General features: G+C 35.8%; 189 protein-coding genes, 3 tRNA genes, 13 pseudogenes and 1 riboswitch. Of the genes and pseudogenes, 89 read left to right on the top strand and 116 right to left on the bottom strand.

Annotation, left to right across the window (positions count from 1 at the left end):
* Window positions 1–79: 79 nt before the first annotated feature.
* The 4 genes from H5J24_RS05110 to H5J24_RS05095 are packed head-to-tail and all read left to right on the top strand — an operon-like array spanning window position 80 to window position 2,678.
* Window positions 80–706 (top strand): patatin-like phospholipase family protein, encoded by a 627-nt coding sequence (locus tag H5J24_RS05110; RefSeq protein WP_232816082.1) that lies wholly within the window; start codon window positions 80–82, stop codon window positions 704–706.
* Window positions 703–1,665, top strand: coding sequence for a patatin-like phospholipase family protein (locus tag H5J24_RS05105; RefSeq protein ID WP_232816081.1), 963 nt, complete (start codon window positions 703–705; stop codon window positions 1,663–1,665). The genes H5J24_RS05110 and H5J24_RS05105 overlap by 4 nt, the downstream gene beginning before the upstream one ends.
* Before the next feature lie 38 nt (window positions 1,666–1,703).
* The gene (locus tag H5J24_RS05100; RefSeq protein ID WP_068944110.1) at window positions 1,704–2,201 is read left to right on the top strand and encodes a DUF2199 domain-containing protein; all 498 of its coding nucleotides are present in this window, start codon (window positions 1,704–1,706) and stop codon (window positions 2,199–2,201) included.
* Between the two features lie 3 nt (window positions 2,202–2,204).
* The gene (locus H5J24_RS05095; RefSeq protein WP_068944111.1) at window positions 2,205–2,678 is read left to right on the top strand and encodes a PH domain-containing protein; all 474 of its coding nucleotides are present in this window, start codon (window positions 2,205–2,207) and stop codon (window positions 2,676–2,678) included.
* A gap of 69 nt (window positions 2,679–2,747) precedes the next feature.
* On the opposite strand, the gene H5J24_RS05090 is transcribed toward H5J24_RS05095, so the two are convergent.
* Window positions 2,748–3,323, bottom strand: a complete 576-nt coding sequence (locus tag H5J24_RS05090; RefSeq protein ID WP_068944112.1) for an NAD(P)H-dependent oxidoreductase — start codon at window positions 3,321–3,323, stop codon at window positions 2,748–2,750.
* Between the two features lie 91 nt (window positions 3,324–3,414).
* Here H5J24_RS05090 and H5J24_RS05085 point away from each other — a divergent pair, with 91 nt between their 5' ends.
* Together H5J24_RS05085 and H5J24_RS05080 are read left to right on the top strand one after the other, a co-directional pair.
* Window positions 3,415–3,792: a winged helix-turn-helix transcriptional regulator gene (locus H5J24_RS05085; RefSeq protein ID WP_068944113.1), complete on the top strand. Its 378-nt coding sequence runs from the start codon at window positions 3,415–3,417 to the stop codon at window positions 3,790–3,792.
* Between the two features lie 95 nt (window positions 3,793–3,887).
* A complete protein-coding gene (locus H5J24_RS05080) occupies window positions 3,888–4,397 on the top strand; it encodes a hypothetical protein (protein ID WP_068944114.1) in 510 nt (169 codons plus the stop codon).
* A gap of 59 nt (window positions 4,398–4,456) precedes the next feature.
* On the opposite strand, the gene H5J24_RS05075 is transcribed toward H5J24_RS05080, so the two are convergent.
* Window positions 4,457–5,017 carry a DNA-3-methyladenine glycosylase I gene (locus H5J24_RS05075; protein ID WP_068944115.1) on the bottom strand — a complete coding sequence of 187 codons (561 nt, stop codon included), beginning with the start codon at window positions 5,015–5,017 and terminating at the stop codon, window positions 4,457–4,459.
* 333 nt (window positions 5,018–5,350) lie between these two features.
* On the opposite strand from H5J24_RS05075, the gene H5J24_RS05070 reads away from it, so the two are divergent.
* The 4 genes from H5J24_RS05070 to H5J24_RS05055 all read left to right on the top strand — a co-directional run bounded on the left by H5J24_RS05070 (window position 5,351) and on the right by H5J24_RS05055 (window position 9,202).
* Entirely contained in the window at window positions 5,351–6,265 is a 915-nt protein-coding gene (locus tag H5J24_RS05070) for an alpha/beta hydrolase (protein WP_068944116.1), read from the top strand.
* 17 nt (window positions 6,266–6,282) lie between these two features.
* Window positions 6,283–6,660: a hypothetical protein gene (locus H5J24_RS05065; protein ID WP_068944117.1), complete on the top strand. Its 378-nt coding sequence runs from the start codon at window positions 6,283–6,285 to the stop codon at window positions 6,658–6,660.
* Window positions 6,661–6,710: 50 nt separating this feature from the next.
* Entirely contained in the window at window positions 6,711–7,724 is a 1,014-nt protein-coding gene (locus tag H5J24_RS05060; protein ID WP_068944118.1) for a TQO small subunit DoxD, read from the top strand.
* Window positions 7,725–7,981: 257 nt separating this feature from the next.
* Complete coding sequence (locus tag H5J24_RS05055; RefSeq protein WP_068939257.1) at window positions 7,982–9,202, top strand: IS4 family transposase; 1,221 nt, start codon at window positions 7,982–7,984, stop codon at window positions 9,200–9,202.
* Between the two features lie 279 nt (window positions 9,203–9,481).
* Here H5J24_RS05055 and H5J24_RS05050 read toward each other — a convergent pair whose 3' ends face one another.
* The 7 genes and pseudogenes from H5J24_RS05050 to H5J24_RS05030 all read right to left on the bottom strand — a co-directional run bounded on the left by H5J24_RS05050 (window position 9,482) and on the right by H5J24_RS05030 (window position 15,540).
* Entirely contained in the window at window positions 9,482–10,078 is a 597-nt protein-coding gene (locus H5J24_RS05050; RefSeq protein WP_068944119.1) for a hypothetical protein, read from the bottom strand.
* Window positions 10,079–10,763: 685 nt separating this feature from the next.
* A pseudogene (locus H5J24_RS05045) lies at window positions 10,764–12,340 on the bottom strand (DHA2 family efflux MFS transporter permease subunit).
* A gap of 143 nt (window positions 12,341–12,483) precedes the next feature.
* A complete protein-coding gene (locus tag H5J24_RS25860) occupies window positions 12,484–13,152 on the bottom strand; it encodes an HlyD family secretion protein (RefSeq protein WP_346729957.1) in 669 nt (222 codons plus the stop codon).
* Entirely contained in the window at window positions 13,110–13,586 is a 477-nt protein-coding gene (locus tag H5J24_RS25855; RefSeq protein WP_346729956.1) for an HlyD family secretion protein, read from the bottom strand. The genes H5J24_RS25860 and H5J24_RS25855 overlap by 43 nt, the downstream gene beginning before the upstream one ends.
* A 16-nt stretch (window positions 13,587–13,602) precedes the next feature.
* Window positions 13,603–13,767: a hypothetical protein gene (locus H5J24_RS26350; RefSeq protein WP_488153957.1), complete on the bottom strand. Its 165-nt coding sequence runs from the start codon at window positions 13,765–13,767 to the stop codon at window positions 13,603–13,605.
* Complete coding sequence (locus H5J24_RS05035; protein WP_488153955.1) at window positions 13,728–14,918, bottom strand: TolC family protein; 1,191 nt, start codon at window positions 14,916–14,918, stop codon at window positions 13,728–13,730. Before H5J24_RS05035 ends, H5J24_RS26350 begins: the two co-directional genes overlap by 40 nt.
* Entirely contained in the window at window positions 14,902–15,540 is a 639-nt protein-coding gene (locus tag H5J24_RS05030) for a TetR/AcrR family transcriptional regulator (protein WP_068944123.1), read from the bottom strand. The genes H5J24_RS05035 and H5J24_RS05030 overlap by 17 nt, the downstream gene beginning before the upstream one ends.
* A gap of 276 nt (window positions 15,541–15,816) precedes the next feature.
* Here H5J24_RS05030 and H5J24_RS05025 point away from each other — a divergent pair, with 276 nt between their 5' ends.
* On the top strand, window positions 15,817–16,761 hold the full coding sequence (locus tag H5J24_RS05025) for a hypothetical protein (protein ID WP_232816080.1): 945 nt from the start codon (window positions 15,817–15,819) through the stop codon (window positions 16,759–16,761).
* Window positions 16,762–17,083: 322 nt separating this feature from the next.
* On the opposite strand, the gene H5J24_RS05020 is transcribed toward H5J24_RS05025, so the two are convergent.
* Complete coding sequence (locus H5J24_RS05020; protein WP_068944126.1) at window positions 17,084–18,202, bottom strand: DNA polymerase III subunit; 1,119 nt, start codon at window positions 18,200–18,202, stop codon at window positions 17,084–17,086.
* 331 nt (window positions 18,203–18,533) lie between these two features.
* Here H5J24_RS05020 and bamG point away from each other — a divergent pair, with 331 nt between their 5' ends.
* The 6 genes and pseudogenes from bamG (at window position 18,534) to H5J24_RS04990 (ending at window position 23,547) form a co-directional block, all read left to right on the top strand.
* Window positions 18,534–19,817, top strand: a complete 1,284-nt coding sequence (bamG, locus tag H5J24_RS05015) for a BamG family beta-barrel-assembly machinery protein (protein ID WP_068944127.1) — start codon at window positions 18,534–18,536, stop codon at window positions 19,815–19,817.
* Between the two features lies 1 nt (window position 19,818).
* Entirely contained in the window at window positions 19,819–20,409 is a 591-nt protein-coding gene (gene lptC, locus H5J24_RS05010; protein ID WP_068944128.1) for an LPS export ABC transporter periplasmic protein LptC, read from the top strand.
* A gap of 11 nt (window positions 20,410–20,420) precedes the next feature.
* Window positions 20,421–21,463: pseudogene (locus H5J24_RS05005) on the top strand (anhydro-N-acetylmuramic acid kinase).
* Window positions 21,464–21,558: 95 nt separating this feature from the next.
* The gene (locus H5J24_RS05000; RefSeq protein ID WP_068944130.1) at window positions 21,559–22,425 is read left to right on the top strand and encodes an AraC family transcriptional regulator; all 867 of its coding nucleotides are present in this window, start codon (window positions 21,559–21,561) and stop codon (window positions 22,423–22,425) included.
* 70 nt (window positions 22,426–22,495) lie between these two features.
* Entirely contained in the window at window positions 22,496–23,140 is a 645-nt protein-coding gene (locus H5J24_RS04995) for a DUF1565 domain-containing protein (RefSeq protein ID WP_232816079.1), read from the top strand.
* A complete protein-coding gene (locus tag H5J24_RS04990) occupies window positions 23,137–23,547 on the top strand; it encodes a hypothetical protein (RefSeq protein WP_232816078.1) in 411 nt (136 codons plus the stop codon). Before H5J24_RS04995 ends, H5J24_RS04990 begins: the two co-directional genes overlap by 4 nt.
* A gap of 40 nt (window positions 23,548–23,587) precedes the next feature.
* Here H5J24_RS04990 and H5J24_RS04985 read toward each other — a convergent pair whose 3' ends face one another.
* Window positions 23,588–23,977, bottom strand: a complete 390-nt coding sequence (locus tag H5J24_RS04985; RefSeq protein WP_045499550.1) for a hypothetical protein — start codon at window positions 23,975–23,977, stop codon at window positions 23,588–23,590.
* A gap of 360 nt (window positions 23,978–24,337) precedes the next feature.
* On the opposite strand from H5J24_RS04985, the gene H5J24_RS04980 reads away from it, so the two are divergent.
* Complete coding sequence (locus H5J24_RS04980; protein ID WP_068944132.1) at window positions 24,338–24,949, top strand: NUDIX hydrolase; 612 nt, start codon at window positions 24,338–24,340, stop codon at window positions 24,947–24,949.
* On the opposite strand, the gene H5J24_RS04975 is transcribed toward H5J24_RS04980, so the two are convergent.
* Both H5J24_RS04975 and gldJ read right to left on the bottom strand, forming a co-directional pair.
* A complete protein-coding gene (locus tag H5J24_RS04975; RefSeq protein ID WP_068944133.1) occupies window positions 24,942–26,213 on the bottom strand; it encodes a UDP-N-acetylmuramoyl-tripeptide--D-alanyl-D-alanine ligase in 1,272 nt (423 codons plus the stop codon). The two genes, H5J24_RS04980 and H5J24_RS04975, sit on opposite strands and share 8 nt — an antisense overlap.
* 144 nt (window positions 26,214–26,357) lie before the next feature.
* A pseudogene (gene gldJ / locus H5J24_RS04970) lies at window positions 26,358–27,958 on the bottom strand (gliding motility lipoprotein GldJ).
* Between the two features lie 165 nt (window positions 27,959–28,123).
* On the opposite strand from gldJ, the gene porU reads away from it, so the two are divergent.
* The 4 genes from porU (at window position 28,124) to H5J24_RS04950 (ending at window position 36,155) form a co-directional block, all read left to right on the top strand.
* Window positions 28,124–32,020 carry a type IX secretion system sortase PorU gene (gene porU, locus H5J24_RS04965; RefSeq protein WP_068944135.1) on the top strand — a complete coding sequence of 1,299 codons (3,897 nt, stop codon included), beginning with the start codon at window positions 28,124–28,126 and terminating at the stop codon, window positions 32,018–32,020.
* A 60-nt stretch (window positions 32,021–32,080) separates the two neighbouring features.
* Entirely contained in the window at window positions 32,081–33,229 is a 1,149-nt protein-coding gene (gene porV / locus H5J24_RS04960) for a type IX secretion system outer membrane channel protein PorV (protein WP_068944136.1), read from the top strand.
* 68 nt (window positions 33,230–33,297) lie between these two features.
* On the top strand, window positions 33,298–33,714 hold the full coding sequence (locus H5J24_RS04955) for a hypothetical protein (RefSeq protein ID WP_068944137.1): 417 nt from the start codon (window positions 33,298–33,300) through the stop codon (window positions 33,712–33,714).
* A 206-nt stretch (window positions 33,715–33,920) separates the two neighbouring features.
* Window positions 33,921–36,155 carry an FUSC family protein gene (locus tag H5J24_RS04950; protein ID WP_232816077.1) on the top strand — a complete coding sequence of 745 codons (2,235 nt, stop codon included), beginning with the start codon at window positions 33,921–33,923 and terminating at the stop codon, window positions 36,153–36,155.
* On the opposite strand, the gene H5J24_RS04945 is transcribed toward H5J24_RS04950, so the two are convergent.
* Window positions 36,136–36,750 (bottom strand): 4'-phosphopantetheinyl transferase family protein, encoded by a 615-nt coding sequence (locus H5J24_RS04945; RefSeq protein ID WP_068944139.1) that lies wholly within the window; start codon window positions 36,748–36,750, stop codon window positions 36,136–36,138. The two genes, H5J24_RS04950 and H5J24_RS04945, sit on opposite strands and share 20 nt — an antisense overlap.
* A 178-nt stretch (window positions 36,751–36,928) precedes the next feature.
* Entirely contained in the window at window positions 36,929–37,447 is a 519-nt protein-coding gene (locus H5J24_RS04940) for a pyridoxamine 5'-phosphate oxidase family protein (RefSeq protein ID WP_068944140.1), read from the bottom strand.
* A 165-nt stretch (window positions 37,448–37,612) separates the two neighbouring features.
* Here H5J24_RS04940 and ahcY point away from each other — a divergent pair, with 165 nt between their 5' ends.
* From ahcY to yiaA, 3 genes are all read left to right on the top strand, one after another.
* The gene (gene ahcY / locus H5J24_RS04935; RefSeq protein ID WP_068944141.1) at window positions 37,613–38,926 is read left to right on the top strand and encodes an adenosylhomocysteinase; all 1,314 of its coding nucleotides are present in this window, start codon (window positions 37,613–37,615) and stop codon (window positions 38,924–38,926) included.
* 98 nt (window positions 38,927–39,024) lie between these two features.
* Window positions 39,025–39,858: a hypothetical protein gene (locus H5J24_RS04930; RefSeq protein WP_068944142.1), complete on the top strand. Its 834-nt coding sequence runs from the start codon at window positions 39,025–39,027 to the stop codon at window positions 39,856–39,858.
* A gap of 164 nt (window positions 39,859–40,022) precedes the next feature.
* Window positions 40,023–40,415, top strand: coding sequence for an inner membrane protein YiaA (gene yiaA, locus H5J24_RS04925; RefSeq protein WP_068944143.1), 393 nt, complete (start codon window positions 40,023–40,025; stop codon window positions 40,413–40,415).
* Between the two features lie 197 nt (window positions 40,416–40,612).
* Here the strand turns inward: yiaA and purE are convergent, their stop codons facing one another.
* A complete protein-coding gene (purE, locus tag H5J24_RS04920) occupies window positions 40,613–41,116 on the bottom strand; it encodes a 5-(carboxyamino)imidazole ribonucleotide mutase (RefSeq protein ID WP_068944144.1) in 504 nt (167 codons plus the stop codon).
* A 195-nt stretch (window positions 41,117–41,311) separates the two neighbouring features.
* Entirely contained in the window at window positions 41,312–41,443 is a 132-nt protein-coding gene (locus H5J24_RS25480; protein ID WP_262495893.1) for a hypothetical protein, read from the bottom strand.
* Window positions 41,444–41,483: 40 nt separating this feature from the next.
* On the opposite strand from H5J24_RS25480, the gene H5J24_RS04915 reads away from it, so the two are divergent.
* The 6 genes from H5J24_RS04915 (at window position 41,484) to H5J24_RS04890 (ending at window position 47,593) form a co-directional block, all read left to right on the top strand.
* Window positions 41,484–42,389, top strand: coding sequence for a DMT family transporter (locus tag H5J24_RS04915; RefSeq protein WP_068944145.1), 906 nt, complete (start codon window positions 41,484–41,486; stop codon window positions 42,387–42,389).
* Window positions 42,390–42,423: 34 nt separating this feature from the next.
* Complete coding sequence (locus H5J24_RS04910) at window positions 42,424–43,035, top strand: hypothetical protein (protein ID WP_068944146.1); 612 nt, start codon at window positions 42,424–42,426, stop codon at window positions 43,033–43,035.
* Window positions 43,036–43,154: 119 nt separating this feature from the next.
* Window positions 43,155–43,601 (top strand): hypothetical protein, encoded by a 447-nt coding sequence (locus H5J24_RS04905; RefSeq protein ID WP_232816076.1) that lies wholly within the window; start codon window positions 43,155–43,157, stop codon window positions 43,599–43,601.
* A gap of 122 nt (window positions 43,602–43,723) precedes the next feature.
* A complete protein-coding gene (locus H5J24_RS04900) occupies window positions 43,724–45,847 on the top strand; it encodes a cation:proton antiporter (protein ID WP_068944148.1) in 2,124 nt (707 codons plus the stop codon).
* A gap of 172 nt (window positions 45,848–46,019) precedes the next feature.
* Entirely contained in the window at window positions 46,020–46,685 is a 666-nt protein-coding gene (locus H5J24_RS04895) for an SH3 domain-containing protein (protein ID WP_068944149.1), read from the top strand.
* A gap of 95 nt (window positions 46,686–46,780) precedes the next feature.
* Window positions 46,781–47,593 carry a hypothetical protein gene (locus H5J24_RS04890; RefSeq protein ID WP_068944150.1) on the top strand — a complete coding sequence of 271 codons (813 nt, stop codon included), beginning with the start codon at window positions 46,781–46,783 and terminating at the stop codon, window positions 47,591–47,593.
* Window positions 47,594–47,652: 59 nt separating this feature from the next.
* Here H5J24_RS04890 and H5J24_RS04885 read toward each other — a convergent pair whose 3' ends face one another.
* Window positions 47,653–48,765: a 5-(carboxyamino)imidazole ribonucleotide synthase gene (locus H5J24_RS04885; protein ID WP_068944151.1), complete on the bottom strand. Its 1,113-nt coding sequence runs from the start codon at window positions 48,763–48,765 to the stop codon at window positions 47,653–47,655.
* Between the two features lie 24 nt (window positions 48,766–48,789).
* On the bottom strand, window positions 48,790–49,341 hold the full coding sequence (locus H5J24_RS04880; RefSeq protein ID WP_068945161.1) for a DUF1543 domain-containing protein: 552 nt from the start codon (window positions 49,339–49,341) through the stop codon (window positions 48,790–48,792).
* 97 nt (window positions 49,342–49,438) lie between these two features.
* On the opposite strand from H5J24_RS04880, the gene H5J24_RS04875 reads away from it, so the two are divergent.
* Both H5J24_RS04875 and H5J24_RS04870 read left to right on the top strand, forming a co-directional pair.
* Window positions 49,439–50,269, top strand: coding sequence for a sulfite exporter TauE/SafE family protein (locus H5J24_RS04875; protein ID WP_068944152.1), 831 nt, complete (start codon window positions 49,439–49,441; stop codon window positions 50,267–50,269).
* Entirely contained in the window at window positions 50,269–50,652 is a 384-nt protein-coding gene (locus tag H5J24_RS04870) for a DUF1634 domain-containing protein (protein WP_068944153.1), read from the top strand. The genes H5J24_RS04875 and H5J24_RS04870 overlap by 1 nt, the downstream gene beginning before the upstream one ends.
* On the opposite strand, the gene gloA2 is transcribed toward H5J24_RS04870, so the two are convergent.
* Complete coding sequence (gloA2, locus tag H5J24_RS04865) at window positions 50,653–51,030, bottom strand: SMU1112c/YaeR family gloxylase I-like metalloprotein (protein ID WP_068944154.1); 378 nt, start codon at window positions 51,028–51,030, stop codon at window positions 50,653–50,655.
* A gap of 25 nt (window positions 51,031–51,055) precedes the next feature.
* Window positions 51,056–51,496, bottom strand: a complete 441-nt coding sequence (locus H5J24_RS04860) for a nuclear transport factor 2 family protein (protein WP_068944155.1) — start codon at window positions 51,494–51,496, stop codon at window positions 51,056–51,058.
* Between the two features lie 173 nt (window positions 51,497–51,669).
* Here H5J24_RS04860 and H5J24_RS04855 point away from each other — a divergent pair, with 173 nt between their 5' ends.
* Window positions 51,670–52,695, top strand: coding sequence for an endonuclease/exonuclease/phosphatase family protein (locus H5J24_RS04855; RefSeq protein ID WP_228407655.1), 1,026 nt, complete (start codon window positions 51,670–51,672; stop codon window positions 52,693–52,695).
* A 46-nt stretch (window positions 52,696–52,741) separates the two neighbouring features.
* On the opposite strand, the gene H5J24_RS04850 is transcribed toward H5J24_RS04855, so the two are convergent.
* From H5J24_RS04850 to H5J24_RS04805, 9 genes and pseudogenes are all read right to left on the bottom strand, one after another.
* On the bottom strand, window positions 52,742–53,797 hold the full coding sequence (locus tag H5J24_RS04850) for a diphosphomevalonate decarboxylase (RefSeq protein WP_068944157.1): 1,056 nt from the start codon (window positions 53,795–53,797) through the stop codon (window positions 52,742–52,744).
* Between the two features lie 67 nt (window positions 53,798–53,864).
* Window positions 53,865–55,630, bottom strand: a pseudogene (locus tag H5J24_RS04845) (AMP-dependent synthetase/ligase).
* Window positions 55,627–56,640, bottom strand: a complete 1,014-nt coding sequence (locus H5J24_RS04840) for an NAD-dependent epimerase/dehydratase family protein (protein ID WP_068944159.1) — start codon at window positions 56,638–56,640, stop codon at window positions 55,627–55,629. The pseudogene H5J24_RS04845 and the gene H5J24_RS04840 overlap by 4 nt, the downstream one beginning before the upstream one ends.
* Before the next feature lie 330 nt (window positions 56,641–56,970).
* Window positions 56,971–57,974 (bottom strand): annotated as a pseudogene (locus H5J24_RS04835) (MvdD family ATP-grasp ribosomal peptide maturase).
* Window positions 57,967–58,923 carry an MvdC/MvdD family ATP grasp protein gene (locus H5J24_RS04825; RefSeq protein ID WP_068944161.1) on the bottom strand — a complete coding sequence of 319 codons (957 nt, stop codon included), beginning with the start codon at window positions 58,921–58,923 and terminating at the stop codon, window positions 57,967–57,969. The pseudogene H5J24_RS04835 and the gene H5J24_RS04825 overlap by 8 nt, the downstream one beginning before the upstream one ends.
* A gap of 89 nt (window positions 58,924–59,012) precedes the next feature.
* Window positions 59,013–59,231 carry a microviridin/marinostatin family tricyclic proteinase inhibitor gene (locus H5J24_RS04820; RefSeq protein WP_068944162.1) on the bottom strand — a complete coding sequence of 73 codons (219 nt, stop codon included), beginning with the start codon at window positions 59,229–59,231 and terminating at the stop codon, window positions 59,013–59,015.
* 114 nt (window positions 59,232–59,345) lie between these two features.
* Window positions 59,346–60,125, bottom strand: coding sequence for an alpha/beta fold hydrolase (locus tag H5J24_RS04815; RefSeq protein ID WP_068944163.1), 780 nt, complete (start codon window positions 60,123–60,125; stop codon window positions 59,346–59,348).
* 90 nt (window positions 60,126–60,215) lie between these two features.
* Entirely contained in the window at window positions 60,216–60,935 is a 720-nt protein-coding gene (locus H5J24_RS04810; protein ID WP_068944164.1) for a pyridoxine 5'-phosphate synthase, read from the bottom strand.
* A 145-nt stretch (window positions 60,936–61,080) separates the two neighbouring features.
* On the bottom strand, window positions 61,081–62,349 hold the full coding sequence (locus H5J24_RS04805; protein ID WP_068944165.1) for a mechanosensitive ion channel family protein: 1,269 nt from the start codon (window positions 62,347–62,349) through the stop codon (window positions 61,081–61,083).
* Between the two features lie 177 nt (window positions 62,350–62,526).
* Here H5J24_RS04805 and H5J24_RS04800 point away from each other — a divergent pair, with 177 nt between their 5' ends.
* Both H5J24_RS04800 and H5J24_RS04795 read left to right on the top strand, forming a co-directional pair.
* Complete coding sequence (locus H5J24_RS04800) at window positions 62,527–63,018, top strand: DUF456 domain-containing protein (RefSeq protein WP_068944166.1); 492 nt, start codon at window positions 62,527–62,529, stop codon at window positions 63,016–63,018.
* A gap of 19 nt (window positions 63,019–63,037) precedes the next feature.
* Window positions 63,038–63,559, top strand: a complete 522-nt coding sequence (locus tag H5J24_RS04795; RefSeq protein WP_068945162.1) for a hypothetical protein — start codon at window positions 63,038–63,040, stop codon at window positions 63,557–63,559.
* Here the strand turns inward: H5J24_RS04795 and H5J24_RS04790 are convergent.
* Together H5J24_RS04790 and H5J24_RS04785 are read right to left on the bottom strand one after the other, a co-directional pair.
* Complete coding sequence (locus H5J24_RS04790; protein ID WP_068944167.1) at window positions 63,525–64,166, bottom strand: uracil-DNA glycosylase; 642 nt, start codon at window positions 64,164–64,166, stop codon at window positions 63,525–63,527. The two genes, H5J24_RS04795 and H5J24_RS04790, sit on opposite strands and share 35 nt — an antisense overlap.
* Window positions 64,167–64,203: 37 nt before the next feature.
* Window positions 64,204–64,794 (bottom strand): GNAT family N-acetyltransferase, encoded by a 591-nt coding sequence (locus H5J24_RS04785; protein ID WP_232816073.1) that lies wholly within the window; start codon window positions 64,792–64,794, stop codon window positions 64,204–64,206.
* A 127-nt stretch (window positions 64,795–64,921) separates the two neighbouring features.
* Here H5J24_RS04785 and H5J24_RS04780 point away from each other — a divergent pair, with 127 nt between their 5' ends.
* From H5J24_RS04780 to H5J24_RS04760, 5 genes are all read left to right on the top strand, one after another.
* Window positions 64,922–67,069, top strand: coding sequence for an endonuclease MutS2 (locus H5J24_RS04780; protein ID WP_068944168.1), 2,148 nt, complete (start codon window positions 64,922–64,924; stop codon window positions 67,067–67,069).
* Between the two features lie 139 nt (window positions 67,070–67,208).
* Entirely contained in the window at window positions 67,209–67,871 is a 663-nt protein-coding gene (locus tag H5J24_RS04775; RefSeq protein WP_068944169.1) for a hypothetical protein, read from the top strand.
* A 32-nt stretch (window positions 67,872–67,903) separates the two neighbouring features.
* Window positions 67,904–68,788 carry a hypothetical protein gene (locus H5J24_RS04770; protein WP_141395716.1) on the top strand — a complete coding sequence of 295 codons (885 nt, stop codon included), beginning with the start codon at window positions 67,904–67,906 and terminating at the stop codon, window positions 68,786–68,788.
* 80 nt (window positions 68,789–68,868) lie between these two features.
* Window positions 68,869–69,633: a hypothetical protein gene (locus H5J24_RS04765; RefSeq protein ID WP_232816072.1), complete on the top strand. Its 765-nt coding sequence runs from the start codon at window positions 68,869–68,871 to the stop codon at window positions 69,631–69,633.
* A gap of 64 nt (window positions 69,634–69,697) precedes the next feature.
* Window positions 69,698–69,878, top strand: a riboswitch (cobalamin riboswitch).
* Between the two features lie 116 nt (window positions 69,879–69,994).
* Complete coding sequence (locus tag H5J24_RS04760) at window positions 69,995–70,378, top strand: acyl-CoA thioesterase (protein WP_047098292.1); 384 nt, start codon at window positions 69,995–69,997, stop codon at window positions 70,376–70,378.
* 173 nt (window positions 70,379–70,551) lie between these two features.
* On the opposite strand, the gene H5J24_RS04755 is transcribed toward H5J24_RS04760, so the two are convergent.
* Window positions 70,552–71,142 carry an HD domain-containing protein gene (locus H5J24_RS04755; RefSeq protein WP_068944172.1) on the bottom strand — a complete coding sequence of 197 codons (591 nt, stop codon included), beginning with the start codon at window positions 71,140–71,142 and terminating at the stop codon, window positions 70,552–70,554.
* 1 nt (window position 71,143) lies between these two features.
* Window positions 71,144–71,848, bottom strand: coding sequence for an XAC2610-related protein (locus H5J24_RS04750; RefSeq protein ID WP_068945164.1), 705 nt, complete (start codon window positions 71,846–71,848; stop codon window positions 71,144–71,146).
* Between the two features lie 441 nt (window positions 71,849–72,289).
* Between H5J24_RS04750 and H5J24_RS04745 the strand changes: the two genes are divergently transcribed.
* The 6 genes from H5J24_RS04745 (at window position 72,290) to H5J24_RS04720 (ending at window position 78,469) form a co-directional block, all read left to right on the top strand.
* On the top strand, window positions 72,290–72,619 hold the full coding sequence (locus H5J24_RS04745) for a PadR family transcriptional regulator (protein WP_068944173.1): 330 nt from the start codon (window positions 72,290–72,292) through the stop codon (window positions 72,617–72,619).
* A gap of 11 nt (window positions 72,620–72,630) precedes the next feature.
* A complete protein-coding gene (locus H5J24_RS04740; protein ID WP_068944174.1) occupies window positions 72,631–74,349 on the top strand; it encodes a PspC domain-containing protein in 1,719 nt (572 codons plus the stop codon).
* Window positions 74,350–74,663: 314 nt separating this feature from the next.
* Window positions 74,664–75,248 (top strand): 1-acyl-sn-glycerol-3-phosphate acyltransferase, encoded by a 585-nt coding sequence (locus tag H5J24_RS04735; protein WP_068944175.1) that lies wholly within the window; start codon window positions 74,664–74,666, stop codon window positions 75,246–75,248.
* Between the two features lie 49 nt (window positions 75,249–75,297).
* Window positions 75,298–75,726, top strand: coding sequence for a PaaI family thioesterase (locus tag H5J24_RS04730; protein ID WP_068944176.1), 429 nt, complete (start codon window positions 75,298–75,300; stop codon window positions 75,724–75,726).
* A 221-nt stretch (window positions 75,727–75,947) separates the two neighbouring features.
* Window positions 75,948–76,916 (top strand): chorismate-binding protein, encoded by a 969-nt coding sequence (locus H5J24_RS04725; RefSeq protein ID WP_068944177.1) that lies wholly within the window; start codon window positions 75,948–75,950, stop codon window positions 76,914–76,916.
* Window positions 76,917–77,248: 332 nt separating this feature from the next.
* A complete protein-coding gene (locus H5J24_RS04720; RefSeq protein ID WP_068939257.1) occupies window positions 77,249–78,469 on the top strand; it encodes an IS4 family transposase in 1,221 nt (406 codons plus the stop codon).
* A gap of 271 nt (window positions 78,470–78,740) precedes the next feature.
* Here H5J24_RS04720 and H5J24_RS04715 read toward each other — a convergent pair whose 3' ends face one another.
* From H5J24_RS04715 to H5J24_RS04660, 12 genes are all read right to left on the bottom strand, one after another.
* On the bottom strand, window positions 78,741–78,938 hold the full coding sequence (locus H5J24_RS04715) for a hypothetical protein (RefSeq protein WP_066694630.1): 198 nt from the start codon (window positions 78,936–78,938) through the stop codon (window positions 78,741–78,743).
* Window positions 78,939–78,943: 5 nt separating this feature from the next.
* Complete coding sequence (locus H5J24_RS04710; protein ID WP_068944178.1) at window positions 78,944–79,546, bottom strand: MarC family protein; 603 nt, start codon at window positions 79,544–79,546, stop codon at window positions 78,944–78,946.
* A 44-nt stretch (window positions 79,547–79,590) separates the two neighbouring features.
* Complete coding sequence (locus tag H5J24_RS04705) at window positions 79,591–79,926, bottom strand: hypothetical protein (protein WP_232816071.1); 336 nt, start codon at window positions 79,924–79,926, stop codon at window positions 79,591–79,593.
* A gap of 31 nt (window positions 79,927–79,957) precedes the next feature.
* Window positions 79,958–81,331, bottom strand: a complete 1,374-nt coding sequence (locus tag H5J24_RS04700; protein ID WP_232816070.1) for a BatD family protein — start codon at window positions 81,329–81,331, stop codon at window positions 79,958–79,960.
* On the bottom strand, window positions 81,331–82,077 hold the full coding sequence (locus tag H5J24_RS04695; protein WP_082811260.1) for a tetratricopeptide repeat protein: 747 nt from the start codon (window positions 82,075–82,077) through the stop codon (window positions 81,331–81,333). The genes H5J24_RS04700 and H5J24_RS04695 overlap by 1 nt, the downstream gene beginning before the upstream one ends.
* Window positions 82,078–82,176: 99 nt before the next feature.
* Window positions 82,177–83,184 carry a vWA domain-containing protein gene (locus H5J24_RS04690; RefSeq protein ID WP_068944180.1) on the bottom strand — a complete coding sequence of 336 codons (1,008 nt, stop codon included), beginning with the start codon at window positions 83,182–83,184 and terminating at the stop codon, window positions 82,177–82,179.
* Window positions 83,184–84,176, bottom strand: a complete 993-nt coding sequence (locus H5J24_RS04685) for a VWA domain-containing protein (RefSeq protein ID WP_068944181.1) — start codon at window positions 84,174–84,176, stop codon at window positions 83,184–83,186. The genes H5J24_RS04690 and H5J24_RS04685 overlap by 1 nt, the downstream gene beginning before the upstream one ends.
* Window positions 84,169–85,065 carry a BatD family protein gene (locus H5J24_RS04680; RefSeq protein ID WP_068945166.1) on the bottom strand — a complete coding sequence of 299 codons (897 nt, stop codon included), beginning with the start codon at window positions 85,063–85,065 and terminating at the stop codon, window positions 84,169–84,171. The genes H5J24_RS04685 and H5J24_RS04680 overlap by 8 nt, the downstream gene beginning before the upstream one ends.
* 57 nt (window positions 85,066–85,122) lie before the next feature.
* Window positions 85,123–85,986: a DUF58 domain-containing protein gene (locus H5J24_RS04675; protein ID WP_068944182.1), complete on the bottom strand. Its 864-nt coding sequence runs from the start codon at window positions 85,984–85,986 to the stop codon at window positions 85,123–85,125.
* A gap of 57 nt (window positions 85,987–86,043) precedes the next feature.
* Window positions 86,044–86,499 (bottom strand): GNAT family N-acetyltransferase, encoded by a 456-nt coding sequence (locus H5J24_RS04670; RefSeq protein ID WP_068944183.1) that lies wholly within the window; start codon window positions 86,497–86,499, stop codon window positions 86,044–86,046.
* Window positions 86,499–87,503: an AAA family ATPase gene (locus tag H5J24_RS04665; RefSeq protein ID WP_068945167.1), complete on the bottom strand. Its 1,005-nt coding sequence runs from the start codon at window positions 87,501–87,503 to the stop codon at window positions 86,499–86,501. Before H5J24_RS04665 ends, H5J24_RS04670 begins: the two co-directional genes overlap by 1 nt.
* A gap of 253 nt (window positions 87,504–87,756) precedes the next feature.
* On the bottom strand, window positions 87,757–89,058 hold the full coding sequence (locus tag H5J24_RS04660) for a hypothetical protein (RefSeq protein ID WP_068944184.1): 1,302 nt from the start codon (window positions 89,056–89,058) through the stop codon (window positions 87,757–87,759).
* A 239-nt stretch (window positions 89,059–89,297) separates the two neighbouring features.
* Here H5J24_RS04660 and H5J24_RS04655 point away from each other — a divergent pair, with 239 nt between their 5' ends.
* From H5J24_RS04655 to H5J24_RS04620, 7 genes are all read left to right on the top strand, one after another.
* Window positions 89,298–89,618: a hypothetical protein gene (locus tag H5J24_RS04655; protein ID WP_429832243.1), complete on the top strand. Its 321-nt coding sequence runs from the start codon at window positions 89,298–89,300 to the stop codon at window positions 89,616–89,618.
* Window positions 89,619–89,664: 46 nt separating this feature from the next.
* Complete coding sequence (locus H5J24_RS04650; protein ID WP_429832241.1) at window positions 89,665–90,636, top strand: peptide-N-glycosidase F-related protein; 972 nt, start codon at window positions 89,665–89,667, stop codon at window positions 90,634–90,636.
* 332 nt (window positions 90,637–90,968) lie between these two features.
* Window positions 90,969–91,439, top strand: a complete 471-nt coding sequence (locus tag H5J24_RS04645; RefSeq protein ID WP_066694648.1) for a DinB family protein — start codon at window positions 90,969–90,971, stop codon at window positions 91,437–91,439.
* Window positions 91,440–91,545: 106 nt separating this feature from the next.
* Window positions 91,546–92,289: a 23S rRNA (guanosine(2251)-2'-O)-methyltransferase RlmB gene (rlmB, locus tag H5J24_RS04640; RefSeq protein ID WP_066694653.1), complete on the top strand. Its 744-nt coding sequence runs from the start codon at window positions 91,546–91,548 to the stop codon at window positions 92,287–92,289.
* A 136-nt stretch (window positions 92,290–92,425) separates the two neighbouring features.
* Window positions 92,426–93,370 (top strand): DUF6263 family protein, encoded by a 945-nt coding sequence (locus H5J24_RS04635; protein WP_232816069.1) that lies wholly within the window; start codon window positions 92,426–92,428, stop codon window positions 93,368–93,370.
* Window positions 93,371–93,696: 326 nt separating this feature from the next.
* Window positions 93,697–96,237 carry a YfhO family protein gene (locus H5J24_RS04625; protein ID WP_068944188.1) on the top strand — a complete coding sequence of 847 codons (2,541 nt, stop codon included), beginning with the start codon at window positions 93,697–93,699 and terminating at the stop codon, window positions 96,235–96,237.
* Between the two features lie 75 nt (window positions 96,238–96,312).
* On the top strand, window positions 96,313–97,602 hold the full coding sequence (locus tag H5J24_RS04620) for a glycosyltransferase family 4 protein (protein ID WP_068944189.1): 1,290 nt from the start codon (window positions 96,313–96,315) through the stop codon (window positions 97,600–97,602).
* A gap of 102 nt (window positions 97,603–97,704) precedes the next feature.
* Here H5J24_RS04620 and H5J24_RS04615 read toward each other — a convergent pair whose 3' ends face one another.
* Window positions 97,705–98,349, bottom strand: a complete 645-nt coding sequence (locus H5J24_RS04615) for a hypothetical protein (RefSeq protein ID WP_068944190.1) — start codon at window positions 98,347–98,349, stop codon at window positions 97,705–97,707.
* A 223-nt stretch (window positions 98,350–98,572) separates the two neighbouring features.
* On the opposite strand from H5J24_RS04615, the gene H5J24_RS04610 reads away from it, so the two are divergent.
* Both H5J24_RS04610 and H5J24_RS04605 read left to right on the top strand, forming a co-directional pair.
* A complete protein-coding gene (locus H5J24_RS04610) occupies window positions 98,573–99,535 on the top strand; it encodes a YpdA family putative bacillithiol disulfide reductase (RefSeq protein ID WP_068944191.1) in 963 nt (320 codons plus the stop codon).
* Window positions 99,536–100,109: 574 nt separating this feature from the next.
* Window positions 100,110–102,902 carry a reprolysin-like metallopeptidase gene (locus H5J24_RS04605; RefSeq protein WP_232816068.1) on the top strand — a complete coding sequence of 931 codons (2,793 nt, stop codon included), beginning with the start codon at window positions 100,110–100,112 and terminating at the stop codon, window positions 102,900–102,902.
* A gap of 84 nt (window positions 102,903–102,986) precedes the next feature.
* Here the strand turns inward: H5J24_RS04605 and H5J24_RS04600 are convergent, their stop codons facing one another.
* Window positions 102,987–104,168: an MFS transporter gene (locus H5J24_RS04600; protein WP_068944193.1), complete on the bottom strand. Its 1,182-nt coding sequence runs from the start codon at window positions 104,166–104,168 to the stop codon at window positions 102,987–102,989.
* Window positions 104,169–104,474: 306 nt separating this feature from the next.
* Here H5J24_RS04600 and H5J24_RS04595 point away from each other — a divergent pair, with 306 nt between their 5' ends.
* The 3 genes from H5J24_RS04595 to H5J24_RS04585 all read left to right on the top strand — a co-directional run bounded on the left by H5J24_RS04595 (window position 104,475) and on the right by H5J24_RS04585 (window position 108,367).
* Window positions 104,475–105,323, top strand: a complete 849-nt coding sequence (locus H5J24_RS04595) for a helix-turn-helix domain-containing protein (RefSeq protein ID WP_232816067.1) — start codon at window positions 104,475–104,477, stop codon at window positions 105,321–105,323.
* A gap of 121 nt (window positions 105,324–105,444) precedes the next feature.
* Window positions 105,445–107,385 (top strand): oleate hydratase, encoded by a 1,941-nt coding sequence (locus H5J24_RS04590; protein WP_068945168.1) that lies wholly within the window; start codon window positions 105,445–105,447, stop codon window positions 107,383–107,385.
* Between the two features lie 85 nt (window positions 107,386–107,470).
* Window positions 107,471–108,367 (top strand): 3-hydroxyacyl-CoA dehydrogenase, encoded by an 897-nt coding sequence (locus H5J24_RS04585; protein ID WP_068944195.1) that lies wholly within the window; start codon window positions 107,471–107,473, stop codon window positions 108,365–108,367.
* Between the two features lie 83 nt (window positions 108,368–108,450).
* Here the strand turns inward: H5J24_RS04585 and H5J24_RS04580 are convergent, their stop codons facing one another.
* The gene (locus H5J24_RS04580; protein WP_068944196.1) at window positions 108,451–110,124 is read right to left on the bottom strand and encodes a glutamine--tRNA ligase/YqeY domain fusion protein; all 1,674 of its coding nucleotides are present in this window, start codon (window positions 110,122–110,124) and stop codon (window positions 108,451–108,453) included.
* Window positions 110,125–110,277: 153 nt separating this feature from the next.
* Between H5J24_RS04580 and H5J24_RS04575 the strand changes: the two genes are divergently transcribed.
* The 4 genes from H5J24_RS04575 (at window position 110,278) to H5J24_RS26130 (ending at window position 112,685) form a co-directional block, all read left to right on the top strand.
* Window positions 110,278–111,408: an alpha/beta hydrolase gene (locus H5J24_RS04575; protein ID WP_068944197.1), complete on the top strand. Its 1,131-nt coding sequence runs from the start codon at window positions 110,278–110,280 to the stop codon at window positions 111,406–111,408.
* 471 nt (window positions 111,409–111,879) lie between these two features.
* The gene (locus H5J24_RS04570) at window positions 111,880–112,047 is read left to right on the top strand and encodes a bacteriocin-like protein (protein WP_167387025.1); all 168 of its coding nucleotides are present in this window, start codon (window positions 111,880–111,882) and stop codon (window positions 112,045–112,047) included.
* A gap of 268 nt (window positions 112,048–112,315) precedes the next feature.
* Window positions 112,316–112,486, top strand: a complete 171-nt coding sequence (locus H5J24_RS04565) for a bacteriocin-like protein (protein WP_167387026.1) — start codon at window positions 112,316–112,318, stop codon at window positions 112,484–112,486.
* Between the two features lie 46 nt (window positions 112,487–112,532).
* Window positions 112,533–112,685 (top strand): bacteriocin-like protein, encoded by a 153-nt coding sequence (locus H5J24_RS26130; RefSeq protein ID WP_141395717.1) that lies wholly within the window; start codon window positions 112,533–112,535, stop codon window positions 112,683–112,685.
* Between the two features lie 7 nt (window positions 112,686–112,692).
* Here the strand turns inward: H5J24_RS26130 and H5J24_RS04560 are convergent, their stop codons facing one another.
* Together H5J24_RS04560 and fbp are read right to left on the bottom strand one after the other, a co-directional pair.
* Window positions 112,693–113,697 (bottom strand): o-succinylbenzoate synthase, encoded by a 1,005-nt coding sequence (locus H5J24_RS04560; protein WP_068944198.1) that lies wholly within the window; start codon window positions 113,695–113,697, stop codon window positions 112,693–112,695.
* Window positions 113,697–114,713: a class 1 fructose-bisphosphatase gene (gene fbp / locus H5J24_RS04555; protein WP_068944199.1), complete on the bottom strand. Its 1,017-nt coding sequence runs from the start codon at window positions 114,711–114,713 to the stop codon at window positions 113,697–113,699. Before fbp ends, H5J24_RS04560 begins: the two co-directional genes overlap by 1 nt.
* A gap of 550 nt (window positions 114,714–115,263) precedes the next feature.
* On the opposite strand from fbp, the gene H5J24_RS04550 reads away from it, so the two are divergent.
* From H5J24_RS04550 to H5J24_RS04540, 3 genes are all read left to right on the top strand, one after another.
* Window positions 115,264–116,502 carry an aspartate kinase gene (locus H5J24_RS04550; RefSeq protein ID WP_068944200.1) on the top strand — a complete coding sequence of 413 codons (1,239 nt, stop codon included), beginning with the start codon at window positions 115,264–115,266 and terminating at the stop codon, window positions 116,500–116,502.
* Window positions 116,503–116,524: 22 nt separating this feature from the next.
* Window positions 116,525–118,366: a bifunctional lysophospholipid acyltransferase family protein/GNAT family N-acetyltransferase gene (locus H5J24_RS04545; RefSeq protein WP_068944201.1), complete on the top strand. Its 1,842-nt coding sequence runs from the start codon at window positions 116,525–116,527 to the stop codon at window positions 118,364–118,366.
* Window positions 118,367–118,475: 109 nt separating this feature from the next.
* Window positions 118,476–118,548: transfer RNA gene (locus tag H5J24_RS04540), tRNA-Phe, on the top strand.
* 335 nt (window positions 118,549–118,883) lie between these two features.
* Here H5J24_RS04540 and H5J24_RS04535 read toward each other — a convergent pair.
* The gene (locus tag H5J24_RS04535) at window positions 118,884–119,315 is read right to left on the bottom strand and encodes a hypothetical protein (protein WP_068944202.1); all 432 of its coding nucleotides are present in this window, start codon (window positions 119,313–119,315) and stop codon (window positions 118,884–118,886) included.
* 220 nt (window positions 119,316–119,535) lie between these two features.
* Between H5J24_RS04535 and H5J24_RS04530 the strand changes: the two genes are divergently transcribed.
* The 3 genes from H5J24_RS04530 to H5J24_RS04520 all read left to right on the top strand — a co-directional run bounded on the left by H5J24_RS04530 (window position 119,536) and on the right by H5J24_RS04520 (window position 120,614).
* Window positions 119,536–119,608 (top strand) — tRNA-Phe (locus H5J24_RS04530).
* Window positions 119,609–119,852: 244 nt separating this feature from the next.
* Complete coding sequence (locus tag H5J24_RS04525; protein ID WP_141395718.1) at window positions 119,853–120,323, top strand: hypothetical protein; 471 nt, start codon at window positions 119,853–119,855, stop codon at window positions 120,321–120,323.
* A 218-nt stretch (window positions 120,324–120,541) separates the two neighbouring features.
* Window positions 120,542–120,614: transfer RNA gene (locus H5J24_RS04520), tRNA-Phe, on the top strand.
* A 132-nt stretch (window positions 120,615–120,746) separates the two neighbouring features.
* On the opposite strand, the gene H5J24_RS04515 is transcribed toward H5J24_RS04520, so the two are convergent.
* From H5J24_RS04515 to H5J24_RS04420, 20 genes and pseudogenes are all read right to left on the bottom strand, one after another.
* Entirely contained in the window at window positions 120,747–122,312 is a 1,566-nt protein-coding gene (locus H5J24_RS04515) for a hypothetical protein (protein ID WP_068944204.1), read from the bottom strand.
* Window positions 122,313–122,314: 2 nt separating this feature from the next.
* A complete protein-coding gene (locus H5J24_RS04510) occupies window positions 122,315–122,560 on the bottom strand; it encodes a hypothetical protein (protein ID WP_232816066.1) in 246 nt (81 codons plus the stop codon).
* Window positions 122,538–123,959: a hypothetical protein gene (locus H5J24_RS04505; protein WP_232816065.1), complete on the bottom strand. Its 1,422-nt coding sequence runs from the start codon at window positions 123,957–123,959 to the stop codon at window positions 122,538–122,540. Before H5J24_RS04505 ends, H5J24_RS04510 begins: the two co-directional genes overlap by 23 nt.
* 2 nt (window positions 123,960–123,961) lie before the next feature.
* Window positions 123,962–125,674 carry a hypothetical protein gene (locus tag H5J24_RS04500; protein ID WP_068944206.1) on the bottom strand — a complete coding sequence of 571 codons (1,713 nt, stop codon included), beginning with the start codon at window positions 125,672–125,674 and terminating at the stop codon, window positions 123,962–123,964.
* 2 nt (window positions 125,675–125,676) lie between these two features.
* Window positions 125,677–127,308, bottom strand: coding sequence for a hypothetical protein (locus H5J24_RS04495; RefSeq protein WP_068944207.1), 1,632 nt, complete (start codon window positions 127,306–127,308; stop codon window positions 125,677–125,679).
* An 86-nt stretch (window positions 127,309–127,394) separates the two neighbouring features.
* Entirely contained in the window at window positions 127,395–133,652 is a 6,258-nt protein-coding gene (locus H5J24_RS04490) for a hypothetical protein (RefSeq protein ID WP_068944208.1), read from the bottom strand.
* A gap of 11 nt (window positions 133,653–133,663) precedes the next feature.
* On the bottom strand, window positions 133,664–140,587 hold the full coding sequence (locus H5J24_RS04485; RefSeq protein ID WP_068944209.1) for a hypothetical protein: 6,924 nt from the start codon (window positions 140,585–140,587) through the stop codon (window positions 133,664–133,666).
* Between the two features lie 351 nt (window positions 140,588–140,938).
* Window positions 140,939–141,430, bottom strand: a complete 492-nt coding sequence (locus tag H5J24_RS04480) for a hypothetical protein (protein ID WP_068944210.1) — start codon at window positions 141,428–141,430, stop codon at window positions 140,939–140,941.
* Window positions 141,431–141,441: 11 nt separating this feature from the next.
* The gene (locus tag H5J24_RS04475; protein ID WP_068944211.1) at window positions 141,442–144,981 is read right to left on the bottom strand and encodes a hypothetical protein; all 3,540 of its coding nucleotides are present in this window, start codon (window positions 144,979–144,981) and stop codon (window positions 141,442–141,444) included.
* The gene (locus H5J24_RS04470; protein ID WP_232816064.1) at window positions 144,978–145,277 is read right to left on the bottom strand and encodes a hypothetical protein; all 300 of its coding nucleotides are present in this window, start codon (window positions 145,275–145,277) and stop codon (window positions 144,978–144,980) included. The genes H5J24_RS04475 and H5J24_RS04470 overlap by 4 nt, the downstream gene beginning before the upstream one ends.
* A 23-nt stretch (window positions 145,278–145,300) precedes the next feature.
* On the bottom strand, window positions 145,301–147,163 hold the full coding sequence (locus tag H5J24_RS04465; RefSeq protein WP_232816063.1) for a hypothetical protein: 1,863 nt from the start codon (window positions 147,161–147,163) through the stop codon (window positions 145,301–145,303).
* Window positions 147,164–147,492: 329 nt separating this feature from the next.
* Window positions 147,493–147,999, bottom strand: coding sequence for a M15 family metallopeptidase (locus tag H5J24_RS04460; RefSeq protein ID WP_068944213.1), 507 nt, complete (start codon window positions 147,997–147,999; stop codon window positions 147,493–147,495).
* 416 nt (window positions 148,000–148,415) lie between these two features.
* Window positions 148,416–149,876, bottom strand: coding sequence for a hypothetical protein (locus tag H5J24_RS04455; protein WP_068944214.1), 1,461 nt, complete (start codon window positions 149,874–149,876; stop codon window positions 148,416–148,418).
* A gap of 609 nt (window positions 149,877–150,485) precedes the next feature.
* The gene (locus tag H5J24_RS04450; RefSeq protein WP_068944215.1) at window positions 150,486–151,250 is read right to left on the bottom strand and encodes a LytR/AlgR family response regulator transcription factor; all 765 of its coding nucleotides are present in this window, start codon (window positions 151,248–151,250) and stop codon (window positions 150,486–150,488) included.
* Between the two features lie 73 nt (window positions 151,251–151,323).
* A complete protein-coding gene (locus tag H5J24_RS04445) occupies window positions 151,324–152,643 on the bottom strand; it encodes a RagB/SusD family nutrient uptake outer membrane protein (protein ID WP_068944216.1) in 1,320 nt (439 codons plus the stop codon).
* An 11-nt stretch (window positions 152,644–152,654) separates the two neighbouring features.
* Window positions 152,655–155,988, bottom strand: a pseudogene (locus H5J24_RS04440) (SusC/RagA family TonB-linked outer membrane protein).
* A 6-nt stretch (window positions 155,989–155,994) separates the two neighbouring features.
* Window positions 155,995–158,580 carry a zinc-dependent metalloprotease gene (locus H5J24_RS04435; protein WP_068944218.1) on the bottom strand — a complete coding sequence of 862 codons (2,586 nt, stop codon included), beginning with the start codon at window positions 158,578–158,580 and terminating at the stop codon, window positions 155,995–155,997.
* Window positions 158,581–158,693: 113 nt separating this feature from the next.
* Window positions 158,694–160,289: a histidine kinase gene (locus H5J24_RS04430; protein WP_068944219.1), complete on the bottom strand. Its 1,596-nt coding sequence runs from the start codon at window positions 160,287–160,289 to the stop codon at window positions 158,694–158,696.
* Window positions 160,290–160,546: 257 nt separating this feature from the next.
* A pseudogene (locus tag H5J24_RS04425) lies at window positions 160,547–161,114 on the bottom strand (cysteine hydrolase family protein).
* A 5-nt stretch (window positions 161,115–161,119) separates the two neighbouring features.
* Window positions 161,120–162,064: an alpha/beta hydrolase gene (locus H5J24_RS04420; RefSeq protein ID WP_068945169.1), complete on the bottom strand. Its 945-nt coding sequence runs from the start codon at window positions 162,062–162,064 to the stop codon at window positions 161,120–161,122.
* A 147-nt stretch (window positions 162,065–162,211) separates the two neighbouring features.
* Between H5J24_RS04420 and H5J24_RS04415 the strand changes: the two genes are divergently transcribed.
* The 3 genes from H5J24_RS04415 (at window position 162,212) to H5J24_RS04405 (ending at window position 164,540) form a co-directional block, all read left to right on the top strand.
* Window positions 162,212–162,577, top strand: coding sequence for a winged helix-turn-helix transcriptional regulator (locus H5J24_RS04415; RefSeq protein WP_068945170.1), 366 nt, complete (start codon window positions 162,212–162,214; stop codon window positions 162,575–162,577).
* Window positions 162,578–162,730: 153 nt separating this feature from the next.
* Window positions 162,731–163,906 carry a thioredoxin family protein gene (locus H5J24_RS04410; protein WP_068944221.1) on the top strand — a complete coding sequence of 392 codons (1,176 nt, stop codon included), beginning with the start codon at window positions 162,731–162,733 and terminating at the stop codon, window positions 163,904–163,906.
* 7 nt (window positions 163,907–163,913) lie between these two features.
* Window positions 163,914–164,540, top strand: coding sequence for a DUF3575 domain-containing protein (locus H5J24_RS04405; RefSeq protein WP_068944222.1), 627 nt, complete (start codon window positions 163,914–163,916; stop codon window positions 164,538–164,540).
* A 372-nt stretch (window positions 164,541–164,912) separates the two neighbouring features.
* Here H5J24_RS04405 and H5J24_RS04395 read toward each other — a convergent pair whose 3' ends face one another.
* Window positions 164,913–166,109, bottom strand: coding sequence for an exo-beta-N-acetylmuramidase NamZ family protein (locus H5J24_RS04395; RefSeq protein WP_068944224.1), 1,197 nt, complete (start codon window positions 166,107–166,109; stop codon window positions 164,913–164,915).
* A 4-nt stretch (window positions 166,110–166,113) separates the two neighbouring features.
* Here H5J24_RS04395 and H5J24_RS04390 point away from each other — a divergent pair, with 4 nt between their 5' ends.
* Both H5J24_RS04390 and H5J24_RS04385 read left to right on the top strand, forming a co-directional pair.
* Window positions 166,114–167,343 carry an ABC transporter permease gene (locus tag H5J24_RS04390; protein ID WP_068945171.1) on the top strand — a complete coding sequence of 410 codons (1,230 nt, stop codon included), beginning with the start codon at window positions 166,114–166,116 and terminating at the stop codon, window positions 167,341–167,343.
* Between the two features lie 108 nt (window positions 167,344–167,451).
* A complete protein-coding gene (locus H5J24_RS04385; RefSeq protein ID WP_068944225.1) occupies window positions 167,452–168,435 on the top strand; it encodes a PLP-dependent cysteine synthase family protein in 984 nt (327 codons plus the stop codon).
* A gap of 52 nt (window positions 168,436–168,487) precedes the next feature.
* Here H5J24_RS04385 and H5J24_RS04380 read toward each other — a convergent pair whose 3' ends face one another.
* From H5J24_RS04380 to H5J24_RS04370, 3 genes are read right to left on the bottom strand one after another with little or no spacing between them, the layout of a single operon-like run.
* Window positions 168,488–169,015 carry a hypothetical protein gene (locus H5J24_RS04380; RefSeq protein WP_068944226.1) on the bottom strand — a complete coding sequence of 176 codons (528 nt, stop codon included), beginning with the start codon at window positions 169,013–169,015 and terminating at the stop codon, window positions 168,488–168,490.
* 35 nt (window positions 169,016–169,050) lie between these two features.
* Window positions 169,051–169,353 carry a chaperone modulator CbpM gene (locus H5J24_RS04375; protein WP_068944227.1) on the bottom strand — a complete coding sequence of 101 codons (303 nt, stop codon included), beginning with the start codon at window positions 169,351–169,353 and terminating at the stop codon, window positions 169,051–169,053.
* 3 nt (window positions 169,354–169,356) lie between these two features.
* Window positions 169,357–170,268: a DnaJ C-terminal domain-containing protein gene (locus H5J24_RS04370; RefSeq protein ID WP_068944228.1), complete on the bottom strand. Its 912-nt coding sequence runs from the start codon at window positions 170,266–170,268 to the stop codon at window positions 169,357–169,359.
* Between the two features lie 93 nt (window positions 170,269–170,361).
* Between H5J24_RS04370 and H5J24_RS04365 the strand changes: the two genes are divergently transcribed.
* On the top strand, window positions 170,362–171,561 hold the full coding sequence (locus H5J24_RS04365; protein WP_068944229.1) for a dicarboxylate/amino acid:cation symporter: 1,200 nt from the start codon (window positions 170,362–170,364) through the stop codon (window positions 171,559–171,561).
* 425 nt (window positions 171,562–171,986) lie between these two features.
* On the opposite strand, the pseudogene H5J24_RS04360 reads toward H5J24_RS04365, so the two are convergent.
* From H5J24_RS04360 to H5J24_RS04350, 3 genes and pseudogenes are all read right to left on the bottom strand, one after another.
* A pseudogene (locus tag H5J24_RS04360) lies at window positions 171,987–172,369 on the bottom strand (DUF779 domain-containing protein).
* 73 nt (window positions 172,370–172,442) lie between these two features.
* Window positions 172,443–173,477, bottom strand: a complete 1,035-nt coding sequence (adhP, locus tag H5J24_RS04355) for an alcohol dehydrogenase AdhP (RefSeq protein WP_068944231.1) — start codon at window positions 173,475–173,477, stop codon at window positions 172,443–172,445.
* Window positions 173,478–173,720: 243 nt separating this feature from the next.
* Window positions 173,721–175,249: pseudogene (locus H5J24_RS04350) on the bottom strand (aldehyde dehydrogenase family protein).
* 180 nt (window positions 175,250–175,429) lie between these two features.
* Here H5J24_RS04350 and H5J24_RS04345 point away from each other — a divergent pair.
* Window positions 175,430–175,873, top strand: coding sequence for an AraC family transcriptional regulator N-terminal domain-containing protein (locus H5J24_RS04345; protein WP_232816062.1), 444 nt, complete (start codon window positions 175,430–175,432; stop codon window positions 175,871–175,873).
* Window positions 175,854–176,357, top strand: coding sequence for a helix-turn-helix transcriptional regulator (locus tag H5J24_RS04340; protein WP_232816061.1), 504 nt, complete (start codon window positions 175,854–175,856; stop codon window positions 176,355–176,357). Before H5J24_RS04345 ends, H5J24_RS04340 begins: the two co-directional genes overlap by 20 nt.
* A 118-nt stretch (window positions 176,358–176,475) precedes the next feature.
* Here H5J24_RS04340 and H5J24_RS04335 read toward each other — a convergent pair whose 3' ends face one another.
* The 15 genes and pseudogenes from H5J24_RS04335 to H5J24_RS04265 all read right to left on the bottom strand — a co-directional run bounded on the left by H5J24_RS04335 (window position 176,476) and on the right by H5J24_RS04265 (window position 199,310).
* Window positions 176,476–177,942, bottom strand: coding sequence for a RagB/SusD family nutrient uptake outer membrane protein (locus tag H5J24_RS04335; RefSeq protein ID WP_082811261.1), 1,467 nt, complete (start codon window positions 177,940–177,942; stop codon window positions 176,476–176,478).
* 14 nt (window positions 177,943–177,956) lie between these two features.
* A complete protein-coding gene (locus H5J24_RS04330) occupies window positions 177,957–180,758 on the bottom strand; it encodes a SusC/RagA family TonB-linked outer membrane protein (RefSeq protein WP_068944235.1) in 2,802 nt (933 codons plus the stop codon).
* Between the two features lie 561 nt (window positions 180,759–181,319).
* Entirely contained in the window at window positions 181,320–182,849 is a 1,530-nt protein-coding gene (locus H5J24_RS04325; RefSeq protein ID WP_228407658.1) for a RagB/SusD family nutrient uptake outer membrane protein, read from the bottom strand.
* Between the two features lie 69 nt (window positions 182,850–182,918).
* Window positions 182,919–185,654: a SusC/RagA family TonB-linked outer membrane protein gene (locus tag H5J24_RS04320; RefSeq protein WP_232816362.1), complete on the bottom strand. Its 2,736-nt coding sequence runs from the start codon at window positions 185,652–185,654 to the stop codon at window positions 182,919–182,921.
* A 565-nt stretch (window positions 185,655–186,219) separates the two neighbouring features.
* Window positions 186,220–187,547 (bottom strand): annotated as a pseudogene (locus H5J24_RS04315) (hydroxymethylglutaryl-CoA synthase family protein).
* A 224-nt stretch (window positions 187,548–187,771) separates the two neighbouring features.
* Window positions 187,772–190,282, bottom strand: a complete 2,511-nt coding sequence (locus H5J24_RS04310) for a M1 family metallopeptidase (protein ID WP_068944239.1) — start codon at window positions 190,280–190,282, stop codon at window positions 187,772–187,774.
* Window positions 190,283–190,305: 23 nt separating this feature from the next.
* Window positions 190,306–190,524: a hypothetical protein gene (locus H5J24_RS04305; protein WP_068944240.1), complete on the bottom strand. Its 219-nt coding sequence runs from the start codon at window positions 190,522–190,524 to the stop codon at window positions 190,306–190,308.
* 934 nt (window positions 190,525–191,458) lie between these two features.
* The gene (locus H5J24_RS04300) at window positions 191,459–192,862 is read right to left on the bottom strand and encodes a hypothetical protein (protein ID WP_232816060.1); all 1,404 of its coding nucleotides are present in this window, start codon (window positions 192,860–192,862) and stop codon (window positions 191,459–191,461) included.
* A gap of 132 nt (window positions 192,863–192,994) precedes the next feature.
* Window positions 192,995–193,788: pseudogene (locus tag H5J24_RS04295) on the bottom strand (thymidylate synthase).
* Between the two features lie 149 nt (window positions 193,789–193,937).
* On the bottom strand, window positions 193,938–194,588 hold the full coding sequence (locus tag H5J24_RS04290; RefSeq protein WP_068944244.1) for a hypothetical protein: 651 nt from the start codon (window positions 194,586–194,588) through the stop codon (window positions 193,938–193,940).
* A gap of 15 nt (window positions 194,589–194,603) precedes the next feature.
* Window positions 194,604–195,089 (bottom strand): hypothetical protein, encoded by a 486-nt coding sequence (locus tag H5J24_RS04285; protein WP_232816059.1) that lies wholly within the window; start codon window positions 195,087–195,089, stop codon window positions 194,604–194,606.
* A gap of 68 nt (window positions 195,090–195,157) precedes the next feature.
* Complete coding sequence (locus tag H5J24_RS04280) at window positions 195,158–196,507, bottom strand: alpha-amylase family glycosyl hydrolase (RefSeq protein WP_068944246.1); 1,350 nt, start codon at window positions 196,505–196,507, stop codon at window positions 195,158–195,160.
* 312 nt (window positions 196,508–196,819) lie between these two features.
* Window positions 196,820–197,417 (bottom strand): annotated as a pseudogene (locus H5J24_RS04275) (IS1096 element passenger TnpR family protein).
* A 135-nt stretch (window positions 197,418–197,552) separates the two neighbouring features.
* Window positions 197,553–198,584, bottom strand: a complete 1,032-nt coding sequence (locus tag H5J24_RS04270) for a sensor histidine kinase (RefSeq protein ID WP_068944248.1) — start codon at window positions 198,582–198,584, stop codon at window positions 197,553–197,555.
* Window positions 198,585–198,632: 48 nt separating this feature from the next.
* Complete coding sequence (locus H5J24_RS04265; protein ID WP_068944249.1) at window positions 198,633–199,310, bottom strand: response regulator transcription factor; 678 nt, start codon at window positions 199,308–199,310, stop codon at window positions 198,633–198,635.
* Window positions 199,311–199,509: 199 nt separating this feature from the next.
* Here H5J24_RS04265 and H5J24_RS04260 point away from each other — a divergent pair, with 199 nt between their 5' ends.
* Together H5J24_RS04260 and H5J24_RS04255 are read left to right on the top strand one after the other, a co-directional pair.
* The gene (locus H5J24_RS04260; RefSeq protein WP_068944250.1) at window positions 199,510–202,152 is read left to right on the top strand and encodes a TonB-dependent receptor plug domain-containing protein; all 2,643 of its coding nucleotides are present in this window, start codon (window positions 199,510–199,512) and stop codon (window positions 202,150–202,152) included.
* 45 nt (window positions 202,153–202,197) lie between these two features.
* Window positions 202,198–203,418, top strand: coding sequence for a hypothetical protein (locus tag H5J24_RS04255; protein ID WP_068944251.1), 1,221 nt, complete (start codon window positions 202,198–202,200; stop codon window positions 203,416–203,418).
* Between the two features lie 140 nt (window positions 203,419–203,558).
* On the opposite strand, the gene H5J24_RS04250 is transcribed toward H5J24_RS04255, so the two are convergent.
* The 4 genes from H5J24_RS04250 to H5J24_RS04235 all read right to left on the bottom strand — a co-directional run bounded on the left by H5J24_RS04250 (window position 203,559) and on the right by H5J24_RS04235 (window position 207,975).
* On the bottom strand, window positions 203,559–204,797 hold the full coding sequence (locus H5J24_RS04250; protein WP_068944252.1) for an amidohydrolase: 1,239 nt from the start codon (window positions 204,795–204,797) through the stop codon (window positions 203,559–203,561).
* An 81-nt stretch (window positions 204,798–204,878) separates the two neighbouring features.
* Window positions 204,879–205,724, bottom strand: coding sequence for a helix-turn-helix domain-containing protein (locus tag H5J24_RS04245; RefSeq protein WP_068945172.1), 846 nt, complete (start codon window positions 205,722–205,724; stop codon window positions 204,879–204,881).
* 227 nt (window positions 205,725–205,951) lie between these two features.
* Complete coding sequence (locus H5J24_RS04240) at window positions 205,952–206,623, bottom strand: ankyrin repeat domain-containing protein (RefSeq protein ID WP_068944253.1); 672 nt, start codon at window positions 206,621–206,623, stop codon at window positions 205,952–205,954.
* A gap of 17 nt (window positions 206,624–206,640) precedes the next feature.
* On the bottom strand, window positions 206,641–207,975 hold the full coding sequence (locus H5J24_RS04235) for an amidohydrolase (RefSeq protein ID WP_068944254.1): 1,335 nt from the start codon (window positions 207,973–207,975) through the stop codon (window positions 206,641–206,643).
* 403 nt (window positions 207,976–208,378) lie between these two features.
* On the opposite strand from H5J24_RS04235, the gene H5J24_RS04230 reads away from it, so the two are divergent.
* Together H5J24_RS04230 and H5J24_RS04225 are read left to right on the top strand one after the other, a co-directional pair.
* Complete coding sequence (locus H5J24_RS04230; RefSeq protein WP_232816058.1) at window positions 208,379–208,585, top strand: hypothetical protein; 207 nt, start codon at window positions 208,379–208,381, stop codon at window positions 208,583–208,585.
* 49 nt (window positions 208,586–208,634) lie between these two features.
* A complete protein-coding gene (locus H5J24_RS04225) occupies window positions 208,635–208,988 on the top strand; it encodes a hypothetical protein (protein ID WP_141395720.1) in 354 nt (117 codons plus the stop codon).
* A gap of 57 nt (window positions 208,989–209,045) precedes the next feature.
* Here H5J24_RS04225 and hemL read toward each other — a convergent pair whose 3' ends face one another.
* The 4 genes and pseudogenes from hemL to H5J24_RS26125 all read right to left on the bottom strand — a co-directional run bounded on the left by hemL (window position 209,046) and on the right by H5J24_RS26125 (window position 213,118).
* Window positions 209,046–210,335 (bottom strand): glutamate-1-semialdehyde 2,1-aminomutase, encoded by a 1,290-nt coding sequence (gene hemL, locus H5J24_RS04220; protein WP_068944257.1) that lies wholly within the window; start codon window positions 210,333–210,335, stop codon window positions 209,046–209,048.
* A 74-nt stretch (window positions 210,336–210,409) separates the two neighbouring features.
* Complete coding sequence (locus tag H5J24_RS04215) at window positions 210,410–211,468, bottom strand: glucosaminidase domain-containing protein (RefSeq protein WP_068944258.1); 1,059 nt, start codon at window positions 211,466–211,468, stop codon at window positions 210,410–210,412.
* A gap of 15 nt (window positions 211,469–211,483) precedes the next feature.
* A complete protein-coding gene (locus H5J24_RS04210) occupies window positions 211,484–212,392 on the bottom strand; it encodes a 1-aminocyclopropane-1-carboxylate deaminase/D-cysteine desulfhydrase (RefSeq protein ID WP_068944259.1) in 909 nt (302 codons plus the stop codon).
* A 400-nt stretch (window positions 212,393–212,792) separates the two neighbouring features.
* Window positions 212,793–213,118 (bottom strand): annotated as a pseudogene (locus tag H5J24_RS26125) (hypothetical protein).
* A 40-nt stretch (window positions 213,119–213,158) separates the two neighbouring features.
* Between H5J24_RS26125 and H5J24_RS04200 the strand changes: the two are divergent.
* The 3 genes from H5J24_RS04200 (at window position 213,159) to H5J24_RS04190 (ending at window position 215,986) form a co-directional block, all read left to right on the top strand.
* Window positions 213,159–213,341 (top strand): C1orf53 family protein, encoded by a 183-nt coding sequence (locus H5J24_RS04200; RefSeq protein WP_007842321.1) that lies wholly within the window; start codon window positions 213,159–213,161, stop codon window positions 213,339–213,341.
* A gap of 1 nt (window position 213,342) precedes the next feature.
* A complete protein-coding gene (locus H5J24_RS04195) occupies window positions 213,343–213,870 on the top strand; it encodes a DUF4136 domain-containing protein (RefSeq protein WP_068945173.1) in 528 nt (175 codons plus the stop codon).
* A gap of 313 nt (window positions 213,871–214,183) precedes the next feature.
* Window positions 214,184–215,986, top strand: coding sequence for an endonuclease (locus tag H5J24_RS04190; RefSeq protein WP_232816056.1), 1,803 nt, complete (start codon window positions 214,184–214,186; stop codon window positions 215,984–215,986).
* 187 nt (window positions 215,987–216,173) lie between these two features.
* Here the strand turns inward: H5J24_RS04190 and H5J24_RS04185 are convergent, their stop codons facing one another.
* From H5J24_RS04185 to namA, 7 genes are all read right to left on the bottom strand, one after another.
* Window positions 216,174–216,557, bottom strand: coding sequence for a hypothetical protein (locus tag H5J24_RS04185; protein ID WP_068944263.1), 384 nt, complete (start codon window positions 216,555–216,557; stop codon window positions 216,174–216,176).
* Window positions 216,541–217,101: a LemA family protein gene (locus tag H5J24_RS04180; protein WP_068944264.1), complete on the bottom strand. Its 561-nt coding sequence runs from the start codon at window positions 217,099–217,101 to the stop codon at window positions 216,541–216,543. The genes H5J24_RS04185 and H5J24_RS04180 overlap by 17 nt, the downstream gene beginning before the upstream one ends.
* Window positions 217,101–217,883 (bottom strand): hypothetical protein, encoded by a 783-nt coding sequence (locus tag H5J24_RS04175; protein ID WP_141395721.1) that lies wholly within the window; start codon window positions 217,881–217,883, stop codon window positions 217,101–217,103. The genes H5J24_RS04180 and H5J24_RS04175 overlap by 1 nt, the downstream gene beginning before the upstream one ends.
* A 91-nt stretch (window positions 217,884–217,974) precedes the next feature.
* A complete protein-coding gene (locus H5J24_RS04170) occupies window positions 217,975–218,628 on the bottom strand; it encodes a hypothetical protein (protein WP_068944266.1) in 654 nt (217 codons plus the stop codon).
* Between the two features lie 122 nt (window positions 218,629–218,750).
* Window positions 218,751–219,155, bottom strand: a complete 405-nt coding sequence (gene tssD, locus H5J24_RS04165; protein WP_068944267.1) for a type VI secretion system tube protein TssD — start codon at window positions 219,153–219,155, stop codon at window positions 218,751–218,753.
* Window positions 219,156–219,348: 193 nt separating this feature from the next.
* Entirely contained in the window at window positions 219,349–219,627 is a 279-nt protein-coding gene (locus tag H5J24_RS04160) for a DUF2752 domain-containing protein (RefSeq protein ID WP_068944268.1), read from the bottom strand.
* 21 nt (window positions 219,628–219,648) lie between these two features.
* Window positions 219,649–220,701, bottom strand: a complete 1,053-nt coding sequence (gene namA / locus H5J24_RS04155) for an NADPH dehydrogenase NamA (protein ID WP_068944269.1) — start codon at window positions 220,699–220,701, stop codon at window positions 219,649–219,651.
* 101 nt (window positions 220,702–220,802) lie between these two features.
* On the opposite strand from namA, the gene H5J24_RS04150 reads away from it, so the two are divergent.
* Window positions 220,803–221,285, top strand: coding sequence for a cytidine deaminase (locus H5J24_RS04150; RefSeq protein WP_068944270.1), 483 nt, complete (start codon window positions 220,803–220,805; stop codon window positions 221,283–221,285).
* Between the two features lie 588 nt (window positions 221,286–221,873).
* On the opposite strand, the gene H5J24_RS04145 is transcribed toward H5J24_RS04150, so the two are convergent.
* The 7 genes from H5J24_RS04145 to H5J24_RS04115 all read right to left on the bottom strand — a co-directional run bounded on the left by H5J24_RS04145 (window position 221,874) and on the right by H5J24_RS04115 (window position 226,020).
* On the bottom strand, window positions 221,874–222,182 hold the full coding sequence (locus H5J24_RS04145; protein WP_068944271.1) for a barstar family protein: 309 nt from the start codon (window positions 222,180–222,182) through the stop codon (window positions 221,874–221,876).
* The gene (locus H5J24_RS04140; protein ID WP_068944272.1) at window positions 222,179–222,799 is read right to left on the bottom strand and encodes a Zn-dependent protease; all 621 of its coding nucleotides are present in this window, start codon (window positions 222,797–222,799) and stop codon (window positions 222,179–222,181) included. Before H5J24_RS04140 ends, H5J24_RS04145 begins: the two co-directional genes overlap by 4 nt.
* Window positions 222,800–222,899: 100 nt before the next feature.
* A complete protein-coding gene (locus tag H5J24_RS04135; protein ID WP_228407659.1) occupies window positions 222,900–223,415 on the bottom strand; it encodes a ribonuclease domain-containing protein in 516 nt (171 codons plus the stop codon).
* A gap of 86 nt (window positions 223,416–223,501) precedes the next feature.
* Window positions 223,502–224,296: an NAD(+) synthase gene (gene nadE, locus H5J24_RS04130; RefSeq protein ID WP_068944273.1), complete on the bottom strand. Its 795-nt coding sequence runs from the start codon at window positions 224,294–224,296 to the stop codon at window positions 223,502–223,504.
* A 13-nt stretch (window positions 224,297–224,309) separates the two neighbouring features.
* On the bottom strand, window positions 224,310–224,843 hold the full coding sequence (locus H5J24_RS04125; RefSeq protein ID WP_228407660.1) for a GNAT family N-acetyltransferase: 534 nt from the start codon (window positions 224,841–224,843) through the stop codon (window positions 224,310–224,312).
* A gap of 6 nt (window positions 224,844–224,849) precedes the next feature.
* Complete coding sequence (locus H5J24_RS04120; RefSeq protein ID WP_068945175.1) at window positions 224,850–225,371, bottom strand: GNAT family N-acetyltransferase; 522 nt, start codon at window positions 225,369–225,371, stop codon at window positions 224,850–224,852.
* A 4-nt stretch (window positions 225,372–225,375) separates the two neighbouring features.
* Window positions 225,376–226,020 carry a leucine-rich repeat domain-containing protein gene (locus H5J24_RS04115; protein ID WP_068944275.1) on the bottom strand — a complete coding sequence of 215 codons (645 nt, stop codon included), beginning with the start codon at window positions 226,018–226,020 and terminating at the stop codon, window positions 225,376–225,378.
* Window positions 226,021–226,066: 46 nt separating this feature from the next.
* On the opposite strand from H5J24_RS04115, the gene gldB reads away from it, so the two are divergent.
* The 4 genes from gldB to gldC all read left to right on the top strand — a co-directional run bounded on the left by gldB (window position 226,067) and on the right by gldC (window position 230,595).
* Window positions 226,067–227,053, top strand: coding sequence for a gliding motility lipoprotein GldB (gldB, locus tag H5J24_RS04110; protein ID WP_185124663.1), 987 nt, complete (start codon window positions 226,067–226,069; stop codon window positions 227,051–227,053).
* 82 nt (window positions 227,054–227,135) lie between these two features.
* Window positions 227,136–228,038: an ABC transporter ATP-binding protein gene (locus H5J24_RS04105; protein WP_068944276.1), complete on the top strand. Its 903-nt coding sequence runs from the start codon at window positions 227,136–227,138 to the stop codon at window positions 228,036–228,038.
* A 7-nt stretch (window positions 228,039–228,045) separates the two neighbouring features.
* Entirely contained in the window at window positions 228,046–230,247 is a 2,202-nt protein-coding gene (locus H5J24_RS04100) for a thioredoxin-like domain-containing protein (protein ID WP_068945177.1), read from the top strand.
* Window positions 230,248–230,271: 24 nt separating this feature from the next.
* Window positions 230,272–230,595, top strand: coding sequence for a gliding motility protein GldC (gene gldC, locus H5J24_RS04095; protein ID WP_068944277.1), 324 nt, complete (start codon window positions 230,272–230,274; stop codon window positions 230,593–230,595).
* Window positions 230,596–230,686: the final 91 nt, after the last annotated feature.

Below are 230,686 nucleotides of genomic sequence, written 5' to 3'. Positions count from 1 at the left end.
TAAATAGTAATTTAGAGATTGCTTGCCTTACGGTTTGCAATAACCAAAACAAAATATTACAAACAGAAAATCAGAGACCATGAAAACTGAAGATCTTAATAAAATTCTACAGGATGACTCTCTTTCACAAGCTTCTAAGGATAAACTTATTGCTTTGCATGAGAATATTTCTGCCAAAGAATTTTCTGATCTTCTGGACGCGAAAGGCAATCAGTATATAGAATTTGTACAGGAAGGCGGTGGAGTTTGGGGAAGTGCGCTGGTAGGCTATCTTTATGGATTGGAGATTTTTGGAATTCGTTTTCTGAAAATTGCAGGAACCAGTGCCGGAGCTATTAACACTATGCTTATTGCGGCCTGTAAGACCAAGGAAGAACCTAAAAGCGAGCTTATTAAAGAGATTCTTTTCAGCTGGGATTTTGCTGATTTTATGGATGGAAAAACGTATGTAAAAACGACCCTCCATGCCATGCTGAACAATAAAAACTTCTTCAAGATCAATGCGGTTATTGGCGCTATTTTATTCATTATTCTTGTGAGTATTCCCTTTGCAGCTCCTTCCGGAAGTATCCTAAGTGCCAAACTGATGTTTTTAATTCCTTTGATTCCGGCAATCATTCTTTTTTCTGTATCAAAAAATTATACAACAACTTCAGAAAGGAAAATAGCGGACTTAATCCAGGGAATGTTTTCCAGAATACCATGAAAACGGCTTTGGATAATTTTGGGATTAAAACAGTAGCCAATCTTAATGAGAAGTTTATACAAAAGGAGTACGGCCTCAACCTCAACTACCGCTATGGAAACGGGCAGGAATATTATAATATCACTTTAGCCGGTATTGAAAAAATCAAGGATAAAAATCTGGAACATATTGATCATACAAGATATAAGATCTTCTACGATAGTGCTGTGAATAATGATTATTATAAAAACAATCCTTTTTACCTTCTTCGATCTGAATATGTAGTAATTACCACAGATATTAATGCCAAAATAAAGGTAGAATTGCCTACTATGGCCAATTTATACTGGTCTGAAGAGGAACTGAAACATATAAGTCCAGCAGAGTTTGTGAGAGCATCCATGTCTGTTCCTTTTTTCTTTGAGCCTTTTCAGAAAAGAATCAATAAGGATGATAGTTCTGTAAAATATGCCTGGAAATTCTGGATGAATACGAAACAGGAAGATATTAATCCTGTCGGAGTTTTTATTGATGGTGGGAGTATTTCCAATTTCCCTATTGATCTGTTTCATGCAGATGAAGTTTTTTATCCAAGGATGCCTCTTTTTGGAGTGCAGCTCACAAGTGATTCTGATCTTCTTTCTGAAAGAGGAAAAACGAGTGAGGAAATTCTCAAAACTCCTTTCAGCTATGCCGGAAATATCATCAGTACTTTACAGGGATTCAATGACAAAGTTTTTCTTACCAAACATAGTTTCTACCGCCTGTACAGCATACAAACCGTTAATTGTGGAACCAGCAGCTGGCTCAATTTCTTTATGAAAAAGGAAGAGAAAGAGGACCTTTTCAACAGAGGCTTTCAGGCAGCCCTTGATTTCCTGAACCAATTTGACTGGGAGAAATATAAGTATGAGCGCATGATGCTTAGCATCAAAGAGAAAAAAATACTTAAGGAAGAGGATACCCCTACGGTAGGATAAGGATTTTTAAGTATTTTAGCTGAAAAGCAAAATAAATCATGAAATACATCTGTGAATGCTGTGGTGAAGAAAAAGAAGACTGGCCTGCATTAGCTTATAATTCCCCTTATTTTTATTCCTGTTTACCTGATGAGGAACTGAAAAATGCTGAACTTACACCGGATCTTTGTGTAGTTAAAACTCCTGAGGACACCCATAGATTTATACGGACTGTTTTAGTACAAGAGGTTACTGATGACTGCAGAGATCTTGAATATGGAGTCTGGGTTTCTTTAAGTGAAAAGAACTTCAATGAATATGTAGAAAACTACGATAATAAAGAATTTAAAGCTGAATATTTCGGATGGCTTAATACCTATCTCCCAGATTATGATTTCCAAGAAAGTCTTCCTACCACGGTGGTGGTTGACAATTCTATTGGACGGCCATTTGTTTTTCCGCACCAAAGCTATGAGCATCCTTTTGTAGATGATTTTTATAATGGAATTACAAAAGAAGAGGCCGAAAAGAGAATTAACAGGGTTTTAAATAGATAATAAATGAACTGGGTTATCAGAAGTACAAAAAAAGTACAATTTCATACCAATCTTAAAGAAGTTTTAAAACCTATATGGGGTGATCTTATCCATTACCGCTGGATTCTGACTGATCTTGATTTTATATCTGATCAACCCCTTCCTATCAATTTTGATAGAGATTTTTTTGATCTGGATTATAAAGAATTTGAACAACTTTATCAAAGCAATACCCAGATCATTTGGGGGATAATATCAGCTATACCAAATCATGTTGAAACAGATACCTCCCTACTCTCTATATTATCTGCAGAAGATATGAATGTTTGGAAATCCAATCATTTTTCAATTCAGGAAGGTATTCTGGAAATTATTGCTTTTGATAGCGGATATACTCTTGTAAAATTTAAAGACAAGAAACTATCCGATACATTTAAAGAATATTTTCAGGAGCAAGCCATAGACCTGGATCGCTTTAATGCAAAATATATCAGTTAAATATAACCTTACTGTACAAAAACCTCGCCCCGTCTCTACTATTTACAGGAACAAATATATTGACAAATATTAAAGAGAGTCTTGGCAACTATCAAGGGCTAATTTAGCTTGACATGAAAGAGCTTCCAAAAAATCAAGATACATCGGAACACTTCTCTCAATCCATTCATCAGAAGGATTACGCTCTATACCGTAATAAACAAAAGGATCTTCATACTGTGCCTTAATATATTCAAAGGTTAGTTCATAAGGTCTAAGAAGTTCCTCCATCGTATATTTATATTTTCCTGAAGCAGAGTATACGTCTTCATCAATACCGGCAGTAACCGCTAACGCCATTTTTTTGCCAGCAAGTTTATATCCGCTGTTACTTCCATAAGCCCAACCATACAGGATAACCTCATCCAGCCATTGCTTCAAAAGTGGCGGACTGCTGAACCAGTAGAAAGGAAACTGGAATACAATATTATCATGAGACTCCATAAGCTCCTGCTCTTTTGCTACGTTAATTTTTCCGTCAGGATATGCTTTGTATAATTGATGTACTGTGTATTTTTCGGGATTTTTTTCCAATTCTTCAATCCATCTTTTATTAATGACAGATGTTTCAATTTCAGGATGTGTGACAATCACTAAAGTCTTCATTATGTTTAAATTTCTATAGCAAAGTTACAACTTGTTACCTACATTTTGTACATTAGCAACCCATTGTAGGGTACTATAAAAAATGTAAGTAATGACTAAAATAAAGGAAACCTCAACCAATTTTTCTAATAAAAAGGCTCTTGCAGATGAATGTCCTGAGATTTATGCCTCAAATATCGTTGGTGGGCAATGGGCATTGGCTATCTGCTGCTATCTCATTAATGGTAAGATGAGATTTGGTGAATTGAAGAAACGCCTTCAAAACATTACAGAACGTATGCTTACACTACAACTTCGAAGACTGGAGGAAGACAAGATTATTACCCGAACAATATATGCTGAAGTTCCGCCACGTGTAGAATATGAACTGACGGAAATCGGTTATAAACTGAAACCAATTATCCTGGAGTTTGAAAAATGGGGAATAGAGCACAGACAGTTAATCGAAAAATCCCCTGAAAACAAATAAATAAATTCAACAAGAATAATAATTAAAAAGTAAATTATACTTTATTTTATTATTTTATGTAAATTTAATAACCAATTCACACATAAAATAATATAATGAAAAATCTGGCATTCTTAATCACCCTCACAACAACATTTTTTTGTTATCACCCTGCCTATGCACAAAAGATTTCCGATGGCCAGACTTTAGAAGTTAACGGTATGGATGTTACCTTTAATATTCTCAACAAAGAAAGTGTTGAATCTGGTGGGAAACAATATGACCGTTATAAAGTTTCAGCATCAGTGAAAAATAAATCAGATAAAGCTTACAATATCAGACTGTCTGCTTTTCCCCAGATTGTAAGTAATATTGGTCTTGTAGAACTGGATTGTGTGAATGCAACCGGAGCCAGGCTTACTTCTAAAAAGATTGAACTGAAAATGAAGGCCCAGATGCTCAATGTAACCTATTCTGCTTATGACAAATCCGGAAAATTTACTACCAGTACGATTCCTGTAACCGGAAGTTATTATTTTGATCCGGGAGATACCATTAGTGACAATGCTATTTTTATTGTTCCCCAGGGTGAAAAGCCCGATGTTTCAGTAAGAAGTCTAAAATAAATGCTCATGCCGGCAAATCGATGCCGGCATGATCTATTTTTACCAAAGTTTCAATTGTTCTAGATTTTCTCCTCTTTGTTCCATAAAGGATTCTGATCCAACACTTTTGCATAAATGGGACAGGTTTCATGATGTGATCCTTTCAAATAACCTGTGCTCATCAAAAATTCATTCACGATCTCGCCTCCTGTAAATTTGAATGTTTTCTTAAATAATTTCATCCATTCGGGTAATGTTTTAGGATGATGATGTTCCAGCCATTTCTCAAATGAACCAAATTCTTTTTGCAGTTCCATAATCGTTTTGGCATTTTCAATGGCAGCATTTACTTTTAGTTTGTTTCTGATAATTCCGCTGTCGCTTAAAAGTCTCTCACGGTCTTCCTCTGTATAGGCTGCTATTTTTTTAATATTAAAATTATCATACGCCTTTCTGAAACTCTCTTCTTTCTTCAAAACTGTTTCCCAGCTTAAGCCTGCCTGATTAATTTCCAGAATAAGCCTTCCAAATAATTCATTATCATCATGAATAGGAAATCCATAATAATTATCATGGTAGTTTTTGTGCAGCTCCTTTCTGCTCTCAGGCTGCATTCCGTCTATAGCTAAGCAATAACTCATTGAAGTATCTGTTTTAGTTTAATGGCATAAAGATAAGACAAGGTTGTGACAACTGTTAGTCAGTAGTATTTTATTTTTAAGAAAAGGAAGATAGATGCTGGAAGATGGAAGTTTCTTGAGTGTGAAAGAACATCTCATATGTTTTTTATTAATAGATTATTTTTTCCAATGATTTTGAAAATATCAGTTGAAGAGTAGAAAATTCCCTTCCAGAGGTGAAGTGTCAAAAATTCTTTGAATTCTTGACGGGGTTGTTTACAATATTCCCGACCCATAACTTTTCATGCAACACCTCAGAAATATTAACTAGATTAGCAACCTCAAATATCAGCCATGAAATCACTATTTTCTCTTCTGTTTTCCTTATTTTTAATTTCTCTTCATGCTCAGAATATCTATTCAAAAGCCTATGGAAATCAAGAAAATCCTGCCGTTATTTTTATCCATGGCGGCCCCAGTGGAAATGCTACTTTATTTGAAGGAACTACAGCACAAAATATGGCTGATAAAGGCTTCTATGTAATTGTATACGACAGACGAGGCGAAGGACGCTCCAAAGATGAAAATGCCACCATGACCTTCAAAGAAAGTTTTGAAGATCTGAATCAGATTTATAAGACTTATCATCTCAAAAAAGCACATATTCTTGCCCATAGCTTTGGAGGAATCATCGGAACTTTATTTACCAATCAGTTTCCGGAAAAAGTAAAAACCCTTACCCTTGCAGGAGCCTTATTTACCCAACAGGAAACCTATAATCATATTTTAAATCAAGCTAAAGAGCATTTCAAAAATGAACCGGTTCTGCTACAGGAAATTTCTGAAATAGAAAATCTGGATAAGCATTCTGCAGCTTACCGAAAAAGATGCTACGAAATAGCCAGTAAACTCAATTTCTTCAATATGCCCAATCCTACCGTTGAAAGCAAAAGCTTAAGAGAAGAATATGAAGCCGGTGAATTTTATAAAAATAATATCAGAAACCATAACGCTCCTATTAAGTTCTACCAGAATGAACATTTGAATAACCTTGATAACACAGCGGTATTAAAAGAAATCAAAAGAAAAGGCATTCCTCTTTTTGCCGTTTATGGAAAGAATGATGGAATTTTCTCTGAAAAACAACTGAACAACCTTAAAAATATCGCGGGAAAAAATAATTTTAAGCTTATCGATAATTGTTCACACTATTTATTTGTAGATCAGCAGGATGAATTTTTAAAATTTATTAAGCTAACATTAAAATAAAGTGTAGTTTTGTAGGAATGTCAGAAACAAGAATCCATATGAAGACTTACAAAGCCATCATTACGATGCTTATACTAGTGTTTTCATTATCGCCATGTTCTGTTAAAAGAAATGTTCTTGATATTTTTGACATTCAATACATCAGCGGTTTAAATAAAGTAAAAATAACCTCCGGGCTTTCTCTAAACTGTGATTCTTCTACGATTTCCTCAAAGATATCTATTTCAAAAGCTAACGTAAAATCCAAATACCAAGGGTTTTTTGGGGATGCTAATGCTATTTTAAAAAAAGCAAAGGAAACCAAACTATTTTTTAATGAATATTCAGGGCATACTACAGGAAACAGCCCGCCGAAGTATATTCTATTTAAAAGACTGAAATTAAATCTGGTTTAAAACTTTTTAAGCTATTATACTCAGTTTTTTACAATACAATATGAACTTCAATGAAACATACTACAAACAGCCAGTCATACGACTTGGCCGGATTATATACTTTATCTCTCCGAATGGTTATCGGATGGACTTATTTTTCAGCCTTTTGGCGCAGACTTATCCTCGAAAACAAGCTTATTCCTGATGAAAAGGGATATATCGGGGAAAAATTCAATCATTTTCTCCCCAATGCTTTAGGCATTAAACCCATTATCGAATATCTTGTTACCCATCCGGATGCTTTACAGAGATCCATGATGATCTTTACAATTATCGAAGCCATCGTAGGATTATTTATTATTCTTGGCCTCTTTACCCGTTTGATGAGTATAGGAATTTTCAGTCTTGCTCTAGGAATTTTATTGGGTTCTGGCTGGCTGGGAACAACCTGCCTGGATGAATGGCAAATTGGGGTTTTAGGTATTGCAGGCGGCTTTGTCCTCTTCCTTACCGGAAGTGGTTCTTATTCTTTTGATAATTATTTTATAAAGAAAAACAAGCTTTTCACACAATCGAAATGGTTCCAATGGCTTGGTTCGGGAATACTTCCTATTACCCAACCTAAGGTATTTGTACTGATAGGTTCCCTGTTAATTTTTGGACTTACCCTTTTCACCAATCAATATTTTCATGGTGGTGTTTGGGGAACCTTGCATAATAAATCTGTAAAACCAAAGATTGAGATTTCCAATATTTCCCTTAATAATTCTGATTTAAAATTTGAAGTGTACAGAACGGAAGGCGCCGATGTATATGGTTCTTTCCTCATTGGCATTCATATTCTGGATAAAAACGGAAATATCCTAAAGGAAATCGATCATAAAGAGCTTTCAAAGTTTTCTAAAGACCATATTAAAAACCATTATGTGGCCAAAGTAAAACCCGGAAAACACAGCCTTATTATTCCATTGGGAGCAAAAGCAGATATTAATATAGGAACTGAGGATATTCTTCAAAAAGATGAAATTCATACCATAAAACTAATTGACATTAGCGGAGTTGAATGGATCGAAGACATTCAATAATCCCATGAGGTAGATTCTATTGGTGAGGATGGATTACAAGGTTTAGGCTGCATTGACCGGCCGTTCTGACCCTAGATATTTTTATAAATACACAGCCAAACGAATAAATTCTGATGCTGTTAAATTTTGGCTAAAGCCAGATGAATATTGATTTATAATGAGAGCGGGCTAAAGCCTAGTGATGGTCGGAAGATTTTTTCTTCCGATTTTCATTTTGGGTTACTTAAGTTTTATCTTTGATAAGTATACTTATTAATATGTCCATTTTTAGCGAGCACAAAATTTCAGTTTCCCAGTTGTTAAGCTTTATTCCTGAAGCCCTCTTATCTCATCTTTCAGCCAATACCAAAGTAGATCATTATTCTAAAGTACTTCAAGGCAGAAAGATGTTTTATCTTCTGTTATTTGCCATTACCAGCAATGAAAAATTAAGCCAGCGAACACTGGAAGACACATTTAAAGATCCTGTATTTAAGGCTTTATTCAATCTTGATGAAACTGAAACTGTAAGACGCAGTTCTATTTCTGAGAGGCTTTCAAAAATCGATTCAAGATACTTTAAAGAAATCTACGATTGTATCTATAATATGTTCTGTGATTCCTATAACCCGGCAGAAAGAGAAAAATATGATCTAATCAGAACAGATAGCACTGTTATTGGTGAAGCAGCTGGAAAATTAAAGGAAGGCATTGCTCAAAACGGAGGTAAGAAATTTATTAAGTATAGTGTCTTATTTGATGGGCTGCTTCCTTGCGGAGTTGAAATTTACAATACTCCTAAATACTGTGCAGAAGATAATGCTCTTTCTGAAGCTGTATTGCAACATGTGAAAAGAGAAAAAGAACATGCCAATATTTATATTATAGATAAAGGATTGGGTTCTGCCCAAAGAATGAAAGAATTTGATGATAAAGGGGTGTTTTTTGTTATAAGATCTAAAGAAAATAGAAAACATGAAGAAATAAAGTCTTTTATTGAAAAAGATCAGAATATCGACTTAGGAGAAATTGTACTCATAAAAGATAGTTTAGTAAAGTTATATTCGTCAAAACCTGTCCCAACTCAAAAAGGGAAAACTTATAATAAGGAGGAGCAAATTGAAACACATTTCAGATTGGTTGTAGTAAGCAGCAAACAGCAACCTGAAAAAGAATTTTGGTTTCTAACCAATGACTTTCAAATCTCTGCAAAAGATATTGCGGATTATTATCGGAAAAGATGGGACATTGAAGTGTTTTTTAGATTTCTAAAACAGGAACTTCATGCTAGTCATCTTCTTTCACTCAATAAAAATGGTATAGAAGTAATGATTTACATGACTCTTATTACAGCTATGCTCATTCTCATCTATAAAAAAGCAAATAATATAGGATATAAAACAGCCAAAAGAAGATTTGCTATGGAGATAAGGAACCTTGCCATATCTATATTAATAATAGGGGCAGGGGGAAATCCTGATAAAGTTTTTAAAACTTAAAATAAAATGGTCGGATATTCTTCCGACCACCACTAGGCTTTAGCCCGCTCCTATTGATGTTGATATCCGCATGGATATGCATTGAGACAATGTTGTTTAATGACAAGATCTTTTATCTTTTATCTTTTATCTTTTATCTTTTATCTTTTATCTTTTATCTTTTATCTTTTATCTTTTATCTTTTATCTTTTATCTTTTATCTTTTATCTTTTATCTTTTATCTTTTATCTTTTATCTTTTATCTTTTATCTTTTATCTTTTATCTTTTATCTTAAAAAACTATTTCTTCTCCACAATCACCTCATATACACATAAGCTGTCTGGAGCGAGCTTCAGAACTTTCATTTCAAGTAAAACATCCAGTCCCATGGTATCGCATACTCCCTGTATAAAAGGTTCTATAACCGGCCATTTCAGCAGTCCTGCGATTTGGAGACTTTGTGCGATCTTGTGGTAACGGTCTACTCCTTTAATCAGTAGTTCAACTCTGTGGTCATTTAATTCTTTGAAATCAAAATTATATTCGGGACTGGATGTAAAAACTGCTGCTATCAATACTTTTGCTACGGCCGGAATTCCTGGATGTAAATTAGGTTTGGATTCTAAGTTTCTTAAGGCCATTCGTGATCCAAGATCATACATAAAGGCGGTAGAAAGATCATTAACGGCTTCTTCACCATAAAGCTTACCGGTTTGTTTCAGTAATCCACCATAAAAGGCTCCTGTAATATCTGAAAGACGCTGGGTAAGTTCTGTAAAGGTTCCAGGAAAAAAATCTGAGATAATCTGATCTCGATCTAGTTCAGGCACATAAACATCATTTTTTCTGAAATCTGATAATGCCAGGAAAGTTTCCGGCAGTTGTATTGAATTCATAGGTAAATTTTATAATTGTTTGGTATATGGTTCAGTAAAGAGTTTTTCAAGGATGAAGTTTTAGCTGTTTAAATTCTCATCAAGATTATCTAGATGATCAACTTCATTCCTCTTATAATATTCATTCAGGTCTTTTGCAGAGGTCATTAAGAAATAGTATTGATTGATTTTTATTTTACAACAGACTATCAACATTAAATCAATAATGTTAAAAGCCAATGCTTGTTCTGCTTCTTCAAACTATTTTGGAAACAGAAAAACGATCTTTATTTTTATATAAAGAAATAAGTACCAATCAATAGGGTTGAAATAAATCAATACAATCTAGGAGCTATTCCTGGAATAAGAATGTTGCGTACAACTTCTATCTGAGCCTTTTGAAAAGGCATACTTAGGGTGAGGGAATTTATTCATATTTTTTCATTTTGTAGCGTAAAGTTAAAAAAAACAAACAAACTCTCCAATATGTGATATTATTTTTAATAAAAATAAACAATTTATTAATATGGCTTAGAATTACTTAATATTACAAAAAGAACCAGAAGTTGGAAGAAAGAGGCTATGGAAGCAGGAAAACGCTTCTTTGTGCTATTCAAATTGAGACCTAAAAATCAAAAATGATCAAACAAAACTTAACCTTATTCAACAAAAAAACCTCCGGAAATCCGAAGGTTTTAATTAAAATTTAGTGCATGGCTTCACTCAAATCTATTTTTTCTTTACTCTTTCTTTCTTTTATCAATAAGATAAACGGAATACATATTAAAAATATTACCCCGAGGTAAAGAAATACATCCATATAGGATAAAACAGTTGCCTGTTTGGTTACTGATAAGTCAAGCATTTTATAAGCAGCATTCATGGCGGCGTCAGGAGTCATCCCTTTTGCAATGAAACTGGCCTTCAATGCTGCCAGTCTTTGCTGGACATCAAAACTGTTTACATCTAAATGGGAAATCAGATTATTCCTGTAGCTCTGGCCTGCATTGGCAATAAATGTTGTAATGGCCGCAATTCCAAAAGATCCTCCCAACTGTCTCATCATCCCTGTAAAGGCAGCCCCCTGGCCAATTTCCTGGCCTTTCAGAGTACTTAATGACAAAGATGTAATTGGAATAAACAATAATCCTAATCCTGCTCCTCTTACAATCAGCATCCAGAAGAAGGCATCTTTACTGGTGTCTGGAGTCAGAATTTTATAGCCCCAGAAACTATAGACAAAGAAGATAAAGAGTCCTAATGAAACCAGGATCTGTTGTTTTGCTCCTTTTGCCAGTAACCTACCAATGATAGGCATCATAAATGCGGTTGTCAATGCAGCCGGAATCATCAATGCTCCTGACTGTAGTGCGGTCCAACCCAAAATACTCTGAGTATATAATGGAACAATGAATGTGGATCCATAAAGTCCAAATCCAAGCACAAATGACATCATTGTTCCGATTCTTAAATTACTATTTTTAAGTACCCTGAGCTCCACAATCGGGTACTTAAAGGTAAGTTCCCTCCAAAGGAATAATATAAATCCTAAAACAGCAGCAACAGTAAAGGCTACAATCATCCCGCTGGCAAACCAATCTTCTTCATGGCCTCTTTCCAGAATAAACTGCAATGAACCTACTGTAACGGCTAATAAAGCGATCCCCAGCCAGTCAACATCTGATACTTTACGTTTTTCAGCATATTTTGGACTTCTTACAAACTGAAGCGTCATCAGTGTTGCAGCAATTCCGATGGGAATATTGATATAAAAAATATACGGCCAGCTGTAATTGTCAACAATATATCCTCCCAATGGCGGACCTAAAGTAGGACCAATAATTACTCCTAACCCATAGATGGCCTGTGCCATACTTCTTTTTCAATCGGATAAGACTCCGTAATGATCGTCTGTGAAGTTACCAATAAGGCTCCTCCACCAATTCCCTGCATCAATCTGAAGAATACCAGCTCCCAGATATTGGTTGCATTTCCACATAAGAATGAAAATATGGTGAATATAATGATGGATGCTGCGAAGTAATTTCTACGCCCAAACTGCTGAGAAAGCCAACTGGTCATCGGTACGATAATTACGTTCCCGATCGCATAGGCCGTAATCACCCAGCCCACTTCTGAAAGCGTAGCTCCAAGATTCCCCTTCATTTCATTCAAGGCAACATTTACAATCGTGGAGTCTACAATTTCAAGAAGGGCACAAAGAATGGCTGTGATTGTAATAATCACTCTTCGGGCTCCATATTCTACTAATGAATCTTGCATAAGTTTTTTATGATGTAAAAAGTCAATGGTGAATTTCACTTCGCAAGTGAATAATGAATCGCAAAACAGTCTGTTTTAAATTGACCGCAAATCGAATTCAATATTTACCCTTGAAAACTATTGACATTTAACAATTTTAAGTGTTATTTCAATGAAACCTCAGCCTTCACATTCATTCCTGTTCTTAATCTTTTTGCAATATTCTTATCAAGATTTACAAAATCAATTTTTACAGGAAGTCTCTGAACTACTTTTACGAAGTTTCCACTCGCATTATCCGGAGGAAGAATAGAGAACGTAGCACCAGTAGCCGGAGAGAATGAACTTACAACTCCATCAAATTCCTTATCAGGGAAAGCATCAATTTCAATTTTCACTTTCTGACCTTCTACCATTTTATCTACCTGCGTTTCTTTAAAATTCGCCACTACCCATTTCTGGTCATTTTTAACCAAAGCAAATAGCTGAGATCCCGCCTGAAGATACTGGCCTGCCTGAGTAGATACTTTTCCCACATATCCGTCCTCCGGAGCAAGAATTACAGTGTACGATAAGTTTAATCTAGCATTTTCAACATCTACTTCTCTCTGTTTTGCTACTGAGTTCGCTACACTGATCTGCTGTGAACTGGCTGCAGTCTGTGATGAAGCGATAGTAGTCTGCTGAGCAATTTGGTTTCTTTGCTCTACCAGTACCTGAAGTTGCTTATCGGCAGATTGTTTTGCCGCTAAAGCCTGCTCATATTGCTGTTCTGTAATGGAGTGATCCTTTACAAGATTGGCGTATCTTTTAAATCCTGAGAAGTTTTCCAAACATTTACTTTGGCTGCTTCAATCTGTGCATTGGCTGTTGCTACAGCTGCTTCAGAACTGTTGATATTTTTAGAAGTAGCTGTTGTAGTAGCTTCTGCAGTAGAAATATTACTTTTTGCTGTTGTTAAAGCAGCTTGTGATTGTTCAAGAGCCATTTTCTGGTCTCTGTTGTCCAAAATCACAAGAGTGTCCCCTTTCTTTACAAATTGGTTATCTTTTACTTTTACCTCAGCTACATATCCTGAGATTTTAGAAATTACCGGTGCCATATTGGAAGCAATCTGAGCATCGTCAGTCTCTTCATGATACTGTCCGTAGCTGTATGCTCTGTAACCGTAGATTCCTCCACCGATTACTACGGCTGCTAAAATGATAGGAAAAACTAAACTTTTTTTTTTTTTAGGTTCAGCTGCCTGTGTATTATTATTTTCCATTTTGGTTTCGATCTGATTATTTAATTGTTAAAGTTCCTGTTGTTTGCAATAGTTTTCTGTAGGCTAAAGCGGCGTCTGCTTTTGCATTGATTACACCAACGTTAGCTGAAATCTGAGCAGCGTCTGCATCCAATAATTCTGTCATGGTTGCAAGGCCGTTGTCATATTTATTTTTAGTAATTCTGTAGTTTTCATTAGCCTGTTCAGCAGATTTTTCGAAAACAGAAATTCTTTTTTAGAAAAGTCTGTATTCTGATATTCTCTGTTCACATCAAGCTTAATGTTATCATTCAGCAATTCGTCAGTAGCCGCTAACTGCTTCTCTCTTGCCTGTGATTGTCTTAGTGATGAATTTTCTTTCCAGATATTGGATAAGTTGTAAGAAATCCCGATTCCAACATTCAATGCATTATAAACGGTAAGGAACTTAGGAATATCTGCGGCTACATAACCTCCAGTGAATGCTATCGAAGGAAGGTTTTCTGCCTTAGCGGCCTTTGTTCCCAGCTCTGCTGCTTTTCTCTGCTGAACCAAAGCCTGAAGATCCTTACGGTTTTCTCTGGCTTCGTTTATATAAAAATCAACCGGTTTCACCTCTGAACCTTCTTCAATATAGTTCTGATCCACCTCAAGCTCTGTATTATCAGGAAGTCCTAATAACAGATCCATATTGATGTTGGCAATATTGTAATTGTTTTTAGCTTCAAGCAGCTGAAGTTCAATATTAGAGGTCTGAAGATTGGCTTTTAACCTATCATTTCTGGCGATCAATCCGTTGTTTTCCATTTTAAGGAACGTCTCATCTCTCTTTTGGGAAGCAGCAAGGTTTTCTTCAAAAACTTTGATAGACTGATTGGCCTTAAATAAATTATTATAAGCCTGCGCTACATTATAAGCAATAGCAGTCTTGTCATTTTCCGTACTTAACTTTGACGCTTCAACCAGATATTTTGCAGACTGAATCCCATATTTAATTCGTCCACCACTATAAATCGGAACACTAAGATTAGCAGAACCGTATAATACCTGGTGAATTTCCGGGCCGCCTGCTCCACCTGCAGCACCTCCAAGTTTCATATCTACAGTCGGTTTCATCGGAAGATACATATAGCTTCCTGAAATCTTCAGTTCCGGAAGCTGTCTGTTTTTCGCTTCCAAAAGATCAGCGGTAGCCTCCTCGATCTTGGCTGCATCGATCTTGAGATTCTTGCTGTTCTGGATTCCCAGCTGCACAGCTTCGTCAAGAGAAAGGGTCTTTTTCTCCTGAGCATTTGCATTTGCTATTCCTACGAATAGTGATAATGCAATCACTGAGTTATTTATTCTCTTCATAACCTAAAAGGTCTTTTAGTAAATGTTTTATATGTTTGTTAAGTTCTGTATAGTATTTTTCATCAAAAACACTCTCGTCTTCTGTATTATTCAGGAATTCCTTATACATGGGCTTTGCATTGAGGGCATAGAATAAGGTTCCGCTTACTGTAGAATGGAGAAGGTAAATAGGAGGATTCTTTGTAAAAATTCCCTTTTTTAAACCTCGCTCCAGCAGCTGAGAATACATAGAAATAAATCCTATTTTCGTTTCTTTTAAAAACTCTAAGATCTGAGGATTTTCTGCATGTAATTGTTCTCTCTGCATAATCCTGTAAAAGCATTTTTGATTTTTGATTCTGTTAGAAAACTGATCTATTATTTTTACAATTTTCTCCCACTCATTAATATCAGTTCGTTCCAGAATTTCATTTGAAAAAAACTGTCCTTCCTTCATTCTATACTCTACCAATTTCTCATAAAGTTTTTCCTTAGAACCAAAATAATACGAGATCATAGAGATATTTACATTAGCCGCTTTTGCAATTTCCCGGGTTGAAGTTCCTTCGAATCCCTTCTCTGCAAAGAGCTTTTCTGCGGCGAATAATATATTTTCTTCTTTTGAAATCATGTTAGTATCCATTTTTCAGGGGGCAAATTTACACAAGTTTTTAAACAAATCAAACGATTGATTGATTTTTTAATATAGATTTAATTTATATTTACAAAAAACAAATTCTATGGGCTTATTCGATTTCCTATTTAAGATATTTAAGAGAGAGAAAAAAAACAGACAGATGAAGTCACTTTTAGAAATGATATTCAACAGGAAGTACCAGTTGCTCCAATCAATGAAGAGATACCAGCTCCAATAGAGGAAACCATTACTCCGTTAACGGAAGAGCCGAATACCACATCCATGGAAGATATCCTTGCTGTATCAGAAGAAACGACTGTAACATTCAATGAAGATGGAAGCCGCTTCGACCTTGAAATCATTGAAGCCTTCAAAAGATATCATTCTAACCCTACTCTTGATGTCAATCTACCGCTTGAAGATGACAGAGGTAATACTTACCTTGCACATGAAGCTTATGGAGCCCTTTTCAAAGAATGGAAAAATATTCAATCAAAATGGGACCGCATGTCTTTATTTTATAGTTTCTGGGATCAATCTCAATTTGAAAAGCTTGAAGACTGGCAAGTGATAGAACGATTTGTAAAAGATAGATATTCTAAAAAGGCGCTTCAGTATTTTGAAGAAAATATGTCTGATAAAAGAGAGTTTACCAAAGAAGAGCTTGTTTCGCTGTCAAAATTGTACCGTGTATTACTGAATAATCCTACAGCAAAGGAATATATTGAGACAGCCTATCACAATCATCCTGAAGATGATGCTGTAAAAGTAGAATATGCAACTGTTCTTCATATCATAGGAAATCATTCTGAAAAAGAGCTTTCACATCAGGTATTTCACGAGGTAATGGATAAAAAAATGCAGCTCAATGATACGGAATCTGTTTTTGATTGTTTCAAATTCTCAGAAGGCTATACAGACTCTTCTATTTTTGCAATGCTTTATCTGATCAATACTGAAGCTGATAATGACACATGGGATCATGTGGCCGAAGAATACTACTATTGTCCGGTTTTCAGATATGAACATGCCGTACAACTAGCCCAAACAGACAATTCTTTAAGAGCATTGGCAAAACTTACCTCTTTAAGCCAGGAATTTCCATGGTTCAGAACAGCTCTTGAAAGCACTATAGGCAATATTAAGTCTATGCGGAAACAACTCAATGACCCGGATTTTATGGAAAAAGAGCTCCAGGAATTCCAAGCATCATTAAAAAATGTATAGAGTAAGCAAAAAAATACTACATTTAGACCCTTAAAAATTTTAAAATCATGAAAAAAATCATCTCAATTCTTTCCATTGTTTTATTCACCTCCGGTTATGCCCAGGAAAAGCCTAAGCAAGGAGGCTGTTGTGCGGGAAAAGACAAAAAGAATGTTCTGTAAAAGATAAAAAAGCATGTTCAGATACTCATCACAAAGGATGTGATGCAAAAGCAAAAACTGCAGAGAACACTTCAAAAGACAAAAAGGCTGCAAAAGATAAAAAGACAGCTTAAATTACAATACGACTAAAAAAACTCCGGAAAATTTTCCGGAGTTTTATATTATGTACTTTTATGAATATATCTTGATAATTTTATTCCAAGATCCGTCCATACTATTTTAGGATTTCCGTTTCGGGTCAGATGCAGATCTGCCGTATTGATCTCTTCAAGGATATTTTCGATATTGGCGCCACTGATGAACTTTGAAAAGCCAGCCCAGTTGAAACCATTAGCGTCAATCTTTTTATACACCAGATTTTCTGATTGATAATTCTGAAGAAGTGCCAATCTGAAGATTTCAGAACAGTAGTTTAAAAAATTCTTCTGCTTCTCTCTGTTCCAGCCTGCAATTTCTCTTGCCCATAAAATAATACTTCTCAGATACTCAGGCTTCTTCTTTACCATAAACGCATCACGAACCCATTGCACAAAAAGTTTTTCAAACTCATTACTCTTATCCCCGAAATTCAGCAATTTTATTGCTTCATTAAGATTTCCTTGTGCTTCATGAACAATTTCTCTTACTTTTTCTTCGGTAACAGAGAAGTTTTTCTTCAAATACTCTTCAATATCCTCATCATGAATCCTGGGAATTTCTACCACCTGAGTACGGGAAAGTATAGTAGGAAGAATATCGTTGGTACTTTCTGCGGTAAGAAGGATAACCGTTTTGGCTGGTGGTTCTTCTAAAAACTTTAGAAACTTGTTGGAAGCAGCTATATTCATTTTGTCAGCTCTCCATACAATTAATATTTTGGTGCCGCCTTCAAAACTTTTTAATGAAAATTTCTGGTTCTGGTCATCAATTTCGTCTGCTGAAATAAAAAGCTGCTTATTTTCCGATTCTAAAAAAGCAGTCCAGTCATCATAACTTGCATAAGGAGAAGCCAGAATCATTTCCCGGAATTCTTCAAATTTATTTTTGCTTAAAGAGTTTTTGTTGTCTGTAAATACGGGAAAACTGAAATGCAGATCCAGGTGATTAAGATGTTCTACCTTTGAGGCTGCATGCTCATTTTCCTGATTTAAAATCTCCTTTGCATAGGCCAATACCATTGGTAAAGTACCATAACCTTCTTTTCCTACGAAAAGCTGGGCATGGCTTACTCTACTTTCGGCAATGCTTTCTCTAAGAAGTTTTTTCAGATTTTCCTGTCCGGCGATGTTCTCCCAATTCATGTTTCAAAGATAAAAAAACTGAAGAAGAATTCAGCGTTAAATTTATGGATGGTGAATTTTTACTTCGCAAAGCCAATAGTGATATATAAATAAACAAATTAACGAACAAAGTGGATTCACTATTCATCATTTACATGAATGCAAATTGTGAATTATCTCAATAATTTATATAAATTAATAAATAAAGTAAACTCGTGATTAACAATTGACAGCAATAATCTTTAAAGATTAAAAATTCCCCATTATACAGCCCTTAACAAACTTTAACCACATATAATTTTTACAATTCATTAATATTTAAGATATTTGCGCATTGTTTTAAAAATAAAGAATGAAAAAAATCTTTGTAGTATCATTCATATCAGTTGGATATTTTCTGAATGCACAGAGTCTTAGTAACTCTCCGTATGCAAAATATGGAATTGGGGATGTAAAATATGATAATACGATCGAAACGGCTTCCATGGGAGGTATCTCAACCGCTTTTATAAGTGATTTTACCAGTAATTTCAACTTTGCTAACCCAGCAAACAACGCTAATTTCGAACTTACAAGTATAAAACTGGAAGCTACCAACGAAAACAACTATTTCAAATCGAATTTTAACGATATGAAATCTACAAAGCATTCTACGTATCTTTCTAATATTTCACTCGCGTTTCCTATTTCCTCAAAGGTTAAAATGGGAATTACGTACCAGCCCTATAGCTCTAAAAGCTATGACATTCTTAGTCAGAATAAAACAAGTGATGGTACTATTATTGACCAAAACCAATTTAGAGGGAGTGGTACTTTAAATACAGCTGCTGTGGCTTTATCTTACAAGATCAATCAGGAATTCTCTGTAGGAGCCAGAGCTAATTTATATTTCGGGGACCTGTCTGATCTTACTGAATATAGTGCTGCAGGTTCAGAATACCTTGCGGGATATGAAACGAAAAATAGAATCAGAAATTTTAACTTTACTTTAGGTACAAGTTATCAGAAGCTGAATAGCCGTACTGATAAGAAATTAACGATCGGAGCTACGGCAACTTTCGGGAATATTGGTAATATGACGACTGAGTATACCAACAGTACTTACAGATATGCTGATGCAGCAGGTACAAAAACAGATATCAATCAGATAGATTATAAAGAAACCAAGTCTAAAAATCTTCTTCCATTACAGGCATCCGTAGGGGTTGGATATGGAAGTGAGAACCATTGGTTCCTTTCAGGACAGATTGATTACAAAAAAGGAGAAGATATTGCTTACTTTGGACAGTCTTTCAGCTTACAGGATACTTACAGAATTTCTGCCGGGGGATGGTATTTACCTAACTACAACAACTTCAGAAGCTACTTCTCAAGGGTAATCTACAGATACGGAGCCTTCTATGAAAGAGGAAACCTTAAACTGGAAGGTAACAGCATTAATAAATTCGGTATTTCTGCCGGGGTAATGCTTCCATTCAAAAACAGCAGTATAACAAGAATGAGTGGTTTGGAGATTGGTGTTGAGCTAGGTAAGAGAGGTACTCTTAAGAACAATCTTATCAACCAGAACTTTATCAACCTGAAAGTCGGCTTCAATTTTGCTGATAAATGGTTCAGAAAGTCTCTTTATAACTAGAATGAATTTTTCAAGAAAAATAGTATATAAAAATATAGCATACCTTTTTAGTTGTGCTATATTTTTTATATTCACATCCTGTGAAGAGGATCTTACCAAAAAAAATGGAAATAACAGCAAAAACTTTCCTTCACAGATCATTAATAACGCGAATATCGTCCAACGTGATTCCGGATTTGTAATCCTGAAAGCCAAAGCTCCTATTATTGAAAAATATGAACTGATCGACAGTTCTTATACGGTAGCCAGAAAGGGAATTGATATTCAGTTTTTCGATAAGAAAAAACCAAAGACACCAGGAACAATTAAAGCCCGATATGCCAAGTTTTATGATTACAAGAAATTTTACGAGGCGAAAGGTAATGTAAGAATTACGACCAATGAAGGGCAAAAATTTGCTATGCAAAGTGTCTATTGGGATCAGATAAAAAAAAGGATCTATACCAAAGATACAGTATATGTAACGATGGAAGACGGTTCAACATTGGTAGGTGCCAATGGAATGACGGCCAAAGATGACTTTTCGGAGTATACTTTCTATAACAATTCAGGAGACTTTAATTCTAAAAGGCTTTCTGAAAATAAAAAATAGCTTCTGTTACCATGAAAATGCGTGCCATTGGACTCATGTCCGGAACAAGTTTAGACGGATTGGATATCTGTTTTGCTGAATTTGAAAAAAAGGACACATGGCAATTTCAGATTCTGAAAGCAGAAACCCTGCCCTATTCCAGTGACTGGGAAAATAAACTCAGAAATTCTATTCACCTTTCTGCAGCAGACCTATTGGAACTGCACTCCCATTATGGATTCTATCTGGGGCAAAGAACTAAAGAATTTATTCAAAGACATCAACTTGAAAATATAGACCTGATTGCCTCTCACGGCCATACAGTTTTTCATCAGCCTCATAGAAAATTCACCCTTCAGATTGGAGATGGAAGAGCCATTAAGATGGAAACAGGAATACCGGTACTTTATGATTTCAGAAGCCAGGATGTTCTGATGGAAGGAAATGGAGCTCCATTGGTTCCCATAGGTGATGAGCTTCTTTTTCTAAATACAATGCCTGTCTTAATCTGGGTGGATTTTCAAATATTTCTCTAACATCAGAAGGTAAAAGGATTGCTTTTGATATTGCTCCTGTCAATATTGTATTGAACTATCTGGCTCAACAGATGAATGAAAACTATGATGAAAATGGCGATCTGGCAAGAAAAGGAGAAGTGAATGAAATATTACTGAACCAACTTAATTCTTTAGACTTTTATCAACAGGCTCACCCCAAGTCATTGGGGGTAGAATGGTGTCATCAATTTATATTTCCAAAGCTTAAAGATAAAGCACCTTTGGAAGCATTAGCAACCTTTACGGAACATATTGCCCAGCAAATTGCCCAGATCATCAATAAATATCAGATAAAGAATATACTGATCACCGGCGGAGGGGCTTATAACACTTTTTTAATAGAAAAAATAAAAGCAAAAACAGAATCCGATGTTGTTATCCCGGAAAAGCAAATCATCGAATATAAGGAAGCTTTAATCTTTGCTTTTATGGGGGTCTTGAAAATGAATAATGAGATCAACGTGTTGTCTTCCGCAACAGGGAGTCTAGCTGATCATTGTTCTGGAACTATTGCTTAACTTAATCGTTGATGACTCTTCAAATTGGATATCTTTGTCCTTATTAAGGTCAACTGAAAATTTGTATTTTTAACTCATTTCTAGAACGAGAAAAAATGCCATCAGCCACCAAAATAAAAACCTATCATTTTCTCCCATGTAAGTATGGGCTGGAGCTGTTATTGGATATTGGACGTATCGAAAAGCTGAATCATTATGTATTAGACGATACACTACACCAGCTTAGTTTTTACGAAATCATTTTTATTGAAGAAGGAACGGGCAGCTTTACATTGGACGAAAATAAAATGCCGGTAGCTCCACATACTATTATTTTTACAAGTCCCGGACAAGTACGCCGTTGGGAAATAGAAAAAAAAGTTAAGGGCTATACATTACTCTTTGAAAAAGATTTTCTTCATCTTTTTTTCTCAGATGAATTGTTCCTGTACCGTTTTCAATACTTTCATCAATATTCAAGCCCTACCCAAATGCAAATATCTGAGGCTTCATTTGGAAAATGTCTGGATCTTTTATATGGAATAGAACAGGAATTCGGACAGCTTCAGAATGACAGCAATCATTTGATCAGATCACTTCTCTATCAATTATTGGTTATTCTCAATCGATATTACGCAAGTGTTTATCATGTTCAGAGAGACACCTCTATTCATTCTGATTTTTACAGATTTAGATCTTTATTGGAAAAGAAATTAGGGGATGACCGAAGTGTTGAAACCTATTCAAAAATATTGAATATCAGTCCGGGATTCCTTAATAAAATCTGCAGACAGTTTAGTGGATTATCTGCCCAGCAAATGATTCATTACAAGTTAATCTCGGAAATAAAGAAACTGCTTTATCAAAATAAATCGGCTAAGGAGATTTCCTACGAACTAGGGTTTTCAGACCCATCTAATTTCAACCGCTTCTTTAAAAAATTTACCGGTATTACGCCTCAACAATACAGAAGAAATATATAAGAGATCATTTTAAAGAGAAAATGACCTTTTTATAATCTAAGAGTGTTCCTAATTTTACAAAAAAAGGAATATGATAAAATATACATTTAGTTTTCTGCTGTTTGTGATGGGCCTGTCCTTACAGGCAGAGCAATTATACGTTAATCCTCAAAATGGTAATGATGCGAATACAGGAACAAAGTCTCAACCACTAAAGACTATTCTGGAGGCTGCAAAACGCGTCAATGCAAACAAAGAACAGGAAGCCACCACAATTATTCTTTCAGAAGGAGTGCATCTTTTAACTCAAACTGTTGTATTTAGCAATGATAAGTACACTCTTAAAAACCGTCTTGTCATTCGAGCAGATGTTATGCCTGATGATGCAGACTGGACACCCCAAAAAATGCCTATTGTAGTAACAGCTACTCCACTTGAGTCAGGTATAGGTGGGCAGGAAGCAAGGGGTATACAACCAGAGGTCAGCCATGTGACTATTGAAGGGCTTCGTTTTACCGGCAGTCCTGATTACTCGTATATGGATGGCACCAACCTTCGCCGTTCTTATCCTATATGGCGGGACGGAAAAAATCTGGATGATCTGCTCATAACCCAATGCCTATTTGCCGGAAATGCAGATGTATTGCCGTTGCATGTAGGTGTTATCGCAAATGGCTATGGTCTGGTTATTGATCATTGTGTCTTCTTCAACTGTAAAATTCCTGTTGTTTTTTGAAAAACGATGGCAAAGCCGGCAGCCGTAGTGCGATGCGTTACTCATTGGTATATGGTGGTTATTTCTGCGGCGTTTGGACAACCCAAGGAACCAATGGAGATGAGTTTGACTTTCATCATAACATCATAGCCAGCACAAATACAATATGGATCAGAGAAAAAGGCAGTCAACGCAAATACAAAGCTTCTGATAGTATTTTTGCAGATTACACCAAGCTCGCCGGATATGGAAGTGGCCCATTAAGCGATAGTGATGCAACTTCAACAGATTTCCTGAACATGAAAAATGTACAGACAACCGGAAGTATAAAAATTGAAAAAGACCAGAGTAAACGTAATTACCTGCAATTGGCAGAAGGTTCGGCTGGCTCTAATTTAAAAGCCGGACTTTTTAAAAAGAATCAATAATAGTCATAAAAAAACCTTCATTTCTGAAGGTTTTTATGTATTATTTGTAGGCTTCGATCTTATCTGTCAATGTATTGATAAAGTTCTGTAATGGTTTTTCCACCATCATTTTGATGAAAGGATTAAATTTCCCTTCAAACAACATCTGAACTTCTGTCTGGTTCTCATTGATCGGATTTAAAGTAGCAGTTAAAGAAAAATCTAAACTTGAACTTGCAGATTTAAGTACTGCTTTCTGATCGTCTACCTCATCAATTTTAAGGGCAATTTCCGGCATTCCCTGTAAACCGAATTTAAAACCATTATCTCTGGTTTCAAATTTCTGAAGACCATCCGGCATGAAATCTTTGTAATTTTCAGGAGTTTTCAGTAGCTCAGATAACTCCTTAGATGATTTATTGACAATAATTTTTCGTCCTTCTAAATTCATTTTTTTATTTTGTATTTAAATTCTTATAAAGATAAGCTTCTTTATATTTACGATAACAACAAAATTATAAAAAAATCCACAAAGACGTTATCCGAAGCATACTTTTAAAAGCAGAAGACTGTATCAGAAAAGAAAAATTTCTCTTTAAATAAAACGAATAAAGAAAGAATCTTATTGTAAACTAAACCACACAATTGTTTGCATTTGGAAAAATAAAGCACATAGATTGGTTTATTTTCTTGCTATAATTTGATATATTTGCGTATAAATTATGGTAAAAAGCGTGGTAAAAACAACCTGTTTTACCATCTTTTAACATCACTACCCTCTAAGGATCAATACTAACTATAACTATCTGAGATGTATAAAGTTTTTGTGAACGAAAAAAAATTATTGATATCTAAGCATCCCGAAGAACTTGAAAAAAAGCTTGGGTATGAAAGCTTCACGACTTTAGAGATTGCATTGGATCTTTTAGAGAATACCTCTGTGACCGAGCTTAATGTTTATGGCGAGAATATTGATGAAATCTGGCAGGAATTCCAAAAACTATTCAGAATTATAGAAGCAGCCGGAGGACTTGTTATTAACCCTGAAGATGACATGCTTTTCATCAGAAGATTGGGTAAATGGGATCTTCCAAAAGGAAAAATGGAAAAAGGAGAATCCAGGGAAGAGTCTGCCGTAAGAGAAATTGAAGAAGAGACCGGTTTAAGAGATGTAGAACTCGTACAGTTTATCAATACTACGTATCACATCTATATTGAAAGAAACGGTGATAAAATCCTGAAATGCACTCATTGGTTTGAAATGAACTTCAATGGAGAAGATACTTCAAAGCCCCAGATAGAGGAAGGAATTACTGAAGTTGCCTGGAAAAACACCACTCAGATTGAAGATGAAGTTTTCCCAAGCACATTCCAGAATATTAAGCTTATTGTAAAAGAGTTCTGGGCTTCAAAGGCTAAATAAAATCAATTACCTTTTCCAGCGCTATCCCTCTTGATCCTTTCAACAGTATATTTTCTGACTGAATTTTATTCTGCTGTAAATATTCAATCAGTTCTGTAGTATTCTCAAAAGCAAGATCTGATGAATTCACCCCTTTGAAGTGCTTTCCAACAGTGATGGTAATATCAAACCCAAGTGTTTTAGCTAATTCTAAGATGTTTTGATGTTCTTTTTCGCTCTCAGTACCCAATTCTAACATATCACCAATGATAATAGCTTTACGGCCTTCAAACGTGATAAAGTTGTGTAATGAAGCCGTCATCGAACTTGGATTAGCATTGTAAGTATCCAATACTAAAGTTCTTTCTTCTTTTTTCACCACCTGCGAACGCATATTCGTTGGAGTATACTGCTCTACGGCATTCTTTATTTTGTCAAAGCTGATTCCAAAATGAAGACCAAGGCTTGCTGCAGCACAAAGGTTCGTAAAATTATACTCTCCTGTCAGCTTGGATACGGTTTTTTCTCCCTGATAAATCAATCCTACAAAATGATCTTCTGAAAAAGCTTCAAAATTGTAATCAGATTCCGCCTTTCCAAAAGTGATCTTAGGTGAATAATTTTCCGTTTTTTCTACCTGGATAGGATCATTTTCGTTAACGATAATGGTCTGATTGTTTTCTTTAAGGTAATCATACAATTCAGACTTTCCTTTAATCACTCCTTCAAAGCCTCCGAAACCTTCCAGGTGAGCTTTTCCAAAATTGGTAATATACCCGAAATCCGGCTGTGAAATGGTACAAAGGAATTCTATTTCTTTCTGATGATTGGCCCCCATCTCAATGACAGCCATTTCATGTTCAGGTTTGATGGAAAGAATCGTCAATGGAACTCCAATATGATTATTCAGATTTCCATACGTATACTGAACATTAAATTTCTCTGATAGTACAGCATGAATCAGCTCCTTTGTTGTTGTTTTCCCATTACTGCCTGTAAGTCCGATGAAAGGAATGGTAAGCTTGCTTCTATGATAGATAGCCAATTGCTGCAGGAATTCAAGTGTAGAGGGGACATAGAAAATATTCTTATCCCTATTTTCGAATTCAGGCTGTTCAACAATAACCGCCAAAGCTCCTCCATCTATGGCTTTTTCTGCCAAGGTTGCTGCATTAAAATTATCACCGGAAAAGGCAAAAAAGATATCATTTCTGGCTATTTTTCGGCTATCGATCGTTACTTTGTCGGCCTGTAAAAATAAAGGATAAAACTGTTCTATATTCATATGGAAATATATATTTTTTCAAATAGCAACCACTAACTCTGTATCATGATTTCAGTCATTTTTCGAGCAGGGGTTTCATCGTTCAAAAATAAAAAAACCTTCCGAAAATCCGGAAGGTTTTTTAAAAGTATTTTTTGATAAATATTATCTTCTAGTTCTGCTCTTATCATTAGTTCTGGCATCCTGTGCAACACGGAAACCAACCCAACCATAAGCTCTGCCTTGATTCTTATATCTTCTTTGTCCTGGATCCAGCCAATATGCTGTATCTTGCCAAGAACCTCCTTTTACTACTCTTACTTCGTTAGAGATCGCTGAAGTCCTGTCTTTAGAATCTTTCTGCATTTTCACTCTACCGCTTCCATCTACAACGAATCTCTGACGAGGAGCATTGTACATATCAAATCCTGAAGCAGAATCAGACTCACTTCTGTATTCTAAAGAAGATTGTCTGTCACCGTCTCTATAGTTTCTGTAATCAGCAATAGTTTCTCTCTCGAATTGTCCAGGAAGTCCTTTATATACTAATCTACCATCAGCTAAGGTATCATACTTGATAGTCCCTTCGTCGATCATTTTGTAAGTCCCGTCACCGTTTCTTACAATAGCCTGAGGCATATTTCCTCTGTAGTAGTTGAAATCGTTATAATCTTCATCAATGATAGGTCTGTAAACATCAGCAGTCCATTCTGCAACGTTTCCATACATACCATAGATACCAAGGTCGTTAGACGGATATTGTCTTACATCTGAAGTTTGTGCAGATCCATCGTTTTCCATCCAGCAATACCGGAGTAATCTCCTTTACCCATTTTAAAGTTTTCAAGGAACATTCCTCTGTCTTTTCCTTTAACTCCTCTTAATCTTTCGATTTCAGGTTTTTTGCCAAGGTATTGGTTGTACTCTCTGTTTTTAGCCATTCCTAAAGCTGCATATTCCCATTCAACTTCAGTAGGAAGTCTGAATTTCTGAACCATTGCACCATTAGGAGCTCTGTTGGCAGCCAGCAATCTCTGGTTGGTCGTTTTCATACCAGATTTCTGCTGCATTCTTTTTTCGTTGATATACCCTTGCATTTCAGGATCATTCGCTTTGAATTTATCCATGTTAAATGCCGTACCTCCCTGGTTATTGGATTCGTTGATATATAGATCTTTAGCAATAACACCTGCCTGCATCAAAGCTTTTTCATTTGCTCTGTCTGTCAGCCATTCACAGTATCTGTTTGCTTGTGTCCAGGAAACCCCTACTACCGGATAATAATCGAATTCCGGAGAACGCAGATAAGTTTCATTATAATCGTTTCTAGATAATTTGTTGTCCCATAATAAGGTATCCGGTAAAGCCCCGTTATAGATTTCCTTAAAGCTAGGATCACTTGGAGGGAATACATACTTCAACCATGTAAGGTATTCGCGGTATTCGTAGTTAGTAATTTCTGTTTCTCCGATAAAGAATGAACTCACCTGCATTCTGCGTGGTGTATTATTCCAATCATGCATAACATCATCTTTCACTAATCCCATTGTAAAAGTTCCACCTTCTACATATACCATTCCCGGCCAACCCTTCTGCTTCTGTTGCTTTCCTGCAAAAAACCAACCCTGTTTTTCGTTTGGTTTCCAACCCGTTTTACTGACAAATTTTTTGGTACCGCCACCTTTGCTGGTCCCTGATCCGCCACAGCTGGTTAATGCAAGTGTAGAACTTAATGCTATTAATGAAAACAACTTTAGTTTTTTCATAGTCGATATAAATATTTTCAAGAGTACAAAGAAAAAATAAATTATTCAATAAATCAAATAAAGATTTGATTTTTTTGAACAACGATAACAAATTAATTTTATTGTATTACAATTTAATTCTAAAATTTTCATTTATTTTGTAATTTAGCAATTTCAATAATAAACATGAAACGAAAAATCACGCTTTTATCTTTAATCGCTTTTGCATCAACACTTTACGCCCAAAGAAACACCATAGAATGGAATGGTTCCAAAATTCAGGATTTTGGTGATACAAAATTAAATCTTCCAAATTTTAAAAATGAAGGTTTTACTTTCAGCCAAAATAACGTTTTTATAGTAACAAAGCAAAAAATCGGAGAAAAGGAGCTAAAAATTTCGGACCTTGCCTGGGATGGAGTTTCTAACCAGGAATTATTTGAATTGGACAAAGGAGGACTTCCGGATCGTGATATTGCAGAAGTTACCTATTATACATTAGATGGGGAAAGATATGCCAGCATCAGTGTAGGTTTATTCAAAAAGACCAAAGGAGGTGTTCTCAGATTATCTTCATTTAATGTTTCTGAAGCTTCTACTCCCATTAACAGTTTTGGAGGTGTCAATAAAATAGGAACTACCGACAACCCTCTTGCCAGTGGAAACTTTTACAAAATAAAGGTTGATAAATCCGGAATATTTAAAATCACATCGCAGTTTTTAAGAGATAGCGGCATCAATCCTTCTTCTGTAAATCCAAAGAATTTGAGAGTTTATGGAAACGGAGGAATTATGCTTCCTGAGTTCAATCAGGATGCCCGATATAACTCTTTACAGGAAAATGCGATCCAGGTGGTGGGTGAAGATGATGGCGTATGGAACGATAATGACTACGCTTTATTCTATGCACAAGGCCCGAATGGATACAACCTTTATGATACCAATAATGGAAAAGGGTTTAAAAGAAGAGAGACAAGATCAGATACCAGCAATAACCTCAAAAATATATATGATGATTCCTCCTACTATTATATCAATTTTGATAAAGGGGCAGGAAAAAGAGTCGGTACAATAGATGGGGACCTACCCGCTCAGGTGATTACCCGGTATGACAGCTATCAGGTCATCAACAATGATCAGACAAATTTATTGAAAGTAGGAAGAATCTGGGTAGAAGAAGCTCCTTTCACCACTGAAAAGACCATTACTCTTACCACAAACTCTCCTATGCAGCCTACAGATGTTATCAAATACAGATCACAGGTAATAGGATACAGGTCTCAACAGAATTTTATGGATATTAACATCAATGGTATTAATCCTTTTAAGGAGAAGGTTCCAACTGATGACCCAACTTATTCGTATATTTTCTACCCCATGAGATATAACGGAACGATTACCAATCAGACCGGAAATCAGATCACATTGAAATACAATCCGGATATCTCTCCAAACCCTAACGGAGCTTTCTACTTTGACTATCTTGAAGTACAATACAAAGAGAATCTTGCATTCAATGGTTCTCAGATGAATTTCAGAGATTATTCTATTGTAAGCGGAAGCAATACAAATTATGGATTCAGTATTTCCAATACAGCCGGTCTGGAGCAGGTATGGGACGTTACAGATATTACGAATGCCAACAGAAGAGTAAATAAAGCAGGAGCCGGCTCTTTCAATTTCGCCTATACAGCTTCGGATCAGAACTTCAATAATGAATTTGTTGCTTTCCGTGCCGATGCGGCTTTCACTCCACAGTTTGTTGGAAGAATTGCCAACCAGAACCTTTCAGCAATCAGCAATATAGATTATCTGATTCTTACAGTACCTGAGTTGATGGGACAGGCACAAAGGCTGGCAAACTATCATCAGACAAAAAATAACTATAAGGTAGAAATCGTAGATGTTAATAAGGTCTATGAAGAATTTGGAAACGGAAGCAAAGATCTTACCGCTGTAAGAGATTTTGTAACAAAATTAAATACTCCGGAAGGAAGACTTAAATATGTATTTATTCTTGGTGATGCTTCTTATGATTATAAGAACAGAATTTCCAATAATAACAATATCGTATCTTCTTACCAAAGTGAGTTTTCTTCAGATTATGTACAGTCTTTCGTTACAGATGACTATATTGTAATGACCCAGCCACAAACAGCATCCAGTATAACATATAATCTGCCTAACCTTCCTGTGGGAAGAATTCCGGCGGCCAATAACACAGAGGCGGCCAATATGATAGATAAAACCTTAGCATATTATAATGGTCTTCCGGGACAATCCAGCCCTTTTGGAGAATGGAGAATGAGGCTTGACTTTGTGGTGGATGACAACGAGGAAGGCGGTGGACCTTTCCATAATGTGATGAACAATACATTGGCCAATATATTTGAACAGCCAGGTGTTCAGACTCTGAAAGAATACAATGTTAAAAAAACATATCAGGATGCCTTTACCATGCAAAGTACCGCAGGGGGCCCAAGATATCCGCAGGTAAACCAGTCGATCGCTAACAGCATAGGAAACAGCTTGTATCTTTTCTATTTTGGCCACGGAGGAATCAATGGATGGGCTCAGGAAAGAGTATTAACAAGTACTGAAATCCAAAATTCAAATAACTTCTCCAGTGTTTACAGCAGATTCCCGTTTGTGTCTACCATAACCTGTGAATTTACTTTATGGGATGAGCCGGCTACCAATTCTGCTGGAGAGCAGTTTATGAAACTTAAACAGGGAGGTCCTGCTACAATGATTACTTCCAGCCGTGCCATAGCCATTGATTATGGGCGAAGCTTTACAGATACTTTCACCAAAAATATTTTCAAATTAACAAACGATGATTTTAATACATTAGGCTACGCTCATTTAAACGCAAAAAAAGAAACAGGAGCTAACCCTAATCACCTTAGAGTAAATCTATTGGGTGATCCGGCTATGAAACTGAGCCGTCCTCAAAGATTATTGGCTATTGATAATATTGAAACACCTGTGCCAGGATTGATAAGAGGGCTTGATTTTGTTAAAATAAAAGGCCATATCAACAATCCAAACGGAACTGTGAATACAACTTTCAATGGAAGGGTTTCTATTAATATTTTTGATAAAAAACTGAATAAAAAGACTCTGAACAATAATAACTGGTCTTATCCTGTATTAAATTATACAGAGGAAGGAAGTCCTATTGTAAAAGCTTCCGGAACGGCAGTAAACGGGGTATTCACTGCAGAATTCTATGTTCCTAAAGATATCAACTATACTGTGGGTGAAGGAAGAATATTAGGCTACGCAGACAATAAAGTAACTGACGTATTCAATAACCAGGCTGTTCAGGTTGGAGATATCAATCCTAATGGAATTAATGATAACCAGCCGCCAAAAGTAAAATTATATATGAATAACACCAATTTTGCAGATGGTGGAATTACCAATCAGAATCCGATGCTTCTGGCTTGTCTTACTGATGATACGGGAATTAACGCTACAGGATCAGGGGTAGGCCATGATATTACGGTATATTTAGATGGTCAGGTTATCAATACGGTTATTCTGAATGATTTTTATGCTGCTGGGGAAGGAAACGGGTGTTTAAATCCAAGCCTTGCTGAATATCAAAAAGGAAATGTAAGCTATCCGTTCAGAAATCTTGCAGTGGGTCAACATCAATTAACATTTAAAGTTTGGGATATAAACAATAATTCGACAACTAGTACGTTAAATTTTGAGGTTAAAGATGAAGCTGACCAGCACCTGACGATCAATCGTCCGTTAAACTGGCCAAATCCATTCACCAATAAAACATATATTCAGTTTGAACACAATTGTGATGATATCCTGGATGTGAATGTACAGATTTATACCATCACTGGCAGATTGGTAAGAACTTTATCTCAGCCGGTAGTTGCAGAACCGTTCCTTCAGGGATATAGAACCCCTCGCCAGGCTATAGAATGGGACGGAAGAGATGATTTTGGGTCTACTGTTGCAAAAGGTACATATATTTTTAAGATATTTGCAAAAAGCCAAAACCAAGAAAAATGCAAAGGAAGTGCCACAGCTGTAGAAAAAATGGTACTTTTGAAATAATTTAAATAACACATAGACAATAAAATTTATAAAAAACTGATAATATATAAAAGACAACATATGAATTTAACTACTAAACTGCTTTTAGGACTTGGGTTAAGTGCTGGTTTTCTAGGCTATTCACAAATAAACCCAGTACTTACCGGAGCTCCCTTCCTAAGAATTGCACCAGATGCAAGAGCGGGAGGTATGGGAGATCAAGGGGTGGTAACCTCTCCTGATGCATTCTCACAATTTTGGAATGCAGCTAAATATCCTTTCAGCAGAACAAGTTCTTCCGTAGGTCTTACCTATACTCCCTATATGGGAAAACTTACCAATGATGTATTCTTATTATACGGAGCATTTCATAAATTCCTTGGACAGGATGAAAGATCTACCATCTCTGCGAGTATTTATTACTTCAATATGGGAGAAGTAGACCTTACTCAGTTAGTAGGTAATGATGTTACTTCAAATGGGGTATCAAAGCCTAACGAATTTTCCATTGACGTAGCTTATGGTTTGAAGCTTTCTGACTCCTACTCCATGGCTGTAACCGGTAGATTTATCCGTTCAGACTTAGCCGGAGGATTCAATACAGATAATACACTTAAAGCAGCAAACTCTTTTGCTGTAGATATTTCAGCATACTATACTTCTGAAAGATTTTCAAGTTTCGGAGGATATGACGGTAAATTCAATGCAGGTTTGGCCATACAAAACCTGGGTCCAAAACTGGATTATACCGGAAATGAAGAATCAAGATCTTATCTTCCAACGATGGCAAGATTAGGGATTGGGTATGATATGTATATGGATGACCTGAACAGAATCGGAATCTCCTTCGAAGGTTCAAAACTTTTGGTTCCGGGATCTGAATATGTGGGTGTAGATGCATACAGAAGACCTAAATATGAAATTCCAAATGTAGGACCAATAGCTGGTATCGGAAAGTCGTTCAAAAACCCAAACAGTATCATGTATAGTGGTGCCTTGGAATATTCTTATGACAATGCTTTTTCTGTAAGGGGGGGGTACTTCCATGAAAGTGAAGAGCAGGGAGCAAGACAATTTGCTACGGCAGGTATCGGATTAAAATACCGTTCATTCGGACTTGATCTTTCTTATCTGATCAATATGTCTAAAGTGAATACAGCATTGGATAACACTCTTCGTTTCGGTCTTACCTGGAACATTGGTGAAGAAACATCCAACAATGAACGATAATCAAAATCAACAATTATACAAAGCCTCATCTATTTTGCATGAGGCTTTTTTATTCACCATAGTACAATATGAAAAAATATATAATCTGTTTCACGATTCTCTTAGGCAGCTTTCAGCTTTATTTTTCTCAGACTATTTTAAAAGGCAAAAACTTCAAAGCCCTTATCGGAAATGTATGTGCCGAAACCGCTGAATATAATCTCTGTGCCAGCCATATGATTTATCTCGTTCTCAATTTTCGGGACAACGATGTTGTTTTCACAGAAAAAAACGTAAACAGCTGCAATGAAAATATCACATCCCGTATCCATGCAAAATGGAAACTAGATTCAGAGGGTAAGATCATTCTTTCCTATACTTCCAAAATTCCTGAAGGCAATTTTTTGGAAGGTTTCCGATTACAGTTAAACAACAATAAGCTTATAGGATACAAAAAGGACTGGCAGGAGAAAATGGTCGAATATGAATTTCAAAAGATCAAATAGTAAATTGCCTTTCTATGCTCTCATCGATTTATTTCCCTAAACAATTCATTCTTTATGAAGCTAAAATTCATTATTGATAATCCTGCCATTGACACTATTAAAAAAATATAACATTTAAGTTTACAAAAGTCTATCCTTTATGGCGATTTTTTTAAATTCAATAGCTATTTTTGTAGTATGAACTATTCGGCGGAGCTAAAAAATTTGTGACCAGTCAATATCTGTATTCTGCTATCAGAATTACATTAGCCACTGTTCTCCCTTGTCTAGTTCTTGCACACTTTGGAATTTTAAAAGAATACTTCCTCTTCCCTCTCGGAACCAGCTTTGTAGCTCTTACTGATCAGCCCGGACCTTTTATCAGAAGAAGAAATGCTCTGGCATTTGCCATTTGCTGTTTTGTTTTTGTAGCGTTAATAGCCAGTCTGGTGATGAATTTTAAGGTCCTTGTATTATTGGAGATTGTCGTCTTCGGAATGTTTTTCTCCTTAATTGGGGTCTATGGCCAGCGACTGGCTGCCGTGGGTTCATTATCACTCGTAGTACTCGCCATCTTTATTGACGGCCATCTTACAGGGGCTAATATTTTTAAAAGTTTGTTGATATTTGGCAGCGGCTGTATTTGGTTTTTACTGATATTCCTGGTGGTTACCACCATCCGCCCTTACAAACTGGCAAGCCAGATGATTGGGGAAAACTATCTCCAATTGGCTGAGTTTTTAAAGATCAAAGCCAATTATTATCAGAAGAATCCAGATTTTGACAAGCTTACCACTCAGGTTATTGCCAAACAGATTGAAATAAAAAATCTACAGGAAGATACCAGAGAAACTGTTTTTAAAACAAGAACCATCGTCAACGAATCTACGACTACCAGTCGATTATTGATGTTGATGTTCCTGAATTCCATGGACCTTCATGAGAAACTGATGACTTCTGAAAGCGATTATCAGAAACTTCAGCAAAGCTTTGAAGACAGTATGATCCTCGTAAACATTCACGATTATCTTAATCTGCTGGCAGAGGAGATCACCAATATCGGAATTGCCCTCCAAAGCGGAACACGGGCAAAACCGATGTTTAATCTAGAACTCGAATTAAAGAATCTCAACTATAATTATTTCGAACTCAGAAATAAACAGCTGTCTCCTGATAGTCTGGAAAACTTCATGGTTCTGCGTCAGATCCTGATGCGCATCAATGAAATTACCAAGGAGATCAATGAGATTTACAAAGTATTTTCACAAGATGTAAAACTGGCGAAAAGTTTATCTACAGGATTAGACTTAAGAAAGTTCATGCCTAATGAACCCAAACTGAACTCTAAGGTTTTAAGAAATAATTTTTCGCTGTCTTCTTCCCACTTCCGTCATGCAATAAGAATTACAACAGCATTATTGCTGGGATATCTCTTTTCCATGTTTGACTTTCTGGGATTGGGACATACATATTGGATATTAATTACCATTACAGCTATTTTAAAACCAGCCTACTCCATCACCAAGCAGCGAAACCTGCTGCGTCTCTACGGAACGGTGACCGGAGCCACAATTGCCTATATCATCCTGCATTTCATACACATCAATAGTGTTTTATTTGCCATTTTACTGATCAGTATGATTATGTGTTTCAGCTTTTTAAAAGGAAAGTATTTTTGGGCAGTTCTTTTCATGACGATCTATATTTTTCTGAGTTTTAATTTTTTAAATCCCGGAAAAGTAAATATCATTTTTAAAGACAGAGTTGTAGATACAGCCATTGCCGGAATTATAGCATTTGCGGTTTCCTATATTGTGTTACCTGTATGGGAACATACACAAAATCTGGATCTGATGAAAAAGTCTGCAGCAGACAATCTGATCTATTTCCAAAGTGTAATGTCTAAATTTTTACAAGGAGACTTCGATATTGAAGACTATAAAGTAAAACGAAAAAATGCCATTATTTCCTTAGCCAATCTTTCCGATAATTTCCAGCGAATGATATCGGACCCTAAAAATCAGCAGAAAAAACTGGAAGTCGTTCATCAGTTTGTAGCTACTTCACATCTTGTTACAGCCTATACAGCTTCTTTATCGCAATACTCTAAAAGCAATGAACAATATCCTGAAATAGATGCGGAAAGCTGGAGCAGAAAAATTGAAGCAGAAATGCAGCAAACCTCAACCCTGCTCAATGGAGATGATATCACTGAAGCTCTTAGAATGGAAAGCCGTCTGGAACCGGAAGATTCATCTATTGAAGATATGCTTTTGAAGAGAAAGACCGAAATTGAGGAAAATGAAATTATTGACCGAAGAGATCCTGATAAAATATCCCATTTAACGGAACTGAAAAACATCCATGATATCCTGGAACTGATCTACGATGTTGCCAAAGAACAACGAAAGGTCATTGAGAAATACAGAAGCGAAAAACACACTACTCCTCCACAATCGTAAAGCAGTAGTCATCAAAAAACTCCACTCTGGCCTTAAATTCATCTGAAAACTGTTCATCGTATACACGACAGCTGATTTTATGAAGATGTTTCAACTCAAAAGGTTTCACTTCATAATTTTTCTTCAAAGACCAGTATTTGGAATGATGAATCTTGTACATACTCTCCTTTACACTCCAGATAATGGTGTAAAAAGTATCAGCTTTATCATCAGGAATAAAACCTCGTTCGTTTTCATAGGTGAATTTATCAATCACCCTTAAAATCTTGGGATTGAATTTTTCAACATCTATTCCTATTTTATTGTTAGAAATAGCAATGGCTGCAAACGGGAAAGAATGGGTGATGGAGATTTCTGCATCCTTGGGAGAAAGAAAAGGTTCTCTCTCGTTGTATAGAATTTTAGAGTCAGGCTTTAACCCTTTCAGAAGCTTACGAACCATCAATACTTCTAATAGTTTTTTAGGATGGTAATCCTTTACTTTTTCAGCATTTTCCGGTTCAAGAAGTTCGTTGATATCAAGTTCTTCACTTTCATCATACTTCCAAACTAAAATTGTGGCATTATCATCTGAAAAATCTCTGTAAAGGGGCATTCTTTTTTATTGAACAAAAATAAGGAAAAAGTTGGAAGATGGGAGCTGGGAGATGGAAGTTTCTATTTATCAATAAAAGTAAATATAAACTTATTTAGAAAATCTATTCACAAGCAGATTTTCTAATTAGCTTACCCACTAGAACTTCCAGCATCCCTCTTCCAGCTTCCCTTCTTATTTATTTCGACTGATGATTCGCATCATTTCTATGCTCTATAATTTCCAGATTGGCATCTACAAAATAAGCGCTTCCAAATCCGTTTACATAAGAACCTTTTACCGGCTGTAAAGCAATTAAGATAAAATCTCCCATTTCAGAAATGACATCCACCACTTTTCCGTGAGTCTCTTTTAATTTTGTTACCGCATGAGTCCATGTTTCAGACTCTCTTTCAATCTGTGAAGTGGCTGCTTCTATTGTTAAACGCTCTCTGGCATAGATCTGTTTGGTAGCAGACTCATCTTCAATAAACATGATTGAAGTTTTTCTTCCTTCAGAAAGATTTTTAGTGTGCCTTGCCATAAAAGAAACCAGGATATAAAATGTATTACCAACCTGTACAAACGGTGCATAGCTGGAATTAGGATTTCCTTCTGCATCTACAGTAGCCAGGATTAGACTTTTTGATCTCTCAATTAACTCTTTTACCTTAGGAGTAACAGGCTTTGCTTTTTTCTCTGTATGAGTAGTATTCATAATATAGTATTTATCATCTAAAAGTAACTATTTATATTAAGACTAAATAATTTTAAGCTATGTTTAATCTCATGAAACTGAAATTGATCTGCCGTTTTTTTATCTTAATTATAAATTGTAATTTTGCCTTTCGTTATCAATTGAATTTAAATTTATTCATTACATATGAGTACAACAACACAATACGTTCCTTATAAAGTTAAGGATATCTCCCTTGCAGAATGGGGAAGAAAAGAAATTACCCTTGCAGAAGCAGAAATGCCAGGTTTGATGGCTATCCGTGAAGAGTACGGACCATCTCAACCGCTTAAAGGAGCAAGAATCGCTGGATGTCTTCACATGACGATCCAAACGGCTGTGCTTATCGAGACATTGGTAGCTTTAGGAGCTGAAGTTACCTGGTCATCTTGTAATATTTTCTCTACACAGGATCACGCTGCTGCAGCTATTGCGGCTGCAGGAATTCCGGTTTACGCCTGGAAAGGTTTAAATGAAGAAGAATTTGACTGGTGTATTGAGCAGACTTTATTCTTTGGAGAAGACAGAAAGCCATTGAACATGATCCTTGATGATGGTGGAGATTTAACAAACATGGTTTTTGATAAATACCCTGAATTCACAAAAGATATCAAAGGTCTTTCTGAAGAAACCACTACCGGAGTTCACAGGCTATATGAAAGAATGAAGAACGGAACTTTGGTAATGCCTGCTATCAACGTAAACGACTCTGTAACTAAATCTAAATTCGACAACAAATACGGATGTAAAGAATCTGCAGTAGATGCTGTAAGAAGAGCTACTGACGTCATGTTAGCTGGAAAAAGAGTCGTAGTTTGCGGATACGGAGACGTAGGTAAAGGTACTGCTGCTTCTTTCAGAGGAGCTGGTTCTATCGTTACTGTTACTGAAATTGACCCAATCTGTGCGCTTCAGGCTGCAATGGACGGTTATGAAGTAAAAAGATTGGATACTGTGGTAGATAACGCAGATATCATTATTACTACAACAGGTAACTTCAACATCGTAAGAGGAGAGCACTTCCTTAAGATGAAAGATAAAGCAATCGTTTGTAACATTGGTCACTTCGATAACGAAATCGATATGGCTTGGTTAAACCAAAACTACGGTCAGACTAAATCTGAAGTGAAGCCTCAGGTAGATATCTATACCATCGAAGGAAAAGAAGTAATCATCCTTGCAGAAGGAAGACTGGTAAACCTTGGATGTGCTACAGGTCACCCAAGTTTCGTAATGTCTAACTCTTTCTCTAACCAGACTTTGGCGCAGATCGAGCTATGGAACAATTCTACAGCCTACAAAAACGAAGTATATATGCTACCTAAGCACTTAGACGAAAAAGTAGCTGCTTTACACCTTAAGAAATTAAGCGTAGAGCTTGAGACACTTTCTCCTGAGCAAGCTGAGTATATCGGAGTAGATGTAAAAGGCCCATTCAAGCCAGAATACTACAGATATTAAGATCCTAAATATGATATTATCCCACTATTTTGAAATAGTGGGATTTTTTATTCCCTACCCTCAGAACATTTTCTATTTTTGAGTGCAAAAAATATACTATGAAAACTTACTTATTTCTAGGAGCCCTAAGCTCAGTCTTATTCTTTAGCAGCTGCAGCGGTAATGATGATAATGATACCCCAAATAATCCAGAAGCTAAAATATTCTTAAGTAAAGTCACAACTGTTAATTATACTAATCCTTCTAATATTAATACAAGTGTAGTAACATTTGATTATAACAGTAAAAAACAATTAATCAAAGTTTCATCACAAGGCAGATCAACAAGCTTTGAATATGATACTACCGGAAAACTTTCAAAAACAAATTACTATAATACAGATGGAACAAGTGCTTATTATACCACCTGCACTTATAATGAAAATCAGCTAACCACAATTAAATCAATCTATCCAGATTCTAATGGTAACACAACAAAATTGTACACCTATAACAATGATAAAATCACTGGTACTTCCCTTTGTTCTTCATTAAATTGCACCATTCCATCTACTTCATCATATACTTACAGCGGTGATAATGTTTCAACAGAAATCTCATTCAGTGATAATATAGGTGGTCCATTTACTTTTAAAAGAGAGTTTTCCTACGATAACAAGATCAATCCTTATTCTCTGACCAATACATACTTTAGAACTTATTTGGCTGGTACACAATTTTTAAGTCAAAATAATTATACGTCAGAAAAAATAAGCCGTAAGGATAGTGAAGGAAATTGGATTGAGATTCAAAATATAACCTATGAAATTCAATACAATAGCTCTCAATTACCTTCTAAGGTCATAGGAAAAGAGGCTAATGGTAAGACCTTGATAGAGTATAATTACGAATATATTACTTTACAAAAACAATATACAGCCTATCCAGGTTAGGAACATTTTGCTTTTTTAAAAGCAGATTACCAGCTTATACATAATAAGACGGAAGATGAAGATCATAGGTTTATCACTCCGTATTTTTCCCATATTTTCTACTGATGGCAACAATGTTAACAAAAAATGAATATATTTAGCTCTTTAAACAAAACATTAAATTCATGAAAAAACAAAGAGTATCAAATGCATTTGTCGCAGCCTCTTGGGTCGCATTGGGAGCAGGAATGATCGGCTATATCGTAGGTCTTGCAAGAGCAGAAATGCAGCTGAATGAAAAAGGTTACTATTTTACAATCTTATTATATGGTTTATTTGCCGTTGTATCTTTACAGAAAGCAGTTCGTGACAGATTAGAAAATATCCAGGTAACGGACATTTATTATGGCATCTGTTGGTTTGCTACCTTATCCTCTATCGTATTGCTGGCGATTGGACTTTGGAATGCCACCATACTCCCAAGTGAAAAAGGATTTTATGCCTTCGCTTTCCTTTTGGCGCTATTTGGTGCTATTGCCGTTCAGAAAAATACCCGAGACAATATGCTTCAGGAATAATATAGAAACTCTCCCACACAGGGAGAGTTATTTATTTCACACCAAATCAATATTCAAACCTTAACAGTTTTTGGGGATTATCGCTTCCCTGTTCATTCGAAGCCCAATACACCGCATTTAAAAATTCATTAAAAAATAAAAATAAGAAAGCCTCGCTTCCCTGCGAGGCTTTTATATATACTGAATTTAGACATAAGCTATTGATCAAAGTGATTAGGATGCTGTGCTTTGATATCTTCCACAGTCCCCAATACTTTATCTTTCAAAGAATCCTGATATTTTTGAAGTTTTGCAGCCACTTCCTCATTTCCGCTTCCAATAATTTTAGCGGCTAAAATCCCTGCATTCAATGCACCATTTAACGCTACGGTAGCCACCGGAATCCCACCAGGCATCTGAAGAATTGAAAGTACAGAATCCCATCCATCAATAGAATTGCTGGATAAAATAGGAACTCCAATTACCGGAAGTGTTGTACAGCTTGCCACCATTCCCGGAAGATGAGCCGCTCCTCCTGCTCCGGCAACAATTACTTTAAGACCTCTATCCTGAGCCGTCTTTGCATAATCAAACATTCTTTCTGGTGTTCTGTGAGCCGAAACTACAGTCAATTCATAAGGAATATCCAGGCTTTTAAGGAAATTTGCAGCCTGTTCCATGATCGGCAGATCACTCTGACTGCCCATAATAATACCTACCATCTTCAATTTTTATTAGATGTTCAAAGATAAAAAATAAAGCTGGAAATTAGGAGACTGGAAGCTGGAAGTTTATTGCCGAACAATCTAATATCATTCTTTTCATCCTGTAACTCCTACGAAAATCAGTAAAACTCCGCCCTTCCATCTACCCTATCATCTAAGCATCTCCAAAAACGGTATCCCTCTTTATCTATTTCATATCTCAATTTCTCTAAAACCTGCGATAACTTCCATCCTCCATCCTCCAGCTTCCAACTTCCAACTTCCAACTTCCATCCTTACATCTGTATCATCAAAAATCTTTTCAACTGTACCCATCTTCATCATTAAAAAACTGTTACATTTGCTTGTTACACTTCATTTTACTTTGAAAGATTATAAACTTATTTTCGCCGTTCTCACCGTTGCTTTTGTATGGGGAACTACATTTTTAGCCATACGTATGGCTGTGGAAACTATTCCGGCGTGGTTCGTAGCCGGAATCCGTCAGTTTCTGGCCTCAATCATTATGCTGATTCTCCTTCTTTCAAGAAAGGAATTCAAATGGATTGGCTGGAAAAGTTTAGGCTATCAGATTATTTTTGCCACCTTAATGCTGGTCATCGCTAACGGAATGACTACTGTTGCTGAAGAAACCGTATCAAGCAGCCTGGCCTCTCTTATCAGTGCCTGCTCCCCTATTCTGGTCTTCTTAGGAAGTGTAGCTGTTGGTTTACAAAAGTTCAGCATCCGTGCTTTTCTTGGTGTTTTGATGTGTTTCAGCGGCATTCTGTTTATTTTCTGGGATGGTCTGCAGGATCTGGCCAACCCCGATTACAGGATGGGTATGATCTTCCTTTTCTGTGCTATTTCAGGATGGGCCTCAGGAACGATTTTTACCAAGAAACTCAATATCCAAAGCGGAAATATCACTCTGAACCTGTTTTACCAGTTCCTGTTTGCAGGCATTGTTCAAATGATCCTTGCTTTTCTATTTTCGGAGAACTATAACTTCGGAAACTGGACCTTGAAAAGTATTTCAGCGATGTTATACCTTTCTATTTTTGGTTCTGTAGCTGCTTTTTTTGCATTCCATTATGCTTTAACTAAAATTTCTCCTGTACAGGTTTCCATATTGGCTTATATCAATACCATTATTGCCATATTCCTGGGCTGGCTGATTATGGATGAACAAATTTCAATGAAATTTATTCTTGCTGCTGCATTAATCATTTGTGGTGTATTCATCATTAATTATAAACCGGAAATGTTCAGAAGACAGAAAGCTGCATAAAAAAATATTTTTTAACCTTTAATTCTTAATATTAATGAATCCCATTTTAATTGAATGCAAAGGAATATCGACAGACATATTTTCGATTGGGCCATTTACATTACGTAAAGGTGAAACAATTGGTATTTACACTGGGAATGATGACACTCATTCCACAGAACAATACCTAACAGCAATTTTTACAAGGAAAGCTAAACATAGAGATACAATTGTTTATGATGATTTCACATTCGTTGATTATTTATGGGAACCTGAATGGAGAAGAATATTTTATCCAATAACTGTTGGTGAATATTTGAAGAAAAATGCTGATCTGAATAGCCCATTTTCTCAAAAGATTTATGAATATGAATGGATCAATAAGAAAATAAAAATTCACAACCTTCCAGGTAATCCGAGGAAGCTATTAAGCTTATATTCTGTACTTTCAAAAAAAGTAAATATTATTATAGATTTTGCCGGACAAGATACACAAGGAATCATATTTGCCTCTAAAATCATTCAGGAAGAAATAAATATAGGAAGATCAGCCATTCTTTTTGATGCTCATGGAAATCTCAAAAATAGATGTAATCACTATATAAAAATAAAATGGAAAGATAATAGAAAATACTACAAACCTGTTTATCACTTTCCTGAAGAATAATATACTGTGAACTTATTAAAAAAGCTACTTGTTTCAGACCAATCTTAAACAGTTAAACCTTAGGAGAAGTTTTTATATTCCTTCCATTTTCCCTATATTGTATACTCAACCTATACAACATGCTAAAAAACACATTTTTTGTACTTCTTGCGGCCTCTTTTATCCTGGTAAGCTGTGACTACAAGGAAAAGGAGAAGAACCTGACGGACAGAGAAAGACAATTATTGGAAAAAGAAAAAACATTCGCCAAAAAAGAATCTGAATACCAGTCTCTTTTAAAGATGAGGGACAGTATTTTTGCTAAAAAAGATTCTGTAGTCGTTGCTACATGGCCCGCAGAGATCTCCGGCCCATGGAACGGAAAAGTAATCTGTACAGAATCCAATTGCAGTGAGTATGCGGTAGGCGACCAACGTACGGATCTTTGGGAATTTGATAACGACTCTACCCAGCCTATCACCAAGATCATCAATAACAATAATCTGGTAAGACTGTATTCCGGTAAATTTGAAAATAATGAAATCAGGCTTTCCTTCAAAACAGATTCTACCGCTAAAAAAATGTAGAAATGAGCGTTCTGCTTAATGATATTTCTGACAACAAGATCAAAGGAACAAGAACCATTACCTCTGATGGCTGTACCGCTAAGTTTTCTGTTGAATTAGTACGTTCCACCAAATAAACACCTATGATTTTACTGAGTATACACAACCTGAGCCTTCCCATAGAGGATCCGGTACTGAAGTTCCTATTAGTACTGATTATCATCCTTGCGGCTCCCTTATTACTGAATAAAATTAAGGTTCCACACCTTCTGGGCCTTATCATTGCAGGAGCTATTATCGGCCCCAATGGATTTAATGTATTATCCAGAGACAGCAGTATTGTAGTGACCGGAACTACCGGACTTCTTTACATTATGTTTTTAGCTGGATTGGAAATCGATATGGGAGATTTCAAAAAAAACAAATGGAAAAGTCTGGGGTATGGAGGATATGCATTTATCTTTCCATTTATCTTAGGATATCTGGGCGCTTATTATCTTCTGGACTTTTCAATGCTAACCTCCGTTTTGTTTGCCAGCCTGTTTTCTTCGCAGACTCTTATTACTTATCCTCTTATCAGTAAACTGGGAATTGCAAAAAACCAGGCAGTTAATATTACTGTGGGAGGAACGATGATTACAGACATTGCTACATTATTGGTATTGGCCGTAGTGGTTGGAATGGTTCAGGGAGATGTCGGCACCTCATTTTGGGTTAAATTATCTGTTTCTTTCATTCTTTTTGCCTTGATTGTCTTGATTCTATTTCCCATCATAGGACGTTGGTTTTTCAAAAAGGTAGAGGATAAAATTTCACAATATATTTTTGTATTGGTGATGATCTATCTGGCAGCTATGCTTGCTGAACTTGCCGGTGTAGAAGCTATTATCGGGGCTTTCTTTGCCGGATTGGCATTAAACAGATTAATTCCTCACACTTCTTCTTTGATGAACAGGGTAGAATTTGTAGGAAATGCTATATTCATTCCTTTCTTTTTGATCAGCGTCGGAATGCTGATTGATTTTACTGTATTTTTCAAAAGTTTTGAAACGCTAAAAGTAGCAGCCATTATGTTGGTTGCATCCATCGGTGGTAAATATATCTCTGCAGTAATCACTCAAAAAACGTTTAAATTTACAAAGGAAGAGGGAAGACTTATCTTCGGGTTAAGTTCTGCTTCTGCCGCTGCAACGCTAGCCACAGTGATGGTAGGTTATAATATTATTCTTTCCGAAACTGAAACTGGAGAACCCATAAGATTATTGAATGAACATGTATTGAACGGAAGTATCTTATTGATTCTGATTTCGTGTACGATTTCATCATTTATTTCCATGTCCAGTGCTCAAAAAATTGCCGAGTCAGATAATGAAGACACTGTTTCCGGAGACAGCCATGAGGAGGAAAGTATCCTATTGGCTATCAATCATGAAGAAACTGTGGAGAGAATGGTTAATCTGGGAATTCTGATTAAAGCACATTCCAATACAGAAGATCTTTTTGCCCTAAATGTCATCAATGAAGATAAAAATGAATCTTCCGTGAAGAATGCTGAAAAACTGCTTCACCAGGCGGCTCATACAGCAGCAGCGGCTGATGTTAAATTACAGGCTCTTAAAAGATATGATAATGATGTTATCAATGGAATAAACAATGTTATCAAAGAACAAAAAATCACGGATCTGATTATCGGATTGGAAGATGAGAAAGGCTTTTCACCATCTTTTGTTTATAATCTTTATAATGGCTACCTTCAGAATGATGATGTGAACGTATTGGTATATCATGCTGCACAGCCTCTTTCAACCATTAAGAAATACGCTGTGATGATTCCTGAGAATGCCCATAAAGAAGCAGGATTCTTCCATGCACTCTTAAGGGTTTGGAATATCGCCAGAAATTCCGGAGCGACTGTTGTTTTTTATACCCCGGAGAACATTCTGGATATTCTTCAGAAGATCATTAAAAAAGCCAATATAGAAGCTGAATTCATCATTATGAATACATGGCAGGATGGTGAAAAAACTGCAGCTCAGCTAAAAGATGATGAAGCATTGATTATTTTTATGGCTAAACGTGGGATGCAGTCTTATATTCCTCGTATGAGGCTTATTCCGGAACTTCTAAACAGATATCTAAGTGATAATAATTACCTTTTGATCTTCCCATTCTCCGAATATGATAAAAACAGTCCTGAAATACGTTCTGTAGGCAATCATGGAGATTTTGTGGAAATCGGAAATGTGATTCAGAAAATATTTAAGTAAGGAAGTTTTGAAGCTGGAGGCTGGAAGTTATTGGGTAGGATAGATAATGAATCCATTTCGTTATCTTTTTTCTTAAGAAAATCGGAAGTAATTTTCCGACTGTAAATAGCTTCCAGCCTCCCTCTTCTAACTCCCAACCTTTTTACCTATTTTTACCCCAAATTAAAATTCATTGAAAACAAAGAAGATATTCCTTTTAACAGCCGCTTTAAGTGTACAATTATCATTTGCTCAGTTTGCAAAGATTGTAGATAAAGATGGTTATGTGAACATAAGGGAAAATGCAGATGCCAACAGTAAGATTGTTGGGAAGATCAATTCGGATGAGATTGTTTATATATTTGATCCTAATGATAAGAATTGGGCTAATGTAAGCAATGGTTATGTTCATAATTCAAGGCTGAAATATATAGAATCCTATCAAAAAGTTCCATCTATTGCACGTGATGCCGGCAAAGCTGTCTTTAAGTCAGGAAACATTAAAGTAAATATTACTTCCGGAAAGTTTAATTTTAAAGAAAATGAAAAAGATTTCACCTCAACACTATATGGTGATTTCTATAAAGAACAGCAGGTATGGGGACTAGACGGAACCATTCCTAAGACCCACTATCTTTCCATTACTGCACAAATTGGAGATAAAACCATTCAGATTCCTGCCAAGGAGTTTGAAAACCTGTTCCAGGTCAATAATAAATCTACGAACTGTTATTACGACCGCATCAATGATACTTTATACATTTCAATGCTGAATTCCGATGGGGCTGGTGCTTATGTTGCCCTTTTTACTATTGAAAAAGGAGAATATAAGGGAAGAACGCTGGAAATTCCTTTTTAATTTGATTTTAAGAAAAGAAAGCATATCTAATGAGGTACCTTCTAATAAGTGTTAGACTTTAGTTTCAATTTTGTATTTTGCCGCAAAAATAATTCATGAAACAAGTTATCAAATTTTTCTTCATCTTTATATCCACTATGGCCTTCGCACAGGATCTTAAGTATTCTGAAAAAGAGCTTCAACAGAAACTAGACTCCATCAAAACAGAGGCTGATTTACTTTTCGCCTATGAAAATGCTTCATGGCGTGCAGGTGATCTGGCTAACAGCAACTCTAAGCTTCGTGAAAATATGGGAAGCTACCTAACATACCAGACAAATGATATCATAAAAACAATTTTTCTTAGTAAAGATCAAAGTAAAATTATAGCTGAATATGATTTTAAAGATAATCAAAAATCACCTGTAAAAGAAAGCTTTAAACAAAGAGAACTTAACAATACAGAAAGTACTTTAAAAAACATTCATTCCATAGTAATTCCACAATTATCAGATCCGAAATATGAAGTAACATTACCACAGGGCTTTAGTCTGAATCTGATTCTTATTCCATTTAATGAAAATTACAAAATATACCTGATCTCCGGAACCTCTCAATCCGGTATCATTCCATTTGGAAATGATTATCTTTTTGTATCAGATAAAAAAGGAGATATTATTTCTAACCAAAAAATTCATTCAAGACTAGTTCCTGCTCATACAGAAACAGAAGATGGCAGTGTAGCCACAATGGTTACTCATAGTCATTTAAAAACTAATCCGTTTATTTCGGCTACCGATATTTGCACTTTCAAACTTTATGCTCCACTCACAAAACTGGAAGAATTTTCCGTTTATTCTCCAGCATTAGGAACATATATGAAGTACAATTACAAAAAGGATATTATCACGATAGTCAAGAAACCCTAATACAAACAAAAATAGCTGCAGATCATATCTACAGCTATTTTTATATTTTTTCGCTTCAATTATTCAGAAATCACTCTCACCATTCCCTTCACCATCACAAGCTTTTCCATAAGCTCTTCTCTGGAATCTGCAAGAACATTGATGTGCCCCATTTTTCTACCCGGTTTGGTTTCAGTTTTTCCATATAAATGAATATAAGTTTCAGGTAACTTCAAAACGTCTTCCATTCCTTCGTATACTACTTTTCCTGCGTAGCCTTCTGCTCCTACCAGATTCAGCATTCCGCTATACGTAATAGCATCCGTATCCGCTAGAGGAAGATTCTTTACCACACGGTACATCTGTTCAAACTGTGAATTGGTATTTCCTTCCTGGCTCTGGTGTCCTGAATTATGCAGTCTCGGAGCTGTTTCATTCACCCAAACCTTCCCTTCTTTATCAAGGAATAATTCAATGGCAAAAAGTCCCGGAGAATTTACTGCGTTTAAAAACTTCTGAGTAATAACATCAATCTGGTTCTGAACATCTTCAGTAAGCAAAACCGGACATACATTGAAGTCTAAAAGATTAAGTTTTGGATCAGCCACCATTTCCGTTACCGGGAAAGTATTGGTTTCTCCTCTTTCATTTCTGGCTACGATTACAGAAAGCTCTTTATCAATATCTACAAGGCTTTCAATCACTGAAGCTTCTTTCCATAGATGTTGATAATCATCTTCTGTTTTAATCACCTGTACCCCTTTTCCGTCATAACCGCCTGTATTCATTTTCTGAACAAAAGGTAGTGGCATCATGATCTTTTCATCACTGTTCCATACTACCTGAAATTCCGGGCTCGGGATATCGTGAACTTTATAAAATTCCTTCTGAAGGATCTTTTGCTGAATGGTCTTGATGATACTTGCATTAGGAACCACTTTGATTCCCTGCTTTTCAAGTTCAGCCAAAGCATCCGCATTGACGTGTTCTATTTCAATGGTTACTACATCCTTATCTTTTCCAAAGTTCAGAACAGTCTCATAATTATTGAAATTTCCCTGAGTAAAATATGAGATATTATGGCATGGTGCATCAGAAGCTGGATCCAGAGTATAAAATTCATCATCATACTTCAAAGCACTTTGTATCAACATTCTTCCCAGCTGTCCGCCTCCCAGAATTCCTATTTTCATTTTTTATTTTTATTAGATTTACGCTTATTGAATTTTATCAATTTTTAAATACCCCAGTCCCATTGGATTTTCCTGATTTTCAGCATCCGATTTTGTAAGAACAATAGAATATTTTTCTTTCATAGCTTCCGGAAGAATATCATTCACATTAAAAATATCATCAATATCCACTCCATGTTTATCATCAATATGGCTTACAGCTCCTTCAAATCCCATAGTTTTATAAAATTCTGTTGCTTTAGCTCTCTTCACGATCTCTCCCATCGATTGCCCTACCATCAGATGCTGCTCATGAAATTCTTCAAAAAAACCGGGCTTATATCCTCCTAAATTAAGGAAGAACAACTGATCTTCTGAGGTGTTTTCACCTTTTTCAACGATCTTCACTTCGTAACCATTAGCAAACCTTACTTCCTGATGACAATCTAAGTGGATCTTTCCTTCCGCTTCTTTCCAGAAGGCTTTCATATCCGGAACCAAGTCCTTCAGACTTTCAGCAATCCCAAAAAAAACGTCATGCTGCTCTATGTTTCTTCCTTTAGGGGTTGCACCAAGGATCACATAAAATAATTTCATTTCACTTTTCATGCATACAAAAATACGTTAAATTTATCTTTTTCAAATGTTTGGCAGACTACTACAATAATTTTATATTTGTAACATTAATTGTAGTATGTCAGAAATCATCATACTCTTCTTTGGCGCTATTTCTGCGGGCCTTTTAGGCTCACTTACAGGGCTTGGAGGAGGGGTTATTATTATTCCTTTATTAACGCTGGGATTCGGCGTTCCAATGCATTATGCAATCGGTGCTTCTCTTATTTCTGTGATCGGAACTTCTTCCGGTGCTGCGGTAGCTTTTGTAAAAGAAGGTTTTACCAATATGAGAATTGGGATGTTTCTCGAAATCGCCACCACTGCCGGAGCTATTGTAGGAGCTTTGGTTTCAGGAATGCTTAATCCGAATACCATAGGAATTATTTTCGCAAGTATTCTTCTTTTGACCGTTGTTTTAAATTTAAAAGGAAAACCTGACCATCAGGAGCCTTTAATCCATGGAAGCCTTGAAGAGAAGCTTAAGCTTTACGGAACTTTTCCGGATAAAGGAATACTGAAAAGCTATTCTGCAAGAAATACAGTGCCTGGATTTTTGATGATGATGTTCGCAGGAGCTATGTCCGGGTTATTAGGTATTGGATCTGGGGCATTGAAGGTATTGGCAATGGATAATATGATGAAGCTGCCATTCAAAGTTTCTACAACGACCAGTAATTTTATGATTGGGGTAACAGCTGTAGCCAGTGCATTGATCTACTTCCAAAGAGGGGAAATTATCCCTGTAATTGCAGCTCCCGTACTGATTGGAGTGGTAATAGGAAGTTTTATCGGTTCCAAAACCCTAATGGTTTCTAAAACGAAAAAATTAAAAGTATTTTTCGCCATTGTGATTACCATCCTTTCGGTGTATATGATGTATAACGGTATCAACAAAAGCTTCAGATAATGAAAAAGAATTTTACAGATGTAGATCTGAACCGCTCCGTAGGAAACCTCCTTAGACTGGGTGTAATTCTGTCTGTGGCTACTTCACTGATCGGCTTCATCAAACTGTTTACCGAAGGTTTTGAAATGCCTAAAAAATACACCAGTCTTGTCGTAGGGACTTCTTCTGAGAAGGTATGGAGCCACTTTTGGGAATCTTTATGCAAAGGAGAAGGAATGGCTATCATTCAATTGGGAATCCTTTTACTGATCTTTACTCCACTAATGAGAATTATCTTTGCTTTAATAGGCTATTTAAAAGAAAAAGATTATATCTATGTATTCATTTCTTCCGTTGTTTTAGCGATTATGGCGGTAAGCTTCTTTGCAGGTTATGCCCATTAATTACATTTCGTAAAACTCCAGAGGCAACTGGTCTGGGTCCTGGGTAAAGAAAAATTCTTTTCCTGTAAATTCATCGATTCGGATCTCTTCGCAATTAAGCCCCTTTCCCATCAGCTCGTTTCTTTTCTCGGTTACATTTTCTACAGAAAAGGCAAGATGCCTTAACCCACAAGCTTCAGGACGGGATGGTCTTACTGGAGGATCGGGAAAAGAGAATAGCTCGATCACATAATGCTCTCCAATGGCCAAATCCAGTTTATAAGACTGTCTTTCTTCACGATACACTTCACGAACAATCTGTAAGCCTAAAATCTCTGTATAAAACTTCTTTGATGCTTCGTAGTCTGAGCCAATGATGGCAATATGATGGATTTTCATTTTTTATTAAATAATTAGATCTTTATTATTTTATTTCCTTACAGTTTTCTTTTCTTCGGGTATCAATAATATACTGAATCTTCCATTCATTATTCTGTTTTACCAATTGAAAACTATTGGCTCCGCAATGGGATAGTCTTCCTTTCAGATAAAAGCTATAGGGAGTAAACACACTAGCCAGATTTCCATCTGTATGAATTGTTTCTACCAGAATTCTTTCATCCAGCTCATCCTTTGTAAACTTCGAAACAGAAGCAATAAAATCCTGTATATTATCACTTTTTACAGTTCCATCCTTTGTAATGGTCTGCAGAATTGCATTTTCAGCAAAAGCGGTTTTTACAAGCTCAGGATCAGCATTTTTCATGCCAAGAAACAGGTTGCGGATAGGTTTCTCAATTTCCCTATTCTGTTGTCCGAAACAGAAGCTGCTGAGTACCAAAAGAATTACTGTTATTTTATTCATAAGGAACAGGTTTAAATAACTAAAATAGGTAAAATAAAATTTAAATTGATAATGAGATTTTAAAATCCATTTTTTCTTAAATTGTAACAAAATTATTTCAGCCAAAGATTTTTTATATGTGGATTATTTATATGATTCTGACCATACTTTTATTGGTCTTAACTCTACTCCCCATGATTCAGCATTCTCACTGGATATTCCGGGTTCCCGAATTTGCCAAAATACAGGTCACTTACCTTATATTTTTTACTTTTCTATTAGGATTTATAATTGATTCTAAAGAATATTTATGGTATTACCAAGGGTTTCTGCTTGTTTTATTTGCTTATCACAGCCAAACCCTCATTAAATATACCCGCTTTTATCGTGTAAAAAAATATAAACGCCGTCATAAATCCTCCGAAAAACTCCATTTTGTTTCAGCCAATGTATATCAGTTCAATAAGGAATATGAAAGATTTTCTAACCTTATTGAAAAATATGAGCCTGATTTTTTCATGACTATGGAAAGCAATAGCGATTGGGAAAAAGCAATGAGAAGCCTGGAAAAAAAATATCCCTACCAGCACAAAGTAACTCTTGAAAACACTTATGGAATGCACTTCTATTCAAAGATTGAAATTAAGGAAGCCAAAACTCATTATTTTGTAGCAGATGATATTCCGAGTATAGAGATACATATGGAAGCAACTGACGGTTTTCCTTTTGTCTTCTTTGGCGTTCACCCACCGCCGCCAAGCCCAACAGAAGAGGAAACTTCCAAGGAAAGAGACGGGGATCTTCTAAGTACAGCCAAACGGGTAAAAGATATCAAAAAACCGGTTATTGTCGTTGGAGATTTCAATAATGTTGCATGGTCAAGGTCATCGGTGCTTTTCAGAAAAATAAGTCATCTGATTGATCCGAGAATAGGATATTCTTTTGTTTCCACGTTTCATGCCCGATACCGTCTTTTAAGATTCCCTATTGACCTCATGTTTCACAGTGAGGATATTTTCATCAAACAGTTGAAGACCTTGGAAAATTTCGGATCAGATCACTTGCCGGTATACTGTGAATTTTTCATAGACCATCACAATGATGAACAAGAGGAACTGGTAGAAACAGCCAATTCTGAAGAAAAAGCTGAAGCGGAAAAAATGATAAAGGAAGGAAAGCAGGAAGACGGCGACCGCGATGCTGTAGTTACTGAAGATTAATAAAATAGGTGAGCTAAAGCCCACCTATTGAATATTATTTTTGTTTTTAAAACTTCATTACATCCTTCACTACCCCATTCTTTTGAGTGTGCTGTAGTAATTCAGCTTCTATAAATGTTTTGATCTGCTCTTCTGAAGCATCAGCCGGGAATAAAAGGTGTACGTTGGCACCTGCATCCAAAGTAAAGAATAATGGCAGGCCAGTATCTCTTCTAAAATCCCAGATTTTATTGATTACTTCTAACGTTCCTGTTTTCATCAGGATAAAAGCCGGATCACTCATCATCATCATGGCGTGAAGAGTAAGGGCTTCATGTTCTACCAATTTGATAAAGCGTTCCATATCTCCGCTTTTCAGAATTTCCTTCATCGGAACGAAGTTTTCTCTTGCTTCCTGGAATCTTCTCTCTGCATATGGATTGGTATTCATCAGACCGTGCCCAACTGTTGAAGAAACGCTTTTCTGTCCTTCATGAATCAATAATACCCAATCATTGAAGCTCTTAAATACTTCATGAATTTCCGTTTCAGGATAAGGAACAGCAAATAGATCAGAGCTTCCTTCTACTTCTTCTGTTTCTCCCCAAACAATTAATCCGTTGTATAAACTTCTGCATGCACTACCGCTTCCTAATCTGGATAAAAATGATGCTTTTCTCAAAGATTCTTGTTCAGAGGTTTTCCCTGTAAATATTTCATCCAATGCCATCAGACATTTAGCAATAGCTCCGAATCCCGATGCAGAACTTGCAATCCCTGAACTGTGTGGAAATGTATTTTCTGTTCTGATAATGTATTTCCCCTTTAAAATCCAAGGTAAATACTGCTCAATATTTTTGAAGTATTTTTCAATTTTTTCAGCAAACTTCACTTCTTCATTTCCCGCCAAAAATGTTTGTACAGAGAAAGGTTCATCTGCTAAAAACTCCATAGTTGTATTAGTTTTACAATGATTTAATGTATAACTAATACTTGGATTGGCCGGAATCTGATTCTCATATTTTCCCCAATATTTAATCAGGGCAATATTAGAAGGGCAGCTCTCTGAAACGGTGTATGTATGAATGCTAAAATTTTCTTTTCCTATAAATTGTGTTGTCATAGTTTAATTTAAGTGATGGAACTTAAGTGTTTAAAACTTTTGCGTTTTTTTGTGACTTATAAATAGATTAATACATTTTCTCTATAATATCCGCATATTTTTTAAGAACCACATTTCTTTTTACTTTCAATGTTGGAGTAATTTCTCCTGTATTGATATCAAATTCTGCTGGCATCAGCGTGAATTTCTTCACCTTTTCATAATCAGCAAGATGAGTTTGCAGTTCTTTAATCTTCTCTTTATAAAGACTGATGATCTTATCATTTTTTACGGCTTCTTCCCAATTGGTGAAAGGGATATTATTTTTCTTAATATAATCCTGTAAAAACTCAAAATTCGGAACGATTAAAGCTGATACAAACTGTCTTCCTTCTGCTACCAGCATAATCTGCTGGATAAAATTATTATTGGTCAGAAGGTTTTCAATCTGCTGTGGAGCAATATATTTTCCGTTAGAAGTTTTCATCAGATCCTTGAGTCTGTCTGTAATAATCAGGTTACCTTTATCATCAATTTTACCTGCATCACCGGTTTTAAACCAACCGTCTTCTGTAAATACTTTTTCAGTTTCTTCGGGTCTGTTATAGTACCCTTTCATGATTCCGTTTCCTCTGGCCTGAATCTCATCACTTTCCCCGATACGGATTTCTACTCCCGGCAATGGTTTTCCACTCGTAGCATGTTCAAAATGAGTTAAAGGGAAAAGCGTTAAAGTAGCTGTAGTTTCTGTTAAACCATATCCCACAGTAACATGGATGCCCACTGATTCAAAGAATCGGGTTACTTCAGGTGATAATGAGGCTCCTCCACAAGGTAAGAACCACAATCTTCCCCCATTTTATTTTTGATCTTACTGAAGACCAGCATATCTGCCACGGATTCTTTTAATTTTAATCCAAAAGGAACCGGTCTTTCATTTCTTTTTAGTTCTGCAGTTTCCCATCCGGTTTTTAAAGCCCAGTCAAAGATCTTTTTCTTCAATGAAGAGCCTTCTTCTGCCTTTTCCAGCACACCGGCATATACTTTCTGGAAGAATCTCGGTACTGCACACATCGCAGTAGGTTTTACTTCTTCTAAAGCTTTGGCTACATTTTTCGGATCTTCAAGGAAATAGACTCTCGCGCCGCCATAAAGACATAACAAGCTCCAGCTTCTTTCAAACACATGGCTTAATGGTAAAAATGCCAGTGAAAGTTCTTCTTCAAAGTTTTTAAATTTAAAAAATTCAAAGTGAGAATCAAAAGCTTTGATAAAATTCCCATGGGTAAGCATCACACCTTTAGGGGTTCCTGTAGTTCCGGAAGTATAGATCAACGTTGCTGTATCTTCATTTTCCTTCTTACAAATCTCCAATTCTGAGGGAGCTTTTGCAATAAAATCTTCAAGATAAAAACTGTTGAATTCTTTCTTGATCCACACTGCTTTTTTAGAAATTATGATGGTTTCAAGATGGTTATCTTCATGATGTAAAATTTCCAGGCAGGCATCATATTGCATTTGATTTCCTACCAGGATCACCTTAGCTTCTGAATCTTTAATGATATATTCTGCCTGCTCCGCATTATTGGTAGAGTAAATAGGAACGGTAATTGCTCCAATGGCCATTGCAGCCAGGTCCATAATCATCCATTCAGATGAATTATCTGAATAAATAGCCACTTTATCGTTTTCCTGAACTCCTGCTTCTTTTAAAGCATTGGCCATTTTAAAAATAATTTCACTGAATTTTTTCCAGCTCAGCTCTTTCCAGGCTTCTTTCTTTTTAAAGCCGATTGCCGCTTTTATAGGATGTTTTTCTACATTTTTAAGGATTATTGCCTCTGCAAGATTCATTTCTTCAGCTTTTTGTCGTTAATATAATTGTTCAGGTGAAAGTCGATACTTTCTTGGATGGGAATAAACCGATAATTCAGCTTCTCCGTGACTTTGTGATTGGAAATGGTGTTGAATGAAGAGATCGCTTCAATATTGGATTCTGTAGCCATTTTCAGCTTGGGAATTAACCACCCGAAAAGGATATTAGCCCATTTCCCTATGTTCAATATTGATCTTGAAAGAATTCTGGCCTCTTTAAGCCCTAATCGGGTTCTGATCTGTTTGGCCAGATCGGCATATCTGTTATTTTCGGAAACGATGATAAAGCGTTCTCCAAAAATATTGTTTTCCATGAGCTCTATGGCAGTTTTAGCAACATCTCTTACATCTACATAAGCGGATCCGCCTGCAAAAGTAAAGCTATTATCTTCAAAAGTTGAAAAAAGCTCACCACTGCTTTGCGTCCAGTTGCCACTTCCCACGATCATTCCGGGGTTGATGATGACAACATTCATTCCCTCAGCAGAAGCTCTCCAGGCTTCCATTTCAGATAGATGTTTGGAAATAGCATAGGCTGAGTGCTCCAATTTCGGATTAAAGTCAGAACCTTCATCCAGCTCTCCCTTTTCATTATAATTATCTAAAACAGCTACAGAGCTTACATGCAGGAACTTTTTAACATCTGATCCTTCACAGGCATACAATAAGTTTTCAGTACCTTTAATATTAGTTTGGTACATCTCTTTTTCATCTTTGGGATGAAAACTTACTTTTGCAGCACAATGATACACCTCATCTACTCCATTTAATGCATCTTTCAAAGAATCAATATCATCAAAATCCACATTTACCCATTCGATCTTATTGAAAAAATCATCAGGATTCTCTGTATAAAAGCCGTATGAATGCCTTACTTCGTTTAAATTGCTGCCCGGTCTCTTGGAAGCACGTACATTTTTACCTCTTTTAAGAAGTTCCAGCACGATTATTCTTCCCAGAATCCCGGTTGCGCCCGTTACAAAAACCATTAATTATGTTACTTGATTGCTGACTAAAATATGACAATATTTTCTATCCGGCAATTCTTCAGATTCCTTCAAAAGTTACCCCAAAAACTGCTTTTGCAAATTTGCGATTTTTAAAGCAAAATTCAACTTTATTTAACCAATATTATCATTCTGAAAATCAGAAAATATGAATTTTAAATACAGAATAATTTTATTTTAACCACAAATCGAAGATTCCACAAAGTCAAAGGCACAAAAGTTTTTTGAACATTTAAGTTTTTTGACAGGGTGGTAAAAAAAGCCCTGAAAGCTAAAAAGCTTCCAGGACCACTATATAAAAAAAATAATCATTTATACCATTACAATATTATCTCTTCTCGGCACTTTGTCACAAAGCACATCCGCAATACTCTTAGAGATAAGATTTCCTTCCGTAAGATTATCCAGCCAGAAGAATTCTCCGGCAGCATTGATTTCTATAAAATAATATTCATCTTCAGGAGAAACGATAATATCTATAGCTCCATAATCAACGTTGTAAACATCAAGAAGCTCCAGAAGCTTTTCTTTAACATCTGCTGGTAATTCTGTCTGGCTCCATTTATCTAGCAGATTAACCCCGTCTTTCCTCCAATCTACTTTAGCATCTTCAAACTGTTGAGAATCCACTTCAAAAGCATAGATATCTCTTCCCACAATGGTTACCCGCAGCTCTTTTTTCTTTTGAATCATCTTCTGAAACTGCATTGGACAATACAGTAACGAATCAAGCTCTTCCAGTTTATCTTCACTCACCACATTGGTAAACACCACATTTTCTACTCCATCTTCATAGATCGCAAATCCTGTTTGCATCTTGGCAACCACGTCCTGATGTTTGAGAATAAATTGTTTTGCTTCTTCAGGATTATTAGTCAGACAGGTTTCCGGAATGGTAAGTCCGATTTTTTGTGCAATTTTCAATTGTTCTTCCTTACTATCCAACCTTCTATAAACACTTGGCTTTCCTAATGAGTAAACATCAATAGATTCAAAGAATCCAAATAAGGTATTACGAATTTCTCCCATAGCTGCACTATAGAACTTTGCCTCCATTTCGTCTTTTAATCCTTTACCGATATTATAAGCCCGGCGGTACCAGACTGCTGAAATATCATCCAATCGGTATTTTTTTCAGCTGTTTCAAGCACAGTCATCCATTCTCCATCCTGAAAAACAGTGGACAATTTATTTTGTAAAGGATATAGGTCAACATCAAAGCGAATGACTTCGCAATGGTTTTCTTCAATATATTTTGTTACCTTTTCAATGGAAAAATTATCGGCAGTATGTGTTATAATTAAAATTTTATTCATAGATATTAATTCTTTTGATAAGATGATCGGCAATTCTTTCTGCTATAGGAAATCCAAGCTCTTTTTGAAGCATTCCCCATTCTCCTTGTGGATTAACTTCAAGGAAATAATATTTCCCATCTTTCCCACGGATCATATCAATAGCGCCGGTATACAATCCCATTTCCTTCATCATAGAAGTAAGATTAGCTTTGATTTCATCAGGCAGCTCATAAGTTATCCAGAAATAATCTTTATGACCGACCCTCCAATCTGCATTTTCACTGTTGTTGATCTTTCCTGTAAAAAATTCCCCATCTACATACATGATTCTCAATTCATATTCTTTATTGATATAAGGCTGAAAAATCATGGGACAGTAGATAATATCTGAAAGATTCTCCAGTGTTTCCTGTTCAATAATCATCGTGGAGATTAGATTTTCACCACTCATTGTTTTCCGGGTTACCCCATGAAGTTTGGCAATCGCTTTTCCTGAACAATGCTGGTCAAAAAAAGCCTTTACTTTATCTTCATCATTGGAAAAAATAGTAGATGGAATGGTTAGATTATTTTTGCTGGCTATTTTGAGCTGAAGCATTTTATTCCCATCGATTTTCTTTTCATGCTCATAAGGATTGATCCACGGAAGATGTTCTAAGTGGGTAAACAGATTATAACGCAGACTTCCATATTCATTCAGAAAGATTTTCTCGTATTCCTGGTCCAATTCTTCAGGAACGCTGATCCGCCATGCTTTTCTATGCCATACTCCTGTAATTTCATTGGAATGGATGGAATTTCCTTCCTCATCCGTTATATCAAATGAGCTCTCACTGATACTGATCTTCTGAAAATGATTCAGTCGATCAGAATTCAATCTGAAATAGGGAATATTTTTAGAAGAAAGGTACTGAAAGAAATGGTCAATAGTATAAAAATCCTGCGAGTGAGTGATACAGAGAATCATTTGCCGATTTTATTAAAAAGGGAAACTTAAGATGTTAAGTTTCCCCCTTTGTTACAATTTTGTTAATATGTTACTATAAAATAATCATTTTATAATTCAGCTGAATCATCATCTCCATCAGAAGGATATTTCATAGTATGTTCCATATCGTTTAACTTAGAAGTTACATCATCGATAATCGGCTTTGTAATAACATCTCTCTCTGGAATTGTAATAATCGTTCCTCCTTTTACTGTTTCAGGATCTTTAAGTTGTTTTTCAAGAAATGATGCGAAAAACGGTTTCTTTTTTGAGTTTTTGTTTTCCATAAGTTAATATGTTTGTTTATTTGATAATCGAATGTACAAAAATTTCAACTTATGGAGAAATAAATTAATACTTTAAGATAATTTTAACATATTATCAGAATATAAAGTATATTATTAATTCAAATCGAGAAAATTCTTAACAACAATAGCAAAATCAACAGGATTTTCAGCCTGAACCCAGTGTCCTGCATTCTTAACCGTAACAATTTTAGCTTTTGGAAATTGCTGCTTGATCCCATATTCATCCTGTGGTAAAATATAGTTGGACTTCTCCCCTGCAATAAACAAAGTTTCACCTTCAAAAACCCCAAATTTCACAGCATTGGATACAAATTCATTATATTTCTCAGAAAGTGTTTTCAGGTTGAATCTCCAATTCAGTTTTTTATTATCGTCCCAGTACAGATTCTTGGTTAAAAACTGAATTGTTGATTTTTCCGGAATGTACTGGTTCAAAACAGCCTCCACATCGTTTCTTGAAGCTACCGTGTTGAAATCTACTGTTTCAAGAGCTTTGATAATTCCCTGGTGATGCGGTGGATATGCTTTTGGTGAAATATCTACTACAATTAGTTTTTCTACTTTTTCAGGATATTTCAGAGCGAACTGCATCACAGCTTTCCCTCCTAAGGAATGCCCTAAAACATGAGCTTTCTGAATGCCGTAATGCGCCATATAACGGGCAATATCATCCGCCAGATCATCATGTGACATATCATCGGAATGAAAACTTCTTCCATGGTTTCTAAGATCAATTAGGTGTACCGGAAGATATTCTCCAAGATCTTTCCCGAAGCTTCCCCAGTTATCAAGCATTCCAAACAATCCATGAAATACTAAAAGCGGCGCAGCAGTTAATTCTTCGCCAAATATTTTTGAGTTTAAGATTTCCATATTTTTAAAATAACAGATTTAGATACAGATTCTAAAAGACGCAGAATGCATGTTCATCATTAAGGTTTACATTCAACGTCTGCATCTATTTTACCATTTCGCCAATCTCTTCAAATAAGACTGAACCGTATTTTCCAAGCCCATATACAATGCTTCAGAAACCAAAGCATGCCCAATAGACACTTCTAATAGGTTCGGAATATTATCCGCGAAATATTTTAGATTTTCTAAGCTGAGATCATGGCCTGCATTGATCCCTAAACCAAATTCATTAGCTGCAACAGCAGTATCATAATAAGGTTTGATCGCCTGTTCTTTATTGGATATATAGTTTTTTGCATAAGCTTCCGTATACAATTCAATTCTATCTGCTCCGGTTTTCGCAGCGTATTCTACTAGCTCTGGCAAAGGATCAAGAAAGATAGAAGTACGGATGCCTGCATTTTTAAATGCTGCAATAATTTCCGTAAGATAATCCAGGTGTTTTTTAGTATCCCAGCCTGCATTAGAAGTAATGGCGTCATCTGCATCCGGAACCAAAGTTACCTGCTCTGGCTTCACATCCAACACCATGTCAATAAAAGACTGATGTGGATTTCCTTCAATATTAAACTCAGTCGTCACCAATGGCTTCAGATCATACACGTCTTTTCTTGTAATATGCCTTTCATCTGGTCTTGGGTGAATCGTAATTCCCTGACCGCCAAATTCCTGAATCTTTATAGCAGCTTCTGTCACACTTGGTGTATCACCTCCTCTTGCATTTCTTAATGTCGCAATCTTATTGATGTTTACGCTTAGTTTTGTCATTTTTTATTTAGATATTGGATAAGAGAAGTTAGAAGATGGAAGCAGGAAGCTGGGAATTCATCCGGACTTACTACTTCTTTTGGTACTCTAATTTTCCTATCATTTACAATTGAATTTATTTTTTGAGTAAGTATTACTTCCTCTTTTATACTTTAATACTTACCTGCATCACCTGAAGTTCAAACTCTTTGGATGCCACCAGTAAATGATCAAAGATATCAGCCTGGATCTGCTCAAAATGTTCCCATTTTGAATCATTCGCAAAGCAATATACCTCAAGAGGAAGTCCTTGCGGAGTAATTTCCAGCTGACGAACCATTCTTGTTGCATTTTTTTCGACATCAGGATCGTTCTCAATATATTTCTGTGCATAATACCTGAAAACCCCGATATTGGTAAGCTGCCTTCCATTAATAGTCTTATCATTATTGCTCAGGCTTTCTTTTTCTCTTCTGATTTCCCCACTTTTTTGTTCAAGATAGTCTGCAATAAGGTTAATTTCCTTTAAACGCTCAATATCCTCCTCCGTAAGAAACTTAAAAGAATTGATATTAAAGTAAATCGATTTTTTGATCCTCCTGTTATTGGATTCAGACATCACCTGCATATTCTTGATCTCCGTCGTCAGGAAATCATAAGTAGGAATTGTAGAAACTGTTTTATCAAAATTGGTAATTTTTGTCGTCAGAAGGCTTATTTCTGTAATATTTCCTTCTATGCTGTATTTGGGAATACTGATCCAGTCCCCTACTTTCATATTTTTAGACGTTGCCACATGAATGCCGGTCACAAATCCCAGAATGGTATCTCTGAAAACAAGTACCAAAACTGCCGTTATAGCTCCAAGACTTCCTACAATCGTAGTTCCTTTAATCCCGAAAATTACACAGAGACCTACAACAGTAAACACGAAGAGCCCAAGGATTTTCATCGTTTCCGAGATGGCATTCAGAGCCATAATTTTATAGAAATCCTGCTTGATAGAAAAGTAATTCCTTAATGCTGTTAATGATCTGTACAACATCCCTGCAAGAATCATTACTAATCCCAGATTCACACAACGTATGATGAAGATGGTGGTTTTAGGTAAAGCCCCTTCTGGAAATATAGATCCCTGTATCCCGCCAGCAATAGTAAGAGCTGCAAAATGAGCTACCGAATTCGTGATTTTAGATTGGTAAATAGATTTAAGGACAGGAAATTTTTCTTCGTTATGAAAGAGGCGAAAAACAGCATTGATTGAGAATTTCAAAACAAAATCGACAATCAAAAATACGGCACAAAGCAATGCCAGCTTTACAATGATATGAATAACCCAATCCAGCCCACTGGGTGAAACTTGGGTGATATAAATGTATAACCGTTCGCTTATTTCCTGCAAATAGTTCTTGGTTTCCTGTAGGTCATCTTTCATTACAGCAAATTTATAAAATTAAGGATGATGATGTTACTATTCCCAATCAATTTTCAGCCCAAAATATAAAGCGGGTTGTAAATTTCCATTAAACTATTCAAAAATCTTCTGTATTTTCATACTTAGGCCTGCTTGTTGAATGACTAAGGTTTCATATATTCGTTTATATTTTAAAGAATGGATACAACTGTCATTAATATTCTCTGTCTTATTTTATTGTTTGTCGGCATATTGGGAACATTTCTCCCTGTTTTACCAGGCCTGCTATTAAGTATTTGCGGTTTGTTGATTTACAAATTCGGGACAAATGCTGATCTTCCCATGATCTATATCTGGGCTTTTGGGATTCTCACAGCAGCTTCTGTAATTTTAAGCTATGTAATTCCCGCAAGAACCAACAGAAAATATGGCGGGACCCGCTGGGGAAGTATTGGTTCGGTAATAGGGACTATTGTGGGAATTTTTATTCCGATTCCATTAGGCTTCCTTATCGGTATGTTTGCAGGTGTATTTATCGGAGAGATGCTTCACGACAGCAAAGATATGAACAAAGCTTTACAATCCACTAAAGGTGCTTTAATTGGATTTATTTATGGTACAGGGTTCAGTTTCGTAGTGGGTGTGGCAATGTTTTTGGTAGTACTCCTTAATATGTTTGATATTATTTAACTCAAAAAAAGAAAAAATCATGCTTCATAAAGCCCTCTTATTTAGCCTGGGAATCTTCGCATTAACGGGATGCGAAGCCCAAAAGAAAACAAAAACAGAAACAAAAACTCCTGAAATGACAGCCCATACCCAATCGTCTGATGAACAAAAGAATGACCTCATCTATCTAAGCGAGGGGGAAAATAAGTTCCTTTTGGATTATAAAATGAACATCACATTCAAAGGAATTACCGAAGACAGCCGGTGTCCTGAAGGAGTAAACTGTATCTGGGCCGGAGCTGCTCTTGCTCAAATTGAAGTTATGGGAACCTCTACCCGTCCTGTACTCCTGAATCTTGCCAGCATGGATTTCCCAAACAAAAACTATCATCAATCTGCTGAATTTAACGGTTACACCATCACACTCCAACAAGTCACCCCATACCCTAAAGCAGGTGGGGCTGAAGAGTTAAAAGGAAAATATAAAATAGGAGTCAGTATTAAAAAGAACAAAGCATCTTCAGATACTACCAAGAAATCGCCTCCTTCCCTTTGGAAATAAGATACTCATTAATTTTTGAGAATGGTTTACTTCCAAAGAATCCTCTATAAACAGAGAATGGCGATGGGTGTGCCGATTTTAATATAAAATGCTTAGCCGGATCTATAAGTTCGGCTTTTTTTTGTGCAAATGCTCCCCACAATACGAAAACTACGTTTTCTTTTTTATCTGAAATTTCCTTGATGATATAGTTGGTAAATGTTTCCCAACCGAGATCTTTATGAGAATTGGGTGAATGGGCACGAACCGTTAATGTTGCATTCAATAAAAGCACCCCTTGTTTTCCCCAATCATCTAGCTCTTTAGAAGTTCTTATTACGCCAAGGTCATCTTTTAATTCAATAAAAATATTTTTAAGGGATGGTGGTGCTGTCACCTGCTCAGAAACAGAAAAACATAAACCATTTGCCTGGAAGTCATTATGATAAGGATCCTGACCGATAATCACTACCTTAACGTCTTCAAACGACGTAATTTCCAATGCTCTGAAGATTTGATTTTTAGGTGGAAAAACCTTAGTAGTTGCATATTCGTTCTTTACTTTTTCCCAAAGTGTTGTAAAGTATTCCGTACTTTTTATCGGGGCTAAAATTTCTGTCCAGGTCATATTGCAAAAGTAATTAATATTAAAATAAAAGTACAACTCATACTTTAAATATCTTCACTTTTCTTTTGATTAAAAATAATACAATAGTATAGAAAAAGTAATCATTAAAAATACATTTGCAGTTATCCTTTTTTAACCTAAAAATAATATTATCTGGATGATTTTCGTCTTTTTTATCTTCCTGAAGGATAAAATAGTGTTTTAGAAGAATTTGTTGAGAGTTTTCATTGAATCTGCTTGTGAGAGCTACAATCTCCAGCAATTGCAACTCATTAAATCCATACTCTAAAACAGTTTGAAGAGCTTCAGACATGAGTCCTTTTTTATGATATTCCGGCAGCAGCTCATACCCAACCTCCGCAATCTTCCTATCCTCAGAAAAATTCCATAGACATACTGTTCCGATAAGATTTGGAGTGTCTTTATATGCAATTCCCCAGAAAATGATCTCTTTATACTGAGTTTTTCTTTTAATATGCAGAATAAATTCCAAAGCATCATAATTGGTTTTGGGAGATTTCCTTTTCACATACTGATTGATCACCTCATTACTTCTGATTCGAAGAATATCTTCTATATGGGCTTCATTGATCTCTTTCAGGACCAGACGTTCTGTTTCCAGTTTCATATCTTTCATTAAAAATTACCCTCAAATCTTTGAAAAGAAATACAGAATAGGGAATAATTCTGCATTAATCTATTTTGTAAATCGCTCAAATATACGTAATAATCAAAATTCTCACTAAATTTGCATTGTGTATATAGATAAAGAAGATTTAGACGAATTAGAGTTTCCGCAATTGCTCGCGGAAATCTCCCCATTTGCGTATTCTCCCAAAACAAGAGAAAAAATTCTTCAACTTCGTCCGATGGAAATTGACGAGGCGGAACTTTCATTGAAAAAAACGTCAGAATATCTGTCGAGTTTTGAAAGTTCAAATGCGATTCCGTTTGATGAATATGAAGATATTGAAAGTGAGCTGAAACTGATGCTGATTGAGAATTACCGTCTGGAAAACAGTGCTTTCATCAAAATAAAAACCATCACGGAACAGATCGGAAGATTACAGAAGTTCTTCCCTACCATGCCGGAAACGTTTCCTACTTTATTGGAAGAGGTTTCGGTATTGGAATTCAGAAAAGAGATCATTGATAAGGTTGACAAGGTATTTAACCGTTTTGGTGAGGTAAAAAATGAGGCTTCTCCTGCTTTAAAAGGGATAAGAACAGAGATCCAGCATGCTAAAAAAGCCATTCAGGAAAACTTCAACCGTGCTCTGACAACTTATGGACAGAGTGACTTTTTGGATGATATACGGGAAACAATTATTGATGACCAAAGGGTTTTAGCGGTAAAATCAGGTTTTAAGAAAAGAGTTCCGGGAAGAACCCTGGGAATTTCAAAAACCGGTTCTATCACCTATATCCAGCCGGACAGTGTTGTAAAACATTATTTCAAACTTCGTGAAAGTGAAGAGGAAGAGAAAAAAGAGATTGATAAAGTCTTAAGACAGCTTACCACAGAACTTGCAGAATTCCAGCCTCAGCTTTGGAGGTATCAGATGTATATTTTTGATCTTGATCTGGTAAGGGCTAAAGCTAAGTTTGCAGAACTTATCAATGGTATTCTTCCTAAAATCAACCGCCATAAGACATTGAGGTTAAAAGATGCCTTTCATCCTTTATTATGGTTAAGAAATAAGGTTGAGAACAAAATCATTCACCCACAAACTCTGGCTTTAACGGAACATAACAGAATTATCTGTATTTCCGGGCCTAATGCTGGTGGAAAATCCATTACCCTGAAAACTGTCGGGTTGCTGCAACTGATGATTCAGAGTGGTATTTTGGTTCCTGTTCATCCAAAGTCTGAAATGTTTTTCTTTGAGAAGATCATGACTGATATTGGTGACAATCAATCCATTGAAAATCATCTATCCACGTATTCATCAAGGTTAAAGAAAATGTCCGGAATCATCCGTGAGGCTGATTCGGATACGCTTTTACTGATTGATGAGTTCGGAACGGGTTCTGATCCTGAATTAGGTGGTGCTTTGGCTGAAAGTTTCATGGAGTTTTTCTATGATAAGAAGAGTTTTGCGATCATTACAACGCATTACACCAATATCAAACTGGTTATAGAACAGCTTCCGAATGCTCAGAATGCTGCAATGCTTTTCAACGAAGAAACGCTGGAGCCCATGTACAAACTGGAAGTAGGACAAGCAGGAAGTTCATTTACTTTTGAAGTTGCTGAGAAGAATAAAATCCCAAGGTTTATCATTCATTCTGCCAAGAAAAAAGTGGAACATGATATTGTGAATCTTGATAAAACGATTGTAAAACTGCAGCAAGAAAAGTTTGAGGTTGAAAAACTGAAATCTGATCTTGCAGAAAGAAAAGAATCTGTAGAAGATAAACGTGATAATCTTCAGAAACTGAATGACCAGCTTCAGCAGAAACTTTTCAATTTCCAGAAACTTTATGAAGAGGAACATCGTAAACTTCAGTTTGGAAACAAGATTGAAACTTTCATCGACAGCTATACAAAAGGAAAGTCCAGAAAAGATGTAGTGAAGGATTTTGTAAAACTGCTCGAACAGGAAAAATTCAGAAAGATTGGTGCTGATAAAGATGAATCCAAGCGCCTTCAGGTGGTGAAGAGAAAGATCACCCAACAGCTTAAGAAAGAAGAGGTAATTGAAAAAATTGCAGAAACCAACGAAAAACTGGAGGAAAAACGCAAAAGTGACCGCGAAATATGGATGAAAATAGGCCAGCGTGTCCGAATTACAGGAAGTACAAGCGTAGGAACCATTGAGAAAATTTCCAGAAATAAAGTGATTGTCAATTATGGAACTTTCAAAACAACCATTGATGCAGATGAATTAGAGAGAATCTAATCAATTTGGAAATGGATTAAATTTGAGAATTTGAAAATTCACTGAATACAATAATGGAAGAGGGCGTCTGAAGATGCTCTCTTTTTCTTTTGCACATTATCATCATAATTTTTCCTACTTTTAACAGAAACAATAATTTATGAAACCATTAAAAGTATTATCAGACCTTATTCCGATACCTAGTTATACGGTAATTATTCTGTGTTTTTTCTTTCCTTTTTTTCTGATAAAATGTGGAGATACCACCTTAATGTCTATTAAAGGAACAGATCTGGTAACTGGAATTTCCCAGCAAACAATGAATGAACGGATGAAAGAAAACCTGAAGAAAAGCTCTCCGTTTGGCTCTGCTTTCGGAAATGATTCAGGTGATAAATCTTCAAATTCCGATTCTGAATACTCACCATTGAACGAATCCAACAATAAAAAAGAGAAAGAAAATATTCCGCCAAGCCCGATTATTATCATCGCTTTTCTGGCAGCTATTGTTGGGATTATCATTCAAGTCATAAAAAGTATTAAGAAGAAATACATGTATCACATTGCCATTTCTTTAGTAGGACTTATCTCTTTACTGGCTTTCTATTTAACCTTCCAATCAAAAATGGAAGGATTAGGAAACAATCAGGTTGGAATGGGATTAGGCGGCGGAGTGACCATCAGCTATGGTTTTGGAACAGCTTTTTATGTATGTGGAGCTTTATTTCTTGTTGTACTGTTATTCTTCGGGGTATTTTCTTATTACCTTAAAAATGATCCGAAAGCTATTTATAATTCATCTAATCAGAAGTCAGAATCTTAATACAAGATTTGTAGATGAAAAACTATTTTAATATGGACAAGATATATCGATCATTATTTTTAATTGGTATTTTCAGTATTTCACCTTTTATGAGTGCACAGCAGAAAATACCCAATCCGGCACAAAAATTCAGTACGTTAAAAATTGATGATATTTCAAAGGAAAACCTGATTGTACCTACTTATGAGACCCTGGTTTCCTATGCCAAAAAAAAGCAGCCAATCAATGGGATATTTTACACCGTAGGACATGATAAAGACAACAATAAACATATTGCTGAGCTGAGAGACAAAGCTGACAACCCTATTCCATTAACGACTTATGAATTCAAGGACGGAATAATCAGCCTTATTCTGACGGGTAAAAAAGATACACAGAAGTATACAAGAACAACTGAAAATGCAGGATATACCCAACAGTTTTCTAACTCATTTCAGACCCAAGTTAACTTCTACAAAAATGGTTCAATTCATACCATAAGACATTTTGGATACGGAGTAAAAGCTGCCGGTTATCCGCGAGGAATATGGTACGCTTATGCTGAAGACGGAACATTACTACAAAAAATAGACCATGACTCTCCTTTCAGGATGAATTTTTACGATGTTCTGGCTATAGCGGATTCATATGGATCTCCCTTTATAGGTATTTATAGAGCTTTTAATGACATTCATTCCTATTGGTATATTTTACTTTCTCCACATCCAGAAGACAGAACGACAAAAGAGAGAACCCTATTGGTAGACGATAAAACAGGGCAAATAATATACAGTATCGTCGATGGACAAAAAAAGTATTTGAAAACCAAAGCCTATGATAAACTAAATCTCAGTAAAGAATCTCTGGAATGGTTACAGGAGAATGACAAGTATTATATTCCTGATGATGAATTTTATAAATTATTCAGAGTATATTGATAATTTCAATAAATACATTTTTATTTTACCCATCCAAAAAGCATTAAATTTATATATTTGGGAATCTAAAATTTGTTAAGATGATTTCAGTAAACAAAGCATTGTACCTGTCTGCTTTCAGTATTTTTTCTTTAGCCTTCGTTAAAGGGCAAAACAAAGTTCCTTTTGGTGTTGTAAAAGCTGAAGAAGGATATGCCAATGTACGTGTACATAAAGACAACTACAGAAAAATTGTAGATAAGATCCGTATGCGTAAAGGGGATGTATTTGTTTATGTAAAACCTGCTCCGGGAGAAACGGAATGGATCTGGATCAAATATCCTGAAAAGCAGGATGATGACAAACCATTTGTACGATATGAAACTCTTGACAAAGAAGGAATGGTTAACAAAGAACGTATTGCCTTTGTGGATCAGCTTCCCGCTTATACTCCTTCTAAATCTAAAAACGGAAGATCATTGATCTTCACTGATAATTCTGATCCCAAAATTCCTACTGCACAAAGAAGTAAAGTGGTTATTGATGTTTACCCATCCAATGCCGGTTACCGTAAAAAGGAAAAAGATTCAGAAGGAAAGCTTCTTACAATTGATAAAGTTAAACCGTGGGGAATTGGCAACGACCTTCCTGAAGGAATGACTGAAATCAAATCTATCAGACTTCAGCAGCCCGGAAGAGGTTCTGTTTTTGTAAGAGAAGCCATCAAAAATATGTTCCAGCCCACTATGGACTTTAACAATATAGGAGTAACCTCCCTGGACAATGACAACATTTTCCTTTATATGATCAATGGTTCGGGGAATATAGATATACCACTTTATGGACGATCAAAAAGGGAAGAGTAATCAGTCAGATTATTTATCATAATCCGGAATAAATTCATTATTTTTGCACCGAAAAAGTTTAGGCTTATTCATCACAGAAACTGGTTCTGCATAACCGCAGATTAAAAGGGAACCGTGTGAAAATCACGGACTGTCGCGCAACTGTAAGTAACTGAAATCTTTATCAAAAGATCCACTGTGCGAGGCATGGGAAGGAGATAAATGATGTTACAAGTCAGGAGACCTGCCGCTTTCTTAAACAAGAAACTTTCGCGATTTGAAGTTTTATTGATCTGATGGATTGTTTCAGGGATTTCCAATGTTCCTGTCATTATTCTGTTGTTTTGATATTATTTCATTTCGCCTTATTTAATAATGAAATATGACTACAGAAGAAAGAATTGAAGCTGCCGAAACCAGAATCTTTAAAGCGGTTTTCCCTAACACAACCAATCATTACGATACTCTTTTCGGAGGTACTGCTATGCAGCTTATGGATGAAGTAGCCTTTATTGCTGCGACCCGTTTCGCAAGAAAAAGAGTGGTAACTGTAAGTAGTGACAAAATCGATTTTAAAAAACCAATTCCTGCCGGAACGATTGTAGAACTGATCGGAAAAGTTTCATACGTTGGAAAGACAAGTATGAAAGTAAGCGTTGAAATCTACACAGAGCAGATGTACTCTTATGAGAGAGAAAAAGCCATCGTAGGTGACTTTACTTTTGTTGCAATTGATGAATTCAAGAAACCAATCCAGATACTATAAATAAAAAAGTTTCGGGCGGCCAAAGGCCGCCCGAAACTCATTATAATATGTCTTGTTTGCTAAACTCTGGATAAAATATTCCTGTTTTCACTGATTTCAGAAAAGCTAAACAAACGGCTTCTATTGATTATAGGAGAAACAATAAAATCCAGTCATCAGCTTTTTATTTGAGATTATTTTAAAACTTTTTCAGTTTCCAGGCTTCTGCTCAACAGCAGTTCAAAAGCTTCTCCCATTTCATCTGATGCTCTCGTAATGACAGTTTCCAGCATATTCCTGATCTGCTTTTCAGTAACACCTGCTTCTGTCCAGCTTTTTCCTGAAGTATGAGAATTCAGAATAAAAGGCATAATTCTATCGATAGAACATGCAAAAATAGCATCCGGAGTCGCTTCTTCCTCAAATTCAAGCCATAGATTGAAGAATTCAGAACGTAGAGGTTCATCCAGAATTCCAAAGATTTTCTGGGCAGACACTTTTTCTCTTTCAAACTTTCCTATCATAGCGACTTCATCAAAAAGGAAAGTATCTCCTGCTTCAATTTCCACAAGGTCATGAATGGAAAGCATTCTTATGACTCTTAACAAATCTATATCTGCACGGTTTTTAGCATAAGGATAAAGGATTTGTGCCAAAATAATGATTTGCCAGGAGTGCTCTGCTGTGTTCTCTCTTCTTGAATCATCTGCATTATAATTTCTTCTCTGTACATTTTTCAGGGCATCTACAGCCAGGATAAAATCAATTTCTTTCTGAATTTTCATTTTACTTTTCTCTATTGTATTGATCTGATGGATATACCTTCGTTCTGGTAGTCCATTTATTATTTTTCTTTTCTTTTATAATGACTTTCACATAGCCTTCTTCACTGCTGTCTTCTTCCTTTTCAAGCACCTTATCAAGTCCCTTATTAGGAATTACTTCAAATTCTGTGGTGAAAAGTCGGCAGCAGCCATCCTTTCCAAAGGTAATAATGCGCTTGCGAACCGGATCTGTTTCAAAAAAATCAAAATTATCTGATCCTAGTTCTGTAAGCTCTTTACTTTTCACAAAAGCCATTCTGGTACTATTAAATACATACACATCATAAGATGCCGAACTGTAATTTCCCATATTTCCATTTCTTATGGCCAGATCTTCAGTTCCGTCAAAATTAAAATCACCAAAGATTAAAGGGCTTTGTTCCTTTGCTAAAGGGATCATTTTTCCACGCTGCAGTCTCTGCCCCTTTCCAAGATGTAAAACCAGATTATCTGATGTAAAGGTTTGTACTTTGCTGTTTTTATTATCAAATAATTCCACTGTTCCCTTCTCCATACACTGATCATCAAAACAATTGTTGATATGAATAATGGCATTATAGTTTTTTGAAGCATCTTTTACCTCAAACTGGTACTGCCCAAAACATAAAGGCCCTAATAATAGAAAAGCGGATATACTCCTGTAGTAATTCAAAATATTCATGTTCATAGTAATATTGGATTCAAATGTTTTATAAAAACTTCCAAACAAAAATACGAATCATAGTTTCGATTTCAAAACTCAAATGTATTTAAACTCATTTTGATGAGAGATAGATGGTAACATTAGCATTAAAACTTTTTACCGCAGATAAAAGTGAAGCCTTACATTTATCAAAACCAGGTTTTCATACCTTACATTTTCAAAATTCACTCAATTTTTAAGGTTTTTAGAAAGTTTTTCTCTTAAAGCATATTACTCAAAATTTTAAATTAAAATTTATTATACTGATTATCAATATATTAATAATTTTATTTTCAAAATTTCACTACTTTGTATTGCATAATACCATTTTATTTACATATCTTTGTAATGTAAAATTAGAATAGGCTCAACTAGCTAGGAGCACTTTTCTAAAAATATAACCTTAATTAACAAAAATTATCAAAGATGAATACTGAAAATACCAAAGCGCAAATGCGAAAAGGAATTCTGGAATTCTGTATTCTAAGTCTCATCAATAATCGCGAAATGTATGTTTCTGATCTCATTGATGAACTGAAAAAAGGAAAACTGGATGTAGTGGAAGGGACCCTCTACCCTCTTCTTACAAGACTTAAAAACGGAGAGTTTCTCTCTTACAGATGGGAAGAATCTACAGGCGGGCCACCCAGAAAATATTATCAGATCACAGAAAAAGGAAAACTTTTCCTGGATGAACTTTTAAATACGTGGAATGAGCTTACCGCTTCAGTAAACCAAATCACTCAACAACATTAAAAAACAAAGCTATGAACAAGACACTCTCAATAGGACTCGCAGGTTTTTCTTTTACCATAGAAGAACACGCATATATAAAGCTCAGCGACTACCTGAACGCTCTGAGAAGCTCACTGGATGCTTCGGAAGCAGATGAGGTAATGCATGACATAGAAATAAGAATGGTAGAGATCTTCAGAGATTCTCTGGGAAAACGTGAAGTAATCAACGATACCGATGTAGAAAAAGTAATTGCACAAATCGGAACCCCTGAGAAAATCGAAGAACAGGAAGAGGCTTATTTTTCTGAAAAAAATTCAACTAAAAATACAAACACGGGAACTCACTATACAGACAAAAAACAACTATTCCGTGATCCTGAAAAACAGAAAATTGCAGGTGTTTGTGCAGGTTTAGCTCACTACGTAGGAATGGACATTACCGCTATGAGAATCATTTGGGTAGTGGTATTCCTTGTAATGATTCCTGCTGCAGGAAGTGCTTTGGTAATCCTACTGTTGTATCTAATCTTATGGTTGGTACTTCCAAAAGCACAAAGTGCTTCAGATTTCCTGAAAATGCAGGGAAAGCCTATGAACTTCGACAATCTTAAGAATGAGTCTAATAAATTGGTACAATTTGCCAACGAATCTACTCAGAGGGTCGGAGAAATCTATAACGAAAACAAACCTTATATAGACAATGCAGGAAGCGGAATATGGAATGTATTCAAATATATCATCGGAGCATTCTCAGTATTGATTGCTGTAGGAAGTATTATCGGAGTATTTGTATTATTTGCACTTTTTGGAATGGATACAGACTTCCCAGGAGCTAATCAGATCAGATTCTATATGGATGACAATGGTCTGGATAAAGTACTGGCAGCGATCATGATCATAGGAAGCTTAATTCCAGCCATCCTTTTCAGCCTATTAAGTATTAAGATCTTCTCTCCAAAAACAAAACTGAGAAATCTTGGATGGGTAGTTGGTGGATTATTCCTTCTTCTGATCGGACTGGGAACTTACTTCGGAATCAGTATGGCTAAGAAAAACCTGATCTACAAAGGCAGCAAAGAAGATATTGAAAATGTAGCCATCAATACAACCTCAGATACTGTATATGTAGATGTAAAACAAGTAAGCATCCCACAAAACTATAAAGCTTACGATGATGATATTTATTCTGATAAAAGATCAGTGTATGAGGAAGATTATATCTCTGTAGAAGTGACAAGAAAACCGGAAGTAAAAACACCTTACTTAATCATTAAAAAAGAAGGAAATGGCTATAACTTCCCCATTCAGGTAACAGTACCGGTAGAGGTTGTAGACAATAAAGTAATACTTCCCAACTACATAAAATACCCGTATGAACACAGATTCAGAGATTACAGAGTAAATTATGAACTAGTAGTTCCTCAAAATGCAGTAGTAATCCCGTTGAAAAAAGACAGAATTGATTTTGACGGAGACCTGAACGGAGACGGTATGGATGATGATGACCAGGACAGAGATGAACATCACAACGGAATCAGAATCGAGAAAAATAAAATCACAGTAAACGGTTCCAGCATAGAATATAACTCTGATGATAAAGACAGTATTATCATTAACGGTAAAAAAGTTCCGAATAACCAGGCTAAGAAAGTTATTGATTCCGTAGCATCTGATATCAAAAAAATCAACAAAGATGTGGACATCAAAATAAAAGACGGAAAAAACGAAATATCCATACAAACTAAATAATTAACTACAGAGAGTGGTAGAAGGTGTGAATGGAAAGCAACCGTTTGAAATTCACACCATTCTTCTCTCAGAAAAGTGAAAAAAAACTATTATTTAGTTCTCTATTTGGAAAAATTGTTATAATTTCGTATAGTTAAAATTTAATAACCAACCAACACTAAAAAACACTCTTATTATGATACAATTTGCAATGGAATTCGTAATGAAAATCGTAGATTTAATCAACGGTTTGTTTTAAGAGCAATAATATTTCAATATATTTGTAAAAGTATAACCCAATTGGTTATACTTTTTTGTTTTTAATCCAAGAATCTATGAAAAAGCTGATAGGCAAACTGATGTTAAAATTACTAGGATGGAAAGTCGTTCTGCAGGGCGACGTTAATGTCCTGAACCGATGTATCCTGGTGGTGGCACCCCATACTCATAATATGGAATACATTTTAGGAAACTTTGCCTATTGGTCACTGAATAAACCTTTAAAAATCATCATTAAGGATGCTCATACCAAAGCCTGGTATGGAGGTGTTGTAAAAGGACTTGGAGGCATTGGTATTGACAGAAGCCAGAAAAATGACCTTGTCAATTTTGTAGCCAATCAGTTTGCTAAGGAAGATTTCAGCCTTGTTATTACCCCGGAAGGAACCAGAAGCTGGGTTCCGAAATGGAGAAAAGGCTTCTATCATATGGCAATGGCAGCAAAAGTTCCTATTGTACTTGCAGCCGGCGATTTCAAAAGAAACATTGTATACCTTGGCTACACAATTCCTTATGAGAGAATTGCCACAGTTCCGTTTTCTGAAATCATGCAGGAAATTCAGGATTATTATGTAAAAAACGATATTGTCCCTAAGGTTCCGGCTAACTGGAATCCAAATATTATGGGAACGGGAGAATAATAAACAACTTCCCATCATTATTTATCAATCATCTCTTATTTATTATACAATGAAAGGTCAGACAAAAGAAGAAATATTAGCATTCATCAATAATTGGGGCGGTGAAACCCTGGCAAAAGCAATGGAGATCAAATTCATTGATATCGATCTCGAAAATGAAACCCTTACTGCTACCATGCCCGTACTGCCAAGAACACATCAGCCCTTTGGGATTATGCACGGCGGAGCAAGCTGTGTATTGGCTGAAACATTGGGTTCAAGCCTGTCTAATATCTTTATTGACGGTGATAAATATTATGGTGTAGGAACCAACATTAATTCTAATCACTTAAGAAGTAAAAAGGATGGCATTGTAACCGCTACTGCACGCTTCATCAGGAAAGGAAAAACAATGCACGTTTCCGAAATTGAAATCAGGGATGAAAAAGGAACACTTATCAACCATACTACGATGACAAATAATATCATCAATAAGTAGGTTGAACAGACCTATAAATTAAAAGCTCAAAAAAATTGAGCTTTTTTTATATCCTTACGATGATAATTTTTTTTCTGCACTTTAAGAAGAATTTTGCTAAAAAACAGCGCCCATAATTTTGACATCTTTCAGACTAATAATACCTTTGCAGAAAGGAAAATCAATGTCGGAATTTCCTATATTATTTCCGGTGAGTGATTTTCAAAATCTGTTCATAACTCATGATTTATTTCAAACTTCCCTTCAACGAAGGATTATATACTGTAGAGGAAACAACTGATAAAAATGCGGTTAATTTTTATTCTTATGACAGCCTTAAGCATATCAGCTTTCATGGAAACATCATCAATATTGATTCTACAAAGTATAATGATATTTCAATCACCAACGAAACATTAACAGAAGACAAAACAGGTTTTACGGCAGAAACCAAAGAGGAATATTCCCATACTTTACAACAGGTTATTGAAGTGATTAAAGAGAATGATCTTCCTAAGCTTGTCTATTCAAGAAGAAAGATCTTTACAGACTTTAATATAATTGATTATAAGGCCAGTTTTGATAATCTCTGCACAACTTATCCCAATGCCTTCAGATATCTGTTTAATGATGGTAAAAACGCCTGGATGGGCGCTTTTTCAGAAGTATTAGGCAAGTTTAATAAAACCACCCACGAGTTTGAAACCATGGCATTAGCAGGAACTCTTCCTACTTCTGATGAATGGACGGAAAAAGAAATCGAGGAACAGAGGCCGGTCACCAGCTATATTCAGAATATTCTTAAAAACTATTCAGATAATATTCTGCAATCTGAAACCTATGATCATGTTTCCGGGAATATCAAACATCTTCGTACAGATTTTAAAACAACCATAAATCCTAATGAGCTTGACAGGCTGATTCAGGATCTCCACCCTACTCCTGCTGTTTGTGGTATTCCTAAAGATTTTTGCAATGAAAACATCAGGAAATATGAAAAGTTTCCACGTGAATTTTATGCCGGCTATATCAAAGTAGAAACAGAAGACAGCATTCTTTATTTTGTAAATCTTAGATGCGCAAGGCTTTATAAAGACTCTGTTCATGTTTTCGTAGGAGGTGGAATTACAGCTCAAAGTAACCCTGAAAAAGAATGGACGGAAACAGAGCTGAAGTCTGAAGCTATTTTGAAAAATTTGGTTGTTTCCTAGTAAATAGAAAGTATTCTATAATTTTTCCCACCACAGATTTACACGGATTCTCACAGATTTTTTTGTTTTTATATTTAGAATAGAGAGAAGGGTAAAGTAACTTAGATTCTTTCAGGATGACAATGTGCATGGTTATAAATCTGCATAATTATTGTGAAACTTATGAAACTTCTTTTGTTATTTGTGTTTTATATATTAGGTTTCGGCTAAAGCCAATGGAATTATTTCATTTATTAGGATGGGCTAAAGCCTAGTGATGGTCGGAAGATTTTTTCTTCCGATTTTCATTTTGGGTTACTTAAGTTTTATCTTTGATAAGTATACTTATTAATATGTCCATTTTTAGCGAGCACAAAATTTCAGTTTCCCAGTTGTTAAGCTTTATTCCTGAAGCCCTCTTATCTCATCTTTCAGCCAATACCAAAGTAGATCATTATTCTAAAGTACTTCAAGGCAGAAAGATGTTTTATCTTCTGTTATTTGCCATTACCAGCAATGAAAAATTAAGCCAGCGAACACTGGAAGACACATTTAAAGATCCTGTATTTAAGGCTTTATTCAATCTTGATGAAACTGAAACTGTAAGACGCAGTTCTATTTCTGAGAGGCTTTCAAAAATCGATTCAAGATACTTTAAAGAAATCTACGATTGTATCTATAATATGTTCTGTGATTCCTATAACCCGGCAGAAAGAGAAAAATATGATCTAATCAGAACAGATAGCACTGTTATTGGTGAAGCAGCTGGAAAATTAAAGGAAGGCATTGCTCAAAACGGAGGTAAGAAATTTATTAAGTATAGTGTCTTATTTGATGGGCTGCTTCCTTGCGGAGTTGAAATTTACAATACTCCTAAATACTGTGCAGAAGATAATGCTCTTTCTGAAGCTGTATTGCAACATGTGAAAAGAGAAAAAGAACATGCCAATATTTATATTATAGATAAAGGATTGGGTTCTGCCCAAAGAATGAAAGAATTTGATGATAAAGGGGTGTTTTTTGTTATAAGATCTAAAGAAAATAGAAAACATGAAGAAATAAAGTCTTTTATTGAAAAAGATCAGAATATCGACTTAGGAGAAATTGTACTCATAAAAGATAGTTTAGTAAAGTTATATTCGTCAAAACCTGTCCCAACTCAAAAAGGGAAAACTTATAATAAGGAGGAGCAAATTGAAACACATTTCAGATTGGTTGTAGTAAGCAGCAAACAGCAACCTGAAAAAGAATTTTGGTTTCTAACCAATGACTTTCAAATCTCTGCAAAAGATATTGCGGATTATTATCGGAAAAGATGGGACATTGAAGTGTTTTTTAGATTTCTAAAACAGGAACTTCATGCTAGTCATCTTCTTTCACTCAATAAAAATGGTATAGAAGTAATGATTTACATGACTCTTATTACAGCTATGCTCATTCTCATCTATAAAAAAGCAAATAATATAGGATATAAAACAGCCAAAAGAAGATTTGCTATGGAGATAAGGAACCTTGCCATATCTATATTAATAATAGGGGCAGGGGGAAATCCTGATAAAGTTTTTAAAACTTAAAATAAAATGGTCGGATATTCTTCCGACCACCACTAGGCTAAAGCCCACCCCTATTGATGTTGACATCCATATGGATAATTACTATAATTAATAGTTGTTTAACGACAAGATCTTTTATCTTTTATCTTTTATCTTTTATCTTTTATCTTTTATCTTTTATCTTTTATCTTTTATCTTTTATCTTTTATCTTTTATCTTTTATCTTTTATCTTTTATCCATAAAAAAACCTCCTTCAAAAAGAAAGAGGCTATATCTATATAAATATTTAATTTACTTCTTTACACCGATTCGGCTCCAGGTATCCATGACAAAAAGCAGGATAAGACCTATTGCAGCAGCAGATGCAGAAAATACAAACTTGATGTTGTCTTCATCAGCAATAAGATCATTCTGCCAGTTGATAGCATATAAATTAATAGCGATGAAAACGATGAACAGTACTAAAAATACTTTATAAAACTTCTTCATAATTTTTAAAAATTAACATAATTAAGCACCAATTGGGCAAAATTTGCAGTGAATAATTTAATTGAAATCGCTAAAAGAATAATACCGAAAACTTTCTGAAGAATCATCAAAGTAGCATCTCCTATTTTCTGCTCCAACCATTTCGCTGATTTCAGCACCAAATATACGAAAATTGTATTAAGAATGATCCCGCAGATAATATTAATATCATGAAATTCAGCTCTAAGGGATAGCGCCGTTGTTAAAGTTCCGGCACCTGCCACCAATGGAAATGCGATGGGTACGATAGAAGCAGCCTTTGCTTCGGTTGTTTTGTTGATCTCAATTCCTAAAATCATTTCCAGGGCTATGACAAAAATCACAAAAGCTCCTGCGATTGCAAATGAATTGACGTCTACCCCAATCAGTTTTAGAATTTTATTCCCTACAAACAGGAAAACAATCATAATTGCTCCGGCAGTAATCGCAGCTTTTCCAGCTTCGATCTTTCCGAACTTCTGCTGAAGGCTTACTATAATGGGAACTGAGCCGATAATATCGATAACGGCAAAAAGAACCATAAAGCTGGTAACGATCTCTTTAAAAGAGAAACCATCAAAAATTTCCATCTCTTTGTAATTAAAAATTTCGCAAAAATATGAAAATAAACTGACTATTTGCTAATTTGTGAATATAAATTAACAATTGTTTTCAAAAGTTCTTCTATACCATCATGAGATTTCACAGGAGAATATTTCTCCATCTGAATTTTCTGCTGCAGTCTTCCATATTGTTCGGCCACCGAAGAACCCTTGTGCTTTTCGAGAAATGTCTTAAACTCCCCAACAGAGCCTTGAAAATACTGGTTTCTTACTTCCTGATCCAGCTCTTCCAAAGTAACAAAAAACTTTTCATACTCGCCGTTATCTTTGAGGTTCTCAAGATAACCGAAATAATCGTTGATATCCGTTTTCATCAACTCTCTGATTTCCTTTTCCGTTTCTGCCACTGAACCCAAAGGTTTTTGAGATACGGTTTCCCTAACTAATGTACGTTTTTTTTTGCCAAGTTTTAAATAACAGATACACAACAAATAAGCCTAAAAGAATGACAATATTTGTTAAAAGAATACTCCAGTGGAATTTACTTTTCTCTTTTACTTTAAATGAAGTCGTTTTCAAAACGGGTGTGTCTACAGTCTCTAACAGATTATTGGTATATTCATTTACCTTTTCCACTGTAGAACGGGACTCCAGAACCTGATCATGCGAAAGTGCATTCACATCCAATACTTTTTGTCCCGCATCCACATATTCTTTGTTTTCAGGATCAAAGAAAGCAAATGGTTCCGTCTTAATAGAAATAGCTCCTGATTTATTAGGAATCACTACATAATTGGCCAGAATCTCTCCTTTCATTCCGGAAGTACCAGGAGAAACCTTTGAGGTCATTTTGGGAGCAAAAACTTCATAGTCCGGAGATGCTACAATTTTCGGAAGGATTAGATCAGGCAAATTCCCCTCTCCGCTTACCTTAACCACAACATTCAATGGTTTTTTGGCTTCAGGCTTCTCTTTAGTAATATTATAAACGCTTACATTAAAGCTTCCAACAGCATTTCTGAAGCCTTCAGGTGCTCCTTCCGGAAGCTTCCTTACATTGATTTTTACTTTATTGGAAACAATTTTATTTTTGTTTGAATAAGTGCTTACAGATGCTGAGACTCCAGGAACCTCAACATATCCGGCTTCATTCGGAAATACCATAAACATCGCCAATACCTGGGATGCCATATTCCCGTTATCGGACGGATCAATCTCTGATTTATTGAAATTAATAGGATGTACATTGATATTATCCTGCTGTGGAAGACGGATATTCTTTACTTTTCTAAGATTATCCATATTTCTGGAATATACTTTCAGAACGGCAATGGTAGGCTGGTCCTGATAGACATCCCTGTCTTCAATCTCCATATTCAGGTATACTTCATTGGAAGTATTGCTGGCTAAAGATCTTTTGTCAACAATATCACGAATGTTTACATCGAAAGGTTCGGTTTTATAAATCTTATTGTTTACAGTAACCAGTACTGACCCTATTTTAATTTTACCTTTTTTCTTAGGTTCAAGAGCGATTCTGGATACTTTTTGGGTAATCAATGTATTCGTGGCAGGATCAATCACCGTATTGGTTACGGATCCGCTTCCGATAATATTGAATTTTGAAAGGTCCGGAAGCTGAAAACCAGTTTGCTGAACAAGGTCGCTTCCATTCAATTCAAGGACAATGGTAAGGTTTACAATATCTTTTCCACCATACTCCGTTTTATCAGCATCAAGAGAAAGATTTACCTGTCCGTAAGTAATTACGGATGCTAAAGTAAGCAATATGTAAATCAATTTATCTTTCATCACCAATCTTTCTCGTTGCTTTGGGGCATCGAATAAGAATTTTTGTTTAAAATTCTTCTGGCGGTTTCTTTTTCTTTTTCGTTTATTTTATCTAAGAGCTGATTTTCAAGATTTTTTGGCATTCTGCCCTCATTATTCTGATTTTGCTGAGGATTGCCCTGGTCACTTTTACCTTCGTTTTGCTGGCCATTTCCCTGATCCTGCCTTTGGTCTTTTTTATCACCTTTTTGATCTTCACCTTTGTTCTGATCGTTACCGCTGCCGCCTCCTTTACCGGATTTATTCTGCTCGCTTTTATTTTGCTGCTTTTCTTTTTCCTTCAACTTGGCAATTTCATAATTCTTACGGGTAGCCTCGCTGTAAGGGTTTTGTTTAAGCGCTTTTTTATAATAATCTGCCGCTTTTTCCGGCTGATTCATCTGCATATAGGTATTTCCTAAATTATGAAGGGCAGCCGCTTTATCAGGAAGAGTCTGTGAAAGCTGTTCTGCTTTTTCAAACTCTGCTTTTGCTTCTTCATACTTTTTACTTTTATACAGAGCATTTCCCATATTGTAATGAGCTGTAAAATCTTTATCATTAGACTTCACGGCTTCCATGTATTTGGAAGAAGCTCCATCATAATCTTTACCGTCAAATTTCTGGTTACCTTCATGAACCAAAGTTTTATAGTTTTCCTGCCCAAACAAAAAGCCTGAGAACGAGAAAGCAACTATAAACGATAAAAATATGTTTTTAGTATTCATTACCTGCAAAATTATTCCTTTATATGTTAAGAAACAGAGTTTTATTTGTTAAAATTGGGTTAAAGTACCTATAGATTTTATTCTATAAATAAAGGTTAACTATAGGTTAAAATCATTTTTGGGATTAAAAATATAAATTAAAAAGAAAAACAGAATAGATACTGCTAAAAAATATTGATAATAATGGTTAGCATTCTGTGACTTTACCATTGTTTCTGATCCTGAAGACTTCCTATTAATGGCATCAATGATTCTGTCCGGAGCTTCATTGATATTATTTCCATCAATATACGTTCCTCCTGTAGAACCAGCCATTTTACTTAGGGCTTCCGTCTGCCTTTTGGAAATAACAGTATTTCCATTGACATCTGTTTTATAGCCCATCAGCTGTCCCTCATTATACACAGGAACCGGAGCTCCTTCATCTGTTCCTATTCCTACAGAGGTAATGGTTATCCCTTCTTTATTGGCAAGCCTTATCGCTGCATTATCATTCCCTTCATTATCCTCACCGTCACTCAGTAATATCACTTTTCGTGATCCTTTGCTTACATTTTTAAATTTCTCAGTGGCAGCCTCCACTCCTTTCAGAAAGTCTGTTCCCTGAATCTTCATAGAATTTGTTTCAATAGCTCCGATATAAGTTTCTGCAGAATTATAGTCGGTTGTTAAAGGCATGATAGAGATGGCCTGACCTGCAAAAATGACAATCCCGATTTTATCGTTCTTCATTTTCGACATGGTCTGCATCATCAGATTTTTGGCTTCAGTAAGACGGCTTGGCTCAATATCTTCAGCATTCATGGAGTTGGAAACATCCAGCATAAAGATCACATTATTCAATCTCTGATTGCTTTTCACCTCTTCAGAACCGTTCAAAAGATCGATGATTGAAAATATCAGAAATAATGTACCCAACAGATATAATGCAGGAAAAAATCGTGTAAATCCTGAATTTTTTTCAAATAAATTATCATGAAACTGGCTGGCCGCAAAGATTTCTCTCTTTCTCTTCCTCCATTTTAAAAAACGGATCAAAAAGGAAGCTAACAGAGGCAGCAGCAACAGTAAAAATAAATACCAGTAATTTCCTAAGGACCAACTCATCAGCTTAAAATTTTATAAAACACCCATCTCAATAATGCATCCAGTACCAGCATCGCTAGAGCTGCCCATAAAAATATCTTGAAATACTCTTCATAATTGTACAGCTTAGACACTTTTACATCAGATTTCTCAAGCTGGTTGATCTCATCATACACTTCTTCAAGGCTGCTGTTTGAAGTCGCTCTGAAGTATTTTCCTCCTGTAGTCTGAGCAATTTCTCTCAATGTATTTTCATCGATAGTCACCTCAGCTTCGGTAAAAATAAGATCTCCAAAGAAATCCACCGCTGTAGGCATCAGCGCATAACCGTTTGTTCCTATTCCGATGGTGTATACTTTTATATTATTATTTTTTGCCAGTTCTGCAGCAAGTTGTGGCGGGATCGCGTTTTCAATATTACTTACACCATCCGTCATCAGAATGATCACCTTACTTTTGGCCTTACTTTTAATTAAATGGTTCACTGCAACCGAAAGCCCCTCTCCTATGGCTGTTCCTGGTTCAAGACCATTAGAATTAAGGTTTTTGATCTCATCAATCACTACCTGATGATCTGAAGTTACAGGAACTTTGGTAAATGCTTCTGCCGCATAGGCAACTACTCCAATCCTGTCATTTGGACGCTTCTGAACAAATTTAACCGCAATATCCTTAAGGGCAGTAATACGGTCCGGATTTAAATCTTTTGCCAGCATACTGAGTGAGACGTCAATAGACAGCATGATATCTACTCCTTTGGTATCATCTCTATCCTGTGAAACCGTAAATGTTCTCGGTCTCGCCATGGCAATAATAAGTGCCGAAAGAATAATATATTTTGATATCTTCAGTAGAAAAAGAACTCCTTGTATACCTCCGCTAGTTCCCATGTTTTTTATGGTAGGAACTTTAATACCTTTTCTTTTCTTTTTACCCCAATCTTTTATCAAAAGAGGAATAAACAGCAGAAAAAGCAATAAAAACCATGGACTGTAAAACTCAAAATTAAACATCCTTTCTTAAGTTTTCGAATTCTAAATCTTTGGAAGACCTTTTCACAAAGTCTCTGATATCTGCAAAATCCTTTTCCATTGTAGCCTGATCCGGAAATGTTTTAGCAAATTTCACCAAATCTCCTCTCAGGAATACCTCTTCTACAATTTTTTCATTATCCTGAGAAATGGTATTATTCTTCTTCATAACATCAATAAGATCATCAGTCAAAAGAACATCTGCAGGAAGATGATATTGTTTGGTAATAAAATTTCTTGATATTTCGATCAGTTCTACATAGAATGAACGGAAATTACCGCCTTCAATATATTTTTTCTTTTTAAGAGAATCCAGCTCCTTCAATGTTTGGTTGGTAGCAACTACTGGAGAGCTTTTCACTTTTCTACCCCATTTTACAATCATAATAATGGCAATAATCAAAGCAATACCTGCCAATGCTGCCAGAATATAAAACTTGTAAAGCTCCCAATAATCCTTGGCTTCAAGTTTTACCTCTTTATTTTTCATAATGTCATTAATCTGGTCTGCTTTCTGAGCTGTATTAATGACTTCTATTTCGTAAGGAATGGTTTTAAGAATCTTATCTCCTACTTTAAACTCCAGTTCAGGAATGGTAAATTTTCCTTCTTCAAAAACAGCAAATTCTATTTTTCTTTCGTATGAATTGGCATTTTGCCCGATACTGTCCTTGGTTTCTTCAAAGTGAAAAGGCAGCAATTCATTTTTGGCTGCTGAGTTCACCTGCTCATCATGGAGATTATCAATCTTTATCACAAGATGATTGGTTTCTCCCAAAGCAATGGTTTTCTTCTCTACATTCGAAGATAGTATCTGTGAAAAGGCATTTGCACAGATTAGAAAAGATAGTATTAAAAGTATTTTTCTCAATGTTAAATAATAATAAAGGCTAAAGCCTGATGTTTTATTGACGGGCAAAACCCGATGTTATTTTTTCTGAAAATAATGATACAACAATTTTGAATAATCTGCGCCGGTATTTACATTCATAAAACTGGCCGAACTGTTGGCAAAATCTTCTTCCAATGCTCTTAATTTTTGCTTTTGCGCTTCTGCAAAAGAATATCTCCACCTTGCACTGGAAGTATTGGCCCATATTTCTTTCCCGGTTTCAGCATCATACAGTAATGTGTACCCTACATCAGGAATTTCATTATCTTTTTCATCATATATCCTCATTCCCAGTAACTGATGCTTCTTTGATGCCACTCTCAGCATTTTAGAATCATATTCGTCCTGAAAATCTGAGAACAGGAATACCAACGATTTTCTTTTAAAGATTCCCATCATATATTCCAGCGCTTTATCTATTTTAGATTCTGCCGGAACATAGTCTGCAGTAAGGATATTACTGATAATAGAAAGGATATGCTTTCTTCCTTTTTGCGGTGGAATTACTTTATATACTTTATCTGCAAAGAGGATCAATCCCACTTTATCATTATTTCCGGCTGCTGAAAACCCCAAACTGGCAGCAATTTCTGCAACATATTCTCTTTTCAGCTGGGCTTTTGTTCCATAATCCATAGAAGCAGAAATATCTACTACAAGCATCATGGTCAGCTCTCTTTCCTCTTCCATCACCTTTACAAAGGGTTCACGGAAACGAGCAGTCTTATTCCAGTCGATTCTTCTGATCTCGTCACCAAACTGATAGGGACGGACTTCTGAAAAAGTCATTCCCTGCCCTTTAAAGGCACTGTGATATTGCCCCATCAAAGCAGCCTCCGTCTTTTTTCGGGTACGGATTTCTATCTGCTTTACTTTTTTTACAATATCTTTTATCTGCATAGAGGGTTTTATGTTTAAGGTTTTGTAGAGTTCGGGCTAAATTGATTTTTCAAATTATTACTTAAACTCAATAGATACATTCAACCATTCGTCGTCAAACTTTGGACCGTATTTTTTATAAAAATTAATGGCAGGTTCATTCCAGTTTAATACCTGGAAAACCATTCCACTATATGCATTTGATTTTCCATATTCTACTGTAGCATCAAACAGAAGCTTTCCGATCTGTTTTCCTCTCATTTTTTCTGTTACTACCAAATCCTCAAGATAGAGTCGTCTGCCTTTCCATGTTGAATATCTATCATAATATAATGAGATCCCTACAATTTCGCCATTCAATTCTGCAACGAAAGCACCCCAAACCGGGGATTTACCAAAGCCATCTTCCGTAAACTCATCCAGAGTTACAGTAACTTCGTGTAATGCTTTTTCGTATTCAGCCAGTTCTTTAATTAATTCCAACATGGAAGCACAATCCTCCTGAACTGCTTTTCTAATAATAACATCACTCATTATGGTGCCTGGATTTTTGCTAAAATTCTATTAATAATCTCTTCTGTTGTGATTTCTTCTGCCTCTGCTTCAAAGGTTAATCCCATTCTGTGTCTCAATACATCTTTAGCCAATGCTTTTACATCTTCAGGAATTACAAAAGCTCTTCCTTTTAAGAAGGCATACGCTCTTGAAGCAATCGCAAGGTTAATGGAAGCTCTTGGAGAAGCTCCGAAACTGATATAGTTTTTAAGTTCGGAAAGTCCGTAGTTTTCCGGATAACGGGTTGCAAAAACCATATCCAGAATATATTTTTCTATTTTTTCATCCAAATAGATCTGATTGATGATTTCCTTTGCATCCACAATATCCTGAAGAGATATCACAGGATTTACAGTGGGCTGGTGAGAAGTGGAAACCATTCTCATTACTTGTCTTTCATCTTCAAAAGCTGGGTAATCGATAGTACACTTCAGCATAAAACGATCGCTTTGTGCTTCCGGTAATAGATAGGTTCCCTCCTGATCGATTGGGTTCTGAGTAGCCAGTACCAAAAATGGTTTTGGAAGCTTCATCGTTTCATCACCAATCGTCACCTGCTTTTCCTGCATTACCTCCAGCAATGCTGACTGTACTTTTGCAGGAGCACGGTTGATCTCATCGGCAAGAACAAAATTAGCGAATACCGGGCCTTTTTTTATAGAAAAATCATTGTCTTTGATATTATAAATCATAGTTCCCACAACATCTGCCGGAAGTAAATCCGGTGTAAACTGAATTCTGGAGAACTCACCATGAACGGCATCTGCCAGGGTTTTAATGGCTAAGGTTTTCGCAAGTCCCGGAACTCCTTCCAAAAGAACGTGTCCATTTCCTAAAAGCCCTACCAATAGACGGTCTACCATGTATTCCTGCCCAATAATCACCTTGTTGATTTCCTGTCTCAGAAGAGAAAATAAGTAGTTTTTTTCTTTTACTTTTTCCGTCAACTGACGGATATCCTCGGCTTGATATGTATCTGACATAGCTTGATTTAAAATAAGTGGTAAATTTCTGATAAATACTTGCATTAATCAACATAATGAATGCCATATTTGAGTTAAAGTTTGTTAAATATTCCGAGTTTAACAAGCCTTTAAGCTTTAAAACAGATAATGCTGTCATTATATTTCAAGCTTCTACATTATCATTCAACCCATTATAAAAAAATGTTGTGACCAATAATCATCACAACACTTTTTATTGATTTATATTTTTCTTAAAATGAAAACAGAGAAATTACAGCTTTGTAATGTTAATTGTAAATGCAGCTTCCGGCATATCTACTGAATCTTCGTAAGATCCTACATTAATGTAATATTCTGTTCCTGCAGTTGTTGTAATTGTCATTGTTTCAGCAGAACCTCCACCACCATTATCTTGTGTACCTACGCAAACCAAATTATCACAGGCTCCACTATACACCCCAATTTTAGGATCAAAAGAAGCTGCTCCAGGAGTAGCCTTGATGGTATATTGACTGCCATCTCCTGTAAATCTGAACCATAAACCATCGTTCATTCCATCATTAGCACATGCTAAAATAAATCCATTATTATTGGTGGAAGACATTCCATCAGCCTGTACAAAAGTATAAGGAAACGATGCTGCCTGCAAAGCTCCGGAACATGCATCATTTACAGGGATTGGAGGAATTGTTTTAAAGGTATAATCTGCACAACCGGCAGATTCTCCGTTAGCTGATACAGCAGTTACTTTAAAATAATAATTAGTATCACGGTTCAGAACAATAGATGGAGAAAGATTATAACTTGCCCCATTTACAGTTTGATGATTGATAACATCCGTTCCACCAGGGGTTGTCCCTAAAGATAATCGATAAGAAGCAGCTCCCATTACCGATTGCCAGGTAATAGTTGGTGACAAAATTACAAACTGAGCATTATTGGCAGGAGAAATCACAAGGGGACAACCTGGTGCAATATTAGCAGTCAAACCTAAAATAGTTACAGCAGATTTGTAATCTACTCTTATTCCACCTGGCGGGGATGCAGGATCTGCAACAGCCTTATCTCCTTTGTAAACAAGAGTGGAATTCTGTAAATAAGGATAAATGCGGAAAACCTCATCAAAATTATTAATGTCAATACTTGGCGAGTCTTCTTTTGCTGCAATCACCAGATTATCAATATTATTATATGCAAACGGAGTGGTAAAAATGACATCAACTTTATTACCATTCTTAGTAACAGAACCTGTAAATACCTGAGTCAATTGAGCCGCAGGAACCCAATCTGTATTGGATGCAAAGGATATTTTTGGAGTATGTCCAAGATAAACGGTCCAATTGGAAGAATCATTAATAACTGCAGAAGGATCAAGGTAAAAAGTAAGCCCTGTAATATTTCCGGCAGCATTGGCATTCACTTCCTGCTTTGGATAAATCTGCTGAACATAGGAATAAGAAAAAAAACTACTTATGGGTGCAGTTCCAACACCTGTACTTCCGATATTGATATTGATCTGAGCATTAATAGTAAGCACTGCAAACAACAGAGATAAAAGTAAAATTCTTTTCATTATTAATAATATTATCATTAAATACAATGCTAATTTAATAATAAAATATGGATTCTTGTAATAAAAAAAATTATTCAATTATTTCTCTTGATTAACAGGAAGACCATCAGTACTCATCGTACTATTCATTTGAAAAATTTAAACATTCAACAACAAAAACATTATTAGGTTAAAAACAAAACCAAATAACCTATATTTTTAATACATATTTTAATATATTTACACTAAATATCAACGATATGTATAAAAGACTATTTTTTGCAAGTCTATTTCTTACAGCTCTCTTTAAATCACAGACAACAAATGTGACGAATCTGATTTCTGATGCGGTATATTATGACGGCTATGCTAATCCGGTAGCCACTCCTGTTCCTCCCGGCTTAATCAGACTGGGAAATACAAGATATGCGAGAAAGCTTACAGACTCAGAAATGGATTCCTTTAAAGCAAAAATTGCGATGAGGGTAACCATAGGCGCTCTGTGTGATAATTACGATCGTCTTGGAGAAGTATTCCTTGCCCTTGTTCCTAAAAAATCAGGCAACCTATACTACGAATGACCCCAATGTTAAAAGAATTGAAGCGGCGCGATATATCACACCGTTCATGAATAAGAACCGATCACCCATCGAAGTTCCTTACACTTATGATATCAGTAATCTATACAGTGTATTTCATAATACCGAATTGCGAAATGCTTATGATATGTATATGGAGCTTGATGTTTTTGGAGTACCCTATGCTGCACAAACGCAGGTTGCAGGCTGTGCAGGTAGAATTGACGTATTTTCAGGAAACCTGACTTTCTTTTCAACAGATGTAGGAGCAACCCCTACAGATTACAATACCATCGTTCCTATACTAAGCTATAATAGGCTCAATAACTACAACAGTACTGACGTTACCGGAGAGACAGTAAGACTGGTTACTTTCAATCTTCCTACTGCTGTCACCAATGCTCGCTTTTTTTTAATCTCCACACCACATGGAGCTGGTACAGGTGGTGAAGAATATATTAGAAGACAAAACTACACCTATATAGATGATGTACAGGTATTAACCTATACTCCGGGTGGAATTTCCTGTGAACCTTTCAGAGTATATAATACACAGGGTAACGGAATTTATCAAAGTGCTCCCGCAACATTTGCTCAATGGACTTCATGGAACAATTGGTGCCCAGGTAATTCGGTTCCTATCAGAGGGTTTACTTTACCATCTATGACTGCTGGAAATCACACTTTAAAACATACAATCCCTACTGCAGTTTTTAACGGAAAGGATGGTGATGTATTTTTATCGGTTTATATGCAGGGTAAAAGCAATGCTTCTTTAAATGTAAAGGATGTAAAAACCATAGACGTGAATATTTATCCTAATCCCACCACTGACTTCGTCAATATAAAATCAAAAGAGGATGTTGCATCCATGACGCTTTTCAGTATAGATGGAAGAAAACTAGCTGAAGTTTACAGAGAGAACAAAATCAATCTTTCATCATACAGTGCAGGAGTTTATTTCTTAAATATTGTTTTGAAAGACGGAACTACTTTTAAGCATAAAATCATCAAAAAATAACCAAACTCCATAGGCTCAGGAAATCAAATATCTCTAAAAAACTTATAGAAAACACAAAATAATTCATAAAAAAATAGTTAATAAAATAATAAAAACCCTTCTTTGATAAAAATCATCGGAGGGTTTTTAGCTTCATAAAAATTAATAAATATCTAAAAAGGAGTCGTTAAATTTTCTAAAACCTATTATAATCCCATCAAATTTTTGTGTAAAAAGAAAATAATAAATAATCTATTTTATTAGCATTATGGAACTTTTACTTTAATCCTTTCCCCAAAAAATTGTCATTTCCAGTTTATTAAACTATTTTTGGTGATTAAAATTTCTGCAAAATGAATTATCATTTTCAAGCACACAGACAGGTAAGAAGAAACCTTTTAGATATCCTGCAGAACACCTCCCATGAGGACCTTCTGCTGATTCCTGACGGCTTCAATAATAATATTTACTGGAATATTGCCCACACGGTTGCCACTCAGCAGCTTTTACATTATTATTTAAGCGGCAATCCTTTCCGTATTGATAAATATTGGGTTGAAACTTATAAAAAAGGAACTTTACCCAACTTAAATGTTCAAAAATCCGAAGTGGAAGATCTGGAGTTTTTACTTACAGAAACCTCTAAGATTCTAATGAAGGATTATGACAGCGATTTCTTTTCAGATTACACGCCTTATACAACAAGTTTTGGAATGGATCTGAAGAGCATTCAGGATGCTATTATCTTTAACAACATGCATGAAAGCTTGCATTATGGGTATGTAATGGCGCAGAAAAGAGCAATTTTAGGAGAAAAATATTAAAAAGGAAGCTGGAAGAAAGGAAGCTGGAAGTTTGTAGTCCTCATAAAACACAACTCCTCTAATCCCGAAACCACATACCCTTAAACATAAAATTATAGACAAATCAATGAAAGACGATTTTATTTTCGGGCTGCGTCCCGTGATTGAAGCAATTGAAGCGGGAAAAACGATTGACAAGATCTTTGTGCAAAATGCACTTCAGGGTCCTATTTATGCTGAACTAAAAGCAATTTTAGCGAAAAATAAAATTCGTCCCAATTATGTTCCGGTTGAAAAACTGAACCGTTTTACAAGAAAAAATCACCAAGGTGTGGTTGCTTTTATTTCGGATGTTCCGTTTCATAAAGTGGAGGATCTTGTTCCACAATTATTTGAGGAAGGTAAAACTCCTTTCTTATTGATTCTGGACAGACTTACAGATGTGAGAAACTTTGGAGCTATCTGCAGAACTGCAGAATGCGTGGGTATAGATGCTGTAATTATTCCTGAAAAGGGAGCTGCTCCTATCAATTCTGACGCCATCAAAACGTCTGCAGGCGCTATTTATAATATTAAAATCTGTAAGGAAAATAATCTTGCTCATGCAGTAGATTTCCTTCAACAAAGCGGGATTACTGTATTTTCAGCTTCTGAGAAAGCACAAAAATTAATCTATGATGTAGACTTCACAGAACCATGCGCTATTGTTATGGGAAATGAGGAAACAGGTATTTCTAAAGAAGTATTGCATCATTCTGATGAAAAAATAAAACTTCCTATTGAAGGGAAAACCCAATCTCTGAATGTTTCTGTAGCCTGTGGAGCTATCCTGTATGAAGCAGTAAGACAGAAGAGTTTGAAAATAAATTAATTCGATAACACAACACTTAAAAAAATTAGAAAATGAAAAACATAGCAGCAATAGCGCTATTATCATCTATAGCTCTTGTTTCTTGTAAAAAGAAACGGCAAAAATCACGAAAGTAGATCCTAAGACAGGAAAAACAGTGACTGTAGAAGTTCCCGCAGATTCTGTAGCGAAAGTTGCAGAAAACCCTGCGATCAGAGACTCTGCCGGAATCGTTACTCAAACTTTCAAACTTGAAAAAGGTAAAACTTACCCTCTTACCACTTATCAGAGAGATGTAAAAACAATGACGGATCCTCAGGGAAAAACAATGACGGCAACCTCTGAATCTACAGATGAAATGAACTTCACCGTAAACGAAATCAAAGGAAATGTGTACGAAATGACACTTAACCTTGTTTCTAAAAGGAGTTCTCAATCTGCACAGGGAAAAACCGTTGTAGTAGACACTAAGCAGCCTCTTCCTAAAGAAGATGATCTTAAAATGATCTGGAATATCAACAAAGCGCTTACCAGCAACAAGCTTGATATGAAAATGGATACCAAAGGAAATGTGATTTCTATTACAGGATTTGATGCTGTTTATACCAAAGTTTCAACGGCTTTGGGAACACTCATTAAGGATGCTAATGAAAGAGCTAGTGTTGTTGCAAGTCTTAAGCAGTCTTTTAATGAGAAAGTATTGAAAGATCAGTTCAATAAAAACCTTTCTATCATTCCTAAAAAAGGGGTGAAGATAGGAGAAAAATGGACCACCTCTGAAAATGCAGATCCAAGCGGAGCCATCAAAGTAACTTCAAACTATGTTTTAAAAAGCTTAGGAAACGGAACTGCTGAAATTGCTGTAACCGGGGGAATTCCTAAGAAAACCGAAAAGAAAGCTCAAGGGCCTATCACCCACAGCATGAGCAGTGAACTTGCTCAAAACGGAACCATCAAGTTTGATGAAAATACAGGATGGATCACGAACCAAAACATCAATGTAAAAACTACGCAGATAGAAACCATTTCAGACGGAAAGCAATCTCAATCTATGAAGAGCGTTTCCAATTCTTCTGTAATGGTAAACCCGTCTGCAAAATAATTCAAGCTTAAAAGTGTAAGATTCAATGTTTGATTCTTACACTTTAAACCTTAAATCAATTTATTATGAAGTACATTCTTGAGTTAGTACTTTCCGCCATTATTATTTTCTTTGTCTGGAACATTCTAAAAGAATTTTCTTCAAGACATTTTACAGCTACAGGTTCAATAACCAACAGCATAATAATTCAAGAGAAGACATTCACAACTCAAATAAGAATAACAAAAAAGACCTTAAATGGGATGCAGAAACCGTAGACTATGAAGAGGTAAAAGAAAATAATGACAAAAGGTAAAAAATCCAAGAAATAAAAGATAATAACCAGCATGGCAAAAAATAAAAACTTAATTTATATTGCAGTTTCATTAGTAATATTTATAGTTTTAGCATTTTTATATTCCACTCCTGTATTTTCAGGAAAACAGCTTTTCCAGCATGATATTGTTCAATACAGAGGAGGAGCAAAGGAACTTTTAGACTATAGAGCTAACACAGGAAATGAAACGTATTGGAGTGACTCCATGTTTGGGGGAATGCCGACTTACCAGATGGGTAGCCAGTTTAAAGGCGATATCATCAAAAAAATCGACAGCAACCTTAATTTCCTGCCTAGACCGGTGAATTATCTCTTCCTGCTTTTTGCAGGTTTTTTCCTTTTGGGAACGGTAGTGGTCAGAAACTGGAAATACGCCTTACTGGGCGCCACTTTCTTTGGCCTTTCCACTTATTTCTATATTATTATTGCTGCAGGACACAATGGAAAAGTAAATACCATTGAATATTTTGCTCCTCTTTTAGCTGGTATTTTATTGGTTTATATCAGAAAACAATACATTTGGGGATTCATTGTCACTACCCTGTTTATGGGACTTCAGATTGCAGCGAATCACCCGCAGATGACCTACTATCTGTTTCTGGCTCTAGGATTTTTATTCGTTTCTGAACTCATCAGAGCCATCCAGAAAAAGACTCCAATGAAACATTTCCTGATTTCTTCAGGAATTATTGCGGCTTCTTGTATTATTGGTGTTGGAATGAATTCCCAAAGAATTATGGCCAATTCAGAGTATGTGAAGGAAACAGTTCGTGGAAAACAAATCTTAACCAATGATAGCCATACTTCAGGAAAATCCGGAATGGATAAGGAAAGTATGCTGATGTGGAGCTACGGACAGCTGGAAACTTTAAACCTTTTCATTCCAAGATTAATGGGGGGTGGAAGCCAGGAACCGGAAGCGAAGGAAATGATGAATAAGGTACAGGAACTTGTTCAGGAAAATGTAGGCTCACAAGCTGAAATGGACAGAATTTCAAAAGGATTCAGCGGAATGACTTATTGGGGAGACCAGCCCGGAACTTCTGGACCTGCTTATCAGGGAGCTATTGTATGTTTCCTTGCTGTATTAGGTTTCTTCTTTGCATCAAAAAAATACCGTTACTGGATCTTAGGAGCTTCTATTCTGACCATTTTATTGGCTTGGGGGAGCAACTTTATGCCATTATCTGATTTCTTTATCGATTATGTTCCATTTTATAATAAATTCAGAGCTCCTTCTTCTATCCTTGTTGTGGTAGAGTTACTATTCCCTCTAATCGCTATTATAGGATTATACAGATTCTTCACGGATGAAAAGCTGACCGAAGAATACAAACAAAAAATCCTGATCTATGTAAGTGGTGGAACATTAGGTTTGCTATTAATTCTTTTAGTCTTTGGTAAATCATTACTAGGTTTTTCTACAGCAGGTGAGAAGACTTACTTTCCTCCTTTCTTATTGGATTATTTAGTGGATGAAAGGTATAAGTTATTTAAGGTAGATGCTTTAAAAGCATTTCTTTATGTAGCCATTGCAGCAGTAGCCCTATTCTTGAGTTTAAAGAAAAAACTTAATCAGAACATTGCTTTAGTCATTATTGGTTTAGTAAGTTTATTCGATCTATGGACAGTCAACAAGCGTTATTTAAATGACGAAAACTATATAGACAAAATCTTTGCTGAGAATCCTTTCCAGACAGAAAGCTCAGATCTATTGGTAGAAAAAACACAGGGAAATCCAAACCTTGAGTCTATTTTATCTACTGTAAATATTAATAAAGCCTTAGAAACTATCGCAGATAAAGATAAGGCACACTATAGAATTTATAACCAAACCCTAGGGGTCACCAGTGAGACCAATACCTCTTACTTTAAAGCTTCTATTGGAGGGTATCACGCTGTAAAACTGAGAAGATATGATGATGTTTTGAATGCTTATATCAGCAACATCGACAGTGTGAGAACTCCTAAGATCCTTAACTTACTGAATGCAAAATATATGGTTTTCGGAGGTCCTGATCAACCTCAGGTTGTTCCTAACCCTAAAGCCAACGGAAATGCTTGGTTTGTAAGTGATCTTAAGTTTGTAGATACTCCTAATGAAGAAATTAAATATATTGGGGAGGTTGACAATAAGAAAACAGCAGTAATCGCCTCTTCTGACAAAGCTTATTTCAGCAATAAACCAGTTCAGGCAGATTCTACGGCATTTATCAATTTAACAACATACCAACCTAACGAGTTAGAATTTAAATCTCAGTCGAAGACTCCTCAATTGGCCGTTTTCTCTGAAATATATTATCCTCATGGATGGAAAATTCTTATTGATGAAAAAGAAGTTCCTTATATTAAAGCAGATTATTTACTTCGTGCCGTACACGTTCCTGCAGGAAATCACCATATCAGAATGGTATTTGAACCGGAAGTGATTGAAAAAGGAAAATGGATTTCTCTTTTAAGCTTCGGATTATTTATTGCATTGGCTGCCTTTGGAATTTTCTGGATGAATAAGAATAAGAAAAAAGAGGTTTTAGTTGAGCAAAAAGCCTAATTTAAACTTTGTACTGTGTCATTCTGAATGAAGCATAGCGCAATGAAGAATGACACAGATTGATTTAATCAAGAAATGGAACAAAAAAAAATATTGATAATCACCTATTACTGGCCTCCTGCGGGAGGCCCTGGTGTTCAAAGATGGCTGAAGTTTGCAAAATATCTTCCTGATTTTGGATGGAAACCCATTATCTACACTCCGGAAAATCCAAGCTATCCATTGATAGATGAGACTCTGATGAAGGATGTTCCTGAAAACATTGAAATTGTAAGAACAAAAATCTGGGAACCCTATCAGCTGGCTGAAAAGCTTAATAAAAGCAACAAAAAATTCAAAGCCGGTCAATTTGATGTAGGAAAAAATCAAAGCTGGAAATCCAAGCTTTCTATATGGGTAAGAGGAAATTTTTTCATTCCTGATGCCAGAGTTTTCTGGGTAAAGCCTTCTATTCAGTTTTTGGAAAAATATCTGAAAGAAAATAATATTGATACCATTGTAACTTCCGGACCACCCCATTCTCTTCATTTGATTGGATTGGGTTTAAAAGAAAAATTACCGAATTTAAAATGGATTGCAGATTTCCGTGACCCCTGGACAGAAATTTCTTATTATAAACACCTGAAACTTACCAAAAGTTCAGACAAAAAGCATCGCCAACTGGAAAGTGCTGTGTTTAAAAATGCGGATATTACCCTCGCAACAAGCTATACGGATGCTGAAAATTTCAAGAAAGCGGGAGCCAATGCGATTTGTATCACCAATGGTTTTGATGAAAGTGACTCAAGTGAAAGAAGAGAGCAAAAAGAGAATATTAAAACTTTCGTATTAAGTTATATAGGAGTGCTGGAACAGCTTAGAAATCCGGAGAATCTTTGGAAAGCATTGGATGAGCTGGTAAAGGAAAATACAGAATTTGCAAAGCATTTCTCTTTAAAATTTGTGGGCAGAATTGATGATAAAATTCTTCATTCTATAGAAAATTCAAGCCTGAAAAATCATATTTTAAATCTGGGTTATCTTTCACATGGTGAAGCTGTTAAAGAAATGCAGACTTCAGAAATACTGTTGATTACAAACTTCCCGAATGAGTCTTCAAGAGGAATTATCCCGGGAAAAATATTTGAATACCTGGCCTCAGGAAAACAAATCCTTTCATTTGGCCCAGATCAGGCTGATGTAGCAAGAATATTGGAAGAAACCTATTCCGGGAAACATTTCAGCTATAATGATTCTGAAACTGTAAAAAGATTCATCCTTGAAAAATTTGAGCTTTGGAAAGACGGAAACCTTTCTGAAAATACTCAAAAGATCGAACAATTTTCCAGAAAAAATCTCACCCAACAACTGGCTGAAATTTTATAAAGAAAGGAAGTTGGAAGCAGGGAGTTATGAAAATGATTGTTTTTTATCATTGAAAGTCCTTCCAGCTTCCCACCTCCAGCTTCCCACCTCCAGCTTCCCCCTCTAAATCGTCCATTGGTCGTTCACTACTGCGATCAAATAATATTTCCCCTGGAACTCTTCAAATACCAAACGAAGGGTTTTCCAATCCATTTCACCATTCTTTTCAGTTCCTTTGATGTAGTTTTCTGTAAAATCTTTCTTAGCGTAGATTTTCTCAAGATTATTCAGGGAGTTTCCCCCTCCTATAAATTTATTCAGCGAATATTGAGAAGTGGTAAAATCACCTGAAAACACCCATTTTCCAAGATAATCATTAATGGTTGCTTTATAAGGATCTCCGGAACCATCCTTGGCTCCCCAAGTAAATAGTGTTTTTGTAGGCTGGTATTTTTCAAACTCTTCTTTCGAGAAATGTTTATCCCCTTTCGGATCTACAAAAGCATACATGGAGAAACTGATTCCTTTTTCAGGATGAATTAATGAAGCAAATGTTTTATAATCTTTAGCTTTCAATGCTTGTAAAACCTCATCATTGGTCTTTTTAACATCATTTTCCTTCTTCATTTTTTCTTTAGCAATCGCAGCACTGTCTAATGGTTGTACGCGGGTAATGGTATCAATTTCACTGGGAACCGGCTTTCCAGCCTCTTTCTTACAGGCTACTACCAAACTCAGCATAAGTATGGCAACAAGTAGTTTTTTCATATCTTTTAGTTTTGTAATAAGTAGAAAAACACCAAAACTGATGCCAATACGGGGTTTAAGGTTTAAGGTTTAAGGTTTAAGGTTCCAAGTTACTATTCTTACAACAAACATCTCTCTGACATTTTTATTCTTTATTCTTTATTCTTTATTCTTGGCTCTTATTTATCAGCAATCTCATTGTTTCAATGAAGGCTTTCTCCCAATTAGATTGTACCTTTGGAATATGGAAATTTTGGATATTCTTATTATAGGAGCAGGCCCTATTGGCATCAACTGTGCTATTGAGGCCCAGAAAAACAACCTGAATTATTTAATCATAGAAAAAGGAACCATTGTCAACTCGCTGTACAATTACCCTTTATACATGCGGTTCTTTTCAACTGCTGAAAAACTGGAAATTGATGGAACTCCTTTTATCTCCACCGCTCCCAAACCAGGAAGACAGGATGCTTTGGAATATTACCAGGGCATTGCACGACAAAAAGAGCTGAATATTCGTCTCTATGAAAAAGTACTGAATGTATCCAAAATACTTGATGTATTTGATATTGAAACCACAAAAGGAAACTATAAGGCTAAAAATGTAGTGATTGCCACCGGGTTTTATGATCTCCCTAACCTGATGAATATTCCTGGAGAGGAACTTCCGAAGGTAAAACATTATTATACGGAACCTTATCCATATGCCAAACAGAAACTGGTAGTCGTAGGGTCCAGCAATTCAGCAGTAGATGCTGCTCTGGAAACCTATAGAAAAGGAGCAGAAGTGACTATGGTTATCCGCCATTCCGAGATTTCAAAAAGTGTAAAATATTGGGTAAGACCAGACATTGAAAACCGAATTGCGGAAGGAAGCATTAAGGCTTATTTTAATGCTGAAATGATGGAAGTAAAAGAAAATTCCGTAATTTTTAAGGATGAAAACAACCAGACTCATGAAATTAAAAATGATTTTGTATTGGCCATGACCGGCTATCTTCCGGATTTTCAATTTTTGAAAAATTCCGGAATTGACCTGAATGGAGATTGTATGAATCCGTTTTATAACCCTGAAACCATGGAAACGAATATCCCTAATCTATATCTTGCAGGAGTGGTCTGCGGCGGAAAGGATACCCATCTTTGGTTCATCGAAAATTCAAGGATTCATGCCGGGATGATTATCCACTCGATCCTGTCTAAATAACCTGAAGATCGATCGTAATTCTAGATGTAAAATCAATATTAACAAGTGGCTGAAAGATGGTGAGGTAAATGCAGAAACACGAACTATAACCATTTATTTTTTGGATTAGTTTCCTTCTTCCGGTCATGAGTTGCAAACATGGGCACGGATAAGTTAAATATCCTGATATTCGCGTTTTTACACCCATCTCTAGCAATGCAACCTGCAGTAATATGACTTATATTTTTTATAATGATCCGGCCTTAATTGGTAAACACAATGAAAACAATATAAGCTAAAACAACTTATATTTTAACGGTAAATTCCCCCTATTTACAATTCTTTACAAAATAAATGTAAAGCAGCTCAAAGATGGGCTGCTTTATAATTTCATATAATTATGGCTTTATTCAAAAAAATTTATTGTCCATAAAAATAAGCATTCTGTTTTTTAAACACAATATGCTTTTTCAACGAAAATAGAAACACAATAAAATGAAAACCAATAACTTAACATAAAATAATATATCTCTGAAATATGATATAAATTCATATTTTTAATGAAGTTATTATCTAGTTAATAGCAGAAAAAAACATGAAAGAAAAAATCTACCTACTTCTGGCTTTTATTGCTATAGGAGGCCAAAGCCTGTATGCGCAGAGCTTCTGGAAAAAGACAAAAATTAATGAGAGGAATGTAATTGAATCCAAAAGGAATATAGGAGCTGATTACTCCAACGCCTATATCCTGGATATCAATCAACTGAAATCAGCATTACAGGCAGCTCCTGTATCAAAAACAGGGGCTGCAACCCAATCTACTGTAACCATAGACTTTCCCGGATTAGATGGAAAGTTTGAAAAATACAGTGTCTTTGAAACATCAAACATGGCTCCGGAATTGGCAGCAAAATTCCCCGATATTAAATCCTACAGAGGAACATCTGTAAATGATCCTGGGAAAACCATCAGCTTTGGTCTTTCCCCAAAAGGAGTGAATATCATCATATTCAGCCCGGGCCAAAAACCAACGGTAATTGAACCAGCAACAAAAGATGCTTCCATATATCTGGTTAGCCCGGCAGTTCCGGAAATGCTTTCAAAAATCAATAATTTCGAATGTCAGATTCAGGAAAAAAATGCTGGCGCTGCAGCCAAAGTATTTCCTACTGATAATACCAATGACCAAAGATTCAGAACCTATAGACTGGCAGCATCTACTGATGGGGAATTTAGTGAATATCATGGTGGTACTCTTGCTAACTCAATAGCAGCTATCAATAACTTAATGAGTTATATTAATCCTGTTTATGAGAGAGGTCTTTCCATACATATGAATCTGGTGGCCAATAATGATCAACTTATTTTCCTGGATAAAACGACAGATCCATATTCAACATATGCAAGCTCTCAAACATTAGATCAGGAAATTAAAAATACCCTTAATAATACTATCGGCAGTGGTAATTATGATCTGGGAATGCTATTTTCCAACCAGAATACAGGCGGTGGAAAAGCTTCTGAAATAGGTTCCGTGTGTAATGGTGGATTCGCATATATTGGCGGATTTACTCCCGAAGGATTCATCTATGCAATTGCAGCAGCTCACGAAATGGGACATATGTTTGGTGCCAACCATACCTTTTCAAAACCTGAAAATGTAACCATAATACCGATGTTTTTGGGTCAACCTCAATCCGCTCAGGTAATTTTACCTGAAACAGGTGCTAATAGGGAGACAGGAAGCGGAGTAACTGTTATGGGATATCCTGGGGTAACAGGCGTGTATGATGTAGCGGATAAATTCAATGACCAGTTTCTGCATTATAGCATCAGCCAGATCAACAAATATGTCAAAACAACCAGTTGTGCTACTATAACAGAATTAGCCAATAATCCCCCAACAGTAAATGCAGGATCTGATTATACAATTCCCAAGGGAACAGCATTTAAGTTGACTGCTACTGGAACTGATCCTGATAATAATAGTCTAACCTACTCCTGGGAAGAGTCAGATATTGCTGCACCTAATCCAAATTTTGAAGTAGATTTCATTGAATTGCTTTTAAATCCGGCAGGTGTTGTACAAAATCAAATTGCTCCCAAAATGAAATTTACCTATCCTGATCGTAATTCTGCTCTAAATCCAAATTTTAGAGTATATTCTCCCACTTCAAGCCCTACAAGATACTTACCTCCACTCAACGAAGTTCTTGAAGGCAGCTTATACAGCACCTGGAATATGACCTCTGATGTGGCACGAAGTATGAAATTCATAAGTTTGGTAAGAGATAATGCTACTGGTGGCGGGCAGACAGCAACAGATGAAGCCATCGTAAATGTAGATGCAAGCACTGGTCCATTCAAAATTACATCCCTCTCACTAAACCAAAACTATTCGCCAGGATCCTCTCATCTTTTAAAATGGAATGTTGCCGGAACCAATGCTGCACCGATTAACACTCAGTCTGTAAATATTTTGATCTCAACAGATGGCGGAGTTACCTTCACACCGCTTGTTTCCAATACCTCTAATGATGGAGAGGAAATGATCACCATTCCTTCCACATCTTCACAGAAGGCATTTATCATTGTAGAATCTGTAGGAAATATTTATTATGCTGCAAGCCCGGCATTTGCTATTGGGTATAATATAACGATGAACTGTACCCAATATCCGGCTGACGGAACTTTTGCTTTCAGCCCTGGTTCACCGGCCAGTATAAATATTAATGTTTCCAACACAACTTTGATTGAAGACATCAATATCATCATGGATCTTACTTATACTGATATTAAAGAATCGGCATTAAAAATCAAAAGTCCGAGTGACCAAAACGAGCAAATATTCTGGTTAGGAAATTGTTCCGGAACCAATGTACTTAAAGCAACTTTTGACCAGGAAGGAGAATCTCCTGTGATGAACTGTAATAATCTGGGAGCCAATCCGCATATAGAGCCTATAAGACTGGATCTGAGCAAATATTATGGCCAAAGTCCAAACGGAAACTGGATTATCAAAGCACTGCATACTTCAGATGTACTGAACAATGTTACAGCAAACACTTCTTCAGGAACTGTAAAGACTGCCGCCATCGAACTTTGTACCAGACAACCAATCTCTACACTCGCAGTAAGTGATACAGCGATAGAAAAAGATGGATTCGAAATCTATCCGAACCCATCCAATGGAAAATTCAATGTGCTGATGAAGAAAAATACTACATCAGAGGTTCACATCTTTGATATTGCAGGAAGATTGGTACACAGTCAGAGCGGTATTACCAATGATACCCGAATAGACCTGACCAGCTTTGCCAAAGGAAACTACATTATGGTCTTCAATGCAGGTGGTAAAAAAGTGGCTAAAAAAGTTATTATCAAATAAAGATCAGATTTCTATTTTCAAGAAAACCCCAGCTGAAATGATTTCGGCTGGGGTTTGTATATTGTACAAGAAATGGTTATAGTTTTACACCAAATCTCCTTCTACTTTCTTTTTATCTTTAATCATCCACGGAATAACAAAGTAAAATGCAATCGCAATCCCTGTCGCCAATATACCTGTTCCAATCCATAAAATATTAAAACCTAACTTATCAGCAATCAATGTTCCTATATAAGGTGTAATAATAAACGCAATAGAAAACGACATCCCATTCAGTCCCATATAAGCCCCTTTGTTATTCTCTCCTGAACGAAGTGCAGTAATAGTAGACATAAATGGAAGGGTCCAGATCTCACCAATACAAAGCAATGTCATGGAAACTAATAAAGTAATCATACTGTAATCAAAAGCTAACATGGCATATGAAAATCCACATATAAATGTTCCGATTAACATCGTAAAGGCCAATGTAAAGTATTTCTCTGAAAGCTGTACAAAGCCCATTTCAAGAAGAACGATCAGAAAGCCACTGTATCCTAAAACATATCCTATATTCTGTTGACTCAAATGGGCCGTATCCTTATAGAAAATTGTCAGCGTACTGAATAATTGGAAGAAACAAATCGAAAACAACATACATAGAAAACAGAAAATTAAAAACTTAGTATCTTTATAAGGCGAGTTTTCTTTTTTGATAACAATTGCTTCTTTTACTTTTTTTGCTTCCTGCTTAGCTAATTTTGCACGGCCTTTAAAGAACCAGATATACATCAATCCTGCTAATAAAGCAGCCAAAGCATTACTGTAAAAGAGGAATTCATAGGAAATAGCAGACAGGATGCCTCCCAATGCGGGACCTATAGAAAATCCTAAATTAACCGCCATACGATTTAGTGAAAAAGCCCGGGTTATATTTTCAGGTTTCGCATATTTTGTGATTGCCACGGAGTTTGCAGGACGGAAGGTCTCACTTACAATACTCTGAGCAAGGATAATTGCCGCCAATCCTATTTCTGTTTTAAATAAAGGAATCATACAGAACAAAGGCACACTGAGCAGTAAGCTCAAACTCTGTACCCTATATTCTCCAATCTTATCAGTGATCATTCCACCAAACCATGAACCAATGACCGAACCGATTCCAAAAAAGCTCAGGACAATCCCTGAATTTTCAATGCTAAAGTGTAAATGATCTGTCATATAAACTCCCAAAAAAGGAAGTACCATAGAACCAGCCCTGTTGATGAGCATTACCAACGCCAGCATCCAACTCTCCTGCGAGAGTCCTTTGAAAGAACTCGTGTAAATGTTGATTAGTTTCACAATAATATTTTGGGGGAAAAATTTGAAAATGCAAAGTTAGACAAAAATAGCCTCAACCACCTTTATTTTAAGCCTTTTTTATAAATAACATCCATAAAAATAAACTATGAACTGTACCTTAATAAAAACGAATATTTTCGATATATAAGATTGAAAACCATTTATAAAATTCGTAAATTGCAGTAACAATAGGCCAAATAGCCTTAAATACAGAAAAAATACTTATAAAAAATCAATCAATACGTAAGAATGATAACCTACGAAAACTTACATGATACTCTGTCTTTTTACAGTATTGACTGCCGCCAATCCTACTATATCTCCTCCGGAAAACCTATTTTTGAATTCCCTAAGGTCCCTTTCAGAATGGATTACTATGCACTCTGTATTTGTACTGCAGGAGAAGTAAGTGTTGAAATAGACCATCGCCAGTATAAAGCAGACGCACACAGTATTCTGGTTGCCGCTCCTTCTACTATTGTAAAATTCATGGAAACCAGCCAGGATTTTATGATGAAACTATTATTCTTCGACAAAAATTTTCTGATCAAAAATATATCAAATCCTTTTATTGTAGAGAAAATGAATCTATTCTCAAAAGGTTCCTACAGCATTGTAAAAACAACACCCAAAAACTCATTGGTACTTCAAAATCTTTTGGACTATCTCAAAAAGAAATCCAGAAGACAAGGAAAATTTACTGAAGAAATTGTTCGGACCATTATTTTTAATCTCCTGCTGGAAACGGCAGAAATCATGGAAGCTAAACATAATTCAGCCCCAGACAAGGAAGAAGGGAAAAAGGACCTCTACCTTAAATTCAGTCAATTGATCCGTGAAAATATCAGACAGTACAGAACTGTTCAGTTCTATGCCGATCAGCTTTGCGTATCCAACAAATACCTTATTGAGATCATTAAAAAATCCAGCGGAAAAACCCCTCACGAGGTCATTGATGAAGCACTGCTAAAAGAAGCTTATGTCATGTTGGGAAATCCGGATCTGACGATCTCAGAAATTGCTTTTCAACTTCAATTCAATTCTACTTCAGCTTTTGGCCGTTTTTTCAAAAAAACACACTTCCTTTTCTCCTTCTGAATACAGAATAACGGAAAATATCCAGTCATAGGAATTTAGGGACACTAATTCTGACATTAGGGATATCCATCGCATTTTGAATAGAAGTACCTTTATAATGTTCATTAAAAACAATATAAAAATGAGTACGATCAATTCAAAATTCGACAAAGTTTTAAATACCTCTGACCAGTTTGGGAAAGTAAACCACGAACCGGACTCCAGCAAGGAAGTTCAGATTAACACTCCTGAAAAGACAATGCCTTTTTCAGACCAGATCGGAAACTATCAAAGAAATAAAGGAATTCCTTTACAATCCTACGAAAACAGTAAAATCTATATCGTAGGAAGCGGCATTGCAGGGATGTCCGCAGCCTACTATTTCATCCGCGACGGCCATGTTCCCGGTAAAAACATTATTTTCCTAGATCAACTTGCCATAGAAGGCGGCTCACTGGACGGAGCCGGGAATCCAAAAGATGGATACATCATCCGTGGTGGCCGTGAAATGGATATGACTTATGAAAATCTATGGGATATGTTCCAGGATATTCCTGCTCTGGAATTGCCAGCCCCTTACAGTGTACTGGATGAATATCGTCTGGTTAATGATAATGATCCCAACTATTCAAAGGCAAGATTAATTCATAATCAGGGACAAATTCAGGATTTCAGCAAATTCGGGTTAGAGAAAAAAGATCAGCTGGCTATTGTCAAACTTTTATTAAAGAAAAAAGAGGAGCTTGACGACCTCAGCATTGAAGATTATTTCTCAGAATCTTTCCTGAACAGTAACTTCTGGTTTTTCTGGCGCTCTATGTTTGCCTTTGAAAACTGGCACAGCTTATTGGAATTGAAGTTATACATGCATAGATTCCTTCACGCTATTGACGGTATGAAAGACTTCTCATGTCTTGTATTCCCTAAATATAACCAGTATGACACTTTTGTTACTCCTTTAAAAAATTTCCTTGTAGAAAAAGGAGTACAGATCCAGTTTGATACTTTGGTAAAAGATCTTGATGTTCATATTAATACTGAAGGAAAAACCGTAGAGGGGATCATTACCGAACAAAACGGAGAAGAAGTCAGAATACCTATTGGTAAAGATGATTATGTGATTGTTACCACAGGATCTATGACGGAAAGTACTTTTTACGGAGATAATACGACTGTTCCTGAAGTGACCATAGACAACAGCAGTGCAGGACAAAGCGCCGGATGGAAATTATGGAAAAATCTTGCTGCCAAATCTGAAGTCTTCGGGAAGCCTGAAAAGTTCTGCAGCCATATTGAAAAATCTTCATGGGAATCTGCAACGTTAACCTGCCGTCCATCTGCATTTACGGAGAAATTAAAAGAATTATGTGTGAATGACCCTTACTCAGGAAAAACAGCTACAGGAGGTATTATCACAATTACTGATTCTAATTGGGTAATGAGTTTTACCTGCAACAGACAGCCGCATTACCCTACCCAGCCAGATGATATTCTTGTAGTATGGGTGTATGCCTTACTGATGGATAAAGAAGGAAATCATGTTAAAAAAACAATGCCGGAATGCACCGGAAACGAGATCCTTGCGGAATTATGCCATCACCTTGGAATGACGGATCAGCTTGATAACGTTATTGAAAACACCATCGTCCGTACTGCCTTTATGCCTTATATCACCTCTATGTTTATGCCTAGAGCACAGGGAGACCGCCCAAGAGTAGTTCCTGAAGGCTGTACCAATTTAGGATTGGTAGGACAGTTTGTAGAAACCAATAATGATGTGGTATTCACGATGGAAAGTTCTGTAAGAACAGCCAGAATAGCAGTATACAATCTTCTTAACCTCAACAAACAGGTTCCGGATATTAACCCGCTGCAGTATGATATCAGACATTTATTAAAAGCCACTCAGGCATTAAACGACTATAAGCCGTTCCTGGGAGAGGGAATTTTAAGAAAGATTCTGAAAAACACTTACTTCGAACATATCTTGGTTGACCGTCCTGAAGAAAAAGAAGAACATGAATCTTTCTTTATGGAGCAGGTTGGTAAATTTCAGGACTGGATCAAAGGAATAAAAGGTTAATCAACACTCTATAAACATAAGGTTGTTTTAAAAGTATATTATCATTTACTTTTAAAACAACTTCTTCAATACAAAAATAAATCTTATGGATTTTAAAAATATAACGATAGCCGGAAGTGGTGTATTAGGATATCAGATTGCCTTCCAGACAGCTTATCACGGATTTAAAGTTACAGTTTATGATATCAATGATGAGGTATTGGAAAAAGCCAAAAGGAAGTTCACGGCTTTAAGTGAAGCATATCAACAAGATTTACATGCGACACCGAAGGAATTGGAGACAGCCTTTAAAAACCTTAGCTATACTTCGGATCTTGCTGAGGCAGTAAAAGATGCAGATCTTCTGATAGAAGCGGTTCCTGAAGATCCGAATATTAAAATCGAGTTTTATCATAAGCTTTCCCAGGTGGCTCCGGAAAAAACAGTGTTTGCAACCAACTCTTCCACTCTCCTTCCGAGTCAGTTTGCCGAAGCTACAGGAAGACCTGCACAATTTGTAGCGCTCCATTTTGCCAATGAAATCTGGAAGCATAATACCGGAGAAGTAATGCGTCATCCTGAAACTTCACAGGAAGTATTTGACTCTGTTATAAAATTTGCCAAAGCCATTGGTATGGTAGCATTGCCAATCAACAAGGAACAGCCAGGATATATTGTCAACTCATTGCTTGTTCCATTGCTTGGCGCAGCTGTGAATCTTTGGGTAGACGGAGTAGCGGATGTTGAAACAATTGACAAAACATGGATGGTAGCTACTGGTGCTCCTACAGGTCCGTTTGGAATTCTGGACGTTGTGGGAATTAACACAGCCTATAACATCAACAAGATGGAAGCAGAAGAAACACAGGATCCGCTAAAGATAAAAGCTGTTGAAAAACTAAAACAAGATTATATTGATAAAGGAAAGCTGGGTGTTCTGACTGGTGAAGGATTTTATAAATATCCTAATCCTTCTTATCAGGACAAAGATTTCCTGAAATAGATTTGAAAAAATCATACTTCAAACTATAAAAAAACAGGACTTATTTCTAAGTCCTGTTTTTATTTTATAATGATTCCTGAAAATTATTCAGGCTTATAAGAATCTTTTAGTGTTACCGTACGGTTGAATACCAAGGCAGCATCCGTAGAATCCTGATCTTTTGTAAAATATCCGATTCTTTGGAATTGAAGCGGTTCTCCAACAGCAACATATTTCAGGCTTGGTTCAGCAAAACCTTGAACTGTAGTTACAGATTCAGGATTGATGAAGTTTAAGAAGTCTACATCTTTTTCAGCATCAGGCTGTTCTACTGTAAACAATTGGTTATAAATTCTTACTTCTACAGGAATTGCATGTTTTGCAGATACCCAGTGAAGTGTTCCTTTTACTTTTCTTAAACTTTCTTCTGTTCCGCTTCCAGACTTACTTTTCTCATCATAAGTAGCATAGATGGTTGTGATTTCTCCATTTTCATCCTTCTCTACTCTTTCAGCTTTGATGATGTATGCTGATTTTAGACGAACTTCACCGCCTAATTTCAGTCTGAAGAATTTATTATTAGCTTCTTCTTTGAAGTCTTCACGTTCAATATACAATTCTCTTGAGAAAGGAATTTCTCTGGTTCCTGCATTTTCCTGTTCAGGATTATTTTCAGTTTCCACCCATTCCTCTTTATCTTCCGGGTAGTTTTCGATCACCAATTTTACAGGATCTACTACGGTCATCACACGTTTAGCTACTTTATTCAGATCTTCACGTACGCAGAAATCAAGCAACTGGATTTCGATAAGGTTTTCTCTTTTTGCCACTCCTACTTTATCAATAAAGTTTCTGATAGCAGTGGGTGTGAATCCTTTTCTTCTCATCCCGGAAATGGTAGGCATTCTTGGATCATCCCATCCTGTTACCACTCCTTCAGCGACCAATCTCTGTAACTTTCTTTTGGAAGTAATCATATAGGAAACATTCATCCTTGCAAATTCCCTCTGCTTGTTTTTAACCTTTCCTTCTTCGTAAACCTGATCTAAATACCAGTTGTATAATGGTCTGTGATTTTCAAACTCCAAAGAACAAAGCGAGTGCGAAATTTGCTCAATATAATCGGATTCACCATGAGCCCAGTCGTACATTGGATAAATTTTCCAAGCCGTACCTGTTCTGTGGTGAGGCTTATTCAAAATTCTGTACATCACAGGGTCACGCATATTCATGTTAGGTGAAACCATATCGATTTTTGCACGAAGAGACATGGAACCGCTTTCAAATTCTCCGTTTTTCATCCTTTCGAATAAATCCAAAGACTCTTCAACAGGACGGTTTCTGTATGGAGATTCAATTCCTGGTTCTGCAGGATTTTTTCTTTGCTCAGTAATCACTTCAGATGGCTGCTCATCTACATAAGCTTTTCCTTCTTTAATTAATTGTACTGCCCAATCGTAAAGCTGCTGGAAGTAATCGGATGCGTACAAAACTTTATCCCATTTGAAACCTAACCATTCAACGTCTTTCATGATAGAATCTACGAATTCCTGTTCTTCTTTTTCAGGGTTCGTATCGTCGAAACGAAGGTTTACAGGAGCGTTGTATTTTTCACCCAGCCCAAAGTTGATGCAGATGGCTTTTGTATGCCCTACATGCAGGTAACCATTAGGTTCAGGCGGAAAACGGAAACGGATCTGATCCTTGTTCAAACCGTTTGCCAGATCATCTTCAATAATTTGCTCAATAAAATTGAGTGATTTTTTTTCTTCTTCCATTAAATTAGCTTTTGTTTATAGCAAAAAAAGTGGTACAAAGTTACGGAAAAATAAGCGTTTTTGAAAATGATAATTTTTCAGTCATATACATTGTAATTCAGTATTTTTCATTAATTTAGGAAAAGCTAAAACCATCGTACCAAATTATCGCTTATGGCTGTTTATATCTTAAGCAATCGGAAAATCATTCGTCATAAAGGCGAAAAAGTAGATTCTTTTTCCAATGACGAATATTCAATTCCTAATTTCAGGATCGCAAAATGTGATTTTGACAATTATAAGGAACCTACCGCTGCGGCCAAAAAGAAAAAAGATTATACCAATAGAAATATCCTGAATTACAAACTCTTCTCCGAGCCTGAAAAGCAAGGTTATGAAGACGTTCTGGAAGTTTTATTGAAAGAAAAAGGCATCAAAGAATCTCCACTTACAGCCAATAATCTTGGCGGAACTCAAAAGCTATTCTACGAACTGTACAAAAATATGTCTGCCACCAAAGACAGAAGTGATGTACTGATATTTATCCACGGCTATCTGTATGATTTTGATGATGAATTAAAAGCAATGATTGATCTTAAAAGATTATTCATTGATAATCCGGCCTCTCCTGTTGAGCATATTTTGTTTGTAAGCTGGCCGGCTTCCGGCAGTATTATTCCATTGAGTTATTTTGATGACAAGGCATCCAGCATCAACTCCGGAACATCATTGCTGAGACTCTTCTATTTTTACACTCAATTTTTAAAGGATATTTTTTCAAACCGTGATCTGATTCCTTGTAACCAAAGAATTCACATGATGACTCATTCTCTTGGAAACAGAGTCCTTCAAAGTATGCTATACAGTCTTAAAAGGGAAAATATTCTTAGAGTTATTGATCAGGTCCTACTATTGAATGCCGATGTTTCTTATAAAGTATTTGAAGATTCTGAAGACTCTTTTAATAAACTACCATTGCTTGCCAACCGGATTTCTATTTATCTGAACAGGCAGGATCTGATTCTGGGAGCCTCACAGTTTACGAAAAACATCCTTACTCCAAGACTGGGAAAAAACGGACCGAGTGATATTACACCCTATAAAGATATTGTTTCTATCATCGACTGTACTTTTGTGAAAGATGATGTATTGAGCGGCTTTAAATATGAAGTTGGAAATCATTGGGGATACCTTTCCAGTTCACAGGTTCAGAATGATATTTTTCAAAATTTATATGGAATAGATCGAAATCTTATCAGCAATAGAACTAAAAATAACGAAAATATTTTCACAATTATTTCTTAATGATTAATTAAAAAAATATTATAAAACCAAACCAATGTTAAAGTTGATTCAAACTTGAAAGATGGCATAATGATTGCCAATTCAAATAATAGAGAATTACAATTTTTTTATCATGAAAAAGATTAAAAAAAGGTTTTCTTATATTTTAACTTATATAAAGAAAGCCATTTTCGTAAAAGATGTGATTTAATTACAACAATCTAAAAAAAGCAATAGACTATCCGAGCCAACAATTACTATATCCTTTAAGAATCTCCGAACGCTCTTATTATTCCTACACATCATTTTGCAGGAATTTTTCTTTGTGACTATTTTTATGAATATTGGTTGATCTATTTAAGCTCTCATATTTGACATATTAATACAAAAATTCTATCATTCTGTTAAAAATCAATAAATTAACTCACCTCATGTTGTATAATTTAAAATGATTTTGGATATTTACTTATCAAACAAACTAAAATATTAACAATGAAAAATCTAAGAAAATTAAACAAAGGAGAATTAAAGCAAATTAATGGAGGAAGACCTCCTCTGGGATGTAATAGCTGGAATCCACTTGAAGGATGCTGCAGAGCATGGGCTCCAGGTTACTGTGGCGGTACTACGTGTCCGGATTCACCACCTCCATATTGCTAGTCACTCTTTCACCTTTATATTTTGAATCAAAAAACAACTCATTTATGAGACAAAACCAGATTCAAAAATTTTCCCCATAAAGCTCCAATACCTTAAACTTTGTGGTATTGGACTTTTTTATTAATGATCCTTTATTAGTAATGACATGGAATGATTTCACAAAACACTGTACATGTTGGGATTCAGAACATGTGAATATCTTTATATTTCCAGAATAATTTCATTTCAAAATCAGATCTAATTATCATTCATTAAAAATATATCAACTATGAAAAATCTAAAAAGACTTCAGAGAGCACAGCTAAAGACCGTTAAAGGAGGAGATATTCCTATTGGCTGTGATACATGGGATGGAGGAAAAAGATGCTGTAGAGAGTGGCAAACTGAATATTGTAACAGTCCTACATGCCCGGATGCACCCCCTCCGTTTTGTGGCTAATTTTTTCATCACTAGATAATAATATCAATCCAAACTAATAACAATCATGAAAAATCTAAAAAAATTAAACAAAAGAGAGTTAAAAACTATTAACGGAGGAAATATTCCGGTAGTGCCCATAGGCTGCAACATATGGGATTTTAGAGCCAGATGTTGCAAAGAATGGGATTGGGAGCACTCAGGTAACCCAACTTGTTAATTCATTTTTATATTTTGAACCACAACAGCTCATTTCTGAGATCTAAGCCGGATTCAAAATTATTGGTAAATAAAGCTCCAGTGCCTAAACCTTGCGGCATTGGACTTTTTTTTGTGAAGGTATATTGTGCAATAGCATTCAGACCAATATTACTTTCTAATGCAGAAGTAATCCACCAGCCAATATTCTGCTCTTCAGCCAGCGAAATCCATTCATCAGATCCTGCAAAACCACCTATTAAGGCTGGTTTCAAAATGATATACTGTGGCTTTATTGTTTCTAAAAGTCTTTTCTTCTCTTCAGGATCTGTAATTCCGATCAATTCTTCATCCAAAGCAATTGGAGTTGGTGTTTGAGCACATAATTCAGTCATAGCAGTCCAATTTCCAGCTTTAATAGGCTGTTCTATGGAATGGATATGTAAATCTGCCAGTTGCTGAAGAACAATCACAGCTTCTTCTTTACTGAATCCACCGTTAGCATCCACACGCAGTTCCAGCTGCTCTTTGGAGAATTTTTCTCTTAATTTCTGAAGAATAACGTGCTCTGATTTCCAATCGACCCCGATTTTTAATTTGATACAGTGAAATCCTTTCTCCAGTTTATCCTGAATCTGTTCTTCCATATAAGCAACATCTCCCATCCAGATCAGTCCATTAATTGTGATAGCAGATTTTCCTTCTGTAAACTCACTTGGAAAATAAAGATTCGCTCCAAACTTCAGGTTCTGAAATGCTTGTTCATATCCGAACCAAATAGACGGAAAATCTTTTAATTCTTCTTTCAGAAACTCCAGGCTTTGGTTAATGTTTTCACAAAGCCATTTTAATTTCTCTTCATAATCCGGTCTGTCATCAAAGCTCAGGCCTCTGAAGATGGCACACTCACCCACTCCTTTCTTTTCATTTTCTGAAATTTCAAGGATGAAGGTCTCCTTATCAAGCAAAACGCCGCGAGATGTTCCACTCGGGCGTTTGAATTCTAATAAATATTTAAAATAGGATGCTTTCATTATTTTACGCTGTCAATACGCATAAATTCTTCTGCTTTCTCTACCATATCAATGCTTCCGCAGAAAAATGGAATTCTTTGGTGAAGTTCTGTTGGCTCCACTTCCAAAATTCTTCTGAAACCATCCGTAGCTTTTCCACCCGCCTGTTCTGCAAGGAAAGCCATTGGATTACATTCGTATAATAATCTTAATTTACCATTGGGTGCCTGGGAATAAGATGGATAAATATAAATTCCGCCTTTCAGCATATTTCTATGGAAATCTGCTACCAGAGAACCAATATATCTGGAAGTGTAAGGACGATCTCCTTCTTCCATCTGGCAATATTTAAGATAATTTTTTACTCCTTGAGGGAATTTAATATAGTTTCCTTCATTAATAGAATAGATCTTACCCGTTTTTGGGAAAGTCATATTAGGATGAGAAAGGTAATAAGTTCCCAAAGAAGGATCCAATGTAAACCCGTTCACTCCGTTTCCTGTTGTATAAACAATCATGGTAGAAGAGCCATAGATTACATATCCAGCTGCAATTTGGTTCACTCCTTTTTGTAAGAAGTCTTCCAGCTGTACTGGAGTTCCAGGTTCTGTAACTCTTCTGTAAATAGAGAAGATCGTTCCTACAGAAACGTTTACATCAATGTTTGAAGATCCATCCAATGGATCAATTAACACAACATATTTACTTAAATGACCATTTTCACCACATTTAATATCTATGAAATCGTCATTTTCCTCAGAAGCAATACCACAAACCACCTCTCTTTGAGACAAAGCCGTAATAAAAATTTCATTAGCAATTACATCTAATTTCTGCTGTTCTTCCCCTTGAATATTCTGGTTTCCTGCAGCTCCTGTAATATCTACAATTCCGGCTTTATTTACTTCTCTGTTAACCACTTTCGAAGCCAATCTTATTGCACTTAGAAGACGAGAAAATTCACCTGTTGAATATTGAAAATCGTCCTGTTTATCGATAAGAAATTCTCCTAAAGTCTGTAATGGCTGATTTGACATATTTTTTTTTTTACTTTTCCCCCAAATTTCGGAAAATTTATTGCATTAAGAAAATTTAATTACAAAAGAACTTAATCACTGTATATCAACACAATACACTCACAACAAAACATAATATTAAAGATTAACTTATGATTACCTCTCCATTTCTTTATCCCAAACCAATGAAAAATTCAGTTTACTCAAAGGTTGAAATGAAACATTGAAAAAATGTACTTATTATATTGTGTTTATTTCTGATCTTGTTCTCAGATTTTGACTAAAGTCCATTTCTATTGAATACATTCTAGAATAAATACAAATTTCATGTTTGCAGCCCGATAAAGAAATATCAAATAAAAGTATGGAATAAATAAGATTCTTATTCCCTCTTAATGCTCTCTATTCCTGTGTTCAACCTCTATTAAATAATGCAGCCATGGTAATTTTAATGAAATCTTAATTCTATCACATTGCCTGCCTATTTCATATCTCGTTGTAAATTTATAATTTTGACGTCCGTAAAAAACTCATGTAATTTTTATCTAACAATTTTATTTTTAACAATTTAATGAAAATTTTCAAGTTTGGTGGCGCGTCTGTAAAAGACGCCGACAGTGTAAAAAATGTGTCCATGGTTCTTCAAAGCCAGGGATTTGCCAAATGTTTGCTGGTAATTTCAGCAATGGGCAAAACGACCAATGAGTTGGAAAAAGTTGTAGAACTTTATTTCAAGAAGGATAACTATCAAACTGAGATTGAAAAGATAAAACGAAAACACATTGAGATTGCGGAGGGTCTTTTTCCAGAAAATCATGCGGTTTTTGCTGAAATCAATCTCTTTTTTGACGATATTGATTCTTTCTTAAGAAGAAATAAGTCTCCTAACTACAATTTTGTCTATGATCAGGTGGTAAGCTGCGGGGAAATGATTTCTACCAAAATCGTAAGTGAGTACCTGAATGAGATCCAATTTACCAATCAATGGCTGGATGCAAGAGATTATGTAAAAACAGATAACTCTTACAGAGAAGGGGTTGTAGACTGGGTAAAAACTGAAGAGTTTATTTCCAATTTAAATCCTGAACTTTGCTATGTAACGCAAGGTTTCATTGGTTCAGACGAAAATAATTTTACAGTAACGCTAGGGAGAGAAGGTTCTGACTACTCAGGAGCTATTTTTGCTTACTGTTTAAATGCTGATGCCATGACGATCTGGAAAGATGTACCGGGAGTAATGACCGGAGATCCAAGAAAATTCAGTGATGTATCTCTGCTTTCTAATATCTCTTATGAAGAGGCTATTGAAATGGCTTATTATGGAGCAAGCGTAATTCACCCGAAGACGCTGCAGCCTTTACAACAAAAAAACATTCCTTTTTATGTAAAATCCTTTGTAGACCCTACCAAGGAAGGAACTAAAATAGGTGCTTCAGATAAAAACCAGCAGGAGGAGTCTTATATTCTGAAAGAAAATCAGGACCTTTTAAAAATCTCGACAAGAGACTTCTCTTTTATTGCAGAAGACCATATGAGCCTGATATTCGGACTCTTATCTAAATATAAAATCAAAGTTTCCCTGATGCAGAATTCTGCCATTTCACTGGCATTATGTCTGGAGGATAAATTTAATCATCTTGAAGAGCTTAACGAAGAGCTTCAAAAAATTTTTAAAACCGAAGCAATTAAAAATGTATCTTTATTCACAGTAAGAAATGCGAAGATGGATCACATTGATAAATTTTACCATGAAAAAAATGTATTATTGGAACAAATTTCCAAGAATACTCTTCAAATGGTAACACAATAATATTAATTGCGACTAAACACACATGAGTTTAATTTCGAAAAACGATCTGATCAAAGCTTCCGGCTTAAGTAAAATTGGGTTCCTAAAGAATCCAGTAGCATCTGCTGTGATGAGCATTGCTAAAATAAATGAAGTAAATAAATTATACGATAAATTAAAAGATAAGGAAGGCAAAGACTTTTTCGACTCATTTGTAAGAGAAAGAAACCTAAGCTATGTAGCTTTTGAAGAGGATCTGGCAAAGATTCCGAAAACTGGACCATTTGTGCTGGTTTCCAATCACCCGCTGGGGGCTATTGACGGAATTCTGATGTGCAAGATCTTATCGGAGGTTCGTCCGGATTTTAAGGTAATGGGAAATTTCCTTTTGGAAAAGATCAAACCTATGGAACCTTATGTAATCGCAGTGAACCCTTTTGAAAACAGAAAAGAAGCTTACAGCAGCTCTTCAGGAATGCGTGAAACGCTCAAGCATCTACAGGATGGAGGCTGCGTAGGTATTTTTCCGGCTGGAGAAGTTTCTAACAAGAACAATCCTTATGGAGAAATTTTAGATAAAGAATGGGAAAAAACAGCACTTAAGCTTATCAGAATGGCTAAAGTGCCTGTTGTTCCTATGTATTTCCATGCAAAGAACAGCCGCCTGTTTTATCAGGTAGCAAAACTTCACCCAAGTTTACAGACGCTTATGCTTCCTGCGGAAATGATGAATGACAGGGAGAAGCCAATCAGAATCAGGATTGGAAAACCAATTTCTGTAAAAGCGATGGATGAAATGGAAACCATCGAAGAACTGGGAGAATTTCTAAAACGTAAGGTTTATATGATGAAATCTTACTACGAAAAAAGAAAATCTTTAGCTCAGAGCATTAACCTTCAGAATCTTTCTGTAAAATTCCCTTTATTGAAAGAGGAAAATATTGTTCAGAACATTATTGATGAAACCCCTATAGAGGACATCATTAAAGATGTGGATAAATTAAGGGGAACAGAAAAAATGCTTTTCAGCAACGGGAACTATGAGATTTATTTCACTACTTATGAAGAAATCCCTTCAATTATGAGGGAAATTGGACGTCAGCGAGAGCTGACCTTCCGTGCGGTAGGAGAAGGAAGTAATCTTCCGTTTGACCTGGATGAATATGATAAGCATTATCATCACCTTTTCCTTTGGGATAATGGTGAGAAAAAACTGGCTGGAGCTTACAGAATGGCTTTGGGTAGAGAGGTAATGAAGAAATATGGTATCAAAGGTTTCTACACAAGCTCTTTATTTGAGTTTGAGCAGGACATTCACCCTTTCTTTAAAAAGGTCATTGAAATGGGACGTGCTTATATCTGCCAGGAATATCAGCAGAAGCCACTACCACTTTTCCTTTTATGGAGAGGAATTGTACATGTATGCCTTAGAAATCCTGATCATAAATTCCTGATGGGAGGTGTAAGTATTTCGAATAAGTTTTCTGAATTCTCCAAGTCGCTGATGATTGAGTTTATGCGCTCTAATTATTTTGATTCTGCAGTGGCTCAATATATCACTCCGAGAAATGAATATAAGGTAAAACTTAGAGACAGAGATAAGAGTCTTTTCTTTGACGAAATGGAATCAGATCTTAACAAATTGGATAAGATTATTGATGACCTGGAACCTGAATTAAGATTACCTGTTCTGATCAAAAAATATATTAAACAAAATGCTAAAGTCATTGCATTTAATGTTGACCCGAACTTCAACGATGCTATTGACGGATTGATGTATATTAGGATCAGTGACCTTCCTGAAAGTACGATAAAACCTGTACTAGAAGAAATGAGTGAACAAATCAGAAAGGAGCAGGAAAATAATCCGGCTGATAATCAGTAGTTTTTCCGGTTTAAGTAAAAAAAGCACGATGAATACTTGCTTTGTATACCAAAACTTACTACTTTTGCATCACTTTAAAACAACGAAGTAAGTCAAACAACAATATAATGGTTTCTTAGCTCAGTTGGTAGAGCAATGGATTGAAAATCCATGTGTCCCTGGTTCGATTCCTGGAGAAACCACTTGAAGACCTCTGATTAGTCAGAGGTTTTTTTGTTTTCTTATTTAGCTACGAACTCGCCTATTATAAAACAATATTCATCACTCAGTTTTACAGACAGATTGAAAGCTACTTCTCTACTTCATTAAGCTCATTAATTGTAAGGCATCAAATCATTGCAATAAGCCCGGTTTTTATTTTTAATGGCTAAACTTATGACTTATTCAAAAAAGGCTAAATAAACAGACAAAACAACATTTTAATAATGAAAACTAAATTTCCCGCTTAAAGAAGTTATTGTAACTAGTCAGTACATCAAAATCTTTAAAAATACTTCCTGTAATTCCTTACCCTGAACTACTTAAAATTTTTTCTTAAAAATTCATACCTCAGGAGTCCTGGAGGAAGCTCCTTACAATAAAAAAACAATTCATATTTGTTGAAATGCCGATCTAAATTGAGGCTATTAATCTTATAAGCCACTTCTCTGGAAATGCGTTCTATATTTTCTTTTTTCTGATCACAAACTATTGTAGAAAGGTAAAGAGTATAAACCAATGTATCTTTAGGATATAAAAGTTTCTGTTCTGTATCAGGAGATCTTTCTATTTGGGTTAAATGATATTCTTTTTTTAATGCAGTAAACAGAATCTTTTCCTTCGGTAAACTATTAATTCTTTTAGCTGAAGAGAAATAACTTATCCAGGAAGCCACCAAAAAACTCATTCCGAAATACACTACTACCCCACTACCTAAAATAATCAAAATCCGATTAATTGTACTTCCCATTAACTTTTATAAATATTACTAAATATAAAGGTATTTATTTAATCTGCCGGCTGTTTCATCAAAGACATCCAAAAAGATTGTCCTGCTCCTATCCTAACTACCCTGATATACAATCCAATAAAAGAAAAACATCAGCCCTGAAAATAAAAAAATATAAAAAACATTGCCAGAATAAAAAAAATACATTATTTTTGCACCACTTTAAAAACAACGAAGTAATGGTTTCTTAGCTCAGTTGGTAGAGCAATGGATTGAAAATCCATGTGTCCCTGGTTCGATTCCTGGAGAAACCACTTGAAAAGCCTCTGAATAATCAGGGGCTTTTTATTTTATAGCAATTATTTCTGCATAGCCCCCTTTACAGTATTGCCTCCATCAATTTGATGTACCCCTAATCAGGAAATGATCCTTCTGCTTAAAAAAATGCCCTGCATCATTCTTTGCTTTCCTATCTTTCTTTTGTTAACTTTTTATTTTAAAAACTTTTTTACATTTGAGAAATATAAAAAATCCACTAGATCTTTAATCCTACATTGTATGAAAAATCTAATTCTCCTGTTTTTATTATCTCCATTAGTTTGTTTAGCACAATTAAGTTATAAGGATCTTACTTTTTTAGCCCATAATAAAGTTGATAAAAATATTGAATACATCCAACACAAAGGCTACGTTTTCAGACAGGAAAAAACAACCGGAGATGGTACAAAACAAGTTTACTACGAAAAAGGAAAACTAAGCAGAACAATGATCGTCATGCGGGTATTAAATAATCAAAGTGTTGTTATATCTTATGTTCCTGAAGACAAGAATAATTTTGAGAATATACAGAATGAAATTAATAAGACAGGGTTTAATCTGATAGATTCTACTTCAAGTGAAAGAGATTCCTGTTCTTCTTATCAATCAAAAGAATATTTCACCAAGCTTTGTGAAGTACAATTTCCCGGAAGTTCTGAAAAATCATACAATATTACTTTTTACAGAAAAGATGTTTCCTCAAATAACTAATATAGAACGATCATCAATAGGATAAGTCTTAAAAACTCAAAAAAATATACAAGTTCTTCATCCCAGCCAAATCGCTGATAGGCAAACTATTGCCCCAAAACAAAGGACTCATCAATATATTTTTTCAAAAAAACACTGATCAAAACTTGCGCAGTATTACAAAATATTATACTTTTGCATCACTTTAAAACAACGAAGTAAGTCAATACTAAATATATGGTTTCTTAGCTCAGTTGGTAGAGCAATGGATTGAAAATCCATGTGTCCCTGGTTCGATTCCTGGAGAAACCACTTTAAAGCCTCTGATCAGTCAGAGGTTTTTTTGTTATATGATCAATATTTTTTGATACATAATAAACTCCCTCAAATTAATTTGAGGGAGCTACTATTTTGAAACTAATTAAATCATTATACTGAGTCTTACTATCTTTTAATAAAAGCCTTCAAATCTTCTATTTCTTTATTCTGAGAAATGGCATAAAGTGTTAGTTCTTCAATCTTCTGAAGTAATTTCATTTGAAAATCTCCCAGGTTAACACCATCTTTTGCAATGACCTCTCCGGAAGGGATCTCCGGAAGGTGCTTGTTTTCTTTGACAAAAGATTCCAGTTCCTGGAGCGTTGGCATTTGATAATCCGGTCTGATAGAAGACTTTCCGTCAAAATATTTTTGAAAGACATAATCAGCAGGAACATTCATGTCCACCACAACGTCTTCAGCATGGATTTTTCCTTTTATGGTAAGCTTCTGATCAGGATTCTTGGTTCCAATCCCAACATTCCCGTTTGGAGTAATTCTCATAAATTCATTCATGACAACTGGTGAATTGATGCTTGTTTGCGCATTGGCACTTCCCAAAAATTTCACTCCTTCATTCCCTACAGTAACAGCTGTTTTATAATGGGACAATGAAGCATTGCTTGATACCCATCCATACGCTGTGGAAGGCGATGCCTTGGCTCCATAACTCATATATGTTTCTGCACCACTTCTTAATGATCCCCAGTTATTAAATGAACCGTTTTCATAGCGTATAGCTAAAGCATTCACACCTTCTGTTGCAGATTTGCTTCCGGATAATATTTCTCCTACCACATCTAATTTTGCTGCGGGGGCTTCGGTTCCTATCCCCACATTCCCCTTAAGAAAAACGCGATCATCTCCCACGAAAAATTTAGCAATACTTCCACCATATTTTCCCACAAAATAATGATCAATTTGGTTATTAGTACCTAAGGCTCCAAAACCTCCTAAATGTTGTGTATTATCCGGTGAAACAAAGTTATATCCTCTGGACCACTGGGTAGTATATCCCACAATTCCCACACCGCTTACCACACTAGACCCTGCATTCAATAAAATTCTTCCCTGAATATCTAATGGGGCTAGCGGCTTCCTGGTTCCTATTCCTACATTATCATTGTAATTAACATAGTGTTTATTCTGCCCGGTAAGCACATTGGTATAAATGTCAGATAATACTGCTTTATCAATTACAGCAGTTGAATTAGAATGCTGCGTTAGTCTGATAGCATATGTATTGCCGGATTGGCGTGTATGATAGAGTGTTAATTTATATTGCCCTATACTGCTATCCCATAGGATATCTCCCAAATAAATATGATCTGTAATAGGCCCCGATGCTTCTATGATTCTTGATAAAGGCTGATACCAGATACCACCATTAGCGTTAGCTCCGATGATAATTTGTTTTTTGATAACACCTACCGTATTTTCATTATTCCATGCTCCTACAACTTGTATCTCTATATTTCCCTGTATTGCATTTCCCAACAAAATATCTACCGCTAAATTGCTTTCCAGATTTGGAAATTTAACGGATAGATATTTATATTTAAAATTACCGGGAAATGATGTAGGGTCATCCAGATGTAAATAACTATCCAAAAGATCTCCAAACTGATTTTCCGTAGGTCTTTTTCCTGCTTTAAAGTAATTTTTTAATTCTGTAATTGTTTTTTTTGCCATGATTAGTTTGGTTTTGAATCAATCTCTTTTTTAAGAGCAATGATATACAATGTTAATTCTTCAATTTTCTGAAGCAATTTCATTTGAAAATCTCCCAGATTAACACCATCTTTTACGATAGCTTCTCCGGAAGGGATCTCCGGAAGATGTTTATTTTCTTTTACAAAAGATTCCAGTTCCTGGAGCGTTGGCATGCGATAATCCGGTCTGATGGAAGACTGGCCGTCAAAATATTTTTTGAAAGACATAATCAGCAGGAACATTCATGTCCACAACAACATCTTCAGCATGGATTTTTCCTTTTACAGTAAGTTTCTGATCGGGATTTTGAGTTCCGATTCCTACATTTCCTCCGTCTTTGTTTAAAATCACATTGTTTCCTAGAGGGTTGATGTGTAATGGTGATGTTCCATGGCCCTGCATCCAGCTGTAACGGTCGGAACAACCAAATCTTAAATTGATCTGTGAGGTATCGCCTACTATTAAAGCTCCTTCGCTGTCAGGAAAAACATAGCCTGAAACAAGATGCATTTTTGCTGCAGGTGTTTCAGTGCCTATTCCTACATTTCCGGATCCTTTAATAATAAAAGGTACATTATTGCTTCCGCCAACATCTCTTACTCTAAAATAATGACTTTTATTGGCATTCTGAGGGGTTCCAAAGGATCCCACATCAATAGTCATAGCGTCAATAGGATCTGAACTTGGGCTCTGGGAGACATGTAGCTTTCCTGTTGGTAAAATGGTTCCTACACCAATATTTCCATTTGGCATTATACTTAACCTTGTTTGCTTATTGGTTACCATATTAACAGCACCATGAATACCACCATCAATATTATTCACAATATTAAAATCTCCGTATGAACCATACCTGAAGTTTGTTCCTGTAAAAAAAGAATTCAGTTCAAGATCTGCTGTAGAATGATACTTTAATTGCACAATATTACTACCTCCGGCAGCTTCACTTCTGTCAAACAATCCTCCAACTACATTAGAATGCCCCTTATCTTTTGGAGCCTTCACATGAAGACTTGTTTCCGGTAAAGTAGTTCCTATTCCCAGATTATCATTGTAATGGATATAATGTACCCTTTGCCCTGCAAGAGGATTAATGTAGATATCTGAAAGTTTTACCTCCTTAAAATCCTGCGTATCAAACGGACAATGATAGGTAATCCTGATATCATATAGGTTTCCTGCATAATGAGTATGATAAATAGTTAATTTATACTGATTAATATTAGCATCCCAGATTACATCTCCAATATAAATATGATTAATAATTGGACCTCCAGCTTCCACAATTCTTGATGTAGTGGGATACCAGACTCCATTATCCGGATTAAATCCCACCTGGAATAGTTTCTTTATATTTCCAACACTATTCACATACATCCATGTCCCCACAATTTCTATTTCAAACCATCCAGACATTCCTCTGTTTCCAAGCAGGATGTCTACAGCCTGATCAGTTACGTTATGAGGAAAATCAATACTTAGCCTTTTCTCAAAGTAATTTTTAGGAAACAATTGTGGATCTTCCAGGCTGGCAAAGCTATCCATTACGTCACCAAATTGTGCTTCTGTAGGTCTTTTCCCTACTTTGAAATAATTTTTTAATTCTGTAATTGTCTTTTTCGCCATGATTAATTTGCTTTTAAAACATCAATCTCTTTTTTCATGGAGATCATGTATAGTGTTAATTCTTCAATTTTCTGAAGGAGTTTGATCTGAAAATCACCTATAGCCAATCCATTATCTGTCATTTCTTTTGCAGAAGGGATTTCCGGAAGATGACTCTTTTCAGTAATAAATTTTTCAAGTTCAGTAATCTCTCTTAAGCTATAGTCTGCTGCAAAAACATGATCCGCTGTGGGGGTAGCTGTGATTACTACATCTTTTGCTTCCAACTTACCATGGATAGCAACATTCCCACTTTCCTTCCATTGTAAAACAATCTTTTCTGTTCCCGTATTATCTTTTTTTATTCCTAAAGCACCACCACTATATCCATAAAGCACAGGGCCATCTATAAATGTATTCGCAAAAGTTTTATAGGTATATTTTAATCCGTGATTGGTATCGAATCCGGATAATTGCAAAATAGATTCTCCGGGAATAGAAATATTACCTGACACCTCCAATTTGGCTTGGGGACTTGCGGTTCCAATTCCTACATTTCCATTATCAGCGATAGTCATTCTGGAGCCATAATTATTCCCATCTGCAGAATAACTCCAGAATTGCAGCCCATTTCCATATCCTCCAGTCATATTATAAATTGCCCATTGATGAGCAGTATTGGGTGCTGTTTTATTAGAATTCTGTAAAAAGACAGCTCCTCCTTCGTTGCTTCCCAACTGCGATGTAATTGTTCCTCTTACATCAAGTTTATACTGTGGATTATCTGTGCCAATTCCTACATTTCCATTAGGATTAATTCTCATCAGTTCAGACATCTCAACCGGATGATCTAAAGCTGTCTGCTGATAGCCTGAACTTAAAAATTTAATCCCTTCATTTCCTGTAACAACTGCTGTATTAAAACGAGAGAAAACTCCACTGGTTGATAACCATTTTAATCCAGCATAAGGATCGGCTTTTACTCCATAACTCATATAAGTGTCTGCACTGCTTCTTAATGACCCCCAGTTATTTACGGAACCATCTTCATAACGTATAGCCATTGCGTTATTTCCTTGTGTTCCGTCTCCCTGCCCTGCATAAACAGTTCCTCTTACATCCAGTTTAGATTTTGGATTATCTGTTCCTATTCCAATGTTTCCGTTATAATATACCGAATGTTTTTTTTGCTCAACAAATGGTTTAACATAGATATCCGAAAGCCTGGCTTGGTCTATGAATGCTTTATCATAAGAAAACTGCTTAATTCTTATAGCGTATGGATTTTGATTGGTACTAGTATGATAAATTGTACATTTATATTCATTTCTTACTGAATCCCATACAATATCTCCAATATAGATATTATCTAAAATAGTTCCTGCTGCTTCTACAACTCTAGACGTAGTTGGATACCAGACATTCCCATCAGGGTTAAACCCAATTTCAAATTGTTTTTTTATAATCCCAACGCTTGTTTGATGGGCAAATGTACCTGCAATTTCAATTTCCAAACTTCCGTTCAGGTAATTATTTCCCAAAAGAACATCCACCGCCAGATCGGCTTGTTGATGGGGGAACTCAAAATACAAATCTTTATATTTATGATTATCAGGAAAAAAAGTTTTATCGTCTAAATTGGCGTAGCTATCTATAAGATCACCAAACTGACTTTCAGTTGGTCTTTTTCCTGCTTTGAAATATTCTTTTAATTCTTGTCTATTTTTTTTTGCCATGATTATTTTGATTTTAAAATATCAATCTCTTGATTTAAAGAAATGATATACAGAGACATTTCCTCAATTTTCTGAAGCAGTTTCATCTGTAAATCGCCTAAATTAACACCATCCTGAGACATTTTTTCTGCTGAAGGAATATCCGGAAGATGTTTATTTTCTTTTACGAAAGACTCCAGTTCACGAATAGTAGGCATCTGATAATCAGGCTTGATAGGAGATTGTCCGTCAAAGTATTTCTGGAAAACATAATCTGCTGGAACATTGGGATCAACAATAACATCTTCTGCATGAATTTTTCCTTTTACTGCCAGCTTCTGATCAGGATTTTGGGTTCCAATTCCTACATTTCCATTGGGAGCTATTCTCATAAGTTCTGACATAGCCACTGGTGAATCCTGTGCTATTTTCCCGTAAGCGGAGGACAAAAACCTGATCCCGTCATTACCTGTAGTAACTGCTGTTTTATAGCTAGGATAAGATCCACTGCCTGACAGCCAGCCATAAGCTGTAGTATTATCAGCTTTTGCCCCATAACTCATATAAGTTTCGGCACCACTTCTTAATGATCCCCAGTTATTTACTGAACCATTCTCATAACGAATAGCGAATGCATTAATTCCTTCTGTTGCATCGGTTCTACCAGCAAGAATATTTCCCCTAACATCTAACTTAGATAGTGGATTAACGGTTCCAATTCCTACATTTCCACCAGGCCTTACGGTCATTTGAACATTTTGGCTGGTTACGAAATTGATAGATCCAAAGTTGGGATCATAAGAATTATCATTTTCTATATTAAAGTCAAAATAATCTCCATACCTTCTTCCTAAGCCTGAAAACCCGGAATTCAATTCCAAATTAGCTTTATTATGGTAAGAAAGGCTCAGTATATTGCTTCCTCCTGTTGCACCAGTGGTGGTAAATTTGGCAACAGTAGCGTTTTGGTTATATGAATTTTCATGTACTACATTCAGCTTCGTGTCTGGCGTAGCAGTTCCAATTCCTACATTCCCATCCATATTAACCTTTAAACCAATCTTAGCATTTTCACTTGATCTCAGACTCCCTACCCATAGATTCCATTCATTCGTCATTGGCTGGATAGGAACAGCTGCAATAGTATTACCTCTGTTATCTAATACAATCCAATTATCATTTTTATTAACAGATCTGATTTTAACAAAAACTTTTAACGTTTGATTTGGATCACCATAAGTATGAACAGCTCTTAAGCGAAATCTACATGTTCCTCCATTCATATCAACTGTAAGGTTATTATTTTCTGAACCGTCTACATAATTATTCTTGTTCACTGTACCACATTCTTTCCATACATCCGGATTTGCATGAGATACAGCAGCAATATGAGTAGCTGCACTAGCTGTATTATTTCTGGTATATGCAATAGAAACTTCGAAAAATCCGCCTGCACCTGCACTTGATGGTTCAAATTGTAAAAACTCCACATAATCTCCTACCTGATAATTAGCAGGAAATTCTACTACGGTTGAATATTCTGATGATTCATCTACATGAACATAACTGTCAATTAAATCTCCAAACTGATTTTCTGTTGGTCTCTTCCCTACTTTAAAATATTCTTTTAAAGCTGCAATTGTTTTTTTTGCCATAATTTTTGTTTTTTTTGATATAGTTCCTCCTTCTCCTTCTGTTAAGGAGGAACTGTTGTATCTTTATTAATTGTGTGAAAGGGTAATTAAGGTCTTACAATGAAAGTTCCCTGTAAGATCATTCCGTCTGTTCCATCATGAGAAATTCCACCGATATCCGTCCATGTTTCTTCCTTGTATATCGTAAGAATTTTTTCTTCGGTACTGAACATATTAGAGGTATTCTGAGAGACCATTTTGAAATGATGATACAGTACTCTTCCTTCTGCATCTTTAATCTTCATAGGATCCAGTCCTAATTTTTCAACAGGAAGGAAAAACTCGTTTCCAGTCATATCAAATGCTTCTTTAAAGAACCATTCTTCTGTATTGGTTGCCGGATTATTACCATATACATACAGTTTTGCTTTTGAAGTATCTTTCTCATCTGTATCTATTCTGGCAATTTCTTTCCAGTTCCCCATTGGGCTCATTTTATAAAGATGATATTTCCCTTTATAGCAAACCTGATCCCAGGATAGGATTACCCAATTAATCACATCGGAGTCTACCGGCTCTGAATGATATCTCAATACTGGTGCCGGTGGATTATAGTTTTCTACCAACATGGTTACCGTAGTTTTTGAAGGTAATGATGGAGCCTGCTCCTGTACCGTTTTATTAACAGGTGGCGATACATTATAATCTGTTGTGGTATACTCCACTTTTCTGGAAGCCACTACACGATAGAAAAGCGGATCTCCATAAGGGTTCTCATCCAGGTCTTCAAATTCATCATATACCGTCCATGATCCATTTTCAGGATTTACTTCTACATCAGCAATCTTCACTGTTTTGATGTGTTTCATACTTAGTATGGAATCTGCATCCAGTTTATTGGTTGCTCTGTAAATAGAAATTTCATTGATCTTGTGTACATCCGTATAAGAGTTCACTTCAATTCTTACTTTTGCAGAGATTCCTAATGTAGCATTATCTACTATCGGCAATAAACTTAAAATCTTTGGTGGTTCAGCTGGATTGGTGTTAACTAGTTTAATAGGTCCCTGAAATTTACTAAACTCTCCCATCTGCAATTGATTTCCTAATTCTCTTACTCCATAGAAGTAGAAGTTATCCGAAGCCCCATCAAGAGTGAAATCTGTAAACAATGTTGAATGTGGAGTTCCTCCTTGTCCTTGACTGTATACGGCAGCCATCGGAGCCATATCAAAATCTGCATGAGTAGTAGGCAGTAAATATCCTGAAGCATCCCTGATATTCTGCTTTTTATTTTTAGGTCTGTGCCCTGCAAGATCACTGAAATCAAAATTATGGATCTGCTGATAAATAATAGGAACTTCTGTAAGTGGCAGAAAACAGTTAATCATTGCTTCTTTAATAAAATGTCCGAGACGTAATTGGTCAAACTTATTGGGAACTGCCTCAATTACACGATAGTTAATCGGATACTCTCCTTTTTCCCACTTTATTTTATCCAACAAATTAGCATATCCATTTTGTCCTGCTTGAAGTCCAAAATGTTCGTTATGATTCACAATGAAATAATTAATTGCATCGAATAATATTTTACTGTTTGGAAGTGGCATAGCAAATTTTACAGGGCCATCAGGTGGAAATGCTTCAAATCCTGTTGTTGATGTATTAAGAAGCATTTCAAAATCCACAAAATTCATCCATCTGTCAGTAAAAAACGCTTCATCATTACCCCCAAGAGCATTAAGACTATTTTTAATTTCTTCAATCTTTGTTGACTCATATAAAGAAGCTAACAATACAGCATTATTCGCTCTGAAAAACTGTACCGAATATGGTTTATGGTCATATTCCGTAATAAAGCTATAGGTTGACTTTCCGAATTTATCCGGTCTGGTTGCATATTTAGAGCCTTTTGGCTTTCTCGGTGGTTTAGGCTCTACAATTCTATTGGCAAACATCACAGCAGGAACACTGAATTTAGATTTATACTTAGCTCCTTGCATGTCCACATTGTCATTGTCAACACTCTTGAATCCAAAGATAGAGTATCTTACATCTTCATTTTCAGGAGGTAAAACAGCATCCTCAATTAAGTTATTGGCTGCATTCTTATACAGATATACTCTGTAGGAAGGATAGTAATTGACCTGCATATTTTTGCCCATAACAGGATCAGTAGGATATACTGGTGGTGTTAAAGGTTTTGTTTGCATTCCTGCCAGATCATCCGGATGATAATTAAATATAGGTAAGTGATTCGCATCTTCATTAATCCTGAAGTTTTCATCATAAATGTATACCACAAGATCCTGATTGGTTCCAATATTTTCTGTTTTTACCACTTTGAAAATAGATCTGGACTCTTTAGGGACTCCATTACCATAATCTTCTACTGTAAATAACCTTACAATCCCATTCAGCCATTCAACAGAATCTGAGTTGGATGAAAACTGAGAATGCTTTGCCAGCTTGAATCCAGGGAATGTAACTTTATAAACTCCTCTATGGACTCTAAACTTGTTAAACGGCTTTTCTATAATCTCTCCCTCACTATTTTGATATTTATCAATCTTCTCATAGTGCATCTCTATTTCAGCAGTTTTCCAGAATCCTCTACTTTTTTCAAGGAATCTCTGAACAGATCCGTCAGATTGCTGAGTATGAATAATTTCTCTATGGATTCCCCAATCATTGGTTCCAATTTTCACCTTCAGTGAGTTAGGATTTTTAGGTCCCCAGGTTGGGGTATTCTGCATATTTTCAGTTGCACTGAATAATCCTTCCGTTCCTGGACTGAATGTAGGAAGCACCAGACTACTCTGATCGATTACCGGTGAAGTCCCTGAAATAATAGCTGCACTTGGAGCTTTTTTAAACACGGTGAATTTCAATCCTGAAGATTCCACTGTGATACCGTTAATGATATAACTTTCGCCATCCAATAGGAAAATTCCTCCGATAAAATCATTAATGGTAGTTCCTGCCGGAATTTCCGATTTTAAAATCTGTAATGGAATTGAAGGTTGTGCAGGCATACTCGATCCCGGGGCAATAGTTCCTCCTGAACTCGGCAGGGTATAATCTACTGTTTTGATCTCTGCTAAAAGTTGATTATTCGGATGATGACTGATACCGGAAACCTTTGCAGAAATCTCTCTCATGGTATAATTCCTGTAGAAGATTTCCACTTCATCAGCCATTACCTCTTTATCATCCGGGAAAATAGTATCTGGATTCATATAATAATCATCTGGCAGCGTAGAATCAAATGGAATAGAGTATACAATTTCATCCTGGTAAATATGATGATCAAAGCCAAGTCTTACCAATGTTTTATCCGGATCTGAGATTGCATTTCTACGATCCTGCTCTCCTTGAGAAGTAAGGGTTACAGGATATTCTTTCTGGATAAGAAAAGCTGTTGTTGCCGTTGGAGGTAATAACCTGTTGTTCGGTTTAATCTTGGTTTCAATTGACAGCTCTTCTCCTCCGATCTGCGCTCTGGAGAACCAGTTGATTCCGTATCCTTTATAGAAATATGTTCCACTTTTATCCTGCTTATGCATATACAATGGAGCATAGGTATCAGGAATCTGAAGAGGCAGTGTTTCAAAAGAGTCTGCCACATTATCAATATTTGCATATTTAGTATCATTACATAATTCCGGTTTGATCCAGATATAATCATCTGTTTTACCAGGTTCTACTACACGGTATTCAAGACCTGCATATACAGGGAATGTGAATGAAGAGGCATCAAATTTTTCATATTCACCCATAAATACCGGGTTTACCTCAAGTTCAGGAACCTGTTGGTTATAAATACTAATATAACGGTATTTTCCATTATGCGAATATCCTTCAGCATCATATAAACCGGCAGACTGCGGGTTATTAGAATCCATCCCTGTGTTCAGTTTCATCAATTTTACAGGCAATGAGAGTCTTTCAATTTCTGTAGATACAGGAAGAGACATTGAAAGTAACTGATATGTCTTATCTCCTGAATTGATATCCAGATTTTTATTGGTATAATATTCTGTGATATAAATATACTGGTTTCCGAAAACCTCGTCCTTAATATCAAGATATCCTAATCCCAGCATTCTTGCTACATGGTAATCCAGAGCAGCAATATTCAGAATATCCAGGTTAGACACCTGCATATCTCCATCCTGAGGAAGGTTTGTGCTAATATCAACTACCTGTTGTGAACCAGTAGGAGAAAGGTTAATTGAAATGGTTTCATTAGCCTTTGGATTCGGCTGATCATTACTTAACTCTACATATCTTTTAATTACAGTCTGAATGTCTCTGTCTAAAGGACCTGTAGAACTATGCTCCCATTTTTTACGATAATTATCTGTATTTACATACGCTCCATCGTTGTATCTTAACCATGCTCCATGAACGGGGTTCTCATTAGGCAGAGGATCTAACCTCTCAAAAACAGTGTCTCTCTCATCTGTAAGAGAGAATTCTCCCATAAGTTTCCATGCATTAGCCTGATTTCGGCTGATGATGAAGTCTGAATAGAACTCAAATTGAATTCTGGTAACAAGACAGTTGTAAGGTCTGAAACGCAATGTCTTTCCGTTTTCAGCATTAAAATAAGTATTCGCAAGCTCACTACCATAAGGTGTTGCTCTATAAGAAAGCTGCTGTTGGGACAAATTATTCTGATCTGCTACTGAAAGGGCCTCCAACTCCACACGTGCATCTTGCTGTTGATCTTCCACTTGTAACTCAGCAGCAAAGAAAATATCTGATTTACAAAGAACTTCTACAATTTCATTCCCATATTGCTGCATGAATTTAAGAGGATCCTGCATTGGGTTAACAGATTGTCTTACTTGTGCATATTTTGTCTTATTTTTGAAATAGACATAAAAAATTCTACTGTCATTATTAAACTTATATACCCACATCTTCTTACTTTCGTCAATAAGCTGTGGAGCTTGTGTAAACTCCAGATTGAAGATTTTCTTCTCATATAGGGTTCTATAAACTTTAACAAAATCATCAGGTTTATTGAAGTTATTCTTGTTGTCTGTAAGTCTTCCTTTGGGAAGGTGGTTTTCTCCCAATTCACCTCCGAATCCCCATCTCAGATGAATTCCCTTGGTACTGTCTTCTCCTCTGGATCCGGCAGCCTGAAGGTAAAAATTAGGTGTTTGTAATCCTGAAAACTCATTGAAAGTAATCTCTGTTCCGTCGCCTCCATTTGATCCACATGCATTTTCATTAGCATAAGGCTTAGTGATGATATCAAAATTAAGTTCTTCTTCTTTGAAATCTACTTTCTTGGAAATATAGGGAGCATCTTTGAGCTTATAACCTTCTAATGATACGTTTATATTATTGGTAGGTGAAGTAAAACAGGTATTAATTCCTTTGCTCACAAGCCCTGTAAAATCGGAACCTTGCGTTCCTCTTACTGTCACTTCATTTCCTACAACCTGATCAATATAAAAACCTTTGATGGATGATTGCTGCGTCCATACAGGTGTATAATCGTATTCAGAATAACAGAAATTATACCCTGCACCTGTAGTTGCGTAGAAAAAATCTTTGCCGTGGATAAATTTTACGGATTGGGAATCCCAATCTTTAAATAAAAATGCTCTGTCATTAGGTGTTAACAAAACAGGTGTTTTGTTAATTTTACCTCCCCAATGCAATTCATAGCCACCCTGTTGGTTCGGACGGCAATAAACTCCGTTTAATACAACAGGAATATTGTTCACAGAAGGATATTGAGCAGTCTCTACCGGTTCATTTACCTGTCCATAGAAGGATACACCACGTGTTACACCATTCAGGGTTTCATTAGCACTAATATGAACTATTTCACTAAAGGTACTAATCCCGGTTACTTCCAGGGTTGCCCCTGGAGTACCTTTATTAATAATATCTGTTCTTGAACTTACTTTCCCTTCCCAGCCGGATAATAAGAGAGTTCCGCTCATCTTTGCGTTTACGTTATAAAAAGTAAGGTAAACCATTGAATCAGCAAGAATGTCAGCAAAAATGCGTCTTTCATCAGTTTCAATCGACTGAAAAACTTTACACCATACTACATCTCCATTTCCTTTGATCCTCATTACAACAGGAGTTTTATAGGAGGTTACTCCTACCACAGCAAAATCACCGTTTTTGAATGGCATTACCTTAACAAAGGTAGTATATCCTCCTTGAGGAGATTTAAAAGCTCTGTTCCATTTCAGGTTACCGCTTTCATCAAGAACTGTAATCAGTCCTATGGAATCAATATTTCCCACCTGCATTACATTTCCTTGGCTTTTTGTAGAGGAATTGATTAATCCTTTGGAACTTATATAATTATGATTTTTTAAAAAACTCATTTTAGATTTAATTAATTGTTTAGTTTTAATTCGTTGATTGTCACTCCGCTTCCTGGAAATTCAGTATAAACTGATCCATTCCAGTATTTATACATAAACTGCAGTTTTAAATTCTGATCTTTAATCTTATTGCTCTTATGCACGACTAAAATCTGAGAATAATCTTTAGAAAAGATTAATTGGAAATCTTTATTATGTTCGTTTACACTATTAAGAACCTTAAGACATTCCTTCACTTTCTTCAATGGAATTCTAGGATCATTGAATGGCTCCGGATTCCTTATCAGTAATGCCACTACATCATTATTGGTATTGACTATTTTAACAAATTCTGTATTGGTAGGAGGATTTAATGGTTTTAGTCCCATTACTCCTTCAAAAGCGCGGTCAAATACTTCTGAATAGGTATTGGCAAGCCCTTTTAAGTTTGGATTTTCAGTACCTTCTGAAGCTAAGATATAGAGGTCATTAAGCTGTTGTGGCTTAAGATCTGCTTTCACTTCATAGATAGCATCCTTCTGTCCTATCACTTCGTTTTTATCATTATATTCTTTCAGCTTATAACTTTCTACCTGCTCTTTAAAGTCCTTGTATCTTGAAGTTCTGAATACGAACTCATGGATCTTCTGGTTCTCTTCATATACTTTGTAAGGATCTTCCGTTGTTGGTATAGCCTGTGGTTCATATTTTCCATCTCCGTCATCATCAAAGGCATTGTAGATAATGGCTGTGTATAGTTTTTCCGGACTTAGATCTTCCAGTTTAACCGAATACTTATATGCTTTTGGTGTAACCGGTTTCCCAAGATTAATGCTACAAGCCATTCCTGTGTTCGCCTGGTTGGCGTGATTCACATAGTTAAGCATCTGCTGAACTCCTAATGGTAAATTCGGATCATCATCTTCCCAGGCTTCCTTAGTTACTGGTATTGTTTCATGCTTTGTCCAGGTTGTAGGTAATGGATATGGAATACTAATACCTGTTATCGGATCTTTAATCGCGATATTAATGCTTCCTTTGATCTCCTCCACGTCCATTCCATTTACATTATGAGCAGTCCATGTTTTAAGCATATTATAGATATAAGGCTTAGTAAAAGAGAGTTGTATTTTACTCTGCTCGTTACCATAGAACAATGGTTTTGCCATCAGAAGATCTCCGTCTACATTAGGATATGATTTTTGCATATCGATATATGATTTCAGAGAAGTAATTGGATATTCATCTATATTTTTCTTCTTATCTGTCAGATTTCCATCAGCATCTTTAAGCTTTTCAATGTAATCTTCATTTTTCTTCTCAAAGTGTCCGATAGGTCCTGCTGTTTTAAAGGCAAAATAATAATCAATGATATGTGGTATATCTCCGTTTACATTATCTTTCAGTTTAAGATTGATGTAGTATACACTATTTGGTCTCCAAACCGGTTGAACCACTTTGCTCATTGCCTCCTGCATCAGCTGCATGTCGGCAGTTACAGCATCTTGTGATGGAATGGTCTGCTGATATTCGTAATCTTCAGCCGTTATCCATCTCACCTGATGGAACAAAGTATGACAAACACTGGTTAGGTTACCATTTCCATTACCATCATCATCACTACAGCCGCAGTTTCCTAGCTTGAAAATAATGTCATGAATATCTTTTGTTAATTGTACTGCTACAGACATTTTAGCACCTTCAGTATTCAGATAGCTTCTCAGTTTCTCTACCAGATCTCTCACATATCCTGCTCCCTGGATCAGGTTATATTGTGGGAACTCTTTATCAAACTGGTAGATGGCATCAATGAACATGAAGAAACATTTTGAACTGTATCTTAACTGGGTTACTTCATCTACTCCCTGATAAACAATACATTGGTTAAGATTATACATAAGCCCCGTAAGGAAATCACAAAGTTTTGTATCTTTTGTACAAGGCTCTGCTTTAGAATCACATCCACAATCAGGAGTAAACTTCAGATTAAGAGGCTTTTCTGTGGTCTTACTTACCTTAATGATCGCAACCTTATTAATTCTTTCTTTTGGATAATCACTTGAATAACAGATATCAATACCATCTGCTTTCTCTGAAACTTTTGTGACTACGCTATTATATTTAATAAACTGGTTAGTAGGACCATAAGGTAAAAACAAGAAGATTACAGAATGGGTATTGAAGTCAACAAATGGCGGAGTATTTCCTGATGTTACCATCATATACTGTGTTTCATAATCTGCCCACTTGGTAGCTACATTAGACATGCTAAAGTTTACTACTCCATTTCCAAATAATCCGTTATATCCATCTTCAACATGCATCACATTGAAATCAAGCTCTTTGCATTGAGAAGAAGTACACCCTCCGTCTTTCAGTTTTTTTAGCTCTTCAACAAGTTTGTCATATTCAGCCTGTTGTCCTGGTGAAAGAACAACGCTGGTTACCTCACCGGTTGTATTGGCTGTTGCAGTTGCCCAGATCTGGTCAATTTGTGCATTGATAGCATCAATCTCCTGCTGGTTGGCATTGTATGGAATAATTTCAATTTTACTTACATATTGGCCTGCATGATCAGCGGCTTCATAAACAAGCTTTGATGCCAGTTCTGCTTTCGTTTTGGTTACTTCTTCAATCAGGGTATAATTCTGATAAATACCCGGCGAGAATACATCTTTATAATATCTGACTCTCACGGAACTAGCCGTTGTAGAAAGAAACAACTCTGTACTTGCTGATGCTTCAGGTAGCAGGACAACCATTGTATTTCCATTGGTAATCTTTAAGGATTTAGAGAAATTATGTGAGTTGGCTGCATTGGAAACCGTCATATAATCCGTAGTATCCGATACTGTTCCTAAAAGGTTATAATATGCTCCGTTAATAAAATTATAGGGAGCTCCTGCAGGTGGATAGTATACCGTTCCTACCGTTTTGTCTTTCACATCAGACTCATGCCATACCTTTTCTGTTTTCGTACAGAATAGTGAGGAAGCCGTAATTCCGTATTGTTCAGGAATAAACCATCCCGGTTGTGCAGCATCTAAGAATGAGAACGGTGTAGATGCCAAAATCCTGATGGTATCATACTTATCATTGGTTTTCTGCCAGAATCCTAATTTAAATTTATCCAGATTAGCGATGCTGTTTGCTTCATTCTGAGTAAGCACAGCTCTGTAAGGATTATAATTATTCCAGTCAGTTCCCTGTTTGTTAAGAATTTTAATATCTACATCTTCAATAGAATATTGGTGTTTCACCTGACGAAGTACATGACCTCCAGGCTGCGTTTTCTGAGGCGGGATAAGATCTGTAAATTCAGTTGCGCCGTTGGTATGACCTCCAATTTTCTCACCTGCAGCTGAAGTTGGGATAAGTCCTTTTTCAATTTTGATATCGATATAGGTATCCAATGGTATTGTTGGCAGATCAGGATTATCCTTAATTGTTACTGATGGAACTTTCTTCACCTGTACTACAGGAAGATCAAAGGTCTCATTGGTTAACATATGAACTCCTTTCACCGCATTTTTCAATCTTTCTTCTTTCGGATAATCAATATGTGGTGGATCTGATTCGTAAGTAAGAGGCGGTACAGCACTTGTATCTACATGGTTCTCCCCTTTCTCCCATTTAATACTTAAATGAACTTTAAGCTTAATTTTAAAGATCGCCAGCTTAATCTTGAGTTCGAATTTGAATTCCGCCAGGATCAGGAACGGGAAGATAAGCTCTACTCTGAAATAGATCGAGATAAATAAGGCAACACTTACAATGAAAAGATTGATCTCTGCTCCTCCTTCCACATAAATATATCCTCCTACCTGCGGTCTTTCAAAGCTGATGTGTGCTCCTACTTCAATAGCGGCATACACTTTTACAATAATCAGATTCAGGTTGAAATCTACTCTTGCACCAGCTTCAATTCCTTTGGCGGCAATCATCAGATAAGATTCTGCCTTAATATTCACTGAATCTTTAAACAGACTGGCCCTGATCGGTTTGTCCCTTGTTCCGAAATTAACATACCATGGTCTTTGATTTTTAAAGAAGAAGCCCATCTGAACTTCAGCCTTAATATCAATGAATGATCCGTTATTTTTGTTAAGCTGGAAGTTACCTCCCGCTCCGATTTCCAGTGAATTATCACCTACAATAACGAATGCATAGAATGGCGGAACTTTAGGGTCATCTTCTGTAAGCCCAAGACGCTCACTAATGATTGTTAATCCGGCATCTATCGCAAACATACTTGGTACTGAAAGCAATACCATGGCACGCAATGAAGCAAGACGCCCATCTAAAGTTGCCAGGGAAGCTCCTGCTCCAAAGGAGAACGGTGCACTGTATTTCTGAGTAAACTGAGGCCCAATAAATTTATCCGTATTGATTCCTCGCTGCGGATGTACATAATAATCGTACCAGGTATCGTTTTCTGTCATTCCGATGGCTTCCTTATGGGCTACATATCGGTATCCGATAAGTCCACGGAATCCGAAAATACCAAATGAACCTAATGGGATCACGAATGGCAATTCGACGCTTGCATCTACCAGAAATCCCGGATATTTAGGATCAAAAGCCATTTCTGCAGAACCTGAAATATTCATTTTCGGCAACTGAAGAGAAACTTTACCTCTATATTCCGTAGATTTTCCTGGTTCAGGAATGGTAAGAGCCCCTTTGATAATGGCTACAGCAGCACTTGCACTCGCTGTTCCTGGAATTACAAGGTCTACTTCAAGAGTTGAAATGTGGAAATAAGAATCTTTATATTCCTCAATATTTCCTCCATATTTCTCAACCATTTCATCATTATCTGCAGTATAATAGAACTTAACTCCGTTTCCTCTTACGTCAAGACCTAATGGGTTGATATTAATACCACCATCAAATCCGATATAATTATAGGTACGCATTTTATCTTTATACATACGTTGGATAGTTCCCATGTGAATCGCTGTAACCGCCATACGTACCGGTCCTAAATTCAGGTGAACATTGATCGGAATAATAGAACTTCCTCCGGCAATTTCAAATTTACCGTTAGCATAATAACGGATAGCGGGTAAATCAATTCCTTCCTCTCCTAACAATTTTGCGCCAAATGTCCCCTCAGGGAAACTGATTTTGGTATCCGCTTCAATATAGAAGTTATCATTTTTCTTCCCAATTTCTATTCTTTGTAAATAAAAGTGAAGGATGTTAAAAAGATTCATTTTCAGACCAAAAGGCAGAATGGCAGCAGAAAGTTTGAAATTTTCTTTGCTTTCCCATTCGCCGACAACGTCAATGACCATATCCAGGCCATTATAATCTTTGAATTTTTTGATTTTCAGCCCGGCATGTAATGAGGAATGTACTACCTGCCCCTGATGGAAATCAATATCAAATTTGCTGAATCCTAATTCCCATGATTTCTCAGTATCTTTCCCAAGATTAAACCATAAGGTACGGTTATCTTTATCAAGACTATCAACAGACAGGCTTGCCAGGAATTTATAATAGTCTTCTTCTTTCTGGAATTCCCTGTAATCTCCTGCAACGGTTCTTAATCCCATTGGATAAACAAACTTAAGCTCAGAAGGTGATGCTAAACCGTTCATGAAAGTCATCAATTCATCCATGTTATGAATAGCCGTCTCATTAGAGCTGCTCATGGATTTCACTTTCAGATTAGCATAATCCAGCTTAAAAAACTTGCTGAAGTAATCAACAACTTTTGTCTCGGTTCCTGTTGTTTTAACGGCGTAGGTAGGCCTAATGGCAATATTTCCTGAAAGCCCTCCGGTTCCGATCAACATATGATTGGCTGAAATACCAATGGTCTGTTGAGTATTTCCTTCTGGATTTTTCTTTTTAAACCATTTTTTAGGAAGGAAAATCTCGGTGTATTCCATATAGACTCCCATAAATTCCTTGGGTCTTCCGTCTGCATCGGCTTCGGCAATATTTTCCGTTTTACTGAGATCAATTTTCAGGTTGTGAATATCGATGATAAAACCTGTGTTTCCAATCTGAGCAGGATTACTCATATTCAGAACCAAATCCATATTGTATCCGAAACCTTTTTCAGTATCCGCATAGAATAAAGCTTCCCCAAAACTTAGAGTTACTTTTTTAGTTTCATCTTCAATGACTTCTAAAGGAGCAGTCGGGTGCTTTAATGGGTTTACCGGTTTTAAAATACTTCTTGGAAACTCAATGGCTGCCGACAGCATTAAAGTTGCCTTAAATTTTGGAATAGCGACCTCTTTAATGAACTCATCAATATCCTGCGGCATTAAAGCTTTGAAGAAAGTTTTTACCTTTTCTGCTGTCTCCTGCATGTCATTGGAAAGCAAGTAGGTTGCAAAAGCAACTAATGAAGCATACTTTCCTGCCGTTTTATTAAAAATATCCTGTACGACTTCTGTAACTGTCGTAGCATCGGATGGTAATGTAAGTCCCAAACTATGTGAGTCATTAATATCCTTCACAAACTGCATCAGAGGCGTGACATTCTGATTAGCTGGTGAGACAAATGTGTTCACAAAGTGCGCGATGGCCTGTTCTTCCGTTACGTTGAGCACCCTAAGGGCTACCTCGAAGATCTGCTGAGGTTCAAAGGAAAAGTTTCCTAAGCTGAAGTAGCGTAAATACGCCAGGATCTTCCATTGGTATTCAACGGTAATGGGAAATGCGGAGATCGCGGTGTCATCTGTTCCGTTCAGAACCAATGAAATTCCCGTTCCCGGAATTTCAATATCGATTCTCTTGGAAACGACAGATAAGCTGTAAAACGCTGAATCTCCCTTCGGCCCTTTACTATATTGTAAATCTTTATAATAGATTTTATCGAGGAGGTTAGTAATCCCCGGTTTTAAGAATCCCAGAATATCCGGGATGTCGTCTTTTGTAACCACAGAGGATAACCTCGGGTAATACCTGTGTGTTACCGGTGTTTGATTTGACATAAAAATAATTTTGTGTTTGGGTGAGTGGAAACTTTTGTTATTAAAAAAGTTATTTAAGTATAGATACTTATGTTCCACCTAGTACAACTCTTAAAAATTAAAGTACAATTAATATAACCAGACAATATTTCATCTGATTATTAATGAAAATATTTTTGAAATTTAAAAACATTTTATTGTACACTTTGTACAGAAACAAAAAGGAATTTGTAATCCCTTCATTTCTAAATGAAGTAAGAATAAATTTTATGGTAGAATATACTTTTTTCTAAGTTTAAATATATTTTAATACTATATTATGAGCCTACTTCTTATAGGTGGAACTAAAACAGATATCTTATTAATAATACTTTATAATAAGCCTAATGATTGTGAATTTCTATAATTATAAACTGCTCCATTAATAACTTCTGAAAGTTTACCACTTGTGGCTTGTAATCTAGAAACGCCATATTGAGTAAGATCATCATTTGTATAAAGATTTAACTCATAAACTTTAGGATCTATTTGATTTTCATCTAAAAAAACAATAAAGAACTGAGGATCAGAAAATGATTTAGTTAAAGCCATAAACGGCCTTGTAATTGAGTAATTAATCTCTTGACAATATCTATTTATCAAAGATCTTAATTGCTTTTGATCTCCCCCCTCAAATATCCAATTATAAACACCTCCGATTGACAAGAACTCTTTAATTACAATTGGAAATTGATTTCCATTATTCCAAAGCTGTTCTAACTCCTGTATTTGTTGATTAGTCATTCCCGTGTTTGGCACTGTACTTAAGTCACTTAAATCACTTCTTGGATTTTGCTGAAAAAGTTTTAAATATTTTATTTCCATAATGTATAATTTTATAAGTCTAAGTAGTTTTTTCTTGATTCTTTCATTAAAAGTAATTTTGTATTCCCTTTAAAGGTAATTTTTAACTTATTTATACTTCCCGAATTAATGCTTTTAATAAATTCTGTAGTTGCTCCTAAATACAATTGACAACTTGGGCATGACCATAGTACACTAGTAGTTTCAATTTCTATAGTTTTACCATACGAATATAATTTAAAGTACTCATTAAGCATATGTTGTTCAGTATCGTTAAATCTGCTACTCAAAGTTGAACTCAATACGTCTTCTTTTGCAGCTTTTGTAAAATTCATAAATTCAAAATCTTTTGTTGCTATATGAATATTAAATTGACTTTCTATTTGATTCAGATTATCACCAAATAACTTATTCAGATTATTATAGGTTCCACTTATAAACGTCTTTTCTACTACTTTTTCTAATTGTCCATTAGCATTAAAAACCTTAAACTTTGTAGGCATAAAATTAACATTGCTAAGTTGTTCAATTAGTATGGCATCATTTTGATCTACTAAAAACGGCTTAAGTTTAGTTATATAATCATTTCTAATAATCTTAACATCATTAATAGGGATTTCAATTCTATTAATATTTCGTCTAAAAACTTTTCCCGATTCAGTGAAATTCAGTAATTTATTCCTTATATATAAAACTTCAAGTTTAGATTCATTATTTACATATTTAATGATTTCCTTAGTGTCTTTTATCGAAATAAAATTTTTGTAAGTAGCGGCTAAATCCTTACGTTGAGCTTGTTGTAATAAGTTTGCACACATAGTATTATTACTCATTTTGGTAAAGATATCATCTTCAATATTCTCAAAATCTTTTAAAAACTCCCAGCGCTCATCATTTCTTAATGCACGCAACCATTGTCTTAGCTTATATGGTTCATAATATTTAATGATAGTATTTGTCTTTGCATTACTTGTAATAACATCAATTGAATTTCTATCAATAATATTTTTTGCATATAGCTTTTCCCAGTTAGCAATTACTGCATCATCATTTAATTGTTGCAAAACATCGTTAGAAACACTTTTAAAATCCTCAAAAAAAACATTTTTTTTACCTTCTTCTAACCAAGAATCAAATTTAGATGATATTTTTTGATAAGGATTAATTTTGGTTCTAAAGTTATCTAATTGTGCTACCTCAACCCCTGCTAAACTGTTTACAGCATTTCTTACTTCTAATGGAAGGCTATCAAAATATATAGCTCCTTTTACTACCTTAGCCTGATTAATTGCTAAACTTTTTACTGCGAATGATGCACCAGCTCCCAATATAGTTAAATAGAAAAACATTTTGTGTAAAGCTTCATATTGTGTTGTATCTTCACCTGCATCAGCTTTTTGTTTCATATAATCATAATATCGTGTACATGTTGAACTCAACAGTGTAAATATTTCAGCACCTGAACCAAAACCTTCCAAAACAAGAACTGTATATGCAGTTCCTTGTCCTGCTTTAAAAGCCCTTCCAATTTCAGTGACATATCTTAAGTAGCTAAAATTTTTAATCATTCCTACTCCACCTGATATAAAAAACAAACCTACATCAAATGCAACTCCTAAAAGAAAATTAAGTGTAGCATCCATTTCTTTCATTAGTTGGTAATCTCTTGTATAATACCATAAAAAAGCTGGAATATAGGGAACCGTAGGGAAATTACCTTGAAAATTCTCATCAATTTTTAATCCATGTAAAGTTATAGGTTGATAAAGATGGAATGATAATAATTGAGGAAATCCTACTGTTCCAGCAGTTGTATCACCCTCACTATTACTATAAAATGTATTATTAGACATTGAGGATTCCAAAATAATACCTTTTAAAATAGGATTAGTATATGATCTCACTATAGATCTCACGATCTGGATATCATTTTGATTAGAGTAAGGCACATCAATCCCTTTCCACACAGTCCCATACTCAATAGTAAAATTGCTAATTTTATTCTGTACAGCATCATTATAATATTCTAATCCCTGCCCAGGAGTAAGAAAGAAAGATTGTGTATTAATATTATTTTCAGGGTTCATACTATTCGGAAAGTAATACATATTATATTTAGAACGTTTCCAGAGTTTGTATATCAAGAAAATATAATTGGTCCTGTAATCTTTTGTTTGTAAAAAGAACCCAATAATAGGTGCTATTCTCATTATTCTTCCTACACTAAATTTCTTTTCCAGGATCTCAAAATTGCTAAGATTATCATTACCAATCCGTAAAAGAAAGCTGAGAAATTTTTCTCCGTCTTCTGGGACGGAATAAAAAGAAGACATAATTCTCAAACATTGATCTTCATCTTCCTGTGAAAACCCTGGATTCTTTATGAAATCTTTGATCAGTTCTTCTCTAATGGAATATGGGAGTAATGATAATGCTGAAGGAGGCAATATACTTTTTAGTACTTTTAACCTTTCATCACTTCTCCACTTAAGTAACGCAGCTCCTTGTAATGGCGTTGTAAATGAATTATGATACCCCAAATAATAAGGAGAAGGATACATAAAAGAGTAATTAGATGGTGGCGGATTAAGTGGAAACAGCCCCATTTCGTTCTTCTCCCTTAAGTTATGATAAAAGTTGTCCAGTGCTGAACTGTAGTTCGAAAAAGCTTCATAATATCCATCATAGAAATAATCATTTTGAGGAATAGGGATAAGCTCTCTTGTATTACTTAAACCAGCAAATCCCCAGTCTCTTAATAAATGTCCAATAACCCGGTCAATCTCTTGAAATTTATATTCTTGTCCTATTTTCTGGTCAATTGTTCCATTTTTGGCAGCTTCTTCAATACTCGCAATAGGATCCATTGCAAGGATATCCAATACTTCCTGTCTAATCCAGTAAATAGCAAAACAAATATTCATCATCTTCATGTAAAGTACTTTTTTTGCCGACAATTGAAGATTTGTTGAAGTTCTTATTTTATTGAAATTCTTTTCAAAAAAATGACCTTCTTCTGTATTTAATCTTGATTTAAGAGAAACTGTTCTTACATTATATTTTGGACTTTGCAAATCTCCATTTACTACAGTAGGATAGGTAGTATAATCATTATACTGGATAGTATCATCTCCCATTTTAAAGGATTGCTCTAAAAAAGTATAATAGGTGCTAAGATTATCATCAAAAATAAGTCGTCCTATCTGAAAAATGTCCCCTGTAGATCCTAGCTCCAAATGATTATCAAACCAAACCGAATCTATGGTATTAATATTATGTAGCTCTTGATAAACTTTGATTGGATTATTTTTTAATTTTATAAAGTAAGATTTTTTTAGGAAACCTTGCCTTCCCTCTTTTCTTTGTGAATCTAAATAATAATGATTTCTTCCGGTAAATATATAGGTGTTTTCCAGATTAGGTACTGCATCATTGACAGTAAACTCGACTATTTGCCCTTCTGCATCAAATCGCATATTTGTCAAAGAATATGTAGCATTTTGTTTTCCTAATCTATCTATACCACTACTTTTTATGACTTGCCCTTTAGGCGTTAAAAATGCTGTACTCATATCTGTGGTAATTTCATGTTTTCTGATGCTCCTGAAAAATCGTAAGAAGAAGGCATCCATTTTGCGTATTCGTCCGAAGTAAATGTTACATTATCAAATGTATAAACATATACTTGTTGTGTTGGTTCAATGATAATTAACTTACCTGCCTGATCTTCACCGATAACCGACAACGAATATTTCTTATATGTTCTTTGCTCCTGAGACGTATAGCTTGCACTAGGATCTTCTAATAAGTTCCTAAAATAAAATTTAGGATTGTTAATCTGTTGCTGATTAATTAAGGGAATGAACAAAGAGTTTTCAGCAAATACTATCCCTAATATTTTTTACTTGAAACACTACCGTCTTCTAAATGTAAAGACAAACTTGTTACTCTTTTTCCCTCATTATCAGTATAAGTCACAGGCTGTAAATAATATGGTTTATCAGGAGTGTAAAAATTATTTATCTTATCATTATAAGAAATTGTTCCACTATTAGAATTATCCTGATATGCAGCTCTGCTTTCAAAAAATACACCTACGTTCTGTCGTATATTATTCAACAACGTCTCATAAGTAACCCTTTTCAAACTTTCCGTATCATTTTTCATGATCAGATCCTCTACTTTTTTAGTAGTCACTGTTGCAATATCTTTTCCTCCTGCTTTATTTTCAAAATCAATCAATAATAAATTCTGATCAATTACATAAACAAGTTCATTTCCTCCTTTCGACTGAATTTTTGGTGTTACATTAATTAATCCGAAGATGTCATCAATATCCTTCAAATCATACGTTGTGCTTACAATAGGATCACCTGGATTCGGGCCAGGAGTTTCAGAAGTAATTTTCACTGTTTTTCCTTCATAAATCAGTTGTATAAAAGAAGCAACCGTTTTACCGGCACTTGTTTTATCTAATTTGAAAGTAATAGGTTTCGTGAAATTGGTATCTGCTCCGTTACCTGCCTCCTGAAGTAAGTTTTTCCCTCTGATAAAATAATCCTCATTGGGAGTATCTTGTAAAACGCCTTGTTTTATATACATCGCAGCGGCATCGTTATTATCCGTTGTAAGCTGAACCACCAATGACGGTTGTGCAACCAGCTCTTTTACCGGCCAGCCTACCTCAAACTGATCTAAAGAAAGATTCGCAGTGGTGGGTCCAATTTTAATATTGTTGGTATTTCCTTCCAGATTCTGATTTCCATAGAAATTATAAGATCTCTGTCTGCTTCCCTGGATGTACAGATAGGTTGTATCGGTTGTTTTAAAGCCTGAAATCTGATTGGCGATTTCTTCTACCGTTTGCAGAACAGAATTATCACTCATATGAATCTTCCCTTTTCCCTGCGTATGTAAACCATAAAAGGCTGCAATATCTAAGAACTGAGTGGCTGTTTCTCTGATCAGCTTCTTTTTAAAAGCAGTATTGCCAATAGCTTGATCTAAAACGTGGTCTGCACTACGGGCAAAAGCCAGATTCAACTGAAATGGGTTTGGATCGTTCGCTACTGTATAGTCTCCCTCGTTTAATACGATATCAATACCTACATTTCCTGTAGCATTTCCAAGATGGGTTCCTCTTGGGATCATAGGCAGTTCAAAAGCTTTTTTGGAGTCTATCTCAGTGGTGGTAGTTCCGGTAGTTTGAACTTTAGAAATCTTAAGGAAATAATCATCAATAAGATCATCTGCTGACTGAGAATTTCCTACCGGAAACCCGATATGCTGAGCAGTAAACGGGGGTACAGTAATTCCCAGCATATTATAAAGACCTGTGAATTCTTTTCTGATGACGTCTACAAAGCCTGTTGTAGCTGTGGATTTGACAAGATCTCCTTCAAAGAAATCTGATCTGTTCAGGCCTCTGTATACGATATATTTGATCGCCAGTCCTTTAATCGGCTGATTAAAAGGCTTCAGGATCGCATTTACTTTAGTGGAATCTCCTCCACAAGGTTGTAAAAACACCTGTCCCTGGCAAATAGTATATATTTTGCCGGTACCGTTAAGGCTTACTTTGGAGGTGGTCCTGAATACAGTACCATTGGCTCCAAATTTTCCGTTCGTATCCTGACTAAATGTCTGTCCTTTCTCCAGAAAGAAGAAAGACTCCGGCAGAAGGTCAGGCCGTACGTTAAGCCCTTTGCTGTCGGGAGCTGTTGATAAGCTTCCCGATGGAATATTTTGTGGCATTTTTGTGATTTTTGGTGTTAATAAAAGATAAGACGGGTGTAATGATCAGTCTGATAAAACTGAAAAAGACTCTGAACCCTTAAGGTTACTGAAGGCTTTAAGAATAATAAGCCTGGTTATTTTTTAAAGAGTGTTTTCTTAAAAATTCGATATGATTTTTGTTCATGCATCTTAGCGGCTTCAATAATTTTTTTATTCAGAGTTTTTTTTAGGTTTTAACAAGTGTTCAATAAGAAGTGTTTTATTTTTTCCGGAAAAGACAAAACTCTCCCTGTACAATCATTCCGGTTGATTGTAGTATTGATTTTCACGGTGAAATAATCCCGGGATTATTTGGTAAAAATTACATATCCGTCTTTATCTTTTGGTAAATTTTGTAAGTTTCTCCAAGTTGCTTTGACCTTTCGTTCTCCTTTCCATATGGAGCTTCGTTCAAAATGCGGCAGGTCTTTAAAGGTTTTCCAGTTTCCGCCCCAGCTCCAGCCATGTTTGGCAAAGATTTTCACACATTCATACCAGTCTGCTACGCCATCATTATCCCAGTCTTTCGCAGTGTCCCAGCTTGCTGTTTTTCCGTCGATAATAAGGCAGATATCTACTGCTAATCCGTAATTGTGAATGCTTTGTCCGGCCTTGGCATTGGTGACTTTTTTTCCGGCTTTTGTTCTTCCCTGTGCGTATAATGCATCTTGTTCTTTAAAAGTTCTCATACCTTGGGTAATCCTCACTTTTGCTCTCCCGGTAAGGGCTTCGTCACATTCTTTTACAATTTGTGTGACTTCTTTCCTTACCAATGGATGGAGATTTTTTATTCTGTCTTCACTTGGTTTATCCATGGATGATTACTATTTTGTGATTTGGTGTTTGATTCTTTAGCAAAGGTATTTCAGGCTAACGCCAAAACTTGACGTGTTATATTGAATGATTAAAAAAATTGAAATTGTTTACTACAACTGGTTTGAAACTTTAAGTTTAGAAATGGTAAATATCATTAGGATAAGCAAGCGTACAATCATTTATAGTTTGTTCTTTAATTCTGAAACAAAAGTAGAGGGACTTAACGTCAAAACTTGACGCATTATATTTTTTCCTGGAAAATTTTTAACCATAGGGTATAGAATCTATCGAAATTGACCGTTTAATCAATTGATAATAAGGAGATTGTAAACTCCTATTTTATTATAAAACAAGAATCCGGCAATAGCATACTAAGTCTATTGCCGGATTTAATTATTTTGTATCAGTAGTGGAGCTACTTCTTACACTTACTGTAATCGGAAATAATTCTGATCAGGTTTTCTTCATTTTTAAGATCAAGGCTTTCATTTTTAAGCTGGTCGGAAACAGACTTACAATCTTTAAGATAGTCAGCCAACTTTTCAGAAAGTTTGTCGTTTGATCTGCTATCCAGCATTTGACCTTTAGGCTGAAGATCTGTTTTAATCACATATTTCCAGTCTTCAACAGGGTCCTGTAGTAGCATGATCTTATTTTCTTTAGCAATCAGCTTATAGAAATAGGAATTATTCCCATAAAGGCTTCCATAATTTTGCAGCTTTTTCATGAACTCTCCTTTTACATCCAGCCCGTAGTAACATTCCTCATTTCCATTGGGCGAAACACAGAAATGTACTCCTGAATCGGCATCATATACTTTGGTAGCCATACTGTTCATCCCAGGTAACCTTTTCTTCAGAGTTACACGCTGTCCAAACCGATCTGCTCCATCTTGAGGAAGTTTTTGCCCTGTTCTTTCCGGATCCAGCATTTCAAACCAGATGGTAATGGTACCTTCTGTTTTCTTTCCTGATTTCTCAACCAGATATCCCGGAGCGTCATATAAATTGATACTGCGGTTGACAGCATCATTCATTTTTGCCTGATGAAGCTCCTGGTTTTTATTGTAAGCCTGATGTTCCAGCGTATAGCCTTCAATAAAAAGATTAGCTACAAACTCGTTGATAAATGCATAGTCTGAAGGCGCATAAGGTCTGGTTGCTGTAAAGGTAAATTCATTGTTATCAAAGGTTTTTACCAAATACGTTTTCAACCCCTGATTGGTCTGATACATAGAAGCTACCTTTACCCCATCCAAATCAGTTACTTCCAGACAAGATCCCGTATTATTGAATCCTACACAGTTAAACGCTCTTGAATATCCAATAATTTTAGATTGAAAGCCTCCGTTATTAATCAAAATTTCTCCATTGGAACCCATTCTCGGATTATAGAGGCTTCTGATATTATCGAGTCTGCTTTTTCTGGCGTTATCCTCTGCAATACTGTTGGTTTTTGCAACCAGATATTTGTCGCCCAGATTTTCTCTCGGAGTAGTAAAGAACTTCTCCAATTCAGCCTTATCAAAACCATTTTCATTGAAAAGGTGATATTTTACAGCCAATTGATAAGCTACTATTCTATCTACCTTAAATGAAGTAACCAATACTTCATAAGGAATCTGAGTGGTTTTTCCATCTGCTGATTTCATATCGAGATAATAAAGAAACTGTTCTTTTGCTAACGTGACTCCCTTTAAATCGGCATCAAAAACCTTTTCATTCGCCAGGTTATAAAATTCAAAATGATCTCTGTAAGGGGATTTCAGGATTCCTACCTCCTTTTCATTGAATAGAATCTTATCTTTTTTCAACTGTATCTTTTGTGAAAATACTACTCCTGAAAGCATTAAAGTAAGAAATAAGTATATTTTCATGCTCTTTTTTTAAACAATCAGTTTTCGGCAGGGAAAATACGAAAAAATAGGGAAAAGGCGGGAAGTAGGAAGAGGGAGGATGGAAGTTACTTTTATACGGTAGATGTTTATTTGTCTTTTGATGAAGTTGATGCTATGATTAATTAAAAATAGATATATCTACAAGCGTAATCTGAAAATGGTAATATTGAGATTCTTCCTTCGTCAGAAATCAAAGATTATACGTAGTCAATAACAAAATACCAATAAAAAAATTTAATCAGATACTCTGGTTACAAGTACTTCCCTCTTCCAGCATCTAGCTTCCAGACTATTTAAATAACCACAAAAGTCACAAAAGATTTTAAACACTTAAGAGATTTTAAGTTTAAAGCTTTGAGCATAAAAAGTACACATAAGTTTTAGAAAATCTCTGATTTTCATATCCACAAACATCTGCAAAATTTGTGCAATCTGCGAGAGATTAAAAATCATCAGTATGCTTTATTTACCAACCATTATAATTCATTTCATCGCCCATCAAGCTATGTGATCCCTATGTGGTTTATAAAATAGATGTATTCTAACTACAAGTAACTTCCCTCTTCCAGCATCTAGCTTCCGGCCTCCCTAATTCTTCAGCCAGTTCAGGCATTCAGCGATCTGCATTTTACTGATAAATACCTCATCGCTTACTTCAGGCTTGGGAGAAAGCTTCAACTCTACTTTCTGACTTGAATGTTTGATGATCTCTGTAATGGCTTCCTTATTGATGATAAACTTACGGTTTACTTTAAAGAAAACCTGCGGATTCAGCTTTTGGATAATATCCTTGATAGTATCATCATAAATATAGGTCTGATTATCCATTGTGGTAAGAAAAAGGTATTTTCCCGAAGCAAAAAAATAGGCTGTATTCTGCTCATCTACAGATCTCAGCTTATTGCCTTCCCTCACCATAAAACGTTTCATTATTTCAGTATCTTCTCCCTGACGTAAGGTGGAAATAGATTTCAACAAAGGTTCGGGATCAAAATTATTTCTGATGGAAACAAATTTCTGTAATGCCTGATGGAGGTCTTCTTCTTCAAAAGGTTTCAGTACATAATCTATCGTAAAATGTTTGAAAACACGCATTGCATACTCATCAAATGCCGTAATAAAGATGATGGGAGCAAAAAGCTCTACCTGCTCAAAAATTTCCAGGCTCATCCCGTCACCAAGATGAATATCCATAAAAATAAGATCAGCAGAATCATTTTCAAAAAAGTCTATTGCCTTTTTTTTGGAACGAAGAACCACTATTTCCGTAACAGGAATGATGTTTTGTTTATCTAAAAGGTCTTTCAGATAATTAACAGCCAGCAGCTCATCTTCAATAATGGCAATTTTCATACTGCAAAAGTACAAAAAAACCGCTAGAACGGTTAAATTCTAGCGGTTTCAGGGGTTGTTAATATGAAGTGTTCTATAAATTAGGATTATTTTTTCTTGCACTCATCGGATATTCTATTGTATATCTCGGATCATTCTGCTGAAGAATATAGTCCTTACCGTTAATGGTATGTTTAATTTCTTTCTGGTTGGCTCTTCTCAGGTCAAACCATCTGTGTCCTTCTACCGCAAACTCTCTGGATCTTTCATCAAGGATGAAATTCATGAAATCTGCAGCATTCATTGGTACTATTGTATTCTGAACAGCAGTATATCCTTCCGGAGTATATCTGTTTTTAAGAACTTTAGATAAAATTTCTTTAGCTTCATCAAGTCTGTTCAGTTTCAATAATGCTTCAGATTTTATGAAATACATTTCTGTAGTTCTGAAGGATACTTTAAACTCTGAACTTCCTTTTTTAATGATTTTATACTGGCTGCCATTTTTTTCAAAAGCAAGTTTGAATCTTTTATCTGTACTGCTGTTGAATTTTGAGATCAATTCAGAAGAGGCAAAAGATAAGTTCTGTGCCGCACTGTCGAATACATCATCCAATGCCATAATAGACTCTACAGACATATAATGATGAGGTGCTGTAGTACTTGTATTCAGGTCAACCAAATCTCCTTTCATGGCTAATGCCTGTTCTGCATAATACAAAGCTTTGTTCCAGTCATTCTGATAAAGAGCTGTTCTGGCCTGTAAAGCCATTAATGCAATCTTGGAGAATCTATAATTGATTCCTGCTGTCTGTTTCTGTTCTACCATAAGACCTTCTGCCTTACTCATATCTGCATGGATCAGATTATAAACTTCCTGCACGCTGGATGGCTTTAATACAGCTTCAATATCCATTTCAAGACTGATCGGAACCCCTCTGTCTGTAGAAGCTGTAGCACTGTTGTATGGCTTCGCATATAGATTCACCATGTCAAAATAGGCATAGGCACGTAATGCATAAGCTTCTGCAAGAATTTGCTGCTTTTCAGGAGAGTCTGCCATTGTTTTGCTTCCTTCATTAATGATCTGGTTCAGATAAAAGATCACTGAATAAAACTTCACCCATGGGAATTCTAATGTTGCAGAATCATTATTGGTATCTTTCCACATCGCGATTTCACGATATACATTGAAATCACTGATATTTTCATTAACAGTTACCTCATCGGTACGAAGTACTGATAAAGACTTATGATTAGGATATTTTGCATAGGCTGAGGTAAGAACTTTACGGTAATCTTCAACAGTAGTCGGAATTACTTTTCCTTCAGGCTGAATATCTAAAAATCTGTCACATCCTACAGTGGTAAAGCTGATAACCGCCAATGCTATGATAGTTGTTATTTTTTTCATTTTTTCAAGTTTTAAAAAGAAACATTAAATCCTACTGTCACTGATTTAGCAATAGGCTGTGCATAAATATTACCATACGTTTCCGGATCAAAATATCCTTTGTATCCATTACTGAATACAAAAAGGTTACGTCCTTCCACACTCAGTCTCAAGCTGCTGATTCCCATAGGTGCCGTAAATTCTTTTGGAAGTGTATAGCCCAAACGAATACTGCTGATTCTTAGATAGCTGATCTCTTTAGCCCATACATCCAATAATCCATACGTGTTGGAACGGTTTCCAGCAAACCATTTATTAGCCATCCATCCATTAGGGTTTGCATCCATATCAGGGCTTGTAATTCCTGGTAATGATCCACCAGCTTCGTAGATTTCTCTGGTGTAGTTTCTTCCTCTATCCAGATCCATTCCTCTGTAAGAAGGAGTACGCATTACAGTCTGCTTAAAATTGAATGTCGCAGCAATCGTTAAATCAAAATTCTTAACCTTGAAGTTATTGATGATCCCTCCTGTAAATTTAGGATCTCTGTCTCCTACATAAGTAAACAGATTTCTCAGTTCTTTGTTTGTTAATTTTGTATCCACAAACTGCCCCGGAAGGAAGTCAGCATATACATCATATAATTTAAAGAATTCTTCAGCAGATACTTTTTCATTTCCTCTCCAGAATAGGGGGTTTCCGTAAGCATCCATTCCTGCTGTTTTTAAAGCAAACACTGCATTTACAGGAAGTCCTTCTCTGGATGGAAGAAACGCATTATCACGAGGTTGCTCACTCAATACGTTACTTTTATTATGAGCAAAGTTGATGGTAGTAGACCATTTAAAGTTTTCTTTATCGATGTTTCTTGTAGATAAAGCCAATTCAAAACCTTTGTTCGTAAGGCTTCCCCAGTTCATCATCGTATACTCAAAACCTGATTCAAGCGGTGTTTCCTTCATACTGATCATATCTGTTCCTTTTCTGCTGTATACATCTGCAGTAAGGTTAATACGGTTTTTGAACAATCCCAGATCAAGACCAAAGTTTACGTTCGTAGTTTTTTCCCAACGAAGTTTATCGTTGGGCGGGCTGATCACATTGATAACATCTTCTCTCATTCCCGGAAGAATATTGGCATAATTGTATTCTCCGATAAAGAATGGTGAAGTATTACGGTCAATATTTCCCTGTAAACCATAGGAAGCTCTAAGTCTCATGTTGGAAACAGGCGTTATATTTTTCATAAAGTCTTCCTTCGTTACCAGCCATGAACCGGAAACAGCCCATATCGGAAGGTATTTATACTTTTTATTGACTCCAAATAAGTTCGTCCCGTCATATCTTACACTTCCGAAGAAAGTATACTTCTGATCGTAAGTATAGGATGCTGTAGCAAACATAGATGCATAAGCATTCTCTACAGGCGGCATTTCGCGGTACGTTTCATACTTCTTTTCGGCAGCAAAATTCGCACTTGGGAACGCAATTGGAGTAGCAGTTCTGGTATTTTTGTTATACCCAAAAGCTCTGGTAAGCGTTGTGTTATCTTCTGTCTTACGAAGCTCCGTTCCTGCCATCAAGTCAATTTCATGTACAGAATTGATTTTGGTGCTGTAAGTTCCCTGTAATTTCCAGTTGTATTGGAAGAAATCGTTGTCCCAGTTTTGTTTAATATCTCCGGCAGGCAGGAAATATTTATATCCACCGTCTTTATAGTAACGGGTACCTTCCTTCATCTTCCTGGTAAAATACGTCTCTTGTCCGGCATATTTTTCCGTCTTGTTAGTATCATACTGAATACCTAACTGAGACGTGAATTTCAGATTTTTTGAAACTTTATATTCTAAATCCAAAATTGCTTTTAATGAATGGTTTTTCAGCGTATAACTTGTATTCTGTCTTTCTTCAAGGAAGTTGAAAGGAATATAAGTATCTGCAAAACCATCGATATCTTTATCATATCTGTAGCTTCCATCCGGATTAAACGGATTCATGTACGGATTAGCATTTCTTGAATAATTAATAGGGCTTGCAGCAGCATCTGCATCCGTCATAAATGATTCTTTCTCACTTTGAGTTCCGAAAACAGAGATCCCAGCCGTTAACTTATCGCTTAACTTATAATTATTCTTTAAAGTAAGGTTATAACGTTTAAATCCGGTACCAATCGTTGTACCCTCTTCATCATAATACCCTAAAGAGAAATAGTAATCTGAAGTTTCTCCCCCTCCGGAAATACTCACTCCATACTGTTTATTGATGGCGTTTCTGTATAACAGTTTCCCCCAATCAGTAGTGTTGTTTCTTAGCGCATTGATTTGGTTACGGGTCAATGGACTTAAAGCCCCCAGACCACCAGTCCTAAAATCATCAAGCTGGTTATTCTGAGTTAAAATTCTCATCACCTCCCCCTTTATCTGCACGGTAAGTAAGATCCGCACGCTGGGCAAGCATTAATTCAAGATCCACTTTCTCTGATGCGTTCATCAGGTTTAGTTTTTCAAAATCAGGACGGGCTGTTACGAAAGTATCTGCAGAGAAATTCAATCTCATGCTACCCTTCTTTCCTTTTTTTGTGGTAATGGAAATTACCCCATTCGCAGCTCTTGCTCCATAAATGGCTGTCGCCGCAGCATCTTTCAGGATGGTAATATCTTCAATATCATTTGGGTTCAATCCTGCAATGGAGAAGTTCTGAAGCTGATCGATATTATCCTTATCGCTGAAGTTAGGCACATCATTTCCTTCTAACGGAAGACCGTCAATTACCCATAGCGGATCCTGAGGTCCAGACAAAGAAGCTGTTCCACGGATTCTTATTTTTGCAGGTCCACCCGGCGATCCAGTTTCCGGAGTTACCACTACCCCGGCAATCTGTCCGGATAGCATCTGGTCTACACTTGCCACCCCAGCCTGGCTGATGTTATCCATTTTTACCGTAGCAACCGCTGAAGTCTGCTTACGCTTTTCAATCTTCTGATATCCGGTAATGATCACTTCCTGAATCTTGTTTTTATCTGAAACTTCAGGAACCAATCTTACGGTATAGTTGGTTTTATCTTCATTGATATGGATAATACGGGATTCGTATCCTGGAAAACTTACCAGAATAGATTTTGTTCCTACCGGAATTTCCAGTATAAATTTTCCGTCCTTATCAGCTACTGTACCTACAGATACACTTTCGATAATGCCGTCTAAATCAGTTTTTGTAGAAACGGACTGGGTTTCTATTTTTATAGATGCTCCTGCAATTACGCTGGAAGTATTACCGTCTTCTATCTTTCCTGTAATGGTCTTTTTTTCCTGAGCCAACGCAACCTGAGCAGCTAAAAGAGGTAAAAGGATTAGAGTTTTTTTCATTGCTGTTTATTTGTTTAAAGCCTCTTCAATACGAATAATTAAATCTGAATAATGCGCTCTTGAAGCGTCATCACCTCTGTATCTGGTGTTGTTCAGGAAGTTCAGAACTTTTTGTAATTCTGATCTTTTGTACGTAGTTACTTCAGATACTCTCTTCATGGATGAATAATTGATGTTTCTAAGGTTTTTACCTTCTTCATGATAGTTGCAGATCATTGGCATATTTAATGTCTGATCTGTCTTCAATGTTTTTACGGCTGTTTTTTCGAATAATTTGTTCACCGAAACAATCAATGCATCCACGTAGTTCTTCTGCGCCATTTTCTCAAGCATCGTAAGGCTTCCTTTCTTGTTAAAAATGGCTGTTCTTACCTGTTCAAATAAATTTTCTACTGTGTAGATCTTCTCTTTTGAACCTGAAACTTCATGCTTCAACTCGTTCTCAAGGAGTCTAAGCAATCTGTCATCCATAAACAGGGAATAGATATTGGCATACTGCATTCCTCTGGCCAGGGTATATGGTGTCTGTTCAAACGGTCCCATTGGGGAATTTTTCACCGAATATGTTTTCTCAGTAATCGGGTTAAAGAATAACCACTCCGGAAGATTGATCGAGTTTTTAACCAAATAATCAACCGCTCTTCTCTGAGTTTCAGCAGGAACTGCTTCATAGGCTTTTTTCTTATTACCAAAAACTGTATTGTTCAGGTAAATTCCTCCTACATTCGCCATTACATGTCCTGTATACAGATCCCATTGACCGATAACCCCCATGTATAATTTACCTGCATCTGTATAATCTTTACCGTCTTCATAGGTCCATTTTAAAAGATTATTGGCTACAACTTTCAGATTTTTCATTCCATATTCGCTGGCTTTCATCGCATCATCACCTAAATCTTCAGACTGCGAACGCGGGTCTATCGTTTCAAGATAACTCTGTTGTTCACCATAGAAATATAATGGGTCATCTTCATGCTTCTCTATTAAATTTCTCAGCGCTTTTTTCTCAGCGAATTCATCCGGATACCAACGGTACCCCCATTCAATCGCATATTTATCATAGATTCCGATCTTTGGAGTGATGGCTGTAACTCCATCTTCCGGTTGTGCCACATAATTGTAACGTGCATAATCCATGATAGAAGGTGCCGTTCCACCCATCTTATCAGTAAATTCTTTGGAACGAAGAGATTCTACAGGGAATGCAAAAGAGGATCCCATATTGTGCTTCAATCCGAAAGTATGTCCCACTTCATGAGAGGATACAAAACGAATGGCTTCTCCCATATACTCATCACTGAATTTATTAGCTCTCGCTCTGGAATCAATAGGTCCTATCTGAATTCTCATCCATTCCTGGAGAGAAGTCATTACATTGTGCCACCAGATGATATCAGCCTCAATGATTTCACCACTTCTTGGATCTACTACAGATGGCCCCATCGCATTAGACTTTGGAGAAGCAGCATATGTGATTACGGAATATCTTACATCATCAATATCAAAATCTTCATCTTTTTCATCCGGCATCTTAGCGATGACAGCATTTTTGAACCCTGCCTGCTCGAAAGCAACCTGCCAGTCATGAACTCCTGCAATGATCTTTTCACGCCATTGTTTTGGTGTGGAGGGGTCTATATAATAAACGATCTGCTTTTTAGGCTCTACCAGTTCACCTCTCAGATATTTTTCTTTGTCCTCATCTTTAGGCTCTAAGTTCCAACGGGTAATGAAGAATTTCTCGTCCATTTTCTGCTGTTGATCATTAAAGAACCAATGCTTTTCACTGAAAAACCCTACTCTTGCATCTGCAACCCTAGGTTTCATAGGAATCTTAGGAAGCAGTACCAGATTGCTGGTTACTCCAAGTGTTACCGGAAGATCCACACCGCCTTCATTTACAGAGGTACTCAGTTGGGATTTCACCACAAGATTTTCCGGGAATGTTTTTACTCCTTCAATAAAGGAAAGACTTGATTTTACTGATCCGCCAAGACCTACATTAGCCAATACATCATTAAAGCTTTTCTGATTTCCGTCAAAAACCTTATTCACTTTAATAGCTACCGAAGTAGAATCACTGTTTTGGGCTTCAATATCAAAAACCTCAATCACAGATTCTGAAAAGTTATCTTTAACAGATTTTGTAATGGCATCATTTTTAGGAGAAGACACTTTTGCTTCCGAAGTTCTTACCCATACTTTTTTCGCAACTTTGTCCCTGTGAAAAGAAATGATCTTATTTTCATAGTTCATTCCTTTGTTCAGACCTGCCTCATTTACCTGCATAGGTACCTGAGAGAGCTTGTTCACTACCAAAAACTGACGTCCCATCAAACTGTCAGGAATTTCAAAATAAAGATCTGTTTTTACCTGAATGGTATTGAAGATCCCTTTTTTATAAGTTCCTTTCTTAATCAGTTCGTCAATTTTTTTTGCTTTCTTTGATGATGAAAGATCTGCTTTTTCGGTTTTGTCCTTGGTCGTTTTTACAGTGTCTTTTTTCTGTGCCAGAACTGCCGGCGATGCCATAGCAAGTCCAAGATACAGTGCAAGCCTGTAATTCTTCATTAAAATAGTCCGATTCATTCCAAATAGTAAATATCTTAGTTTCAGCTGGCAAAGCTATAGGTATAGTGAATTATATAGGGTCTTTTAGGGAGTGAAAGGTGATTATTCGGGAGTGAATGGATTTTTTCATTTTAATCCATTAATGGCAAAAAACATATAAAATTTTCACCATCTACAGAAATATGAAGTGAATTTTGTTTAAAATATTCATAAACCTGATTCAAATAATCAATTCCGAATTTCTCTCCCTGAACGGCTTCCGTTTTGGGCTGATAAGTATTCCTCACCGTAATCCCTTTCTCCTCTACTTCTATCATGATTTCCAACGGCTGATCTATGGTTGCAACATTGTGTTTTATAGCATTTTCCGTCACAATTTGAAGTGACAAATACGGGATCCGTTTCTTTAAGCTTTCAGGGTCTTTGATCATAAGCTGAAAATTCAGTTCTTCATCAAACCTGCTTTTCAGAAGATCCATATATTTCTGAATAAAATCGATCTCTTTGGCAACGGGTACAATATTTTCCTTTGGCGGAACAATCAGATACCTGTAAATTTTGGAAAGATTCATGGTGAATTTCTGAGCATTCTCCTTATTTATACCTATCAGCATATATAATGAATTCAGAGAATTGAAAAGAAAATGCGGGTTGATATTATTTTTAAGCTGCTGAAGCTGGTTAATAACTTCCGCTTTATGCATTTTCTCATTCTCAATCAACAGGAGATTTTTTTCAGACTGAATCTTTTCTTTTTCTTTATATGCCATGTTTGTAGACCGTTGAAAAAGAATAAAAACAGTAACAATCATAAATAAAGCTGCCAGAAATATATAAATAGTATAAGCTTTTACCTTATTAGTATTCTCATCAATGATAAAATTGACATGATTCACTACCGCATACCCATCAAAATTATCTGTTTTCAATGGTTTTATAAACCGTGTGACTTCCATTCCCAAATACTCTGAGGCTGCAATTCCTTCAGTGTATCCTGATTTTGCTTTATTGCATAATGTGTCCTTCGCTTTAATATCTGTGAATTTAAAAACATTTTTCCCAATGTACTTTTTCTCAGGATGGGTAATACAAATTCCTTCTTTAGTAAATACATAAGCATAGGTATTAGAGCTTTTATCTACATTGGTAAAATATTGATGCAAATCATCTAAACTTACCGTAGAGCCATAATAAAGAACATTTTTCCCAGGCAGTACCAAAGAGTCATAGCTTACCCAATACATACTGTCTTTACGATTTATCAGAAGATCTTTAAAATGTCCGGAACCATTATTTTTTATAGCAATGGAGTTCGCTGTCTTATTCCTCTCTTTAAAAAGGTCTGATAAGGGGTTGTTGCTTTCATACGTTCCGGTTTTACTATTGTCATAATAATACCAGCTATAAGTTAGCAGGTTTCTTTTTTTATTCAGATCATTTAAAACCAAAGAATAATCTCTATAGTTTTTCAGTCCGTCTTTTTGAATCAATTCACGAAGCAGATACTGATAATCTTCAATATTCCTGAATTCACTTTCTACTGATTCGTACTTCCTGAAAAATGTTTTTTTGGCAAAATCCTCGTTATTTTTACGGTTATCTTCAGCGATCAAATGACTCAAAACAGCAAAAGCCACTACTGCAATTAAGCAGGTGGATAAAGCAGCAGCGTAAATAGATTTTTGGGATAAGGCGTGTTTAAAACTAATACTCAATTTCTTCTGCATTTATATTATCCCAAAAAAGAAAGGCAATACCTGAAGCAAAGCCTATATTTTACGATTTATTTATGGGATAATTTATTCGTTTGCAAAGATATAACAAAGATTTCAGGACCATTGAGTGAAATAAAATTATCTTAAAAATCCTGATAAATACAACCTGTTTTTGATGAAAAAATTGAGGATAAAATGATTTGTTTTGATAAAAACAAAAACTGCCCTATATACAGCAGTTTAAATATGTTCTGGTTTTGCATACTATTCTATAAGTTTTTTAATAATTCTTCAGCATTCAGAACAGATGCAAACTCTTCATTCAAATTGGCCAATGCCATGAGGTGAACTAATTCTGCATCATACCTTTCTCCATTTATTCCTACTCTGTCAAAAGCAGCTGTCGCATCTGAAATAACATAAGTTTCATATCCATAATTCCCAGCCATTCTTGCCGTTGTAGAAACACAATGGTTGGTGGTAATACCTAGAATTACGACAGCACTTACTTTCTGAGCCTCTAATTTCTCTTTCAGATCAGTTCCTATAAAAGCACTGTTCACGTTTTTAGTGATAATGCATTCATTACGTAGAGGCAGGACATTGTCATTAAATGCAAACCCAGGATCAGAGTCATGTAATTTAGATTGAGAATTTGTTGAACTGTGTCGAATGTGAAATATCGGTAAATCCAATTCCCGCCAACTCTCCAATATTTTTCCACTTATTTTTTTCGGCATCTTTATTATTTCTATTTCCGCCCCAATAGTTTTCATCAAGAAATCCTTTTTGAATATCAATAAGGATTAAAGCCGGTTTTTTATCTCTTAATTTCATATTATTTATTTGAAAAGTCTGCTCATCAAAAACTTTTTATACTCATCAGTCAAGGGACAATCAAAAAGGTCAAATACATGAACCGCCCCCGGAATCACCCACAGCTCAGTTGCCACTCCTGCCTTATATAATAATTGAGAGAACTCAATACCTTCATCTCTTAAAGGATCAAGTTCACAGGCAACAATTGTTGTTTGAGGCAGTGCAGAAAAATTACGGTAGTGAGTAAGATCTGAATAGGGAACACTATTCTTCATATTTTTTTTGCCTAAAAAATGCTGCCATGCTATTTCTGCATATCTTTTATTCCATAACGGAGAGTCTGTAAACTCCAGCATAGAAGAAGTATCCAATCCATTATGAATAACAGGATACAATAAAAATTGATGTTTAATATTATTTATATTCTCGTCGGCAGCCATCTGAGCCACTGACGCTGCCAAATGTCCTCCCGCACTGGCTCCCATCACGGTAAGCTGTTCAGTATTTATCCCCAGCTGGTTTTCACCTTCTTCAATCACCCATTTTAAAGCATCAAAGCCATCCAGAATAGGTATAGGAAAACGATATTGAGGTACCAATCTGTAATCTACAGATACAATGGTTGCCTGTAATTCATTGGCTATTTCAAACATCTCACTGTCAACCTGCTCCGGCAAACCAAAAACATAGCCACCGCCATGAAAATAAATCAACGTTTTATTTGGATCAAATTTTTCCGGTTGATAGATATGCAGTCTTATTTCTTTACCATCCATTGAACTTGGAATAAAGATATCTTTCACCTTGATATGATCCGGTTGTCTAACAGGGTTATTCTTTGTAAACTCAACTCTTTCCTTCTGTATTATTTCAGGAGCATTCAAAAATATATTTTCATCGAGTTCCAATGAATACGGAACACTTTCCATACTAGCCCTCAGCTCCTTGTTAATTCTATTTAAATCCATAACATTCCCATATAAAAAATCTATAATAAAAGGCTGTGAAAACAGGACATTCATCCTATATTTCCTCTTTTATTTGTAAATTTAAATCATCAATGCTGTACAATACAAATGTACAAGAGATTGTATGGAGCGAACAAAAATGTTAGTATGAGTATTAAAGAATCATCCACCAATAACGAGAATAAAAAAACGCTGGAATCAAGCTGTTCCGAGATATATGCCGTTAACCTGATTAGTGGAAGATGGATACTTTCCATCTGCTATCAACTTAAACGGGAAAGATTAAGATTTGTTGAACTGAAAAACAGAATTTCCAATATTTCAGAAAGAATGCTTACCCTCCAGCTTAAGAAAATGGAACAGGAAAACCTGATTGTAAAAACAGTATATGCTGAGGTTCCTCCCAGAGTGGAATATGAATTATCTGAAATAGGGAAAAAGCTGCTTCCGGTACTTGACCAGCTTGAGTCTTGGGGTAAGGAGCATAAAGAATCTAAGAAAAAGGACTCATGATTTTATTATAGCAGAAACCTGCTCTACTCTGCTAAAAAAAATCAGGATATGAAAATGTAAGTCTTAAAATTAGTTAATATCAACATTCAGGTTCCCGATTCCCACCTATATATTTTGAAAATTATTTATCTTCGCTTCAAATCTTATTTGAAAATGAAGAAGATCATCTCCGGGATATCTATTGTTTGCTCTATTGTCATCTCTGCTCAGGAGACTATACAGTTTCAGGAACTACCATTTAAAGAAATTATAGCAAAGGCCAAAAAAGAAAAAAAATTGGTTTTTATTGATGCGTATGCTTCCTGGTGTGGACCATGCAAAATGATGGAAAAAAATGTTTTTCCTCAGAAATCCGTGAGAGAATACTTCAATACCAACTTTATCAATGCAAGATTTGATATGGAGAAAGGAGAAGGAAGAGATCTTGCTTCTAAATTCGGAGTACGATCTTACCCTACTTATCTTTTCCTGAATGGTGAAGGCGAACTTGTTTCCAGAAACACAGGTTATATGGAAGAAGGGATGTTTGTGACAATGGCTCAGGATATTAATTCACAAGGGAATAAAAAAGGTTCTCTGAAAGAAAGATTTGCTAATGGGGAAAAAGATCCTCAATTCCTGATCAATATTATGAAGCTTAATTCTGATACTGATTATGAGTTTGCCAAAAAAGCATCTGAAAGGTATTTTGAAAATAAAAAGGCATCTGAACCTCTTTCAAAAGATGAAATAGGGTTTATGCTATTTTTCCTGAAATCTACAGAAGATTCCAATTATAAAGCCTTTGTTTCCAGAAAAGCAGAGATCATCAAATTTCTTCCCGAAGAAACATACACCGAATTTGATTCCCAGTTAAAGCTATCAAAAATCGTAGAACAGTCCATTGATGATAAAAACAAAAAAGTAAATGATGATTACTTTATGAAAATGGCTGAACCATTGGTTGGGAAACAAACTGCAATTACTAAACTGAATCAGACCAAACTTAACTATTACGAGCGAAATGCCAATTTCCCGGAATATGAAAAAGCAGCTTTGGATTATTACAAAAATCCTGAAACATTCAATCCGGATGAACTTTTAAGAGCAGCATGGGTATTTGTAGATCATGTACAGACACCATCTTCTTTAAAAAAAGCAACCGAATGGGCTGAGAAATCTGTAATGCGAGGGGAAACTTCAGAAAACACTTACATCCTAGCTAAGCTTTATTTCTTAACAGGGAATAAGGAAATGGCAAAAAATTATGCTGAGATGTCTAAAAACATGGCAACTCAAGCAAACAGAGATTCTAATCTAGCAGAAGAATTATTAAAACAAATAAAATAAACACTTGATGAAATACAGAGTATTAATGGGTGCTTTGGCATTCCTGAGCATAGGTTCACTGAAGGCTCAGGAACAGGAACAAAGCGAAGATAAAGGTTTGTATGTAAAAGGTAATGCTCTTTTTTTACCAATAGGAATTTTTAACCTAGCTGTAGAAAAGCAGATCAGTCCTAAATACACCCTACAAGGAGATGTTTTTGTCTCACCGTGGAAGTCTTTTGCAGGACATGAGTTACAATTTTACTCTGTTTCTGCTGAAGGAAGGTATTATTTCAAAGAGGCTTTCAAACATTGGTATATAGGAGCGAATGTCTCTGTTGCGGCATACAAAGCTGCTAAATGGAACTATTGGAATGACAATGTTACCCAAAAAGATGATGGAGAATATGTCATGAATTCTAATCTTTACCAAAAAGGATACTCTATTATGTTGGGTATTACCGGAGGATATCAATTTCAATTATCTGATCGCTGGAATCTCGACCTCTATGCCACTATAGGAACTTCGCAAAGCTTTTATAAGGGATATGACAGAACCACCGGAAAACGCTATGATGATGCAGAAAACTTTAATAAAAGTGGTGAAATAATTCCCTACAGGGGCGGTGTAATGATCTCCTACAAATTTAAATAGTACCATGAAACCATTCGGAAGAAATCATATTATCATATCAGTGATCACTTTTGTGATCCTTTTTTAATGAATTATCTGGGAAATGATCTTCCAGATAAGTTACAAAGAGCCTTATTAACTGCTTTTGCAGGTGTCGTAGGTTTAACGATTGGACTCTTTATCTTAAACAAGGGTAAAAATGATAAAAATCCACCCCAAAATTTTGATTAAAAGGATGGAAGTCAGAAGCTGGAGGCTGGAAGTTATGATGGTCATAAAGAATTACTTTTACCCTTTTTAAAGGACTACTTAGTAATAATATGACTAAAAGTAACATCTAACCTCCAGCTTCCAATTTTATCAATTAAAAATTTTACTCCAGATTGATATCCATTAATCTTCATATACCACATACTGGGTTCTGATCTTTTCAAAATCTTCCAGATCTTTTTTCCATGAAGCCTTAATTTCTGGAATTGATCTACCCGCAATAATCTGCTTTCTGAATTCATCCGTTCCGGAAAGAGTATCAAACCACAAATTTTTTAAAAAGAAATCCAGCTGAGGATTTTTGTAATTCTGGTAAGCCTTGATTACCCATTCAAGATTCAGTTCTCTTAGATCCTTCGGATAATTGGAAAGATCTTCACCATAACACAGTTTACCGTTTAAAAATGGATCTTTAGCGCCATAACTTGGCTTAGGAGTAAATTGATAGGGTAAACATTCCGTCCATGGTGAACCATAGATTTGGAAAGGCTGATCTGTGCCCCTTCCTACAGAAACCTGAGTTCCTTCAAAAAAGCATAAACTTGGATATAAATTGATCGCTTTATCATTAGGTAAATTCGGTGATGGTTTATCTAATATCGGATAACGCTGTTTTTTATGGTAGTTCTTCATCTGGATTAAAGTATACTTTGCCTGAACTCCATTTTTCAGCCATTTTTCTCCATTCACCATTTTTCCGTACTCACCAATGGTCAGCCCATACACTACCGGAACCTCATGCATTCCAACAAAACTTGCCCATTTTTTTTTCAAGACCGGTCCATCAGTATATCCATCGTGAGGATTGGGACGGTCCAGAACCAACACTTCAACATTATTTTCAGCACCTGCTTCCATCAGGTAAGTCAAAGTAGAAATATAGGTATAAAACCTCACTCCCACATCCTGAATATCAAACACAACAAGATCAATTCCGGCCAGTTGTTCAGGCTTCGGTTTTTTGTTGCTGGCATAAAGGGAAACAATAGGAATTCCTGTTTTCACATCTACTCCGTTTTTTACCTTTGCTCCTGCATCAGCATCTCCTCGGAAACCATGCTCAGGAGCAAAAATAGCTTTGATTTTCACTCCGTTTTTCACTAAAAAATCTACCAAGTGAGTCTTATCACTCATCAATCCTGTCTGATTTGTAACGACTCCAATGGTTTTATCTTTTAATAGGGGTAAATAAAGCTCAGGCTGATCTGCCCCGGTTTTAAAATCCGGTTGAACTTGAGTTTGAGAATAATATTGGTTGAATACTCCTAAAAAAATTAGGCAAATCAGAAGTAAATTTTTAATTTTGAAATCTAAATTCATAAGCTTGAAGTTTCCTTTATATTTCTCTAGAAAAATAGCGTTTTCCAAAGATAACAAAAATAACCTTTCAAGGGTTATCATCTTCATTGGCAGGCTTTCCGTAGCACTGGGAATTATTGTTTCCCTGATTACGGTAGCCACCGGATTCGGTTCCAAAAAAGCTATTAAAGAGAGACTCGCAGATTTCAGCGGACACATTACGGTAAGATCTACCCGATCTAATTCTTCTTATAATACCTCGGTTTTAGATAACCAGGGACTGAATATTGCCAAGATCAAGGAACTTCCTGATGTGGAAGCTACCCAAAAATATGTAACGGTTACCGGAATTATGCGTAATGAGCATAATTTTGCAGGAATTATATTTAAAGGAATCGGAAAAGATTTTGACAGTTTACGATTTAAAAAATTCCTTATTGCCGGAACTACACCTAAGGTAACTGAAGTAGGTTTCAACAGTGATGTTACTATTTCACAAAAAATAGCCAATGATCTCCATCTTAAGGTCAACGACAGTATAGTCACAGTATTCTTAAAAGCCGATCAAAAACCTCTTTATAGAAAATTTAAAATCATTGGAATCTATAGAACAGACATTAAGCTCATCGATGAACAGTTTGTGATTGGTGGAATTAATCATGCGAGAAAAATTCAGGATATGAAACCTGACGAGATTGGAGGAATTGATATTTTCCTAAAAAATGTGAATGATATTGATAAAGATTTCCCTGATATTGAAAAGCTGATCGGTTATAAAAACTATGCTGAAAAAGCAACAGAGAAATTTCCACAGATTACTGACTGGATCAGTATTTTTGATACCAATATCGCTCTTATCATCATCATCATGCTGATTGTAGTGGTTATTAATATTATTATGGTTCTTCTCATCCTTATTATTGAAAGAACGAACTCTATCGGTCTACTTAAGACCTTAGGAGCAAGCAATGCGCAGATTAGAGCTACTTTTATCAATTATACCCTTATCATCATGATTCCGGGACTTTTATATGGTAATGCCATTGGATTAGGATTAATTTTAATTCAGAAATTCTTTGGAATTATTAAGCTTAATCCTGAAAATTACTATGTAAGCACTGTTCCGGTAGATCTTAATCCTATTGCCATTGTTTCCATTTCATTAGGAATTTTGGCGATATCTGCTCTCGCATTAATTATTCCTAGTTATCTGATCAGTAAGATTTCTCCGGTGAAAGTAATTAAGTATAACTAATCTTACTATGGGGTTAAAAAAATTAAGCTTTTAATCATCTGTATTAGCTTATGATCTCAATACAGATAATTTTAAAAGCATTATCTTTGCACCGCATATAAAACATTTATGAAATACGCAAAAAATATCCTTGAAACTATAGGAAACACACCATTGGTAAAACTTAACAATGTACTGGGTGAAGACTTTCCGGCATTAGTTTTAGCAAAAGTTGAGACATTCAACCCTGGAAACTCGGTAAAGGATAGAATGGCTCTTAAAATGATCGAAGATGCCGAAAAAGACGGCAGATTAAAACCTGGAGGAACCATCATTGAGGGAACTTCTGGAAATACAGGAATGGGATTAGCACTGGCTGCTATCATCAAAGGCTACAAATGTATCTTTGTAACCAATTCCAAGCAATCTAAAGAAAAGTGCGATATCCTTCGTGCGGTAGGAGCAGAAGTAATTGTTTGTCCTACAGATGTGAAGCCTACAGATCCACGTTCTTACTATTCAGTATCTAAAAGACTGGCAAAGGAGACCGAAAACGGATGGTATGTAAACCAATATGATAACCTATCTAACAGAACTGCTCACTATGAATCTACAGCACCGGAGATCTGGGAACAGACAGAAGGAAAACTTACTCACTTCGTAGCAGGAGCCGGAACAGGGGGAACCATTACAGGATGTGGCACATTCTTCAAGGAAAAAAATAAAGATATTAAAATAATCGGGGTCGACACTTACGGTTCTATTCTTAAAGAATTCCACGAAACCGGAGAATTACACTACGATCACGCGTATACCTATATCACTGAAGGAATTGGTGAAGATATCATCCCTGAAAACTATGATATGTCTGTTATTGATCACTTTGAAAAAGTAACGGATAAGGACGGAGCAATCTATGCAAGAAAACTGGCTAAAGAGGAAGGAATTTTCTGCGGATATTCTGCAGGAAGTGCTATTGCATCATTAATTCAGATGAAAGATCAGTTCACTAAAGATGATGTTATCGTAGTTTTACTTCACGACCACGGTTCAAGATATGTAGGAAAGATCTACAATGATGAGTGGATGAAAGAAATGGGCTGGCTGGACTAAACCAGAACACAACACTATAAAATAAAAATCAGAGCAAATGCTCTGATTTTTTTTATGATTGTATTCTATCTTTTAAAATGGTCTTCAGGAAAGAATAATCTCTTTCATTCATCGATTTTCTGGGAAACATATAGTTGTATTTTCCTTCAAGGGAAATAAACTCATTATTACTGTCAAAAAATTCGAAGTCTTTCCATTCACTGGTTTCTTTTTCACCATCAATATTGACTGTAAAAAAGTTATGATCAAATCTTATTTCGTAAACTTTACATTTTTCCAGTGTATTCAGGTAGTGATTCACCTGTTTTCTCCATCTCGAAACTTTATTAACGCTTACAGACAGAAAAACAGCACATAACAATAAAATAAAGCTGAAAAAGTATAAAATACCCTGACTTTCCTTGCTGAACCAGCCTTTAAAAAGAAATGCAACAAGTAAAATCACTGCAGCTGCAATCGTTGTTATTGTTTTGCCTTTTGTGGTAGGAGAAAAAAGCAGACTTCCTTGATTGCCGCTAAAATAAATATCTTCAAAGATCTTTCTCTCAGGTTTTAATATAATCACTTTTTCCTCACTCATAATACATTGTTGCTTTAAAAAGCTACAAAACTAAGCTAAATATCTTCATATTGATCACTGATGGCAGAAAGTTTATTCATCAGTTCTCTATTTCTTCGTTTTAAAGCGTCCAGTTTCTTCAACATATTATGAATAACTTCCATACCCGGAAGATTGATTTCAAGATCATAATGCCAATTGGCAAATTTTTCCAGATCAGGCAGATCTTCATACATGAGATAATGCACTTCATTTTCAATCTGTATATTCAGCAGACCATAATCTACAAGCTCATCAAAAAAAGTGATTTCTATATTGTATATTCTTACGAGTTCTTCTCGTGATATTCTTTCACTCATAGCCTAGGAATTTTTAAGTTGTTCAAAAAGATCTTTCTGCTTATCGGTAAGGTTTACAGGCAGTTTCACTTCATAAGTTACAAAAAGATCACCATGCTCTCCCTCTTTCTTATAGATCGGGAATCCTTTTCCTTTCAGTCTTACGGTCATTCCGCTTTGGGTTTCTGGTTTAACTTTAAGATTGACACTTCCATCCAGGGTATTCACCTTTACATCTCCACCTAAAACTGCGGTATATAAATCAATAATGACTTTTGTTTTAAGGTCATCTCCTACTCTTTCAAAATTCGGGTCTACAGGAATATTGAATGTGATATAGAGATCTCCACTAGGTCCTCCATTCATTCCGGGATTTCCGTGGCCTTTTAATTTTATTTTCTGTCCATCATAGACACCGGCTGGAATTGTAATTCTTACTTTTTTACCATTGATTTCAAAAGTTTGCGGATGAGTTACTGCAGCATCCCTCAAATTCAAGGTTAATTCTGCCTGTACATCCTGTCCTTTGAACTTTCCTGAAGCTCTTCCTCTTGAACTTTTACCAAAACCGCCAGATCCGCCAAACATATCTTGGAAGAAATCTGAAAAGTCTTCGCCTTCGCCAAAGTCTGCACCTGAGAAACCACCACCATAATTCTGATGTTGCTGATGCTGTCTCTGTTGCTGTTGAGCTTTTTCATACTCCTCACCATGCTTCCAGTTTTCTCCGTATTTATCATACTTTGCGCGATTTTCCGGATTGCTGAGAACTTCATTGGCTTCATTCAGCTCTTTGAATTTTCTTTCTGATTCTTTATCATCAGGATTAAGGTCTGGATGCAATTTTCTGGCTAATTTGCGGTAAGCCTTTTTAATGTCATCCTGAGTTGCGCTTTTATCTACGCCTAAAGTTTTATAGTAATCTATATAAGCCATAGAAACGATGTTTACTCAAATTTATGAAATTTAGGTCTGAAAATTGCATAACAAAGTGTTAAAAATAAACCTATCTTTGATAAAAACTACCACATGAAAGAGGTACTGAAAAACTACTCCGGAATCCTATTTTTACTTCTGGGAATCACAATCGGAAGCATTATAGGAATTGTTGCTCCGGGTTTTGTGGAATACATTAAACCGTTGGGAGACATTTTCCTGAATCTTCTTTTTGTAAGTGTTGTACCTCTGGTATTCTTTGCCGTATCGAATTCTATAGCATCTCTTGAACAGCAGTCCAAATTTGGAAAGATCATCCTTATCATGGCGCTTACCTTTCTGTTTTTTATTCTGACGGCTGCTATATTTACTATCTGTGCTGTATATTTGTTCCCTGTTTCCGGGGTTTCGGGAAGTTCTGAGATGATAACCGAAGCAGCGAACGAGGACAGTTGGGGAAATAGAATTGTAAGTTTCTTTACCGTGGGAGAATTCACAGCTCTTTTTTCAAGACAAAACATGTTGGCACTTCTTATTTTTGCCTTCATGACTGGGTTTGCAGCCAGAAAAACAGGAGATGCAGGACAACCATTCAGGGTTTTTATAGCGTCAGGATATGAAGTCATGAAAGAACTTCTTTTATTAGTCATGAAGCTGGCTCCAATTGGTCTTGGAGCTTATTTCGCATATCAGGTTTCTACATTGGGGCCACAGCTTTTTGGATTTTATGCTAAACCTTTAGGCTTATATTATGTTGCCGGAATTATTTATTTTCTTGTTTTCTTTTCTATTTATGCCTTTATGGCGAGTGGACAGAAAGGAGTGAAGAGTTTTTGGACCAATGCCATCTACCCAACTCTTACCGCTATCAGTACCTGTAGCAGCTTTGCTACCATGCCAGCTAATTTACAGGCAGCCTCTAAGATTGGAATTCCAAGCCCTATTGCTAATCTGGTGATTCCTATTGGAACAACCTTGCATAAAAATGGGTCTTCGATGTCTTCGATTATTAAAATCTATGTGGCTTTTTTAATTATTGGAAAAGATTTTTTTGATCCGGCCAATTTACTTTTAGCATTAGGGATCACAGTTTTCGTAAGTATTGTTGCAGGTGGAATTCCTAATGGCGGATATATTGGGGAAATGCTAATGATCTCGGTCTATAAATTGCCTCAGGAAGCTATTCCAGCGGTTATGATTATCGGAACTCTGGTAGATCCTCTGGCTACTGTACTGAATTCCGTAGGAGATATTGCCGCCGCGATGTTTGTCAATCGGTTTGTGAAGGATTGACCATTTATATCCATTAACTATACCTAAGATTCTTACTTCTTCAGAAATCGAAGTTTATCTCCCGTTAGTCGATGAATGTTATTTCGAAGTCAAAAGTCACAAAAGATTTACACACTTACGTAACTTTAAGTTGAAAATATTGAGGAGTAGGAAGTACACATAAGTTTCAGAAAATCTTTGATTGTCTTATCCGTAAACATCTGTGAAATTTGTGCAATCTGCGGGAGATCAAAAATCACAATGCTTTATTTATGAGCTGCGATAATTGATTTCATCGTTGATGAAGTTATGTGATTCCTATGTGGTTAATAGAAAAACTATATAATCCAGCAAAGATCATCTGGAAATGGGATCGTGGGGCTCTTCCTTCGCAGCAAGGAGTAACCAAAAGCATGAAGTTCTAAATAATGCCTCAACTTTAGAGTTTATTCACTGCGTTGTACGGGTTCCAGGTTTTCATATTCTTCCTGGGTAAAAAGCCTGTATTGTACTTTGAATGTTTTTCCTAATGGAGTTTCCAGGAAAATCCTCCCGGCCCGAAACCGTCGGTCACATCAAGGGTAAAATGAGAGTATTTCCAGTATTCAAAAAGATCGCGGTCTATCCAAAATTCATGGCCGTTAATGGTTCCGATCATGGCATCATTCATTCTTGGAAAAAATCCGCCTTTTTCGAAACATTGCGGCTGGGTTCCTTCGCAACAGCCTCCTGCCTGGTAAAACATCAGCGCACCATATTTTTCTTCAAGTTCACGGATAACTTCAAGGGCTTTTTCTGTGGTGGAAAGTCTTGATATTTTTGTTTCCATTTTTATTATTTTAAAGGCATTTATAAAAGATCCCGGTAAGTAAACTTTTAACCGGGATCAATCACTTCATTATTTAATTTGAGCCTGCAATATCTAATACAATTCTGCCATCAATCTGCCCTTTCTTCATTTTATCAAAGACCTCATTAATATCTTCCAGTTTTGCTGAGGTTACTGTAGCTTTTACAAGTCCTTCATTGGCAAAGTCCAATGCTTCCTGCAGGTCTTTTCGGGTCCCTACGATAGATCCTCTTACTGTAATTCTCTTTAAAACAGTTTCAAAAATAGGGAGTTCAAATGATCCGGGCGGAAGTCCGTTAAGAGCAATGGTTCCTTTTCTTCTTAAAACGTCAATTCCCTGTTTGAATGCAATAGGCGAAACGGCAGTAATCAATGCTCCATGCATTCCTCCTACTTCTTTATGAAGGTATTCACCAGGATCTGTATTTTTGGCATTCACAACAAGGTCTGCGCCTAGTTTTTTCGCCAAATCAAGTTTGTCATCTGTTACATCAATAGCAGCTACATGCATTCCCATTGCTTTCGCATACTGAACTGCCACATGACCCAAACCTCCAATTCCTGATATAGCAACCCATTCACCAGGTTTGGTTTCAGTTTCTTTTAATCCCTTATAAACCGTTACCCCGGCACATAAAATAGGAGCAATTTCCAGAAAGTTAACATCTGATTTTAAGTGTCCTACATATCTTGAATCTGCAATTACATATTCCGCAAATCCTCCGTCTACACTATACCCTCCATTCTTCTGAGCTTCACAAAGTGTTTCCCACCCTGTAATACAGTAGTCACAGCAACCGCAGGCACTGTAAAGCCATGGCACTCCTACTGCATCACCTTCTTTTACAAAAGCTTCAGGACCACAAGCTACTACAATTCCTACCCCTTCATGCCCGGGAATAAGTGGCATTTTGGGCTTAGCCGGCCAGTCTCCATCTACTGCATGTAAATCTGTATGGCAAACACCACAGGCTATAACCTTTACCAATACTTCATATCTTCCAGGTGCTCTAACAGGAACTTCTTCAATCTTCAGTGGCTGGCCATAGCCTTGCACTACCGCAGCCTTCATCGTTTTTGGGATCATATTTTATTTTTTGAATGAGTTTTTATCATGGTTATTTGAGTAATTATCCGATTCTCATTTTAAAAATTTACTTTTTAGTGTAGTATGTACATTAATAGTATCTTTTTGCGTGAGGGATAGTAAGGGCGGCGAGGAACGAGCCGGTGCGGAATACTATGAAGCACCGAAACGAAGTGAAGCCCTGCATAGCCCGACCGTTTGCCTCGGAAAAAGCCAAGGCAATCGGGCACGTCCTACATAATATTAAAAGAAACCTAACTTATTTTTGTTATAGGAGATCAGCATATTTTTGGTCTGACGGTAATGGTCAAGCATCATTTTATGATTCTCCCTTCCGATTCCTGATTGTTTGTAGCCTCCAAAAGGAGCTCCTGCCGGATAAGAATGGTATTGATTTACCCAAACTCTTCCTGCTTCAATCTGGCGCGGAATATTATACAATTGGTGTGCATCTCTCGTCCAGACACCGGCTCCTAATCCGTAGATGGTATCATTGGCAATTTTTACCGCTTCTTCTTCATCTTTAAAAGTCGTAAAGGCTAGTACAGGACCGAAGATCTCTTCCTGGAAAATTCTCATTTTATTGTTACCTTTAAAGATCGTAGGCTGAATATAGAACCCATCTTCCAAATCTTCTCCAAGATGATTCACATCCCCCCCTACCAATACTTCAGCTCCTTCATCTACTCCCAACTGGATATAGGAAAGGATTTTTTCTTTTGAATTTTAGAAGCCTGTGCTCCCATCATTACCGTTTTATCAAGCGGATTTCCTACTTTGATCGCTTTTACTCTTTCGATTACTCTTTGGATGAAAGCATCTGCTATTCCTTCCTGAACCAGCAATCTTGACGGACATGTACAGATTTCTCCCTGGTTAAGGGCAAAGAGTACAGCTCCTTCAATGGCTTTATCCAAAAATTCATCATCAGCATCCATGACAGAGTTAAAGAATACGTTGGGCGATTTTCCACCTAATTCCAACGTTACAGGAATGATATTCTCTGTAGCATACTGCATTACCAAACGTCCTGTAGCTGTGGATCCTGTAAAAGCAGCCTTGGAAACCTTAGGATTGGTAACCAGCGCTCTTCCAAGCTCTGCACCAAAGCCATTGACAATATTGACAACTCCTGCTGGCAATAAATCTCCTATGAGCTCCATAAGAATCATGATAGAAACAGGTGTACTTTCTGCAGGTTTTAGAACCACACAATTTCCAGCAGCTAATGCCGGAGCCAGTTTCCAAGTAGCCATAAGAATCGGGAAGTTCCATGGAATGATCTGTGCAATAACTCCCAGCGGTTCATGAACGATCAGTGAAACGGTATCTTTATCCAATTCATTGTGAGATCCTTCTTCTGCACGGATGACAGATGCAAAATACCTAAAGTGGTCAACAGCCAATGGAATATCAGCTGCTAATGTTTCTCTGACTGCTTTACCATTATCAATGGTTTCTACTGTAGCGAGATATTCTAAATTCTGCTCTATTCTGTCAGCTATTTTATTAAGAATGATACTTCTTTCTGTAGCGGATGTATTTTTCCAGGTCTGGAATGCCTTTTCAGCAGCATCTACAGCCAGTTCCAGGTCTTCTTTTGAAGAATGGGCTACCTGGGTAAAATTCTTCCCATCAACGGGTGAAACTACATCAAAATATTGGCCTTTAACAGGTGGAGTAAATTTTCCGTCAATATAGTTATCGTATCTGCTTTTGAACTCGGGACGCTGTAAAAGCGTTGTTGATCTTGGTTCTGTAAGAGTGCTCATATCAGTATTTATTTTAATTTTTCGATACTGCCAAATTACACGGATACTTGAAAAACCTATAGCACAATCGTATAAAAAAAGTGTAAAATAGTACAGAATTCAATTTTATTATTTTCTTAACTGTAACGTTGGGTCAAATTTATTATATTTGAGTTACTGCCTTTATCAAAATATTTAGAAATGAATAATAATAGCAAGATTTTATTAAACACTCCCAAATTACGCAAGGAAAACCAATTATTGAGTCTTGTTGAGAACCAGACAAAATTCAATCTAAACAATTGTGAATTTAGTATTTATGAGACCCATAAAGCTGCTTTTGGAGTGAAACTTCATTTTGAAAATATTGCTTTTACAGCTATGCTTAGAGGTAAGAAACACATGAAGCTGGATAACAAAACCAGTTATTTTGATTATTTTCCCGGAGAAAGTATTCTGGTAGCGCCAGGTGAAACCATGGTTATTGATTTTCCTGAGGCTGATAATACTCCTACACAATGCATCTCTTTAAGTTTAAATCCTGACTTTATAGAGAATTCCCTTAATCATTTAAACTATAGTCTTCCCAAGGTGGATGAGGCCTCACAATGGAATATCCAGTTGGATGAATATTTTCTTTTTTAATAACCAGGCGCTGGCTTCTGCTACTAACAATATTATGAGGATAGCCATGGATGATAATTCGCAAAAGGATATCATGGCCGACTTTGCATTGAAGGAGCTCCTGATCCGGCTTATGCAAACCCAGGCCAGAAGCATGGTGGAAAGAAATATTGTAAAAAATAAATCAAGAATCGGGTTTGTAGTAGATTATATTAAAAGAAACCTGCACCAGAAACTATCAATTGAAAGTATAGCCAAACTGGCTTATGTAAGTAAATCCAACTTCTTTAAGATGTTCAAAGATGAACTGGGAACTTCCCCAAATGATTTTATTCTGCAGGAAAGAATTAGCAAAGCCAAGGAATTGCTGGCCACTCAAAACAGTATTAAAGAAACAGCTTATCAAACAGGATTTTCAGATACTAATTATTTTACAAGGGTTTTTAAGCAGCTGGAGGGTGTTACCCCGAAAAGTTACCAGAACAGGATTATGATTCGTGAATAAAATTACTGATCTTGAGGCAAGGTTAATATTAGTTCTTTTATAGGACTAGACACTATCAAAATAAAAAAGAGCCCCATTTTCATGGGACTCTTCTTATGTATATTAAAAATATTATTTCTTAATAGTCGTCATTCTGTTGAATGTTCGGGTTAGCCTGAATAGCATTAATTGGAAGCGGCCATAACCAGAAGTGGCTATCTGCGGCAAGTTCCTGTGTCATTGCAGGTGTTCCTGTACCATCAGCTATATCTCCTTTATTAGATCTTTTAATAGACTTTCCTAATCTTTTCAATGTATACCATCTGTCATTTTCAAAAGCAAGCTCCAGTCTTCTTTCTTTCAAGATAGCATCTAAAAGAGCTGTTCCAGCTTCTGTTCCAGGAGTGAATGAAGTATATCTTTCTTTTCTCAACTGATTTAACAAAGCAAGAGCCGTCCCTTGATTCCCTAAGTTGTAAGAAGCTTCGGCTACGTTAAGTAATACTTCTGCAGTTCTCAGATACTTAACTGGAACAATGTTCACCGGTCCACCGTTACCTGCATATTTAGTAATGTGGTTATACATTTTTTTGTTATACAAAGCAGTAGTGAAGTAAGCTGTTTTTCTTACGTCATTGCTAGCAAACATATTGAAGAAATCATAATCTGCAACAAATTCTGATCTGTACTGACCGTCAATTAGCTGATTGTAAGCAACCCCTACTGTATTACGCTCAGGTGCAGCATTTGAAATCTGGAATAAAACTCCATCAGTAATTTTAGCTAATCCTTCATTTTCTTTCCAGATTCTGTTAAAGTTATCCAATGTTGTAACACTTGGAGAAAGCCCTAAAGCTAACTGGCCATATTTTACAGTATTCGCATAGTCTCCCTGATAAAGGTATACTCTTGATAATAATCCGTATACAGCAGCTTTGCTGAATCTTCCTTTATCAGCATCATTCTGAGTAATTTTATCAGCTGCAAGTAACAGGTCATTAATGACTTTCTTATATGATTCATCTATTGATAAGCTTCTAGATGAATTATTATTCAAAGGATTAAAAGATTCAGAATAATAAATTCCGTATTTATTCTTTGCTTTGAAGTTTTGAGTTGGAATAGCGGAGTATGCTCTTAAGATATCAAAATGAGCTGCTGCTCTGATTGCTCTTGCTTCCGCTTCTACATTATCTTTTTGAGTACCAGTTAATACTCCGTTATTTAAATAAGAAAGAACGAAGTTAGCTCTGCTTACTACAGCATATGCAGCACTAAACAACCCTGTAGTCTGTGAAACATCTGCAGAGAACTCAAAGTTTGCAGCTGCAGCGTTAGAGTTTCTTCCACCGTCTGAAATAATAAGGTTATCTGTAGTAAGATCACCCATAATAAGCTGGCTACCTGTATCACTAGTGTAATATCCTCCACTTTTAAATGCAGTATAAGCTCCATCTAAAGCCTGTCTGAATGATTCTGGTCTCAACATTGCCTGCTCTTCAGCTTCATTCACTGATGAAATCTGATCCAAATTTCTTTCACAAGACGTTAACGATACAAAAACAGTCAACGCAGCTAAACTTATTTTTATTATATTCTTTTTCATAAAGCTATTCAATATTAAAATTCTAATTGCATTCCTACCATGATCGTTCTTACAGCAGGATAAGTATAAAGGTTAAATGATCCTGGAACAAATAGTGATGCAGATTCAGCAGATCCTACAGAAATTTCAGGTTCTCCGTGGAAATTAGTAAATGTAAATAAGTTCTGCCCTTGTACAAACAGTCTCAGTTTATTAATTGGAGCATCTTCTCCAAGCGCTTTTTTATCAAATGTATATCCTAATGTAAGGGATCTTAATCTCAAGTAGTCTGATTTCTCAATCCACTGATCAGAATCACGCATACCGTTAGAGTCTACTCTTTGGAATACCCCTGTATCACCTGGAGTTCTCCACATATTAGCAGCTGCCTGCGCCATGTTTCTTCCCGCTTTAGCCTGGGTTGGGTCAACAGCAAGAGAATACATGTTGTTATATGTATAACCTCCTAACTTGAATGTGAAGTCTGCACTGAAGTCAAATCCTTTATATTGAAGGGTAGTTCCAAAACCTCCGAAGCTTGTTGGGAAAGGAGACTTATCTGTAAGTGCAACAGCATCAGAAGCACTGTATTTTTCTGTAATGTTTCCTGCTTTATCGTAATATTGAGCATTTCCATTATCTGGGTTTACTCCTGCAAATCTAACATTATAGAATACATATGGAGTTTCACCTACTTTAAGATAAGTATATCCTAGGTTTCTTTCAGTCTGTCCGTCTGCTAGTTTATCAAGAGTTGATTTCTGGAAAGAGATGTTAGCACGTACAGTCCATTGGAAGTCTTTCTTTCTCATCACGTCTACACTTAATTCAGCTTCAAGACCTTTCTGAGTCATATCACCAGCATTGATATATTGGTAATATGATCCTTCCTGCTTATCTAATGGTACTAATTGTACGAAATCTTTTCTCTTGTTCTGGTAAACTTCTACGGATCCACGAATTCTTCTCTTCCACATTACAAAGTCAACCCCTGCGTTGGTTACAGCATTAGATTCCCATTTCAGATTCTGGTTACCAATGATATAAACTTTTTCGGTAGTGTTATAAGTTCCAGGAAATAAAGCGGCGTTATTTCCGTATAAATCGAAACCAACATTAGCTACGTTATAATAATCAGATAATGAACCGTCGTTTCCGGTTGTACCATAAGAACCTCTAAGTTTCAAGTCATTGATGAAACCACCTTTCATGAAGTCTTCTTTAGCAATATTCCAAGCAGCACTTGCTGACCAGAAGATTCCGCTCTTGTTATTAGATCCAAATCTTGAAGAAGCATCTCTTCTTAATGATGCAGTTGCTAAATATTTACCTTCATAATCATAGTTTACCATACCTGCTAAACTGAAAAGGGTATTTCTGATTTTAGATCCGGTAAATGTATTTCTGTCTGAAGGAGTCGTGATAGAAGGAACACTAAGGTTTGTAGATTTTAATCCATAAGCACTTGCATTCACTGTTTCAGTGAAGTTATCGTTATATTCGATAAATCCTAAGAAGTCAAAGTTATGTTTTCCGAATGATTTCTTATAGTTTAATGAGTTATTCCATGTATAGTTAAATGCATAGAATGAGTTTTTCGCTAATGAACCTGTAGGAACTTTGTTCGTAGTTAAATCCAGGTTAGATCCTTTTTTCATCCACGTGGTATTCATATACCAGTCGTAAAGCCCATTGAAATTCGTTTTAAATTTCAATCCGTTCGTGATCTTATATTCTCCGAATAAAGTTACCGGGATTCTTAATCTCTGATCTTCAGATCTGTTATTACGGATCTGCTCTACAGTGTTAGAACCCGCTCTCATTTTCTGATTGTAGCTTCCATCTGGGTTATAAATTGGCTCGTAAGGAGCATATTTATACATTGCCGCAAATGGGTTCTGTGTATTATTTCTGTCTCTGAAGTTTTCTGTAACCTGATACTGAACTCCAAGGTTAACTCCAACGTTTAACTTTTCGCTCAGTTTATTAGTGAACCCGAAGTTACCTGTATATCTCTTAAGTCCGTCTAGATCTTTAAGAATACCATTATCAGCATCATATCCTAATGAATAGTAGAATGTACTTTCTCTGGATCCTCCCTGTGCACTAAACAAATAAGATTGAATGCTTGAAGGTCTCAAAAGATCTTTTTGCCAGTTGTGGTCATAAGCAGCAAGAGCATCGATTTCCGTCTGAGATCTTGGCACTACTTTTAAGTAACCTAACTCATTCTGGTAGTTCATTAACTCTCTGGCGTTCATCATTGTGAAGTTTTTATCCTTCAGCTTTTCACTGAAACCAAATTTACTTTCAAATGAATAGTTAGTTTTCCCAACTTTTCCAGCTTTAGTTGTTACTACAACTACCCCGTTTGCTCCTCTCGCACCATATTGAGCCGTAGCAGCCGCATCTTTAAGAACAGAAATTGATTCTACGTCTGCAGGGTTGATTGCACTAAACTGTCTTGCAGTCATGTACATACCATTTACTACATAAGTAGGTTCAGAAGAACCACCAACACCAGCAACCCCTCTTACCATAATGGTAGCGGCAGAACCTGGCTGACCTGTAGCACTTTGTACATATACCCCTGAAGCTCTACCCTGTAAAGAGTTTCCGATAGATGTTGTAGGAGAGTTTCTTCTGATAGCATCTCCACTTACAACGGCCTGAGCCTGGGTAATTTCATCTGCTTTTTTCTTCTGATATCCAGTAACGATTACCTCATCGATCTTATTCTCCTTCAGAATAGAATCATTCTTAGATTTTTGCGCATAGGCAGCTTGTCCTAAAAAAAACAAAGCTCCAGCACTTAATACATGTAACTTCACATTCATATTAACAGATTTTAATATATTCAAGGGGACAAATATGTTAATAAATATTAACACCATCAATTTATTAAAACCTGAAAACCACCCACCAGATAAGGGTTATTCTCAAATAACTCTAAAAAAAGTAAAGAAAAAGTTTAATTATAATTTAAATTTTAGCAAATAATAAAGCATTTTAAGCATTAGTGGGATTTTAAAAAAAATCAAAATAAAAATTAATGTACATTAATTTAAAATATTAAATGAAAAAAATCAACAATAAACATTTACATAAGCGAAAAAAATAAAATAACCAACCCCAGGTTTTTGTCCAAAATCAGTAAAAAAAAGCGTCATTTTTCGTAAAACAACGTGAAAAATAACCTGATAAAAATCAGGAAGACTGCCTAAAAAGGCAGTCTCCGTGAAAATAATATTAAAAATCTGTTAATATATGATATCCAAAAACCAGTCTAAACCAGCTTACTTTTGAGAATATTTTTTGACTTTATTTTGCCATTTATTTTATATTTTTCACAAAATAAATAAACTGTTTTATTTAAACCAATCTTGGAAATTCATTTTTTACCAACCCGGATTTTGTTGTGCCGCCAGTGTCGGATTATTCACAACTTCCTCGTTAGGAAGCGGCCATAAAACTCTGAAATCTGTTTTAGGAATCATTGCAACTCCCAATGGTCCTGTATATGGAGTCCCTAAAGTAAAAGACGCTCCAGTAGGCATAGCATTTGCCATCTTAGCAGGAATACCGGGAGTAGGTACCAAATCATCATATAGTAACCTGTGGATATCTCCCCATCTCATCCCTTCTCCTAAAAATTCAATTCGTCTTTCTGTTATAATAGCATCTACTAAAGAAGTAGCATCAGTAAACGAAGCTGCCGTATATTGCTGAGTAGCCGGAGTCGCTAATGACCTGTTTCTCACTTGATTCAACTGAGTAATTGCCGTCGCTGTATTACCTAGTCTGGCATTAGCTTCCGCCATAGATAAAATAATTTCAGCATATCTCATGATTGGAGACCCATCTGATAAATTAGTAACATCCTTATACTTATTAACAAATTTAACTCCTGAAGAGGCAGTTCTTACCATTGTTGTTTCTTCTCTTCTTTTATCATCAGCTAACCATCTGGGATTTCTCCAGATGATAGGACTAATACACACCAATGATCTATTATTATATATTGATGCTAGTCCCGCGTTAGTCCCCGGATTTGTATTTGCAGAATTCTCAATAGAAAAAATAGATTCTGAATTATTATAATTATTTATAAATGGTTGACTAGGAGAAGAAGTAAGGGAATAAACCGAATTTAACTTCGCTCCCTCGGTAAGGACTTTTGACCAATCTCTCATATTTAAGTAAGCCCTAACTTTCAATGCAATAGCAGCTTCTTTAGTTGCTCTTGTAATCTTGATATTTCCAACTCTTGAACCACTACTTACCGTCAAGGTTTCTGCCATATCTAAATCAGCAAGAATTTTTGAATATGTTTCCGCTACTGTTCCTCTACCTACTTTAAGAGCTTCATCAATTGTACCAGGACTAGTAATTGCCGTTACTCGATAAGGGACTCCCGGATGAGTTGCACCAGACGTAAAATTATAGGGTCTGGAAAAATGCTTTAATAACTCCAAGTGAGCCAACGCTCGTAAAAAATACATCTCACCCAAGTAATTATCACGAACTACTCCTGTAATCACACCACTACTTCCTGCCTTTTTCAGGCCTTCTATTGCGATATTCGCTTTATTAATCAGCCCATAAGCATTCATCCAATAGTGGACATTATTAAGTGAACCACCATCATAAGTTGCCGTATATGTCAGTTGGTAAAAAGTTGCCGTATTCACCATATCTTCTCCACGCATATCATTCTGCTCTACATAAGCCGCCCCAAACACATACCCTCTAGGAGTATTCGAAGCATCAGGGCTCGTCTTATAAATTCCATTTTGCGCAGCATTATAAACTCCCATTATAGAAAGATCAACATTCCCTGCTGTTGAAAAAGCTAAATTCTCATCGACATTATTGTACGGCTGCAAGTCTAGGGTTTCTCTATCTGAGCAGGAGTTCATCATTGTCATTAATAACGATATTGATAAAATTGATACTCCTTTTTTTATTATATTATTTTTTTTCATTGTTATCTTAATTTATAATGAAACATTAAGGCCCATACTAAGTACTCTCTGACGAGGTGTCCCATTAAAATCTACACCAGCAGTCTCCATCTCTGGGTCCAATCCTTTATATTTAGTAATGATAAAAGCATTTTGAGCCTGAAAATAAACCCTCAAACCTCTCACACCAATAGCCTTAAGAGCCTCCTTTGGAAAATTATATCCTAAACTAATTACATCAAACTTAATAAAACTAGCGTCTTCCAAAAATCTCGACGAAGCATTACTTGTAGAATTACTAAGGGTATTATCTGCAAAAAATAATTTCGGAGTCATTCCATCTCCTGGATTTGAAGGACTCTGCCATCTTCCCAAAATTTCTGTTGAATTATTATTAAAATTCAATGTCATTAAATCTCTTCTGGTAGCATTAAATATTTTATTACCTCCACTAAATCGAACAGTTGTACCCAAATCGAAATCATAGAATCTAAATTTAAAACTAAACGCTCCAAAATACTTTGGCAAAGAGTTTCCCAACACCTTTCTATCTGTTAATGCACTTAAATTAGCTGCTTTCGACACATCATTAGGATTAGAAGGATCAAATACAGCATAAACCCCTTTCCCCACAAGTCCTTGAACCAAACTCCCATCTGCTTTGTAATATACAGGATTTCCATTAGCTGCATTTACTCCCCAATACTCAAATCCGTAAATAGATCTCAAAGACTCACCAACCCGGATAATATTATTGGCACTTGAGAAAATATCTGCATTATTATTGGCAAGAGTCAACACTTTATTTTTCATAAACGTAACATTTGCATTGACATCTAATCCAAAATTTTGTGTATTAATCACACTGTAATCTACTGAAAATTCCAGCCCCTTATTCTGCATATCTCCAATATTTTTAGAAATGCTATTATTAGGCACCCCCAGTGACAGTGCTAAAGGAGCATCTAAAATCATATCTGAAATCTTGTTTTCAAAATAATCAAAAGTTAATCTCAATTTATTTTTAAACAATGCTAAGTCTACTCCGTAATCAATTTTTTTACTTGTCTCCCATCGTAATTCATTATTCCCAATCTGTGAATATGCCAAACCATTATAATTTGCATATTTTAAATTACTAAACAACCCTAAATATGGATAATTACCAATATCAGTATTACCAACTTTGGCATAAGAAGCCCTAAGCTTAAGATCAGATATCACATTACTAATACCCTGCATAAAGTTCTCTTTACTAACGGTCCACCCTGCAGAAACTCCAGGAAAGTTTCCCCATTTATTTTTCGACGGCAAAGAAGATAATCCATCTCTTCTAACGGACGCCTGTAAAAAGTATTTACCGGCATAGTTATAGTTAAACCTCGCTGCGTATGACAATATACCTTGTTCGGTTATTCCTCCTCCCGATTGCGGAGTTCCAATAGAACCTGAAATAACTCCATTGTTAAAAAAGGTATTAGATAAATCTTTTCCACCACCATAAAAGCTTTGTAGTTTCTGCTTTTGATATTCGTTTACCAATACTAAGGTAACATTATGCTTTTCTGCAAATGTTTTATTAAATGTCAAAACATTTTGGATATTATTTCTTAGATAATCTGAAAAATCATTTCTGATTTCACCATTTCCTCCCTGCCCATCACCATGTATTGGGTTATAATAATAAAAACCTTTGGTTTGAGACTGGTCAGCACTCACCTGAATTCTATAATCCAAAAAAGGATACAGTCTTATATTTGCATATACAGACCCAATCAATCTATTTACACTGGATTGCAATTTATTATTATCAAGCACATACATAATATTCGTAATATTATCTCCTGCTTGCAATAAGTTCTGCCATCTTCCTACTATCCGGGGATCTTGAAAATCAATATTGTATCCTGTTGGATGATTTGGGTTATAAATCGGAGTATTAGGCAACTGTTTAATTGCATTATAAATATTACCTGAAAGTGAAGAAGCCCCCGTATTTAAACCCACATAGTCTGTTTTTGTAAAACTGAGATTCGTTCCGATTTTCAACCAATCAAAAGCTTGATGATCTATATTTGCCCGGGTAGAAAATCTTTTCATTTCGTTAGGAATCGCAACTCCCTCCTGTTTTGTATATCCTATAGAGGTATAGTAATTGGATTTACCAAATGAACCAGAGGCAGACAAAAGATTATCTGTCTGAAATGCAGCTGATCTTAAAACTGCTTTTTGCCAATCTGTATTATACTCTGTTCCCACAGCGATAGCAGACAGTCCTGCATTTGACCTTTTTTCATTTGAAATTGCTATAAACTCTGGAGTCTGAAGTAATTTATACAAACCTACCGGCATTGCATATCCTGCATAATTGCTGAAATTCAGACTTAATCGTCCTCCTTTTCCTTTCTTAGTAGTTATCAGAATTACACCATTAGCTGCTCTTGAACCGTAGATTGCCGTTGCCGCACCATCTTTTAAAACCTCGAAAGATTCAATATCATTTGGGTTAATATCACCCAATCCGTTTGTTGCGGTTTGCCCTCCGATGTCTCCCGAGAAGATCGGAATACCATCGACAATATATAGAGGTGATGTTCCCGAATTTATAGATGCCACTCCTCTAATCCTTACCCTAGGAGCTTCTCCCAATACTCCTGTTGTACTGGTAATCTGAACCCCAGCAGCTTTACCAGCCAGCTGTTGTTCAAAACTTGGAGCAGCTATAGTGGCAACATCAGCAGCTTTAATAGAAGTTACAGCACCTGTAATTTCTTTTTTCTTCTGAGTACCATACCCTACTACCAGGACCTCATCAATTTCCTTTGTGGAAATCGTGTCCTTTTTACCTTTTGCGCCATAATGCCCTGTCCTATAAAAAATAGAACACCAGCACTTAGCACAGATAATTTTCCATTCATATTAACAAATTTTAAGATATTCCGAAGACAAATATGTTAATAAGAAAGAAAGTATCAAATAATAAAACTTTATTAAAAAATAAATTTAAGTTAATATTTTACATTAAAAACAAATAAATAATATAAAATTAAAATCAATTTAAATTAATTAATGAAAATAATAACTGTTAATTTAACTTTAACATAATATTAACAACAATTAAATTTTCAACAAACATTAACTAAAAACAAGATTTAAAAGAAAAATATTAATTAAAAATTAAAATTAAATGAATAAAATTAAATTTCACGAATGATAGATTTATGTTAAAATAGGTAATTTTATAGAAAATCGACAATATTTAAACCTAAAAAGCTATTAAAAAAACAAAGCATTCCAGTTTTAGGAATGCTTTTTATAAAATTAAATTATTTTTCTATTTTTGACAGCCATAATATCTAGCTCCAATTAAAACAGGATTTTCAGTCTCTACAGAAATAAGACCAAATCCTTTGTAATCGGGGTTTACAGAATGATTTAATTGCTTTCTGTGAAGCTTTTCATAGGTTTCAAAATCAATGGCCTTTCTATGATTCAGATTTTCGAATAAATTCCATTTTTCTACCACCTTTTTCCAATGAGCAGATACCTTACCAGCAAACACCTTTGATTTGGAGCCACTCCCATATCCAAAGAATCCGATTTCTTTTCCGGATAGGTCTTCATTTTCATTATAAGAAGTCTGCAAACCGGAAAGTAACGCCATAAAAATAGAAGCTGTATACATATTTCCAATCTCTGAAGAAGCTCTTTGAGTCTTTTCAATAGCTGAATTAATCAATAGCAGATAATTTTCAGATTTAGCGACTCCTTTTTGTTCATCCGGAGTTCCATAGGAAATTCCATTTTCCAGACTATAAATCTCTGTGAATACTCTTTTACCATGGAAGGCATAAGGAAGATGGAAAACAATATACTTCCAGTTTTCATAAGGCTTTTCTTTGCCTGTACTCTCTTTATAGTGCTGATATGCCTCTCTGATTCTGTCCTGATAACACTGATTGGAATACTGCCCGTCAAAAACCGGCTCATCCGTAAAAATTTCTATTTTATCAGGATATACTTCAGGCGCATTCTTTAAATCACCTTTTATATATTGTCTTCTTGGTTTGAAAAAATCAAAAACACTTTCTGTAGCAACTCCCCAGTTATTTTCAATCTCAAGAAGATCAGGCTTAGCAGAAATCAATAACGAGACAGCACCTCCTCCCTGGGTATATTCTCCGGAAGAAGCCAGTTCATATTTTGCATAGTCACTGGCAATCACTACTGCTTTTTTTCAGGATTCACTCTTACAAAATCCAACGCATTATGCAGAGCATCTACTCCACCCACACAAGCAAAAGTCATGTCTACTACATCACAGTTCTTAAAAGCTCTTTCTCCAAAATCTGCTTCCAACACTTTTTCAACCATCTGCATTGCATAAGAAGCGGTGGGTTTTGCTGCATCAAGAGCACTTTCTGTACCCAGATAAATTCTTGAAATCTCTTTAGGATTAATATTATAATCACGAATTAATCTTAACAATGCTTCTGCAGCAAAAGTTGCAGCATCCTCATGCACATCAGGCAATCCCATTTTATGAAGCCCCAGACCTTTCTCCAATTTTGCCGGTTCTATGCCCCTTTTTTCTGCTAAATCTTTAATTTCCAAATACAAAGAAGGCACATAATAGCTTGCTGCTTCTATTCCAAAACTCATAATATTTTAAATTTTAAACGAATTTATGAAAGATAACGCAAAAAATAGCAGTGAAAATAGCTGATTTTTGTAAGATTATTAAAAATAAATAGCATCCAGATAAATACCATGAAAACACTTTTAAACCTCTTCTACTTAAAAAATGCAATCCTCGTAAATTAACCTGATCAGACTGATCTATAAAAGAAAGCCGGCACAATGGCCGGCTCTATATCTTACATATATTATTTATAATTTTCAATGGTTTTATTAATTGCATCAATCTGTTTATTGATACTTGCTGCATTCTGTGGATTCTGTTTCAGTAATTCCATTTTTTTACTTAAGCCATCCTTCAGCATTTGTATGACCATCATTTTAGCCTGCGGATTATCCCCTATTTGATTTTTTGCATATCCCAAAATCTTCGTTACATTTTCAGTAGCTTTCAAATTATCAGAAGACATGATCCAATTGTATCCTTCTTCTGCTGCTTTCCCCAATTCCGGATTCTGGAATTTAATAAAAGGATAAAATGCCGCCAATGAAGCAATTTTAGGCATTTGAGAAACCACTTTCTTTTTTACAATAATGGGAAGCAATTGCGCCTTCAATTCGTCTGATGCTCCGTCCAAATCAATTTTATCTGCTAATGCATCAACTTTTGATGGATCAGTCGTAAGAACAGCTCCCAACGAACTTGCTTTTACAGCATTAGAAACAGCATTCATTCCTTTTTCAAAAAGAGGAAGGTATTTTTTGTCTTTTGTTTTTGCCAGAGCAGCAATTGCAGCAGCTTGTGTCAATGTTTTAGGATCATTAGATGCTAATCTTTCAACTTCAGCTCCTAGTGCCTTCATTTGTTCAGGATTGGTAAGATCTACTAATTCCAACGCCTGAATTCTGACTCTGAAGAACGGATCTTTCAATGCAGCAGCCAATAATTTTGTTACTGCAGGACTTTTTCCTGTCTGATCTTTTATTCCTTCTAAAGCATTATACCTGTTTTTATACTCTTTGGAATTCGTAAACTGCAAGAGATTTTGTTCCGGGGTTTTCTTATCGGTGATATCAGCCAGCAAAACACCATCTGCATTAATGTTTACCAGATCCGGAGCTTTTGAAACATCAAAATTGAATGTATTTTTTGCATCGGCATTTACCCAAACGTTATACCTCTTCGGTTTTCCATTATCGAAAATATCAATAGCCAAAGGGAACTCAAACATTTGATCCTGAGTCTGATTGATAGTCACAGCTACCTGTTTTTTTACAGGTTCAAATGTAAATGAATAGTTGATCTTTGGATTTCCGCTTCCGAAATACCATTGATTAAAGAACCAGTTCAAATCTTTTCCTGAAACCTTCTCAAAAGAAAGTCTCAGCTGATGTGCTTCTGCATTCTTATATTCATTGGTTTTCAGGTAATCATTCATTCCGGCAAAGAAGGCATCATCTCCTAAATAGTTTCTGAGCATGTTTAGAATTCCACCTCCTTTCTGATAAGTTACCAGATCAAATACATCTTCGCGGGATGCATAATTGAATCGTACCAGATTTTTATTAAAATCAGATGGGTTATGGATATATCGGTCTACATCAGTCATCAGATGATAATCAGCCTGATCTTTTCCATATTTATATTCATTCCAAAGGTATTCGGAATAATTAGCGAAAGATTCATTCACCGTAAGATTACTCCAGCTCTCCGCTGTAACCAGATCCCCAAACCAGTGATGGAACAATTCGTGAGCAATGGTATCTTCCCAAGTATTCTCATCGATAAGCTGACCCGGTTTTTGAAGAATATCACTTCCATGAAGTGTTGCTGTCGTATTTTCCATGGCACCACTTACATAATTTCTCCCGGAAATCTGTGCATACTTTGCCCAAGGATAGTCATAATTCATTCTTTTTGAGAAGAAATCAATCATTTCCGGAGTGTTCCCATAGATCTGTTTTGCATAAGGCTCATACTCTTTTTCAATATAATAGTCAACAGGAACATTTTTCCATTTGTCTTTTACAATAGCATATTCTCCTACTCCCATAAAGAAAAGATAAGTAGAATGCCTTTTATCCATTACCCAATGATCGGTTCTCAGACCATTGGACTCTTTCTGAGAATCTTTCAGGATACCGTTTGAAAGGGTTACATATTTATCAGGAACCGTCATATAGATTTCCTGAGTCGTTTTCTGATTGGGCTTATCAATGGTTGGAAACCATGCAGAAGAAGCTTCTGTTTCTCCCTGCGTCCAGATTTGCGTCGGAAGTTCAGGATCTGTTCCCTGAGCGTTAATAAAATACAATCCTTTTGCATCATTAATCGCCATACTTCCCTGTTGCTTCACTTCGTTTGGACGGGAGGTATATTTGATATAGACTGTGTAATCCTGATTTTTCTGATAGGTTTTATCCAAGGTGATTTTCAGGATATCATCTTTATATTCGTATTTTAAAGGAGATTTTTTACCATTGTTATCAAGAGCTACTTCATGAATCAACATTCCTTTTGCATCAAGGATCAGCTCATTGGCAGGATAGAAATAAGGGGAAGCGGTAAGCCATTCTTCTCCATTCATCTGTTCTTTCTGATAGTCGAAGTTTACCTTTAGCTTAGTGTGTTTTAATTCTGTTACTTTGGTATGGGTTGCTCTGTATACTTTCTCTCTTCCTGAGGTTTCGGTTTGCGCTGATACATTAGCGGAAAACATAATTCCCAGTATCGCAATCGATAGAATGGCCTTTCTCATCTGTCTACTTTATAATTTTAGAGTTATTTTTTTATTATGATATCGAAAATATCATTGACTAAGGTTTCATAGTCGCCGGTTTTCAGCTGTTCTTTTGTTTTGGCAAAAGCTTTTTTCAGTTCACTTTCCGGATTTTCATCATCTACGATTTCTGCTGAAGCAACGCCTTTTAATTGAAGTACAATATTTTTCAGGACTTCTGGATCGGCATTCTCTTCGATATTTATTTTTAAATACTTCATGATCTTGTGATTGGATTTATAATGAGCCTTTTTGTTAAAAGACTGGAATCTAGTTCTTTCAAATTTAAAACTTATTTTGGAAAGAATAGCCCTCTTAGTGCTTTTTTAAAGGGGATTTTTGTGAAAAAAGAGATATTGTGAAGCCTGGAAGATGGGAGCGGGAAGATGGAAGTTACTATCCAACTTAATACGTCTTGTTGTTTTTTAAGGTGTTCAGGAATATCATGAACTTTAAAAGATTCTTCATTTCAATTCTTTTCATTCAGAATGACAGGGAGCGAGGTTGGAGGATGGTTACGGGAGGATGGAAGTTACTATCCAACTAAACACTACCTGATATCTTCCCAGGGTATGCTGAACAATATCATGAACTTTAAAAGATTCTTCATTTCAATTCTTTTCATTCAGAATGACAGGGAGCGAGATTGGAGGATGGTTACGGGAGGATGGAAGTTACTATCCAACTAAACACTACCTGATATCTTTCCAGGGTATACTGAACAATATCATGAACTTTAAAAGATTCTTCATTTCAATTCTTTTCATTCAGAATGACAGGGAGCGAGGTTGGAGGATGGTTACGGGAGGATGGAAGTTACTATCCAACTTAATACTACCTGATATCTTTCCAGGGTATACTGAACAATATCATGAACTTTAAAAGATTCTTCATTTCAATTCTTTTCATTCAGAATGACAGGGAGCGAGGTTGGAGGATGGTTACGGGAGGATGGAAGTTACTATCCAACTTAATACGTCTTGTTGTTTTTTAAGGTGTTGAGGAATATCATAAACATCTAGATATTCTTCATTTCACTTAGTTGTATTCAGAATGACAGGTGCAATTATAATCAATAACAATCAATCATAAAATGCAAGTTATTTTCGGACTGAAATAACTTCCCTCTTCCAGCTTCAGACTTCCCTTCTAATATCACTTCTCCCTAATCATCTTCCCGTTTTGATATAGAAATACCATCTCACATTTTGTTTGTCTGTCCGCATTAAAAATATATACTTTTTTAGCATCAATACCATTCATTTCAGACAGCATACGGCATTCCCAGTTGTTGTAAAAAATAGGTTCTCTCAAAATAAAGTGAGGATTGGTCTTCAATTCAGTGAGCATATCATATCTTAAGCACACTACTCCGCTTTCAATATGCTCTGCTTTCAATGCTTTGCCCAATTCATTAAACATTTTAAGATTAAACTGATTGGCATAGATCCAGGCATTTTTCACACTCATGTTGGTGGTAAGTAAAAGAAAAGTAATTCCTGCTAAAAGGGAACTGATTGTTTTATTTCTCCACTCCAGTTTAAAAGACAGATAAATGATTCCTGAAATGATAAAAATTGTATAAAAAAGTCTTATTGCACCAAGACTTCGGTTATCAAAACCAAAAAGGTTCGGAATATAGGCTGAAACATAAAAAACACTTACTGCAAAGATTATTGAAATCAGAGAAATGAGTCCTATACTTTTAATGTCCTTCAATTTGCTTTTAAAATCGTAGCCGGAGAAGACTTTATAAACAACAGAAGACATGACCAAAGCCAAAATAATCTCTATAATAAGAAGGTTCTTAAGATTCAGTATCCCTTTATAAATTCCTACAAAAATATCTTTTAAAAACAGCTTTGCCGTTAAAATAGTTACCTGTACTACCCTTTCCCATTCGAAGAGCTTCCCTACCTCATCCCTTTGATAAGAATGTGCAAATATCCCAGGCTGAATCACTTTTCTGAAAAGAACAATTACTCCAGCAGTTAAAAGCAGGAATATTATTCTTTTTTTATTTTCTCTGATCAGAAACAGATGCAAAAGAATAAGCGGCAGGAAAATTTCATAACTTAATATGGAAAGTATAAAGAACAACGCACTGAGTAAAACATTTTTGCGTATATAAACAAAATAAATGCTCACACAGAAGAACAGGGTTGCCAGATTGGAATTCAGCATAATAGGGGAAAACTGAATACTTGTCCCAATTATCGAACACGAATACAGCAAAGTGATCAGGCTCGCCAGTTCTTTTGACAGTATTTTTTGAGCTACTCCATAAACAGCAATCAATGAAAGTGGGAAAAACAATATTCCTAAAAGATAAATAGAAGCATTATACTGTGAGAGAAAAACCAAAGTTCCTGTTACAAATCCTGATACCGGCCTTGCAGCCATATTGGAGGCATCCAGATAAGAATATATATAACTAAAATAAGGTTTAGAGACATATTTGGCGTTATAAACTTCTTTTAAATCATCTGCAACGATTACCTTTTCTCTGAAAATTGACAGCCCTATATAAAGGTTGTAAACAATGATCAGGATATTCAAAAATATCAGATACGTATTGCTTCTTTTTTTTCTATATTATTTTTCAACATCTGTGGTAGTGATTAGATTCTCACAAACTTCAAAAATAATAGAAATCTGTCAATTACAAAAGATAATAAGGCAGGTATGAGATTAAATAGCTACAGGAGCCTTGATCCCCGGATGCGGATCATAATTTTCCAGGGTAAAGTCTTCAAAATCGAAATCAAAGATATTTTTAACATCAGGATTCAATTTCATGGTAGGAAGTGGTCTTGTTTCTCTTGAAAGCTGTCTGTTTACCTGCTCAAAATGGTTGTTGTAAATGTGAACATCTCCAAAGCTGTGAACATAATCACCTACTTCAAGGTCGCAAACCTGAGCTACCATCATTAATAGCAATGCATAACTGGCAATATTGAATGGGACACCAAGGAAAACATCTGCACTTCTCTGATATAACTGTAATGATAACTTCCCATCTGCAACATAAAACTGAAATAACGCATGACAAGGAGCCAAAGCCATGTTCGGAATCTCCGCAACGTTCCATGCAGATACGATCAATCTTCTGGAATCCGGGTTCTTCCTGATCTGATCGATTACCTCAGTGATCTGATCGACTACTTTTCCGTCTGCTCCATTCCAGCTTCTCCACTGTGCTCCATAAACAGGTCCTAAATCACCATTTTCATCAGCCCATTCATCCCAGATGCTTACCCCATTATCTTTAAGATATTTGATATTGGTATCTCCTTTCAGGAACCAAAGCAATTCATAGATAATGGATTTTAAATGCACTTTTTTGTAGTTACCAAAGGAAAGCCTTTTGACAAATCATATCTTAACTGATACCCGAAAACACTTCTTGTGCCAGTACCGGTTCTATCGGTTTTATCGGTTCCGTTGTCTAAAATATGCTGTAAAAGGTCCAGGTAGTTTTGCATTTTGAAGGGGATTTATGGGTCAAATTTAGTAAAAAAAAAGCATCAAAAAAAAGCACCCGGCTGATGGATGCTTCTTATAAGAGCTATATCTTTTACCTATTAAAAAACCGTATATTCAATACTTCCAGGTGGTTAGAATCATTCCGAAACTACAATACAGAAACACTAATTTTTTCACTATTTCCACTAATTGACTTCAACTGACCGTATCTGTTTTTGTCTATAAATTTATCATTTGAATATTCCAGTTTTACAGGACCAAATTTCACAAGTTTCTGAAACTTACTCTCATCGATTATATCTTTAGTACCGTAATCTATGGAGATATCACCTATTGTTTTCAATTTTCCAAGTCTGCTGTTATCCATGATATCATCAGCCCAGTAATCTATAGTAAGGTTTCCAATCCTCTTTACTTTCCCTGCTTTTTCTCTGGTAAATGCCGAATCATCCCAATAATCTACAGCGATATTCCCAATACTTTTCAGCTTGCCTGCTTTGTCTCTATTAAATGCAGAATCGTCCCAGTAATCTATTTTTACACCGCCTATGCTTTTAAGTCTTCCATATTTAATCTTATCAAAAACAGTATCCTCATAATATTCAATTTTCCCGTTTAAGTCAGGAGCATTGAAATCGGAAATTGATCCGTCAGCATTAAGCGTGATCACAAAACCATCTACAGTAAGTTTTATAGTTTCCAGGTCATAGGTTCTTCCGGAAACGGTTGCACGAACCTGTGCGTTGATTAACAAACCAGCTAATAAAAAGGCAAAAAAGAGTACGTTTTTAAATTTCATACGATTAAAATTAATTTACCAAATATGTTCAATATGCTGATCGATATTGTTTATGGTAAATCTCTCACCCATTTTCTTGCCAAACATTGCTTTTACTAAAGGAGATTCTGCAGATACCGTCATAATCTTCTGGTTATCAAAAAGAAATTCTCCCATAGAAGCTGACACATAAAATAATCCTTTATTTGTTTTCACCAAAGCACCATTCTGAACTTTATCAGAAGGATCTGAAGTTATCTTTTGTAGAATTCCCTGTTGATTCAATACTTCATTAAGCTGCCGCTGCAGGTTATTGATTTCCTGCTGAAGCATTTCCCTTCCGGTTTCGTACTTGTCCCCCATAGAACTTTTTGTATCATTATTGGAAGCACGGGTTTCTGCAATCAGATTTTCGAAGTACTGGATCTTGTCTGCTATTTTAGTTTTAACTTTATTTATTATTTCCTGTTTGTTCATTGTAATGTGGGAATAGTGGTGATGTGGATTTGACCACCCCGCCAAAATCGCAGATTTTGGCACCCCTCCGCCGGAGGGGAATGCAGTATCATTTAAGAACTTGTGGTTAGGTTTTATCTTTCAAATACGGCGTAGTCTGAAACTTTAAAATTGAAGTCTTTGCCTTCATCGAAATTTCTTTTTGTCTTTTCAAATACATTTCTGAAGGTCCCTGATAGATTTCCATCTTCAATTGTAAAATTCACAGGTTCTTTTGACATATTTAAAACAACCAGCACTTCATCTTTACCATTTTTTCTTACGTAGGCTAAGATCTTGTCATTAGCGGTGGTATTCAGCAAGTAAGTAGCCACATTCGGATCACCGCCTCTCAATGCAGGATTAGAAGCCTTTACATCCAATAATGTTTTATAAAAGTCAGCAACCTGATAGGTTTTCGTCCATTTAATCGGATCTTTCTCGAAAAACTCTAATCTCTTCATGTTGGGAAGTTCCTGACCTGAATACAACAATGGAACTCCGTTCCAGGTAGCTGAAAATACCGCCATAGGTTTTGCAATGACTGCATATTTTTCATATTCAGTTCCGTTCCACGAGTTTTCATCATGATTAGCGGTGAACCAGGCTCTCATTGATTGATCTCCGATATTGGAATATTGCACCAATAGATCCTTTAGCTCCTGAAGCGGCTCATTTTTTTTGTAATAATCAGCAGATTTATGCATCCATTTCCATGAATAGCTGGCATCAAAAACTTTCCCATATTCAGGACTTTCTAATTCATCAAATTCCCCCAGCCAAAAAAGTGGTTTTACTTTTTCTACTTCCGGACGGGCCTGTTCCCAAAAATCTACTTCTACCCAAGAGGCTAAATCACATCTGAAACCGTCAATATCTGTTTCTGTTACCCAAAACTTCATGGCATCAATCATGGCCTGACGCATTTCCTGGTTTTTGTAATCCAGCTCAATGATATCATCCATTCCTGAAGCAATATGGAATTTTCCATCCGGATCTTTTAAATAAAATTCAGGATGTGTTTTGGTCCAGACATGATCCCAGCCTGTATGATTGGCTACCCAATCAATAATCACCTTGAAGCCCAATCTGTGCGCTTCATTCACCATGTCCTTAAAATCATCCATTGTTCCAAATTCCGGATTGATGGAAGTATAGTCTGAGGCTGCATAAGGGCTTCCTAGACTGCCTTTCTTATTTTGCTGAGCAATCGGCGTAATCGGCATGAACCAAAGTGTTCTTACTCCCATGGCTTTCAGGCGGGGCATTTCTTTTGCAAATGCTTTAAAGGTCCCTTCCTGAGTATATTGTCTGATGTTTACTTCGTAGATATTTGTAGTATGTTTCCATTCTTTTGGCAGTTCTGTCATCCTTTTTGTATTTTTTTGAGTGGTACAGGAAACAATTCCCAGACCAATTATGGATAATAAAATTAATTTTTTCATTAATCTATTTTTAACAAAAATAAGGATTGTTTTTCAGGGAAAGAGGTTAAAATAGAAAATTACAAACGTTATTTTTAAAATACGGCAAGCTGTAAATCAAATAAAAATGAAAGAAAGCAACTTGTATTAGCTGGTTTAGATTTAACGCAAAGTTCCAGCAAGTTTCCGTTACATTTTTGAGGGAGCAAAGATTAGAATCAATGACATTGATTGTTTTCTAAGCTAATCGATAACCGCAACAAAATTGTTCATCAGCATTCATAAAAAAGCCCCGGATTAAAAATCCAGGGCTCTATTTTTTATATCTACATCTTATCTTTCGTCATCGTTATCATCTTCATCATCAAAGACGTCATCGTTGTAGTCTTCTTCTTCCTCATCATCGAAGCTGTCATCTTCATCTGAGAAGTTTCCTCCTGCTCCAAAATCATCATCAAAGCTAAAATCATCATCCATAAGAGGTGTCGCTGATTTCTTTTTAGATCCTCCAGCACTTCCATTTTTGCTAGGTGCTTTCAAAGGAACATTTCCAAATCTGAAAACGGTAATAGGATAGGAAACTCCTTTTTTTCTCGTCAATGATTTCTACAAGTTCACAATAAAACTCCCAAAGATCAAGAAGCCCATATTGAAACTGTGCTTTGTCTCCAGTATTTTCAAAAGCTTCATCAATATAAACATCTGACATAATCTCTCCATCACCATCATCACTCATATCTTCGAGCGGAACACTTTTTACGATTGTTCCATCACTCTCTAACAGATTAAAAGCAGAAAGTTCTTCACCTTGCAGATTGAACGCACTCTTAATTCCTAAATGTAAATTCCATAATGTTTGTTTTCCCCTAACTTCAATATCACGGAAAATATCCTCTTTCGCATCTAATATTACGCGGATTTTGTAAACCATATCAGTTTCTTAAATTACTTTTTTGCCTTTATAATTATGATAAATCTCTGGTGCAAATATATAATAAATGACATGTGACAAAAAAATATTTCAGGATTTTTTAAAATATTTTTTTTTTCTTACATTTTGCCGGAATTATTTACTTTTTTCCAGCATAAAACTGAACTTGGTTCCTTCGAGGTAAACACTTTCTACGGTAATGTTTTCGTTGTGAGCTTCCAGGATATGCTTTACGATGGCTAATCCTAATCCTGAACCGCCTTCTCTTCTGCTTCTGCTGGTTTCTACGCGATAGAAACGTTCGAAGATTCTTGGAAGAATTTCAGATTTGATTCCCATTCCGTTATCAATAACTTCAATCAATACTTTATTTTTTAAAATACTGGTTTTAACAATCACTTTTGCTTCCTGTCTGTTAGCATAATGAATGGCATTGGAGATGAGGTTAATAAAAACCTGGGAAATCTTTTGTTTATCGGCTTCTACAAAAATTTGTGGATGTAAAGTCTGGATCTGTAATGTGGTATTATGTTTTTCAGCTTCAAATTCAAGCAGGTCGAAAATTTCTTTGATGAGAAGGTTAACATCAAACCTTGAAACAGTAAGGTTAATTTCTCCTGCTTCAAGCCTGTTAATCATATCAAGATCTGTAACAATAGCAATAAGCCTTTCTACGGATTTATCAATCCTTTCCAGGTATTTATCGCGGATTGTCAGGTTGTCTACCCCGCCGTCTCTTAAGGTTTCTACATATCCCTGGATAGAAAACAATGGTGTTTTAAGCTCATGGGAAACGTTTCCGATATATTCTTTACGGTAACTTTCCATTTCCTTCATCATATCGATTTCTGTGGCTCTCTGCTGGTTCAGGTCTGAAAATCTTTCCCCTAATTCTTTGATGGTAATATTCTCGTCATTATCATTCACCATTTCCTGGGGAAGAATTCCGGAAAGTCCTTTCACCTGCTTTCTTCCGTAATAATTGAAAAGAAGTTCCAATACGACACAGTTGATGATAAAGATAAGGACAATACAGATTAAAAGACCCGTCTTAAATAAAGGGGTCTCATAATAAATATCTTTAAGTGAATCGAAAATGACCACTAAAAATAACATCACCAATGTCAGCAGACAAGAGGCGACAAGCGTAAGTCTGTAAAATTTCAATTTTACAACGTTTTAAAAATTGAACGTAAAGGTATTTTTCTCAGATCATTAAACAATAAGTTTATACCCTATTCCTTTTAAAGTCTGAATCGTATTGATTCCTAACTTTTCTCTTAGTCTTCTGATGTGAACATCAATGGTTCTTTCTCCTACGATGACATCATTCCCCCAAACTTTCTCAAGAATTTCTTCTCTTTTAAATACTTTTTCAGTGTTGGAAGCGAGAAGGTAAAGCAAGTCAAATTCTTTTTTAGGAAGAAGAAACTGCTGTCCGCTTTTGGAGACTCTGAAGTTATCTTTATCAATGACAAGGTCACCAATTTCGATCAGCTTGGCATTATCAGAAACCTGAGAAGTCAATTGTAATAATGCATTTACTTTAGAGATCAGAATTTTCGGTTTAATAAGCTTTACAACATAATCATTAGCTCCTGCCTGGAAGCCTGCCAATTGAGAAAATTCTTCGCTTCTTGCGGAAAGAAAAACAATAAGTGTCTTTTGAAGTTCTTTTATTTTACGAAGTTCCTGACATGTTTCAATACCATCTTTTTCAGGCATCATTACATCCAGCAGAATAAGATCCGGAACAATTTCCTTTGCTTTTTCTATTCCTTCATTACCGTTGGTAGCGGTATAGATATCATATCCTTCCTTTTCTAAATTGTAAGACAGAATCTCTAAAATGTCCAGTTCGTCGTCTATTAAGAGTATTTTCTTTTGACTCATTTCAAATTTTTACTGTTTCAAAGTTAATCATTTTTGAATGATAGATTAATAAATTAGTTATCGTTCATATAAAGTTAACAATAATATCCTTTTCTTAATATTTAGTTAAGAAAAAATTAAATTTTACTAAACCATTTACCCCATCAATCTTTTATTCCTTTGCACCGAAAGAAATCTAGTAATAAAGCAAGTAAAGAGAATGAAAATTAATAAACTTAGCATTGCAGTCTTATTTTTATCTGGATCTGTATTCTACGCACAGGAAACGAAGCAGGATACGATCGCTAAGGAGAAAAAAATTGAAGGCGTAGTAATCCAAGGAAGCAGCAACAAGAAAACTGAAACTGCGGTATTAGGAGAACAGAAAAAAGCGATTATTCAGAAACAAGCTGTGAGTGCTGAGGAGATTTCCAGAAAAGGGATCTCCAACGTAGAGCAAGGACTTACGAAAGTAACAGGGATCACTACGGTAGAAGGAAGAGGTCTTTTCGTGAGAGGTCTTGAAGAGCGATACAACTATTTATTAATTAACGGTCTTGGTTCACCATCCAACAACCCTTTCCAGAAGATTATTGCATTAAAGCAATTCCCAACGGATGTTGTTGGTAAACTGAACATCTATAAGACTTTCAACTCCAATCTTTACGGAGATTTTGCAGGAGCTACTTTTGACATTGAAACCCTTACCATTGACAAGCCTTTTACGAAGGTAGAATTTAGTATAGGAGTGAATACATTAAGTACATTCAGAGATAACTTTAAAGTAGCTGAAGGAGCAGATGGAATGAATGGATATCTTGGATTGAATTCCAGAGACAGAAGGCTTCCTGCTGAGATTAGAAATGCAAGACCTAATAACTATAGGTTTACAGCCAATGAATCATTAAACTCTTTTAAAGACTCATGGAACGTAGATAATGTAAAAGCAATGCCTAATACAAGTATTGGATTTACTACTGCACAAAAGGTAAAAATGGGAGAATCTGGTAACTTAGGAATTCTATTTTCTTTAAATCAGGGAAGTAAATTTGAATATAAAGAAGGGGACAATAACCAATTTAAAGGGTTAGGCCAACATTCATTCATTGAAAACATGAATTTTCTTAATCGTAAACAATATAATTACGAAACAGAATCCTCAATTTTATTAGGTCTAGGCTATAAAAACAAAGGAACTAATATTAATTTAAATGCTATCTATTTACAAAATACTAATAATATTATAGAAGATAACCATGGTTATAAAGACGGACAGGTACTTAATAAAACAACTTTCTTCAGAACTAACCAGTTAGATATTTCAAGATTTTTAGATTTACAGTTGACTGCTTCACAGAAAATAAACGAAAGACATCAAGTCAAAGCTGGAGCCAGTTATGTCATTAATAATTATCAGCAACCTGATAGAAAAATTGTAGAAGGAAATACAATTGATCCAATTACAGGAGCAACTCTTACAGATGGAAACATTTCTATGCGCTATGGTGGAAATAATATTATTCGTCAGTACCTAGATGTTGATTCTAGATTTTATGGTTCTGCATTTGCGGAGTACCAATTATCCTTAGGAGAAAAGGGAGACAGAAAAGACTTTCCAATCCAGATTGCTTTAGGTTATAACGGTTTTTCTGACTTCAGAAAAACTTCCTATAGATTTATCTTTGGACGTACATCTAATTCAGCATTAACGCCTTTCATTATTAATATCGACAATCCACAAGACATCTTTGATTCATCAATTAGAAAAGGAGATTTATATTATCAGGAAGGATCTGATGTTTCACAATATTATTCAAGTTTCTACCAAATTATTAATGGTGGATATGCTAATATTAATTTTAAACCTAGTGATTCTTGGGATATCTTATTAGGGGCGAGATTTGAAAACGATATGACTTTAATCCGCTATTCTGAACAAAGTGCTGATAAAAAAATAAATCTGGATAAAAATAAGAACTTCTTTCTACCATCATTATCAATAAAAAAAGCACTTAACAATAAAAATAATGTTAGATTCTCATTTAGTAAAACAGTTACACGTCCTATATTAATTGAGACTATGCCTATTACTTATATTAATCCTGACAATGTAAATATCGTTGGTAATCCGGCTATTAAAAACAGTGAAAACTACAACTTCGATTTAAAGTGGGAATATTTCCCAACAAACAAAGAAATGTTTGCTGTTAACTTATTTGCAAAAAGAATCAACAATGCAATAGAACGTTCATTAGTTCCTTCTGGAAATGCTACTGGTTCTACCATTACTTTCTTCAATGCTAAAAGAGCAGAATTATTCGGAGTAGAGTTAGAGGGGATTTTAGGTTTAGGCAGAATATCCGAATCTCTTAGAAACTTTACACTAGGAGCAAATGCTACGATCATGCATTCAAATGTAGAAAGAAGTCAAGATCAAATTAACATGGAACGCCCTGATTGGTTTGCTATTACAGGAGAAAAATTAAATAAAAGAGGATTACAAGGAGCATCACCTTATACCATTAATGCTGATTTAAAATATGAATTAAAAGGTCGCAGCAATTTAGCACATACATTTTCTCTTGTCTATAATGTTTCAGGAAGTAAAATATTTGCAACCGGAGGGACAGGTACTGATAATTATTATGAAAAACCATTTCATCAGTTAGATTTTGTTTATCAAGGGCAGTTAACAAAAAATTGGAATGTAAAATTCGGAATCCAGAATATTTTAAACAGCCAGTATAAAATCTTAATTGGAGACAAAAATTACCTTCCAACTAATTTTGAGCAAGGAAACAACAGATTTACAAGCTATTACAGAGGTACTACATTCAACCTAACTGTAGGATATACATTCTAATAAATTAGTCAAAAAAATAAAAATAAAGTATAAAAAAGTATAAAAATGAAAAGAAGAGTTTTATCATTATTATCGTTAACAGCCGTGTTAACATTAGCCTTAAATTCATGTACTATCGAGGTAAATGATGGCCTAGGAGACGGTACTACAGTTACTACTCCAGGAACAACTGAAGGTGTTTTAAGCGGAAGCGGAACATTATCAGGTACTATTTCAAAAAATATCCTTATTAAAAAAGGCAACTATACATTAGATGGAATTGTAAAAGTAACCAATGATGCTACCATCACTATTGAAGCCGGAGCAACTTTCAATGTTACTACAACTAAAACAAGTGGACTTGTAATTCTTCAAGACGGAAAGATTAATGCAGTAGGTACAGCATCTGAACCGATTGTATTTACAACATCTACTAAAACTCCAGGAGATTGGGGAGGTATTACACTTTACGGAAACGCTCCAATCAAAGCAATTAATGGAAATGCGCAAGCGCTTTCTGAGGATGGAAACAATGTATACTATGGTGGAACAGATCCAAATTCAAACTCAGGTACAATGAAATTTGTAAGAGTAGAATATGCCGGAAAGAAAATCGGTGATGGTACTTCAGAAACCAATTCTATGACTTTTTATGCAGTTGGAGCAGGAACTATATTAGAAAACCTTGTTACTTACAAAGGAACAGATGATGGTTATGAATTCTTCGGTGGGACAGTGAGTGCTAAAAACCTTGTTTCTTATGGGAACTTTGATGACTCTTTTGACTGGCAAGATGCTTGGAGTGGTCAAAACAACACTAATTGGTATGCATTCCAAACAGGTACAGGAAACTTCGGAATGGAGATTGAAGCTTCTGGTAATGCTGATAATGTAGCCCCAAAAATTTCAAATATTACATTAATCAGAGATGCCAACACACTTCCAGAAACAGCAAATTCCCCAGAAATTACTGCAATCCAGTTTAAAAAGCAAGGAACAGGAATCTTCTCTAATGTTTATGCAAGTGGTTATAAAAATATCGGAACACAAAAAGCTTATAGCGTATTGATTCAAGATGCTGCAACAGAAACAAGCCAGGTAAATACAGGTAAAATAAAAGTAGAACCTCTTGCCTATTTAAATTCTGATAACCTTGGAGTTTGGGGGTATGCCTTCAGTCCAAATGGAGCTAAAACATTCACTAATGGTACTGTTACAAAAGTTTCTCTAGTACCGGGAGCTTGGGCTACGGTAGATGGAGTAAACCTTTTAGCAGCTTTACAATAACTAGTTTCTTCATTTCAAATAAAAAAAGCCATCAGAAAATTTCTGATGGCTTTTTCGTTATATAAAAACAGCCACCGAAAAAACTTCCGATGGCTGATTCACAAAAAACAAGTGTATAAAAAATATATACTACGTAAGATTTAATTTCTCCAGAAAAGGTTCCCGTTGTGCATCAGGGCTTTTATATCAGACATTCTGGAAACAGCTTCTGCTGAGCATGAAGCAACTGCTAAAACTACAGCAGCTTCATCACCCGCTTTAGGCCATTGTTGTTTTCCTTTATCATCCAAAGGAAGAATACTTTGTGTGGCAAACTGTAATGCTCTTGACAGGGCAAATTCAGTGGCATAGCCATATAATTCTGCGATCAGGTTAGCTTTCTGTAACATACTTCCCGATCCGAAAGTACTCCAGAAATCCTGAACGTTATCATTTCCAATCAAAACATTTACTCCATGTTTTTTCATCGTCGGGATTGGCATTATCGTCTTTTTAAATGGTACTGAAGAAGCAATGCCTACTTTTCCGGCAGCCAGCCTTTCTGAGATTTCCTCAGCTTCTTTTGGAGAAAGATGAGCCAGGGCAAAGGCATGGCTTACAAACGTTTTCCCTTGAAGCGCAGGATTTTCAATCGCTTTATCAATCAGATAGTTGATGGTCTTCATTCCGGATTCCCCTACTTCGTGCAGATGAATATCAATTCCTTTATGATGATCCAATGCTAACTGCACTGTAAAATCCATTACTTTTTCGATACTTCCATCAAGGCTAAATGGGTCTACTCCACCAATAAAAGCTACACTTTTTAGCTTCGCAGCTTCTTTCATTAAAGGAGCTGTTTCTGTATAGTACACTCCATGCTGCGGGAACGCTACCAACTCTGCTTTAAAGGAATCTTTTTTATTTTGAAGGGCCTGTTCCAAATTTTCCAATGATTTTAATCCGGATGTAGGATCAATATTGAAATGGGTTCTTGCAAAATGAGCCCCATAATGCTGTTGGAGGCTGATAAGCTGTTCAGCTCTTTCTACCGAAGTTTTTAATAGCTCAGGGATGATTTCCTGCTCATAGGCAATCATATCCTTTACCGTTTTTCTTTTAGCAGAAAGTGCCTGCCAGGGAAGACCATACCATGTTTTATCCAGGTGAATATGCATATCCCTGAAAGCTGGAAGCATCAGATACCCTTTGGCATCAATCGCTTTTGAAGCAGGGTCATTGGCTTTCACCGATTTAATTTTTCCGTCTTCAATTTCTATACTGAAAAGGTCTGTCTTTGTTCCGATAACCTCTTCATTTTCATATTCAAAACCTGTTTCCAGACGGACATTTTTAAGGGAATAGTTTCCTTTTGCAGTGAATTGATAGGGAAATTGCATGTTTTAATGTTTTTAACAATACAAAATTACACCAGCTTCTTCTGAAAACCGGTGTATCAATTATGTCTTGTTTTGTATAAATTATTCCTTGAATTGGGATGGCGTCATCCCCGTTTGCATTTTAAAGAATTTTGAAAAACTGGCATGATCATAGAACCCAAGATCATATACAATATCTTTGACAGACATTTCTGATACTTTCAAAAGACGTTTCGCTTCCAATAAAATACGGTCCTGAATAAGAGAGGATGCCGAAGCATTGAGATTCTTTTTACAGACGATATTCAGATAATTGGCAGAAATATTCAGTTTGTCGGCATAAAAGGAAACTGATCTTTCGGTTTTGAAATGTTCATCAATCAGATGCAAAAATTTGGAAATAATCGGATTTGAATTGTATACTTCAAAATCCTTAAAAGCACCTTCCACTGTTTGACTCACCAACAAACCGATCAGTTCACTTCTCTTTTGAATCAGTTCCCAAAATACCTTTTCACCATTCAATTCTTTTTGAATCGCTTGAAACTCGTACAAAAATGTTTTAAAAACATCCTTAGAAAGATTAATTACAGGGTGGTTTTGATAATAAGAAGCCGAAAACCTCAATGAAGGTAAAAAGCTTTCAAACCAATCCCTGCTGATCATTAATTGATACCCTACAGTCTCTTTTTCGATCACCCATTGATGTACCTGATCCGGAAAAACAAGATGAATCTGATAATCCTTTACCTGATGTTCTGTAAAATCTATGGTATGTGATCCCACTCCATGTTCAAAAAGATTGATGATAAAAAAATCGTGTTTATGAGGATCATCGATAGAACGTGCTCCGTAGAGTTCATTAAATAACAAATGACAGCCGCTAAGCTGATTCTCACTAAACTCCTGAATTCCTAAAATGGGAAAATGATCTGTATGATAACTCACGCTACCTGAATTTCTTCTAAAATTAATAAAATTTACGGGAGAAAATAGTAAAATAGCCACAAAAGAAACAAATGAATCCTTTGTGGCTAAAACACCAACTAAATTATATATCTAAATTTTTATGTCCTTGATAATGTTGGAAAATCGCAATGGCGCAAAGATTTTATCTTCGATAAAATTGAATACTGCTGATTTTACATTGACAATCATCCTAACCTTTACAATTTTTATGATTTTAAAATCAGGGCTATTTCTTTAAACCCTAATGATTCTGCATGCTGTAAAGGCGTTTTGCCTGCATGATCAGGAATCGTAAGGTCTGCACCGTTATCCTTCAATATTTGTACAATTTCCTGGTATTTTTGAGTTCCGTTTCCTAAAATTACAGCTTCCATTAAGGCTGTCCATCCTAATTTGTTCACATGATTAATCGGGAAATCTTTTGTTTTAACCAATACTTTCACGGTTTCTACATGACCGCGTTCACAGGCAGGAATTAAAGCAGTTCCATGATACCGGTTAAACAGATCGAAGCGGGCTCCATTTTCCAGATATAATTTAACCAATTCTGCCTGACCGCTTGCCCCGGCGTATAAAAATGCACTGTCCAGCTGATCATCCTGGAGATTAACATCTGCTTTATAAGAAACCAATAGCTTAGCCATTTCAGTTTGTTTCTCAATGGTTGCCATCAGCAATAAAGAACGTCCTTTTCTATCCCTTGTATTTACATCTGTTCCGTTTTCCAGAGCAGATTTTACAGCCGGAATATTATTTTTCTTTACCTGAGTGATGATGTCTTTTTCCTGCATGATCTTTTCGTTTGGAAAATCACCGGATTTCTCCTGACACGCACTCAGGCTTCCGAATGCTAAAAGAAATACCAATATTTTCTTCATGTTCAATGATGATTTGTTTAAAAAACTACATTTCCCTGATGTACCAATGATTCTACCTTTGAGATTCTTGATACCGCCTCAGCAGAACAGCTTGCATTCAACAGGACAAAATTTGCTTTATCACCTGTTTTAGGCCATTGCTGAGCTCCTTTATCATCCAATGGAAGAATATTTCCTGTTGCAAGTTTTAAACTTCTTGATAATAAAAATTCTGTTGAATATCCGTACAACAGTGCCATCAAATTGGCTTTCTGAAGGACACTCCCGGTTCCGAAAGTATTCCAATGGTCTACAATACTATCATTTCCTGTGAGTACTTCCACGTTATGTTTGTATAAAGTAGGAATCGGCATAATCATTCTTCCGAAAGGGATGGTAGAAACAATTCCAATCTGTGCTTCTGCCAGTTTTGCAGCAATATCTTCCTGTTTTGCTTCATCCAGTTTTGCCAGTATAAAACAGTGGCTGAGATAAGTTTTCCCTTTCAAAGATGGGTTCTCATTCACTTTTTCAATAAGATATTCTACCGTTTTCAATCCGGAATCTCCCGTTTCATGAAGGTGAATATCAATTCCTTTTTTATTATCTAAAGCTAATTGCACTGTAAAATCCATTACTTTTTCAATATTGCCATCTACATTGAAGGGGTCTACCCCACCTATAAAATCAATATCCATTTTTGCGGCCTCCTTCAGATAAGGTGCTGAGTCTGTATAAAACACTCCATGCTGAGGAAAAGCTACCAGTTCTGCTCCGAAACTATTCTTTTTATGGTCTAAAGCTTTCTGTAGATTTTTTAAGGACTGAAGTTTGGAAGTAGGTTCAATATTGACGTGGCTTCTTGCAAAGGAAGTTCCTTTTGATTGCAGCAACTCAATCAACTTTTCAGCCTTGAATGTAGAGTTTTTAAGCATTTCCGGAAGCATTTTCTGCTCCAGCTCTATCATTCCCTTTATCCCACCTGACCTTTTTCTTACTGCCTGCCATTTGTCTCCATAGAAAGTTTTGTCCAAATGAATGTGCATATCTTTAAATGCAGGGAGCATCAATAATCCTTTGGCATCTATAGCTTTTACATTGGGTTGATTGGGGGTAATCTTCGTAATTTTTCCGTTTTCAACTTCTACATAAAATAAATCTGTCTTAGTAGCAGAAACTTCGCCTTCATCATATTCAAAACCAGTTTCCAGACGAACATTTTTAAGGCTCAATTTTCCTTTTGCTAAACTGTTTTTCTCATCCAAAAACGGAGATGCTGTCATGATATTCGGTATTAAAGTTAATCCTGCCATTGCCAATGCTGAATTTCTGATAAAATCCTTACGGGACATATTATTGTCTGAAGTCTTCATTTCCAATCTATTTATGACAAAATTAAAAAGAAGTGCCCTGAACAAAGTGTATGGTTTATTACAAAATCTGTATCATTTATATTTTTTTACCATTGTAATAAAAATCCTTACAATAATACATTATTAATTATTTTCTCATTAAAATAACTTCTTATATAAATATTATTAAACTATAAACCATAGCTTTCAATACATATCAAGTAATAAAACATGAGCTTTATTTTTTTTCGTATAATTTATATTTGTAAGAAAAAAACATGAAAAAATTGATTAGTTTAATTTTAATCGGTACGGCATCTATTGCATTTTCGCAAGTAGGTATTAACACTGAAAACCCTAAGGCCACCCTGGATGTTACCGCTAAAAAAATGCTTTAGCAATTGAGGGCTTATTACCTCCAAGATTGACCCGAGCAGAACTTACAGAAAAAGGCAATACTTTATATGGAACTGAACAGGATGGTGCCATCATATACATTAATGATGCTTCCGGAGGTGACCAACAAAGCCAAAGAGAATATATTGAAGGTAAAGGACTTTATATCTTCGATGCCGAGGCGGCGAACAAAGAAGGAAGATGGATGTGCTTATATTGTTACGCTGTTCTTTAATCAACTAATAAAAAAGAGATTGGATTATAAATTTACCTTTGAAAAAAATATGAAAAAAATTATCAGTATTATTTCAGTGTGTGCAACTTCTATTGTATTTGCCCAAACAGGGATCAACACAGCTGCTCCTAAAGCAACTCTTGACATTACTGCAAAAAAGGACGTTTTAACCATTGATGGATTATTGCCTCCCAGATTAACCCGTGCGGAACTTACAGAAAAAGGAAACACTTTATATGGAATGGAACAGGATGGCACCATCATCTATATTAATGATATTTCTGGAGGTGACAAGCAAAGTCAAAGAGAATATATAGAAAGTAAAGGTCTCTATATCTTTGATGCCGAGGCGGCCAATAAGGAAGGACGATGGATGTGCTTATTCTGTTATGGTTTTGCTTAATAGATTTAATTATAGATACAAAACAAGAGACTGCCTTTTGAGACAGTCTCTTGTTATTTATAAGTTGGAATATTCAAATTTTCTAACAGCTTCCAGTGTCATATCAATTTCTTTTTCCTTGATAGCATCACTGATAAAGTAGGTTTCATAACCGCTTGGCGGTAGATACACTCCATTCTGAAGCATCTGATGGAAGAAATTGTTGAACAATGAATGATTCGCTTCCTGTGCTTCATCAAAGTTTGAAACTCTGTTGGTATGGAAGAATACAGACATCATAGACCCTTTTCTGTTGATTTTATGAGCGATTCCTTTTTCATTCAAAATCTTTCCGATTTCAAGATCCAGCGTTTGGGTTGTTTTGCTTAACCTGTTAAAGAATTCAGGATCGTTTTTAATCAGCTGAAGTGTTTTTAATCCAGCTCTCATAGCTAACGGATTTCCACTTAATGTTCCAGCCTGATATACTCCTCCTTTTGGAGCCAGGTGATCCATGATTTCATTTCTTCCCGCAAAAGCGCCCACTGGAAGTCCACCTCCGATTACTTTTCCATAAGTAACCAGGTCAGCTTTTACATTAAAAAGTTCCTGTGCTCCACCGAATGCTAATCTGAACCCTGTCATCACCTCATCAAAAATCAATAAAGCTCCGTTTTCATCACAGATCTTTCTTAAGTTTTGTAAGAAGTCATTCTCAGGCAATACACAGCCCATATTTCCGGCAACCGGCTCAATAATAACCGCAGCAATTTCTCCCGGATTGTGACGGAATAAATCCTGAACCTGTTCAAAATCATTATAACGGGCTAGTAGAGTATCTTTAGCAGTACCTTCTGTTACTCCTGGCGAATTTGGATTACCAAAAGTAGCAGCTCCGCTTCCCGCTTTAATCAGAAATGAATCTGAATGTCCGTGATAGCATCCTTCAAACTTGACAATCTTATCTCTTTTCGTATATCCTCTTGCCAGTCTTACAGCGCTCATACATGCTTCTGTTCCTGAAGAAACCATTCTGATCTGATCGATATTCGGAACGTTTTCGATGATGAATTTAGCAATTTCAGTTTCCAATTCTGTAGGAGCCCCGAACGAAAATCCTTTTTCTGCCTGGATCTTCAGCTCTTCCAATACTTCAGGATGGGTGTGCCCTAAAATAGCGGGTCCCCATGAGTTGATGTAATCGATATACGTATTATCATCGGCATCAGTAAGGTAAGCACCTTTTGCAGATTTCATGAAAACAGGAACACCTCCCACGGATTTGAATGCTCTCACCGGAGAGTTTACTCCTCCCGGAATGTATTTGTAGGCTTCATCAAATAAAGCCGAACTTCTTTGATACTTCATATATATTTGTCGTTGGTTGACAGTTACTGGTTGGCGGTTAAGTGTCAACGATAAACTCTCAACAAAAAATTAAATTAGTTTCTTGGTTTCTTATCAATCAGATAAATCAGCTGTCCTGCAGATGGCTGTTGTCCTTCATCCATTCTGTTTTTAGCATATAATTTATGTAATTTGATCCCGAATTTCTGAGCAATAGCATGCATGTCATCTCCTGACATTGCTTTGTAAGTGGCTGTATTTCCTGAGGAATTTTTAGATTCAAGGAAGACGATATCATTTTTCTTCAGTGTTTCATTTTCCAGTTCATTCCACTTCATCAGACGGCTTTCGCTAACCTTGAATTTATTGGCAATAAATCTGACATCGGTATCTTCAGGAATCACAATATATTTCAACCCGTCATTAGGATGACTTTTGATGAGAATAGAGTTCAGAATCTCAGCTTTTGTTTTGATTCTCTCTACTCTTTTCTGCTGTTGTGCGTAAGAGGTTTGCTTATAAGGAACTTCTACGGTCACCGGTTCTTTCGTTTTTTTTGTTGCCTTTCCAGGCTCCAATTGTGCCATGAAAGTTCTGTCGTCTTTCAGATCCGGGTACATTTTAAGAACTGCGTACAACACTTCATTAGAATTCGTATTGTCGTATTCGTATAGTTTATACTTTTCAATTTTAGTGATTAATATGGAAGCATAGCGCGGATTGGTAGCATACCCTGCTTTTTTCAAACCATATGCCCACGCTCTGTAGTCCTTCATATCCAGATTGAAAAGGTTCTGATAATATTTTCTGGTAGATAAAAATATGGAGTGATCTTCGTAAGACTGTCTTGGATCGTCATATACCCGGAAACATTCATTAGGAGCATCGTCCGTATGTTTCATTGTTTTACCGGTCCAATCTTCTTTACATTTGATTCCGAAGTGATTTTTACCTTCCTGTGCCAATCTGCTTTGCCCGCCTCCTGTTTCAAGAAGTCCCTGGGCAAGAGTAATAGAAGCCGGAATTTTATATTTTTCCATCTCCTCTACTGCATATTTAGCAAATTTCTGGATGTATTGATCTTCGGTTGCCCAGCCTTGGGCAGAAAATTTTGATAAAACTAAAAGGCTTATGGATAGAAAAAGTCTTTTCATGTTTTTCAATTTTACTTATATAATTAAATTTCTATTCTGTTTTTCTAAAAGCAAATTAGCTCCTTCAATCCCCTGTAATCCACCAGTATGAAAGCACAAAACTCTGCTATTCTCAGGAAAATAGCCTTCTTCAATCAGTTCAAAAACCTTTTGCATCATCTTTCCTGTATAAATCGGTTCCAGAGGAATATTATATTTCTCTTTGAAATCATTGATAAAACGGATATTCTCATCACTTATTTTACCATAACCTCCAAAACATGAATCTATTAGATCAAAATTATGTTTCAAAGTTAATTCAAATATTTTATTTTCAAGGGAAACATCGTCAACGACCTTGCATCCTATAACTTTCTGATTATCTTCACAAAATTTTGAAATTCCGGCAATGGTTCCTCCTGTTCCAACTGCCGTGCAAAGATAGTCAAAATCTTTTGTTTGCTCATTGAGCATCATTTTCACTCCTTCCACAGCTTCTTCATTGGTTCCTCCTTCCGGTACAACTAAAGCATCTGGAAACTCCTGTTGCAGGAATTCTGTCAGTTTTTCTTTATGACGGTATTCTTCACGAGTGACAAATTTCAGGTTCATTCCGTTTCTTTTGGCGAAAAGTAAAGTAGGATTATCTCGCCATTTGTGTTGCAGCTCTTCTCCTCTAATGATTCCCAATGTTGGAATACCCGCTTTATTTCCTACTGCAGAAACAGCAGCAATATGATTGGAAAAAGCACCTCCAAATGTAATGATATAAGGCTTTTCAGGGTTACTTTCCAGATAACGATTAACATTATAAAACAGCTTCCAGTATTTGTTACCTGAAATCTGAGGATGAATGAGGTCTTCTCTCTTGATGAAGAGGCTCACGCTTTTATGGATTAGGATTTCCTGAATGGGAATAGGTTCTGTAGGGAGTTGTAATAGCATTTTAGTTTTTTGGCCTGCTCATGGGTTTATAGAGTACAAAAATAGGAAAAGATTAGTTATTAATTTTTCCCACAGATGCCGCAGATTTTCACAGATGATTGTGTGTTGTAATGATACTTAATATATTGGGTGATTTGTGAAATTTTTTGTTTTAAATTTTCAGGTTTTGGCTAAAGCTAATGGAATTTGATTATTTTATTTATTTGGCTGGGCTAAAGCCCACCCCTATTGATGCTGATATCCAAATGCATAATAGTTGTTTAACGACAAGATCTTTTATCTTTTATCTTTTATCTTTTATCTTTTATCTTTTATCTTTTATCTTTTATCTTTTATCTTTTATCTTTTATCTTTTATCTTTTATCTTTTATCTTTTATCTTTTATCTTTTATCTTTTATCTTAAAAATATTTTCTAAAATTCCAGAATTTCCTTTTACTTAAATAATCCAGATTGCTTTCATTGGCATAGGCTTCTCTTTCAAATGAAATCCTTCTGTAGGCCAGGTAGTCATCTTTCAGTTTGAAAAACCAGTAATAATATTCAATCACATAGAAAATGTAGAAAAAGATAACAAGCATCTCCAACTGTTGCCGCAAATGGATTTTTTCGTGATTGATAAGTGTATTATTTTCCTTATCTTCGGGTTTCCTAATGAAGATAAAGGGAAAAAGAGCAATGCCGTTAATTTTTAATTTTTTAATGGCTTTTGGCATACAATTATCATACTAACAAATATATAAAGTTTTTTGACTTGCATTTAACTTATGGCCCATTATGACATCAAAGAAGGTGAAGACTTTTATTATAATGAACAAGGATATAAAGTTTTTACAGAAAAGTTCCATCTGAAAAGGGGATATTGCTGTAAAAGCGGCTGCAGACATTGTCCTTACGGGTACGATAAAAAGACTGATACATTCATTAAAAATGATAAAAAAAATAAATAAAATGAAAAAATATATTTTTATTTTGTTGGCATCTGCTACATTAGGTTTAACTTCTTGTAGCCCGTTTCAGGTACGTTCAGATTATGCTGAAACCGCCAATTTCAATTCTTATAAAACATATAAAATAAGAATTGATGATCTAAAATTGAATGATATTGATAAAGACAGAGTTCTGAATGAGCTTTCAAGACAGCTTCAAAGCAAAGGACTTCAATCCGGAGAGAATCCTGATCTTATTATCAACGTAAAAGCAAATCATAAAAAAATTACGGATGTACAAAGTTCTTCTCCTTACGGAATGTGGGGATGGGGCGGACCATTCGGATGGGGTGTTGGAATGAACAGAACCTGGACAAGCAACTATAATGAAGGCGCTCTAATTGTTGACCTTATTGATGCAAAATCAAATAAGCTGGTTTGGCAGGGTATAGGAAGCGGAATTTCTGTAGATTCTCCAAAATCTAAACAAAGACAGATTCCTGAAATTATGGCTGAGATTATGAAAAATTATCCGCCACAAAGAAAATAAGATTGATAGCTATTATTATATAGGCCGGTACTTTTGTACCGGTTTTTTTTTTATAAGTATAGATTTTCAGGGAGTAAAGCAGAAATAGATTTTGACGAAGAGACATAGCTAAACATCTATTTAAAAAAGCCCACCTCGGGCTGATAAATGGGTGAACTAAGTTTATTTTTTTAATGGTTTTCATCAATTAACTTGTTAATTAAACACCTTTTATCATATTATGATGAAAACTAAATGCGGTACATCTAAAATTAATGATAATGTAATTTTTTATTCACAAAAATGTAGTAATCTTGTGTGAAATTATATTAATATGAAAAAAATTATCTTATTCTCTGTATTCTCGGGACTTGCCTATGCTCAGGCACCTTCCGGATACTATAATTCTGCCAACGGATTGAGTGGTGCTGCACTAAAAACAGCTTTAAGCAGCATTATCACCAGTGGGCATCAGGATAAAGGCTACAACGGACTATGGACTGCCTATAAAACAACTGATATTGACAAAGACTACGAGAATGACGGGTCTATCCTAGATATTTATTCAGAAAAACCTGTAGGAACTGATCCATATAAATACACACCAGGATCTAATCAGTGTGGAACCTATTCTACAGAAGGAAACTGCTACAACAGAGAACATATTGTCCCTCAAAGTTTATTTAATCAAGCCTCGCCAATGGTGGCAGATATTCATTTCATCAGAGCTACTGATGGTAAAGTAAACGGAATGAGAAGCAATTATCCGTTTGGAAAGGTGGGTAGTGCTACTTTTACTTCTCAGAATGGATCAAAACTTGGTAATTCCGTTTCTTCAGGATATTCCGGGACCGTTTTCGAGCCGATTGACGAGTTCAAAGGTGATGTTGCCCGTATGATCTTTTATTTTGTGACTCGTTATCAAAGTAAGCTTTCTTCTTTTTCTTCAGGAAATATGCTGGGAAGCTCTACATTCCCTGGACTTCAGACCTGGGAGCTGAATGTTCTTTTAGCATGGCATAATCAGGATCCTGTTTCCCAGGCTGAAATCAAAAGAAATAATGCATCTTACACTTACCAAGGTAACAGAAATCCTTTTATTGATAACCCAAGCTATGTGAATCTGATCTGGGGTTCTCAGCAGCCGACAGGCGACACTCAAGCTCCTACAGCTGCTACAAGTTTAGCGGTTTCTGCAAAAACATCCAACAGTATTTCCCTTACATGGAATGCTGCTACCGATAACGTGGGAGTTTCTGCCTACAATGTTTATATGAACGGAAGTCTGAAGACAACAGTAAATTCAACTTCTGCAACTATTTCAGGATTAAATCCATCAACGACTTACAGTTTCTATGTGGTAGCTCAGGATGCTGCCGGAAATTCATCATCTAACAGCGCTACCGTTTCAGGAACCACAAATGCCGGAACGTCTAATCCATCTACGGATTGTGCGAATGAAAATTTTGAATCTATTCCTGCTGCAAGCTCTACCTACTCTACCAAAACATGGAGCAATGGTGGTATTTCATGGACTGCTACGGATTCACGAACAGACCAAACAATCAATAATAAAGCCATTACGGTAAGAAGCGGATCATTAACATCCGGAAGTTCTGCTAATGGTATTGGGTCTTTAACTGTTACTACACAGTTGAAGTTTTCAGGAAACAATGATGCTTTTGATGTGAAAGTAAACGGAACTACAGTAGGAACGATTCCTTACAGTACTACAGCAACAACAACGACTATCAACAATATTAATGTTTCCGGAAATGTAACGATAAGCCTTGTCAATAAGTCAACCAGCAACAGAGTAGCTATTGATGATCTGAAATGGACATGTTATTCCGGAACTTCTGCCAAGCAAGCCCAAAACATTGCCACAGAGGCCGCGCAAACCTTTAAAATTACCCCTAACCCGGTAATGAATCAGGAAATCAATGTAAAAGGTGATGTTCAGAACATTAAAAGAGCTGAAATTTATACTCTTCAGGGAAAAGTTCTCCAAACGATCGACAGACCTTTCAGAAACGGAAATGTAATCAGAACCGGAGCTCTTAACCAGGGAGTTTATATTTTGAGAACTGGATGGAGCTTCAATGCAGTTTATAGTAAAATAATTCTGGTATATTGAAAATAAAAAATGGCTGGTCTTCTTTTGAGACCAGCCATTTTTTATTTTCCAGCTAAGATTTTAATCCGTAAACTGATTTAATGATCTCATGGATATTATTGCAAAGTACAATAGTGCAGGGATTTTTTTAAAAGGGAATAAATAGATTTGTAATTCAAAATTTCCAGCACCCTTCTCCTTTACTAACCTACTTCCTCCCCTTGTCTTTTTCTTCAATCAACTTAGACCAATCTGTAAACATTTTGGTAATGGTTTTCTCATTCATCAGGCAGAAAAAGAACATTCCTGCAAGAACAGTTAACCAGCAATACATCAATTTAATACCATTTTTATCTGTAATAAAATAGAGCACAAAAATGGTAAGTACTCCGAATAAAAAAGTAAACATCATTGTATACAACAGTACGTTGATGATATACATATTGATCTTAAGTTTTCTAAAAATCCAGCCTATCAAAGCAATAGGCAGCATCAGCAATATCGGAATAAGAAGTGCTGCAAAAATCAGCATTTCCGGATGAACCATCAGATCTTTCTCAAAACCAAAGAAGGTATTAAAACTGAACTCCATGATATTGTTTTTCCTGCTCTGTTACTTCTAGCAGGGTTTTATCATTATATCCAAGCATTTTTGCCAATATCACATTCGGAAATTCATGAATTCCGATGTTGTAAAGATTGACACTGTCATTGAAAAACTCTCTCCTATCGGCAATTTTATTTTCCAATTCAGAAATTCTTTTCTGAAGCTCCAGAAAATTAGTATTGGATCTCAGTTCCGGATAATTTTCAGCTACAGCAAAGAATGATGATAAGGCTTTTGAAGTTTCATTGGCCAATTCTGTTTTCTTGTCTGAATCGGTGGTACTATTATAAACAGTTCTCAACTCCGTCAACTTAGTAAGAATGTCTTTTTCGTAGTTCATGAAATGTTTGGCTACGCTTACCAGATTGGGAATTTCATCAGCTCTCTGTTTCAGGATAACATCAATATTGCTGTACGCTTTATCAACATTGAATTTGAGCAATACCAATTTGTTATATAAATTAATCAGAAAGCTTACTACTGCTACAATCAGCAGTATGAGTAATATAATGGCTACGGTTTGATTCATTATTGTATGAGTATATAAATGATAATTAATAAAATAATAGAGAAGGTGAAAAGAAATGACCTCAGCAAAGGCTGGTATTTGTTCCATACAGTGATCCCTGATGATGAAGTAATGCCAAGAACTTTACGCTGTTCATCTTTTCTAATGAACGGAACTCCATTTTTGGAATCAGCATAGCCTACCAACAGCATCTGCTGACCATGTTTTAAAAGAGTTTCTTTATATCTTTTATTGTAAGTACTGCTTATATTGGTTTCTCCCAATAAAATCAGTTCAATTCCGTCTGGCTGGATTTCAATGATTCCTGTATGATCTGTCATCCTGAAGATGTTACATTGGGTTTCCCTATGAACAGTTGTATAGGTATTCTTTCCATCAGAATCTTTATCAATGTCTTCAATGGTATAATAATATCCGATACATTCTTCATTATTTACCGGTGAACGTAAAGGCGTTTCCATCACCAATGTACCTTCTATCTCAACAATTCCCTTTGCAATTGAGGATATTTTGGATGTAGGAAGTGAAGCCTGTAATCTTAAAAAACGTTTGGCTCCGGATGGTTTCAGAATATTAAAAAAAATCAGTATAAAAATGACCAAAGGGATACAATATAAAACACGGCCTGCATACTCATCATAATGGTTATTAATATCTGAAAGGTATTCGTGCAAAGGCATTTTTTCCTTAAAGATCAGCCATACTATATAATAGAGAAAACAGAACAGCACCATACCTAAAACGGTATAGCCTGCAGGTGATATTTTTTTCTTATTCTCCATATACATTGGGGTTTGAAATCTATTTTTCAGATTAGCTGCATTTCAAAAATACATTTTATTTCAGAATCATTCGGTTTTTTATGGTCTTACATCAGTCTTTAAACACAATTAGTAATATACATCCTGCATTAAGGACAATGATAATAAAGGATCCGTATAAGGAAATGGTAATCCGCTTTTTAAGGGATTCATTTTTAATATAAGTTGTGAGTAAACATGTAAAAAAGGCTGCCAATCCAATAAAAACACTACCAAAAGCAAGCATAATCCAGTTGACTTCAATTCGGTTGGCTTCTTTGCTCGTCTTACGATCGGTAATTTTCAAGGTTTGTCCTATTGCAGGGGGATGGTTATCTGTAAGATCCAGGGTTTTCACCACTTCTTTCCCATCAGAATTGGTATATTTTACTTGTGGAAAATATATCTGTTTATTGTAAGACCCTGAAGTAGGAAAATTTTTAGTAGAAACAGTTTCTTTCTTATAACTAATGATAACAGCTTCATATTGTTGTTCCAATAAAGTTCTATATGCCTTTTCCCAAAAGAAACTATAAGATAAAACCATCATTATAGAATTGAGAGAAATCATCAATATACTTATAAAAAACAGCATAAATCCTTTTTCAGCCCATCCAATAGTTCCCTTTATGATGCGCCTCTTTTGCAGAATTTTATCAAAAATCCTGTAAGCAATGTAAAATGAAAATAAACATACAGCTAAAAGGAGGTATCCTAAAAAGGTCATATTTTATTTTGATTTGATGATGGTAAAAATTTAATTCGTTCTCTTGTAATAGGGTAAATATATGTTAAAATAAAAAAGACCGTCTCATCAGGGACAGTCTTTTATTTTTAAGGAATGAAGACTTAGCTGCTTGGCCAAAGTCCTGCATATTCAGAATTACCATAAGTAATGGTTTCAGCGCTTATCACAAAGCTAATCAGCATATTATTACTGTCTATTGCATCAAAGTCTACCTCGTGCTGGATCACATATCCGTTCTCCCATTTCAAAGTAATTAATGTTCCTTCTTCGTGAGATTTATTGAAATTGATTTCCCCGGTTGTAGGCTTGTATTTGCTGTTGAGTAAACTTTCCAGAACATCAGACTTTTCTGTTGCTTCGATCGTTACTTTAATCAGTGCATTGGACGGGTCTGATGCTACACGTCCTGAAACATCGGTAGCTCTCGAAACGCTGTAATTAAGTTTTAATAACTTCTGACCTTCACCTCCATTGAATTTTAAGATTCCTCTTGAATTTCCTGCCATATTCTTAAATTTAAATCATTAATGATAGCCCTGTTTAAAGGATTTCTCATAACAAAGATAGACTTCATGTTCTAATCTCAAAAGTTTTAGAACAAGAGTTTGAAAAATTGTAGTAATTCTACGACTTTACAATTTTAAGAATTATAAAATTTTCAAAAAAGGACTCTGGTTTTTATTCTTCTCTACAGTATAATCAGAAATGTTTGTAAACATAAGAAACAACCATGATGACAAGATTGATCCCCACCAGCGTCATAAGAACTGAAGAATATTTTCTTTTCCGATCTATAAAACTTATCCCCAGAATAAGAAAAAACAGCAATACAGTATATACAGCAGGATACATTTTAAATGCTTCTGAAAACTTTCCTTCAAAAACCAGAACAATGGCCCGCTGAGCACCACATCCCAGACATTCTACTCCCAAAAATTTCTTACTGGGACAGGTCAGCATAAAGTCTTCTATATTCATTAATGGAGGATTACAATATTATTATGAAGAAATCTTAGCCCGGGTATATTGATGTGGAAAAAAGCAGTCTTCCTTCATTTCAAAGCTTCCCTGAACAGCAATATATGGATTCCTTAAGATTTCTCTCGCTACAAAAATGAGGTCTGCCTCTTCATTCTGGAGAATTTCCTCTGCTTGCTCTACTTTTGTAATTAAACCAACGGCTCCGGTTTTCACATGAGCTTCTTTCCTTATCTGAGAAGAAAAAGGAACCTGATAACCATTGAAAACTGAAATTTTTGCCCCGTGGATATTTCCCCCACTGGATACATCTACGAGATCAACGGAATGTTCTTTTAAAACTTTCGCCAACGCTACACTTTCCTCAATATCCCAGCCATTTTCTGCATATTCAGTTCCGGATATTCTTACAAAAAGCGCTGTATGATCATCCAGTTCTTCATTCACAGCATCTACAATTTCAATAAGAAAACGAATCCTGTTTTCAAAGCTTCCGCCATACTCATCTGTTCTGATATTGGATAACGGAGACAAAAACTGGTGGATAAGATAACCATGTGCTCCATGAATTTCGATGACATCAAAGCCTGCTTTTACCGCTTTTCGGGCTGCTTCTTTAAAATTCTGAACCTGCTCTTTCACCTCATCGGTACTCAATGCATGTGGAATTCTTTCTGAAGGATGATAAGGAATGGAACTTGGCGCAATGGTTTCCCAGCCTTCTTCAACCGGGATCTGCAGGTTATTCCATGTAGAACCTTTTCTGCCTGCGTGAGCCAGTTGAATTCCTATTTTGCTGTCTGAGTTTTTGTGAACAAATTCTACAATTCTCTGCAGCTTTTCAGCCTGTTCATCGCTCCAGATTCCCATACAGTGATTGGTAATTCTGCCTCTCGGTTCTACTCCTGTAGCTTCCACTACAAGCAGACCGGTTCCGCCTTGTGCTCTGCTTCCATAATGTACAAGATGGAAGTCATTGGCTAATCCTTTTTCACATGAATACATACACATAGGTGACATTACCCAGCGGTTTTTCAATTCTACATTCCTGAATTGTATTGGAGAGTATAGCATTGTCTAATGTTAAAAAATTGAACTTTTTCATCGGAAGAATAAAATATTGCCCAGCTCATTAAAAAGAACTAATTTTACCCCCCTTTTTTACTGTACAATATATGAAAAAAGACATACAGATCAGTTACGAATATTTTAAAAATAGCAGCGAACTGAACGATATAGAAAAACAATTATTCGAAAGAGCCAAAGAGGCCCGCGAAAATGCTTATGCACCGTACTCACAATTTTTTGTAGGATGCGCTGTATTGCTGGAAAACGGAGAAATATATTCCGGAAACAACCAGGAGAATGCCGCTTTTCCTTCAGGGCTTTGCGCTGAAAGAACTACTCTTTTCTGGGTGGCAGCCAACTTCCCTGATGTGAAAGTAAAGAAAATTTTCGTTGTAGGCGGTCCTAAAGAATTTCATGAGAAGAATCCACCAATTCCACCATGTGGAGCCTGCCGACAGAGTTTGATAGAATACGAAACCAAGCAAAACGAAAACATTGACCTTTATTTTTCAAGTATGAATGAGGAGGTGGTGAAAGTTCATGCAGTGAAGGATTTGTTGCCTTTCTATTTTGATTCGACATTTTTATAAGACGAACTTGTAGATTTGTAATGCATGATTTTAAATTAAATATTTAGCTTTTGCTGTGATATTTAAAACAATATTTGATAAAGCCAGCAGAAGTTCTGTTGGTTTTTTTATTTGAAATACTTAGGTTGGAAAGCGCTAAGACGCAAATAATTATCTAAATGTAATGTTATAAGGCGCAAAGATTTTATCGCCGATAAAATTGTATACTGCTAAAAATAGGTTGTTATCATTGCCTTGAATACACTAATAATTTTATTTATTTAACCTGTGTGCTTAAAAACGGTGAACCACATGGACCTACATAGAATATTCCAAAACTAGTATAAACAATATCCTTGCTGAAAATCTTTGATTTTCTTGCGCCTTAAAAACAGCATCCTTATTAAAAACTCTTTGCGCCCTTGCGTTTTCCAACAAACAGCATCAAAGAAAATCTGTAAAACCTGATTAATCTGCAAGAAAAACATTCTCTGTGAAGTTTTTAAACTCTCGCAGATTTTGCTGATTAAGCAGATCTTTAAAAATTATTAGAAAATAAAAAGGTTGTCTTATTTCTAAAACAACCTTTTTATTTTTTTACATTACCAATTAATCTTCTGTTTCCTCTTCGTCTTCCTCATCTTCATATTGCTCCAGGTAGTAGCTGAAAGTGAACTCTTCCACTTCCTCCTCTGCATCTTCTAATGTTGTCAGAAGATCTTCAAAGATTTCCAGCTGATCTACGGTCATATTTACGAATTCAATGTGAAGAGGCATTTCAAGGTCTCCGGTAATGGTATCGAATAGCGCATCAAGGTTATCTCCAAAATGTTCAGGAAGCTGAACTTTTTCTTTTAATTGAGCATAGAAGTCCTCGTAATCGCCTATGTCTGTAAAATCTATATATACTGTCTTCATATTGAACTAAATTTCCAATTTTTACTGATTAAAAAAGTTTTGCATTTCTGGCAGAAATCCGTTTCTTCATTAGTTGGATTTTTACCTTCCGCATCTCTCATAAAACACATTTTTTCAGGGCAATGTGGCAGCCCTTGCGTATGACCAAGTTCATGAATGGCAATCTTATAAAACTGCTCATCTGAATTCTCTTTGTTTAACCTAAAATCTGAAGCTACACAAGCCTTTCCAGGTCTATATCCTAAGCCCATTACTCCAAAATCTTTTATTTTGCCTTTGGTCACACTGATGTCTTTAGACGTGAGTCCAATGGTTACAAAGTTTTCCTTGGTCTTAGTATTCAAAAACTTGATGATTGAATCCGCTCTATAGCGGTTTCTTTCCTTATAATAAGCATTTCCGGGAAAGTCTATCGCTTCAAGCACCTCAACATTAGGATACACTTTTTTTATTCCTTCAGCCACAGCTTTTACTTTTTCAGATTGTATATCTCTGAAGGGCTGAATGAGTATGGTTACTGTGGCCTTTTGTTCCGGTTGTTTTTCCGTTTTTTGTTTTTCCGAGCATGAGAACATCAGAAATAAAAATAGTAAATAAGCAAAACTATTATTTTTCAAAATTACTACTTCTTCTCGTTTAAATACAAATTATACTTTAGTCATTGCGAACAGACTGAAGGTCTGCGAACGCAGTTCAGAAGAGGCGAAGCAATGACTATTACTGTTTTTCAAAACTTTTATAATGATTTTTGGTAAGATAAACATCTCCATTCTGGGTATAAATAATCCGGTCTGCATTTCTTTCACCGCAATGGTAATTGACATCAGCTTCAAAATACTTATCACCATCAGGAAGTCTTCCTTCTCTATTACCGAATTTATCTCCACCAATAGCTTTTCCTGGAAGAGCTTCACAAAGATTTCCTTTGGAAGGATTCCAGCCTTGCTTTCTGGCTTCACTTTTTGTAATATAGTAATCCGGAAGTCTATGGTTTTGTTTTACGTAACTGATTACTGTTTTTTCTTCAGTCAGCTTTTCAATAGAAACCTGTACTGATGAATTTCCGGTCGTATACTGATCCTCTGTAGAAGTACTTCCGTAATTTACAGTCTCTGTTTTAGCTGAAGATGGATGATCTTTCCTTTTAATAAAATTATTATAGATATACATCACAGACATTCCGAAAAGAAGGCCCAGGCATATAAAAAAAACGGCTCTTATTCTGCTGTTCATAGTAAATGGTTTAATGTAACAATATACGGTCTAGCCATGTAACAATGATGAATAATCTATTACATGGCTAAAGGAGTACATTCTATTTATGATTCTCTCCAATCTTCAGGAATATCACAAACAGGGATAGGCTCCATCTTATGTTTTGCAGCCTTATGCATCCTGTCAAAGATTTGGAATACTTCTTTATCTCTTCCTTCATAGTCATCTGCTGTTTTGGTTCCATATTCTTTCTGAATTTTTTCCAATTCCGGATACGTAGCCCCTATTTGCTGCTCATCGGTACGGTCTACATCCCAAAGGCCATCTGTAGGAATCGCTTCCTGAATACTTTTAATCAGATTTAATCCTTTTGCTAAAGCATATACTTCTGTTTTATAAAGGTCTCCAATTGGAGATACGTCTACACCGCCATCTCCATATTTGGTATAAAATCCAATTCCGAAATCTTCCACTTTATTTCCGGTTCCACACACTAAAAGTCCGTTAATCTGACCGTAATAATAGAGCGTAAGCATTCTCAAACGGGATCTTGTATTCGCAAATGCCAGTTTTTCGTTTGGATACAGATCATCCTTTACATCAAAGGTTTTGTAAAGTTCTTCAAAAGCCGGTGTTAAATCAACAGACATTATTTCCACGTTTGAAAATCTGGATTTCAGATCATTCATATGATCCTGTGCTCTGTCTACCTGGTCCGCTTTCTGACGGATTGGCATTTCGATCAATAATGTTTTTAATCCGGTCATGGCGGCAAGAGTAGAAACCACTCCGGAATCCACTCCTCCGGAAACTCCAATTACATATCCATTTACTCTGGCTTTTGTGGCATACTCTTTTAACCAGCCAACAATATGATCTATCACTTTCTGTGTCTGCATCGTTTATATTTTTTTAGTCTATTCCAAATTCTTTGGGATATTTCACCATCCCTTTTTTATTTTTTAATCCTCCTTTTATCAGTTCAATGGCCATTCCGTTTTCTTCCGGAATTTCAAACGGAAATGAAATTCCAAAATTACTTGTTTTTTCGTAACCAAACTTTGGATAATACTTTTCATGTCCAATTAAAATCACCGATTGGTATCCCAGCTTTTGAGCCATAAGATGTCCTTCACGAATTAATTGACCTCCAATTCCCTGATTTTGAAACTCAGGTTTTACGGAAACAGGGGCCAAAGCTAATGATTCAAAAATTTCTGATTCATTTTCAATCATAAGTTTTGTAAACAAAATATGTCCGGCAATGATTCCATTCTCATCTTCCGCTACTAATGACAGCTCAGGAATAAATGCGTCAGATTTCCTTAACTTTTCAACAAGAAAATGTTCCTGATGATCACTATGTTCCATCTCCCTAAAAGCTTCTTCCGTCAATTTAAAAACCTCCTCATAGTCTTTTATCTCTTCTTGCCTTATTGTTATCATTATATACTAAAGATATTTTTCACGTTTCAACTCATACCAAAAGCATTTAACTCCCGAGTCTTCAAATTCGCCGGTGTTTTCAAAACCCATTTTATTCAGGATATATTTAGAGCCTGTATTCTCAGAATCTGCAAAAGCGTATATAGAACTTGCCTTCAATTCATTAAAGCCGTAATCAAGAGTTGCTTTCGCTGCTTCCCAGGCATATCCTTTGCCCCAGAATTCCGGAATAAACCGATATCCCAAATCTAAGGTTTCTACATATCCGTTGATAGGTTCTTTTAATAGTTTTAAACCGCACCAGCCAATCAGCAATCCGCTTTCTTTTTCAATAACGGCCAGCCTTCCTACTCCATTTTCTTCATATTGCTTTTGGATCATTTTGATGATTTCCTTCGATTCTTCTCTGCTTTCCACTGGCGGCCCAAGGTATTTCATTACCTTAGGATCAGAATCCATAAGGAACATCCTTTCAAAATCAGTATCTTCTAGTTTTCTTAAAATCAGTCTTTGAGTTTCTATTTTCATAGTATTAGTTTGGGTCATTGATTCCAAAAATTGTTACATTCGCTTTTACAGCTTTCTTTATGTCCGAATCATCCATTTTATTTCCGCCTACATTTAAAGTCTGTAAGGCAGGGTTTCCGGAAATATCAATTTTCCGGATCTTGTTGTGTTCTACATTCAATCTCCTTAAGTTTTTAAGCTGGGAAAGATCTATTGTTTTTAGCTGATTTAAAGATAATGTTAATTGATCAATTTTGGGTGTTGCCTTAAGGGAAATATTATCCAGGCTATTATTATCCAGATATAAAGAAGTAAGGTTTCTTAGGTTTTCGGCTTTAAAGGAAGTTACTTTGCATCCGGTACACGAAAACAGGTTTAGCTTGTCCATATCTTGCAGGACGATTGAAGATATAACATTATCATCCAAGACTATCATTTTCACGTTTTTAAAGAAATGAAGATCCTCCGTAGAAGTAATCCCTTTTTCAACCAGAAAGAGATTATTAATTGCTTCTGCTTCAAGCTGGCTGATCGTTCCGTCTTTATTCTGATCATAGTTTTCAATGATAGCCTTTTCCAGGTTTTTATCTTTAAACTCAAGGTTCTGGCCTTCTAAAAAAACAAACCCGAAAATACCGATGAATGCTGTAAATATTTTAATTTTCATCATGAAATGTCCATTTAATCCTTATTTTTGTAAACTTAATGTAAAAATAATGAAGATTTTCAGATATATCGCCCTTTCTTCTATTTTAGCTGTAGGATTGAATTCCTGTAAAAAAGAACCTGAAAACCAGTGGAAAATAGAGGTAAAAGATACTACCGAAAAAATTGAAATGACAGACATTTCCAAAGAACTTTATAACCCTAATATTCCTTTGGATCAGTTTAAAGCTCAGTTTCCATGGTTTCAGGGAACCGTTTCTGATGCTGATTTCTCCAAAAGAAGAACTGATGCGGAAGAAATTAAGATCTATAAAGAAGCTATTGGTAAAATAGATCAGGCTAAATTGCAGAAAGAGCTTCAGGATTTATTTGCCCATATCAAACATTATTTCCCACAGTTTAAAAGCCCAAAAGTATATCTGTTTTCATCAGCCTTACAGATGGTTCAGGATCCTATCTTCTATGATGAAAAAGGAAATCTTCTATTCATAGATATTACCGGTTTTATGGGTGATGGCAATGCTCATTACAAAGGCCTTGAGCTTTACTTCCAGAAATCGATGAATCCACAAAATATTGTTCCTAAAGTTTCTCTTCTTTTTGCAGAGAATATTGTAACGGAGTCACCGGACCATCAGAAATTCATAGATCAGGTTATCCTGAACGGAAAAGTAATGATTCTTCAGGATGCCTTTCTTCCTGATTTTCCAGATTATCTGAAAATGAATTATACAAAGAAACAGTATGAATGGGCTGCTTACAATGAAGCCAATATCTGGAATTATTTTGTAGAAAGCAATTTGCTATTTGGAGACGACCCAAGATTGGGAGAACGTTTTATTGCTCCGGGACCATTCTCAAAATTCTATACTGAAATAGATAATGAATCCTCCCCTCAAATCGGAATTTTCACAGGATGGCAGATCTGTAAAGCCTATCTTAAAGAAAAGCCTGAAACGAAACTGACAGCCTTTCTGAAAATGGATGCTACTCAAATTTTTAACGAATCCGGTTATAAACCTCGTGTAACAAAGTAACCGTTATTTCATACCTATATAAGACTTTTTGTAACTACAGAAAGTCTTTTTTTATTTCTTACCTCTCATCAACGCAATATATATGGAAAATTTAATTAGTATTCGAAATCTAAATTACGGGTTTACTCCCCATCAGCTGATTCTGAAAAATATTGATCTTTCAGTTCCGAAGGGAAGTATTTTTGGATTCCTGGGAGCCAATGGGGCTGGAAAATCTACAACTATGAAAATGCTGATCGGCAGTATTCCTGATGATAACCATGCCATCCGGATTTTTGACAAAGATTTATCTGATCTCTATCCGGAAGGATTTCAAAAAATCGGAAGTCTGATTGATACAGCAGCATTTTATGACCATCTTTCCGGATGGGATAATCTTATTATCATTTCCAGGCTTCGAAACTTACCCGAATCAGAATGTGAAAGGGTTTTGCATCTCGTAGGTCTTTGGGAAAGCAGAAAAATGAAAATGAAGAAGTATTCCTTGGGAATGAAGCAAAGACTTTCTATTGCCATGACTTTACTTGGAAAACCAGATTTGTTGATTCTGGATGAGCCTGTAAATGGTCTTGATCCCAATGGAATGCTGGAAATGAGGGAACTCTTGATAAAACTTAACAAGGAGGAAGGGGTTACTATTTTTATTTCCAGCCATCTGCTTCAGGAAATTGAAAAAATGATCACCCACCTTGCCATTATTTCTCATGGTGAAATACGATTTACGGGAAGCATACAGGATCTTAATGAGCTTTACAGATACAATCATATCAGAATAGGAATCAACAATGCCTCCCATTTTATCACTGAAATTCCGGAGCATTATTCTCCTAAAATCATCAATGAGAGTACCATAGAAATCACTGCAGAATCTAAAGAACATATTGCCACTCTTATCAAAAACCTGGTTCTGAATCATGCCGAGATCTTTGAGATCAGAAATAATGCAGGTCTTGAAGACTGGTTTATGGAAATCACAAAAAATTAAAACACAGATGAAAAAATTAATAACAGCCATTGGTACAGAATGGCTAAAAACAAAAGGATTAGGACTCACTTATATCGCTCTTATTCTAGGGGCATTAATTCCTCTGCTTAGTTTTGTTCCTGACTTTTTCAAAAAGAATATCATCATAGATGAAATGCTGAGCTATTCTATATTTGAAAAAGCTATAGGTGGTGAAGCTATTAAATATTTCACATTTTTCATATTACTTTTGTTTGTGATTATTGCTTCCAACAGGATTGCCCAGACTGATCATAAAAACAATGGATGGCAGCTAATGGAAACTCAGCCAGTAAGCAGGCTTCAGCTGTATTTATCAAAGTATATCATCTTGATATTCCTTTGTACATTATGTATTGCTTCTTATTTTGGGTTTAATATTATTTTAGCTTTAATAGATTATTTTATTCATCCTGATCCTGCAAAACTTCTTACTGTTGATGCTGCCTGGATGACAAAAACCTTTATCAGAATCTGGGCAACCATCTTAGGAATCGCGGCACTTCAGCTTTGTGTTTCTGTAGCATTTCAAGGCTTCATCTGGTCATTTCTCATCGGTTCATTGGGAGTGGCTTCCAATATTACGTCTCTTGTACAGAAGCAGTCTTTTTTCTTCAACCCCTATAGTTCTCTATACACTTTCTGGAACGCTCCGGAAATAAAAGGACTGAACAGTTTCATTTCTCACTCCGAGTATATGAGCCTTTTCTGGATGATTATTTTTCTTACTCTAGGCTATTTTTGGTATAGTAAAAAAGGATTTAAAAATGCTTTTCTTAAAAACAAAAAACAGATTCTGGTTTCTGCTGCGGCATTAATCATTGGTTCAGGGTTGCTTTATATTTTCCAGAAACCAAAGCCCTATCAGAGTGATGGAGCCGGAGTTGTTATCAGAGGAAAATTGGAAACTGATATTAAAATAGACTCTGTGAGGATCTATTCTAAAGATTTTCACAAAAAGATAGGAGCTGCAGCCGTCCAAAACAATACGTTCAATTGGGTGACAACCCACCCCATCCCACTGGATGAATATATCCTTGAAATCGGGAATAAAAAAGTCAACTTCATTATGGCAAGTGGTGATTGGTTTGATTTTAATATCCAGTTGAACAATACAAAACGGATCTCTTATTTACGGTCTAACAGAAAAGCAGATCAGGCATACAGCAACAATGAAAGTGCTTTTGGCTATGAGTTTGAATCTGCTTTGGAAAAACAGAATTACGTCAATGATCCTGCAAAATTTTATGACTTGGCCGAATCTGACTGGAAAGAAAATAAAAGAATCCTGAATGTATTTGCTGATCCTGAAAACAATGCGCTATCCGAAGAGTACAAAAGGTACAGAAGAGAACTTATGTCTATTGAATATCTGAATGAAATCAATAATTACAGAAAAATGACTTCACTAACTGATGCAAAATTTGCTCCGCCTGCATATTTTCTTAAGGAATTAAATGAAAATATTCAGAAACCAAGTGCTCTATTGAGTAAAAATGATAATTACCTGCAATATAAACTGGATCAGTTATTGTCTGATAAAGATCAAATTTCCAATCCCGACAGTATTCTTTTTGTGAAGATCGATCAGATGCCTAAAGGAATTTCGAAAGATCAGCTGTTGTCTAAACACTTAGCTAAGACTATAGAACTACAAACTGACAGCATTACAAGAAACAAAATATTCAATACTGAAATCAACAAAATAGGTAATATAGATTACAAGCAGGATCTATATTCAAAACTTGACCGGATAAACAGCTCTCAGAAAGGAGCCTTATTTCCTGATCTTAGCCTTCTTACGGATAAAGGGATCGCTCAAAAACTTTCTAAATATAAAGGTAAATATGTAGTCATTGACTTCTGGGCAACCTGGTGTGGACCTTGTAAACAGATCCGTCCCGTGTTTGAAACGAGGAGCCATCAATACAGATATTATGATAATATTCAGTTTATTTCTATCAGCCTCGATGAAAACCAATCAAAATGGACTAATTATTTAAAAACAAAAACATCCAATCTTCCTCAGTTTTGGTTGGTAAATGCACAACAATTTATGAATAAATACAAGATCCAGTCTATTCCAAGATTTATTATCATAGATCCGGAAGGTAAAATTTTTAACTTTAATGCTCCATTTCCTGATGAAGATAATTTCGTAGAAATTTTGGATAAGCTGAAGAAGTATTAACTTTGCTAAAAATTTTAGATTGATATGAGAAAAACTCAGATTACGATAGATGTAGAGTTAGATGAAAACCACGTTCCGGAAAACATCACATGGAATGCTCAGGATGGCGGGATCGAAAAAGAAGAAACAAAGGCTACCATGATCTCTGTATGGGATGATAAAACTAGGGAAGCTTTAAGAATTGATCTTTGGACCAAAGAAATGCCTGTAGACCAGATGAAGATGTTTATCCACCAGATTTTAGTTTCTTTAGGAAGTACTTACCAGAGAGCAACTGGTGAAGAGGATGTAGCACAGTGGATGGAAGAAATTGCTGAAGAATTTGCTATAAAATCAGCTATAAAGTAAAAACAATTTGAAGGTGAGATAATTTGAGAACCTGAAAATAAAAGGACTGATATTTGTAACAGCATCAGTTTAATTTTCAAATTACCTCATT

Source organism: Chryseobacterium capnotolerans (assembly GCF_021278965.1).
GTDB classification, from domain to species: domain Bacteria; phylum Bacteroidota; class Bacteroidia; order Flavobacteriales; family Weeksellaceae; genus Chryseobacterium; species Chryseobacterium capnotolerans.
The sequence above is the reverse complement of the archived record's forward strand: the minus strand, read 5'-3'. Positions and strand labels throughout refer to the sequence as shown.

What these genes read in the sequence shown, in the direction of transcription:
- H5J24_RS05110 (WP_232816082.1), top strand. Translation starts at nt 80, where the DNA reads ATGAAAACTGAAGATCTTAATAAAATTCTACAGGATGACTCTCTTTCA.
- H5J24_RS05105 (WP_232816081.1), top strand. Translation starts at nt 703, where the DNA reads ATGAAAACGGCTTTGGATAATTTTGGGATTAAAACAGTAGCCAATCTT.
- H5J24_RS05100 (WP_068944110.1), top strand. Translation starts at nt 1,704, where the DNA reads ATGAAATACATCTGTGAATGCTGTGGTGAAGAAAAAGAAGACTGGCCT.
- H5J24_RS05095 (WP_068944111.1), top strand. Translation starts at nt 2,205, where the DNA reads ATGAACTGGGTTATCAGAAGTACAAAAAAAGTACAATTTCATACCAAT.
- H5J24_RS05090 (WP_068944112.1), bottom strand. Translation starts at nt 3,323, where the DNA reads ATGAAGACTTTAGTGATTGTCACACATCCTGAAATTGAAACATCTGTC.
- H5J24_RS05085 (WP_068944113.1), top strand. Translation starts at nt 3,415, where the DNA reads ATGACTAAAATAAAGGAAACCTCAACCAATTTTTCTAATAAAAAGGCT.
- H5J24_RS05080 (WP_068944114.1), top strand. Translation starts at nt 3,888, where the DNA reads ATGAAAAATCTGGCATTCTTAATCACCCTCACAACAACATTTTTTTGT.
- H5J24_RS05075 (WP_068944115.1), bottom strand. Translation starts at nt 5,017, where the DNA reads ATGAGTTATTGCTTAGCTATAGACGGAATGCAGCCTGAGAGCAGAAAG.
- H5J24_RS05070 (WP_068944116.1), top strand. Translation starts at nt 5,351, where the DNA reads ATGAAATCACTATTTTCTCTTCTGTTTTCCTTATTTTTAATTTCTCTT.
- H5J24_RS05065 (WP_068944117.1), top strand. Translation starts at nt 6,283, where the DNA reads ATGTCAGAAACAAGAATCCATATGAAGACTTACAAAGCCATCATTACG.
- H5J24_RS05060 (WP_068944118.1), top strand. Translation starts at nt 6,711, where the DNA reads ATGAAACATACTACAAACAGCCAGTCATACGACTTGGCCGGATTATAT.
- H5J24_RS05055 (WP_068939257.1), top strand. Translation starts at nt 7,982, where the DNA reads ATGTCCATTTTTAGCGAGCACAAAATTTCAGTTTCCCAGTTGTTAAGC.
- H5J24_RS05050 (WP_068944119.1), bottom strand. Translation starts at nt 10,078, where the DNA reads ATGAATTCAATACAACTGCCGGAAACTTTCCTGGCATTATCAGATTTC.
- H5J24_RS25855 (WP_346729956.1), bottom strand. Translation starts at nt 13,586, where the DNA reads ATGGAAAATAATAATACACAGGCAGCTGAACCTAAAAAAAAAAAAAGT.
- H5J24_RS05035 (WP_488153955.1), bottom strand. Translation starts at nt 14,918, where the DNA reads ATGAAGAGAATAAATAACTCAGTGATTGCATTATCACTATTCGTAGGA.
- H5J24_RS05030 (WP_068944123.1), bottom strand. Translation starts at nt 15,540, where the DNA reads ATGGATACTAACATGATTTCAAAAGAAGAAAATATATTATTCGCCGCA.
- H5J24_RS05025 (WP_232816080.1), top strand. Translation starts at nt 15,817, where the DNA reads ATGGAAGATATCCTTGCTGTATCAGAAGAAACGACTGTAACATTCAAT.
- H5J24_RS05020 (WP_068944126.1), bottom strand. Translation starts at nt 18,202, where the DNA reads ATGAATTGGGAGAACATCGCCGGACAGGAAAATCTGAAAAAACTTCTT.
- bamG (WP_068944127.1), top strand. Translation starts at nt 18,534, where the DNA reads ATGAAAAAAATCTTTGTAGTATCATTCATATCAGTTGGATATTTTCTG.
- lptC (WP_068944128.1), top strand. Translation starts at nt 19,819, where the DNA reads ATGAATTTTTCAAGAAAAATAGTATATAAAAATATAGCATACCTTTTT.
- H5J24_RS05000 (WP_068944130.1), top strand. Translation starts at nt 21,559, where the DNA reads ATGCCATCAGCCACCAAAATAAAAACCTATCATTTTCTCCCATGTAAG.
- H5J24_RS04995 (WP_232816079.1), top strand. Translation starts at nt 22,496, where the DNA reads ATGATAAAATATACATTTAGTTTTCTGCTGTTTGTGATGGGCCTGTCC.
- H5J24_RS04985 (WP_045499550.1), bottom strand. Translation starts at nt 23,977, where the DNA reads ATGAATTTAGAAGGACGAAAAATTATTGTCAATAAATCATCTAAGGAG.
- H5J24_RS04980 (WP_068944132.1), top strand. Translation starts at nt 24,338, where the DNA reads ATGTATAAAGTTTTTGTGAACGAAAAAAAATTATTGATATCTAAGCAT.
- H5J24_RS04975 (WP_068944133.1), bottom strand. Translation starts at nt 26,213, where the DNA reads ATGAATATAGAACAGTTTTATCCTTTATTTTTACAGGCCGACAAAGTA.
- porU (WP_068944135.1), top strand. Translation starts at nt 28,124, where the DNA reads ATGAAACGAAAAATCACGCTTTTATCTTTAATCGCTTTTGCATCAACA.
- porV (WP_068944136.1), top strand. Translation starts at nt 32,081, where the DNA reads ATGAATTTAACTACTAAACTGCTTTTAGGACTTGGGTTAAGTGCTGGT.
- H5J24_RS04955 (WP_068944137.1), top strand. Translation starts at nt 33,298, where the DNA reads ATGAAAAAATATATAATCTGTTTCACGATTCTCTTAGGCAGCTTTCAG.
- H5J24_RS04945 (WP_068944139.1), bottom strand. Translation starts at nt 36,750, where the DNA reads ATGCCCCTTTACAGAGATTTTTCAGATGATAATGCCACAATTTTAGTT.
- H5J24_RS04940 (WP_068944140.1), bottom strand. Translation starts at nt 37,447, where the DNA reads ATGAATACTACTCATACAGAGAAAAAAGCAAAGCCTGTTACTCCTAAG.
- ahcY (WP_068944141.1), top strand. Translation starts at nt 37,613, where the DNA reads ATGAGTACAACAACACAATACGTTCCTTATAAAGTTAAGGATATCTCC.
- H5J24_RS04930 (WP_068944142.1), top strand. Translation starts at nt 39,025, where the DNA reads ATGAAAACTTACTTATTTCTAGGAGCCCTAAGCTCAGTCTTATTCTTT.
- yiaA (WP_068944143.1), top strand. Translation starts at nt 40,023, where the DNA reads ATGAAAAAACAAAGAGTATCAAATGCATTTGTCGCAGCCTCTTGGGTC.
- purE (WP_068944144.1), bottom strand. Translation starts at nt 41,116, where the DNA reads ATGGTAGGTATTATTATGGGCAGTCAGAGTGATCTGCCGATCATGGAA.
- H5J24_RS25480 (WP_262495893.1), bottom strand. Translation starts at nt 41,443, where the DNA reads ATGATGAAGATGGGTACAGTTGAAAAGATTTTTGATGATACAGATGTA.
- H5J24_RS04910 (WP_068944146.1), top strand. Translation starts at nt 42,424, where the DNA reads ATGAATCCCATTTTAATTGAATGCAAAGGAATATCGACAGACATATTT.
- H5J24_RS04905 (WP_232816076.1), top strand. Translation starts at nt 43,155, where the DNA reads ATGCTAAAAAACACATTTTTTGTACTTCTTGCGGCCTCTTTTATCCTG.
- H5J24_RS04900 (WP_068944148.1), top strand. Translation starts at nt 43,724, where the DNA reads ATGATTTTACTGAGTATACACAACCTGAGCCTTCCCATAGAGGATCCG.
- H5J24_RS04890 (WP_068944150.1), top strand. Translation starts at nt 46,781, where the DNA reads ATGAAACAAGTTATCAAATTTTTCTTCATCTTTATATCCACTATGGCC.
- H5J24_RS04885 (WP_068944151.1), bottom strand. Translation starts at nt 48,765, where the DNA reads ATGAAAATAGGAATTCTGGGAGGCGGACAGCTGGGAAGAATGTTGATA.
- H5J24_RS04880 (WP_068945161.1), bottom strand. Translation starts at nt 49,341, where the DNA reads ATGAAATTATTTTATGTGATCCTTGGTGCAACCCCTAAAGGAAGAAAC.
- H5J24_RS04875 (WP_068944152.1), top strand. Translation starts at nt 49,439, where the DNA reads ATGTCAGAAATCATCATACTCTTCTTTGGCGCTATTTCTGCGGGCCTT.
- H5J24_RS04870 (WP_068944153.1), top strand. Translation starts at nt 50,269, where the DNA reads ATGAAAAAGAATTTTACAGATGTAGATCTGAACCGCTCCGTAGGAAAC.
- gloA2 (WP_068944154.1), bottom strand. Translation starts at nt 51,030, where the DNA reads ATGAAAATCCATCATATTGCCATCATTGGCTCAGACTACGAAGCATCA.
- H5J24_RS04860 (WP_068944155.1), bottom strand. Translation starts at nt 51,496, where the DNA reads ATGAATAAAATAACAGTAATTCTTTTGGTACTCAGCAGCTTCTGTTTC.
- H5J24_RS04855 (WP_228407655.1), top strand. Translation starts at nt 51,670, where the DNA reads ATGATTCAGCATTCTCACTGGATATTCCGGGTTCCCGAATTTGCCAAA.
- H5J24_RS04850 (WP_068944157.1), bottom strand. Translation starts at nt 53,797, where the DNA reads ATGACAACACAATTTATAGGAAAAGAAAATTTTAGCATTCATACATAC.
- H5J24_RS04840 (WP_068944159.1), bottom strand. Translation starts at nt 56,640, where the DNA reads ATGGTTTTTGTAACGGGCGCAACCGGGATTCTGGGAAGAATAATCGTG.
- H5J24_RS04825 (WP_068944161.1), bottom strand. Translation starts at nt 58,923, where the DNA reads ATGATTCTCTGTATCACTCACTCGCAGGATTTTTATACTATTGACCAT.
- H5J24_RS04820 (WP_068944162.1), bottom strand. Translation starts at nt 59,231, where the DNA reads ATGGAAAACAAAAACTCAAAAAAGAAACCGTTTTTCGCATCATTTCTT.
- H5J24_RS04815 (WP_068944163.1), bottom strand. Translation starts at nt 60,125, where the DNA reads ATGGAAATCTTAAACTCAAAAATATTTGGCGAAGAATTAACTGCTGCG.
- H5J24_RS04810 (WP_068944164.1), bottom strand. Translation starts at nt 60,935, where the DNA reads ATGACAAAACTAAGCGTAAACATCAATAAGATTGCGACATTAAGAAAT.
- H5J24_RS04805 (WP_068944165.1), bottom strand. Translation starts at nt 62,349, where the DNA reads ATGAAAGATGACCTACAGGAAACCAAGAACTATTTGCAGGAAATAAGC.
- H5J24_RS04800 (WP_068944166.1), top strand. Translation starts at nt 62,527, where the DNA reads ATGGATACAACTGTCATTAATATTCTCTGTCTTATTTTATTGTTTGTC.
- H5J24_RS04795 (WP_068945162.1), top strand. Translation starts at nt 63,038, where the DNA reads ATGCTTCATAAAGCCCTCTTATTTAGCCTGGGAATCTTCGCATTAACG.
- H5J24_RS04790 (WP_068944167.1), bottom strand. Translation starts at nt 64,166, where the DNA reads ATGACCTGGACAGAAATTTTAGCCCCGATAAAAAGTACGGAATACTTT.
- H5J24_RS04785 (WP_232816073.1), bottom strand. Translation starts at nt 64,794, where the DNA reads ATGAAACTGGAAACAGAACGTCTGGTCCTGAAAGAGATCAATGAAGCC.
- H5J24_RS04775 (WP_068944169.1), top strand. Translation starts at nt 67,209, where the DNA reads ATGAAACCATTAAAAGTATTATCAGACCTTATTCCGATACCTAGTTAT.
- H5J24_RS04770 (WP_141395716.1), top strand. Translation starts at nt 67,904, where the DNA reads ATGGACAAGATATATCGATCATTATTTTTAATTGGTATTTTCAGTATT.
- H5J24_RS04765 (WP_232816072.1), top strand. Translation starts at nt 68,869, where the DNA reads ATGATTTCAGTAAACAAAGCATTGTACCTGTCTGCTTTCAGTATTTTT.
- H5J24_RS04760 (WP_047098292.1), top strand. Translation starts at nt 69,995, where the DNA reads ATGACTACAGAAGAAAGAATTGAAGCTGCCGAAACCAGAATCTTTAAA.
- H5J24_RS04755 (WP_068944172.1), bottom strand. Translation starts at nt 71,142, where the DNA reads ATGAAAATTCAGAAAGAAATTGATTTTATCCTGGCTGTAGATGCCCTG.
- H5J24_RS04750 (WP_068945164.1), bottom strand. Translation starts at nt 71,848, where the DNA reads ATGAACATGAATATTTTGAATTACTACAGGAGTATATCCGCTTTTCTA.
- H5J24_RS04745 (WP_068944173.1), top strand. Translation starts at nt 72,290, where the DNA reads ATGAATACTGAAAATACCAAAGCGCAAATGCGAAAAGGAATTCTGGAA.
- H5J24_RS04740 (WP_068944174.1), top strand. Translation starts at nt 72,631, where the DNA reads ATGAACAAGACACTCTCAATAGGACTCGCAGGTTTTTCTTTTACCATA.
- H5J24_RS04735 (WP_068944175.1), top strand. Translation starts at nt 74,664, where the DNA reads ATGAAAAAGCTGATAGGCAAACTGATGTTAAAATTACTAGGATGGAAA.
- H5J24_RS04730 (WP_068944176.1), top strand. Translation starts at nt 75,298, where the DNA reads ATGAAAGGTCAGACAAAAGAAGAAATATTAGCATTCATCAATAATTGG.
- H5J24_RS04725 (WP_068944177.1), top strand. Translation starts at nt 75,948, where the DNA reads ATGATTTATTTCAAACTTCCCTTCAACGAAGGATTATATACTGTAGAG.
- H5J24_RS04720 (WP_068939257.1), top strand. Translation starts at nt 77,249, where the DNA reads ATGTCCATTTTTAGCGAGCACAAAATTTCAGTTTCCCAGTTGTTAAGC.
- H5J24_RS04715 (WP_066694630.1), bottom strand. Translation starts at nt 78,938, where the DNA reads ATGAAGAAGTTTTATAAAGTATTTTTAGTACTGTTCATCGTTTTCATC.
- H5J24_RS04710 (WP_068944178.1), bottom strand. Translation starts at nt 79,546, where the DNA reads ATGGAAATTTTTGATGGTTTCTCTTTTAAAGAGATCGTTACCAGCTTT.
- H5J24_RS04700 (WP_232816070.1), bottom strand. Translation starts at nt 81,331, where the DNA reads ATGAAAGATAAATTGATTTACATATTGCTTACTTTAGCATCCGTAATT.
- H5J24_RS04695 (WP_082811260.1), bottom strand. Translation starts at nt 82,077, where the DNA reads ATGAATACTAAAAACATATTTTTATCGTTTATAGTTGCTTTCTCGTTC.
- H5J24_RS04690 (WP_068944180.1), bottom strand. Translation starts at nt 83,184, where the DNA reads ATGAGTTGGTCCTTAGGAAATTACTGGTATTTATTTTTACTGTTGCTG.
- H5J24_RS04685 (WP_068944181.1), bottom strand. Translation starts at nt 84,176, where the DNA reads ATGTTTAATTTTGAGTTTTACAGTCCATGGTTTTTATTGCTTTTTCTG.
- H5J24_RS04675 (WP_068944182.1), bottom strand. Translation starts at nt 85,986, where the DNA reads ATGCAGATAAAAGATATTGTAAAAAAAGTAAAGCAGATAGAAATCCGT.
- H5J24_RS04670 (WP_068944183.1), bottom strand. Translation starts at nt 86,499, where the DNA reads ATGAGTGATGTTATTATTAGAAAAGCAGTTCAGGAGGATTGTGCTTCC.
- H5J24_RS04665 (WP_068945167.1), bottom strand. Translation starts at nt 87,503, where the DNA reads ATGTCAGATACATATCAAGCCGAGGATATCCGTCAGTTGACGGAAAAA.
- H5J24_RS04660 (WP_068944184.1), bottom strand. Translation starts at nt 89,058, where the DNA reads ATGAAAAGAATTTTACTTTTATCTCTGTTGTTTGCAGTGCTTACTATT.
- H5J24_RS04655 (WP_429832243.1), top strand. Translation starts at nt 89,298, where the DNA reads ATGTATAAAAGACTATTTTTTGCAAGTCTATTTCTTACAGCTCTCTTT.
- H5J24_RS04650 (WP_429832241.1), top strand. Translation starts at nt 89,665, where the DNA reads ATGAATAAGAACCGATCACCCATCGAAGTTCCTTACACTTATGATATC.
- H5J24_RS04645 (WP_066694648.1), top strand. Translation starts at nt 90,969, where the DNA reads ATGAATTATCATTTTCAAGCACACAGACAGGTAAGAAGAAACCTTTTA.
- rlmB (WP_066694653.1), top strand. Translation starts at nt 91,546, where the DNA reads ATGAAAGACGATTTTATTTTCGGGCTGCGTCCCGTGATTGAAGCAATT.
- H5J24_RS04625 (WP_068944188.1), top strand. Translation starts at nt 93,697, where the DNA reads ATGGCAAAAAATAAAAACTTAATTTATATTGCAGTTTCATTAGTAATA.
- H5J24_RS04620 (WP_068944189.1), top strand. Translation starts at nt 96,313, where the DNA reads ATGGAACAAAAAAAAATATTGATAATCACCTATTACTGGCCTCCTGCG.
- H5J24_RS04615 (WP_068944190.1), bottom strand. Translation starts at nt 98,349, where the DNA reads ATGAAAAAACTACTTGTTGCCATACTTATGCTGAGTTTGGTAGTAGCC.
- H5J24_RS04610 (WP_068944191.1), top strand. Translation starts at nt 98,573, where the DNA reads ATGGAAATTTTGGATATTCTTATTATAGGAGCAGGCCCTATTGGCATC.
- H5J24_RS04605 (WP_232816068.1), top strand. Translation starts at nt 100,110, where the DNA reads ATGAAAGAAAAAATCTACCTACTTCTGGCTTTTATTGCTATAGGAGGC.
- H5J24_RS04600 (WP_068944193.1), bottom strand. Translation starts at nt 104,168, where the DNA reads ATGCTGGCGTTGGTAATGCTCATCAACAGGGCTGGTTCTATGGTACTT.
- H5J24_RS04595 (WP_232816067.1), top strand. Translation starts at nt 104,475, where the DNA reads ATGATAACCTACGAAAACTTACATGATACTCTGTCTTTTTACAGTATT.
- H5J24_RS04590 (WP_068945168.1), top strand. Translation starts at nt 105,445, where the DNA reads ATGAGTACGATCAATTCAAAATTCGACAAAGTTTTAAATACCTCTGAC.
- H5J24_RS04585 (WP_068944195.1), top strand. Translation starts at nt 107,471, where the DNA reads ATGGATTTTAAAAATATAACGATAGCCGGAAGTGGTGTATTAGGATAT.
- H5J24_RS04580 (WP_068944196.1), bottom strand. Translation starts at nt 110,124, where the DNA reads ATGGAAGAAGAAAAAAAATCACTCAATTTTATTGAGCAAATTATTGAA.
- H5J24_RS04575 (WP_068944197.1), top strand. Translation starts at nt 110,278, where the DNA reads ATGGCTGTTTATATCTTAAGCAATCGGAAAATCATTCGTCATAAAGGC.
- H5J24_RS04570 (WP_167387025.1), top strand. Translation starts at nt 111,880, where the DNA reads ATGAAAAATCTAAGAAAATTAAACAAAGGAGAATTAAAGCAAATTAAT.
- H5J24_RS04565 (WP_167387026.1), top strand. Translation starts at nt 112,316, where the DNA reads ATGAAAAATCTAAAAAGACTTCAGAGAGCACAGCTAAAGACCGTTAAA.
- H5J24_RS26130 (WP_141395717.1), top strand. Translation starts at nt 112,533, where the DNA reads ATGAAAAATCTAAAAAAATTAAACAAAAGAGAGTTAAAAACTATTAAC.
- H5J24_RS04560 (WP_068944198.1), bottom strand. Translation starts at nt 113,697, where the DNA reads ATGAAAGCATCCTATTTTAAATATTTATTAGAATTCAAACGCCCGAGT.
- fbp (WP_068944199.1), bottom strand. Translation starts at nt 114,713, where the DNA reads ATGTCAAATCAGCCATTACAGACTTTAGGAGAATTTCTTATCGATAAA.
- H5J24_RS04550 (WP_068944200.1), top strand. Translation starts at nt 115,264, where the DNA reads ATGAAAATTTTCAAGTTTGGTGGCGCGTCTGTAAAAGACGCCGACAGT.
- H5J24_RS04545 (WP_068944201.1), top strand. Translation starts at nt 116,525, where the DNA reads ATGAGTTTAATTTCGAAAAACGATCTGATCAAAGCTTCCGGCTTAAGT.
- H5J24_RS04535 (WP_068944202.1), bottom strand. Translation starts at nt 119,315, where the DNA reads ATGGGAAGTACAATTAATCGGATTTTGATTATTTTAGGTAGTGGGGTA.
- H5J24_RS04525 (WP_141395718.1), top strand. Translation starts at nt 119,853, where the DNA reads ATGAAAAATCTAATTCTCCTGTTTTTATTATCTCCATTAGTTTGTTTA.
- H5J24_RS04515 (WP_068944204.1), bottom strand. Translation starts at nt 122,312, where the DNA reads ATGGCAAAAAAAACAATTACAGAATTAAAAAATTACTTTAAAGCAGGA.
- H5J24_RS04510 (WP_232816066.1), bottom strand. Translation starts at nt 122,560, where the DNA reads ATGTCTTTCAAAAAATATTTTGACGGCCAGTCTTCCATCAGACCGGAT.
- H5J24_RS04505 (WP_232816065.1), bottom strand. Translation starts at nt 123,959, where the DNA reads ATGGCGAAAAAGACAATTACAGAATTAAAAAATTATTTCAAAGTAGGG.
- H5J24_RS04500 (WP_068944206.1), bottom strand. Translation starts at nt 125,674, where the DNA reads ATGGCAAAAAAAAATAGACAAGAATTAAAAGAATATTTCAAAGCAGGA.
- H5J24_RS04495 (WP_068944207.1), bottom strand. Translation starts at nt 127,308, where the DNA reads ATGGCAAAAAAAACAATTGCAGCTTTAAAAGAATATTTTAAAGTAGGG.
- H5J24_RS04490 (WP_068944208.1), bottom strand. Translation starts at nt 133,652, where the DNA reads ATGAGTTTTTTAAAAAATCATAATTATATAAGTTCCAAAGGATTAATC.
- H5J24_RS04485 (WP_068944209.1), bottom strand. Translation starts at nt 140,587, where the DNA reads ATGTCAAATCAAACACCGGTAACACACAGGTATTACCCGAGGTTATCC.
- H5J24_RS04480 (WP_068944210.1), bottom strand. Translation starts at nt 141,430, where the DNA reads ATGGAAATAAAATATTTAAAACTTTTTCAGCAAAATCCAAGAAGTGAT.
- H5J24_RS04475 (WP_068944211.1), bottom strand. Translation starts at nt 144,981, where the DNA reads ATGAGTACAGCATTTTTAACGCCTAAAGGGCAAGTCATAAAAAGTAGT.
- H5J24_RS04465 (WP_232816063.1), bottom strand. Translation starts at nt 147,163, where the DNA reads ATGCCACAAAATATTCCATCGGGAAGCTTATCAACAGCTCCCGACAGC.
- H5J24_RS04460 (WP_068944213.1), bottom strand. Translation starts at nt 147,999, where the DNA reads ATGGATAAACCAAGTGAAGACAGAATAAAAAATCTCCATCCATTGGTA.
- H5J24_RS04455 (WP_068944214.1), bottom strand. Translation starts at nt 149,876, where the DNA reads ATGAAAATATACTTATTTCTTACTTTAATGCTTTCAGGAGTAGTATTT.
- H5J24_RS04450 (WP_068944215.1), bottom strand. Translation starts at nt 151,250, where the DNA reads ATGAAAATTGCCATTATTGAAGATGAGCTGCTGGCTGTTAATTATCTG.
- H5J24_RS04445 (WP_068944216.1), bottom strand. Translation starts at nt 152,643, where the DNA reads ATGAAAAAAATAACAACTATCATAGCATTGGCGGTTATCAGCTTTACC.
- H5J24_RS04435 (WP_068944218.1), bottom strand. Translation starts at nt 158,580, where the DNA reads ATGAATCGGACTATTTTAATGAAGAATTACAGGCTTGCACTGTATCTT.
- H5J24_RS04430 (WP_068944219.1), bottom strand. Translation starts at nt 160,289, where the DNA reads ATGCAGAAGAAATTGAGTATTAGTTTTAAACACGCCTTATCCCAAAAA.
- H5J24_RS04420 (WP_068945169.1), bottom strand. Translation starts at nt 162,064, where the DNA reads ATGGATTTAAATAGAATTAACAAGGAGCTGAGGGCTAGTATGGAAAGT.
- H5J24_RS04415 (WP_068945170.1), top strand. Translation starts at nt 162,212, where the DNA reads ATGAGTATTAAAGAATCATCCACCAATAACGAGAATAAAAAAACGCTG.
- H5J24_RS04410 (WP_068944221.1), top strand. Translation starts at nt 162,731, where the DNA reads ATGAAGAAGATCATCTCCGGGATATCTATTGTTTGCTCTATTGTCATC.
- H5J24_RS04405 (WP_068944222.1), top strand. Translation starts at nt 163,914, where the DNA reads ATGAAATACAGAGTATTAATGGGTGCTTTGGCATTCCTGAGCATAGGT.
- H5J24_RS04395 (WP_068944224.1), bottom strand. Translation starts at nt 166,109, where the DNA reads ATGAATTTAGATTTCAAAATTAAAAATTTACTTCTGATTTGCCTAATT.
- H5J24_RS04385 (WP_068944225.1), top strand. Translation starts at nt 167,452, where the DNA reads ATGAAATACGCAAAAAATATCCTTGAAACTATAGGAAACACACCATTG.
- H5J24_RS04380 (WP_068944226.1), bottom strand. Translation starts at nt 169,015, where the DNA reads ATGAGTGAGGAAAAAGTGATTATATTAAAACCTGAGAGAAAGATCTTT.
- H5J24_RS04375 (WP_068944227.1), bottom strand. Translation starts at nt 169,353, where the DNA reads ATGAGTGAAAGAATATCACGAGAAGAACTCGTAAGAATATACAATATA.
- H5J24_RS04370 (WP_068944228.1), bottom strand. Translation starts at nt 170,268, where the DNA reads ATGGCTTATATAGATTACTATAAAACTTTAGGCGTAGATAAAAGCGCA.
- H5J24_RS04365 (WP_068944229.1), top strand. Translation starts at nt 170,362, where the DNA reads ATGAAAGAGGTACTGAAAAACTACTCCGGAATCCTATTTTTACTTCTG.
- adhP (WP_068944231.1), bottom strand. Translation starts at nt 173,477, where the DNA reads ATGATCCCAAAAACGATGAAGGCTGCGGTAGTGCAAGGCTATGGCCAG.
- H5J24_RS04345 (WP_232816062.1), top strand. Translation starts at nt 175,430, where the DNA reads ATGAATAATAATAGCAAGATTTTATTAAACACTCCCAAATTACGCAAG.
- H5J24_RS04340 (WP_232816061.1), top strand. Translation starts at nt 175,854, where the DNA reads ATGAATATTTTCTTTTTTAATAACCAGGCGCTGGCTTCTGCTACTAAC.
- H5J24_RS04335 (WP_082811261.1), bottom strand. Translation starts at nt 177,942, where the DNA reads ATGAAAAAGAATATAATAAAAATAAGTTTAGCTGCGTTGACTGTTTTT.
- H5J24_RS04330 (WP_068944235.1), bottom strand. Translation starts at nt 180,758, where the DNA reads ATGAATGTGAAGTTACATGTATTAAGTGCTGGAGCTTTGTTTTTTTTA.
- H5J24_RS04325 (WP_228407658.1), bottom strand. Translation starts at nt 182,849, where the DNA reads ATGACAATGATGAACTCCTGCTCAGATAGAGAAACCCTAGACTTGCAG.
- H5J24_RS04310 (WP_068944239.1), bottom strand. Translation starts at nt 190,282, where the DNA reads ATGAGAAAGGCCATTCTATCGATTGCGATACTGGGAATTATGTTTTCC.
- H5J24_RS04305 (WP_068944240.1), bottom strand. Translation starts at nt 190,524, where the DNA reads ATGAAGTATTTAAAAATAAATATCGAAGAGAATGCCGATCCAGAAGTC.
- H5J24_RS04290 (WP_068944244.1), bottom strand. Translation starts at nt 194,588, where the DNA reads ATGAAATTTAAAAACGTACTCTTTTTTGCCTTTTTATTAGCTGGTTTG.
- H5J24_RS04280 (WP_068944246.1), bottom strand. Translation starts at nt 196,507, where the DNA reads ATGAAAAAATTAATTTTATTATCCATAATTGGTCTGGGAATTGTTTCC.
- H5J24_RS04265 (WP_068944249.1), bottom strand. Translation starts at nt 199,310, where the DNA reads ATGAGTCAAAAGAAAATACTCTTAATAGACGACGAACTGGACATTTTA.
- H5J24_RS04260 (WP_068944250.1), top strand. Translation starts at nt 199,510, where the DNA reads ATGAAAATTAATAAACTTAGCATTGCAGTCTTATTTTTATCTGGATCT.
- H5J24_RS04255 (WP_068944251.1), top strand. Translation starts at nt 202,198, where the DNA reads ATGAAAAGAAGAGTTTTATCATTATTATCGTTAACAGCCGTGTTAACA.
- H5J24_RS04250 (WP_068944252.1), bottom strand. Translation starts at nt 204,797, where the DNA reads ATGCAATTTCCCTATCAATTCACTGCAAAAGGAAACTATTCCCTTAAA.
- H5J24_RS04240 (WP_068944253.1), bottom strand. Translation starts at nt 206,623, where the DNA reads ATGAAGAAAATATTGGTATTTCTTTTAGCATTCGGAAGCCTGAGTGCG.
- H5J24_RS04235 (WP_068944254.1), bottom strand. Translation starts at nt 207,975, where the DNA reads ATGAAGACTTCAGACAATAATATGTCCCGTAAGGATTTTATCAGAAAT.
- H5J24_RS04225 (WP_141395720.1), top strand. Translation starts at nt 208,635, where the DNA reads ATGAAAAAAATTATCAGTATTATTTCAGTGTGTGCAACTTCTATTGTA.
- hemL (WP_068944257.1), bottom strand. Translation starts at nt 210,335, where the DNA reads ATGAAGTATCAAAGAAGTTCGGCTTTATTTGATGAAGCCTACAAATAC.
- H5J24_RS04215 (WP_068944258.1), bottom strand. Translation starts at nt 211,468, where the DNA reads ATGAAAAGACTTTTTCTATCCATAAGCCTTTTAGTTTTATCAAAATTT.
- H5J24_RS04210 (WP_068944259.1), bottom strand. Translation starts at nt 212,392, where the DNA reads ATGCTATTACAACTCCCTACAGAACCTATTCCCATTCAGGAAATCCTA.
- H5J24_RS04200 (WP_007842321.1), top strand. Translation starts at nt 213,159, where the DNA reads ATGGCCCATTATGACATCAAAGAAGGTGAAGACTTTTATTATAATGAA.
- H5J24_RS04195 (WP_068945173.1), top strand. Translation starts at nt 213,343, where the DNA reads ATGAAAAAATATATTTTTATTTTGTTGGCATCTGCTACATTAGGTTTA.
- H5J24_RS04190 (WP_232816056.1), top strand. Translation starts at nt 214,184, where the DNA reads ATGAAAAAAATTATCTTATTCTCTGTATTCTCGGGACTTGCCTATGCT.
- H5J24_RS04185 (WP_068944263.1), bottom strand. Translation starts at nt 216,557, where the DNA reads ATGGAGTTCAGTTTTAATACCTTCTTTGGTTTTGAGAAAGATCTGATG.
- H5J24_RS04180 (WP_068944264.1), bottom strand. Translation starts at nt 217,101, where the DNA reads ATGAATCAAACCGTAGCCATTATATTACTCATACTGCTGATTGTAGCA.
- H5J24_RS04175 (WP_141395721.1), bottom strand. Translation starts at nt 217,883, where the DNA reads ATGGAGAATAAGAAAAAAATATCACCTGCAGGCTATACCGTTTTAGGT.
- H5J24_RS04170 (WP_068944266.1), bottom strand. Translation starts at nt 218,628, where the DNA reads ATGACCTTTTTAGGATACCTCCTTTTAGCTGTATGTTTATTTTCATTT.
- tssD (WP_068944267.1), bottom strand. Translation starts at nt 219,155, where the DNA reads ATGGCAGGAAATTCAAGAGGAATCTTAAAATTCAATGGAGGTGAAGGT.
- H5J24_RS04160 (WP_068944268.1), bottom strand. Translation starts at nt 219,627, where the DNA reads ATGAATATAGAAGACTTTATGCTGACCTGTCCCAGTAAGAAATTTTTG.
- namA (WP_068944269.1), bottom strand. Translation starts at nt 220,701, where the DNA reads ATGCTATACTCTCCAATACAATTCAGGAATGTAGAATTGAAAAACCGC.
- H5J24_RS04150 (WP_068944270.1), top strand. Translation starts at nt 220,803, where the DNA reads ATGAAAAAAGACATACAGATCAGTTACGAATATTTTAAAAATAGCAGC.
- H5J24_RS04145 (WP_068944271.1), bottom strand. Translation starts at nt 222,182, where the DNA reads ATGAAGACAGTATATATAGATTTTACAGACATAGGCGATTACGAGGAC.
- H5J24_RS04135 (WP_228407659.1), bottom strand. Translation starts at nt 223,415, where the DNA reads ATGAACAGCAGAATAAGAGCCGTTTTTTTTATATGCCTGGGCCTTCTT.
- nadE (WP_068944273.1), bottom strand. Translation starts at nt 224,296, where the DNA reads ATGCAGACACAGAAAGTGATAGATCATATTGTTGGCTGGTTAAAAGAG.
- H5J24_RS04125 (WP_228407660.1), bottom strand. Translation starts at nt 224,843, where the DNA reads ATGATAACAATAAGGCAAGAAGAGATAAAAGACTATGAGGAGGTTTTT.
- H5J24_RS04120 (WP_068945175.1), bottom strand. Translation starts at nt 225,371, where the DNA reads ATGAAAATAGAAACTCAAAGACTGATTTTAAGAAAACTAGAAGATACT.
- H5J24_RS04115 (WP_068944275.1), bottom strand. Translation starts at nt 226,020, where the DNA reads ATGATGAAAATTAAAATATTTACAGCATTCATCGGTATTTTCGGGTTT.
- gldB (WP_185124663.1), top strand. Translation starts at nt 226,067, where the DNA reads ATGAAGATTTTCAGATATATCGCCCTTTCTTCTATTTTAGCTGTAGGA.
- H5J24_RS04105 (WP_068944276.1), top strand. Translation starts at nt 227,136, where the DNA reads ATGGAAAATTTAATTAGTATTCGAAATCTAAATTACGGGTTTACTCCC.
- H5J24_RS04100 (WP_068945177.1), top strand. Translation starts at nt 228,046, where the DNA reads ATGAAAAAATTAATAACAGCCATTGGTACAGAATGGCTAAAAACAAAA.
- gldC (WP_068944277.1), top strand. Translation starts at nt 230,272, where the DNA reads ATGAGAAAAACTCAGATTACGATAGATGTAGAGTTAGATGAAAACCAC.